The following is a 230,686-nucleotide window of genomic DNA, read 5'->3' on the forward strand; positions in this document are numbered from 1 at the left end:
ACTTCAAGCTGCCCATGGCTTCCGTGGATCGCGACATTCATGGCCGCTTCGTAGATAATGATGGCTACCCGCCTGATGATATCCTGGCCTAAGCCCAGCTGCTGCAATATTTTTTTTACGCGCGATGCAGACTCTCCGGCCATGAAGAAATCCTTTTCTTCTATGGGAAATTCCAGGGTAATCTGGGGAGTGGAAGCATCGCTGGCCGCCATAGGTCCGTCAATCCCCGCTGACCAGGTTCAGATCTTCCTGGTGAACACCCTTTATAAAAAGTCGGCCGCAGCATTCATAAATCAGAAGAGATGTCGAGAGGATAGGAATCCCATTCTGCTGGGCATTGACGATGATCGTCTCATTGGGCTTCTTCCCGCCGGCAAAGACCACGCCACTGGCGTCCATGACATGGGCCGTGTGAACGACATGGGCATTGAGCAGCGATGTGACGAGGAGCGAGCCGGGTTTGAGATGAAGGAGCATTTCGCTGATGAGGTCGCAGGCGAAACAGTCCTTTACCTCATGGTCAAGGCAGTCATCTCCGCAAAGCAACTGCGCTTCAATAATTTCCTGTATATCCCTTATTCTCATGTACGATATCCCGCAGAAGCTTGTTTTGGCAACCAATCCGAACCCGGGGTGAAGGCTGTGCCGCACTTCCCCCCGAGCAGAGATCATGCACCATACATTACCCTTATTTTCAATGTAACGGCTATAGAGCATTATGAATCTCTTGTCAATCATTGTCCGCACAACGCAGGGTTCTACTGTCCTGAACGCTTTTTTTTTCAGCAAAGCCCGCGGCGGAAAACGGGTGGGGAAGTTTCCGTGCCCATCGAACTGCGGGACCGGATGGACAGCAGAATGCCTGTAGAGAAAACAGTAGAATAAGCAAGCACTTCAGGCTTCCGTTAATTAGTGATTGATTTGTTGATTCCTTTTCAATTATTAATCATAAAATGATGACTAAACAATTGACTAAACCGGGAATTGATAGTAAAAAAGCCCACCAAGGTGTGGACCGCCTTTTTTGTTCGTTCTCAGTGCGCCCTGCCCCGGGGATAACAGGGAAAGCTCACGGGGACTTCCGCCGATGATCCGGGAGTTCCGCTGCGATTTTCACGTTCATACGTGCCTTTCACCGTGCGCTGATCTTGATATGTATCCCCGGGCCATCGTAGCCATGTCCCTTGCAAAACGCCTCGATATCATTGCCATTTGCGACCACAACGCATCGGAAAACGTTCTCTATGTCATGAAGGCTGCGGAAACAACGGGGCTGACCGTCTTTGCAGGCATGGAAATCACGAGCAGCGAAGAGGTTCACGTTCTCGGGCTCTTTGATAAGATGGAAAATCTGCATTCACTGCAGGAACTTGTCTACCGCCACCTGCCCGGACAAAACGACGAGAAATACTTCGGATGCCAGGCCATCGTCAACGAACATGACGAAGTGGAAGGATTGAGCGACCGGCTCCTGATCGGATCGACAGAGCTTTCTCTTCAGCGGGTTGTGGACGAAATCCACAACCGGAACGGGGTCGCCATAGCCGCCCACATCGACAGGGAAAGCTTCAGCATCCTGGGGCAGCTCGGATTCATCCCCAAAGACATCCCGCTCGACGCCCTTGAAATATCAAGCCGCACAGGAATTGCCAAGGCGCGTCTCCTTTATCCAGAGCTCGCACGGTTTGCCTTCATAGAATCTTCGGATTCCCATGTGATCGGCGACATCGGGAGGGGAATCACCAGGGCGTTCATGAAAGAACCAACGACATCGGAATTGAAAATGGCCTTCAAGAAGACGGGAGGCCGCTACATCGCGGAGTAGGATCTTGCTGGAACTGGCACTTCATATTCTGGACATCGTCGAAAATTCAATCCGCGCGGGGGCCGGCCTGGTCCGCATCCAGGTCCGGGAAGACGAGGCCAGGGACCTTTTTCTGCTGCGGATCACCGATAACGGACATGGCATGTCGCCGGAAGAGCAGAGAAAGGCGATGGATCCATTCTATTCGACAAAGAAGGTGAGAAGGATAGGGATGGGGCTCCCTCTTCTGTCCGACGCGGCGGAACGGTCGGGGGGCAAAATGATTTTGAAATCGAGGCCCGGGGTGGGAACAGCAATTTCAGCAGAGTTCGGGCATCGGCACATCGACCGTCAACCCATGGGCGACATTGTTTCGGTCCTGATGGCGATCATCGTGGGCAATCCCGGCATCGACTTTATTTACAGGCACGAAGTGCAGGGCAGGATCTACCTGCTCGACACCAGAAACATAAAAGAAGCATTAGAGGATGTTCCGCTGAATCATCCTGAAGTTACAGCTTTCCTCCGTGAGCAGATTGCGGAGGGGCTGCGGGACATTGGTGCAGCGGTGTAATTTCCCCTGAGAGAGGAGAGGTTTCATGGAGAACGGCAACAGCGAATTACTTCAAGAGTTTACAGAAGAACAGGTGGTAAAGCTGGACGAGATCATCGCCCGCTTCAAAGGAAAGCCAGGGGGGCTGATTCCCTGCCTGGAAGAGGCCCAGGTGGTCCTGGAGTATCTCCCGCTCCCGGTCCAGAAAAGAATTTCAGAGGGACTAAACGTGCCGTTGTCCCAGGTTTACGGCGTTGTAACATTCTATTCCTTCTTTACGATGACTCCGCGGGGCCGTCACACGGTGCGGGTCTGCCTGGGAACGGCCTGCTACTGCCGCGGCGGGAAGGCCCTAGCGGAAAACATGGAGAGAGAGTTCAATCTTGCGGAAGGGGAAACGACGGAAGACAGGCGTTTTACCTATGAGACGGTCCGTTGCCTCGGTGCCTGCGGTCTTGCTCCGGTCATCGTGGTGGATGAAAATGTTCACGGACGGATCAAAGCGCAGAAGATGAAAACGGTTCTGGATGAGTACGAATAACAACCGGGCCTGATGGATTCAAGGCAGTGGATATCGGGCACGAAGGAACGCACGGAACGTTCCACCCCTTTCCCTGACACCTTCAATCCGGGAGCTATGAGAAAGAGGTAAACAAAATGGCGAAGTTGAAGATTGAAGATCTGAAGAAGATCAAAGAGAAAGTTCAGTCCCAGACAGCTTTGAGAGAGGGCGGGCACCGGGCCAAAGTCACCGTTCACATGGGTACCTGCGGCATCGCGTCAGGCGCCCGTGAAGTCCTTGACGCCCTGATGCGCGAGATGGAAGAAACCGGCGTGTCGGACGTTATCGTCACCACATCGGGCTGCATGGGGTTGTGCAGCCGGGAGCCCCTGGTCACCGTGGAACTGGCAGGCAAGGAACCCATCAAATACGAAAAGATGAATGAAAACAAGATGCGGCAGGTTTTCAAACGCCACGTCATGGAAGGTGAAATTCAGACACCCTTTGTCCTCGCAAAAGGCGCCGAGATCGTCCGGTAGGGGGACGGGGACGGTTGTCCCCAATTGTGGATTCCATTTACAGAGGAGGATAAGATTTAATGAAAGTTTTTCGCTCGCACGCACTTGTCTGCGGTGGTACCGGGTGCCACGCATCGGGCAGTATTGCCGTCAAGAAAGCCCTTATCGACGAGCTCAATAAGCGCAACCTGTCGGAAGAAATCAAGGTCGTGGAAACAGGCTGCAACGGATTCTGCGCCATGGGGCCCATCATGGTCGTCTACCCCGAGGGTATCATCTATATGCAAATCAAGACGGAGGATGTCCCTGAACTCGTCGAAGAGCATTTTATCAAGGGACGCCCCGTGGAAAGACTCTTCTTCAAGGAACCGGGCAAGGAAGAGGGAATTCCCTCCATGCAGGACATTCCTTTCTTTGCCCTCCAGGATCTCCGCGTTCTGCGTAACCGCGGCCTCATCGACCCGGAAAACATCGAGGAGTATATCGCCCGGGACGGTTATGCCGGCATGGCCAAGGCCCTCACGGAACTGACGCCCGAACAGATCGTACAGGAAGTCCTCACATCCGGTCTGCGCGGCCGCGGCGGCGGAGGATTCCCGACGGGGCTCAAGTGGCAGTTCGCCCAGCGCTTCACAGGGGACACAAAGTATGTTCTCTGCAACGCCGATGAGGGAGATCCCGGGGCGTTCATGGACCGCAGCGTTCTGGAGGCGGACCCCCACGCCGTTCTTGAGGGCATGGTGATCGCCGCCAAGGCGATCGGATCGAACAAGGGTTACATATACTGCCGTGCCGAATATCCCCTTGCCATCCAGCGCCTTAACGTGGCCCTTGCGCAGGCCCGCGAAATGGGCCTTCTGGGCAACAACATCCTGGATACCGGCTTTGATTTCGACATCGAGATCTACCAGGGCGCCGGCGCTTTCGTCTGCGGCGAGGAAACAGCCCTGATGACCTCCATCGAGGGCAAGCGCGGCATGCCGCGTCCGAGACCGCCCTTCCCCGCCGAGGCCGGCCTTTGGGGAAAACCCAGCGTGCTCAACAACGTGGAAACTCTGGCCAATATCGGCCAGATCGTTCTGCGGGGCGGCGAATGGTACGCCAACGTGGGTACGGAAAAGTCCAAGGGGACGAAGGTTTTTGCGCTCACCGGCGACGTCAACAATGTGGGTCTCGTGGAAGTTCCCATGGGCACAACCTTGGGAACCATCATCTATGACATCGGCAACGGGATCCCCGGCGGCAAGAAATTCAAGGCCGCACAGCTCGGCGGTCCTTCCGGCGGCTGCATTCCCATCCAGCACCTCAACGCGTCCGTCGATTATGAGAAGGTGGCCGAACTGGGCGCCATCATGGGATCCGGCGGACTTATCGTCATGAACGAAGACAAGTGCGCCGTCGACATGGCGCGTTTCTTCATGGATTTCTGCAAGGAAGAATCCTGCGGGAAGTGCACTCCCTGCCGCGAAGGCACAAAGAGGATGCTCGAAATTCTCACCAACATCTGCAATGGAAAAGGGAAGGAAGGGGACATCGAACTTCTCGAGGAAATGGCCTACACGGTCAAGGATGCCGCCCTGTGCGGTCTGGGCCAGACGGCCCCCAATCCCCTGCTTTCCACCCTCAGGTATTTCCGGGATGAGTATGAGGAGCACATCCGCGACAAAAAATGCCGCGCCGCTGTCTGTACAGCTCTTTTCAAGTCACCCTGCCAGCATACCTGTCCGATCGAGATGGACATTCCTTCCTACATTGCGCTCGTTCGCGCCGACCGGGTGGAGGATGCCTACAAGGTGCTGCTGAAAACAAACCCCTTCCCCTCAGCCTGCGGCCGCGTCTGCGACCACCAGTGCATGACCAAATGCCGCCGGGGGACCCTGGATGAACCCGTTTCCATCAAGTACCTGAAGCGATACATTACGGATCAGGCACCTCGGCCTGACATCAAGCCTGTCAGCGTGACACGGAAGGAAAAGATCGCCGTGATCGGGGCAGGCCCTGCCGGCCTGACCTGCGCCAGGGACCTTGCGCTGCGCGGTTACAGCGTCAAGGTATTTGAAGAGCTTCCCACTCCGGGCGGCATGCTCAGCTGGGGTATCCCCTCCTACCGGCTGCCCCGGGAAATTCTGAACAGGGAAATCGATGACATCCGGAAACTTGGAGTAGCTATTCAGTGCGGCGTTCGAGTCGGACGCGACATCTCCTGGGATGACGTGAACAGAGACTTTGATGTCGTTTACCTTGCACCGGGCGCCCACAAGAGCCAGAGAATGGGCATCGAGGGCGAGGACCTCAAGGGCGTCTGGGGCGGTGTTGAGTTCCTGCGCGATTTCAACATGAACGAAGCGGCCTGGACAAGCAGCCAGAAATCGCTGGGCGACCGGGTCGCCGTCATCGGCGGCGGCAATTCCGCCATCGACGCGGCGCGCACGGCACTGAGGCTCGGGGCTGACGTCACCATCCTCTATCGTCGCCTTCGGGAGGATATGCCCGCCGCCAAGGAGGAAATCGAAGCGGCCGAACACGAAGGAATCAAAATTGAGTACCTCGTCGCGCCTGTGCGGGTGATCGGATCAGACGGACAGACCACGGCGATCGAGTGCCAGAGGATGACCCTTGGGGATTTCGACTCCAGTGGACGCAAGCGCCCTGTCGTGATCGAGGGGTCCAATTTCACCCTTGCCGTGAACACCGTCATCGCCGCAATCGGCCAGACGCCTGATCTGACCTTTGTTCCCGAGGGAAGCAACGTTTCCGTCAACAAATGGTCCTGTTTCGATGTAGCAGGCAACGGGTTCCGCTCCGGAACGACAAACCCGAAGTTTTTCGCCGGCGGGGACGCTGTCACAGGCCCCAGCACGGTCATCAAGGCAATCGCGGCAGGACACCAGGCCGCCGACGATATCGATGCCTCCATCCGGAAGAAGAATGGCGAACCGGCCTGGACGCCCCCGCCGGAAGAAGAAATCTCCATCCCCTTCGTCATGGATGAAGAAACGGTGGAATGCCCCATGGCAGCGATGCCTGAGATGGAATCATCTCTCCGGAAGTCGAATTTCCTGGAGGTCGAACTCGGATATGCCCGGGAGATCGCCATGAAAGAGGCGACCCGGTGCCTGCGCTGTGATGTGGAGCTCTGATCCTGAAATTTTAATGTTTCAGCACTCCCTGCAGGAATGAGCCAAAGGGCCTGCCTGCAGGGAGCGTCCCTTGATAGGAGAATAAAATTGTATGGATTCCAATGAAATGTTAAACGTTACGATAGACAACCAAAGTGTGCAAGTTGAACCTGGAACAACCATCCTGCAGGCGGCAAAGAAGCTGGGGATCAGGATTCCTACCCTTTGCGCCTACCAGGAGCTGGATCATTTTCCGGGCGCTTGCCGCGTCTGCGTCACGGAAGTCGACGGGATGAGAAGCCTTGTGGCTTCTTGTGTTTACCCGGTAGCGAACAACATGGTCGTGCGGACGAACACGGAGCGCGTGAGAACGGCGCGCCGCATGGTCGTCGAACTGCTTCTGTCCAATCATCCCACGGAATGCAACCACTGCGTCCGCAACGGAAATTGCGATCTTCAGAAGGTGGCCGAAATTACGGGAGTGAGGGAAGTGCGCTTCCCATACCCGGAATACCAGAGGGAAAGCATGATAGACATGTCGAGCCCATCCATTGTGCGCGACAGCCGCAAGTGCATCCAGTGCCACCGATGCGTCGCCGTTTGCGATAAGGTCCAGACCGTCAACGTCCTGACCCCGTCGTGGCGCGGCAGCGAAGTCAAGGTAGCGCCGGCCTTCAATCTTCCCCTGCTGGAGACCAACTGTATCGCCTGCGGGCAGTGCATCATGGTCTGCCCCGTGGGAGCCCTTTATGAGAAAGATGATGTGGATAAAGTCTGGAAGGCTCTCGAGGACCCGACAAAGCATGTCGTCGTTCAGGAGGCACCGGCAATCCGTGCGGCCCTGGGCGAGGAATTCGGAATGCCCCCCGGAAGCCTTGTAACTGGAAAAATGATCGCGGCCCTGAGGCGTCTTGGATTCGACAAGGTGTTCGACACGAACTTCGCTGCAGATCTCACCATTATGGAGGAGGGGACGGAGCTTCTGCACAGGGTCAAGACCGGCGGTGCCCTCCCGATGATCACCTCCTGCAGCCCAGGCTGGATCAAGTTCTGTGAACACTTCTACCCGGATCTTCTTGATCACATTTCCACCTGCAAATCGCCCCAGCAGATGTTCGGGGCCATGGCCAAGACCTATTATGCCAGGACAGCAGGAGTCGACCCGAAAGACATGGTCGTCGTCTCGATCATGCCCTGTACTGCAAAGAAGTTTGAAGCCCAGCGGCCTGAGATGTGCGCATCGGGTTACCGGGACGTGGATTACGTTCTCACGACAAGAGAACTCGGCCGGATGATCAAGGAAGCGGGCATTGACTTTGTCAATCTGCCCGATGAAACCTTCGACGCCCCCATGGGTGAGTATACCGGTGCGGCAACGATTTTCGGAGCCACGGGAGGAGTCATGGAAGCGGCGCTGAGGACCGTTTACGCCGTTGTAACGGGTGAGAACCTTCAGAGTCTCGACGTGACCCCCGTCCGCGGCCTGGATGGCGTTAAAGAAGCCGCTCTTGAGGTGGGGGAACTGGGAAAGGTCAAAGTGGCCGTTGCCCATGGAATGGCTAATGCCAGAAAAATCCTCGACAGGATCCGTTCCGGCGAGGCGGACTGGGCCTTCATCGAGTTCATGACCTGCCCCGGTGGCTGCATCGCCGGCGGCGGTGAGCCGATTCCGACGACAAACGAAATCCGTACACTGCGCTCCCAGGCGCTCTACGAAGATGACTCCGAGGTCCAGGAGCACCGGCAGTCACACGAGAACGCCTCAATCAGGAAGGCCTATGAGACCTTCCTGGGGCAGCCAAACGGAGAACTTTCACACAGGCTTCTTCACACCCACTACACAAAGCGGGGCACCGAACTTCCCCACAAGGATGTCAAGTTGGGCGGGACGGAGATGCCTGAACACCACGCAGAAAACTTGGAGCAGCGAGTTCACTGATTCCAGGAGGGGGTTTGACCGTCCGGTCAAACCCCCTTTGGTTATTGCACGACAAAACCCGGAATTTTGGGAATCTGGAAGAATGGTTTATTCTATCCCCTTATCTCTTCCTCTGCTGTCGATACGTTATTTCCGCACGCCGTACCCGCCTTTCATCCTTTTTCCCAGTTTAAGATTTCCGGTCCATGAACTGAATAAGAGAGCAAACCAGTGATCACAGCCCCGCTGACAGTTCGACAAATCCCCATGGAGTCATTTTCCAGGCTGATCCCGGTTTTTTTTGAACATGTTCAAAAGATCATCGATCTTCCCGTTTGATGGTGCTTTTTTACCTCCCGATCATTTTTTTGGTTTAACCCATCCGTATAAGAGACGTTTTTGCCAAGTTCCGCATACTCTTCAACATGTCGCACAAAATGGGTTACCGCAGCTGAAGTTGAGTTTGAGGAGCATTGTCATAGTGATTGACATCTCTAATTTCCGAGTGTTATTATAAACTAATGATAACTTTTTCTGTGAAAAGGCAATCAAATAATTCTTTGCGGGTTCCAGGCCGTTACGGTTTCCATTAAGCTTATCTAAGTAATCGCTGCATGATACAAGGAGGAGCATCATATGGTTAAAATAAGAATCACTATGAACGGCAGTGAAGTGCTTGCGCCGCAGGGCGTTACGATTCTTGATGCCGCGAAATCAGTGGGGATCAACATTCCTACACTTTGTCATCACCCAAAACTCGAACCGATCGGTGCCTGCCGAATTTGCGTCGTTGAAGTGAAGGGACAGAGAAGCCTTGTAACGTCATGCACGTTTCCGGTCTTTGAGGGCATGGAAGTCGAAACGGAATCTCCGAAAGTGGTGGCCGCCAGAAAGCTCATCCTGGACATGCTGTTTTCCGAGCGAAACCACTACTGTCCGTTCTGCGAGATGAGCGGTGATTGTGAACTGCAAAACCTCGGATATCTCTATGGAATTGATCACTGGGTCTTTCCGACTTACACCCGGGCATTCCCCGTAGATTCCACCCGAACGTATTTCTTCATGGACCAGAACCGCTGCGTGTTGTGCCAGCGCTGTGTACGGGCCTGTAATGAACTTGTTGCCAACCACACCCTCGGGCTCAGTCAGCGCGGATCCCTGGCGATGGTCAGCGCAGACGCCAACATGCTTTTTTCCCAGTCCACCTGTATTTCCTGTGGCAACTGCCTGCAGTTTTGCCCCACGGGAACCCTTACCGACCGGCGCAGCTCTTTTATGGGACGCAGCAATCAGGCGGAGCGTGTTAAGAGCATCTGCAACCGGTGCAGCATCGGTTGCGGGACATCGATCATAACGCGGGGCGGCAACGTCCTGCGCATCGAAGGTGACTGGGGCTCACCGGTAAATGGCGGATTGCTCTGCAAAAGCGGCCGTTTTGAACCGCTCTATGACGAACGAAAGCGCCTTCTCCAGCCCATGATCCGCCGTGGGAAAAAGCTTGAGACGGCAAGCTGGGAAGAAGCCATTGCAGGAATCGCCGACAAAATGGAAAATGCCAAGGCAACGGAGATCGGCTTGCTGATTTCGGGTGACGCAACCAATGAAGCGCTGTATCTAGCCAACCGCCTCTTCAAGGAAGGACTTAATGCCCAAAATGTGGGCATCCTCTCCGGCGCATCCCCTGATTTGATGGCTCAGAAAACGGGCAACCTCAGCGACCTTTCAGAGAGCGACCTGATTCTTGTGGTTGGCGCAAATCCCGTTTCGGATCAGCCCGTCGCCTCCTTCCTGGTTAAGCGTCTCGTCGACAAAGGGACGCGGCTGATCGTAGTCGATGACGGGGAAAACGGACTGTCCCCTGTTGCCGAAACCACCCTGAACATTGAAGACATCGGGAAAGCGATCGAGATCGCCGACACCGTGAAGAAGGTGGCCGTTCTCTATGGAAAGGATGTCACCGAGCAGGCGGCGCAGGCCCTCACAAGGCTCGCCGCAAAAGCCGTTTTCGTCTCCCTTGAACCGGGCGTCAATACGCGAGCTGCCGTGGCATTCGGGATGAATAACGGCTTCCAGCCAGCCTCGGCCAAGATCCTCTACACGATGTTGGGCGAGGCGGATTGGAATGGAGGAGATATCCTGAACACATTGGATCCAGACGCCTTCGTCATCCTCCAGGCCGGTTACGCCTCCCTGCTTACCGACAGGGCCGACGTGGTGCTTCCCTCTGCGATCTGGTCGGAGCGGTCCGGCTCCCTGACCAATACCGAAGGAATTGTACAGATGGCCAACCAGGCCGTGGAGCCCGAAGGAGAAGCCAAGCCTGACTGGGAAATCCTCGCCATGCTGGGCGACAGACTGGGAAAAAACATCGGCGCATCCTTCGCTGATATCTCGGCCCGCGCCGCACAGGAATTGAAGTGAAAGGAGACTGATCCATGTCAAAGGTCAAGATTGCTACAGACTGGCTGGCCGGTTGCGCCGGATGTCACATGTCTTTTCTCGACATTGACGATCGCATCCTCAAGTTGATGGAGCTGGTGGAATTTACATCAAGCCCTATAACGGACCTGAAGCACCCTCCGAAGGAGGGTGTGACCGTGGGAATTCTCGAGGGCGCCATCTGCAATACCCATAACGTGGAAGTCGCCAAGCAGATGCGCGAGCGATGCGAGATCCTTATCGCCCTGGGCGACTGCGCCACTTTCGGGGGCATTCCCGCCATGCGTAATCTCAGCGGAACGCAGGCGACATTAAAGCGTGCCTACCTGGAGACGGAAAGCACCGTTGATGGCCTCATTCCCGACTCCCCGGAACTCGGCATCCCTCTCGATGAAGTGGTTGGTGTCGACAAGGTGGTAAAGGTTGATCTGTTCATCCCCGGGTGCCCTCCGAGTGCCGATGCGATATTCTATGCCCTGTCGGAACTGCTCGCGGGGCGCACGCCTGTTGTCCTTCCGCCCCAATACTTCAAGTATGACTAAAGGAGAACAACCATGAGCGCTCGCAAAATAACCATTGAACCCGTGACGAGAATCGAGGGCCACGGGCGTATAACGATTCATCTGAACGAACAGGGAGAGGTTGAGGAGACTTTTTTCCATGTGGACGAGTTCCGCGGATTGGAGAAGTTCACGGAAGGGCGTCCTTATCTTGAGATGCCGCAGATCACCCAGCGCATCTGCGGCATCTGCCCCGTAAGCCATCACCTGGCGGCCGCCAAGGCCTGCGATGCCGTTGCCCGGGTGGAACCGCCGCGGCCGGCAAATCTACTGCGCGAGCTGATGCACATGGGCCAGATCATCCAGTCACACGGGATGCACTTTTTCCATCTAGCGGCACCGGATCTCATCCTGGGTTTCGATGCCGATCCTGCGGAGCGCAACGTCTTCGGGATCGTCAAGGCCAACCCCGAGCTGGCGATCAAGGCCGTCAATCTGCGCCGCTATGGCCAGCAGATCATCGAAAGGCTTGGGGGAGGCAAACGTGTTCACCCCAATTTCGCTGTCCCCGGCGGGGTTAACGCACCGCTCAGTATGCAGGACCGTGACGCCATCGCCTCCGAACTTGATGACATGATTGAAATCGGAAAAATCGCCATCGGCATCGCCCGTGGCTGGCTCGAGTCCAACAAGGCCCTGGCCGACACCTTCGCTTCCTTCCCCTCCAACTACATGGGGCTTGTTGATGAGAAAGGCGGCATGCAGCTCTACGACGGTGAAATCCGCATAAAGGATGCGAAGGGGGAATACCTCGCCCAGTTTGAGGACGTTGCTTACCTTTCGCACATCGCCGAACACGTGGAACCCTGGTCTTTTCTAAAGCACCCTTATTACAGGAAGCAGGGCTTCCCCCAGGGTTTCTATCGAGTCGGCCCTCTGGGGCGCATGAATGTGATTGGCGAGATCGGAACGCCCATGGCCAACGAGGAGTTCCGTCACTTCCGGACGATCAACGGCGGCAGGCCTGTCGAAGGATCCCTCTATTATCATTACGCCCGGATGATCGAAGTCCTGAGCAGTCTCGAACGTATCGGTCAGCTGCTCGACGACCCGGATATTATGTCCAGGGACGTTCGGACCTATCCGACGAAGCTGAATATTCCCGGCCAGGGAGTGGGCGTCATCGAAGCCCCCCGCGGGACCCTGATCCACGACTACAGCACCGACGAAAACGGACTCTTGACAAGGGTGAACCTCATTGTGGCCACGGGCCACAACAACTGGGCCATGCATACGGCCTCCGGAGCCGTGGCGAAGGCCTTTGTGAAAGGCAACGAACTTACGGAGGGCATGCTCAACAGGGTCGAGGCCGCCATCCGCTGCTACGATCCATGCCTTTCCTGCTCCACCCATGCGATCGGCAAGATGCCCCTCGAGGTATCGCTGATCGCTGCGGATGGAACTGTGCTGGACCGCATCGCACGTTGATGCGCAAATCATACGATGAAGAAGAGAAGCGGGGAACGGATTATTTCCCCCCTTCCCTTCTTTCGCCTTCCGAAGAGATTCCAATGAATTCAAAAAAACGAACCCTGCTGGTGGGTTTCGGCAACCTGGACCGTGCCGATGACGGGGTTGCCTTTTTCGTGGTCAATGCATTCCGGAAACGGCTGGGACAGGCGGCACTGGACGAGGGCTGCACGGGACTCGAAGATCTCGGCGGTCTTCTGGACTCCATCTTCATGGTTGAGCTGGTGCCGGAACTAATCGATCTCCTTGAAGGATACGAGCAGGTGATCTTCGTGGACGCCCATGTCGATCCTAACCTGGATGAGCTACATTGCGGCTTGGTATCGCCCGATGAGGCCGGCCTGACATTGACGCATCACATGAGCCCGGCAACCCTTCTGGCGTTTTTCAAGGCTCTCCATGGCCGTGACATCAAGGGATACCTTGTTTCGATTGTCGGCCACAACTTCGACTTTCTTCGGAAACTCTCTCCGGAAACAGACGCCCTCGTAGAGGAAGCGACAGACCGGATCCTGAGCCTGCTTGAGCGAGAGGCACCAGCCACTGCACCCGGCTGCTGAATCGCCCAACCCGTCCGTCCCCGATAAAAAGACGTTGCCTTTCCTCCCCTTTTTCTGCAATGATCAGGACGCTTTGATCGATTTAAATCCAATATCTCTTCGAGGTTCAGCGAAAATGGACACCACCCCCAAGGGAAACCGCCTCCACATTGCCCTGCTGGGGCGCACCAATGTGGGAAAATCCAGTTTTCTCAATCTGGTAGTCGGGCAGGACATCGCCATCACCTCCTCCGTGGCAGGGACCACGACGGATGTCGTGGAGAAGGCCATGGAGCTGCTTCCCCTGGGTCCGGTCCTGTTTCTTGACACGGCCGGACTGGACGACGCCTCGGAACTCTCGGCACTCCGTCTCAAAAAAACGGAAAAGATTTTTGACCGGGCCGACATCGCTCTTCTGGTGACGGAACCGGACGTCTGGGGAACTTACGAAGAGGAAGTTCTGGCGGAAATGGATAAGAGAAGGGTTCCCGTGATCGTTGTGGTCAACAAGATCGATCTCCACCGGCCCTCAGACAGCTTTCTCCAAAATCTCAAGGCAAAAGTCTCTCACGTCATACCCGTCTCCAGTCTCGACACAGCCGGACGAAATGCCTTCCTGGACACCTTGAAGCGACGGCTGCTGGAAGCGGCCCCCGACGATTTTGTTCAGCCTCCGTCTCTGGTGGGGGATCTCCTTCCTCCCGGAGGGCTGGCCGTCCTCGTGGTTCCCATCGATCTGCAGGCTCCCAGGGGCCGCCTGATCCTTCCCCAGGTTCAGACGATCCGCGACGCCCTGGACAACGATGCGGCGGTTCTTGTCGTCAAGGAAAGGGAACTGCCCGCCACGCTGGCCCTGCTGAACCGGCCACCGGACATCGTCATCTGTGATTCCCAGGTGATCCTCAAGGTTTCCGCCGATGTGGCCCCGGCCATTCCCCTGACGACCTTTTCCATTCTTTTCGCCCGGCAGAAAGGGGATCTCGCTACAGCGGCTGAAGGGGTCGCTTACATTGAGAACCTGCAATCCGGGGACAAGGTCCTCATCGCCGAAGCCTGTTCCCATCACCCCCTGGAGGACGATATCGGCCGGGTCAAAATCCCCCGCTGGCTGAAGCAGTATGCGGGAGGAAATATTCAGACCGATATCTCGGCAGGATGGGATTACCCGGAAAACCTGCGGGAATACAAGTTGATCATCCACTGCGGCGCCTGCATGCTGACCCGGCGCGAAATGCTCGGCCGGCAACAGCAGGCCAGAGAGGCTGAAGTGCCGGTCACCAATTACGGACTGGCGATCTCTTTCACCCAGGGGGTCGTCCGGCGGACCCTCTCTCCCTTCCCTTCCGCCCTGCTCGCCTTTGACCGGAAAATCAAGGAGCTTCACCCCCCCTAACCGCCTGCAACCCGATGCCCCGGCTTTAACAATGGTTTTCACACGATATTTATTGAGATATTTTTCTCCTTGTTAAAGATGAGATGGGACTGTGGACCGTCTTCGAAAAAACGCGGCCAGGGAAAAGGATACCTATCCTCGCACCACAGAACCTTTGTTACGATTTTGTGATTTCTCTCACGTCCCCCTCCTTCTATATCTATGAATTTATGGGAAATATTTCCTGTTTAAGTTTCGAAAGACTCATCTGTTATTCCCCAGTGCAAAAAGATTAAGGGATTTGGAAGCAAAAATTAAGGGATTCCCTGATTGCAAGCTGCCTGCAAAACGTCTAAAAGTATTACCGTCCATCATTCAACAATATAAAATTCAGGAGGTATAAGTCGTGGCGACTAAATATGGAACAAACGGCAACGATGTGATCGATGGAACGACGGGGAATGACATTCTTTACGGACTGGACGGTGACGACACTCTGAACGGCTATGCAGGTAACGATTATTTAAGTGGCGGAACGGGCGATGACATCATGAGAGGCAACGAGGGAAACGACACCTATATCGTCGACAGTGCCAATGACACGGTCTACGAAACCCTGGATGCGGGTACCGACAGGGTCAATGCCTATGTTGACTATACCCTGGCTGCCAATGTGGAAAGCCTTTACATGTTTAGCACGGCCACAGAAGGAACGGGCAACACCCTAAACAACGTGATCGTCGGCAACGGCAATGCGAACACGCTAACAGGCCTGGGGGGAAAAGACACCCTTAAGGGTAAGGCCGGCAATGACAGCCTGTATGGAGGTAACGGCAACGACACTCTGTATGGCGGTGACGGCAACGACACCCTGTATGGTGAAGCGGGCAAAGACTATCTGAACGGCGGGGCAGGTCAGGACAGTTTTGTCTTCAGCCACACCGGTGAGGCCAATGCCGATAAGATTGCCGACTTTTCCCATGACGCCAGCGACACGATCGTGCTGAAGGACATCCTTGACGGTGCAACTGACGGTTCCATAGAGGGCCTTACGTTCGCTGGAACCGTACTGGATGACGACTGCTATTTCGAAGGCGACGGTTTTACGGGTGACGGAGCCGAAGACAGCGGAATTTATTATGACACAGCAAATGGGAACGTCTGGTACAATCCTACAACCGGTGAAGGCGGAGACTCCGTTAAAATATGCACCCTGATCGGAGTCCCGGGTGCAATAGCCACCCTGCTGGACAGCGCCGACATCACCTATTCAGCCTAAGCGGTTCCAATCTCGTCTCCGGGGCGCGTTCATGAACGCGCCCCGCCCTGTTTTCCCTCTCCCCCCCTCAAAAAATCCTGAGTCCGGCGCTTGAGGCATGGTGGGACCCGCCCGGAGACCTTAGAGCTAAGCCAACCGGTGAAGATTCTCGAGCATCGAGAACGCAGCTCTCCCATTCCTGTTCCCTCCGTAAAGGCAGGCAGCAACCCTGAACCTAGCCGGGCTGTGAGGATAGGGTCATCTCGCCAATGACCGGCTCGACGAGCGGTTCCAGCTTCATAACCTTCCCCAGGCGCTTGGAATCCACAACTCCCAGGATGCAGGACGCCAATCCCAGGGCTGCGGCGGTAAGGCTGAGGGTCTGATAGAGGCAGCCCAGATCCTGCAGGATCAGGCGGTATGCAATCTTTTCGTACTTCCAGGAATTCCTTAGAAAACGGGATGTTATAACAAGCCGGACGTTGGGCAGCCCGGCCCCGTGGATTTGGTCGTGGGGATTGCTTTTCAGGTAAACGTCCAGTAACGCGCCGTCCACAGGAATGGATTCCAGACCATGGGTTTCCGGATCATAGCGCCAAGCTCCGGTCGCAAGGCCGATGCATTGGTGGATCAGGGGATAGATTTCCAGGGAATGGAGGGCGCCGCCGCTGGGTGATGGGCGTCGGGACCCCATACAGGCACGTGAAGCGTCATCGAGGATGTCCTGACAGCGGGCCGAGGTGTACAGCAACGCGCTCAGTTTCTCCAGGGAAATCGGCCGCCTGCCGGGGATTCGGCCGCTGCGGCGGGCTGCAAGCACCTCGGCAAGGGGAATGTCCAGCAGCTCCTTGAAGTGTTCGTCAGGCTTTGGCAGCGGAAGCTCCCTCCCCCTGCAGGGTTTGAAAAGGGGTTCGGGAGGAAGCTTTTCCCTGAGCCGCCAGGTTGCGCCGATGGGGTCATCATGAAAACCGATGCTCGAAGCATGAAAAAACAACAGGTCGTGAAACTCCCAGATGGGACTGTCCGTTTTCAGCTCTTCCAGGGCGTTCATGAGCTGCAAGGCCCGATAGAAGGCCATGCGGGCGGTGTCCTCCTCTGAAGGCGGGGAAAATCCTTCCCGGATCATCTCCATGAGCCAGATCATGCAGCGTTCGTCATGGATGAGACACTTCTTACGGGAAAGGGGCATCTCCAGTAAAAGCGCATCACCAGATCGCCGCAGACAGGCGGAAGGTGAGAACCCGGGGAAGGACTCCGGCAGAGGCTCCTTCCAGGCCTGCCAGGGCGGCGCGGGTTGAAGTGAAAACAGAGCACGTCCGCCGGCTCTGCATTGAACCTGCAGAAGCCCCCGGGAAAATAACGTTTCGCAGAGAAAATAGACAACCGGCGGATTATCGGCTGATTCCGCCAGGCGGTCAATCCAGGCCTCCGTCATCCAGCCGTTCATCAGATCTTCAACAAGGGGATGGTCGGGCGCATCCAGAACGGTTACCCCGCTTCGAACGAGGGCGATTCGTCCGTTTTCCTGCCTTTCCTCCGTCAGTCCATCCCTCAGCTTCACGAAAAAAGCGGCATCATCTGTCGGGGAGGAAAACGGATTCTCGGCTTCGGTTGATTTCGCCATGGTACCTATAAGAAAAACGGAACGGGATTGAGGTCATCCTCGCCGACGCTCTCACCAATCCATCCAAGAGCCCTCGGGACCTCGAAAAGACGGCGGAAACCGAAACGGGGCCAGAAATGCATCAGCCCGGGGATGATCACCCGGACCACGGGAAAGCCAACATCCGGTCGGGTCAGATCCATCACCAGCATCGCCAATCCCAACTCCTGCAACAGGCGCACGGAATCTTCGATGTCATCAAGGAAATCGACGCTCTGTCCACGAGAGAAATCCGAAAGGGTCTTTGGAGGCTTATCGGGATCAGGCTTTAAAAAAGGCTCTCTGCTCAAGGGGGTGCCTTGAAACTGGAGACTGTATTCGTCTCTGTCCGCCAGCCCCCAGCACTGCCCCAATTCCCCAAGGGCCCGTTCCAGGGCGATCCGCGCATCGCGGTGGCAGCCCAGCCCCAGGGAATGAAGGCGGCCGCAAACCCCGGATTCGAAGAGGGTGGCCGAGAAGACGGGAATTCCCAGATCATGGGTCAGATCCAGCACCTCCAGCCTCATGCCCATTTCATCCATGGCCGCATTCACAGAAGCGGCAAACGGCGAGCCGATCCGGTTCAAATCCACGGAGGGTTTACGCAGCCTTTGGTACCACCACATCGCCGTGGCGTCGCGCTCGACCAGTTCGAAAAAGCCCTGCATGATCGCCTCTTCAAGGCAGTTTCCCGCAGCCACGCCGTTGCTGCAACCCCAGCAGATGTCGCCGCCTCCCTCCGCGGGATAAAAATAATAGGCAAAGGCGCTGGGAATCAGTCGCCAGCGCTTCCGCGTCAGAGACCAGGCAGACGTCCAGTCGATGGAGCGCCCTTCGTCATAGGGATCCGCCACATAAGCCGTGCTCCCCTTTTGGCGCCAGGCTTCGCGGTCCCTGTACTGCCGCTGGCTGAAGCCCATCAGGTCGCTTGGAGAAATCGCCGCGTCCCCCAGTTCCGAAAAGGTAGCTCGGACAGAGGGTTCATATCCCTCATACTGAGAACAGTAACGCTCAACGGCCTCCCCCAGAGCGCTGGCACGCGCCTGCGGGACGGTTCTCCCCTTTCCTGTGCTGAAACCTGTAGCGGTCAGACGGGAATTCCCCTCACTTCGCGCCGGCTTGCCGGCGTTTCGGACAATCCAGTCGCTGCGGACAATGTGGCCGAAGCAAGCCGGACATTTATCAAGAGACGTCAGCTGTTTCACCACACCTGTCACCGGGCTGATCAGGGAAGCATACGTCTCCAGCGTCTCCACAGCCGAACAGACCCGTTCGCCGCCGTCGCGATGATCCGCCTTGATTCTCGACTGCAGCCGCAGGGGTTCCTCCGGAAGGGAACCGAAATGAGCCCCCCCTTTGGCCAGGGTGCCGCACTCCGGACATTGGGGCCGTCTTGTGAGAAGATGTCGATCGAGTCGAAGCTCGCGGAAATTGAGGGTAAGTGCGCACCCGACCAGATACGACACATCGCCTGCGGCGAGTTTTTCCAGTTCGACGGCAAGCACGCCCGTCACCGCTTCCAGGGAGAAAGGCGTCATTCCCACGGACAGGAGAAGGGGTTTCCGATCCTTCGCGGCAAGGATTGCTTCCCATTCCCGCCGGCGATGCCCCTTGACCCGGTCCAGGAGGCAAACCGCGCACCCTGTCTGTTCCGGAAGGAAGAGCGGCCCGATCTGCGGAACGATCCCACTGGGTTTGACGGACAGCCAGCGGAGCCCGCGCTGCAGGGCTAAGCGTCCGAACGCCTCCAGCTCCGGATCGAGGATATCGGATGTAACGGCCACATAAAGGTCATCGGGACTGAGTTCTTTCTGATAACCGTCAGGGATCCGCTCAATGTTCAGCATGTCTGAACGCGACAACAGCCCGGCAAGGTCGTCGGCGAGGGAATCCGCCCCGCCGGTGGCAAAGATCTTCACAGCCAGGGTTGAAGTCCGCCGACCGGGAGATACCGAAAATCCCTGGCTGAGAACCCCGGCCCGGAACACATCCGCAGGCGTTTCGCGCTGCCCGGAATCCTTGACGATCACCCCTTGCCGTTCGAGATGGATGAGAGTGAAAAAGACCTCCTCGGGAGAAAAACGGCTCTCAAGGGCCGAAGCGAGATCGTCTTCACCGGAAATCCCCTGCAGAATCAGGCCGATCAATTCCGAAGCCAGGTCCGAGGTAACCCTGCCTGGTCCCGCCTCATCCAGAAGAAACCAGCCGCCCTTCCCATCGGCGACCGGAACCATTCCGCGTTTGATCTTAAGATTTCCCATAATGAAAACTTATAGATATCCAGCCAGATAATCGATGTTCCGGCCGCCGTGCTGAACCAGGCCATAGGGTTTGCGGCAGCCGCCGGCGCACCGGGCGAGATAAGCACAGTGACGGCATTCCGCAGGCAGCGCTTCGGTCGATGCGCAGGACAGGATTTCCGGGCTCTTCCGGATTTCTTCGAGATTCCCGGTTTCCTTCAGCTCGCATACATCGAAGCAGGCCTGCATCCGGCCGCGGGCGCTGACGTTCAATGCCACGAAGGGGCCGCAGTCCCTCGTTCGGCCGTGAAACACACGCGCCCCAAGCTCCGTCGGCCTGACCGCGCAGAAGGGCATGGCCAGAAAGACCCCCCTGGCCTGATCGGGGTGCTTATCCATCAAATCCGCCATTTCCTCGGCAAAGGCCTGTGCATCCGGCCGCGTCCAGGGGCGGGGCAGAATCGGCGTAGATTCGTAGCGCAGCGGCATCCAGAAAAGCCGGGGGGATTTTTTTGCAAACCGGACAAACTTCTCCAATGTTCCATGCAGTTCCGGCAACAGGGGCGTTAGAAGACAGATTCGCGGCACATCAGCCTCCAGCGCCTGTTCGATGAGCCCTTCCTTTTGGTGCAGCAGGCCCAGCCCTCCAGTCATCCGGTCCAGGTGCCCGGCATCGAGCGAGGGCAGGCTGATCCGAAGGTCATCCACGACAGGGAAAAGCCTCCGGTAGAGCACGGTGTCGCCGGTGCCGTTGGTGTTCAGGATGACGGTGCGGCCGCAGAGGTGTGCATAACAGCAGAACATTTCAATCTGCGGATGCATCGTGGCCTCTCCCCCTGTAAAACGGACTCCCGGAATGCCGTTATCCACAGCCCAGTCGATCCAGCCAAGGACCTCCTGATCCGGCATGAACGATCTGCCCTGACGGATCTCTCCCCCGAGGTAGCAGAACGTGCAGTTCAAGTTGCATGCGTCCGTGATTTCAATCTTCAGTTCGAGCGGGTTCAGAGGGGAAATCAACATGGGTTATTCATCCGATGCCATGGCGCTGGTCTGTCGATGAATCGTAAGCGGCATGCAGTCAGGCATCCCTTTAAACGCATCTGACACAGGATATCTCATCCGTTTCATCACTCATCATGGGCTTGACCAGCAGCTCTTCACCCGGTTTCAACGGCAGGACGATATACATGAGTTTATCGGTCTGCTCGAGGACCGTTACTTCAACTCCCGCCGGAACAGAAACATCATATTCGGACAAAACAGCCCTGGGGTTGGAAAGGAAACGCCCTTTGAAGGATTCGTCACTCCAGGCCCTGGCTATGATTTTCGCCATCTTTTTGTTTTGCTCTTTTTTTTCGTCTTCTTTTTTCATTTTTTCCTCGTTGCATTTATTTCTGATAATACAAAACCACCCTGTTTTCACCTCCGGAAAAGGCCTGGATAGAGTTATCAATCCGGTCCACCTGATCGCTGTCAGGAAGAACGTGAACGGTCAGATCCTGATACGCATTTGCCTGGGAAGGAATATCGGGAGGTATTGTCGAAAGAACCCATCTCCGATGGCTGCCGCCCGGGGATATCGATTCTTTTAAGAAAAAACCATATTCACATCACGGACAGTGAAAAGAAAACCTTCATCCCTGCTCTTTGTGCGCCCCTGACACCTCTATGATTTTCTCAATGACCGCTTCTTTGCATCCAAGCCGTTGCGCCAGCATGGCTATTCCTGAGAGCGAAACGGGATGCCCACGGATGATATCCGCTTTTTTCAGGGCCATTTCAGCCGAAGGTTTGGGGTTATCCGCCGGGAGGTAAATGGTGCAGTCGGGACTGACCTCCTCCAGGATGCTGTTGCTTTCAATGATCAGAAACTCCACCGTGTCGTGTTCGGAGGCAATCACCTTAAAACCGGTCCCCTTTGGATAGAAGAAACCGTCATCATAACCTGCTTTACGGGGATGATGGCCGATCTTGATTCGCACAGCTCCTGGAAGCATCCGACAAAGTGCCCGTGCAAGAGAAGTCTTTCCGACATGGGAGCGTGCACCGGAAACCACAAGAACTTTCATCTTATTTAAGACAACGTGACTGGCACGAGAACAAGATCTCCCACCAGAAAGACCGCCTGTCCGAACATGGGACGTTGTTTCAGAGCTCTCATAACAGAGAGAGCTTTCAAGGGTTGGATTCCCGCTTTCACTCATTGCATGCCGACTCAACTTTCATACGGAAAATATACCAATATTAACACATCTAAAGGCCATGACATCACGGGAAAAAAGGTCAGCGTCACGTCCCTTTCAGACTCCATGGTCCCCGGAGAGATGCCGCACTGCATGGCCTTTTAGAAGCTTTTTTCGACCCTATCACGGCGGGAATCCGAAATCAAGAATTTAAGGTTATCTTATGTTAGTATTCGTAATATTAGGTTAATTATTGAAATTCTCCTGTAAAATAAAGGGGATGGGAAGACATTCCACCTCCGGAAATGCCCATGGCCGATGCAAGATGTTCTGCTCGCCTGCAGCAATGAAATTTGTGGCAAGAGGGAAGCTTGTTTTTTGAATCTGTTTATGTTATGCCAGGCATAATATAAGTTAATCGGCGGGAGCCGGGGCTCCGTCATCAGCCTTTGCAGCCCCCAAAATCAAACGACGGAAAGGACGATGAACAATGAAAAAGTGTGTCATGAACGTGCTGTTTGCTGTGATCTGGTTTGTCTCGTGGACAGGATCCGCCCTTGCGGCTGATATCAACCTGTCCGCTGCGCTCGGTCTCAAGGATGTGGTCACTGAACTTTCATCGGAATTTGAGAAGAAAAACCGTGGAACGGCATTCCAGAGAAACTTTGCCGCCTCCGGGGCGCTGGCAAAGCAGATCGCGAACGGTGCCCCCTGTGACGTTTACTTATCCGCCAATGTGGAATGGATGAACTATCTGAAGGAAAAGATGCTGGTCGATGCCAAGACCGTTTCCAACTTTGCTTTCAGTCAACTGGTTTTCGTGGGCAAACCCAGCCTCCATTTGAAAACTCTTCAGGATGTGGTCACATTGGAGCGGATCGCCATCGGCAGCCCGAAGAGCGTTCCTGCAGGTCAATACGCCATGGAGGCGATCAAGAGCGCGAAAATAGACAGGCAGCTGGAAAACAAGCTGGTGATGGCGAAAGACGTTCGGGAATGCCTGATGTACGCTGAGCGCGGCGAAGTGGACGGCGCCTTCGTCTACAGGACGGATGCGGCACTTGCCAAGCATGCGAAGATCCTTTTCATTGTTCCCCAGAACTACTACCCAAGGGTGACGTTCCTCATGGCGCTGACCCCATCGGGCAGCAGGAAGGCCGAAGCGGCCGCATTTTACAGGTTCCTGCAATCCGACGAGGCCAAAAAAGTCCTCATCAGATATGGCTTTACAGTAAGCTGAATTCCTCATGCCCGGGTTTACGCCAACCGATTATTCGGCAATCCTGCTCTCCGTCAAGGTGGCCATCGTGGCCACTTTGATTTCTCTTCCCTTCGCTTTTGCCGTTGCCTACCTTATGACCTTCCGGAAATTCCGGGGCAGAATCGCCCTTGATGTTCTGGTGAATCTCCCCCTGACGCTGCCGCCCGTCGTGGTCGGCTACCTTCTGCTGCTTCTCCTGGGTCAGCAGGGATGGGTTGGAAGAATGATCCTTCAGCCCCTTGGCATTCAGGTGATTTTTACCTGGAAAGCGGCGGTCATTGCCACGGCGGTGGTGGGCTTTCCCCTGATGGTCCGATCGATCCGGACCGGGATGGAAACCATCGACATTCGACTGATTCAGGCCTCCCGTACCCTGGGAGCCGGCTGGTTCGACAACATCGTCACAGTGATTCTGCCCCTTTCGGTCCGGGGGATCATCGCTGGCTCCGTTCTCATGTTCGCCCGGGGGCTGGGTGAATTCGGGGCGACCATTATTGTTGCCGGGAACATTCCCGGCCTAACCCAGACCATACCGCTGGCAATCTATGAATACGTCAGTTCCCCTCGAGGCGATGAGATGGCCATGGCCCTGTGCCTCGTATCCCTCTCGCTCTCGGTAGCCGTGCTTATCTTCCATGAATGGCTGGGAAGGAAAATGATCCGGATGGACTGATATGGAATTGAGCATCGACATATCAAAAAATTTCGACCTGTTTCAACTGAAGGCCGAATGCTCGATTGCCGGAGAGCGAATCGGCCTCTTCGGCCCCTCGGGAAGCGGAAAGTCCACCCTGGTAGGGCTCGTTGCCGGAATGATCAGACCCGACCGCGGAAAGATCCTTCTCGATGCAGAGGCACTTTTCGACAGCAGGCAGGGGATCAACGTTCCGGTGGAGCACCGGCGGATCGGGATGGTCTTTCAACGCCCCCATCTTTTTCCGCACCTGAGCGTCAGGAAAAACCTACTCTACGGCTACAAGCGCTGCACCCAGGAACACCGCCAGATTAACCTGGATAACGTGATCGGCGTCCTGCAGATCGAACATCTCCTGGAGCGGGGCGTGGGAAATCTCTCCGGTGGCGAGAGGCAAAGGGTGGCCATCGGCCGGGCAATCCTGTCCAACCCACGGCTGCTGATCATGGACGAGCCCCTCTCAGGCCTTGATGACATCCTCAAGTTTCAGATTCTTCCCTTTTTGAAAAGCGTTTCTGAGACCTTTCACATTCCGTATCTGTTCATCTCCCATTCCCTGCTCGAAATGAGAATCATGACAGACATGGTGCTCAATGTCGCCGACGGGAATGTCACCGGGCAGATGACGGCGGAGGAACTGGCGCGGAGCCGGATGGGCGCGAATGAAACCGATTACACCAATCTTCTGAAACTGAGATTATCCCGACTCATCGATGGGCTGCAGGTTTACCTCTGGGGCCAGGTTCCGCTGCTTGTTTCCGGAAAAAGCGATCTGTCCGAAGCCCTCTTCGAACTTTCCTCGACGGACATCATTCTCTTCAAACGGCATCCGGAGGCGATCAGCGCCCGGAATCTCATTGAATGCCGCGTGACCAATATCTTTGAAACGGGTCTTAGGCTGGGCGTGGAGCTGGAGTGTGGAGGAGAACGCCTGATCGCGGCGATTTCCAGGCAGGCTGCCGAGGATCTCGGCATTGTCAGGGGGATACAGATTTTTGCCGCATTCAAGGCCACGGCCTTTCGGCGGCTTGGGTAAGGCGGGACAGGATTTCAGCAGTTCAAGGCCCCGTCAGGAAACTCTTTCGGAACGGCCTTGCCGCCTCTTTCTCCCTACCGTAACCGGTGCGTCCTGCTGCTGAAGAAACGGAATCGCACCCCTGCCCCGCAGGGGAGCCACAGCCGCCGTTCTTCAAACGATAGTAACGAAATGGAATAGATATATATCGTTGAAATGAAGATGGTTCTAGAAAGAGGGGGAAAGCTGTCCTAAGGAGACAGGGCCCGCCTCAACCGGGCCAGGATCTCCTGCTTCTCCAGCAGGGAAAAGATTTTATCCAGTTCCGGACCCCGGATAGACCCTGTCAGGGCTGCCCGCACGGGCATAAAGAGCCCTTTTCCCTTGACGGACGTGATGCTGCGAAGCTGCCTCATCAGCTGGGGGTAATCGTCCGCTCCATTTCCCCCCTCCTCGACCAGCTTCAACAGGGCTTGAAGCACAGCCTGCGAGTCCTTTTCCCGGAGAAGAGCAAGGGCTTGCTCTTCGAGGGGAAATTCCTCGTTCACGAACATCGCAAGATACGGCCCGATATCGGACAGTCTGGCCAGGTTCGGCTGCACCGCCGCCACCATCCCTTCCAGCCACTGCAAGTCCATCAAAGCGGGATCATATCCTGCTTTCAGGATAAAGGGCCACAGCCGATTCTTCAGATCCTCCGACGACGCGTTATGAATGTAAAGGCTGTTGAGCCAGACCAGCTTGTCCTCGTCAAAAACGGCACCGCTCTTGCCCGCTCTGTCCAGGGAAAAAGCAGCGACAAGCTCATCCACAGAACAGACTTCCCGGCCTTCCCCGAGGGAACCGCCAAGGAGAGCCAGATAGTTGAGAAGCGCCTCGGGAAGGATCCCCTGCTCCCGGAATTCCCGCACGGAAACAGAACCGTGTCGTTTACTCAATTTCGTCCGATCCCTTCCCAGGATGAGGGCATGATGGGCAAACTGAGGCGGGGCAAACCCCAGGGCCTCATAGAGCATCAGCTGGATTGCCGTATTGGACAGATGGTCTTCCCCTCGGATCACAGTGGAAATTTCCATGAAGTGGTCATCGATGACGACGGCAAAATTGTAGGCGGGGATTCCATTGGAGCGGACGATGATGAAATCGCCGATCGCCTCCCCCTCAAATTTCATCGGTCCCCGGATCTGGTCCGGAAAAGCAATCGGTCCCGGCTGGACCTTGAACCGGTAGGCCGGCTTCCGTCCCTGGGCTTCCAGCCTTCCGCGCTCTTTCAGGGTCAGGTTTCGGCACTTTCCCAGATAGCGGGGTGCGATTTTCCTGGAAAGGAGGGCGGTTCTTTCCAGCTCCAGCTCTTCCTCGGTGCAGTAACAGGGATAAACCATTTCCTCCTGGATCAGCTTTTTCAGGAAGACGTCATAAAGGTCCAACCTGTCGCTCTGCCGATAGGGTCCCAGAAAGCCGCCTTTTTCCGGACCTTCGTCCCAGTCGAGGGTCAGCCATTTCAAATCTTCAATGAGATTGTCTTCAAAGGCTTTTGTTGTCCGCTCACGATCGGTGTCTTCAATCCTCAGGATCAGCCTGCCACCGTAGTGACGGGCATAAAGCCAGTTGAACAGGGCGGTCCGGGCATTGCCCACATGAAGATCCCCCGTCGGTGAGGGGGCAAAGCGCACTCTCGGTTTTTCTCTGCTCATCAATCCGAACTCTCTCTAACCGTTGCCACGGCCAAAACGGCAACCCCCTCCTGGCGCCCCACAAATCCCATTCCCTCATTCGTCTTGCCCTTGATGTTGATCCGACCGGGAGGCAGGTCCAGGACCTCGGCAAGACGCTCCTCCATCTCTGCGATATAAGGCCTCAGCCTTGGTCTTTCCATGATGACGGTGGAATCGATGTAGTCGATGGCAAAGCCCTTCTTTGTGACCATGTCCTTGACGATTGCCAGCAGCTTCAGACTCGATATTCCGGAAAAGGCCGGATCGGTGTCGGGAAAGTGCAGGCCGATGTCGCCCCCGGCAATGGCGCCCAGAAGAGCGTCACAGATGGCATGGGTCAGCGCATCTGCGTCGGAATGGCCTGTCAGCCCCTGATCGTGAGGAATGTTCACCCCGCCGAGGATCAATTCCCGATCGTCAGCCCATCGGTGACTGTCATACCCGCAGCCGATTCTCACGGTCTATCGTCTCCTTTGACATGCAACGCACGGCCTGGATGAAAGCCAAGGCGGTTCCGGATCATCGGAGGGCGGAAAGATCCCTCCTCAATCCTGCTTCAAGAAAGCCCCCGCCAGGACAAGATCATCGGGGGTTGTGATTTTGATGTTTCGATAACTTCCAGGAATCAATTTTACCGGAATTCCCAGGTGCTCCACGAGGCTCGCATCATCCGTCCCGTGAAAATCCTCTTCAGCAGCCTTCAGGTAGGCTTCCTGGAGAATCCGCCGACCAAAGGCCTGGGGAGTCTGCGCCAGCCAGAGCGCTTCCCGATTCAGAGTCCGGGAGATATTTCCGGCCCCGTCGCTCTGCTTTACCGTGTCCGTTACAGGAACCCCGGCAATCGCCGCACCGAACCTGAGGGCCGCGCCGATGACCTGAGAAAGCGTTTCTTCCGCAACAAAAGGGCGAACGCCATCATGAACCACAATAATGTCGCAGTCATCCCCGACCCTTGCCAGGCCGTTTCTGACCGAATCCTGCCGCTCTTTTCCCCCGGAAATCACCTCCCGGATCTTCGTCAGGCGGTAAGGTTTTTCAATGTTTTCCACGACAAAAGAACGGTCCTGTTCTGGAACAACGAGCAGAATCTCATCAATCAATGAATGTTGCTGCAGCCGAAGCAGGGTATGAACAAGAACAGGCTTGCCATCGAGCAGAAGATACTGTTTGGGATTGCGGCTCTGCATACGCCGCCCGGAGCCTCCGGCAGGAATGATGGCGACCACTTTCGGATTCATCGGTAATCGTCCATTCTTCAATTCATCATGGTAAGTCCTGGCAGGAGAACCACATGGAAAAAGCCCGGGGAGCAGAACTCTCCCGGGCTTTTGTCGGGCCTGTTATTGTCTGGCGCCGTTTCCATAGGCTTTCTTTTCGCCAACGATGTCCTTCAGCTCCGAAAAGATCATCCGGCCCGCCGTCGTCTGCAGAACGCTGGTCACCAGAGCTTCAACGGTCGCTCCCTGGTACCTCTGTGCGTTGTCCACGACAATCATCGTCCCGTCATCGAGGTATGCCACCCCCTGGCCGGCTTCCTTCCCTTCCTTGATGATCTTCACCGTCATCACTTCTCCCGGAAGAACGACCGGCTTCAGGGCATTCGCCAACTCGTTGACATTAAGTATCCGGATCCCCTGCAGTTCAGCTACCTTATTCAGATTAAAATCGTTCGTGATGATCTTGCCGTTCATCTTCTTTGCCAAAGCAACCAGTTTGGCGTCCACACTTTTTATCCGGGGAAAATCCTGATCGACAATCTCGATGCTGATCCCGGCGCTCTTCTGCATCCTGTTGAGGATATCCAGCCCGCGCCTGCCCCGGGAACGCTTCATGGAATCAGACGAATCGGCAATGTACTGCAATTCATCCAGAACAAATCGAGGAACGATGAGCGTTCCCTCCAAAAAACCGGTGTCACAGATATCTGCCAGTCTGCCGTCGATGATGGTACTGGTATCAAGAATCCTGTAATCCCTGTTTTCCTTATCTGCACTCTGGCCACGTCCAATGATGTTGTAAAGTTCTTCAATTTTTTTAGATCCGAGGACAAGCCCGAGATAACCCATGACCGCCGTCCAAAGCGCATAGATCCAAGGGGCGATCTGATATTTCTCTTCAATATCGGTTATAAAATTCAGACCATAGGCAAACAAAAAAGCAATCAGCAAGCCGACGATCATACCGGCCACACCGCCGAAGATGATCCGCAGAGACAGCTTCCTGAGGGCCTGTTCAACCTGTATTACAAATAAAGCCGTGAGGCATCCCAACAACAATCCGATCAATGAAAGCGGGAAACTATAATAATTGCTGGCAATAAAATAACCACTGATGGAACATACAAATCCTAAAAGGAATCTGACGATCAACTTTTTCACCTCCTTTCCTTCGCTGAAATGGGTCAACCCTATTCCTCGCGCACGGCGAGGCCCATACCAGGCGGCCTTCATTGCAGGCTAACGGCTGGCTTCGCCACAGGCTGGTCGACCGGTTCAGAAACTGCCGCACCGCCTGTCCTCTGCCGCCCTGTTATCCTTTTGAATGCAACCCGGAATAAACTCCTTCGAATTTTTTGGCTGAAGTTAAATTTGATACAAAACACCACTCATGCTTTCTTTTGCGAAAGCAAGGGGATATTTCATATGGAGAATTCAAGAGCACCGTCAACACTGTTGTACAGAAGGAATAGCCTTCTCTCATCTCTTTCCTGATCGCTTATCTACCTCCTTCTCATCGTTCGCGTTCGTCTGCGGCTTAAGGAAAGCATTTCAAGAAGGCAAATATTTCGGACAGACTTACTGCAACGAGAAAATTGACTTCAGATCCTGCTCGATTTTCGTCTCTTCTGCGTTACTGGCGATAGAGATTTCTTTGATCAGAAGACTTTTGGCCGTATCCATCATCTTCCGTTCACCGAACGAGAGGTTCTTGTCATTTTTCAGAATGAGCAGATCCCGGAGCACCCGGGCAATCTCAAATACCGAACCCGTTTTGATCTTTTCCAGATATTCCCTGTATCTCTTATTCCAGGTCTGCTTGTCGATGGTTATATCTTTGTTCTTCAGGATCTCATAAACCTTCGGGACGTCATCCTCGAGAATCAGCTCTCTGAGCCCTACGGACTCCGCACTGCCAGTGGGGATCATGATCTTCATGCCATTGCTCATAATTTTCATGATATAGAACTTCTGAGTGCTGCCCATGACTTCCCTGCTCTCAATGGCCTCAATGACACCCACACCCTGCGCTGGATATACTGCCAAATCACCCACCTTAAACATCATCCACACTCCTTAAAGCTATTTTGAATTGCTATTACTATCAAATATTTGAAAAAACGTCAATATAATTCCCATCTACGTTCTTTATTCTTCGTCTCCGGAAGGACAGGATCCAGGTCCCCTCTAGATATAGCTATGCATCATAAGGGATAGCGCCTTATCGAGCTGGCCGGGCTCCCGGAGTTCATATTCTTCAACCGTCTCCCGCAGGGAATTGTAGAGGCGGCTATCGGAGAAATCATCAACGCTGCGGTAGATGCCCTTTCTCCTGCCCAGCCGAAAAATGAGCTGGTCCTTTTCCGGCAGGGCCAGATAGCGGTCAATAACGCTCAGGATCTTTTCCTTGTCCTGGGGCAATTTCCCCTCGACCTCTTCCAGGAGGTTCAGGATATGATCACTGACCACGCAAGATTCAATGCCTTCAAGCCCTTCAATCAAAGACCGGATTTCCTTTACGACATCATTATCGCTTAAAGGAATAAAGTCACCCTTCAGCAGTTTGTCGTGAAGATCGGTCCCCGGAACGGCGTGCAGGGATCTCAGCCGGATGAAGTCAGGATTGATCTGGTTGAGCACATGGGCCGTTTCTTCGGCATGCTCCCGCGTCCACCGGGTCCCTCCAAGACCGGGCACCACGTACTCGCTGAGGGAGAGCCCCGCCTCAACGACATGGCGCCCTCCCTTAATGTGCTCGGCGGCGGTAACCCCCTTGCGGATATAGGCCAGCAACGGATCGTATCCGCTTTCCATCCCGATGTGAATTCTCGACAATCCGGCGGACTTGAGCCGCTTCAATTCATCCACCGATTTTCTGGAGGCTGTCTTTGAACGGCAATAGGAGGTAATCCGCGTTACGAATGGAAAGGCGTTTTTGATTTCGTTGAGGACAGAAACAAGGGTTTCCGTTTTCAGGATCAGCGAGTCGGCATCCTGGAGGAAAATGGATTGCCCCCCGAAATACAGCCAGGCGGCCACGGAGCGGAAATTGTCATCGTAGGTGCTTTCCTGGCCAAAAATGAGCCGGATCACCCGATTAGTCACCTTCCCCCCTTCACCGAGTTTCCAGGACAGCTTTTGAACATGGCTTGCAATTTCCTGCATTTTCTTGATGTCGGCAATAATCTCATCGAGAGGCCGCAGCTCAAATTTTTTCCCCCGATAAGAATTGCAGAACGCGCACTTGTTCCAGGGACAGTTGCGCGTCACCCGGATCAGCAGGCTTTTTGCCTCACTGGGCGGCCGGATTGGACCCTGTTCAAACGAAAAATCCATGGGGCACCTCATATGTCATGACATTCGCTCTCCAAGAGGGCGATGATCATCAGGGAAGGAAAAAAAGCGGATTCCTTGCCCGGTTCTGGTGTCGAACCTCGAAATTAAGATACACTTTATCCTCTTCGCCGATCTTTCCAATCAGGGCGATCGTGTCCCCTTTTCGGACCGTGTCGTCCAACCGGACCTTCCGGGTTTTCAGATGGGTATAGACTGTGGCGAAATTATCTGCATGTTTGATAATAATCGTTTCACCGTAATCCTTCAACTCCGATGAAAAAATCACCGTTCCCCCGGCCGCTGCAACGACGGGCGTCATATCCTTTCCGCTGATACTGATCCAGTTGTGATACATTTTGTTGGGCTGAATGCCGAAACGGGAGATGACCCTGCCCTTGACAGGCCAGATAAACCGCTTTTTGTCAAACTGCAGCTTACCGGAAACATCCGTCGGCAACTCCTCCTTGTTCAAAGAACCGGCGGCGTTTTTTACAGGCTTCGGCGGAGGGGCGGGGGGGGGCGCTTTGGGAGGCAATTCTTCCCGCTCCTTCGGAGCGGCTTCCTCTTCCGGCGTTTCAGAAATCTCTCCTGCTGCGCTGCCTGGAAGGGAAGGCGAAGCCTTGGGGGACTCAACATCCGAAGTCCGGCTGCCGTCAGATTTCAAAAGGGGTTTGGAACGGGAAGGACTTTCTCCGCCGGGCGGACTCTTGGCAACGGGCTCTTCGCCAGCGGGGGGTTTGTTCCGCAGAGGGTCGAATCCCTGAGCCCTCAGCAACAGCATGACATCTTCGATGACCTCATTCGCATGCGGGACAAAGAGAACCTGATCCGCTTCAATCAGGTCGGGATTTTCAACATTATTGACCTCCGCCAGGTCCTGCACATGCACGGAATACGCCTTGGCGATGCTGTAAAGGGTCTCCCCCTTCTTCACTCGATGGTATACACCTTTCGGTTTTCCGGATTTAAAACCGTAGACGTCAGAGAAGATAAACGGAATAAACAGCAGAAACAAAAAGATGAAATGTTTTTTGGAAAGGGTCAATCTGCTCAGTGTCGGCTCCTCGTTTCACAAATACATCTTAAGGAAGATCAGCCGGACCAGCCATATTCTCCAATCAGGTCTACAAAACGGCAGCCTCCCAGGTGTTCTTTTTTCAAGTCCTGCACATCCTCGGATTGTCTCGTAATTTTCAGAAGATCCTGAACAGACCTTCCACCCACCGGCACAACCAGCCGCCCTCCCACCGCCAGCTGCTCAACCAGCGGCTGCGGGATTCCGGGCGCCCCCGCCGTTACCAGGATGGCGTCGAAGGGCGCTTCCTCTTTCCAGCCGTAAGTGCCGTCCCCTACCCGGATCGCCACATTGTAATATCCCAGATGATCCAGGATGCGACGGGCATTGTTGGCCAGCGACGCAACCCGCTCTATGGAGAAGACCTGTTCGGCCAGTTCCGCCAGCAGGGCGGTCTGATATCCCGATCCGGTTCCAATCTCCAGAACCCGCTCCCTCCCTTTGAGTTCCAGGGCGTCCGTCATCAGGGCCACCATGTAGGGCTGAGAAATGGTCTGCAACTCACCAATCGGGAGGGGGTTGTCGTTGTATGCCTGATCCGCCAGGGCCTCTTCAACAAAAAGATGGCGCTGTATTTTGGACATCGCCTCAAGAATGCGGGGATTTGTGACCCCCCTGGCCTGGATCTGGGTTTCAACCATCCGCCAACGCTGCTTTTGAAATCTGTCCATCATCGACCGTGCATATATCCCTTCCGCGCAGGAATTTTATAAATAGCTTCAACCCAGTGATGTTTCCGCATACCCAGGGCCTCCCGGGTGATGATCAGATAGTGATAGCGCAGTTTCGCCTCCTCTCTCAACGCGTTAAACTGGAGGATTTTTTCATTGATTTTTTCGATCATCAACGGTTCAGGCATGACCGCATCGGGAGAGAGGGCGACGTTCACGGAACCTTCCGAGCAATCCCCCGTCAGGAAACGGAGGGACCCTTCTATGTCCTCTTCCATGTCCTGCAGCTGCTGAAGGATCGAGGAGACCCTCTCGCCGGCCCGGCTGAGGACTTCTGCTTTTTCTCTAAGCAGTTCCTCCTGAAGGACATTTTCGGGGGTTTTTGTCAGAAGAATCATGATTGTCTGCTCCGCTTCATTCCATAAATTATCTATGGCAGATTTTGGAAGATTTCCCTGAATATATTAAATAAAAATAAATATTTTCAAATTCAATATTTGGTGATTATTAGCATTGAACACTCCTTTTTTCAACTGAAAAGGCAAACCCCGTCTTCTCTGATTTTTCCTTTACATCACCGGCCGCTTTCGTTAGTAAGAATCAAGAAGGAGGAAATGCCCATGGGGAAACTCTCCACAGGTCACGCCATGTCAGAGGCCGTCAGGAATGCGTATCTGCGCAACAGCGATGACGAGACCCTGGAACCTCTGGTTCTGATGGATGCCGGTCAGCGGCCGGTTGGCCGCATCGGGAAAAATGATGCCGTCATTTTCTACAACATCCGGGGAGAACGTGAAATCGAACTGACCCGCAGCCTGACGGAAAGAGGGTTCTCTGCTTTCTCCCCGGTGGATGACCTGTTGCTGTCCTTTGCCACCATGATTGAATACAAAAAGGGATTGAATGTGCAAGTGGCCTTTCCCCCGGAGGGAGAGCTGCAGGATACCTTAAGCGACGTCCTTTCCCGGAACCACATCAGCCAAGCCAAGATCACCGAAGCGGAAAAGGCGGTCCATGTTTCTTATTTCCTGAACGGGAAGAAGGAGCATCCCCTCCCGGGAGAAGAGAGGATCATCGTGCCCACGCGCAGAGACGTCCATCTTTTCGATGAAGCCCCGGAGATGTCCATCGAGGCAATAACCGAAGCCATTCTCGACAAGATTGCCGATCCGTCCTGCCGGTTCATCCTTGCAAATTTTCCCCCCAATGTGGACGTGATCCTGGCCACGGCCGAAATGGACTTAGCGGAGCCATCCTGAGGGCCGTGGAAGCAGTCGACCGCCAGACGGGCCGGGTCATTGACGAGGCGAAGCGCCGGGGCTTGACGGTCATGGTCACCGCCGACCACGGGACAGTCGAAAAATGGCTCTATCCCGACGGCGTTATTGACACGGGCCACACAGACAGCCCCGTCCCTTTCATCCTTCTCCACGATACCCCGGACCTTGAGCTTCGCCGGGATGGAGCCCTGACGGATATCGCCCCAACCGTCCTCCAGCTGTTCCGCCTCCCCGTTCCGGCGGCCATGACCGGAAAATCGCTGATCATCACCCCCGGTCCCGAAGGGAATCAAGCCGGCGCAGAGGCTCCTTGTTCTCATTCTCGACGGCTGGGGAGAAAGCGACCAGACCTTGGGCAACCTCATTGCCCAAGCCGCCACGCCGACCATGGATCGCCTGAAAACGACCTGTCCATGGACGACCCTGAAGGCGGCGGGAGAAGCCGTCGGGCTTCCTGAAGGAACGGTCGGAAATTCGGAAGCGGGACATCTGCACATTGGCGCCGGAAGGCCGATCTATGCCGATCGGGTCCGCATCAATCAGGCCATTTCCGACGGAACGTTCTACGAGAACGAAGCCTTCCTTTCCGTCATGTCTGCGGCAAAGCGCAATTCCAAGGCCCTGCATCTGCTGGGCATCGTTTCCTTTTTCAGCTCGCACGGCTCCCTTTCGCATCTGTTTGCCCTGATGGAGATGGCCAAACGGGAAGGTGTCCCCGAGGTCTACATTCATGCCATGCTCGGCCGTCGGGGTGAACAGCCGGAAAGCGGCGCTCTGTATATTGAAAAGATTGAAAACAAGGCGGCGGAACTGCAAAGGGGAAAGGTGGTTTCGGTCATTGGCCGGTACTGGTCCATGGACCGGGAAGAAAACTGGGACCGAATCAAAAAAACCTACGACATGCTTGTCTTCGGAACGGGGCAAGCCGTCTTCTGTCAATCATAAAAGAACGGTCAGCCCCTGTCGTGACAACATCCGGCTGAGGAAGATGGGAATATGGAACATCGAATCGGAAACAGAAGAGTCGTCCTGGTTCAGGGCGACATCACCCTGGATGAAACGGATGCCCTGGTCAATGCCGCCAACAGCGGCCTGAGAGGCGGGGGCGGGGTCGACGGCGCCATTCACCGGGCCGGCGGACCGGCCATTATGGCTCAATGCCGCAAAATCGGGGGTTGCCCCCCCGGCCAGGCGGTCATAACCACGGGCGGCAATCTCAAGGCCCGGTACGTCATTCACACCGTCGGTCCAATCTATCGGGGCGGCGCCCACGGTGAAGCGGACATCCTGGCCGGCGCGTACCGGGAAAGCCTGAAACTGGCTTCCGCAAACAGGTTGAAAAGCCTGTCCTTCCCGGCCATCAGCGCCGGGGTTTATGGCTATCCGCTCCAGGAGGCCGCCAGGATTGCCCTGACAACGGTTCTTGACTACCTCGCGGCCCACCGGGACATCGAGCTTGTCCGCTTTGTCCTGTTCGGGCAGGAGACCTTCGAGGCCTTTTCCGCCGTTCTCCGGGACCTTATTCCGTCATATTAACGTTTCCTGCTTCCTGGTGACCTCGGCCTTGATCCGGTTCAGGGTATCCATCAGGGTTTCGGAGACGTTCTCGCGGATATCACCGGCGACGACGATGTACATCACGTCGTCACCGACAGGGTGCAGACCTTCGCGGATTTCAACGAGGACTTCCACAATGCCCGGCCGCTTCTTCGCCTCCGCTACAATGGCTTCAAGACGCTGCCGGTCGGCTGTTAAAGTAAGCTCGGAGACGGGCTTCCCGTCCCGGGTCGTCGCCCGGACCACGCCGTTATGACACAGAATCATCCCCGCCTTATGAAAATCGGGGTGACTCTTTACCTTTTGAATCATTTCCATCAGATCCATCGCAACCTCCTTTTTCGAATCCCTGAAAAAAAAACAAGGGGCGTTTAGAATAATCGAGATCCCGCCCAAACCCGTATTGACCCGAGCCCGTAACTGTGAGAAGAGATTTGCCATGCGAAGAAGAGCTGCACAGAAAAAAATGGAACCTCTTGGCCCGGTTCTTCAAAAGGCCTTGAAGAGGCGGCATGTTCCCTTTGATCTCGAAGAGAAGCGGATTCTCGCCCTTTGGGACCAGGCCGTCGGTCCACAGATTGCCGCCCAGACAAGGCCCAGCCGTATCAGGGCCAGGACGCTCTTTGTGGCCGTTTCCACATCGGTCTGGATGCAGCAGCTCCATTTTCTCAAAGAGAATATCATCAGGCAGTTCAATTCCCTAGCACAAAAAGAGGAAATCCGGAATATTTTCTTTTCTCTGGGCCGGGTTGACGCCCGTCCGACAACCTCTTCCGCGCCGCCCCCTTCTTCAGCGTCAGAAGCCTCCCGAAGCCTGAAGAAAAGGGATTTACAGATGATCGCCGACTGCACGAAACACATCGCCGACGAAGAGCTCCGGGAAATCGTCAAGCGCGTCATGACGAAGGAAATCAGCCGCCGCCGGCTGTCGGAAACCGGTTAAGCTCCCTGAAAAGCTCCTCCATATCTTCGGTATAGAGCTCCGAATCCCTGTAGATAAAAAGGGGAGGAAGAACATCCAGTTCCTCGCCTCCCCCCTTGCAGCCCTCGGACAGGACAAAAGTCCCCGCTGTGTCACTCCGGGAATGAACCAACCGGAACCGTTTAGGTTCGAGGGCCGCTTCCCGCATCCCCGCGATAAGGGGCACCAGCCGCTGAGCGGGATAGATCACAAAGAAGCGGCCGCCAGGCTTCAAGACATAGGCGGCCGCTTCAAGAAAGTCCCGGAGAGCCCCCCGGATCTCGTGCCTTGCCAGGGCCTTCTCGCCCAAGGGGTTGATTCGTCCGGTATTCGCCTTCCGATAAGGTGGATTGCAGACAACGGCATCAAAAGATTCCGCATCAAGAAACCGTCGGATTTGACGGACATCCCCCACCTTAAAGGACACCCGGCCATCGAGACCATTCAGGGCCGCGCTGCGCATGGCCATTTCAACCATGCTCTCCTGGATGTCGACCCCGACAGCCCGGACATCCGTACGCCGCATGGCGGTGATGAGGGCAAGAACCCCGCTGCCCGTTCCCATGTCCAGAAGCGAATGTTCCTGTCCCAGACGGATAAAAGAAGCCAGCAACGGGGCATCCAGGGAAAAGCGATAGCCCCTCTTCTTCTGGATAACCTGGAGGCGTCCGTTCAGAAGGCCGTCCACGGTCTCGTTTTCCCGCGCCAGAATCATGATGCCCCCTATGTGCCGACCCTCCCGCTAAGAAAGGCGATGGACAAACAGGCCGCTGCGTAGTTTCGGTTCAAACCAGGTGGATTTGGGAGGCATGACCAGTCCGGCATCCGCCACCGCCATCGGCTGCTCCAATGTTGTGGGAAAGAGGAAAAGGCGACGGCGAACTTGCCGGAATCCACCAGCCGCTCCAGCTCTTTCATTCCCCGGATGCCCCCGACAAAATCAATGCGCTGGTCCGTCCGGGGATCCTCGATGCCCAGCAACGGGTGCAGAAGGTGGTTCTGCAGAATGGATACGTCAAGACGGCCGATGGGGTCCGCTTCATCGCAGAGATTTTCCCGGGCAATCAGCTGGTGCCACTTACCGTCCAGATACATTCCGTAAGAATGGAACGCCTCGGGAGATTTCCGGCTGAAATCGGGGCGGATTTCAAACTTTTCTTCGACCTTCCGGAAAAAGGTTTCCCGATCCAAACCGTTGAGGTCCCGGACGGCCCGGTTGTAGTCCATGATCCTCAACTGGTTGTGGGGGAAGATGACGGAAAGGAAAAAATTATAGGGTTCGTCGCCCCGGTGCCCGGGATTGCTTTCCCGACGGGAGCGGCAGACGGAACAGGCTGCAGCCGCCCGATGGTGGCCGTCGGCGATATAAAGCGCATCGAGTCCTTTCAGCCCTTCCTCCAGTCTGCGGACACCCGCCGGATCGCTTACGACCCATACCCTGTGCACGATCCCGTCATCGGCGGAAAAGTCGTATTCAGGGGCGGCAGCCTTGAAATCCCGGACGAGGCGGTCAAGATCGTCCGTTGAGCGGTAGGTCAGGAAGACGGGTCCCGTCTGGGCGTTGACCGTATCGACATGGCGGGTTCGCTCCAGTTCCTTGTCCGCCCGCGTCAATTCATGCTTTTTGATCCGCCCCGATTCATATTCGGCGACGCTGGCGCAGCCGACGATCCCCGTCTGCTCGTGATCGCCCATGCGCTGCTGATAGATATAAAAGCCGGGGGTACTCTCCTGGAAAAGAACGCCCTGGCGAACCAGGCTGTCCAGATTTTCTCTGGCCCTTGCGAACACCTTTTCCGGCACGTCGCTCTCGGGCGGGTCCAGATCGATTTCAGATTTTTCAACCCGCAGGAAACTCAGGGGGTTACCGGAAGCAAGCGCCCTGGCTTCGTCCCGGTTGAGGACATCATAGGGAAGGGAGGCCACATCCCTGGCAAAGGAACGAGCAGGTCTCAGGGCTCGAAAGGGGATCACGACGGACATAACGAATTCTCCTGATATGAAATTTGCCCGAATACTGACACATTGAAATCGCTAAATCAATCCCCAAACAGGCCAGCGATCCCCTCGGGGCGCAGAAATCAGAAATCCGCACAACCTGTTCCGGCCCCGGTCTACGATGTTGGCACGGTCCGCAGCCTCATCGGGGAGCCCGCTCACGATTTCAAGCTGCCGTTCAGCGAGCGGATGGCCGCCACAAAAGCCTTCAACCTGGCGGGATCTTTCCTCCCCACCGGGTTTTCGACACCGCTGATCACGTCCACCCCGTGGGGATTCACAGCAGCGACAGCCTTCGCAACGTTGTCGGCGTTCAATCCTCCGGCAAGAATAACGGGTACCCGCACCTGATCCCGTATGCGCCGGGCGAGGCCCCAATCCATGTTCCGACCGGTCCCCGCCGGCCGGGATTCGCTGACGGAATCCAGGACCAGTCCATCCACCCCCGTATCCTCTATCTGCCGGGCGGCATCGACAGGGTCTTCACAGGAGGATCGGCACCTCCCCGTTTCGACGGAGAACCGCAGCGGTTTGAGGACCTTCACCCCCAGCGCATGGATGGCGGACACCAGCTCCGCCGTCACGGAAATGGGTTCATTGCCGTGGAGCTGCACCGAGCGGGGCTTCAGCAGTTGCGTCAGTTCGATGATCGTCCGGGGATCCTCCCCGACCACAATGACCGGCGAGACGGAAGGGGGGACGCTGCGGATGAGCTTTCCGGCCTGCTCCCGATCAAGATTCCAGGGGACATCGATGGGGTATTCCACCACAAAGCCCAGATCGTCAACTCCCACCGCCGCACAGAGGCGGATGTCTTCGACGGTCGTGATGCCGCAGATCTTGATCCGTGTCATACCGGCCATCCTACAGCGACCAGCTCGTCCAGGAAAGAGCCCACGTTCTCCGCTTTCAGCACGGCCGTACCGACCAGAACGGCATCGGCGCCGCTTCTGCCGGCGCGGCGGACATCCGCCGCCGAGCGGATCGAGCTCTCACTGATCAGGATACGGGATCCCCGGCAGAAGCCCGCAAGCTCCTCCGTCCGGCTCACATCGGAGTCGTCCACTTCGAAGACGGTGATGTCCCGATTGTTGATACCGCGCAGATCGAAGGGAAGATGCTCGATCTTCCTGATCTCTGCCGCATCGTGTCCCTCCACCAGAGTCTCCAGGCCGCAGTCCCTGGCTGCCTCTATGAGCCGCGTCATCTGCCGCAGATCGAGCATGGCCGTAATCAGGAGGATCGCTGAAGCGCCGCAGTCGGCCGATTCCTGAACCTGGCGTTCCGTGGTGATGAAGTCCTTGTGGAGGACGGGGACGCCGACCGCGGCGGCGACCTCCTTCAGAAGGCCCATGTGGCCGCCAAAGTGCCCCGGTTCCGTCACGACGCTGATTCCCGCCACAGGGCGCTGTGACATTTCCTGCGCCAGCGCCACCGGATCGCGGCCCCGCAGGAGATCGCCCTCCTTGTCAGACCGCACCTTGATCTCGGAGATCACAGGGAAGAGGCCTGAGCGCTGCCGCATTCGTATGGACGCGGACAGAGGCGGCTTGCCCCTTCCTCCGCATCGGGCTTCCATTTTTTCTCTATCGAAATTCCCGTCAACCAGCATGTGACCGTTCCACCAGTTCATTGAGCTTTCTCTGTGCCGCCCCGGAATCGATCAGGGAGCGGGACAGCTCTATCCCCTCCTGGATGCTGGGCGCCTTGCCATTCACATAGAGCGTGGCGGCATTGTTCAGGACCAGGAAATCCCGGCGGGGTCCGCGCTCCGTGCCGGCAAAGATGTTTCGAATCACCCGGGCGTTGAACTCCGGCCCGCCGCCGGCGATATCGCTGAGCGTGCAGCGCTTCAGTCCGAAATCCTCCGGGACGAACTCATAGTACTTGATCTGCTTCTGCCTGATTTCCGCAATCGAGGTCTTGCCGATCAGGGATATCTCATCCAGCCCGTCCATGCCGTGGGCAATGATGACATGGTTGAAATCCATCTCGGCAACCACTTCCGCCATCATGTTAACCAGCTCCGGCTTGTAGACGCCCATGGTGTGGTTCCTGGCGCCAGCAGGATTGATGAGCGGGCCGATGATCGTGAAAAAGATCGTCTTGATGCCGAGCTGGTTTTCCGGCCCAAATACCTTGAGCATGACGGGATGGAAATTGGGGGCATAGATGAAGCTGATCCCGATGTCCTCGATCATCCGGGCCACCTGCTCCGGTGTCCGGTCGATGTTGACGCCCAGGGCCTCCAGGACATCGGCGCTGCCCGAGGATGACGAAATGGAGCGGCTGCCGTGCTTGGCCACCGGAATGCCGGCGGAGGCCGCCATGATGGCGTTGGCGGTGCTCACATTGAAGGTGGTCAACCCGCCTCCGGTCCCGCATGTGTCCGTGAGTTCCGCTGTCGTGGAGACCTTGATGGGCACACAGTTTCGGCGCATGGCCTGGGCGATGTGGGCCACTTCCTTGATGCTGGGCCCCTTGCACAGAAGACCGACCAGAAATCCGGCAATCTGCACGTCGGACAACTGCCCGGCGTTGATGGCATCGATCACGTTATTGATTTCATTTTTATCGAGGTTGAAGTGCTCCGTCAGCTTGGCAAGGATCGGCGCGATCGTCTTCTTGCCGTTCTCCAGCACCATGGCCGTCTCCGGAGCGTCCTCCGGCATGATCAATGCCGAAGGAGCGCCCACGATGAGTTCATGGAACTTATAGGTCTTAAAGGCCATCATGGTCCTCGTCGACAGAACGCCCTCCATATTCTGCATCTTCTCCGTCACGATGTCCGCCAGATTTTCGTAGTCCTGGACCTGAATCTTGGCCATCAGATCATACTCGCCGGTTATCGACAGGACTTCAACGACCTCGTCGATGGCTCCCACCTTGTTGGCCAGCCCGGAGATTTTTCCCTTCTCTGCCTTGAAAAGAACCAGTGCTGTAATCATCAACATACCCTCCTGTGAAAATAACCTGTCTGTCGGCGACGCTGCGCCGGGAAACACCCTCTGCATCCAAAGAGAGTTCCCTCCACCCGGTCATGGGATTGGAGCGAACGCCAGGGCAAGCCAGCTCCCATTGGATAAAAAAAGGCCGCAGGCAGTGGATCTGCCTACGGCCCCTTGCTGTTTTATTTGATGCGGCTCAATAGCAAAGGAAAGTCACGCTGGCGGACCCGGATATGGCGGTCCACCACCAGAACTGGATGGCCTTTTCGCTGTTGAAAACGTGTTTCATGGTTTTCCTTCATCCTTCCAGATCGCCCTTTTAATTAAAATTTATTTTCCCTGTCAAGTATTTTATATTGAAAAAAAGTTAATCAGCAGACAGGGTCGGAGAGGGGCAGATCGGATGACTCCCGGACGTATGACACTGCCCCACGGTTCCGCAACAAGGAGGGGAAAATGAGCAGATACATGATCGCGGTCTGGAGGACAACCTTGGTCAGGCTCCCCTGGCGGTTGGCCGCCTGTGCGCTGATCTGGTCAGGGGTTATGGTTTTCAGCACGGCATGGGCCGGCACCCTGCAGGGCACCGCAACCTATCGGGAGCGCATCGCGTTGCCGGCCGATGCGGTGTTTGAGGCTGAGCTGCAGGAAATCTCGAGAGCGGATGCGCCGGCCGTGGTACTCGGCCGCAGCACGTTGGCTCCGTCCGGGCAGCCGCCATTCCGGTTCGCGATTGTCTACGACGATGCCGCCGTGCAATCGGGCCACCACTACACCGTCCGCGCGACCATCAGGCACCAGAGACGGCTGCTGTTCACTACCGATCGGATCCACCCGGTGCTCGACGGCCGCAACGCGCCGCTGCACATACAGATGGTGTCCGTCCGCAGCGGACGGCAGCCGGGCTCGATGACTGACGGCCTCGGCGTTCTGCCCGCCTCCTACGAGGGCGAACTGCCCGGTGCCGGAAACCCCGTTGTGTGGCACGTGGACCTGCTGCCCGAAGGGCGCTACCAACTGCGCACGATCCACGTCGGCCGGCCTGAGCCGAACCGCTACGATGACATCGGCCGCTGGACGCGCGACAAATCAGGACGCATCGTGCTGCGCGGCGGACGCGAGGCCCTGGTTTTCCTCATGCCGCTCAAGGACGGTGCGGCGCTTCGCAAGCTCGATCTTCTCGGCCGGCCCATCGAATCCGGCCATAACGACCGCTTGCTCCGGCTGCCCGAACCCCGCCTCATCGAGCCGAGGCTGATGCTCACCGGCATGTTCACCTACATGGCCGATGCCGCCGCCATTACGCTCTGCGTCGACGGCCGGCGGCTGCCGGTGGCGATGGAGGGCGATTACAAGGCCCTCGAAGCCGCGTATCAGAAGTCTACCCCACAACCGGGACAACCCGTGCTGGCAAGCCTGGAAGGTCTCATCACGCAGCGTCCGTCGATGGAGGAGGGCCGCCCGGCCCAAACCACACTGGTGATTGAGCGGTTTGTCGCTGTCTGGCCTCGTGAAAGCTGCGGCAATCCGCTGGCTGACAGCCCCCTGCGCGGCACCTATTGGAAGCTTGTGCGCCTGGGCGAATATCCCGCGACTGCGGCCACGAAGCAGCGCGAAGCGCATCTGATCTTTGCCGCCGATGCATTGCGCGTCACCGGAAGCGGCGGTTGCAACCGCATCATCGGCAGCATCGAGCTCGACGGTGACAGGCTGCGTTTCGGCCGCATGGCGTCGACCAGGATGTCCTGCCCGGATGGCATGGATCAGGAAAACCGGCTCATCGAGACGCTGAAGCATGTGGCGTGCTACCGCATCCGGGGCAGCCACCTCGAGCTCCTGGATGCAGCCGGCACTGTGATCGCGCGGTTCGAGGCGGTCGCACTGCAGGAGAAATGACCGATCCGCGGGATTCGATCCTGGTTCACGGCACCGATCATATTCCACAGGGAAGATAAAGGATGAGGAATGAGCGAGGAAAACAAATCCATCCATGAGTTCGATTTCAAATTGATCTGCGAATATTTTTCAAGCGTAGAACGGCAGGGACCCGGAAGCCCCGAAGTAACGCTTAAAGCCCTGAGCTTTATTGACAACCTGACAGGGGAGTCACACATTGCCGATATCGGCTGTGGAACCGGCGGCCAGACAATGGTGCTCGCTGAACATGCACCGGGGCACATTACAGGCATTGATTTGTTTGCCGACTTCATCGATATCTTCAACGCCAACAGCCGGAAACGGAACCTCCAAGACAGAGTGCGGGGCATCGTCGGCTCCATGGAACATCTTACTTTCCAGAAGGAAGAACTGGATCTGATCTGGTCGGAAGGGGCGATCTATAATATCGGGTTTGAGCGGGGCATAAGCGAATGGCGGAAGTTCCTGAAGCCAGGTGGGTATCTTGCCGTTTCAGAAGCGTCCTGGTTCACGCGAAGGCGGCCCGTCGAAATCGAGCGGTACTGGCAAGATGCTTATCCGGAAATCGACATCATCTCCCATAAAGTCGGACAAATGGAAAAAGCCGGATATATCCCGACAGCGACGTTTGTCGAGCCTGAAAACTGCTGGACGGAACATTTTTATGCCCCGCAGGTTTCTGCACAGGAGAAATTTCTAAAAAAGCATGCCGGCAACAAAACGGCCGAAGAGCTCGTAGAAAACGAGCGGCATGAAGCCAGGCTCTATGAGATATATAAAGAGTTTTACGGGTATGTTTTCTATATCGGGAAAAAGATTTGAAGAAATGGGCACATCCCGTCACCGCCGCGGCATCAAACGCTGAAAACCAGGCTCGGCGGGATCGATCGGATATCAGTGGCCCGCCCAAAACACCTTTCCGGTTACCCGGGCCTGTTGCCCGTCGATGCACTCAGGAACAGCCTGCCAGGCCCGGAACGAAACGCTTCTTGACTTTACGCCCCTTCCCTTCGAGAGATCTCTGCCGGCGTCCTACAGCGCCCGCATCCATTCCGGCTTCAAGCGGACGTCCCCACGCAGGGCCGCATCGATCAGATCGAGGGCCTTCTGCTTCCCGCCGGGGAATTTCGCCTTGATCGGCAGATAGTTTGAGGCGTGGTTCGAGAAAAAATACCCCCGGCTCAAATTGGTGTGGGCGATCATCTCCCGCAGCTCCATCAGAAGTCCGGCCTGATCGGGAAGTTCAAATCTGCCGTGGAGATAATCCTCATGAAGCGGCGTCCCGGGAATGAGCATCACGGTCAACGCCCCCACAAAATCCGGGTCCATGGCGCTGAGCAGTTCGCCCGTCGCCCGGGCGTGCCGGAGGGATTTTTCCCGCCCGCCGATCCCCAGCAGAACCGTCACCCACACCTGGATGCCCGCCTCCTTCAATTTCCGTCCCATCTCAATGCAGGTCGCAGCGTCGGAACCCTTCTGGATTGCCTCCCGGATCTCATCGTCACCGGTTTCCACCCCCAGATAAAGAATGCGGAGATTGTGCCGGCGCAGCTCCTCCAGTTCCTCACTGGTCTTCTTCTTGATGCTCTTTACGTTTGCATAGGCGCCCACCTGCTGAACCCGGGGCAGGTGCTCTTCAATCTGCTCCAGGATCCACATCAGCCTTTTCTGGGGGATGATCAGGGCGTCTCCGTCCATCAGGAACAGGCGGTTATTGTGGGACATATGGCGCGCCGCGTAGCGGATGTCGCTCAGGATGATATCATTATCCTTGATCCGAAAGCCCTTGTCACGGTATGTGCCGCAAAAGGTGCAGCGGTTGTGGGAGCAGCCGAGAGTTACCTGCAGGAGGATGCTGTCCGCCTCGCTTGGCGGCCGGATACAAAACCCCTCGTAGTGCATCCCTTCGTCTTCGGAAAAAATACTCACCAGAAACCTCCTTAACTTTGACATCATGGCTGAAAGACCGCCTTCCGCCTGGATAGGCGACCTTTACCGGGCTTTTTCGTTCAGTGCCCTTAATTTATGCACGACACCCGGAGATGTAAACACGGCCCCCTCTTTTTCCGCCGCTCCAGAAACAAGAATGGGGACTTAGAAATCAGATCTAAATCCCCATCATGTCAGATTTTTAAAATGGTGCCGAAGCCGGGATTTGAACCCGGACAGGCCTACACCCACTAGACCCTGAACCTAGCGCGTCTACCAATTCCGCCACTTCGGCATCCGTAAGTCCGGAGCTCCCTATCCGGAAGCAGGTGCTTTTTTACAATGATCCTTTTGGCCTTGTCAAGCAAAATTGAGTTTCAAAATTATGCCGATAGTGCTAAGAACCTCCGCTGAGCTTACATCGTATTCATTCTCTAAAAATATCACCAGGAGATGCCACGGGAACAGAATCACCATGAAGATCATTAACAGCTTTGACAGTGTGTCGGACGAATTCAAGGGCGCAGTCGCCACCATCGGTAACTTCGACGGGGTCCATCTCGGCCACCAGCAGATTTTCCGGAAGGTTGTCGAAGAGGCGAGGCAATACCAGAGCAAAGCGGTGGTCATCACCTTTGACCCGCATCCCAAGAGTGTTCTCCATCCGGAAAAACGCCCCTTCTACCTGCTCACAACCCTGGAAGAGAAGTTGAAGCTCATCGAATCCCTTCAGATTGACGCCGTCATGCTGATCCCTTTTTCTCTCGAATTCTCGAAGACGACGGCAAAGGATTTCGTCTGCGGGATTCTCTGGGAGCAGTTGAGGATTCGGAAAATCTTCATCGGCCACGATTACACCTTCGGCCGGGGCAAGGAGGGGAGCGAGGAGTATCTGACCCGCTTCGGGAAAAAACTCGGTTTCCAGGTGGATGTGACCAATGCCGTCAAAGTGGGGGAAATCGTCATCAGCAGCACCCAGATACGCAACTCGATCTGTGAGGGGGATGTGAAGACGGCGGGGGCTCTCCTGGGGCGGCCCTACAATGTCAAGGGACGGGTAACCGAAGGGTACCGCCGGGGTATCGGGCTGGGGTTTCCCACGGCCAACCTGGAACCGGAGAAAGACCTTCTGCCGCCGGAGGGCGTTTACGCCGTCATCGCCGAACGGAAGGGAACACGCCACCAGGGTGTCCTCAATATCGGGCACAATCCCACCTTCGAGAACCAGGACCAGACCGTGGAGCTCCATATTCTGGATTTTTCAGCAGACCTTTACAGGGAGGAACTGGAAATTTTCTTCATCGACAGAATCCGTGGCGAGATCCGCTTTGACGGTCCGGAGTCCCTGGCGAACCGGATTCGCCAGGATGTCGCCCGGGCCAGGGACATCTTGAAGCCGCACGTTTCGTGAAGCACGACGGCAGCGGTGCCGCCGCCTCGACCCCCTGAAAAGAGGAAGGGCCTTCCGCCGGCTTGGGAGGAAACCGGCGGAAGGGAAGAGAAGCACAAATGTGACTAGGCTTGTGCTTGTCGATCTTTTCTCAGACTGTACCGATACATGTCGGCTAGAATCTCCGCCGCCATTTCCACCGTGGAATAAACCGGGAAGCCGGCCTTTTCCATCAGGATCACGTCCTCCATCATGAATTCCTTGACGGCCACGCAGCTCAGGATGGGTTTACCCTTATAGTCGATCGATCGGAGCGTGTCCACGAAGGACCCCAGAATTTCTCCCTGCAGGACCACAATCAGGCCGCCCACGTCCTCACTTACAATTCCAAGCTCGATGGTCTTGCGCAGCTGCTCGGCGTCCATGCTGAAGGAATAATCGACAGGATTCAACGAGGTGACATAATCCGGAAGAATTCCCTTGAGGCGCTCCTTCAGCTCCGGTTCCAGCTCGGCCAGGCGCATGCCGTTGAGATACAGCGTATCTGTAGCCGCAACCCCCAGCGAACCGGTGTAGGTGATCACCAGGATGCCGTCCCCTCGAGGAAGGGGCTGCCGCGCGAAGGCCTTGAGCAATCCGAACAGATGCTCGTTGTCCCTGGCCCGGATAATCCCGCTCTGACGGAAGGCGGCGCTGTTGATTTCATCATTGCCTGCCAGGGAAGCCGTATGGGAGGAAACGACCTTTGTCCCCGCCGCTGTGCGGCCTCCCTTCAGGGCAATGACCGGTTTCTTTTTGGTAACCTCGCTGGCTACATCGATGAACCGTCTACCGCTTTTCACGTCCTCCATGTACATGGCCACGACATCGATATGGTCGTCGCTGCCCAGATATTCCAGAATGTCCGTCTCGCTGATGTCCATCTTGTTCCCGATGGTAGCGACAATTCCAAAATTCATCACGTGGCGCAGCCCGGTGAGTATCCCCGCTGCATAAACGCCGGCCTGGGCTGTCATCCCGATGTTCCCCTTTCCCAGCTCTTCCACCAGTCCGATGGATTGGACGTTCCCCACATGGGTGTTGATGACGCCGGAGCAGTTGGGACCCAGTAGCCGGCATCCATGAGCCTTGATGATCTCCCGGATTTTCTCCTGGGCGGCCTTTCCGTCCGCGCCGGTTTCGGCAAATCCAGCCGTCTCCACGACGATGATCTTAACCCCTTTTCTGCAGCACTCTTCAACCGCTGTCACGGCGGCTGAAGCCGGGACAAGGACAATCGCCAGGTCCACCGGATCGGGGACCTCGGTAATGCTCCGGTAAGCCTTCACCCCCTGGACAGACTCGCTTTTCGGGTTGATGGGATAGAGCTTCCCCGCAAATTTATGAAAGAGGAGATTGCGGAAGACATTATAGCCCAGCTTCCCCTCGACACTGGTCGCCCCGAGAACGGCGATGCTGCCCGGATAGAAGAGGGTCCGCATCTGCTCCACGGTGTTCCCCGACGCCTGCTGGGATACCGCTTCCGGCGCAGGGCTTACAAACATCCGCGCATCGACGGTCATGTTTCCCCGGGGATAGAGGAAAACCGGGTTGAGATCCAGCTCCCGGATTTCCGGAAAGGTGAGGACCAATTCGGAAATCTTGAGCAGCAGGTTCTTCAGGGCATCAATATCCACCGCCTTGCCCCGATATCCCTTCAACAGGGGGTATCCCTTGATTTCCTGGATCATCTCGTCGATATCCTGAAGCGTCACGGGCAGCACCCGAAAGGTGACATCCTTCAGGACCTCCACAAAAATCCCCCCGAGGCCGAACATCAGAACGGGACCGAAGTTGGGATCGCGGGTGACGCCGATAATCGCCTCCACTCCGGGATCAGCCATTTTCTGGACGGCAACGCCGATGATGTGCTGATATTTGAAGGCCCCGACGATCTCCCCATAGGCGGCTCGAACGGCATCCTCATCTGCGAGATTCAACTTGACCCCGCCCGAATCGGTTTTATGAACCACGTCCGGGGAGACGATTTTCAAGACCACGGGATAACCCAGCTTGTTGCTCATCTCGACGGCTTCATCCTCGGAACCGGCCACCAGAAAACCCGTCGTGGCAATCCCCATGCTTTCGAGGATTTCCTTGCATTCGTGCTCCATCAGGTAGGTGCGGTTTTCCCCGATGGCCTGGCTGAAAATAGCCCGGCATTCCTCTCCCGACGTAACACTGACACCTGTTTCCCCTGTCCGAGAATTCATGATTTTAACCTCCTCCAATCCTTTCCTTTGACTGTACTGGCGTATGGGGTACAAAGTTCACCGGACCGAAAAAACGATGTCCAGGATCACTTTGTTGAGGCAACCTAACACGTGGTTGAAAGTGTTTCTATCAGCGCCTCCCCCTTTTTTTTGTCAGACGGAAAAACGTGCCGTTGCCGGTGTTTGTCTGACAAGAACGTCCGGCACACCCGCGGAGGCTGCTTCGGCATTTCGCAGGCGCCTTCACAACGTATCCAGCGGACTTCGGACATCCAGGCCGCCCTTCTTCATCACATGAGTATAGATCATCGTCGTTGTTACCTCTTTATGGCCGAGGAGTTCCTGAACCGTGCGGATACTTTCTTTCCAGTGCAAAGGGCAAATAAACGCACCCAAGGCCGCTTCGCAAATCCTGGTCGTGGAGAACCTTAACCCTACCAATCTGTTGAGATATATGCGGTTTTAATTGCTCCGGAAGCATCGTTGATCGATCCTTCATCCCTTTACCGTCCCGGATGATGATGTGGTTTTGATCGAAATCGATATCCTTCACCCGTAAAAGCGCGCATTCCATGAGACGCAAACCGCAACCATAAAGCAGCTTGGCCATCGGTTGATAAGTTCCCGTCATAGCGGCAAGGAGGAGTCCGACTTCCTCACGGGACATGACAGTGGGAAGACGTTCCGGTTTTTTGGCCCGCTCTGTCGGCCCCAGATCCCCGATATCTATTCCAAGAACCTGTTTATAAAGAAACACGAGCGCATTAAGAGCCTGATTCTGAGTGCTGGCTGAAACGTTCCTGTCTCTCGCCAGATATGAAAGAAACGCGGATATTTCCTTCGCGCCCATATCTTTTGGATGTCGTTTATCGTTGAAAAAGATATATCGTTTCATCCAATCCACGTAAGCCTGTTTGGTTCGGATGGAGTAATGCTTCTTTCGGATGATGTCTCTGACCTGATCAATTTTAGGTTAGCACAACCACCTGCGGTATTTTTATATCTCTATAGTATTCGTTTGACAGTCAACATACCTCTTATGTAATGATGTTTTTGCAATTTATTTCAATCTAAGCGGTTTTATAAGACCGACATGAGGCAGTCTACACGATGTTGGACAGGATATGAAATGACAGATCGGAAGGAGTTTCTACGCCAGACGGCTTTGTTCAACGCGATAGGTGCTGCGTTTCAGCGCGCCCTCATTTACAGCGATGGGAAAGACGATGGTTTAAAGGACCAGCTCAAACGTGATCTTGAGGGATATCTACGCCGAATCGAGACTCAGTATCAGCAAAATGTCTCGTCAGAGAAGCATTTGCGGACGATAGCTGGCGTTGCAAAAGGAATGTCGGACAAACACGGCCATATTCTGAAGAACGGACGCTTTCGCGTCGGCATCGCACAGAAGGCGGTGAATATATACCTGAAACTGCTTTGGTGTTACGGTTGGATTCCCGAACCACCCCATTGTCCTATCGACAGCATAGTCCTCGCCGAGATTGGCGACAGGCGAACAAAGTGGACGAAAATGGATGATATCGAAGACTACCGTGATGCGATTGAGCGCATCCAGGCACACATTCAGCGAACTGGGCCGAAGATGTCCTTGTCGAAATGGGAGCTATACGTTTGGAATAACAGACGGAAACAGGGCGTCCAACAAGACATTGGAGCCGATCGCTAGCGCCGGCTCAATTCCGGTTAGGCCCTGACCGAATCTATTCACACCCATAAGGAGATTTTCTGCATTGGATATTCCACGGATCTTCAACATCACCGAAAGTGCTCACCGCATCCATAACCCGTTCACACCCGAAAAGCTCGCCACTCTCGGCGCGGCGCTGCGTCTGGAAACGGGGACCCGGGTGCTCGACCTCGGCAGCGGTTCGGGCGAAATGCTGTGCACCTGGGCACGCGATCACGGCGTCATCGGTACTGGCATCGACATGAGCCGGTTGTTCACCGAGCAAGCGAAACTCCGCGCTGTAGAACTCGGTGTCGCCGATCAAGTCAGGTTCAAAAATCGCGGCTTGATTTTTGGCTGCCAAAACTTGAAAGCAATAAACTTCGAGATCAGAAAAACCAAAAATTATTGCATGACATGGATGGAGTTTTTTAGTAATTTGGGAATGCGAAATAGGCAATCAAGATAAGATGAAAGAAAAAATTACGAATTTTTTATCTCCGATGTGCGAGGAAACAAATGAAATCCATTGAACTATTTGCCGGTAGCGGCGGGTGAGCCTTAGTTTGAGCCTAGTGGGGTTCGAACCTTCAGTTGTTATTGAGTGGGATAAATGGGCTTGCGACACAATACGGGAAAATAAAATCTGGTTATCCCTTGGTGCAAGGTTAGGAAGTTCATGAAGGTGATGTTCATGCTTTCGATTTTTTCACAACTAAATGACATTGATTTGGTGTCTGGTAGCTGTCAACCATTTTCACTTGGAGAAAGCACAAAGCATTTCAAGACAAGCGGGATATGTTTCCCGCTGCGGTTGATATTGTCAGAAAACTGGCGCCAAGAGCTTTGTTTTTGAAAATGTAAAAGGAATCACAGAAAATCTTTCGCAAACTATTTTCTGTATATATTGCTTCAACTTTCATATCCAGAAGTAGCAAGAAAAAGACAATGAGTCATGGAATCAACATTTGTCGAACTCGAAAAACATAAAACACATGGAAACATGCACGGGCTTGTTACAACGTCGTGGCTCGTCTTCTTAATGCTGCAAACTTTGGTGTTCCTCAGCAGCGAACGCGTTTTTATAGTTGGCTTCCGATCGGCCAAAATAGAGCATGGTGTTTTTCCTCTAGAAACTCACTCTCTTGATGCACTGTTGCATGATCAATGGATAACTTGAGTGAATATTGGGAACGTCATAATGTCTCATCAAAAAAAAGGCCATTAATGCCAGAAAAATATCTTCATAAGGTTAACAAACTTCGTCAAGCTGTTCTGCCGGCACGAAAAGCAAGCCCTGGCGAACCACAAGAGATGCACTTTTTTGGTTTGCCAGACCCTCAAAGCTCCGAGGCAAGGGTATATTTCAACCACACCTTTCAGGCGAGGCAAAAACTTATCACGGGCATACCGGTAGTCCACTGGATTTACCTTCAAAAACGTTAAAGCAGGTGACCACGGCGTTCCTGGTGGGGAGAACATGATGGTGCTGCCCGATGGCTCTGTCCGTTATTTTACTGTCAGGGGAGTCTGCTAGATTACAGACATTCCAGACTGTTACCGTTTTCATGGTTCGTGGACGGAAACGTGCGTCAGCTTGGCAATGCCGTTCCAGTTATTCTCGCAAAAACCGTTAGAGCAAGTATCGCAAAAGAACTTGTGCCGAAACGAGAAATTGGCCTGTGTAATAAGATTAAAGGGCTGAACTAATGAGAGGAAGAAACGCCATACAACCCACTTAAACAAGGTGCATCTTGGAAGGTGTGGCTGACGCATTATTGTCTAAAGAAAAAATTTTAATGCAAGCTATCGAGCCGTTCATAAAGGCAGGAATCTATGCAATTTATTATCGAGGCAATTCATCAATATACAAACCAATTTCAATAGAAAACTGTAAGAAATTCAATATATGTCAACCAAAGCAGTTCCGCCTGGAGCACGCAAAGGCAATTTTGGTTTAAACTCAGACCCAGGACTCGCTTTATATAGGCAGCTGCAAGAACATGCCGAAAGCATTGCACAAGCAACCAATCTAAATATTGAAGATTTTTATGTCGATATCTCGTTGTGGATGACATATGGATTCCACTTGGCGAGGCTTTATTAATCTCATAAGGTAGTCCTATCTGGAATAAACTTATTGACGGTTTTGGCAATCATGACCCTGGAAAGGGGAGATACAATCAATTGTGTTCCCGTTAGGACACCATTCACCCAGGGGAGAACGTGGGTTGAAAAATGTCAAAGCCGCTCTGAAACGGCGGAACAAATCCAGGACGGAAATGAAGAATTCTTCCGAAACAACATAAAGAACTGCCCAACAACCGCATCAAGACCGACGCCGGTAAGCTGGTCGAGGCGCTTCGCGGCAAGGTCATTGGCCGGCGCGGCTTAGCGGATCGTTAGGCCCTGACCGAATCTATTCACACCCATAAGGAGATTTTCTGCATTGGATATTCCACGGATCTTCAACATCACCGAAAAGTGCTCACCGCATCATAACCCGTTCACACCCGAAAAGCTCGCCACTCTCGGCACGGCGCTGCGTCTGGAAACAGGGACCCGGGTGCTCGACCTCGGCAGCGGTTCGGGCGAAATGCTGTGCACCTGGGCACGCGATCACGGCGTCATCAGTACTGGCATCGACATGAGCCGGTTGTTCACCGAGCAAGCGAAACTCCGCGCTGTAGAACTCGGTGTCGCCGATCAAGTCAAGGTTCATCCATGGCGATGCTGCGGGCTGCGTCTCTGACGAGAAAGCCGAGGTCGCCAGCAGCTGTCGGCGCCACGTGGATCGCCGGGGGAGTCGCCGGCACCATCAGACTTCTGGCACAAAGCCTGCGCCCCGGAGGGATCATCCTCATCGGTGAGCCCTGCTGGCGGCAGTTGCCGCCGTCGGAAGATGTTGCCAGGGTGTCTTGCCGGATCAATCTCCGACTCCTGCTTCCGGAACTTCTCGCGTCTTTCGGCCACCTCGGCTACGACATCGTGGTAGTTCTGGCAGACCAGGACAGCTGGGACAGATACGAGGCGGCCAAGTGGCTCACCATGCGCCGATGGCTTGAAGCCAACCCCGGCGACGAGTTCGCGAAAGATGTTCGAGCCCAACTGACCTCGGAACCCGAGCGTTACACCGCTTACACGCGTGAATACCTGGGCTGGGGTGTGTTCGCGCTGATGGCGCGGTGATAAGGGGATTACCGGGCCGCAGCCGGGGAGTGAATGTTCACCCACAGTTCTTTGACAGGGCGGGGACGATGGCTATTGCAAGGTATGCCCAACAAGCCGGTTGCAGGGATCTTGGAAAGAAAACAAACTGAATTCAAACAGCTAAGGAGGCTATAATGAGGAAACTTGTTTTATCGGTTGTGATGGCACTGTGTATTGTCGGTATCACCTATGCTGTTGCTGCAGAACTTCAGAATCCTGATTTACTGAAGGATAAAAAGGCAGCAGAAACCCAGAAGGCTATTCCCGGAAAAGTGAAAAATGGGACGGAAATACGGCAGACTGCTCCCTTAAAGGCCGATCATATTGATAAGAACGCAGCCAAGTTTGCCAATGCTGTACTTCCCAGGGTGATATATCCCTCCATGAGCCACCACCTGGGTTATGACGGCATGAAGTTCTCCATCACTGTTCGTTTCAATACGGATATGGACCGGAATACCGTCATTGCGGGCAGTACCGTGATATTCGACTTTCCCAAGGCTGCAAACTCACCCGGACAGATTATCTGGATAAACGACCGAAGATTCAAATGGGTACAGCGAGTAGCAGTAGATTTGACATCTGTAAATATGACCCTGACTGCGAGTTCAAGCTCACCCTTACCGATGGGATTCTGTCTAAAGAGGGGCTGAAACTTGATGGCGACAGCGACAATAAACAGGGTGGCAGCTATACTCTCTGGTTTATTGATATAGGGTAGATTGAGCTGGTAATCATTGCGGCATATTCTAATCGGATAAGGGGGAGATTTTCTCTCCCCTCCCCAAACCACCCGGCAAGCGGGTCCTCATCGGCGAGCCCTACTGGCGGCAGTTGCCGCCGACGGAAGATGTTGCCAAGGGGTGTCTTGCACCAGCTCAATCTCCGACATTCTCCTGCTTCCGGAACTTCTCGCGTCTTTCGGCCACCTCGGCTGCGACGTCGTGGAAATGGTTCTGGCAGACCAAGACGGCTGGGACAGATACGAGGCGGCCAAATGGCTCACCATGCGCCGATGGCTTGAAGCCGATCCCGGCGACGAGCTCGCGAAAGATGTTCGAGCCCAACTGACCTCGGAACCCGTGCGCTACGCCGCTTACACGCGTGAATACCTGGGCTGGGGCGTGTTCGCGCTGATGGCGCGGTGATGCGTTGGCGCGTCTTAATGCAGGCGTTGGGCTTGCTGGGAGAACTGGATGAAATGCAGATGTGAATGGAGTGGAAACAATCCTCTTTACATGACTTACCATGATGAGGAGTGGGGTGTGCCTGCTCATGATGACCGGTACCTATTCGAAATGCTGCTCTTAGAAGGGGCACAGGCAGGACTGAGTTGGTTGACTATACTCAAAAAGCGAGAGAACTACCGAAAATCTTTCCATTCCTTTGATCCTGAAAAAGTAGCCGCTTATTCTGAGCGGGATGTCCAACGCTTGCTCACCAACCCCGGCATCGTACGGAACCGCCTCAAAATAGAATCGGCGATCAAGAATGCACGGGGTGTACTAAAGATAAAAGAGGAGTATGGGACGCTGGCCGCATTTCTCTGGCAGTATGTGGACGGAACGCCCTATCAGAATCATTGGAAATCGATAGCGGAACTGCCGGCACGGACTTATCAATCAGACGCGATGAGCAAGGACCTGAAACGCCGCGGGTTCAACTTCGTTGGTTCAACGATCTGCTATTCATTTATGCAGGCGGTCGGCATGGTGAATGACCACGTCGTTTACTGTTTTCGCCATGCTGAAGTGAAGCAAATGGCCCAGCAAATCAATACAGGGGACCGGCTGGCTGCGCCTGCCTCCCGCTGATTTTCCCGTTCGCGCCGCCTGCGGCGGCGCGAACGGGTGCAAGCTTCGCTATTGATGTCTCTCGCCGCAAGGGGCTCGAACGAATAAGGACTGAGACGAGCCCGCAGGGTCGGTTCAATCCTTATTCGTTGTCTCTCAGTTTTGGAAGAGCAATATTCTCCCTGGCTGACGGGTCTTCTGCCATAGAAAATTTTTATTCTCTCCTCAATCCCAGTCTCTCCCAGAGAAAAGTGACGTCAAAGGGTTCTCCGCCAGTCTGATCGATACGGCGCGCCTCGAGCTGATCGATGGCTTTTAGCAGTTCGACCACCAATGGACGCAGCTTCTTGTCTTTCACCGCCTCAAGAGGGGATTTCCCCTTCAGAGCAGGCAGTGCAATTTCCGGCCAGGTTTCGTAGTGCTTGGCAAGGTACTGGTGGATGAGCTGGCGCTGAATTTCCTGCGGGATGTCAGGCTCCGGCGCAGGTTTTGCTGCATCAAGGGCTTTTTCCGAACGGGGATCGACGACCTCGCGGATTTTGTAAGTGATGACACTTCCGGCGATTTCTTCCAGCCACTGCCGTGCTTCGTCGGCCAATTTCGTTGTACGGCAAAAAACCTCCAGGGTGTCCGGTCCCTTTGGCACCATGGAAGCGCGGGAGCGGCACCGCCCATCCTCCAGTTCTTCAAACCGGTTCCAGCCTTCGTCACGATCGCCGTCGACATCTTCCTGTGCTTCAAGGATACGCTCAACCTCTTTCCAGTCTGCCACCCGGTAATGATCGGTGGTCAGCAGGATTTTGTCTCCGGTTGACATGTCAACCAGTTCGGGAAGCGTTCTTATCTCCAGGATAGAGTCAAGCCAGCAGTTGATAATGATGCTGGCCGTGATGTAACGATCAATCGCGGGATCACCAGATTCATGCTCCCGCTCGCTTTTGATCTCAGCCAGGCAGTCAAGGGCCGTCTCCCTCTCCATGAGATACGTCGCACCGCTCATGACAAAACTGTCGTCCTGCCACATCAGACGGGTGCCCAAGGTATCCCATGGCACTAAAAAGCCGGTGGCCGCCCTTTCCCTGACCCGTACCGGCGGTTGGTCGGGATGAAGCATGTCTGTCAGAACCAGGCCCTGGTCTTTGATCACCTCTTTCACCTCATACAGCGACAAGGGGTGCTTTGCCAGTTCCCGAATCCACTCCCTGCCACGGGATGTCAGCAGCGGCCCGCCTTTGCCGAGAATCAGCTCGTGCGCCTTGATGTCTTTACCGTTGACATCCAGTACCGCATCCGCCAGCAGCCACTCGCCGATATTTATGGATAGGGCCTGGGCAAGTCGTGGTGACAGGTCATCAATGGCGTCCAATTTCCCTTCATCAGGCCCGTCCATGAAATCAATACGCACGGCTTCGCTGGCTTCTTCAGGATAATGCTCTTCCAACCATGAAAGGGCTGTTTGTATGGCCCGTTCTTCGTCACGACGACGCGACGCAAACTGGTCATCCTTTGCCAGGCAGCACTTCTTGTATTTTTTTCCGCTGCCGCAGGGGCAGAGGTCGTTACGGCCGATTTTATTCATATGATTTCAACCTTGCATGGTAAATGTATTTAAAATGAGGCCCTTCTCTATTTTTTAACGCTGCGGAAGGAATTCACCGCCTTGTCTAGCATCAAGCGGCTTTTTTTCCAAGAGGGATCATGAACCCAACAAGGTCCCGCCAACGTTCATCTTGGAAGGATTTGGATTGTAACGGATTATAAGCCGAATTTGTTAAAAAAAGATTTGGCATTGGAAATGGCCAAGTTCCTGTAAAAATGAGGAGTGAGGTTCAGGAACAGGCAGAGGGAAATGACTGCTCTCCAGAACGAATGAGATTTACAGGAATAGGATGGTCCGTATGGAGTTTGTTTTCGATACCCCTTTGTCCTCTGTTGAATTCCAGGAGTTGTTTCGGCGAGGTCTTCTCAGATTTCAGTCTGGTGATCAGCTTAACGGTTTCGCTTCGTTTTTGCCGGTTTTGAGGATTACGTATGGCGTTCGATACAGGCTGGGAATCGTGATTCCCTGCTGGTGGATAAAGGCCGAAACGAGATGAACCTTGGTCCCGTCCTGTCAAGGGGGCGTATAAAAAAAGCTTTGGACTGCCGTGAACTTTTCGTCCGCTATAAAACAGTTGCCACAATAAACGCTACGGCGATATAGTGACATAATGTTAAGAAGGTAATCTTATGAGAGAGCGACGGTATATTTAGACCCGGAATTACACAAAGCCCTTCGATTGAAAAAGCTACTGAAACAGCTCTGTCTTTATCGAAGTTGGTTAATGATGCTATTAGGAGTCTCTTGCAGAAGACGCGGAAGACATCGCGGCATTTGAAGACAGAACGAAAGATCCGAGACCGCCGGGCCATGAAAAACTTACGGGACAAGAGAAGTATCGTATTCGCCAAGACACATACAGAATTATATATTTCATTCAAGAACAGGAGCTTACGCTGGGGGTAGTCAGAGCTGGGCCTCGCGGAAGGGGGGTATCTGAATGGTCTATTTCTTACCGGGCAAGTTCTTGTGCGAGCAGAGCCAAAGATGTGGGATCTCCACCGTTTCGTCATCAAATCCTCGAAGAGATGGGCAAGCGCAAGCGGACAACACATCTGGTCGAGTAATCCGAGACAGCAGTGAGGATAAGTCGAACAGCGAAGCCCAAGAGAATCGCTCACGGCCCGCCAGTAAAGAAAGGAAGCCGCGACGCTCCGTTTGGCAGCCGCCTCGCCTACATGCAGGCCACGGACATGAACATCCAGAATCATCCGGCCGGACTTGCCACCGGAGACCACCGGCAGCGTCAACAATCGATCACGGAGGGACTCCTCGACATCGGAGGCCCTTCGTGATTCGAATTTGGGGCCTTGCCTGGTCTCGTCCGGCTCGACTCATCTACGCCACATTCCTTTGCTGCACTATCTTCACGTTCACCTCAGTTGCTGCCCAACCGTTAGACGGTAGAGAGGATAAGCCGATGCCATCGATAGCGCCTGACGGCAAACCCGAGTCCCCAGGCAAAGTCGAAGTCCAACCCGTCGCCAAGGATAACGAGATCAGGAAGCGAATCGCTGATATTCTTATAACGACAAGCTGGTTCGGCGAGCCCAGGGTCGCGGTCCAGGAAGGAATCGTTTTCCTGAAAGGAACGACGGAAAACGATGAATTCAAGCAATGGGCCGGTGATTTAGCGAAAAATACGGAAGGCGTGGTTGCAGTCGTCAATCAAATCGAAGTGGCCCCTGCCACGATTTGGGATTTCGATCCAACCTTTCAGGAACTGAATGATCTTGCACGCGGATTTGTTCGATTGCTGCCCATGATCGTGGTGGCGCTGATCGTGATCACTATTTCATGGATCCTCGCCAGGTTAACGGTTTACTTACTGCGTCGCGGGCTTCTGGCTCGATCCCTCAGCCACCTTTTGCGCGAAGTAATGGCCCGGACTGGCGGCATGCTTGTAATGCTCGCCGGCCTGTACCTTGTGCTCCGTATCGCGGGGCTCACGCAACTCGCGCTTACGGTGGTGGGCGGCACAGGTCTGATTGGCTTGGTGTTGGGCATCGCATTCCGTGAAATCACTGAGAATTTTCTCGCCAGTCTCTTTCTAAGCTTGCAGCAACCGTTTCGTGAAGGCGATCTCGTAGAAGTGGCTGGCGTGACGGGTTACGTTCAGCGGCTGACCTCTCGCACGACTGTTCTGATGACACTCGACGGCAATCAAGTGCAAGTCCCCAATTCGACCGTCTTCAAAAGCACGATCCGGAATTTCACAAGCAATCCCAATCGCCGCGATGATTTCATCGTGGGTATCGGCTACGACGATTCCATCCCTTTTGCCCAGGAAGTCGCCTTGAAGGTGCTCGCTGAACATCCGGCCGTTTTGAGTGAACCCGAACCTTTGGTACTTGTGGAAAGCCTTGGACCGTCCACGGTAAACCTACGTGTTTATTTCTGGCTCGATGGAGGTCAACACAGCTGGTTGAAGGTGAAATCGTCCGTCATTCGGCTCGTAAAACGGGCCTTCCAGGATTCGGGAATCTCGCTGCCGGATGAGGCTCGCGAAGTCACCTTCCCCCACGGGGTGCCTGTGCGCATGATAGAAGACAAAGGGGCTGTGGAATCAGCCACGGCGAAGCCGACCGCCGAGCCCGAAACAGTCGCGACCAAGGCGGAAGCTAGCCTGCAAAGCGAAGCAGAGGAAATCAAAGAACAGGCGCGCAGATCTTGGACCCCTGGTGAGAATCTCTTAACTCTATCGTCGTCTACGGATGACAGTTGAAGGAGCGTGGGGTCGATCAAAGAGGGTGCTGAATGCGTATGGGAATCGATGACGTCCGCTTTCAGCGACGCAGCGGCTAATGTGCCAGGAGGACCGAAGATGTGGGATAACCTGAGCTTCGTCATCAAGCGTCTCCGTGAGCGATTATGGATCAAGCCGCTCATCGTATGTGTGCTTTCCATTGGCGCAGTTTTTCTTGCCAATCTCATGGACATGGCCGAACTCGGCCATTTGCTGCCAGAGATCACGAAGGAATCGGCCGAAACTTTACTCAAGATCATGGCGTCAAGCATGTTGATGATGGCCACGTTCGCCGTGGCCTCGATGGTAGCCGCTTATGCATCGGCAAGTAGTACCGCGACGCCCCGATCCTTTCCGCTGATCATCTCCGATGACGTTTCGCAGAATGCGCTCTCGGTGTTTATCGGCGCGTTTATCTACAGCGTGGTCGCGCTCATTGCGCTAATGAACGGGCTTTATGGTGGAAGGACCAGTCAGTTTATCCTGTTTTCCCTGACCATAGTTGTGCTCGCAGTCATCATTATCACCTTCATCTGGTGGGTCGACAACATCGCCCGGCTCGGCCGGCTGGGACATACGATTGACAAGGTGGAAGCGGCAGCCGCGGAGGCGATTCGGAAGCGGCAGTCGGCACCGCGCCTTGGGGGGGTCGCGTCGTTCAGTCTCCCAGATGGGGGCCGGGCGGTCTTCGGAAAAGCCATCGGTTACGTACAGCGTGTTGACACCGCCGCGCTGCAGGCGCGGGCGGTGGAGTCGCAACTGAGAATTGTTGTGGCGGCGTTGCCCGGCACCTTTTGCACGCCAAACCGCCCTGTTGCGTGGGTCATCCGGGAAACATCAGGCAGTGTGTCCGACGAGGACGCCGAAGCAATCGCTGCCACGTTCGTGATTGGTGGCTCGAGGGTTTTTGATCAGGATCCGCGGTTTGGACTGGTGGCCCTTTCGGAGATCGCCAGCCGCGCGCTTTCGCCCGCGGTCAATGATCCGGGGACCGCTATCGACGTCACGGGCACACTTGTCCGCCTGTTCGTCATGTGGGACGAGTGTGGCAAGGAGGATGACGTTTCCACGGTACAGTTCGACCGCGTTGCAGTGCCGGAATTGTCCGTGGCAGATATGTTCGATGACGCTTTTACCGGAATCGCCCGAGACGGTGCGGGTGCTGTAGAAGTGGTCATACGGCTGCTCAAGGCCCTCGAAGCGCTTGCCGCGACCGAGGACCCTGCAATGCGAAACAACGCGTTGCGGCATGCCCGTCTCGCGCAGGTTCGCGCCGAGAAGGTACTGAAGGTTCCCGAGGATCTCGCAGCCGTAAGAAAGGCAGCCAGGTTTGCGGTGTGACGGGAAAGACCGATCCAAGCGGTGAACCGGAGCGGTCCCAAACTTGGTCCCCGATTATTCTTCCAGCTTTCTTGTTTTTTTGGGGATGCTTACCCAGAATAGATTACATAAACAGAAACGCCCTAAACGTAATTCTTTTTTTCTTTGTTCAGACGGTTTCCAAGGACAAATATACCCCACCCGGTACGGGGAACATCCCGGTCAGCTCTTTGATCCTTTGCATGTTGTGCTGACTTACCCGGAGACTCGGACTTTTGTGCCGTTTCTATTCATCGGCGCATAGCTTTGCGCTCCGGCTTCCTTCGAAGGGGCCTCACTGTTCCGCCCTTGCCTTCGGCCAGGGTCTGTGTCAATATATAAATCATTGACAGGACTCACATACAGGGTACAGGGGACTTTCATCCCATAAGTTCACGCCCATGCCGGGCTTACACAACCGCATTAACAAGGGTGGCCAAAACCGTTGCGCTTCTTTGCCAGCCGGTTATGCTGAGCGTCAGCCAGGAAATCGAATAGTAGCGCGGCTACGCCGTCGCCATCGTATACCTCAGCGGGGAGATACGCATGACCTGGACACTGATAACCATACTGGCAATGGCCGCGATGATCATCGTGCTCCGGCTCACTGCTTGGTGGGGGTTGCGCCTGGTTATCCGCCTTTTCGGTAAGTGGAAGACGGCTCTCAAGCAAGTCCGGGTTATCAAAGACATTTCTGGAATTGGTTCGAGGATCAGGGTGTCTTTTCCTGGGACGACAAGGTTGTTACTTGCGCGGCTGACGCCGAGCCGGTATACCGGGCTTCCCTTGACGCTCATTGTCATCGCCGCGCTTTACATCGCCGCCTTGCTTGGGGGGCTGGTCGAGGAGCTGCTGGAAGCGGACAAACTCGTCCGCCTCGATGAATATATTAATCAACGAATTGGCCCAATTCGCACAGATGGCATGATCACCGTTTTCATCTGGATCACTGATATTGGCGGATCAGCCACCCTGGTAGCCGTGGCGCTTGTGACCACCGGTCTGTTGTGGGCGCACTACCGTAGACACATGATTGCTCCGCTATGGCTGACCATTCTCGGATCGCAGATCACCACGTATGCAGGGAAGTTCGTGCTGGCACGACAACGGCCGGAGTTCGTGACGGAGGTTGCCGCCATTACACCTTCGTTTCCCAGCGGCCATGCTACGAGCGCAATGGCGGTATATGGTTTCATCGCCTATATTGTTGCCAGGGATCTTATGACGACGCGGCAGCGCTTCGAACTGATCTATTGGACAGCTGTTCTCATTGGCCTGATCGGCTTCAGCCGAATGTTGCTGGGCCTGCACTATGCCAGTGATGTTGCTGCGGGATTCCTTGTCGGTGGATTCTGGCTGCTGTTTGGGTCTGCCCTCGCAGAGTACAAGCACCGCCAGCGCTAAACGGCTGACCTCAACGCCATACGGACGGGGATGACTTTTGGTGATTCCCGGGTCATGAAAAGCATGGGAAAGGAATTCCCCGAAACAGAACGATTTGAATTGTTTACCGGCAACAAGAGCATTAACAATATCCGGCTCTATCAAAGACCCGGGGCTAAAAGGCATCGTGAGGAGGATTTGTTGTCGGAAGTCCGACTGTCTTTATGGAGTGCACCCGCCGAATGGGACGCATTAAGTCACAGAGAGGGAACAGAATGAATACGTTGGATAATGACTTTGCAGCAGGACTCTTGGAAAATTGTGATCCCCCGTGCCTTTCGCTTTACCAACCGACGCATCGACACTACCCGGACAATCAGCAAGATCCGATACGGTTCAGGAATCTTGTGAAGGCGCTTGAGGAATCGCTCCTGAAACAGTTCCGGAAGGATGAGATATGGCCATTGCTGAAACCACTTCTGGCACTGACCAATAATTTCGACTTCTGGAATCACTCCCTCGACGGCTTGGCAGTGCTGAGTGCAAGGGGCATGTTCCGGGTTTACAAGCTACAGAGGCCGATCGCCGAATTGGCCGTCGTGGCGGATAGCTTCCACACCAAGCCCCTGATGCGCATCCGTCAGTCAGCCGACCGCTACCACGTTCTCGGCCTGAACCGAAAGGAGATCAAATTATTCGAGGGTAACCGTGATGTTTTAGACGAGATCGAACCAGCCCAGGATGTCCCACGGACGATCAACGAGGCGTTGGGAGAAGAGTTGACCGAACCACACCAGACCGTCGCTTCATACGGAGGTGTGGGTGCCGGATGCTCGCCCATGCGTCACGGTCACGGCGGCAAAGAGTCTGAGCTGGACATCGATGCGAAACGCTTCTTCCGCGCCGTTGACCGCGCAATCATGAAACACCACTCTCAACCATCGGGGCTGCCGCTGATCCTAGCGGCACTGCCGCAGCATCATCATATATTTCACGATGCCAGCCAAAATCCTTTTCTGATAGATGAAAGCATCGATATCCACCCGGATGCTCTGTCGTCGATCGACGAACTCCGGTTACGCGCCTGGCAGATTATGGAGCCTCGCTATCTGGCGCGCCTGGCGGCACTGGTTGATGAGTTCGGCAATGCGAGATCCAAGGGGCTCGGTGACGGAGAGATTGCACATGTAGCCAAGGCAGTAGTGGATGGGCGGGTCTCCAAACTGCTGATCGAAGCCGACCGCGAAATTCCCGGCCGCTTGAATACTGCAAACGGCGACATCGAGTTGGACAACTTGACACACCCGGAGGTGGATGACTTGCTCGACGACCTGGCAACGTTAGCGTTGAAAATGAGCGGCCAAGTCATTGTAGTCCCCACCGAACGGATGCCCACGAAGACTGGAATAGCTGCGATCTACCGTTACTGAATCGCAATTACTTCAAGGGCAGAAGAACGAGCTTAATCAGATTCAGATCACTACCGATAGCAACATCAAGGATCATGACCGGGTGGCTCAAGAGATTGGACAAGAGGACCAATCTGTACTCGGAGGTGATGTATAAGATATTGCGGCGATTTGTGGCCGCCGTTAGATGGCGTTTACCGGAGGAGCATGGATGTTGACGACGAAACCTCTGCATTCCTGGGATGTAACCTGCCGGGAAGCCGTGGCCATCCAGCAGGTGCTTCGGGAAAAGCTGATCCTTTGCGACGATGAAATCCCTGCACCCGTCTGTTGGATTGCCGGGGCGGACATTTCGTATTCCAGGGGCGATGACCGTTTTTTCGGGGTGGTCGTGATGCTTTCTTACCCCGCGATGGAGATGACTGAAATGTCGTCCTTCTCCGCTCGCGTCTCTTTTCCCTATGTCCCCGGTTTGCTGAGTTTCCGTGAGGGGCCGATACTGCTGAAGGCCTTTGAAAAGCTGAAACAGCGTCCCGATATCGCCTTGTTCGACGGTCAGGGCATTGCTCACCCGCGAGGCATCGGCCTGGCTTCCCACATGGGGCTGTTCCTGGATCTCCCGACGATCGGCTGCGCAAAAACGAAGCTGGTCGGAAGTTACGGCGAAGTGGGAGCGGAGAGGGGCAGCTTCACGGATCTGTACCACGGGGATTCCGTCATCGGCGCCGTCGTGAGGACCAAAAGCAGGGTTAAGCCTGTTTTCGTGTCCCAGGGGCACCGGATCGGCCTGAAGCGGGCCATCGAGGTTGTTCTGGCATGCGGCAAGGGATACCGCCTCCCGGAACCTGTCCGCCAGGCCCATCTGGCCGTAAACAGGTTCAGGGCGGAAGCAATCGCCCGGGATTAGAAACGGCTTTCCGGACAGGCTGAAAAGACGCAGGAAATGTCAGCCCACAAGGTGATTTTGAACGGCGTAGAGCGTCAGTTCCGCGTTTTTTTTCATGTTCATTTTTTCGAGGACCCTCGAACGATAGGTGCTGATGGTCTTGACGCTGAGGCACAGTTCGTCGGCGATCTCCGTCACGGATTTTCCGGCGGCCAGCATCAGCATCACCTGATATTCCCGATCGGAAAGCATCTCATGGGGAGGCTTGCTGGTGTCGGCGCCCAGCTCCAGGGCCAGTTTTTCCGCAAGGGACGCCGTCACGTATTTCCGCCCCCGGGAAACCTTGCGGATCGCGCCGATCAGCTCATCGGGCGCGCTGGCCTTCGTCAGATAGCCCGAGGCGCCGGCCCGGAGCGCCCGGACCGCATACTGCTCCTCGGAATGCATGCTGAGAATCAATACGGGCAGTTTCGGCTTTTCGGCCCGGATGTCTTTCAGGACTTCCAGCCCGCTCTGGCCGGGCATGGAGATATCGAGGAGAACCACGTCATAGTCCCCCTCCCGGATTTTTGAAAGCGCCTCCTGCCCGTTGCCGGCCTCGTCAGCCACGGTCATATCGTCGACTTCGCCGACAATCTGCTTCAACCCCTCCCGGACAATCGTATGGTCATCCGCCACCAGGATTCTGATCATTCCTCGCCTCTCGACTTCATGGGGATGCTGACCGTCACCGTCGTTCCCTTATAGCGGCTGCCGGTCACCTGGACAATTCCCCCCCAGAGCAGGGCCCGCTCCCGCATCCCCATGATTCCAAATGATTTCGGATCATTGATCTGCTTTCGTGAAATGCCTCGGCCGTTGTCCGTCACCTCCAGGATCACCTGGCCGTCTTTCGCCTCCAGACGGACAAAGATCTTGGTGGCGCCGGCATGACGGGCCACGTTGGTCAGGGTTTCCTGAAAGATGCGGAAAATCGCCGTGGCCAGGTCCTTTTCCAGGGGCACCTCCTCTGCGTAGAGATCCGCCTCGCAGGCAATGCCCGACCGACTGGAAAAGTCCTTGGCCTGCCACTCCATGGCCGCCACCAGTCCGAGATCATCAAGCAGGCCGGGCCTTAAATCGGCGGAAATGCGGTGAACCGATTCGATGGTCTGGTCCACCAGTCCGGACATGGCCTTGATCTTTCCGTGAAGCTGCTCGTCTTGAGCCATCCGCTTTGCCAGCCAGGAAAGATCCATTTTGAAAGCCGTAAGCGACTGGCCCAGCTCATCGTGGATTTCCCGGGCGATTCGCGCCCGCTCCTCCTCGCGGACCGACTGCAGGTGGATGGAAAGGTTGCGCATCTGCTCTCTCGATGCCTCAAGCTCCTTTTCCGCCTGCTTGCGCTCCGTAATGTCTTCATAGGTAACGACGATCCGCCCCTCGGTCAGTCGCTCGCCGATGCGGGAAGCCCGCATCATGCAGATCAGGTCGTGGCCGTCCTTGTGCCTGCAGAGAAATTCCGTGCTGTACGTCCGATGCTTTTCCAGGTTATCGTAAAAAAGCCGGGCAATTTTGTCGCAGTCCTCGTCGCTGCAGTAGATCAGCCGAACGCTCCGGCCGATGAGCTCTTCAGGAAACCAGCCAAAGACCGTCTGCACGGCGTTGTTGGCAAAGATGAACCGGCGGTTATGGAGACCCACCACGGCGTGGGGAATGGCATCCAGGATCGATGATTCGAGCGCCTCCAACTCCTCCAGCCGGTTGCGGGCTTCCTTCTGGCCGGTGATGTTCATGGAGTTTCCCAGGACAGCGCGCTTCCCCTTGTAGTAGATGGGGGTCGATGTCTCCATGATCCACTTGATCCGCCCGTCCCGGGTGATGATGCGGAATTCGTAGGGTGAAAAGCGCTGCCCCTTGAGCATGCGGATGGCATTTTTCCGGGCCAGTCGGCGGTCATCGGGATGGATGAGGCTCAGAGATTCCATCCCCACCATCTCTTCTTCCCGATACCCGGCATATTCGGCAATATGAGGGTTGACGAACTGAAATGTCCGGTCCTGGAGGATGTAGACGCCCACCTGGGAACTGTTGGCCAATGTGCGGTAAAGGTCCTGTTCCAGGTGGTATTCGTTCTGCTTTTTTTCAGCCCTTTCCATCGTTTTCCTCAAATCGTCACGGGCAGGAGAATCCTGGATCCGTAATGGCTCCGTGTCCCTTTCCGAACATTTCATGTCGGATCGCCCTTCTCCTCTCCTTTTTTTCAAGCGGTTCCTAAGGGTTCGTAAGCTGCGGCGACGGCTCCGGTTCCGGCGGCTTCGGTGCATCCGGCAGCAGAAGGGTCATCCCCAGGATGCTCTGGAGGGGGTCGCAGCCGGGCGCAAGGCCGCTGCAGCACTCAATGCCGGGCCGCAGCGTCGTAATGACCGAACGCCCCACAATCCTTCTTCCCCTGCGCCCCCGGACATCCTGGGTGGTCACCCCCCACATGCTGTGGAAAATCAGAGCTTTCCCCTCGAATGACCCCATATAGAGCATGATGTGCCCTTTACGCCAGATCAATGTGGCATAGGGGATTCCGGAAGAGAGAATGGCCGCCTCCTTTTCTTCGGGAGACAGATGTCCCAGTTCGATGAAACGGCCGGTCTCATGGGCCTGCTGTTTGGAGTTTCTCGGCAGCCAGATCCCGAAAGGGGCGAAAAAATCCATCAGCATGGAAGAACAATCCCGGTTTCCGTAAAGCCCGCCCCAGCCGTAGGGCTGATTGATCAGTTCGTTGGCCACCCGCGCCAGGTTTGCCCGGGTCATCTTCAAGGGTCTCAGGGCCGCATGTTCCCGGGCGAGACGGGCAACCTTGGAGATCGCCCGACCGTCCTGATCGGAAACGACGATCCGGATCTCCCAGACATCCCCCTCTTCCCGGAGCAGGGGGAACTGTGCCCCCAGGGGCGCCTTGAAACAGAACCGCCCCTTTTCATCATAAATGGGGATCCGATCCCGGATGACGACGGCGTATCTCCCGCTCTGCCAGGAATTCGCCAGGTCATCATCCACCAGGGCGACATCCCGGGCGCTCACCCATCCGAAATAGGTGCCGGTTTCAACATGCACCCAGGCCTTATCCTCACTGACATGAGAGATGTAAACCGGCGAGTTGACCGTAATGGTCGATATCTGCAATCGATCAAAGGGGTAACCCGAATCGTTGTCCAATCCATCAAAAAGCGGCCCTGAAGTCGGCAGCGCCCGCAGATCCGTATTGGCGACGGTGATACCCCGGATTCCCCGGTTCGGGTACTGGTCCAGACCTGCGCTGTGCCTCAGGCCTTCCACCCAGGCCGGCTCACGCCGGCGATGGTTCTCGCCGTACCCCGGATTCTCTCCATACTTGTTGAAATCCCAGAGGATGTCGTCGCGGGTGCACCGTGGTTTTTCCTGCTGCCAGATGGAAAAATAGCGTCGGGAGTACGACTCATTGAGAGTCTGCTGAATCTCACGGTCCACGATGGCCGAATCGTCCGATTTCCCGGGCAGATAAAAGAAGTGATCCTGCTTCAACCGGCTGATGTCCCGAATCTCGTCCTGGGCACGAGCCAGGGGGGAAAGGAGGAGAATTCCCAGCATCCCCAGGAATATACATATATGGATTTTCATAGGTGATCTTTTGATCCGCATCTTCCTCAACCGGCCATTTTGCCATAGTCTAAGGATTTTCCTGCACAGTGCAACCCTTTTATGCACAAGCCTTCTTTCCGAAGGTGTGCCGGGATTTTAAACAGAGCTTAAAAAAATGCCTGTCGGCAAGAAATACCTGGAATATTTTGTAGATTTTCAAAAGAAAGATTGGTATAACGTCGCGGATTTGCGAGGATGATATTCCCTTGGAGGGAAAACAATCGAAACAGGAGGCCAAGCGACGATCGATGTACGATTTCGTTCCCAAAAAAATATTTTTCACCAAGGGTGTCGGCACCCATCGTGATGAGCTGCACTCTTTTGAACGCGCCCTGCGCGACGCCGGTATCGAAAAATGCAACCTGGTCCAGGTATCCAGCATTTTCCCGCCGGGCTGCAAGAGTATTTCGAAAATTCAGGGATTGAAGGAATTGATACCGGGCGCCATCACCTACTGCGTCATGAGCCGTTGCTGCAGCAACGAGCCCAAACGGCTCCTCGCCGCTTCCGTAGGCTGCGCCATCCCTGCGGACAAGACCTCCTATGGATACATCAGCGAGCACCACGCCTTCGGCCTCACCGAGAAGCAGGCGGGGGATTATGCCGAGGACATGGCCGCCGCCATGCTGGCTTCAACCCTGGGAATCGACTTCAACGTGGATGAAAGCTGGGACGAAAAGAAGGAAATTTTCAAGATCAGCGGCAAAATCGTCCGAACCCGCAATGTGACCCAGTCGACCATTGTGAAGGACGACCGTTATACAACGGTGGTCGCTGCAGCTGTTTTCGTTTTTTGATGCCTTTGAGCCGCAGGGCTGTTCCTCAAGGCTGACGAGCCGTCAGGGAAGTCGTATCGATGCGGCGGCAGCTCGAAGAAACGCCCTTGAAGAACGGTCCCTGGCCACCCCGGCAAAGGCGGCCGGGTATCTTCCCCGCTGACGCCAGCATCCGCTATCCGTTACTCCTCAACACGCCGTTTTTAAATCCGTCAAGACATGAGCAGCACAGAGGGCGCAGGGAATGAAAAGTCTCGGCATATGCATCGGTGCAACCACACTGACGGCCGTTGCCGCAGGCAGGAATCCGCAGGGGGAAATCCATCGGTCCCTGCTCCATCTGAAGCCCCACGATGGCAATCCGCGCCGGGCGTTCCTGGAACTCCTTTCTTCGCTTCCCCTGGACCAGTTCCAGCGCATCGCCGTGACCGGCAGAAAGTTCCGCTCTTTTGTCAATCTCACATCCCTTCCAGAGCCTCTGGCCGTGGAAACGGCCCTTTCGTTCTTATCCGCCGGCCGAGAACCCCTGAATGCCGTCATCAGCGCCGGGGGGGAAAGCTTCCTGGTCTATGTCATCGGGAAAGACGGTAAGATCTGCTCCGTCCAGACAGGCAACAAATGCGCTTCGGGGACAGGTGAATTTTTTCTTCAGCAGATCCGCCGCCTGAACCTCGACCTCGAAGAAGCCATCGCCTTCGCCCGGCAGGAGCAGCCCTACCGGGTCTCGGGTCGCTGCAGCGTTTTCTGCAAAAGCGACTGCACGCACGCCACCAACAAGGGCATCCCCAGGGGAAGAATCGCTTCGGGCCTCTGCGAAATGATGGCGGGAAAGATCCTGGAAATCCTTCGCGATCTGCCCCGCAGAGACATGATGCTCATCGGCGGAACCGCTCAGAACACCGTCATGCTGGATTACCTGAGAAGTGAGATCTCCAGCCTGACGGTTCCGGAAGAAGCGCCGTATTTTGAAGCCCTGGGTTGCGCTCTCTGGGCCCTGGAGCACGAAACCCTGCCCGTTTCCCATCCGGAGGCCGTCATTCAACAGAACCATTCGGCTTTTCACCGACTTTTGCCTCTGGCGGATTTTGTGGATCACGTGGATTTCCGGACCATGGAGCAGGGCGTCGCCCGCAGGGGAGATACCTGCATCCTGGGGCTGGATGTCGGCTCAACCACGACGAAAGCGGTTCTTTTACGGGAGGAGGACAGCCGCGTACTGGCCTCCGTCTACCTGCGCACCAACGGCGATCCCATCGGGGCTTCCCGGGCCTGTTACGCCGACCTCTACAGGCAGTTGGGGCCCCTGGCGGGAGAGATCCTCGTCCGGGGAGTTGGGGTCACAGGTTCGGGGCGCCAGATCGCCGGCCTTCATGCCATGACGGAAGGCGTCATCAACGAAATCGTCGCCCACGCAACAGGCGCCCTGTTCTTTGATCCGACGGTGGATACCATCTTTGAAATCGGGGGACAGGATGCCAAGTATACCTATGTGAAGGACGGCATTCCCTCCGACTATGCCATGAATGACGCCTGCAGCGCCGGCACGGGTTCTTTTCTCGAGGAGGCGGCGAAGGAGTCCATGGGGGTTGCCATGGAGGACATCGCTGAAATCGCCCTGAAGGGTCATGCCCCCGCCAATTTCAACGACCAGTGCGCCGCCTTCATCAGCAGCGACATCAAAAATGCCGCCCACGAAGGCATGAGCAGGGAGGACATTGTAGCGGGCCTCGTTTACTCCATCTGCATGAACTACAGCAACCGGGTCAAGGGAAACCGCGTCATGGGGGACAACATCTTCATGCAGGGCGGCGTCTGTTACAACCGGGCCATCCCGGTGGCCATGGCCGCCCTGACGGGAAAACGAATCGTCGTCCCCCCGGAACCCGGACTGATGGGCGCCTTCGGCGTGGCCCTGGAAATCCGAAAGCGGCTGGAAAGCGGACTGCTCAGGGAAGACTCCTTTTCCCTTCAGTCCCTGAAGGACAGGGACATCGCCTACGAATCCCCCTTTGTCTGCCATGGGGGGAAGGAGCGTTGCGACCGGAAATGCGAAATCGCCCGAATCCGTATGGGAGAAAAAGTCCATCCTTTTGGAGGAGCCTGCAACCGCTGGTACAATCTCCGATACGCCCTGTCCGTGGATGGGGAGTCGCTGGATCTTGTCAGGAGCCATGCGGCTCTGACGTTCCAAGGCCCCGTCGCGGGCCGCGGGGATTCCCCATTGGGTGGGGCCTCCCGGACGATGGGAATCAACCGGTCGTTTCTCACCAACACCTATTATCCCCTGTATACATCTTTTTTCACCCGGCTGGGCTTTTCCGTGATGCTCCCGGATTCTCCCCGGATCGAGGGCATGATGTCGAAAGGGGCGGCCTTCTGTTTCCCGGCGGAACTCGCCCATGGCTTTTTCTATGATCTGCTGCTCAAAAAGCCGGATTTTCTCTTTCTCCCCCACATCCGGGGCATGTACGTGGAAGGAGGGAATTCGACCGGCACAATCTGCCCCATCTCCCAGGCTGAACCCTATTATCTTGCCAGCGCCTTCAGGGATGTCGAGGCATTCCGCCGGCTCAAGGAAGGGGGATCTGTACTGCAGCCGGTCCTCGACTTTTCTCAGGGTTATGATGCCGCACGGGAGGCCCTGGCGGATCTGGCACATTCCCTCGGCTGCGGGAAGAAGGATGTGAAGCGGGCTTTTTCAGCCGCCGTCGCCGACCAGGAGCAGGCGGCGGCGAAGGCCAAGAGCCTCGGCCGGAACTTTCTCCACACGCTGGAAGAACATTCGGACCGCTATGGAATCGTGGTCTTTGGAAGGACTTACAACGCCTTCGTTCCGGAGGCCAACATGGGCATTCCCCGGAAATTCGCCTCACGGGGCGTGGGCGTTGTTCCCCTCACCTTTCTGCCCCTGGCCGATGAACCCGCCGGCGAAGACATGTACTGGGCGTCCGGGCAGCTGATCCTCAAAGGCGCCGCCTTCGTCGCCCGCCATCCTCAGCTCTTCGGCTGCTATATATCCAACTTCTCCTGCGGGCCGGACTCCTTTCTCCTGGGTTATTTTCGCCGGATGATGGGAAGCAAACCCTTCCTGACGCTCGAACTGGACAGCCATGTCGCGGATGCCGGACTTGAAACCCGCATTGAGGCCTTTCTGGATATTATCCGAAACTACCGGGATCTGCACGGAAAGCGGAAGATCCCTTCTGTTGCGCCCTCCCGGAAAACACCATCCATGCGGGTCGATTCCGGGACGTTCCGGATGATCGGTTCCCAAGGGGAAACGTACCCCTTGACGCATCCCCGCGTCCATCTGGTTTTTCCTTCCATGGGGCGTTTCCATTCGGACGTCATCGCCGCCGTTTTCCGTTCCGCGGGAGTCCGGGCGACGGCTCTCCCCGATTCAGACGAGGAGGTGCTCAAGCTCGGCCGCGGCAACACGTCGTGCAAGGAATGCCTTCCTCTCCAGCTGACAGCGGGAAGCCTGCTGAAGTATCTCCGGAACAGGACGGACAGGGACGAACGACTCGTCTACTTCATGCCCACGGCCGGGGGTCCCTGCCGGTTCGGCCAGTATTCCCGATTCATGGAGGCGATGATCGAGCGGCTCGGGATCGCGGATGTGACCCTCTATTCCCTCAGCGCGGCAAACAGCTATGCGGATCTCGACGCCAGCCATCTCACACGGAACATCTGGACAGGGATGGTCATCGCGGATCTGATGGAGGACATCCACGGAGTTCTGCTCTGTGCAGCCCGGGACCGGAATGCCGCAAGGGCGATTTTTCTCGAAGAATGCGGAAACATCGTTACAGTCCTGGAATCTTCTTCAGAGCTCAAACATCTGCGGCCCTGCCTGAAGCAGTCGGCTGCTCGCCTGAAATCCATTCCCATGAGAAGGCGGCCCGGAGAGATTCCCATAATCCTTCTGACAGGAGAGATCTTTGTTCGCCATGATGCCCTGTCCCGGCAATACCTGGTTGAACGGCTTGCCGATGCGGGATTCGCAACGAAAGTGGCCAGTGTCATGGAATGGATTTACTATACAGATCTCTGCACCCGGAAGGGATGGGGGGACAGAAGACTTTCTGTCAAAGAAAAGGCATCTCTTGTGCTTCGCACAATGTGGATGAAGCGGTATGAGCGGGCGATTTCGAACCTTCTTGCGGAATCGGGTCTGATTCCAAACCGGCTCGAGGCGGTGCCGCATCTGGTGGCCCAGGCCGGCCCGATCCTCAACCCCAGGCTCCTGGGAGAAGCCGTTCTGACCGTTGGAGCGGCTCTTGCGGACGTGCCGGCTCCCTATTGCGGCGTCATCGCCCTGGGCCCTTTCGGCTGCATGCCCAACCGGGTGTCCGAAGCCATCCTGACCCCGGAAATGAGCCGCGGGAAACGAATCCCTCAAAAACGCCCGGAAATAGAACCGGCCTTTCCGGCGGAGGCCTCATTGCGCCGCCCCCTCCCCTTTCTGGCCGTTGAGAGCGACGGGACCCCCTTCCCCCAGATCATCCAGGCAAAGCTGGAGGTCTTTCTTCTGCAGGCCGCCAGAATTCACACCCTTGTGCAATCGGCAAAGACCAGCCCTTGAAGCTGGCTGGAATCGCTCAGAGTTCATCGGACTTTTCCGGGTTACGACTTCCCGCCCAGCACTTCTGCCAATTTGCCTGCAAGCTCTTCAATTCTGAAGGGCTTCTGGATGAACGCGCTGCACCCCCGCTCCATAATGCGGAGGGCTTCGCCATGTAGGCTGTAACCGCTTGATAGAACAACCTTCACATGGGGATTGATCTCGATGAGGGCGTCAAAGGTATCACCCCCGCCCATCCCCGGCATGATCATGTCGAGGATGACCAGGTCAATGAGGGCTTTCTTTTGCCGATAAAGACCCACGGCATCCCGGCCGCTCTGCACAGCCAGAACCGAATAGCCCAGCAGCTCCAGGATCTCCCGGACCACCTCGATGTTGATGTCCTCGTCGTCCACCAGGAGGATTGTTTTACGGTCCGTGAAGACATCCGCCGTAGATCCTGTCTCTCCGGGAATTTCCCTGCCGGATGGGGGAAGATACATTCGAAAAGCGGCCCCATAATCCCTTTCACGATCCATCTCGATGTCTCCCCCCTGGTTCCCGATCATGCCATAGGCGGAAGCCGCTTCGAGGCCGGTTCCTCTTTCCATCTTCCCGGTCGTAAAAAAAGGTTTGAAGATCCGCTGCCTTGTATGTTCATCCATATCCCCACCTGTATCGGTTCCCGTAATACAAACATTCCTGCCGGCCTCATCGAAGCCCGGCGGAATGCCTCCACGCTCCCGTACAACTTGTTCGGTTCCAGGCTGAACCGCTCACCTCCCGGCATTCCGGGATCTTCCGCATCAAGCTTCTGAACAGGTGCGGGAGATTCTCTTTCAGCCTGTTCAAGCGCTTTCTTCAAGGACGCTTCAGGATGATTTCGCTGTTCTGATAGTCAACGGTTGCCTTGAAATCCCGGAGAAAACTCAGTCCCAGGATCGCGTCAAAACCCTGGGCACGTGTATCCCGCTCCGTCACCAGGGCGGGCACATTTTCCTTGAAGACATCTCCAAGAGCCACCTTTGCGATCATCGATGTCCTGGCCTCGATGGAGCCTCCTGCCGTATGGACTTTTATCTTCCTGATGTCGTGGGAAGAAGGTTTCAGCTGACTTGCCAGCGTCTCGGAAATCACCATATGGCTGGCTCCCGTATCGAACAGCAGATTAACGGAAACGGTATCATCAAGAATCCCTTGAACAATAATACCACCACCGGGTGCCTTGTAAAAGGGAATCCGGTATTCATCGGCCTGCCAAGGCACCGGCTCCGGGGCTCTGACCGGAACGCGGACGCGCTTCACACTCTCTTTCCAGCCCTTCTTTTCCTCCGGGGGAAAAGCATCAGAAACATGGACGACCCCGTTTTCGTCAACCCAACGATAGAACTCACCGGCCCTGAGCATTCCCGGGCACAGCCAGGCATAGAACAACAGGACCATGCCTATTGCCATGGATAATCGCCGTCCGGATTTCGTTTTTCTTTTAGAGGGACCCTTCATCATTCTCCCGCCCGTTTTCCTGTTTTTACCGTTCATGCCGCCAATAAAATTCAACACGCTCCCATCGGATCAGGCACAGCTGCATTCATCTGAAAAAAGGATCTCTTTTTGGGGGATTCTATCATGGCAAAATCGAAATCCTTATTATAAAGTATTTATTATACAAAATATGCACCGGAAATGAATGGAAATCTCAATTAATATCGTTTAAGGAGGGGGAAATATGTGGGCTGAAAACGGAATCTGCGAACTGACGCCAAATTCGGAAATTCAGAATAGAATCCATGCATTAAAAAAGGAAATGGCTGAAGCTGACATACATTTTTCCATAATCATGGGAAATGTTGACCTTTTCTATTTTTCCGGGACGGCGCAACGCGGACTCCTGGTTGTTCCCCTGGAGGGCGACCCCCTTCTGCTCGTGGAAAGGGACCAGGACCGTGCCCGGAGGGAATCCCCCTTGCCGGTCACCCCGATTTCGAGCCAGCGTGATGTGGGCAGCATCCTCGCCGAAAGGGGGATCCTGCGCGGCCGTGGCGCCATGGAGCTGGATATCCTGCCCGTCTCTACATACAATCGCCTTTTAGGGATTCTCGGCGTTGACTCCTGCACCGATCTTTCGCCGCTGGTCCGGGCAGTGCGGATGATCAAGAGCGAATTTGAAATCACCCAGATGAAACGGTCTGGTGAAATCATGGATGCCGTCTTTTTCCGGGCCGGGGAGGTCATCAAGGAGGGGATGCGTGAAATTGACGTTGAAGCCGAGCTGACCGCGGAAGGCCGACGGCACGGCCACCAGGGCCTGCTTCGCATGCGCGGGTTCAATGCGGAAATGATGTGCCTCTACGTGATTTCCGGACAGGCGGGCACCATTCCCACCGCCGTCGACGTGACCATCGCCGGATTGGGCGTCACCCCTGCCCTTCCTCAGGGGTCATCCTTCAAGGTTATTCAGCGCGATCAGGCGATCATCCTCGATTATGGCGCAGGCTACAACGGCTATATCACCGACGAGACAAGGGCCTTCGTGATCGGCACGATCAGCGAAAAATTTGAACGGTCCCATGAAGTCGCCAGAGAAATTATCGAAGAAACGGCAGTCTTCGCCAGGGAAGGTACCGAAAGCACCCGGATTTTTGAACATGCCCTCAGCAGGGCCAGGGATGCGGGGCTTGAGGAGCATTTCATGGGGTATGGGAAAGGAAAAGTCAGTTTTGTAGGTCATGGCCTTGGACTGGAGCTCAACGAAATGCCCGTCATTACTCCCCGCCACCCCCAGATCCTGAAGGAAGGAATGGTCTTTGCCCTTGAACCGAAGTTCGTTTTTCCCGGAGAGGGAAGCATCGGCGTTGAGGCCGATTTCATTGTCCGCAAAGAAAGGCTGGAGCGTATCACCAGCCATCCCCTTGACCTTTTCCGCCTTTAATACCGGGGCACTTCATTTGCAACGTACTTTGCCGGATTTGCGGTTCCGTAGAGGTTGGAGCGGCTTTTTTCCCCTGGACAAATTTTGTTGATAAAATTCCTGCATTATGCTTAAGAAATTCCGGCAGGATGAACGGTTACAGCGGGAAGGGATCATCCATCGGCCTCATTACAGTCTCCGGCAGTTTGCAAAGGAAATGAAAACGAACATCGTCATTGTGGAAGACAGTCTGACACAGGCTGAAAAGTTGAGTTACACTCTTGAGGAACAGGGGTTTCATGTGCTGTATGCCCGAAATGGGCAGGAAGCGCTTCACCTGATATCCACAGACAAACCCGCCATCGTAATCAGCGATATCATCATGCCGGAGATGGACGGATTTGAACTCTGTAAACACATCAAGTCGGAACCGGCGACGAAGGCCACGCCGGTCATCCTGCTCACGGTCCTTTCGGACCCGAGGGATGTCATCCGGAGCCTGGAATGCGGCGCCGACAATTTTATTACGAAGCCTTATGATGAAGAAAACCTCCTGTCGCGCATCCAGTATCTGCTGACCCAGAGGGAGCAGGATGAACCGGAAGACGGCAGCTCCGACCCGGAAATCGAGATTCTGATCGGCGGGCAGAAATATTCCATCACGGCAAGCCGGAAGCGGATCCTGAACATCCTCATTTCCACGTATGAAACCGTTGTCAGGAAGAACCGGGATCTGCTCCGGACCCAGCAGGAATTGCGGATGCTCAATGAGCACCTGGAAAATCGAGTCCAGGAGCGGACGCGGAAGCTGATCGAGGAAATAAACAGGCGCCGCCAGGTCGAAGAGGACCTTCGCAAGCAGGAGCAGGATTTACGGAACAAGTCCAAGGTCCTGGAGGAAGTCAACACGGCGCTTCATGTCCTGATCAAGAACAGGGAAATGGATCGGATCGATCAGGGGCAGAAGATCCTTTCCAATTGCAAGGAGCTCATTCTTCCCTACGTCGAACAACTGAAGAAGCAGAAACTGCCCCCCCATCAACTGACCTGCGTCGAAATCATCGAAGCGAATCTGCAGAATATCATCTCACCCTTTCTTCAGAGCCTCAGCTCCGAACTGGCCAATCTGACTCCCAAAGAGGTTCAGGTTGCCAACCTGGTCAAAGAAGGAAAAACAACCAAAGAAATATCCGAACTTCTGAATCTTTCCATACGCTCTGTTGAATCCCACCGGGACAACATCAGGACCAAACTGGGAATCAACAACGAAAAAATCAACCTTCGGTCCTATCTCCTGTCTTTTTCCTGACAAACAGCAGCATTTTACTGGTAGAGCTTCCGTAGTCAAGCCGTATTGCGCCTTGCCTCCCGATTGTGGCATCATCGGCCCTTAAAAAAAGGAGGCTTCATCAAGTGTTGCTAAAGGCCATTTCCTGCTCCGGCTGTGGACATGAGGGCCCAAGAGATATGCCCGGGGCCCTGCGCGAACAATTCGAAAAGGATCTCTTTTCTTCCCGGGGACATGACCCCTATACCGGGATGCTTCTGTTCCGCTGCCCACGCTGCGGTGTTGTCGTTGCCGTTGACCCTGAAGAGGTATTGGGGGGCGGACCTCTTCAGGGGCATCCCCCTTCTTTGACTTCCGAAGCTGCATGTGTTACGGGAAGATCGTTTCCTCTTCCGGTTCTCGGGGGGCTGTTCTCGGGGTTGACGCTCTTCTCCCTCTTTGTAAAACTTTTTCAGCAGGGATTTTTTATTCCGTAACCGGTTGCTCTCGAAGGAAACTCAAGAGGGTCGCTTTTTTGACTTGACGAAAGGATTGAAAGAGGATCATCGACGTTTCTTCCATGGGTCGCATCGTGATACTTTTCGGCCTGATTCTGACGGCCGTCGGATTTCTGCTCCTGCTGGCAGGAAAAACTCCCTGGCTTGGAAGACTCCCGGGAGATTTTTATTTCCGCGGCAAGCAGGTTTCCTTTTATTTTCCTCTGACAACCAGCCTTCTTGTCAGCCTCATCCTGACCCTGATCCTGTGGCTGATCAGCAGGAGATAATACCGATTGCATATCCCGGCGCCATCGGCAGAAGCGACCCCATCGCCCGGCCGCTTGGCAGGGCGGGGAATTCCTCCTGCGGAACGGCCGCCTCGCCGCAGGAATGTTCATCGTTGATTCGAACCGGTGAGCAGACGGAGCGGACCTGCGAAAAGCAAGGCGGGGGCTGTCAGCCTAACCCCAGAGGATCAATCCCGTTTCATGCCTGGACGCCAGTCTGTCGTTATACGGCAGGACGCGGATTCCGTATGAGTGCGGCCCATTGCGCCGAATCCGGTATTCCGTGGTAAAGATGAGAGAACCGTTCAGCAGGTTGCTCACCCTCTTCAGGGGAACCCGGTCCGGAGTTCCAAGGAAGCCATACCCGTCATCACGCCCAATGAAAAGCTCCACATAAATTTCCTCGGGACTCAGCTTCCCCGGATCAATGCGGGCCGTAACCACCAGGGGCTGATCCACCACGATGGTATCGCCTTGAATCCCCTCCACACTGATGTCCAGCAGGTGGAGCGATGAAAATCGCATGGGAATGGTGCTTTTCCACTGGGCGATTTCCCTGGCCAGCCTGTGCCCGGACTCGCTGAGCTCTGCACTGCGCTGCACCGTAGGCAGGTACATCTCGTCATAATACTCCTGAAGCATTCTCTCGGTATTGAAGCGGGGGGCCAGGGTATGAATGGATCGTTTGATCATGGCAATCCATTTATCAGGGATTCCCGCCGTATCCCGGTCATAGAACAGGGGAATCACGGAATTCTCCAGCATGGAATAGAGGGAAAGGGCGTCTTCTTCATCCGCCCCGGCATCATCTTCCAAATGATCGCGAACAACCGGACCAATAGTCCAGCCGTTTTCTCCATCGTAACCCTCCGCCCACCAGCCATCGGAAATGCTCAGATTCAAAACGCCATTATAGATCACTTTTTCTCCACTGGTTCCACTGGCCTCATGGGGTCTCCGAGGTGTGTTCAGCCAGACATCCACGCCCCGGACCAGATGGCGGGCCACATTGATATCGTAATCATCGAGAAAAATGATCTTTCCCCGGAAAGCCTCCCTGTTGCATATTGCAATGACCTTTTTGATCAGGCTTTTCCCCATTTCGTCATTGGGGTGCGCTTTCCCGGCAAATACCAGATGGACAGGCCGAGTGGGATGGTTCAGGATTTTATCCAGTCGCTCCAGATCAGACAGGATCAGGTCCGCCCTTTTATACGGGGCAAAACGGCGCGCGAAACCGATCATCAGGGCCGTGGGGTTGATCTTGGAATAGAGCTCCTCCCGCCAGGTTTTGGAGTATCCATACCGCGACCAGTGCCGGGAGATGTGATTCCGGATGTAATCGATCATTCTCTGCTTGAGTTCGTAACGGGTGCGCCACAGCATGGCATCGGGAATATCCCAGACTTTTTTCCAGGTTTCCGGGTTGGTAATGGAATTTTGCCAACCCCTCCCGAAATAAAGGTCGAAAAGCTCCCACACCTTCGGTGCAATGTAGGAAGCCATGTGCACCCCGTTGGTCACCGTTCTGATGGGGATGTCCAGTTCGTGAAAGCCCTTCCAGACATCGCGCCACATGCGGCGTGCCACCCGGCCGTGAATCTGGCTGACCCCGTTACACATATGGCTCATTTTCAGGCCGAGAACCGTCATGAAGAACGGCTTGTCATCACCGGCTTCCTTCAATCCCATGTCATAGAACTGCGACCAGGATATTCCCGCCCACTTGACGAAACTGGAAAAATAATGCTCGATGAGATCCTTGTTGAATCGCTCATTTCCCGCTTCCACAGGTGTATGCGTGGTAAAGACGGTGTTGCTCCGAACCACCTCGCTGGCCTCATCAAAATTTAGGCCTTCCTCTGTCATCAGGAGCTGAATCAAACTGAAGACAAGAAACGCGGAATGGCCTTCATTGAGGTGATAGAGGCTGGGCTTGATGCCCAGCTTTCTGAGCAGCCGAATGCCTCCCGCCCCCAGGAGAAGCTCCTGCTCAATGCGCGTTCTCTGGTCTGCAGGATAGAGGCGCCCCGTTATGTTCCTGTCCTGGGGGGTGTTGCCGGGGACATCGGAGTTCAGCAGATAAAGAGACAGCCGGCCGACCTGCACCTCCCAGATATTCGCGTAGAGGGTCCGCCCCGGGAGCTCCAGGGAAATCTGCACTTCCTCTCCCTTCTCATCCTGAACAATCTGGAGGGGCATATTGGAGAAGTCGCTTTCCGGATATTCCGCGATCTGCACCCCGTCCTTATCGATAAACTGTTTGAAATACCCGCTGCGGTAAAGCAATCCAACACCCACCAGCGGGATGTTGAGGTCGCTGGCCGTTTTGATGTGATCCCCCGAAAGGACCCCCAATCCCCCCGAATAAATGGGCAGGCTTTCATGAAGTCCGTATTCCGTGGAAAAATAGGCAACGGGCGCAGACCACTTGATTTCCGGCGATTTTGAAAGACGCGGGCAGAGAGTTTTGTCCGTCATGTAACGGTCGAACTGCTTCATGACGGATTCGTAGAGGCCCATATAAACCGTGTTGTTTCTGGCTTCAATCAGCCTCTCTGCCGAGACGGTTTCCAGCATGCGGACGGGATTGTTCCCCATTTCCGTCCAAAGCTGGGGGTCCAGGGCGGCAAAGAGATCGAGGGCGCTTGGATTCCAGGCCCACCACAAATTATAGGCCAACTCCCTCAAACGGGAAATTTCTCGGGGCAGGTTCGCCACGGCCGTGAAACGGCGGAAATGAGGCTGAGTCGAAACCGTACCGGCGAAGCTGTGGCGAAAGGCGGTCCGGTAGTCGACCAGGGCAAGTTTTTCCGTGTGTTCCCGGGCAACGGCCTCCGCCTTATCATAGGCCGCCGTATAATACTTGAAGAATTCAACCCAATTGGCCCTTGACGCGATCGTCCAGGCACTCTCCCGCCGCTGCTGCATTTCAATTTCAGTCCAGGAAAGGAACTCCTTCAAGATGTTGGACAGATCATCGGTGATGGCGTGAGGCTCCCGACCTTTCCGCTTCAGGATCATGACGCCGCCATGCTCGGTAAAGGACGATTGCACCCAGAGGCCGAAACCCGCCTGATCCGTGGAAATCGTGGGAACGGCGTGGGCGGCGCTTTCCTGCGGCGTATATCCCCACGGTTCATAATAAGAGGGAAAGACACCAAGATCGCATCCGGCAAGGGCTTCGTAGTAGGTCAGATTGATCAGGCCATCGTGCCCGTTGAGATAGGCGGGAATAAAGATCATGTTGATCCTGTTCTGGGGAAGGTTCTTCAGGCCCAGGCGGTTGCTCGTTTCCAGGATCGGGTCTGAGGCTTCGTAATGCAATCGATGGGTGCAGATGGGAGGGGTGCCCGTCTCCACTTTCGCGTAGTCGCTCTGCAGTGCCGGAATCAAATCGGTATGGCCGCCAAGGATGAAAAAAAACACCAGCAGCGACTGTTCACCCTCCATTTCCTTTTCCAGGCGGCCGAGGGCTTCGAGGAAGATGTCGATCCCCTTGTTGTGAAATTCATACCTCCCCGAGATCGCCATGATCTTCGTATCACCGGGCAGATCCTTCTTCAGAAACCGGGAAGCGGCTTTGAGAAGCCTCATGCGGGACCGCAGGGCCGGTCTGCGGTCCTGGACCAGGTTCGGTATCTGCTCCATATCCAGTCCATTGGGTGTAATGATGTCCGGATATCGGCCGAGAAAATTTTTTGCCTCCAGGGCGGTAATTTCACTGACGGTCGTCAGGCATCCGGCTTCCCGCGCCGTGGCCACCTCCATGGAGTATTTAGCGGTAATATTATGGGTATTTGCTTCTCTCAGGGGAGAGATATGGTCCATGGAGGCATAGATGTCCATCCCCGAACCCGCCAGCGTCCTTCCCAGGATCGTTGCATGGGTTGTAAAGACGGTTCCGATTTCTGGAATGGCTTTTTTCAGGAAGAGGAGCCCCGCCCCGGTCATCCACTCATGAAACTGCGCGATCGCTGTCCCGCCCTGGGGTCGGACCACGAGATTGTAGATCGTTTCGATGACCTCTCCGCAGGCATGGCTGAACATGACAGGTTCCGTATAGTCCCAGCCGCCGGCAATGGAATCCACCCCGTAATCTTCCCACATCCGGTAAAGCAGTTGATCCTTATTGTATTTCAGTCCGAAATTGACCAGGATGACCTTGGGCTCCCCGGGAATTCTCCAGCGCCCGAAACGACAGGGAAGGTCCTTGATGGCCGCCCCTTCCCGTATCCTGTTCCAGCATTCTTCGTCGGTTTCCTCAAAATCAAGGTTGGTTTTCAGGTCCGGCCCGAGAAGATAATAATTTTCGCCGAAAACCTTCAGGGCTTCCCGGATTTTGCTGCTGATCACCGTATAGATTCCACCGACCTTGTTGCATATCTCCCAGCTGCACTCAAAGAGATATCTGTTTTGATGTTCATCCATTTTTTAACTCCTTTGATCTGTAAGGCATCCGGGACATATCTCCAAAGCGCTGTTCCAGGCTGATCTTCCGGAAAACACGGAAGGGGGCATTTTTTTTCACCTTCGATCCACTTTCAAGGACAGGATCACATCCATTCCATGACCGTCTCGAAGCACCCAAAACCCGTTTCCTCCCGCCATTTCCGAAATTCTGCCTTAGCAGAATCCATACCGGGGCTTTCAGCGGACAGACCCTGAAGAAAGGGACGGTTCCATATCAGGGAGCTGAAACGTTCCAGGGATTCCATCTTCATTCGCTGGAGTTTGAAAATCGAAGAATGGACAACCTTTCGGTCCAGAAATTGGCGGATGCGGGAGCCTAGAAATGCGCCGGCAGATAGATCGTAAAGGTCGTTCCCACTCCCACTTTGGATGACAGGGACATATATCCGTCATGCTTCTTGATGATGGAATAGCAAATGGCCAATCCAAGCCCCGTCCCCTTGACGTTTTCCGCAGGTTTTGTCGTAAAGTAAGGGTCAAAAACTTTGCGCTGGTATTCCTGGGGAATGCCCACCCCATGGTCATGGAAGGAGATCCGGATATAGGGCCCCTCTTTCAGGGAAGGCACTTCCTCGGCCGCAACAGTCGCATTTTCGGCACGGATGAGGATAAAGCCCCCTTCCGGCATGGCCTCCTGGGCATTCATGATCAGCTGGCGAATGACTTTCTGCACTTGTCCCACATCAATCTCGAGAGGCCACAGGGAATCGGGAAATTCGAATTCGCAGCGGACGTTTGAACCGCTGAGGAAGAGGGCCACCGTATCCCGAAGAAAGGGGGCTGCCATGACTTTTTTCCGCAGGGGCCCCCCGGCCTGGGCAAAAGTGGTCAATCGATTCGTCAGTTCCTTGCCCTGGAGGCATATTTTTTCCGCTTGAATCATTTTTTCGTAAGCCGGGTCATCAGAGGCAAGATGGAGCTTCGCAAGGGACACGTTGCCCAGGATGGCAGCGAGCAAATTATTGAAATCATGGGCTATTCCACCAGTCAGAATGCCCACGGACTCAAGCTGCCTCGCCTTGACCATCTCTTCCTCCATGTGCTTACGATCCGTTATATCATGGATCAGAAAGTACAGGAGCTGCTCCCCCAAAATCTCAACCGGGCCGATATAGGCTTCGACATCCCTGACCTCACCGTTTGAAAGGCGGTTCAGAAAATAGAAATGCCCGCATTCCCGCTTTCTCGCCCTTTCCATATCCCGTAAAAGATGCTCTCGAGACAGGATGCAGACGTCATCGATCGTTTTCGATTTCAGAACATCTTTGCTGTAGCCGTAGAACTGGCAAGCCGCCGAATTGGCATCCACAATCCGCCCTGTATTGGGATTGATGAGCAGCATGGACCCGGCATTGTCTTCAAAAAGACAGCGGTAACGGGCCTCACGCTCCAAGAGTTCCTCCTCATCCCGCATGCGATCTTCAATACCCCGGACAATCACCTCGATGAGCTTTCGATGCTTCTGGCTAAAAGAACTGGCGGCCGCTTCAACGGGAAAGACGGTTCCATTCTTCTTTTTATGGAGCCATTTCCGGATATTCATTTCCGACGATTTCAGCAGAAGAGCCGCTTTGTCTGCCTCGGCGGAAATATCCAGGATGCCGAGTCCCGTCATCTCCCCGGAGCTGTATCCATAAAGGTCAAGAGCGGCCGCATTGGCGTCGAGAATGGATCCCGTTTTTCTCTCAAAAAGCAAGATGGGATTGGCTGCGTATTCGAAGGTCCGCCGATAGCGCTGTTCATTCTCCTTCAAGGTCAGCATCTGCCGTGAGGCGGTATGATTCCGGCAGAGCCCGACCAGGGCGATCAATTGGCCGTTCGCATCAAAAAGGCCCTTGTTGGACTGCTCGATGAATCGTTCCCTTCCCTTCTGATCAATGATCTTGTATTCGTAACTGCGGGCGACGTTCCCCTCGAGCAAAGCCTCCCAATTTTCCTTGCAGTAGTCGAAATAGTCGGGGTGAATGATATCCCTGAGAAAAAGGGGCTTCCGGTAAAAATGTTCTGCCGGATAGCCGAACACATCGGTAATGTTGGGGCTGACGTATTCGTAGACGCCCCCGGGAATTCTGAGCAGAAGAATCGCATCATTGAGGTTTTCGAGAAGGAGGCGGTACCTTTCCGGCCCTTGAAGAATATCCGCACGAACGTCTTCCCCGGCGGAACTTACAGGTTGTGATGCCTGCTTCTTCATAAATTCCAGTTCGGCCAAGAACTGTTCTCTTGTCATGGATTTTCTCGCCACTATTTCGAGTCTCCCTGAAGCTCCACGGGGCAAAAGGCCCGGAGGTACGGAAATCGTTTCTTCGCCCGGCGGCATGATTCCCCCGTCAGGACAACGTCTCTCCCCGCCTGGTCCAAAGAGATCGTTATGTACACGGCAGCGTCATGGTTCCCTGACGGCCTGAGCGGCTTGTTTACGTACCACGGCATACCGGTCTTTGCCAGAGCGGCGGCATCCGCTTGCAGTGCTTTTTTGCAGGGACCATTCCGGTCAGGCCGCATTATGAAGGCGAAGGTACAGCTGAATCAATCCTGCCGTACTCCAGGCCTGGGCAATGCAACCCCCTGGCCTGTGGGGCGGATTGCCGTCGAAAACCTCGGAGACGCATCCGAGTCCGGCTTCACCGATATGCCGTTCCATAAAGTTGCGGATGAGGCTCAATAAATATTCCTTTGTTTCGGCCGGATTTTCGGCGATGCGAAGGCAGGCCTCCCCGTAATGGGCCAGAAGCCAGGGCCATACCGTTCCCTGGTGATAGGCTCGATCACGGGTCGGCTGATCCCCCTCATAAATCCCCTGATAGTTCCAATCCTCAGCGCTGAGCGTTCTGAGCCCGACGGGGGTCAGGAGGTGATTTCGAGTACAGGAAACAATTCCCTTCCATTGATAGGGTTCCAGGGGTGAAAAGGGCAGGGAAACAGCCAATATCTGATTGGGGCGTATCGTCCGGTCCAGAACCCCGTCACAATAAACATCGCCCAGATAGCCCTCCTCCTCAATCCAGAAGGTTTCTTTGAAGGCCTTGCGCAATCTCGCCAGCAGATCCTCCGGAAACAGCGGCGGTTCCTCGAACCGCTGCGCCAGTTCGGCGTAAAAGGACAAGGCGTTGTACCAGAGGGCATTGATTTCCACAGGAATTCCATGCCTGGGCGTCACAGGACGCCCATGGACAATGGCATCCATCCAGGTCAGGGCATGCCAGCCATCGCCTGCGTAAAGAAGGCCCCGGTTGTCCATCCCGATGTTGAAGGATGTCCCTGCCATGTACGTTGAAATGATCCTTTTCATGGCCGGCCACATGTTTTCTTCGACGGCTTCCATGTCTCCCGTGTATTTCAGCATCTGCTGAACCGCCCAGAAGTACCACAGGGCCGTGTCCACCGTATTGTAGGCGTGTTCACCTCCACCTTCGGCAAAGTAGTTGGGCAGCAGGCCGTCCTTTTCACTGGAAGCGATCGCATTGAGGATCTCGATCCCCTCCCGGGATCGTCCGGAGCAGAAGGTCAGCCCCGGAAGGGAGATCAGCGTGTCCCGCCCCCAGTCCTGGAACCAGTGGTAACCGGCGATAACGCCGGGACGGCCCGAGGGCGTGCGGATCAGAAACTGCTGCCCGGCAAAGAGCAGGCGGCTCAAATGGTTTTTGTCTTCCTCGCTGTCAAGTTGCCCCCCGAAAGCGTCACAGGATTCGACAAGGTGGAGGCGCCTTTCCTCTTCAACCGTCCAGATTTTTTTCAGCTGCCCTTTCAGCGGTGCTGTCGCTGCCGTCACGATGACCACGCTGCCCGTTTTCACCGGAACTTCCATGATGCCCGGGCAGAAAAGATCCTCCCGCCAGTCATAACCGCGCCGTTCTTCAACGGGATACTCGAAATTCCGGTACCAAACCGGGCTAGGAGAAAAGGAGCTTTTAGCGTTGCTCTGGAAATAAAGCGATGGAAGATCCCGGTACGGCTTCATGATGAAACCGTTTTTTGCTTCCCGGGCCTCCATGGACAATTCGGAATTCTCCTTCGTGAGGGCGTGATGGTTTCGGAAGGCGACAAAGGGCTTCAATCTCAGGACGGCCTTCGGCGGGCATGCATCCACATCATACCGGATCAGGACACGGTTTTCCCCGGAAACCATCAGAATGCTTTTCCGGATCTGAAGGTGTTCAGTGGCATAGATAAATCTGGGATAATCATCCCAGATATAAGCCTTCATGGGAAATTCCGGAGGGAAAAACACTCCCGGATACTGATGGCAGGACAGGAAGATTTCCTCGGTCCCGGCCGAAAGGGAGTCCTCCACTTTTGAAAGAAGAACGTGACGCCCTGGAGGAGAATTCAGGTTCGCAACCAAAAGACCGTGATATTTCCGGGTATGGCAATTCAGAAGCGTGCTGGAAGCGTAACCGCCCAGCCCGTTGGTTTCGAGCCATTCCAGTTCCAGGGCCGCTTCCCGGCTGCCCGGAACCTCTTGATCCCATTTCATCTGCATCATCGCTGCACCTCCCCTCTGCGTTTGATCAAACCGTCACTCCGCCTTACGGCATGTTAAAGACCTCCACCCCCGCGGGCACACTGAAGTTGAACAAGCGGTCTGAAAGTCCCGTGTTCGTCCGGATATTTCCGAATCGAATCCGGGTGGCGTTGCCGTACGGATCGGTAAAACTGCCCTCCAGAATCTGATAACTCTTTCTGTCCACAACCAGGTTGAGCTGATCCGTCCCCAGGCCCGGGGCTTTCGGAACCAGTTTCAATCGATAGTTCCCCTCCTGATCGACGGCGCCCGACTCGGCAAAGCTGACGCGAAAATCTTCACGGAGCTTCCCCATGCCGGAAAGAAAACGAACGGCCATTTTCGATTTGTAGATCGCATCGGCATTCTGAACATAAACAACGGAGTCCCCGGGCATATAGAGCCAGGCCTTCTGAGGATTGACAATCAGTTTCTTGATCCCGGGTTTCTGATAATCCCAGTACATCCGCCGAGGATTCTTCAGATAAAGAATTCCTTCCTCACGATCCGTTTTTCCTACGGATTTCAGGCTCACTTCCTGGACAAAGGAAGCCTTCAGATCACGGGTCCGCTCGTAAGCCGCCTGCATCCGGCTGATGACGGCCGGAAGCGATGGGGCATCCGCTGCCTGCAGACAGCTTCCCTGCCCAGGCAGGATAGCCGGGAAAAGCAGGAACGCGATGGCCAGAACCCAGTACGGCAACAGGTTTTTCGTTCTTCCCAAAAGATTCATTTTCATAGAAAATCCAACTTTATTTTTGATTTAATGTTGATAGGAGGGGCTGTCGCAATTTTTCAAGAATTTCGGCATAAAAGAGCTATCTACTTAATATTGCTCATTATATTATTGCCTAATTCTTATGCAAGTCGGTCTATATTCGTAACAATTATAGACTTACCCAACGTATCAACAGTTTTATCCACAGGCTTTTCCACAGGATTGTGGATGAGATCCCCGGGCATCTTCTAACCGGCGATTTTAATCCTCCAACCGAATGGATCCTCTTTTTCTCCACACTGAATCCCTATAATTTCTTCATAAAGCTGCCGGGTCAGTGCCCCCGTTTTCCCGTCATTAACAAGGTATTCCTTTCCCTGATAAAAAAACTGGCCGACGGGAGACACGACGGCAGCCGTGCCGGATGCAAAGATTTCCCTGAGCATTCCGGTCTCGACGGCCCGGAGGATTTCATCCATAGAAATCCTCCTTTCCGAGACCGTCCGGCCCATGCGCCGGGCAATCTGGATGACGGAATCCCGGGTCACTCCGGCCAGGATGGTCCCCTCCAGAGGGGGCGTGACCAGTTCATCGCCTATGAGGAAAAAGATATTGCTGGTTCCCACCTCTTCGACATATTTCTTCTCGATGGCATCCAGCCATAAGACCTGAGTATAGCCGATTTTGATGGCGATCTGGCTTGCATAAAGACTGGCGGCATAATTGCCCGCATTCTTGCAGTTTCCCGTCCCTCCACGCACCGAACGGACATATTCCTCGCTGACATAGATTTTCGTCGGATTGAAGCCTTCCTGATAATAGGCCCCCACCGGTCCGACAATGATGAAAAAGAGGTACCGGTCCGATGGATGAACCCCAAGGGCCGCCTCCGTGGCGATCATGGTCGGCCGGATATACAGGGACGTTCCCCGTCCGTTGGGGATCCAGTCCTTTTCAAGAAGAACCAGCTTCACAACAGCCTCCTGGAACAGATCCGGGTCCACTCCGGGCATGCACAGCCGTTCTGCCGACCTGTTCATGCGCCGGATGTTCTCCTGCGGGCGGAACAGGTAGATTTCTCCGTCCCGGCCGCGATAGGCCTTCATCCCTTCAAAGATTTCCTGGCCGTAATGAAGACACATGGCCGTCGGATCCAGGCAGAGAGGCCGGTAGGGACCGATCTCCGCATTTTCCCAACCCCCCTTTGAAGTATATGTCATCGTGAACATATGATCCGTAAAAAATTTACCGAATCCCAATCTCGCTTCATCAGCCGGTTTCTCTTTTCTGGTTTCCGGCGGGGCCGGATTCACTCTAATCTCCATACCCATTGTCTCCTTAATGAATTCCGTTTTCTTTCCAAGTCAAGCGATTCGGAATAATAGAATGTTCATTTTTTTTTATCAAACGGTATTTCCTTTCGTTCCATATCGGCTATATCCGGTAGGAATCAAGGCTCCGGTACTGAATCGCCTCTGCAACATGGCGGGTCGCGATCGCGTCGCACTCTTCAAGATCGGCAATCGTGCGGGAAACCTTCAGAATCCGGGTAAAGGCCCTGGCGCTGAGGCCAAGACGCTCCATGGCCATTTCCAGAAGCCGGTGGGAGTCCTCGTCAAGGGCGCAGAAATCGTGGATCTTCCGATCGGGCAACCGGGCGTTGCAAGGCGTTCCACTCCCGGCCATCCGCTCCTGCTGCCTTTTCCTCGCCCGCAGAACCCGCTCCGCTATGACTTTCGACGACTCGCCGTTGTATGGTCCTGTGAGCTCCCGGTATTTCACCGAAGACACCAGGACGTGAATATCGATCCGATCCAGTAGAGGACCCGACAACCGGGCCTGATACTGGCGTATCTGCCTCGGAGAACAACGGCATGTGCGGCCGGGGTCGCCGTGATATCCGCAGGGGCAGGGATTCATCGCCGCAACCAGCATAAACCTTGCGGGAAAGGAAGCGGTCATCGATGCCCGGGTGACGGTCACGGAACCGTTTTCCAAGGGTTGCCTCAGGGCCTCCAGGGCGTTTTTGCGGAACTCCGGAAGCTCGTCAAGAAACAACACCCCGTGGTGAGCAAGGCTGATTTCCCCCGGCCGCGGATTCTGCCCTCCTCCGACCAGCCCGGCATCGGAAATCGTATGATGAGGTGCCCGGAAAGGGCGGGAGCCGATCAGCACTTCGTCCCTGTCGAGAAGTCCCGCGACAGAATAAATCTTCGTTATTTCCACCGCCTCTTCGAAGGTCAGTGGGGGAAGGATGGATGGAAGGCGCTCGGCCAGCATCGTTTTTCCGGACCCCGGCGAACCGATCATCAGGAGATTGTGACCGCCTGCTGCGGCTATTTCCATCGCCCGCTTCGCCTGATCCTGCCCTCGGATTTCACGAAAATCCCCTCCGGCCCGGGGCGACCTTTCCCAGAGACGTTCGCTGCCGGATGAGACGGGATGTATATCGCCGACCCCATTGAAGTAATCGACAATCTCAGGGAGGGTTTTAATGGCGATGACCTCAATTCCCTGGACCATGGCCGCTTCGGAGGCATTCTCCTCCGGAACGACCAGACCGCGGAAATTCAGATTCCTGGCCAGTTGCGCCGCAGACAGAACCCCGTTGACCCCTTTGACCGTTCCATCCAGGGACAGCTCGCCCATCAGCATGTAGTCCCTGGCGCCGTCTCCGGGGATGACCCCTTCCGCAGACAGGACAGCCAGGGCGATGGGAAGGTCGAACCCGGTCCCTTCCTTTCGAATATCCGCGGGGGCAAGATTGACCGTCACATGGTTTCGGGGAAAGCTGTAGCCGGAATTCCGGATGGCCGCCCGGATGCGATCCTTGCTTTCTTTCACAGCGGCATCGGGCAATCCAACCGTGGAGAACTGGGGCAGACCGCGGGCAACGTCCACCTCAACCACCACCGGGTAGGAATCGATTCCTACCAGTGTGGCGCTGCTTACCTTGACCATCATGGTTTTTCTTCTCCGCAGATGATACCGTCGCACCCATGAGTTCGGACGACAGCCCCGTCTGCGAGCGCATCATGCTTCATAATGGTTTTTCCTTAGAGATTTTCCTCTAATCCTGCTGGTAATAAGCGCCTAAAACTTACCGAACAAGAAGAGTTCTGGCAAGTTAATTCTAACTTCATGCCAGAAATTTGCCGTCTTGACGAATAAAATAGCCTGTGTTAGAGTCCATCCCAGCTTGACGGATTCAATACGTACAACATTGATATAATTAAGTATTTTATAAACGAAAGATTCAAACCGGATGATGAACAGCAAAGAAAAGGCCGGGCTTTCCCACCTTGACGATCAGGGTCAGGCCAAAATGGTGGATGTAACCGCCAAGGTTGAAACAACCCGTGAGGCGGTGGCCTGTGGCCTCGTCAGGATGCAGCCCTCAACCGTGAGGCTTATTCTGGAGGGTGGATTCCCGAAGGGGGATGTGTTCAGTGTGGCCAGAGTAGCAGGGATCATGGCCGCCAAGAAGACCTGGGAATTGATTCCACTATGCCACCCGCTGATGCTGACCGGCATTGACGTTTCCTTCAGCAGCACCCCGGAGCGCGGAGAAATCGCCCTCGAGGCACGCGTTAAAACCGTCGGCAAGACGGGAGTGGAAATGGAAGCCCTGACCGCCGTCAGTGTCGCAGCCCTGACCATCTACGACATGTGCAAAGCCGTTGACCGGGAAATGGTGATTTCGGAAATCTTCCTGCAGTCCAAGCAGGGCGGCAGGAGTGGAACCTTCATTCGGTCCGGCGTCTTGCCGCCTTCCGCATCCGGATCATGAGGGATTGTCATTTCGACCTTTTCAGCGGCCCACCCCTGCCTTCAGGAAATGGACAGTCTCTCAAGGTGATCCTTTCATGGAAAACAAGGTTTACGCAATAAGGAAGCTTCTGGCTGTTTCTTTCGGCGTGGATGTTCTGTTGTTATGCGTGCTTTTCGCTCTTTCTTTCCTTGTCGGGGGATCATCCCTGGAAAGAATGATTCTGGCCGTCTTTTTAATACCCTCCCTCTATGTCTTCTGCGAACTTTACTCACGGAAGATCATTCTGCATAGCCAGGGCATCCGGCTGGAAAAATTTCTGCGCAGCAAGGAACTGAAGTGGTCTGACATCACCAATGTCGGGATTCTGGCCCTCCGCTCGCGGACGTATCTCCTGTTGACCACGGTGAAGGGCTTTGTGAGCATTTCCAATACCTATGAGAATTTTACGGATCTTCTTCAGGATATTTCCGGCCATGTCGATCCGGATAAGGTGGAAGAGGAGGTTCGCAGGCAGATGAGCGATCCACAGGTTCACCGCTTCGAAAATCTCAAGATCTGGATTGCCGCATTGGTTCTACTGATTCTCATCCTTTTCAGATTGTTTCATTGATCCTTTTGTTCCTGTCAGCTTCAGAAAGGAGTGAATTTTTCCCATGAATTGTGCTGATCACCATCATCTTGCTGCAGAAGCGGATCAAGAAGTTCCTTCCTCGCCTACCTGCGTCTTTGAGAAAATCCTGCAGAAACAGTTTGAAGATATGGCAACGGTCCTTGAGTCCAGGGACTCCGGTCGAAGCACACTTTACGAGGACATCATGGCCATGGTTGAACGCAGCCTGTTCCGGATTGCCCTGCAACGCAATCATCATGTTAAAAGCGCCGCATCGGCATATCTGGGCATTAACCGGAACACCTTTCAAAAGAAAATGATCAAGCTGGGCCTGGACTCTTCAAAGCCCTGAAATCGGGATATCCGGCCGGCAACAAGACGGAGAGCCTGTCGGAAAAAGTCAGGAGCGTCCCTGCTGAACGAACAGCAGCTATCCCGGGGGCATTCCGGCTCTGGAACCGCAAACAACCACAGAGAGATCGGCCTGGCCTCCGGAAAATCGTTGCTATCCAGGCAGGCAGCCCTGAAGCATCTTCCCACCTGCAGACATGAACAAAGAATAAGAGGCCCCATGATCATTTTCAGGACATTGAACCACTGGATCGGCAGATTTCGTTCGTTTTCCCGGAGCACACGGATAGGCATCGGATGTTCACCCGAAAGGGTCTCCGGACCGGCCCTTATTTTCTTTCCCTTCGACCCCGCTGTGCTTTGCTGCGGCCTGGCCGGAATCCTCATGATCAAGGGGGCCTCCGAACCGTCCGAGACTGTTGAAACGGCACTTCGGCACATTGAAGAGGGGATTCCCTTCGTGAAACAAAAGAACATCGTGGGGATTCTTTCCGGAGCGACCCCGGTGGATTCATACCTCAGCGGAGTATCCCTTCTGGAAGGGCTGTCCAATTCCCTGCAGGAGCTCAAGCGTGAAGCGGCCGTGGAGCATCTTTTCTTTTCCCGGCAAAAAGCGGCCGGGTTGCATGAACAGGTCTCTTCCCTCCGAAATTTTCTTTCCGCAGAGGAACACCAGTTGGAACATTCCGCAGGCTCCTTCAGGACACACGATCTGGAAATCATCAACGGCCGCCTGGGAGTTCTGAAAGACTTCATCTGGATACTGGAAAAGGACATCCTGGGGAACCTCGGACGGATCGCCGCTCTTTCGGGCGACGGGGTGTCGCGGGAAGCCTTTCATAAATACCGGAAGCTCAACGGCCTCCTGAATTGCCTCGACCGCCTGGAAGTCCGAGGACGTGACTCCGCAGGCATCCAGATCTCCTTCACCCTGGGCGACGAAGAGGCCTTTGACAGGGCCATGACCGATCTCCGGGAAAACTCCCTGTACAACGATTTTCTCCGCCGCAGCCAGCCGGGCGATCTGCTCAACGGATCGATCGGGATTTCTCTTGAGCAGGAAAAGAGCGGCCGGAAAAAAGCCACCGTTGCGTTTACCTACAAAACTTCGTCCATTATCGGGGAACTGGGCCGCAACGTCCGGGAGCTGAGGGAAGCCATCGCCGGAGATCCCCTGTTTGCCGTCTTTGCCCGTCTTCCCGCCGGTTTTGAAACGGCCTTTGCCCACACCCGCTGGGCTTCCGTGGGCTCCATCACCGATGACAACTGTCATCCCGTAAACAATTACACCCTGACGACCAATAAGACTCGCGGCGGCACGGAATGGCCAATCCAGGAGAAAACCTACCCCTCCTACGGAACAGGGAACTGGTTTATCTCGGTGGTCCTCAACGGCGACATAGACAATTACGCGGCTCTCCGCGCCGCCCTGGAGGCCGGACGGGAGGTCATCCCCCGTGAAGTCACCACCGACACCAAGATTATTCCCCTGCAGATCGAGAAACACCTCCTGGAAGGCCACGATCTCCAGGAGGCCTTCCGCCGGGCCGTCTGTGATTTCGAAGGCTCTCACGCCATCGCCATGGTCAGCAATCTCGCCCCTGAAAAGGTGTTTCTGGCCCTGAAAGGCAGCGGCCAGACCATCTACGTCGGCCTCGCGCCGGATTCGTATATCTTTGCATCGGAATTGTACGGAATCGTGGAGGGTGCATCCCGGTTCGTAAAAATGGATGGAGAAAGGACCTCGGGAAATTCAGGCGGACAGGGTTCCGGACAGATTTTTGTCCTCGACCAGAGGGGCCAGGGGGCCCTTTCGGGAATTTCTGCCTTCTTTTACGACGGCACCCCCTTTCCCCTGACCGATCAAAACGTGCAGACGGCGGAAATCACCACCCGTGACATCGACAGGGGAATCTATCCCCACTATTTTCTGAAGGAAATTACCGAATCCGCTCTTTCCGTCAAGAAAACACTGCGGGGCAGGTACCGGATATCCGGGGGGAAGAACGGAGACAAGCAGGTCGTCTTCAACCTCGGTCCCGATGTCCTTCCGGCACGGTTGAAAGAGGCGTTACGGAATGGCACCATCCGACGCATCCTTGTGATCGGTCACGGCACGGCGGCCGTTGCCGGTTCCGCCGTTGCCGATGCCATGCAGCGGTATCTGCAGGGCGCGCCTCTGACCGTGGAGGCCAGGATCGCCTCGGAACTCAGCGGCTTCTGTCTCCAGGATGATCTCAACGACACCCTTGTGATCCCCATTACCCAGTCCGGAACAACCACCGACACCAACCGGGCGGTAGCCATGGCGGCAGAGCGCGGAGCCATGGTTCTCGCCATTGTCAACCGCCGTCAATCGGACATCACCTCGAAATGCCACGGGGTCTTCTACACCAGCGACGGCCGGGACATCGAGATGTCCGTGGCCTCCACCAAGGCGTTTTACTCCCAGATTGTCGCCGGTCATCTTTTGGCCCTGTGCTTCGCCCAACTGCTCCTTTCGCGCCGGGATTCCTTCATTGCCGATGAGTTGGCCGTTCTCGAGCAGGCGCCCGAGCTGATGGGGCAGGTCCTGCTTCAAAAGGAGAAGATCCGCCAGGCCGCCGAGCAGTTCGCCAAGCGCAAGCCCTACTGGGCTGTGGTGGGCAGCGGCCCCAACAAAGCCGCCGCCGATGAAATCCGCATCAAGCTCAGCGAGCTCTGCTATAAAACCATCTCCACCGACGTCGTGGAAAACAAAAAGCACATCGACCTGTCAGCGGAGCCTTTGATTGTCGTTTGCGCTGCCGGCAATCCGGAGGCGGTCATGGGAGACATCGCAAAGGATGTGGCCATCTTCAAGGCGCACAAGGCGGCGGTGGTGGTTTTCGCCGATTCCGGCGAGGGCCGCTTTGACGGCCTGGCGGATGCCGTCATTCCGATCCCGTGGGCCCGACTGCCCCTTCCCGTCATCCTCAACACCGTGGCCGGTCATCTTCTGGGCTACTACGCCGCCCTCAGCATCGATGAGGACGCCCAGTTCCTCAAGGAATACAGAAGCCGGCTCAACCGGATCATGGTGGAGCAGGACAAGCGCGGGGCCTCCGTTTATGACCGGATTGCCGACCGGGAATTCCGCCGGCTGATCCGTGATTTCTCAGCGCAGTTCCATCAGAGGCGGAACTCGGGCGACTTTTCCTTTACCAGCGTCAAAACCGTCTCGGATATCGCCCTCCTCCTGAAATATGTGGTGGGCAAGCTTCCCCTGGAGGACTACTGGAATGACTTCAAGAACGGCGGAGACCTCCTGTCTCCAATAGACCTCCTGGACATTTCCCTGGGGAAGGCCATTGATGAGCTGTCCCGCCCCATCGATGCCATCCGCCACCAAGCCAAGACGGTTACGGTGGGCACAAGTCGGAAGGAGGAGCCCCTTTCCGGAATCCTCTTCAATCTTCTCAAGGATCTCGGATTCTCCACCAAGGCGCTGGTCGGCAAGACGATTATGGACCTCAACCGGGTTCAGGCCGCCATTGCCGATATCCGGGGATATACCCTCTATGGCATCAATAGCCTTGATGCGGACGGCAATCCGGGGGATGAAGCGACGATTGCCATTCTCAAGCGGGGAGGCATTTCGCAGGGAATGACCTCCCGGACGGAATCTTCCAACCGGCTCATGGGCACGAAAAAAATCATCGCCCGAACCAGGAGGCTCTATATCGGTCAGGGAAAACTCGACGGAATGGCCATTTTGATTCTGCCCGTGCTGGGGGAGGAAAACGCCGTCCGAAATCTGCTGCTGGTGCATGTCGCCTTCAACGAGGCCCTGCCGCTGAAAAAGACGATCGACATTCTGGACGTCAAATACAACGACATCCGCAACCTTATCAATGAATACAACCTGCCCTGGGAGGATTCCTATCTGGAACGGATTCCCCTGGAAATCCTGCTTGGAGAACCGGCGGAAACCATTGTGGAAACGATCCGGAAGAACCTTGCGAACCGGGAAAAGGAGAAGGAACGAGCATGAGAACCAAATTTATCTTCATCACAGGCGGAGTCCTTTCATCCCTGGGGAAAGGTCTGGCGGCGGCATCCATCGGCGCTGTCCTGGAATGCCGGGGGCTGCGCGTGACGAACCAGAAGCTGGACCCTTACATTAACGTTGATCCCGGAACGATGAGCCCCTTCCAGCACGGCGAGGTTTTCGTCACCGATGACGGTGCCGAAACCGACCTGGATCTGGGCCATTATGAGCGCTTTACCTCCACACGAATGGGAAAAAGCAACAACCTGACGACCGGGCAGGTCTATTTCTCCGTCATATCAAAGGAGAGGCGCGGGGACTATCTCGGCAAGACCGTTCAGGTCATTCCCCACATCACCAACGAGATCAAGGATTACATCCGCCAGTCATCGCAGGGCTTTGATGTGGCCCTGGTGGAGATCGGAGGAACGGTCGGCGACATCGAAAGCCTCCCCTTCCTGGAAGCCATCCGCCAGTTCCGCAACGAAGTGGGGAGGCAGAACGCCATCTTCATTCACCTCACGTGGGTGCCCTTCATCAAAACCGCAGGGGAGGTAAAAACGAAACCCACTCAGCACAGTGTCAAGGCCCTCAGGGAAATCGGCATCCAGCCGGATATCCTCCTGTGTCGGACGGAGGAATTCCTGTCGGATGAAATCAAGGCCAAGATTGCCCTGTTCTGCAACGTGGAAGAGGCCGCCGTCTTCACGGCAAAGGATGTGAGCTGCATCTACGAAGTTCCCTTGATCTACCACCGGGAAGGCCTTGATCAGAAAATCGTCGACCTGCTCAACATCTGGACGGGCCAGCCCCATCTGGAAGCCTGGGAAAATGTGGTGAAGAAGATCACGTCGCCCTCCTACGAAGTCAACATCGCCATTGTAGGCAAATACGTGAATCTCACCGACTCCTATAAGAGCCTCAACGAAGCCCTGGTGCACGGGGGGATCGGCAATGACTGCCAGGTCAATCTGCGCTTCGTCGATTCTGAAAAGATTGAGATGAACGGCCTCAACCATCAGCTGGAAAACGTGGACGGCATCCTGGTGCCCGGCGGCTTCGGCAACCGGGGCATTGAAGGAATGATTCAGGTCATCCGTTATGCCCGCGAAAACAAGGTGCCTTTTTTCGGCATCTGCCTTGGGATGCAGATGGCCGTCGTGGAATATGCCCGGCATGTCTGTTCGCTGGACAAGGCCAACAGTTCGGAATTTGATGAGGATACCCCCCATCCCGTCATCGATCTGCTTCCGGAGCAGAAAACCGTCCAGGATATGGGGGCTTCCATGCGGTTGGGATCCTACCCCTGTGAACTTTCCACCGGTTCCCTGGCCTATGAAGCCTACGGCGAGCGGAACATCGGGGAACGCCACCGCCACCGCTACGAATTCAACGGGCATTACCAGGAACGGCTCGAGGCGTGCGGCCTGCAGATTACAGGCCGTTCACCGGACGGCAGACTCGTGGAGATTGTGGAAATCAAGGACCATCCCTGGTTCCTCGGCTGCCAGTTCCACCCGGAATTCAAGTCCCGGCCGACGGAGCCCCACCCTCTGTTCCAGCGGTTCATTGAAGCCGCCCTCAGCTACCGGGGCTCCCGAAGGACCTGACCCATGGGCAGATTTATACCCATGGGCAGATAGATGATCCGGCTTTCAGGTAAGGTCCTGAAGGACAATCTTTCGGGCTTTCAGCGCATCGTGATTTTTCAGAAGCTCTCCGCCTGCGACCCTGTCCAGGACGTAGATGAGGTTACCGCCGTTGTCGGCGTATTTCTGCCCATAGGAAATCGGCACATCGGGGGTCACTTCCCCGAGAAGGGACCGGGTCACCGACTCGACCTTCCGCTCTCCGTTCGCCAGAAGAACGACATGTTCAGCCTGGTAGACAAGCTCTGCCCCCATGGATACGGCGTAATTCGGACAGTCTTTTACCGAGGGGAAATGCCCGTCTGTCACTGAGTTATGAATGGTGTTTTCGTCAAGCTTGACCAGCATGACCGAACTCCCCTTGAAAGGGATACCCGATTCGTGGAAGGCGACATGCCCGCGCCCTCCGACACCGATGACCTGGAGGTCGATTCCTCCGGCCTTTCTGATTTTGCGCCGATATCCGTCCAGGATGTCCTTCCTGATCCACGCAAGATACTCCGACCGGGTTTTCTGCTTTATGGCGATGGACTTCCCTGCGCTCGTACCTTTGTATTCCCAATCCCCGGGATGGTTCTCAAGCTCCCGGATCAGCATTTTCTGATCAATCAGGGAACCGAAGGGCACACTTGTTTCCCTGAATTTTTTTTCCAGCAGGCCGAAAAACTCCTGAATCATAAAGTAGCAGTAGCTTTCCGGGTGGATTACCCGCTGCTGGATGTTTTCACCGGGCAGACCGACATACTCGTCAAGATTGAAGGTTCTGATTCGGCGGCTGTCAAACTCGCCGGCATTGGCCGCCCGGGCCAGATGTTTATACATTCCGGTCGGCGAGTTCCCGGTGGCTAGCCCCAGAACAATCTCCTCTTTTTTCTCCGACACATCGAGGATTTTCTTCTTTACCAGATCCGCCGCAACCTGGCTCATGTGTTCGAAGTCGTTCGTTATGAAAACCTCAATAGGCATACCTTTTCTCCTCGAATTGAATTGTTGGCGGAGCCGCCCCTTTTCCCGTCTCAGCCGATGGACTTCTTGACAATGTCCGCAATCTCCTGGCAATACGTCTCCGTCACCGCCACGGAAGGCCCCTCAACCATGACCCGACACATATTCTGCGTTCCGGAATAGCGGACCAGAATGCGGCCCTCCTCGCCAAGTTCCTTCTCTATCCGGCCTATGACCTCCATGACCTGCGGCACGGTACTGATGTCAGGCTTGCTCTTCACATCCACATTGATCAGTTTCTGGGGATAAATGTCCATCAGCCCGGCAAGCTCAGACAGGGGTTTCCCGGTCCGGACCATGGCGGCAATCAGCTGCAGAGCTGTAAGGATACCGTCCCCTGTTGTGTGGTGCTCGAGGAATATCATGTGACCCGATTCCTCCCCGCCGATGATGCCGCCCAACTTCAGCATGTCCTCCAGGACATAACGGTCCCCCACCTGTGAGGCGTGGTGCTTGAAACCATATTTCTTGCATGCCACCCGCAACCCGAGATTGCTCATGACCGTGCTTACCAGGAGATCGTTTTTCAACTTGCCTTGCTCCTTGAGCACCTTGGCGCATATGAGAAGGATCTGGTCGCCTGTTATCTCCTGCCCCTTTTCATCGACGGCGATCAGGCGGTCTCCGTCGCCATCGAATGCAAGGCCTATGGCGGCGCCGCTTTCAACGACCTTTTTTCTCAGATCCTGCGTATGCTGTGATCCGCAATTTTCATTGATGTTGATCCCGTTCGGCTCGTCGTGGATGACCTGCAAATCCACCCCCAGCTCCCAGAAAGTCTCCTTGGCAACTTTGTAGGTTGCGCCGTTGGCGGTATCGAGGACGATCTTCATCCCCTCTATGGACAAGTCGCGGGGGAACGTGCTCTTCAGGAACACGATATAACGGCCGTGTACGTCCCACACGCGGAAGGCCTGCCCCATGTCCTTGACGGGCGGCACCAGGGTATGGAGAGCATTGCTCAGCATCAGGTTCTCAATGGCTTCTTCCTGCTCATCGGAAAGTTTGAACCCACTGCCGGAGAAAATCTTGATGCCGTTGTCCTGATATGGATTGTGCGAAGCGGAAATGACGATCCCCGCGTGGGCGCGCATGCTCTGGGCAATGAAAGCGATCCCCGGAGTGGGCAGAACGCCGAGCAGGTAGGGATTGCCACCCATTGAGGTGATCCCCGACTCGAGGGAACTCTCAAGCATGTATCCTGAAATTCGGGTGTCTTTCCCGATCACGATTCTTGGACGCGCATGCTCCTTTTTCAGGATATAGACAATCGCCTGCCCTATGGCAAAGGCGATTTCCGCATTCATGGGATACCGATTTGCTTCTCCCCGGACTCCATCAGTGCCAAACAGTTTCCCCATAACATTCCTCCCTTGAAATAATGGATTAAAATCAGTTGTCGAATAATCTGAGCGAGGGAACAATTTCCCCTGCCTTGGAACAGAGGGCATCGACAATCCCTTGAAGCCAACGCGTTCCCTGCCCGGAGATTTCCGCGGGAAGCCCCTGTATGGCGACAATATAATCGGCCTGCGCCCCGCCCCTTGCTCTATCAAAGGCGGAAAGGAACTCATCGCGGGTCTGTTCGTTCCCATGCTCCCCTGCACCCGCGGCAAACAGCGCTTCTATCTCATCAAACCGATCAGAAAATTCGTTTCGTCCAGCGGTTTCCGGGTTCGTTCCCTCATCCTGTTGAGAGGACATTTTTGCCTTTTCAGCAAGCACCTGGAGACGCTTGATCCGCTCTTTCTTCCCCAGCGCCAGCTTGTCGACCAGTCCGGAAAACATGAGCCCACCGAATTCCTGCCGATCAAGAAACGGCCTCCTGACATAAAGATACCACTGCTCAAGGGCCATGAGATTTGCGATATAGATGATGTTGTTCTCTACGACCCGGCGGATGCCGGGATAGGCCCTGGGCCGAAAATCCGTTCTCTTTCCCGCTTGCAATTTTTCGACAATCAGCTGATTGTCCTCGATAAAATCATTTCTCAACACCGAATTGGCGGCAACGACATTGCCGTATCCCAGTCGTGACGGTCCCACCGTGCCGCCCTGGCCGCCGAGGAAAATGGCGGGCTGATTGAGCATGACGCCCCGCGGAACGTCACCGAATAGGGAAGCCGTGGTCTTATCCCCATCCGGAGTAAAGTTGAAATGAATATAGGAACTGCCCACCTCGCTGTGATCCTTCCGGCTTGTTCCGCCGGCCATCAGGCAATCACAGAAGTTGATCAGGCTACCAAGCGTCACGAACGGGAAAAGGATCGTCTGTTTTATTCCGACACAGTGGGCGCCGTTGGCCTCCTCTTCAAGGATGCAGCCTTCACGCACCTGCGCCCCGGATCCCATGTTGGCCTTTTCCAGAAAGACGGACTTGGTAAAAAATCCCCCCTTCAGTTCGACGTCAGGTCCCAGCTGGCAACTATCGATCGTAACCGGAGCTTCATACCCGATCCGGCACCCGGCCGATATGACCGTCTCCTTGCCGTAAATTCTGCAACCTGGATAGATCCGGACACCCTTTCCAGAAATCTGATCTGCGGCCACCTCATCGCCCAGATCGATGGTCAGGGGATTGGGAATATCGACGCCCTTTTTGATCAACGCAACAACCTTGTCGTAGCATTTTGGCAAACTGTTCATAATCTCCTCCAAGTTGCGGAATAATATATGAATTTAATGAGATATCAAGGTTTTTTTTAAAAAATCTAGCGTGCGGAAACCCTGGAACAATTCTGCCTGTAAACAGGAAACAGGCCTCCGGACCAGGTGATGGGCATTCGGTGCGGGAAGCTCGGATCATTCAGCCGAAGAGGATGCGCAGCAAAGTTGATCGGTCCGTAAATTTTTCTCTTTTTTTTATTGACAGGCAGAAGTGATTTCCCTATATCCTCTACTTATAAAATCAGGTTTATATCCCTTACATCTTATCAATTCTTGAGCTCACCGTTCTTCACAGGGCTCTTCTTCATGAGGTGAGTTCTATCTCCAATGAAGACATCAGAAATCGGCCAATACGTTGACCAGCTTCTGGAGATGGTCATCAACGAAACGATCCCCAAGGGACCCCACAGAGGCTCCATCTTCGGTCTGGTCGACTCGGTTTATTCCCGTGAAGGCTGTGATAAACGGGTCGTGGTTTTCGGGGGCGGAACCGGCCTCTCCACGGTCGTCGGCGGGAACTCCCGGCTGGCCGAGTGGCCGGAAAATCCCTTCGTGGGATTGAAGCAGGAATTCTCCACCATGGATGTGGTGGTTTGCACGACGGATGACGGGGGCTCTACAGGGCTGCTCCTGAAGGAGTTGCCGATGATTGGAATCGGCGATTTTCGCAAGGTTCTCCTTTCCCTGATCCTGAGCGAAAACCTCCAGGAGACTTACGGCCTTGATGATGTCGCAACCGGACAGCTCGTCCGCGCCATTCATGCCGTGTTTAATTACCGGTTTCCGGAAGGATTCAGAAAGTTCCGATGTGTGGCCAACCCGTTGCTTCTGCTGCCTCAGGATCTGCGCAAAACCGTACCCAGGCCATTATCGAACCTGTTAATCTCCCTGGGAACCTACATTTCCCAGGGCGGAGACGGGCCGACCATTTCGCCGGGAGGTCATTGCCTGGGCAATCTGATGCTCACCTCCGCCATCTTCAAATCAGCCGGCCGGACGATCGATCACCCGCCCGGACTGGCTGCCATTACGGAAGGAATTGAGCTTCTTTCCCGCGCCATCGGAGTGCCTCCCGGAACGCTTCATCCTGCAACGGCAACCCCCGGGCAGCTGGTGTTGAGGTACAGCAACGGAGTTGCCGTCAGGGGGCAGGATAAATCGGCGATCACACGCCGCCACCTGCCGATCGACCGCGTATCCATCGAATGCTGTGATGCTCCTCTCGTCAGCCCGGCGGTCTGCAATGCGATTCGAGAGGCTGACATCATCCTTTTCGCGCCGGGCAGCCTCTACACAAGCATCATGCCGATCCTCCAGGTCCCAGCCATTGTTCAGGCGATTCGGGAGAACCGCAAGGCATTGAAGATCCTCGGCGCCAACTTCCTGGTGCAGGCGGGAGAGACGGATATATCCAGGCGCCGTTGGAATCGCGGTCTTTATGTGTCTGAGCTTGTGGAAGCGTACGGACATAATGTTGAAGGCGGCGCCGAGGGCCTCTTCGACGTCGTATTAAGCGCCAACCTGGAGCACATCTCGGGTGATGTGCTCCGCAACTATGCCCTGGAAGGGAAAAGCCCCATTTATCTTGACCGCAGCCGCGTCGAAAGCCTGGGGGTTCTCCCCCTGGAGGCAACGGTCTATTCCCCGGAGCGGCTCAAGAGGGCCGGTGTCATCCACCACGATCCCCAGAAATTTGCCCTTGCCGTGCGGACGCTTCTTGTCGCACATCAGCGGTTGGGGCTTAACCGCAAGCACGCCTCTTCGCGGACGATTCCGGCACGGTCGTCAAACAACACTGTTACAGGGGCCCCGCCTCTTTGTTGCTACTATCGGGAAGCAGACGCCGTGCTGGCGGAAAAGCGGTTTCATCCCCGGAGCCTCCGAGAAATCATGCGCGAAATCATCTGGGAAAACCGGGATATCCGAATCACGCACCTGAAATTTTTCCGTGCGGCGCAGATTATCCCCGCATCCCGATGGACACGGAGCAAGGAATGGGACAACGTCCTGGGATACTATGATCCCGAAGACGGCCTGTTGAAGATCCACGAGCAGGTCAGCGATGATCCGGAGCGTATCCGGGATAATCTTCTCATCGCCCTGGGTGAATCGCTGCTGGGGCAGTACGTGGAAGGCAGATGCTGGGTCAATCCGGAAAACGGAAACCAATGGGGCGCGCGGCGTTATGAGATCCGGCTGCGTCCCGTGGAGGAACGCCGATGCTTTCTCGATGATGGAGCGTTGCGAACCTATCTCAGGCTGGCCCGCATGATGCCGAAGCCCCATGATCCGAACACATTCGGGATCACGCTCAATGACCGGGAGGGATTTCTTCCTCCAGGCCTGCTTTTCGGGCTCCTGTATGCGTGGTATCTGAACAACGCGTACGGCGAAATCATGGAATATGAAATGTCGCTGCTCCGCTGGCCCCCCCAGAAACTCATCCCCTATCAGCTGGAAGAGCGCACCCGCAAACAGGCCCTTGTCCGGTTTTTCCGTAATGTCGTGTTCCAGCATCGGGACGAGTAACCCGGTTTTGATGAACGATAAGAAAAAAAAACGACTTCCAGACAGCAGGGACTGCCTGGAAGCCGAAAAAGAGGAGTAAAGCACTCCGAGGAATCTTACATAGGCGGCATCTTGAAAAAGCCTTTGTCCACTGCCAGCTGCATCAGTTTGCGGGCTTTTTCCTCTCCCATTTCATTCATCATCTGGAAGGGTCCTTTCGGCCACGCGAGGGAGGTCCGGATCCCAAGGTCCAGATCCTCAACGGATACGACCTTCTTGGCGATCAGATGCTTGGAGATGCAGAAAACCGAGCCAAGCAGAAGTTCACCCACCTCGCTGCGGGCCGCCTTATCCTCCAGAACGGGACCTTCCTCAAGGTTCCAATCCAGTTTTTCTTCAAAACTTTTCTTCAGGAAAGCCGGAACCGGCGGATATCCGATGTCCGTATTGCCGAGATACTCGACCATCGAAACCGCGGCATGATAGCATGTGCCCAGACCGGCGCCCTTCTGCACCCACATGATGCCGAATTTCAGGCCCAGGAACTCCTGCGAGATGCTTTCCAGCGTCGCGATGTTGTATTTATCACCGGCAAAATTATCAAGGACCATGTATGCGGCAATGAAAACAGGATTGACGGCAAATCCGGGGAAGTCCATGACCGTGATCGCCACCTTCTTGTTCCCCTTCGCAAAGGCCATGAGCGCTTCGTAGGTTTCATCACTGGTTGCCTTCTGACGGATCACCTCCACCAGACGGTTGACGTTCGCCGGGAAGAAATAGTGAAGACCGGCGGTCCTTGCCGGATTGTCCACCTTCTGCATGAGCGTTGCGATGGGGAAGGTCGAGGTGTTGCTCACAATGATGGTATCCTTCGGGACCACCTTGGAAATCTCTTCAAAGACCTGAATCTTCAGATCGATGTTTTCCACAACGGCCTCGATGATCAGATCGCACACGGCCAAATCTGCGAAATTGGAAGTCCCCGTGATCGTCCCGCAAATTTTGTCCGCCTCCTCCTGAGACATCTTTCCCGACTGCACCCTCTTGGCCATGGCTTTAGCCACGAACTTGTCATACATGGACTTGACCAGGTCGTCATTGAGTTCCTTGAAGACAACCCGATAACCGCTCATTGCGGCATTGAGCCCGATGGCAGCACCCATCACGCCGAAACCCACAACTCCCACTGTCTTGACTTCCTTCATTCTCCGCCTCCCTTTCAATTTCAAACGGCCGGCACAGGGCCGTGCAGAAATTCAGCTGAATATTTTTTAAAAACCTTTTCCCAACAGACTCCGGGCAATGACGATCCGCTGGATCTCATTTGTCCCCTCGTAAATCTGCTGAACTTTGGCATCCCGGAACATCCTTTCCACCGGATACTTCTTGGTGTAGCCATATTCCCCCAGAACCTGGATCGCGGCGCCGATCACCTCCATGGCCAGATCGGAGGCATAGGCCTTGGCGCAAGATGAATACCGGCTCTGGTTAGGATCGTGACGGTCATATTTATCCGCAGCCATATAGGTCAGGTAGCGCGCGGCCTCTGTTTTCATTTCCATGTCGGCCAGCTTCATCTGGATGCCCTGCTTTCGTCCGATCGGCTTGCCGCTCTGCAGATGCTCACGGGCGAACTGAACCGCACAGTCCAGGGCTCCCTGCGCCATACCGACAGCCTGCGCTGCAATGCTGGTTCTCGTTTTGTCCAGCACCTGCATCGCGATTTTAAAGCCGTCCCCCTCCTTGCCCAGCAGGTTTTTCACAGGAACCCGAAAGTCTTCGAGGAACAACTCCGTCGTTGTCGAACCCTTAATCCCTATTTTATGCTCCAGCTTGCTGACAATCCAGCCCGGCCCTTTCTCCGCCACCAGACAGGACACTTTCTTTTCCTTGGTAGCAGGATCGACAGTCTTTACGAACAGGGTCATGACATCCGCGATATCTCCATACGTTATGAACCTCTTGGATCCGGTTACCACATAGTCATCACCATCCCGTACGGCTGTGGTCTGAAGGCTGGCTACGTCCGAGCCGGCGTCGGGCTCGGTAAGCCCATAGGCCGCCAGCGTCTTCCCTCTAGCCAGGTCCGGCAGGAACTGCTGTTTCTGTTCTTCCGTTCCGGCAATGGTGATTGCCGCCGACCCAAGGCACTGTCCGCTCAGCATCATGGCCACACTGCAGCTGAATTTCGATATTTCCTCCACAGCGATCGCCATTGGAAGGGCCTTGCCACCAGTGCCTCCGTATTCCGAGGGAAAAGGAATCGCCAGGATCCTGTTTTCCGCGAAAGCTTCTTTGATATCCCAGGGATAACCACCGATTTCATCGAGTTCCCCAGCCCTTGGCGCCACCTTTTCCTGCACCAGCTTTTGCACGGATTCCTTAAGTGCTAATAGATCTTGATCAAGCTCGAAGTCCAAGTGCTCACCCCCCTTGACGGTTGACTGCTCAAAAAAATTAAAGCAGAGGATAAGCCGTTTATCCCCGGAAGATGTCCGGGGATAAACGGGTCTATTGTTTTCAGGCCTTTTCGAAGCAGAAAAAGACTCGCTGAATCACATTATCTTCACCTTTTTTGCCGTCAAAGGGCTGCGGATCCACCGGGAAGACCACCAGCTTCACCTCGTCCCCCACATTCAAGGCCCCCATCGGACAGTCCTTGATCCGGCTGAAAAGTGTCAGCACGCCGCCCAGATCAACCATCGCGTGAACCAGCGGGGTTTCAAAGCCGATCGGCACGCCCACCTCTTCATAGGTTACACTCAGAGCTGTACCCTTGGTGGGGAGATCGACCCATTCCAGGTTTTCCGATAAACACTCGGGGCAGATCACGCCGCGGGGGGGAAACGACAGAGTGCCGCAATCTTTGCACTTGGTGGTCGTCAGCCTCCCCTCTTTCAGATTGTCGAAAAAGGGGTAAATCCGGGTGAACTGCTTGCCCTGCAGAGGCCACATATCCATTGAAGCTGCATATTTACCTTCTGTGATACTCATTATTCCATATCCCTCCCGTAAATTAAGACTGTGTGTGCAGAGATCAAGCCGCTCAGATTATGGGTTAGACCGATCCTGGCCCCTTCCACCTGCTTCACAGCATCGCCCCTTAACTGGTGCATGATTTCAATACCCTGGCGGATGCCGGTTCCCCCGAAGGGATGGCCGCAGGAAAGCAGGCCTCCATCCGTATTGACGGGCACCTGGCCACCGAAGTCGGATTTTCCCTCCTGGACAAAGGGTCCGCCCTCGCCCTTCTTGCAGAAACCGAGTTCTTCCACTTCGACGATCTCGGAGATCGTAAAGCAGTCATGGGTCTGGGCGACATCGATATCCTTGGGGGTCACCCTGGCGTGCTTATAGGCCTGCTCGCCTACAATCCTCAAGGTATCCCACGTTGACCAGACGCCGTTGTTGAAATTGGCCGACATCTGGTGCTGGGTCCCCTGAGCACTCCCACGGATGTAAACAAGGGGCTTGTCGGTCAGGTCCTTGGCCTTTTCCTCGCAGGCCAGGATGATTGCCGCACCGCCGTCCGTCACCGGGCAGCAGTCCGTCAGTTTCAGCGGCCGGACGATCGTTCTCGAGCTCATCGCCTCTTCCAGAGTAATCGCTTTCTGCATCTGGCCCTTTTTGTTGTTCAAACCGTTGCGGCGATTCTTGACCGCAACCATGGCCAGCTGCTCTTCCGTCGTGCCGTAGAGTTTCATATGCTGCTGGGCGACTGTGGCAAAGGCCGGTGGCGGAAGCCCCATCCCATTCGTGCAGTCAAATTCATGGTCGCAGGTTCCCAACTCACTGAACGGAATTTCCCAGCGCTGGGGCATGTAAAGTTTTTCCACACCCACCACCATGACCACGTCCGCCTTGCCGCTCCGAATCATCGCATCGGCTACGATAATGCCGGTGCTTCCCGTTGCGCACAGAAGTTCGACCCGGCAACAGAGGTTGACGGGTTTGATGCCCAGACATTCTGCTGCCTGCGGCGCCAGGTGGGTCTGAAAGGAGCAGCGCTCCGTATGGCATGCGCCCACGATAAACCCATCGATATCCTTATTTTTAATGATAGGATTATCTTCGAAACAAGCCTTGCCGGCCTCCTGGATCATGTCCCTTTGAGTGGCCTGACGCACTCCCCACAAATTCTGGCCACCAGCAATCACGCAAACATTTCTCATATAAAAACCCCTCCAATCTCGTTGAACTTAGATTCACCTCAACTCAGAATTCACCACGCCCCCGAAAGGACGCCCTTCGGATGACGGCACCTCGATCCCGGCACCCCTGTCTATGTAAATTTCGGTTTGCGCTTTTCCACAAAGGCGCTGAACCCTTCCCGGCGATCATCGCCGGTAAATACCAGAATAAAATTTTTCGTCTCGAAATCCAGGGCTTCTCCCAGGTTCATGTTCAAGCCCTGATTCACCGAATTTTTAATGATGGACAGTGCAAGAGATGATTTGCCTGCCAGCTTTTTCGCCAGGGCTTTTGCCTCATTCATCAGTTCGGACAGGGGAACGACCTTGTTGACCAGACCGCATTGACAGGCGGCATTGGCATCGATGATATCGCCCAGCATGAGCATCTCTTTCGCCTTGGCAGCACCCAGAAGGCGCGGAAGACGTTGTGTGCCACCGCCGCCGGGGATAATGCCCAGGTTGATTTCCGGAAGCGCAAACTTGGCTGTATCCGCCGCAATTCGGAAATCGCAGGTCAAGGTCAGCTCACAGCCGCCGCCGAAGGCCAGCCCGTTGATCGCGGCAATCGTCGGTTTGCCTATATTTTCAAGGGCGCGAAATGCGGATCCGGATACCTGGCAAAATTTATACATTGCTACCGGAGTAAGATCCTTCATCTCATTGATATCTGCGCCTGCCACAAAAGCCTTGTCGCCGGAACCGGTAATGATGACCACCCGGACAGCCGGGTCCGCTTCCAGTTCAGCCGCGACCTGACCGAGCTCAGCAAACATTTTGCTGTTTAGCGGGTTTACCGGCGGCCGGTTCAAGGTAACCGTCGCGATCCCTTCCTCAACTATAAGATTGATCGTTTCATACATGGCTTTTAAGTTTTACCCCCCCCTCTTTAGTTTTTAATCCATTAACGGTGAGAAAGCTTTTACAAGCTGCCAGAAATACCTGCGACGAAGCCTCCTTCCCAATTAATGATTATGTTTCAGTTAATAGGGGATATCGCAAAAAATATGCCCTTGGTATTTTCCGTAAAACCCTTACAGGCAGCGCTAAGAGCCTCCTCTTTCCTCAAAGGATTTCAACCATGTTTAATTCATTGTTGACTCGAAAGAATGAACATTCTAAAAATTGTATCATTTCAAGTGTTTATCATATTATACAAAATAAGTCATATTTAACTCAGACAAACCGGCTATGATTCATCCGGCCTTCTGAGTTTTCAAATCACGGAATATTTTGGGGAATAATTATTCAAGTCAATATACTTCGGCTGAAAAAGAAGGGGGGAAAACAGATTTCAATAAGGGCAGGCAGAGGAAGATCCACCATACGCCTACCCGCAAATATCTGAAATGTATAATCTTACGCTTCATGATTCAAAAAGCGCCTGCCGCTGCGGTTCCTATAAGGAAAAAATGAAGCATCGCACCATAAAAGAATCAGTTTAGACAGAGCCGCATCAGCAATGATTCACCTTATGTTTTTTAGCCAGACGCACTACGGTGCTTTGACTTACTCCCAGTACTTTAGCCGCCTTGTAAGTGCTCTTTTGAGACTGTATGGCCTTGCTTACCATATAACGCTCCAGTTCCTCAACGGCCTCAGTCAAATTCATCTGGTGCATTCGATAAAAATTGTTGTCCATCTGGGTCCGGTATCGATGGGGCAGATGCTCCAGGCCAATCTGCTGAACATCGGTCGTGACCACAAGCCTTTCGATCAAATTGATCAACTCCCGGACATTCCCCGGCCATTCGTATTTCAGCAGACACTCCACCACTTCATCCGACAGGCTTTTTTTCAAGTCGTATTTCCTGTTATAGGTGTCGAGGAAATGGAAAAGGAGGGGAGCGATATCATCCTTTCGTTCACGCAGCGATGGGATTCTAAGGGGGATTACGTTGATTCGATAATAAAGGTCCTCGCGAAAAGATTTTTCCTTTATCATTGTTTCCAGGTCTCTGTTCGTCGCCGCCACCACCCGTACATCAATCTTGATCGTTTTCACGCCGCCAAGCCTGGTAATCTCATGCTCCTGCAGGACGCGCAAGAGTTTGACCTGCAAGCCCAGAGGAAGATCTCCTATTTCATCAAGAAAAATGGTTCCCTTGTGAGCCAGCTCAAAAAAACCGGGCTTTCCGCATCGACTCGCCCCCGTAAACGCACCGGGCTCATAGCCGAAAAACTCACTCTCTATCAACTCTTTTGGAATGGCGCCACAGTTCACCTTGATCAGGGGGCCTTTCTTTCTTTTGGTATTCATGTTGTGCAGGACATTGGCAATAATTTCCTTGCCCACCCCCGACTCTCCCTGAATGAGCACCGGGCTTTCCACCATGGACACCCTTGTGGCCAATTCTATAATTTTTTCCATCTCTTTGCTTTTGGATACCAGGCAATGTTCGCTGGTATATTTTTTCCTCATGTTTTCCATTTCAAAGAGATACTGGGCATTCAGTTCCTGTGTTTTTCTCAGCTTTTCCTCGAGCTGCTTCAATTCCGTCACATCCCTGAGGTTGACCACCACCCAGATGACTTTGCCGGTTTCATCGAAAACAGGGTTTCCGATGGCCATGATTTCCTTTCCCTTGGCAAACTTCTGCAGGATGGTGACCGGTTTTCCCGTTTCCAACACCTTCAGCGCCACCGTGGGATCAAAATAATTCCCTTCTTTTTTTATCTTGTGGAGGTTGACCCCGAGGACGTTCTTGATCTTTATGCCTGTCAATCTCTCAAAGGCCTTGTTGACCCGCGTGACCATCCCGTTTTTGTTTACGACGCTGATCCCGTCATAGGAATCTTGGAAGATTGAATTCAACTCCTTAAATTCATTATTGATCACGTCCAGCAAATTCAAGCCGTGGAATTTTTCTCGAGTTATGACGCGGGTTAAAACCTCTCCCGCTATTTCGCTATCGCTTAAAATCTGGCAAACCCTTTCAACGGCCAGGCTGCCGATGTTGATCTCATCGGTTATGGTGCTGATGATGTCTTCCGTAACCATTTCGTAAATCATATCGCTGCCCATAATACCCTCACTTTTTTAAAGACTATTTCGGAATGCAGGCCCTTCGGGGAGATCAAGAAATGGATCTGGACCGGCGCCGGGAAAATATTGCGGCTCATGGATGCTCCCGATATCCTTTTATGAAAGGTGCATTGCCCCAAGTCTATCTTGGACAGACTATTTTAAAGCCGCCTGCCGGAAAGAGTCAAAATAAAAAATACGGTACCGGGTTTCCATGAGTCAAATCAGCCAAATCTACGCCATTGATTCCTTGAAATCGTCTTACCGGGAGAAAGAATGGAACAACAGAACAGGTTACTGAACCGGTTTTGCCGGACATTATAATTCATTTTTAAATTAATTTAAATGATGTATTTGCAACATGTTGTATTTCTTGAAATTATAAAAGCTATCAGGCCAAGTCTCATTCAACTCACGTGACCCAGTTTTGAATTTCATGAAATCATTGTCTCTAACCATTCAGGATCATGAGATAATATAGCCAGAAAGAACCTGCCTTACATGCGGAAACCACCTTCCTTGAGCCGGGCCCCGATCAACGGATTACGGCTTAAGAAAGGTGGTCGTCTTGCGGATGCTACAAAGGTTTTGTCTTTTAAAGAATAAAGGGTTCCAACCTTTGACTCATGTCGGCAACCCTAGTCTTTGAAGGATCGTTTCTTTCAAGGTCTCCGATGTCCCTTCACCGACTTCCATCAGCCGTGCTTCCCGGAAATATCGTGAAATCGGGTATTCAACGGAAAACCCGTATCCGCCGTGCACCTGCAAAGCCCTGTCTGCAACCCACATGCAGGATTCCGACGCAAAAAGCTTTGCAACCTGCGCATCGAGGGAAATGTCCTGGCCATGATCCGCCTTGAAAGCGGCCTGGTAAATCATATTCCTGGCAATCCGGCTCATTTTGAACATATCGGCCAGGTAAAATCCGACCGCCTGGAAGGCACAGATCGGTTTACCAAAGGCTAGCCGGGCTTGCGAATATGCCAGGGCCTCTTCAAAGGCGCCCTGAAGGATTCCCAATCCGACCGCCCCGAAGACCAGGCGGAAGCGGTCCAGGGCATTGGTGAGCAAGCCAAGGCATGCCTCTCCGGAAGAGATCAGCGCTTCTTTCGGCACTTGCACCTCATTGAAGTCCACCTCGCAGGTTGATACGGCATTCATCCCCATCTTGGGAATTTTCCGAACCACAATTCCCGGTGACTTTGAGTCCACAGCGACCAGGACAAAATCGCCCGGCTGTCCGCCCGTTGTCATCCTGGCAAAGACAAGGAGATCGTCGGCATTGTCCGCATTGACGACAGACATCTTGCTGCCCTTCAAAACCAGGGCATCCCCTTTATCCTCAACCGTTGTCTCTATTTTTGCTATATCTGGACCGGAATTGGCCTCCATGAAGGCCATGGTTCCCGTTTTTTCTCCGTAGGCAGCGGCGGTGACGTATTTTTCTTTCTGTTCTTCAGTCCCAGCCTCCAGAATCGGATAGGCGAAATAAAAACTGGTGGCTCCGGCGGCCAACGCGACCGCTGCCGACACACGGGCCAGTTCTTCCATGGCAATGCAAGCCCCGACCCAGCCTAATCCGCTGCCTCCGTACTGCTCGGGAGTAATGATGCCTCCGACGCCCATCTCTGCCAGTTTTGCCAATATCTCAGAAGGATATTCTTCCTTTTCATCAATGTCTCCGGCGACCGGTCTTATTTCCTTTTCACAAAACCTGTGAATCATTTGCTGGAACATTTTTGTTTCATCAGTCAACAGATTTTCCATAACCTCCACCTTCTTTCCTCGCTATCCAATTAATGTTGGAATCTTGATCTTCAGTCAACTGCAACCGCTGCCCCCACGAATGCCCTAAGAAACGCAAAATATATGCCTCATCAAAAAAGCAAACAGCCGGTCCCCTGACCTTGAAGGTTTCTTCCCCTGCCGGAAAATGATGCCCGGATCAATTGACGGCAGAGGCCAGCCATTGCTGTTCCGTCGCCGTAATCATGCCTCTTTCTTTCCCCATTTCGAGAAACAGCCTGGATCCCCCAAGAAATCTCCCGGAGCCTGGGGCCTCACGCATCCGGACGGCCGGCAGCGCGGTCTCTTGATCCCGACGGGGAATCGGGGATGGACACAATGTCGAGAGGCGTCTCCACAATCCTTTGCAGTCCATCTTTTCGCACGATGAAATCGACCTCGATGCCTACAGCGCCTTCGTTGGGGATGATGAATTTCGGCTCAACGGCCATGACCATACCCTCCCGGAGCACCATTCTGTGGCGCGCCGTAATGACAGGCATTTCGTTAAGTTCGAGGCCAAATCCGTGCCCGATAAAGGCCACCTGCCCTTCGCCGTGGCCCATAAAAAATTCTTCCAGCCTTGCCCGTTTCACATAATCGAGGGCCCTCGTGAAGACCTCCACGGTATCTACGCCCTCCTTCACATAATCCATCATGTCCTCGATGATCTCCCGTGACACCTCGTATGGCTTCCGGAAGCATTCCTTCATCTCCCCCACCACATAGACCCGCGTTTCATCGGTGACATAGCCGTTGTACCCCCCACCATAATCCACGATGAGAGGGATGCCCTTTTTCACGATGTTGGCGGAAGAACCCTGGCCGACGGCCGGTGTCAGTCCGAACCCCGCGATGGGCACATCGCCGCCCGATGCAACCGTGGACGAATAGCCCTGGGTCACCAGGGCACAGGTCATCTCCCGGTTGAATCCTCTCATGCGCAGCAGCCCCTGATGGCCCCTGCGCCTGCCTTCGGCGACAAGGTCCGCCTCAATCGCAACCTCCTGCCTTCCCTCCCTCACAATATCCCTGGCTTTTCGAAACACATGGGACACAATCTCTCCCGATTTGAGAATCTGTCGAATTTCAAACTCGCTTTTCGCCAGCCTCACCTGCCTGATCAAAGGCGACACGTCTGCCACGTGGTCATAACCCAGGATGGATTTCCATTTTTCAGCGAGAAGAAAGGGAACCACATCGAGCTCCATGGCACCGTTTCCTCTGAGCACATTCTTCTCCCTGAGGATCTCCCTGGTTTCTTTGATCTTCTTGATGGGCGTGATCTCAAGGGGCGATTCATAGAGAGCCCGAAACAGACTTTTTTCCACGAAAAAAACAGGGGGCTCATCCACGGGAACAACGAGAACGCCTTTCTGAACCGTGCCGGTAAAGTAAAAGAGGTCCACGTTCTGGAGAATGACCGCAAAATGGATGCCCTGATCTGCCATTAACCCTCTCAAGGCATCCAGCCTTCTCTCAATCTCCTCCCTGGGCGTGAAATCACAGACATTTAAGCTCTTGACCATCTTCCCTGACCTTGTTTCAATACTTCAGCCTGGTCCTCGAACTTTTCCTGACAGACTTTTTCGCGGACGGATTAATCTCCCGTTGATCTTTCGTGAATTCCCCGGGGATATTCTGAGAATTTCCGATGTTCCTGATGCTGCATGAAGATGATGTGCAGTTTTTGGGTGTGTGATAATCCCGGATTTCCTTCCTGTCTGACAGGGGGCGCGGACAGGAAGGAGAATCCGGGGGTTATCATGGCATCTCTTGCGGTTTCAAACAAACCTTACTTGATGATCGGGCCTGGAAAGGGCAAAACCTGCCTGCCGAATACCATGTTTGTCTGCATCGCTGCAGTTGCGTAAATGGCAAGTACCCCACACAATCCAGCGAGATTGCCGGCAATCGGGGCATAGGTATGGTGATCCAGGAACCCCATGTATATGCCGGTAATGAAAGGCAAAGCCAGACACATGGGAACGATCGCTGCAAATGGGGCTAGCGGCATGGATTTGGCGAACATCGGAATCTCCAGCCACAGGATAAGCGTAATGGTTAACCAGGCCCATCCCGTTATCCGGGGATCAAACTTCCACCCGTAGACGCCGGCAAAATACTGAAAAATCCACAGGGAGCCGGTTACCAGCATGAAGTAAGCACTGAACCAGGTGAAGGTGTTGCCACCGGAGGAATTGCCCAGCTTCAGCTCGATGACCCCTACAATCACCTGCACGAAGAAGCCACCGATCAACCAGATACCCGCAATGGGCATGGCTTCTCTTGCTACTTTCCCGGTTAACACCGCGTAGAAAATCATCACTGCAATCGCCAAGGCTGTGAATCCGGCGGGCATTGGATTAGCCCATCCTGCACCGTGCTGATCTGACATAATATTCCCTCCTTAATTATGTTATGTATCAGTTCTTTCTACTTAGCATTTCTTCTATTTTGCGCCGCCCCCGAACTGCTCACGCAATTCTCTCTTCAGGATCTTTCCTGCAGCGTTGCGAGGCAGCGACGGCACGATATGGACGACCCTCGGCACCTTGTACCCTGCGATTTTTCCCTTACAGAATTCCGTCACCTCAGCCGGAGTGATGGTGGCCCCTTCATTGAGAACACAGACCGCCGTGACGGCTTCGCCCCAGGTCGGGTGCGGAGTACCGATGACACAGGACTCCTTGATTGCCGGATTCGAATGCAGCACCTTCTCGATCTCTGCGGGATACACATTCTCGCCGCCGGTGATGATCATGTCCTTCAGGCGGTCGATAATGCGGATATAGCCGAAGGAATCGATGGAGCAGACATCTTCCGTATGGAACCACTCGCCCCGGAATGCCTTCTTGGTCTCCGGTTCCTTTCGCCAGTAGCCCAGCGTGACACCGGGACCCCGGACAATCAGTTCGCCCACTCCGCCCTTGGGAACCGGCTTGCCGTTTTCATCCACGATCAGGGCTTCCATGTCGAAGGACGCCCTTCCGCAGGATTCCAGGATGTTGTTGTCGCCTCGGTCAAAGGCGTCCTGGATGTCCCGAGGGCCCAGATTGGTGGTGACGCCTGTTGTTTCGGTCGTCCCGTGGTGTTCACCGAGAATATTTCCATAGGTATCAATAAATTTCTTGTAAACAGCGGGGATGATCCCTGCGCCGGCAAACCAGATGTGCTTCCAGCTTGAGACGTCGTATTTCTTGTGATTCGGCGAATCGAGGATCATCATGACCATCGGCGTGGCAAGCATGCCGCCCGTCAGTTTGAACTTTTCCGTGGACGACAGGAAGAGATCCACGTCCCACTTCGTAAAGACATAGGACGGCGCCGATACATAAAAAGCCCCGAACAGGGTGTAGTGCGCCGTAATGTGATAGAGGGGGCAGATGATGAAGACATGGCTGTCCAGATCCAGGAAGTTGAGTCTGGAACAGACGCGGCCGGCATGTACAAAATTGGCGTGGGTCTGCATGACCCCCTTGGGAAGTCCCGTTGTGCCGCTTGTGTACATGAGCATGGCGATTTCATCTTCAAAGATATCCACGGCCAGTTCCGCCGGCGAGGCCTTCTGGATCATTTCCTCGAAATCAAGCCATCCTTCGGGTTTCTTGTCGGGCGCCCCGAAATAGATGAAGTGCTTGGCCGAAGGAACGGAGTCTTTGAGCTGCTGGGCCATTCCGACAAACTGATCCTGGACGATCAGCGCCGTCGGTTCGGAATCGGTCAGAACGGCAAGCATTTCCGGCGCCGCCAGTCGAAAATTGCAGACCACGAAGATGAAGCCGGCATTGGGGACGTAGAAGGACGCCTCTGTGTATTCTACGCTGTTTTGGCTCAGTATGGCCACCCGGTCCCCCTTTTTCAGCCCGAGCCCATACAGGGCATTCCCCATCCTGTTTGCCCTGTCTTTAACATCGGTGAAGGAATATTCCCGGTTGCCCTCCACCTCCTTGATCGCCACACGATCTGGATACAGCATTACATTGCGGTTGATCAAAGTCGGAATCGTGTTAAACGTCATTTCTGTTCCCATGATAACCCTCCCTTTTTAGAATAGTGCTCCCCTTAACTGAGGTGTATCTTAAGCCAAGCAATTTTGGAACCAAAAATTTTTAATCATATTTTACTATTATGTCAGATACTTAAAAAAATATTCTTTCTATGAATGATAGTAATTATAGTATTTTTCTAGTAGTATGGTTTTCGAAATCGTGGCGGATTTTTTTAGGATCTCCAGGGCGTCTTCGGGTCATTCAGGCGGATATCTCTGCCGCTTGCCGCAGCCCTGAGAGCAACCGTTATCAATAGAGGGGAACGGACAAAATACGGATGGGATTCTTTTCCGGAGAGACACCAGCTTTCACAGCAGCCATTCAATCGGAAGAAGGGAGAGAAGCCGGACCCCGGCGCGCCGCCAAAGGCTCGTACCCGGCTCCGTGTCATGGCGGATCACCTCTCCGGGCCGATTCTCGATCCAGTAAAGCCCCCCTGTCTCCGACAGACGCACATGATAGGCGTTAGCGGAAATGCGGTTTTCACAAAATTTTGCGATCCTCTTCGCCAGTGCCGGGCTGTCGATGACAACCCCCATCTCGGTGTTCAGATTCGCCGACCGGGGATCAAAATTGAAGGAGCCGATGAACAGGCGTGAACGATCCACGGAGAATGTTTTTGCGTGCAGGCTCAGTCCGGAGCGGCCGAGCGAACCCCTTCGCTTTCTCTTGCCGCGGTCCGGTGACAGGCGACGCAATTCACTGATGGCAATCCCCGCCTGAAGCAGCCGCTTACGCCACTTTGCATAACCGGCGTGGACCGGGGCCACATCGGTGGCTTCCAGGGAATTGGTCAGCACCCTGACGGCTACCCCGCGGTCCGCCATGGCGACAAAGGCATCCACACCGGCAGCGGTGGGAACGAAGTAGGCGGACACAAGCAGCACCTCCGATACCGGCTCTCCGATGATCTGCTTGAGTTTCTCAGGCAGGTTTACCTCAGCGGCGGCGAGCCCCAGGACTTTTGCCGGATCATCGCTGACCGCGTGTGTGGCGGCCCATTCCAGCGTCAGGCATCCTTCAATCAGCTCACGGACGAAAGGGGCATTGCGTAAGGCACTCATGTATTTTTCCGCCGCGGGATCGGACTCAATGCCCAGCGCAGCCGAGGCAAGCTCGGCCAATCGCGCAGAGTCGGCAGGCGGCAGTAATCGGCCCAGCGGGAAGGAGGAAGCGCTGTGCCAGTACCGGTCAAAATCAACCGAAATTTCCTCAACGACCGGCCCGACAGCCAGGACGTCAAGATCGACAAAGAGCACTCCCTCGGCGGCACCGAAGTATTCGTCACCGACATTGCGGCCACCCACGATGGCAGCCTGATTGTCCGCCGTAAAAGACTTGTTGTGCATGCGTCTATTCAGGCGCAGAAAGTCGGTCAGGTAACCGATCCAGCGCGGGGTGCGAATAGAAACCGGATTGAACAGCCGGACTTCAATGTTCGGATGAGCATCCAGAGCCGCCAGCGTGTCATCGATCCCAAAGCTGCCGTGATCGTCGAGCAAAAGCCGCACACGTACACCGCGGTCGGCCGCATCGTGAAGGGCTTGAAAAAGAAGCGTTCCCGAAAGGTCCTTGCGCCAGATGTAATACTGAAGGTCGAGAGACCGCTCCGCATCCCTTGCCAGGAGTATTCGCGCGGCAAACGCATCACGGGAATCCGCAAGGGGATAGATACCGGACTTTCCCGGATGGGCGGTAACCGATGGAGCAATCGCCCGTCCAAGCCTTGTCCCGCCATTATCGGCGGGGAAGTTCGACCGGCTGCGGGTTTCACGGGATGGCAACATGCGGTAACGACCTACGAGTTCTGTAAGGAGATGGCTGATTGTCTGTGCGTCTCACCGTGACAACGGGTTGATGATCCTGACCGGCAAAGCGACCGTCGGTCCTCTGTGATTGAACGGTGCCCTCCCGGCAGCAAACGCGTTGCCGTCTTGAAGTCCAGGCATCCACGATGAGACCGTGCGCCCCCTTCCCATGGAAGACACGGGCGAATGATGCCGTTCTCTACGCTTCGCTTCAGTCCTTTCCATGTTTCGGATGAACCGCTCATCTCTTTCGCATGGTCACGCGAAACAGCTTCCGGGGCAGGTCGCCCTCTTCAAATTCGTCGATGCCGACCAGATCATATCCCTTCGCCAGCCGCTTGACCATTTCCCCGCTGAAGAAATGGACGACAAATCCTCCCGTTTCGTAGAGACCTTCGCCTCGGTAAACACCGACTCCGAAATGGGCATCTCCCGTATGGCGCACGGTATAGACGTTCAGCCCGCGGGGACGGAGGACCCGGCGGACTTCGTTCGAGAGGGTTTCTAGTTCCTTCGTCGTCATGGCCATGCAGTACAGCATGTGCGAATAGCAGGCATCGAAGGTTTCGTTCTCAAAGGGAAGCGGCTCCCGGACATCATGACGGATGACGGTGATCCGCCCGGACAAGCCGAACTGCCGGGCCTTTTCCGAAAGGGTTGCGGCAGATTTCTCCGCATAGTCCAGGGCATGGACTGAAAACCCGCTGCACGCGAAAAAGAGGCTATCCCGCCCTTGCCCTGCACCTAGTTCAAGGATCTTTTTTGTTCCCTCTGCCCGAAACAGCCCCGCTGCCATCCTGGCCGGTTCGCTGGGTTCCAGGCCGAACATGTCCTCTGCCTCTGAAAAAACATTTTCCCAATGCCGCAGCTGGGCGTTCAATATCTCCCGGTCGATCCGCCCTGCACCCTGCCCCATGTTCCGCCTTTTCACTCCGACCAGCCCCCGTAAAAGAAATCCGGCACGGCAACGTGACGTTCATCCTGAAAGGTAACCCCCTCCATCTCCAGCAGTCGCCTTTTCATGTGGAGGCCATACCGGAAGCCCCCCAGGCTCCCGTCGGATCGTATGACCCGATGGCAGGGGATGATCAGGGGAAAGGGATTTCTCGCCAGAGCGGTTCCCACGGCGCGGGCAGCCCCCGGTTTGTCCAGGTGTTCGGCGATCCGCCGGTAGGTGCTGACCCGGCCACGAGGGATCGCGAAGTCGGCAAGGAGAACTCTCCGTGAAAAGGGGGAATAGAGATCGAGGCACAGCCTGTCGAGAGAAAAACGAATCTCCTCCCCGGACAGGAACGCCTCGATTTGATCAAGAAATCGGTCAATTTCCGGGCAGGAAGAAGTATCCATACCTGGAAAGAGTTTCTCTACAGCCTCATCGGCCGAAATCCCCCCCGGAGAAGACAAAAGGATTTGGTAGACTTTCGGCTCTCTTTCGCGAATCGACCAGAGGACCGCCACGGGGCCAAAGGGTGTCCCCCTGGGGCAGAGCTCCAGGGAAATTTCGCCGTTGCGTCTCATCCATGCCCTTTCATCTGGTTGAAAAACATCCATGGCCCCCTCTGCCCATCTCGCCAGATCCATCATACCATCCCGATCACAACCCCTTTGTCACCCTCTTCACGCCGGGCTTCCCGGCGAAGCGGCCTTTCCGCGGCCCCGTTGCGGAAAAACGCTCAGGGATTCATCCCCTGGTAACCCGACGACGGTCGTCCCTCAAATAAGGTCCCCCTTTTTCCCTTGAAAAGGATCTGACCACAGACCGGCAAAAGCCTACCTCCAGGTGACTGACGCCTTTTTTCTCAACGGAATACAGCGGTAACGATGCTTTGGATAACCGACGAGCATGGCCCCGAACGCCTGGTGCCCATCAGGAAGCCCAAGCGCTTCAATCATGGGGGGATACAGGTTGGCGGCTCTCGTGAAAAATCCCGCCCAGCAGGCCCCGAATCCTGCAGCAAAGGCGGCAAGTTCCAGGTAGGTCAGGGCGATGGTGCAGGATGACTGTGAGACGGCCAGAGCCCCGTCGGCATGAGCCACAATGACATGCGGAGCCCCCCGGCAGATTCGATCCTCACCGTTATCCCAGGCTGCCACAAACCGTTTCATGTTGAGGCCTTTGGCCAGTTCAGGATCCTCTGTAACGACCTGCCGCATCCAGTCGATGACAAGGCCGGCCAGACGCCTGACCTCTCCGGCATCTTCGATGACCAGCCATTTGACCGGCTGCGCGTTCACCGCCGAAGGGGCGTAGCGGGCCGTATCGATCATGGCGGCAATGGCTTCACGATCCACCGGCTGCTTTCTATAGGTGCGGATCGATCTCCGGGCCGTCAGGAAGTGTCTGGCCTGATCCGCCGAGGGAAGCAGCTTCGGGTCGACGGGAAGGCATTGCTCCGGCTTCATGAAATTCAGCGACAAGGCGCCAAAAGGGCAAACGGCGGCACAATGACCGCAGCGGATGCATTGCTTTTCCGCCCGCTCGATCGGGACGGGAATGCTGTCTTCGTCACGCAGGGTGATCAGCTTCAGTGGACAGACGGCGGCACAGGTGCCGTCGCGCTTACATTTTTCGACATCAATTTCAAAAAGGGTATTCATCATTCTAATCTCCTGAACCTATCCATTGCTCGTCATACGGGTATGCTGAAACGCTTTGGGGAAAAACATTCCATGAGGATTTCCCCAGGGACCTTTTTCCTCAATTCCGAGGGATGGCATACGCCATCCGACGCATCCGTCATGACCCGCTTCAGGCCACCTGGCAGGCAATCGTCCCTGAGGCATACTCCCCGCAAGAACATTGAAGGATCGCGGCCTTTCAACAGGGAATATGCAACACGTTTTTATTATTACAGAAAAAGGAAAAAAGCGACAGAATTCTCCATGGCCGCGCGCGCAGGCCGGCGAGGCCAACGGTGAAATGCTTGTCGTAAAGCGATGTGACCTGTCCGTCCGAGCCCGATCCGGGTGATTCACCGATGTGCGATGTGCCCATGAACGGCGTTTTTCTCATGGCCTCTCCCGGGGCCCCTCATGAGAGAGGGTGCGCAGCAAAACGGTAAGGCTTCCCTTCTGATTCTTCAGCCCGAGCTTTTCCCTGAGTTTCCCCCGGTGGAAATCGACATCGCTTTTTGAAACGTTTACGATCTCGGCTATTTCCTTCGATGTCTTGCCGTCCCTGACCAGCACGGCGATCTGAACCTCTTTTTTCGTAAGGTTCAAATAACTGGACGTTAGCTTCTGCACGAAGGGTGAGGCGATCTCATCCAGATAGGCCTCCGCACTGTTTATCAACGCTCTCTGGGCCTGGTTCAGAGGCGTTTTCTTCAGTTTTACCAGACAGGGAAGAACCTGTTCCCTGATGTTGATCAAAAATCTTTCCGTCAATTCCTCCTGATTCTTTTCGAGATTTTTCAGCAGCACCTTCAAGGCTGCATCAACTTCCTCAAGAGACTTCGTTTTTTCCTGCAATTCTCTATCCCTCTTCTGCAGGACCTCTTCCGCCCGCTTCCGTTCGGTGATATTCTCCACAATGCCTTCCAGGTGGTCTATCGAGCCATCCGGTTTGAACACGCTCCGGATTGCCGCTTTTCCGATCAGAATGCCGCCGTCCCTGCGGATCAGGGGATAGTCGCCATCATACCAGTTCCGCTGCTCCATGGCAGCAAAAAAAGCTTTGCGGTCCCAGGCTTCTTCAGGAAAGGGGTCCATGCCGGCAGAGGCAGACATCAGATCCTCCGGCGATTCGTATCCGAGCAACCTTGAATAGGCGGAATTGACACGGAGGAGCCTGTTTGGTTCGAGGGTAGAATGGAACATGGCGATCGAAGCGTTCTCGAAAAAGCTCCGGCCAAGGGATTCGTTATCGGCGAGTGCCTCCTCCATTTGCTTGCCCCTGGTTCTGTCAACGATGGCCACCACAGCCGAAAGAAACCCGCCCCCCCCATCCCGTATCGCCCTGGAGCGGATCTCCCCCCACTTACGCGACCCATCCTTGCAGACATAGTACTCTTCCAGAAAAATCGGGGCGATCTCGCCGCGGACCTGTCCTGCAATCATCTCTTTCACCTGGCCGGCGCCGTCCGGATGCATGATTTCGCGGATATTCATGCCCTTGAGCTCTTCCTGAGTGTAACCGGTCAATGCTTCAAAACGTTTATTGGCGCGGAGAAAGGTTCCCCCTTCATCCACCTGGGAAATGGCCACGCGGGCATTTTCAAAAAGAGCCCGGTGATGTTGCAACTCTTCGCGGAGGGCCTCCTCCTTTTTTTTCAGCTCGGTGATGTCTGCCAGAATGGCGAGGCATTCCTTCCCGTCTTCGGACACCGTCGCGCTGACCGTGACGGCGGTTCGAGCGCCTCCATTGCCCGCCAGCCTCAGTTCGCAGGCTTCATCGGCCCCGCCGTCAAAGATCCGTTCCAGAAACGTTTTAAGGGCAGGACGTTCCGGCTCGGAAACGAAACGGCCCAATGGCCGGTTGATCAACCGTAAACGCTCAATCCCGATCAGGTCGGCGGCAGCCCGGTTTGCCGCGCGGATCACTCCTTCGCGCTTGATGCTAACCAATCCAATGGGAACGGAATCGTAGGATTCAGGGAAGCGTTCCAACCCCGTTTCGAGCCTTGTCCTGATTTCGTCCATTTCCTCTTTCTGCATCTCTATTTCGATTTGATGCACGCGAAGTTCATGAACAAGCCACTCGATATCCACACCGGTCCGAGAAACGGCTTCCTGCAACCCCTCTAATCGTTCTTCCGCTCTTTTTCGCAGCGGCGCTTTTTGCAACGGATTCCGCATAACGACGATGATGGCCCCCCTTCACTTCAGATTGCCCCCTGCCGACAGCAGGGAAGCAGATGTCCAATCGGCCCGCAACAGGGTGTACCTTCCTCCTGCGCGCTCATATACTAGTAACCATTGCCGTAAGTCTAGTATTTATTTCGCATTGCATTTTAGACCTACATCGGTCATCAAAATACAATTGTGACATATATCAACAATGACGCATATTCTTGGTCAGGGATGGGGAAAAAATGAGTGATACTTTTATATTAAATGGGAAAGAAACACCTTTCGAAAAGGGTCAGGTGATTCTGGAGGCGGCGCGCAATGGAGGAATTGAAATTCCTACTCTCTGTTATCTGAGGGGAGCCAGCCCTACGGGTGCGTGTCGAATTTGTCTGGTGGAGGTCACGGGGGCTCGATCGCTCATGGCGGCCTGTTCCACTCCTGTAGCAGCCGGAATGGAAGTGTTTACCGAGACGGGCCGGGTTCATCAGGCAAGGAAACTCAACGTCGAGCTGCTGCTTTCCAGCGGAAAGCACGATTGCATGGTCTGTGAAGCGAGCGGGAACTGCCGGCTGCAGGATCTGGCTTATTTCTATAAAATAACCGATCTGAGGTTTGAAAAAAACGAAGAGATCTATCCGGCCGAAACGGAAAATCCATTTATCGTGCGCGACTTCAGCCGCTGCATTCTTTGCGGACGCTGCGTGCAGGCCTGCAACGAGGTGGTCGTCAACAGGGCGATCTCGCTGGGTTATCGCGGTGCGAAAAGCAAGGTCTGTACGGGTGGCGATCAGCCTTACATGGACAGCATCTGTGTTTTCTGCGGGCAATGCGTGGAAGTCTGCCCCGTCGGAGCGTTGACGGAAAAAAAGGCCGTCAGCCTCGGGCGCCCCTGGGAAACGCAGAAAATCCGCACAACCTGCCCTTACTGTGGTGTCGGCTGCCAGCAGCTCCTGCATGTCAAGGATGGCAGGATCGTCAAGGTCACGGCCGTCGAGAACGCCCAGCCAAATGAAGGCCGCCTGTGTGTTAAAGGCCGATTTGCCTACGACTTCATTTATTCGGAAGACAGGCTCAAGACACCGCTCATTCGCCAGGAAAACGGCGATTTTCGCGAGGCATCCTGGGATGAAGCGCTTGACCTGGTGGCGGATAAATTCAAGGGCATTATCGAACAATACGGTCCCGATGCCCTTGCGGGGGTCAGTTGCGCCCGCAGCATCAATGAAGACTCCTATCAGATGCAGAAACTCTTCCGCTCGGTGATCGGAACGAACAACATCGATCACTGCGCGCGCACCTGACACGCCCCCACAGTCGCCGGTCTGGCGACTTCCTTCGGCTCCGGCGCCATGACAAACTCGTTCGCTGATTTCAAGAATGCGAAGATGATCCTTGTCATCGGCTCCAATATGACCGAGGCGCATCCCGTTGCGGCAACGTTCGTCAAGGATGCGGTTCTCAGCGGGGCCCAGCTGATTGTCGTTGATCCAAGACGCACGGACCTTGTTGATTTTGCGTCGCTTCATGTGCCGATCAACGTCGGTTCCGACGTAGCTTTCATCAACGGCGTGATGAATGTGCTGATCAACGAAAACCTCTACGACAAAGCGTATGTTGAATCCTGCACGACAGGCTTTGATGAGCTCAAGCAGAAAGTCATGGAATATCCCCCGGAACGGGCGGCTGAAATCAGCGGTGTTTCCCCCGATGCCATTCGCGAGCTGGCTCGCCGGCTGGCTTCGGTCAAACCGGCAATGCTCATGTACACCCTAGGCATTACCGAACACACCTGCGGCGTGAACAACGTCATGTCCTGCGCCAACCTTCAGATGCTCCTGGGCAATGTGGGATTTGAATGCGGTGGGGTCAATCCCCTGCGCGGCCAGAACAACGTCCAGGGAGCCTGCGATATGGGCGCACTTCCCAATGTCTTTCCCGGATATCAGCGTGTCGATAACGCCGAGGCGAGAGAAAAATTCATGAAGGCCTGGAACGTTCCCTCGCTGCCCGACAAACCGGGGCTGATGATGCCCACCATGATGGAAGGGTTGACCACAGGAAAGATCAAGGCCTTTTATGTCTTTGGTGAGAATCTGGCCAATACGGAACCGGACATTCACCACGTCGAACACTGCCTGGAATCGGCTGAATTCCTGGTTTGCCAGGATATCTTCCCGACGGAAACGACGCGTTTTGCCCATGTGATCCTGCCTGCCGCCGCCTGGAGCGAGAACGACGGAACCTTTACCAGTTCCGAACGCCGTGTCAACCGGGTGCGCACGGCAAGCCTTCCTCCGGGCGATGCGAAACCCAACTGGTGGATATTCAAGGAGCTTGCGAAGAGGATGGGCCATGAATGGGCATCCAACAGTGCCCAGGAAATCTGGGACAACGAGCTGTCCGTACTGGCGCCCTCCATGGCGGGAATCAAGTACTCCCGCCTCGAAGAGGACGGCATCCAGTGGCCTGCACCGAGCCTGGACCATCCGGGGACACCCACGCTGCACAAGAATGGCCGCTTCACCGGCGGTCTGGGCGTGCTGAAAGCCCTGGACTGGACACCACCGGCGGAAGTTCCCGACCAGGAATTTCCATTGACGCTCTCCACCGGCCGGCGCCTGTACCACTATCATACCAGGACACAGACGGGGCGTTCCCAGGGCATCAATGAGCTGCTGGGTGAAGAGACGGCGGATCTCTCCGCGGCTGACGCACGGGAAAAGGGCATCTCCGACGGCGAAAGAATTTCCGTCAAATCCCGCCGGGGAGAGGTTGTGGTCAAGGCCCGGATCACCAACCAGGTCCCGAAAGGCCTGGTCTGGATGGCGTTCCACTTCCGCGAAGGCTGCGCCAACTGGCTTACGAATCCTGTCTATGATCCCATCACGCAGACGGCGGAATACAAAGCCTGCGCCGTGCGGATAGACAAACTGGGCTGATTGAGCGTTTCACAAGGCCCCGAGGCAAAAACGGGGCCGTGTGCATATCAATGCATTTCTTTGAACAGCGGCTCGTTTCAAAAAAGAGCCGCCACATTGCTGCAGGCATCACAACTTTTACGGAACCCCGCGCCCCGGCATTTTCATGCCGGGGCGTTTTTTTTGGGGATCCGCCCCTCGCGTCTCCAGTCTCCCCCGTTTCGTCTTGTTCCTGTCACTTCAGAAGGGAATGCCTTCCGAATTCCGCCAAACCGGAACACAGGACCCGGGTCACTTTTTTACTGATTGACAATATTTCCGTGATGGCCGATATTTATGTCATAGAATGGGGTTTGTCGCGGAAGGATTGCCATGGAATATGAAGTGATCATCATCGGAGCCGGACCAGGCGGCATCTTTGCAGCGCTCACGCTTGCAGACCTCGGCATTTCTCCGGTCCTCCTGATCGAGCAGGGCAGGGACCTCGGCAAGCGCACCCGCGGAAATGCCTCGGACATGCTCTGCGGCTGGGGAGGAGCGGGGGCTTACAGCGACGGAAAATTAACCCTCTCAACCGAAGTCGGCGGATTTCTGAGCGATTATGTTGGCCGGAATGCCCTGTTGGAGCTTCTTTCCCATACGGATAAGCTCTATGTGGCCCACGGAGCCCCGGATCAACTGTACGGGGAAACATCGGCCGCGTTCGAAGAGCTTTCCGACCGGGCGCGGATTGCTGATCTTGAACTGGTGCCCATGCGAGTGCGGCATATCGGGACGGAAAACTGCTCCGTCGTTCTGAAAAATCTTCAGCAGTACCTTGTCGGGCGTGTGGAGATTCGCACAGACAGCCCCGTGGAAAACATCCTGACGGAAAACGGACGGATCGCGGGCGTGGAAATCGCCGGGGGTCAAAAGGTCCACAGCCGCTTCGTTCTTGCCGCTCCGGGCCGTACGGGGTCGCGGTGGATGAAGGGGCAGGCGGAGCTCCTGGGGCTGAAGAGCATGGCAAGTCCGGTGGATCTCGGGGTCCGGGTCGAATTGCCCGCCATTGTCCTGAAGGAGATCACCGATGCCATCTATGAGTCGAAGCTTATCCACTACTCAAAGACCTTCGATGACAAGATCCGCACGTTCTGCATGAACCCCTATGGAGAGGTTGTGTGCGAAGAATTCGATTCCGTCGCCACGGTCAACGGCCACAGCCATACGAAGGCAAAAAGCGGGAACACGAATTTCGCCATTCTCGTCAGCAGCATGTTCACAGAGCCTTTCAACGATCCCATCGGTTACGGCCGCTATATCGCCAGGCTGGCCAATCTCCTGGGCAACGGCGTGATTGTCCAGAGGCTCGGTGATCTCCTTTCCGGCCGGCGCAGCACTCCGGGGCGCATTGCGCGCTGCCTCACCCGCCCGACCCTTTCCAATGCCACGCCGGGGGATCTGAGTTTTGTTCTTCCCTACCGGCTCCTGGTCAACATCCTGGAAATGCTTCAGGCACTCGACAAGCTCGCGCCGGGGGTCTACTCACGCCATACCCTTCTCTACGGCGTCGAAGTAAAATTCTATTCCAACCGGATTGACGTTTCACCGGAAATGGAAACGGGGATTCCGAATCTGTTTGTCGTCGGTGACGGAGCCGGCGTCTCCCGGGGACTGCTTCAGGCTTCCGCCAGCGGGATCCTTGCCGCGCGCGCCATCGGCGGAAGGATTCGGGAAATTTCCTCATAACTGGGGCTTGAACGCCGATATCGACTTTCATGGAGGAATGAGATGGAACGTATTTCGAAGGACATGAAAGAAGCGCTGCTGTATGAAAAGATTGGCGACGGCAGGGTGCAGTGCGGCCTCTGCAGCCACCGCTGCCAAATTGCCCCCGAAAAAAGAGGGATCTGCGCCGTCAGGGAAAACCGCAACGGCACGCTCTACAGCCTCGTCTACGGCAGGATCATCGCCAGGAACGTCGATCCCATTGAGAAAAAACCCCTTTTTCATTTTCAGCCGGGGTCCCGATCCTACTCCATCGCCACGGTCGGCTGCAATTTCCGCTGCCTGCACTGTCAGAACAGTGAAATTTCACAATATCCCAAGGAATATCCGGGCATCCCCGGAGAAGCCGCCTCTCCCGAAACGATCGTGAGCGAAGCGGAAAGAACGGGGTGCGCCAGCATTTCCTATACCTATACCGAGCCCACAATCTTTTTCGAGTTTGCCTACGATTGCGCGAGGCTGGCAAGGGAAAGGGGAATGAAAAACGTCTTCGTGAGCAATGGGTACATGACACCGGAAGCGACCCGGCTGATCGCCCCCTGTCTCGACGGCATCAACATCGACCTGAAGGGGGATGATGCCTTCTATAAAAAGGTCTGTGGCGCCAGGCAGCAGCCCGTTCTGGACACGATCAAGCTCATGAGGGAACTGGGCGTCTGGGTGGAAATAACAACGCTTCTCATCCCGACGCATAATGACTCCGAGGATTTCTTGACTAAGACCGCCGAGTTCATCCGATCCGTCGATGAGGCCATTCCGTGGCATGTGACCCAGTTCTACCCGACATATAAGCTTCTGGATCAGCCCCGCACCCCGGTTAAAACCTTGAGAAGGGCGCGGGAAATCGGGCTGGCGGCCGGGTTGAAATATGTTTACGAAGGGAACATCCCCGGTGAAGGGGGTGAAAACACCTATTGCCCTTCCTGCGGGGAGCTGCTGATCGAAAGGGTCGGCTTTTCTCTAGGTCCCATCAGGATGAAAAACGCCAGCTGCACAAATTGCGCGGCGGCGATCGACGGCGTTGGGATGCCATAATGGCGCGGCCATGGGAAAAAACCTTTAGGTTCTCAACGAGAAGCAAGGAGGGAGACGATGATTATTCCACTACAGATTACAGGGCACGGCGTTGATCTCAGTGAAGAGGTGAGGAATGAAATCACCGATCGGGCGAACAAGCTTGACAAGTTCTATGACCGGATCATGCGCTGCAAGGTCGTCGTTGATGAGCCGAAAAAGCATCCCCATTCGGGGAGGCTGTACAGCGTACACATCATCATGACCGTCCCCGGCGGGGAAATCGTGACCAGGCGGGAGCAGAATGAGGATCTCCTTGTGGCCATGCGGGATTCATTTGCCGCGGCGCAGCGGAAGCTCGAGGATTTTTCCCGCGAACAGCGCGGTGACGTCAAGATCCATGAAAAGCAGCAGCGGGGGCGTATCGGCATCCTTTTTCCCGATCAGGGATATGGATTCCTCGTCTCTCCGGAGGGCTATGATGTCTATTTTCACAAAAACAGCGTGGTGAACAGGGATTTTGAAAAGTTGTCCCTGGGGATGGAAGTCACGTTTGCCGAGGAGATGGGGGACAAGGGCCCCCAGGCAAGCTCCGTAATCGTTCTGTAGGTGAACGTTATGCAGGAATGGAACGCCGTCGTCACCGTCTATGAAAACGGCTGGAAAACCGGGGCGCATCGCCTTTGACGGTCCGGATGCCGTTGTCGTTGTTGAAACCGTCGGCTCATGGGCAGGTCTTTCGCTCTGGAAACAGGAAGACCTGCACACCTACCCCTTTCTCCGGGAGGATTGATTCCCTTGGGAAATCTGAGGGGCACCTTAACAGACAGGATACTTCCCGGCGCTCAATTCCTCGCAGAACCGGTTGATTTCCGAAAATTCCGTTTCAAAAATGTCTTTGGTCCTGCTGGCGACGTCCCCGATTGTCCGCCCCCGTTCAAGGAGAATCTGGGCGGTTGCCATCTGCGGACGGTCCACGGGCGCTCCGATCCGGCTTAACAGCAGAACGTAGACTTCCTTAATCCCATCGATGTTCTCGTATATTTCCCTTGCGATCTTGTGGGACAGAACGTTATAGATCTTTCCCACATGGCTGACGGGATTTTTCCCCGCGGCAGCCTCGGTGCCCAGGGGCCTGCTCACGGAGATGAGCCCGTTCACCCTGTTCCCCCGGCCGACCTGCCCCGAATCCGCATCTTCAGCGGAGGTCCCGAGAAGGCTCAGATAAATTCCCCCGAGTCCCCGGCCCCGCTCATCAAGATTGTTGAAATGGACATCGATTCTTTTAAATCCGCCCGTCTCGCCGAGCATTTCCTTGATGCTCCGATGAATAATCCCCTTCCTCTCAAAATATTCCTCCTCCGACCGGATGTAAGGGGCAAGCAGCGGCATTGCCACGGTCAAGTCCAGGGAATCCCTGCTTCTCAAGCCCATCACCTTGATGTCTTCGCCTGTTTCAGGGTGCATGTTCTTGAACTCAGCCGAATTCAGCCGACCCTCGAGGGTGAGGACGACCTTCTCCGTAGGGCTTAACGGATAATATCCGACCGCGGCAGAGGTGTCGTTGGCCGCCATGACCCTGCCGGGGCGGGAAAAGATATCCGTGAGCTCCTCGGAACCGGGCAGAAGGACAACCCGGTATTCCAGGTGGGCGTCAGGATCCACGAACCTCATATGGCTCCGGATCCACTGTTTGGCGCTGTCAATGGCAATATCGACAACGGGGATTTCCCGGCCGGCGGCGCTGAGCGTCGCCCGGTCCCCGATGGTAAGCTCCATCGGCTTGATCACTCTTCCGCCGCCGAAGTTTTTTTCAACCCTCCCCGCAGACAGCAGCCCCTTGTCTATGTTGTGATGGAGCACCGTTCCGAAGGCTTTGATATACTCCCGGGACAGGGCGACTGAGATCGACTCCATGATGGAATCGCACATATAGTCGGGATGACCCTTGCCCTTGCGCTCCACGATTTCAACCATATGCTCCGTTGCAGATTTCCCCTTGAACGGCTCTACCAGTATCATGGCGGCACCCTCCTTTTTCTGATGTCAAATTCTAAATAAATCAAGCAGGATATTCAATTTAAAAATGGCATCGCTGAATCGTCGCGCATATCCGACGCTGCAATTTCCGTTCAGACCTTCGGCAATTACCTCGGCTTCAATCCCCGTTGCCAAGCAACGGACGGTTGCTCCTGGGAACAAAGGACATGTTCCGAGTCGTCCCACCCCTTTACCTGAAAAAGCTGAAAGCCATCTTCCGGCACAAGACGCTCAGTTTGCTTCTTTCCAAGGGCAAGATTCCCGAGGAGAGGGGCCGGTTGCTTTACTGATGGAAGTCTCTGGTTTAACGTGTTCTGCGGAAACCATATCTCTCCGAATGCCGATGCGGCCATTACCGCAACATCTTGCGGGAGAAGAGAAAAGAGGCGGGTGGCGGCAACGCTCCCCACGATCAGCTCCATTTATTGAGACTTCTGCATTGACACCATGACATCGTTCTTCCTATAATTCTCTCTTGGAAAAACAAGTTCGTATCAATCCATAAAGGGTATTTGAAAAGACCGATATCAGTCAGCCGGTTAAAGGTCATTCAAATTTGGACGGTCCATGCGATCTGGTCCGGAGCAGGCATTATGCTCATTGCTCTGGTTGTATGGCTTTTCTGGGACAGCCGCTGGATATTCTGGATATTCCCGCCATGATCGGCCCGCTACTCATAATGGCAGGCGTAATTGTCCCAAGTGTCTTTTCCAAGGTGATGTCCCGTTGATGAACCGTTCCTCCGGCAGATTCATTTCCACCGATCGCGCTTAAGACGCATGCTTTTTTAATCCTCAATGTCAGGACTTTCCCATGACGATTTTTTGGAAGATGTTTTGCCCGAATGTTTCGGTAGCAGACATTGAAAAGTAATCCTGGTCAAATCCATTATCCTCTTTCTATCCAAGTCCATGCTGCTGGAAGCATGGGAAATGGATCTCATGGCCCGAGATCCCTATTTTAACTTACAGAGAGAATCGCCGGTTCCTGCAGGCTCGTTTATGGTAATCCCAAATTGGCTTTGTTGCTTCAATGGGCAGCAATGAAGATTCAAACGTTAGAGCTGAAAAACCTTCGATTTGTTCATTCAACGATTGGGGCTCGAAGAAAGGGAAAAAGGATCGCCTGCCGTCCCGAAGGAAAAGGAGCTGTTCGTGGCTAAACTGGCAATGGAACTCAGGTATGCGGTACGCTTACTCGTGATCTTAAAGTATTTCGGTCAACTATGCCTCGTCCTTGCCGCACTGACACTGGTACCATTCTTGATCTCGGTAATCCTGGGCGACGTCCCCGTCAGCCGGCGTTACGGGATGGTCATCGCTGGGATCACAATTCTTGGATTCTCCCTGTCCAGGTTGCGGACTCCTTCCAAAATACAGGACAATGAGGGCATCGTGCTGGCTGCCCTCATCCTTGTATTCACCCCACTGGTGATGTCCTACCCGTTAATGGGTTCCGGACTGGGTTTCATTGACGCCCTCTTTGAAGCCATCTCCGGTGTGACAACCACGGGGCTGAGCATGTCGTCCGCGCTTTCGCATAAGCCGCCGACGTTTCTTTTTGCACGCGCATGGATGCAGTGGTATGGAGGGATGGGCATCGTCGTGCTATCCCTTGCACTGGTCATGCAACCGGGTTTGCATGCGAAATGGCTGGCGGTCAAGGACTCCAAAATTGATGATCTGGTTGGCGGCACAAGGGCGCACGCAAGGCGTGTCCTGAAAGTCTATGTCCTTTTGACTGTGCTCGGCATCATGGGTTCCCTGCTGGTGGGAATCGATTTTTTCGACGCAATGATGTACACTTTTTCCGCTGTCTCGACGGGTGGTTTTGCCCCCTATGATGACAGCCTCGCGACGTTGGATTGGCCGGTACAGGTATGGATTATGCTGACCTGCCTCGCCGGTGCGGTCCCTCTGATGTTTTACCACCGGATCTTATGGGAAAAGCGGTTCGCCGCCGCGGACTTGCTGCAACTCGGGGCCATTGTTGTCGCCGCTTTAGTCATCTCGCTGGCGATGGCCGCCTTGTGGCTGAGTTCCGGCATGGCCTGGCAACAAGTAATCCATCACGCGCCCCTGATCGCCTTCTCTGCCCAGTCGACCACGGGTTTTTCTTCAATACCGTGTGAGCAACTCGACGGAGGCTCGAAACTGGTCCTGATCCTCTCGATGATTGTCGGGGGTGGCACGGGATCTACGGCAGGCGGATTCAAGCTCCTGCGTTTCCTGATCGCGGTGGGCGTACTTCGCCTAATCATCCTGAAAACCTGTTTGCCGAAACACGCTGTTATCGAGCATCGAATGGCAGGGCACCGACTTCAGGAGGAAGAAATCCAGTCGGCCCTGCTGTTAATCATACTCTTTGTCTCCGTCACTGCGCTGTCCTGGCTGCCGTTTTTGATCATGGGATTCAATCCGCTCGACTCCTTGTTCGAGGTGGTATCGGCAATAGGAACGGTAGGTCTGTCCGTGGGTTTGACAACTTCAGAGCTTCCTGCTCTGCTCAAGGGAATTCTCTGTTTTGATATGCTGATGGGAAGACTCGAAATCCTTGCATGGCTGGTGATGCTTTATCCAGGCACTTGGTTTGGAAGGAGGATGAAGGAAACATGAGAATCGTTTTTATAGGAGCAGGGAAAGTAACCATAGGTACGGCCAGGGAACTGATTAAAAAGGGCCATGAAGTCGTCATCATCGATATCGATAAAGCCAGAATCAGGGACTTGTCCGAAGAGATGGACTGCAGCTTTCTACACGGCGACGGCAGCCAGCCGAACGTGCTGCACGAAGTCAATCCGGAACAGACTGACTTCCTGTTCTGCCTTACCGACAATGACCAGGTTAACGTCATTGCCAGTCTCGTCGGTCGGTCCCTCGGTTTCAAACGCGTCGTGACGAGTATCGGCGATCAGCAATTTGAAGGAATCTGCCACGAGCTGGGGCTGAATGATACGATCGTTCCATCCATCACCATCAGCCGTTACCTGGAGAATTTAGTGGAGGGCGGTGAAAACGTTGAACTTTCTACGGTCATCAAGGACGAGGCCAGATTCTTCACCTTTATGGTCAAAGAGGATGATCTTTTTACCGCCACGGATCTGAAATTGCCTGCTGAAGCCAAAGTGATCTGTTATTATCGAAGCGGAAAATTTTTACATGCCGATGACGAAACGATATTCAGGACCGGCGACGAGATTGTCATCCTGACACACAGCAAGAATCTGCCCCAATTAAAGGAGCACTGGCGTCAGAAGCCCCCGGCGGGAAATTCCACGGGATAGGGTTGATAAGGCAAATGCCGCCTTGAGACAGAGGCTGAAGACCATTGATCCCGCCTTTGAGGCCGTTGAAGCTGAGGAGCTTATCTTCTATCCTGCCGTCCATGGCGGGCTGAAGTAGAAGCTTAGGAGCAATATTCCATAATACAATCTGGCCGCAAAGGGATTATAAAAGCCCCGCCAATCCTGCCTTAGGTCTGAAAACCTCAGCGGCTCTCCCGCTTTACCTCCTTTGCAGGGTGCCGGCGGGCGCTGGCACGGAAGGTTCAAAGTTCTAAACGCGGAAGATACAACCCCTTGACCAGTTCGGTCATCAGCTCAAAATTGAGCGTGTCGATCATATCCGTCTCCTGATGACAATTTCTGTTACGGGTAAGGAATGCCGCTGGATTCTCTCTTCACTGAAAAACCGATCATCTCCAGGAAAACCATTCCCTCCGGTGAAACCTCCTGGTCCTTCATGTGCCTCGCATAGACCATGCATCCCATCTTCTTAGAGCCGAAGCAGGGAGTTTCTTTCTCACCTTCCCTTTCGGGAACGGATCTGACCTTTCGCGTCTATCCACTTCTTACTCACCGAATACTCTGCTGCAGATGAAGTCCATTGAAAGTAACCGGGAGCATCCCTCCGGATTTCCTTCTGGCCAGGTGAAGAACATTAAAGGCTGCCAATGCCTGAAATTTCAGACGATTGTTCGCACATCCCGCCGTCTCCCACAAATAAAGATAAAAAAGACATGCCTTTTCAGGAAATTCCACGTTAAAGACTGATATTTCAAAGACAATACATTGCATTGCCGACGGGTTTCTGATATCCCACAAAAGTGTCGTCGGTAACGTCTTTCAATCCACCTCTCAGGACAGAATCCCATGATCACCAAGGAACCCCGTCTTCGCGTCGGCCTTATGGAAGGAAAGTCGGAAATTTCCGGCTGTCTTCATGGGCATTTCCGCAGTCCCCAATATCCCCGGCAGCATTTTTCCGGGAATTTCACAATCCACAGCCTTGGAGGCGAGATTCTTTTCAATGCCGGCAAGGGTGGAGGGATGATCGCCCGTTCTTCTCTGAGCCTTCTCTGTGAAGATCAGGCCACCTTTTCGCTCCAGAACGTCACCATCGGCAATGCCTTTCACTGGCAAAGGCAGGAAGAGCAAACCTTTGCCGGAAATCTCCGGATCCTGGCCTCAGGTGACAATACCCTCACGGCCATCAATGACATCGCCCTGGAGGATTATCTTTCCAGCGTCATCTCCTCCGAAATGAGCGCCGCGGCACCCATGGCCCTGCTGGAAGCCCACGCGATCATCTCCCGGAGCTGGCTGGCCGTCATGCTGAAACGGGGGCAGCCCCCGACCGGGGCATCCGCCCCGGCTTCAGCCGGTGACGAACACATAATCTGGTACGGGCGGGAGGAACACCAGTTCTTCGACGTTTGCGCCGATGATCATTGTCAGCGGTATCAGGGACTGACCCGAAGCATCCCGGACCGCACGGAGGCCGCCGTGAACGCCACGCGGGGGGTATTTCTGGTTTACGGCGATGCCGTCTGCGACGCCCGCTATTCCAAATGCTGCGGCGGGCGGACGGAAACCTTCGAGAATACCTGGGAAGAGATTCCGCATCCTTACCTGTCCAGCGTTGCCGACAGCGCCGTTGACTACGGCCCGGTTCTCGACGAAGAGGCGGCACAGCGCTGGCTCTTCTCTTCTCCCGAAGCCTACTGCAATATCCGGGATGAAAAGCTCCTCGCGGAGATCCTGCCCTCGTTCGATCAGGAAACGAAGGACTTCTTCCGCTGGGAGGTCGCCTACGACCAGGAGGAACTTGGAGAGATCCTCAGGGAAAAATCGGGGATCGACTTCGGCCGGGTTCTGGAACTCATCCCCCTGGAACGTGGGCCGTCGGGACGGATCACCCGCCTGAAAATCGCAGGCACGAAGACCTCCATCGTGGTGGGTAAGGAGCTGGAAATCCGCAGGTGGCTCTCCCGCAGCCATCTCTACAGCAGCGCCTTCGTGGTGGAGGCCCAGCGGGATCCGTCGGGCACCGACTGCCGCTTTGTTCTCCACGGCGGCGGCTGGGGACACGGCGTCGGCCTCTGCCAGATCGGAGCCGCGGTCATGGCATCACGGGGCAGCTCAGCGGAAACCATCCTGAAGCACTATTTCCGGGGCGCTTCCCTGAAGAAGCTGTACTGAGGACGGGGAGGAATCGCCGTTCATGAGGATCTCCAACCGTGCCCGACCCGCCCGCCGCAACCCCTGGGCCTGGGTGCCGCCCCTCTACATGGCGGAAGGCATCCCCTACATCCTCGTCACAACGGTTTCGGTGATCCTCTACAAAAACCTCAACATTTCCAATACGGACATCGCCCTCTACACGAGCTGGCTCTACCTTCCCTGGGTGCTCAAGCCCCTGTGGAGCCCCCTGGTGGATATGATCCGGACCAAGAGGTTCTGGATCGTGCTCATGCAGCTCCTCGTAGGGGCGTCGCTGGCCTGCATCGCCCTGACCCTCCCGGCCTCCGCCTTTTTCCGCTATTCACTGGCCTTCTTCTGGATCATGGCCTTCAGCTCGGCCACCCACGACATCGCCGCGGACGGCTTCTACATGCTCGGGCTGGAGCAGTACCAGCAGGCGGCCTTTGTGGGTGTGCGCACCATTTTCTACCGCATCGCCGTCATCGCCGCCAAAGGCATCCTCGTCGTCTTTGCCGGCCATCTGCAATCCGGCGGCTTAAGCGTCACGACAGCCTGGTCGGTCACCTTTTTTCTGGGCGCAGCCATTTTCCTGGCTTTCGGGCTCTATTCCGCCTTCGTCCTCCCCTATCCGGCAACGGACCAGCCCGCGCCCAGAGCCTCGGCTTCTTCACACGTGGCGCAGGAGATCATGAATATTTTCGCCCTCTTTTTCCGCAGGAAGGAAATCGTTGTCATCGTTGCCTTTTTCCTTTTTTACCGGTTTGCCGAAGCACAACTGGTTAAAATGGTGGCCCCCTTCCTCCTGGACCCCCGAACAAAAGGGGGCCTTGGATTGACGACGGGCGAAGTGGGAATCGTCTACGGAACCATCGGTGCGGTAGCCCTGATGCTGGGCGGTCTCCTGGGGGGATATGTCATCTCCCGCCAGGGGTTGAAGTTCTGGCTGTGGCCCATGGCCCTCATCATGCATCTGCCCGTCCTGGTTTTCGTCTATCTCTCCCGGTCGCAGCCGGAAAATCTGCTGATCATCAACGCCTGCGTCGCCGTGGAGCAGTTCGGCTACGGGTTCGGCTTCACAGCCTATTCGCTCTTCATGATCATGGCCGCCGAAGGACCTTACAAGACGGTGCACTACGCCCTCGGCACGGGCATCATGGCCCTGGGAATGATGATTCCTGGGATGGCGAGCGGCTGGCTCCAGGAACAGCTCGGCTACTACCCCTTTTTCCTATGGATCGCCCTTTCGACGATCCCCGGCTTTATCGTCACGGCAATGGTGAAAATAGATCCGGCCTACGGGCGACGGACCTGATCCAGGGTGTGCGACGGACCGCAGGCAAACGGGAAAAACCTTTAAAGAAGAGACGCCATGAACGCATCGAATGAACCTTTCGTGAAAACGGCCTTTGTCCTTGGTGCAGGCCTGGGATTCCGCCTGCGCCCCCTGACGGAAAACTGCCCCAAGCCCCTGCTGCCCGTCCGGGGCCGCCCCCTGATCACTTATGCCCTGGATCACCTCCGCTCCGTCGGTATCCGCCGCTTCATCATCAACACCCACCACTGCGCCTGCCGCTATGCCGAGGCTTTTCCCGACGTTCAGTGGCGGGGGTTTCCTCTTTTCTTCCGCTATGAGCCCGTTCTCCTGGACACCGGCGGGGGGCTGAAGAACATCGAAGATCTCCTGTCGAGCGACGAGCGGGTCCTGGTCTACAATGGCGACATCCTGACGGATCTTCCCCTGGAGCGGCTGATCGCAGCCCACCGGACCCAGGGAAAGGAAATTACCCTGGCCCTGCGCAGCTCAGGAGAACCCGCCAATGTCTGCCTCAACGAGAGGGGTGAGATCTGCGATATGCGCTTTCTGCTGGGCAATCCCGGCATCCGGCGCTGCCTCTTTTCGGGTATTTACCTGGTAGAAACGGCCTTCCTCCGGAGGATGACGCCCGGCGAAAAGGTCTCCCTCGTTCCGGTTCTGGTCGACATGCTGCGCCGGCAGCCGGGTTCAGTGGGAAGCGTAATCCTTGACGAGGGCGTCTGGCATGATATAGGCTCCCTGGAGGCCTACGAAGCGGTCAACAGTTCCAAAAGCAGGGGCTAACATGCTCCAGGAAAGGATCCCGTGCAAACGCGGCGGGACAACGGCGGCAAGGACCCAGCCGGACCAGGCGGGAAAAAGGCCCTTCATGCAAGGAGACCCATGAATATCTCGGACACGAACAATCCCCCCGACCTTAACTCAAGGCTCATGGCCTTCGTCCGCCGGACCCTGGCTCTCCCGACGGAAACGCCCCTGACCCTCGTTCCGCTCACCAAGGGCGGCTCAGCCCGAACCTTTTACCGCGTTTCCGGCAGGGTAAAGATCCGCGCCAGGGGCATGCTGGAGAAGTCTTCGTTCATCGCCATGCATTACCAGCCGGAGCCCAGGGAGAACACCCTGTATGCCGGCATTGCCGATTTCCTGAAGGAGTTGGGAGTGGCCGCACCGGCCGTGCTGGCCCACGATCCGGAAGCATGCTTTGTGCTGACGGAAGATCTCGGAGATGAAGACCTGTGGAGCCATCGCCATGAAAACTGGCAGCGCCGGCGAACTTCGTACAAAGGCGTTCTTGAGCATGCCCATCGCCTTCACCGGTATGTTCAGGACGGCGAGGAGATCCCCCTCCCCCCCCTGATGGAGGGGTATGACGCAGCGCTGTACAAGTGGGAGCGGGACTATTTCCGCCGGGAGTTTGTGGAGGGCGTCTGCAGAGTGTCCCTCCTGCCCGTCGACGGAAAAGCCCTTGAAGAGGAGGGAACGGCTCTCGCCGAGCGGCTTCTGGAATCGGAAACGGGCCTTATTCACCGCGATCTGCAGTCGCAGAATATCATGATCCGTGACGGGGCGCCCGTTCTGATCGATTTTCAGGGGATGAGGACCGGATCCCCCTTCTACGATCTGGGCTCCCTTCTCTACGACCCTTATGTCTCCCTGCGTGCTGAGGAACGCCTGGAGCTCCTCGACTTTTACTATCGGCTTTCCCCCCGGAAACTGGATTGGCCAACGTTCATAACACGCTTTCATGAAGGGTCGGCTCAGCGCCTCATGCAGGCCCTGGGGGCCTACGGTTTTCTGGGCCACCGGAATGGCCGGGCGGATTTCCGCGCTCACATTCCCACCGGCCTCCGCCATCTGGCCATTGTCACCTCCTGCGTTTCGTCCCTGCCTTGCCTGCGGGCCCTGGCCGCCCGCTGTCTCGATGCCCTGAGCCTGGATCGGTGACGAGGCTTCGCATCCCCCTGTCCTGTCCAGCGGCGAAAGCCGGCAAATAAATCCGGTTTGCCCGCTTGCCTTTCCAGGCGCTTATGTCTATATTTTTCCAGAAGAGGCGTTCCGGATCACAACGATTAAGGAAGGAAGCGTTATGGAGCCGAAAGAGGGCTATCTCAAAGAGGAAGTGAGCCGCTTCTGCAGGGAACGGGGTGCGGATCTTGTGGGATTTGCTCCTACCGAACGCTGGGAGGAATACGCCGAGGTCCCCCCCGGATTCCGTCCGTCGGCGCTCTGGCCTTTTGCGCGCACGGTCATCGTCGTGGGGATGCCGATGCTGCTGCCGATCGTGGAAACAACGCCTTCCGTGCTTCACAAGGAGCTCTATTCGGTCGTGAACGGCAAGCTCGATACCCTGGCCTACGAGCTGGCCATCTTCCTCAACGACAGGGGATACGCCTCGTCATTTTTCGGCCGTGATGTCTACGCCAACTTGAAGGCCCTTCGGGATTCGCCGTTTGCCGCCTTCAGCCACGTCATGGCGGCGAAATATGCGGGGCTGGGTACAATCGGCGTCAGCCACTGCCTGCTGACCAGGCCCTATGGCCCGCGGGTGCGTTTCGTCTCGGTCCTGACCGCGGCCGATCTGCCCGCAGATCCGGTGCAGAAGCAAGAGCTCTGCATCCGGTGCGGGGCCTGCGCCACATGCTGCCCGAAGCAGGCCCTTGTCATGCGTCAGGATCAGGTCATCGGGGACTACGATAAAATCGCCTGCCTGGAAATGCACGAGGAGCTGGTCCGGCGGCGGTGTTACCCCTGCGGGATCTGCACCAAGGTATGTCCCGTCGGCGAGGATCGGCGGCTTTATTCAGAAAAGGGCATTCAGCGCAAATACCTGAGGGAAGCCAAGGCGATGGCAGCTGATCCCCACGATCCCACCTACGCCTCCTGGACCCACATCCGCAGGTGGGGCGGCCTTCCGGAAACCCCGCCAGAAGCGGAGGGAAAGAAGGGCAATCCCCCCAACAGGGTTCGCCAGGAAAACGATTAAAAGGAGTACAAGCGATGGATCTGAACGAATTTGTGAAGTCCCTGACCGCGCTGTTGAAGGAAAAGCCCCCGCAGGCTGAAATCATCCGCCAGGGGCGCACCCTGCTTTCCAGCCTGACAGCCTCCACCGACTGGTTTCAGGAGAGTCTGGCCCGCCTTCTCCTGGATCAAACGTGGCGGGCAGGCCAGCGACACACCATCTGGCCCAACGAGATCAGTCTCGCCTGGGACACCGATCCGGAATTTTCCGTACTGGCCTACATCTGGGAGCCGGACATGGTGGATGTCGTTCATGATCACGGATCCTGGGGAGTGCTGGCCTGCCTGGTCGGAATCATCGATGAAATCAAATATTCGCGCCTTGACGACGGAAGCCGGGAGGGATTCGCCGAACTTTCCCCCCATTCCCCACTCACAATGAATCCCGGAGAGACGACCTTCATCCTCCCGCTGGATCAGGGCATTCACCGCCTCGGGAACGCGGCCCGCGGGCACAGTGTTTCAGTCCACGTATACGGCCAGCCGGTGCGCCGGGGATACATCCGCACGTTTTATCCAGAAGAAAAACGGGTGTCCGTGGCCTACCCGCCCCCGACATACAAGGCGGCGCTGGCCATCCGCCTGCTGGCGGAAATCGGTCGGCCGTGGTCGCAGAATCTGATCTCCGCCGCTCTCCGGGAAAGCGTGCCGGATTTTCTGAAAGCGGAATGTGAACAGGCCCTCTCCCGAAGCAAGGAGAAAAAGGAACCGGGTCAAGAATAGCTCAACACTCAGGAGGGCAAATGAAAGCGCTCATCTTAAACGGAAGTGCCAGAGGCGGGAAAGGCGTGACGGGGAAGATGGTGAATGCCCTCATCCGGGGGCTTGCAAAGGGAAAGGCAGAGTCAACGACCTTCGAAATCCGCAGGATGTCCATATCGCCCTGCACCGGATGCCTGTCGTGCATGCACAAGAACCCGGGCATCTGCGCTGTTCGGGATGACATGGAGCCGATCTACCAGGCCCTCAAGGCTTCAGATCTGCTGGTTCTGGCGACGCCCCTGTACGTGGACACGATGTCCGCCCAGTTGAAGACGGTGATGGACCGCTGCCTGGCCTGTCTTCAGCCATTTTTGATCAGGGACGACACCGGGCGGGTGCGCCATCCCTACACCTGGCGCATGCCGGCAAAATTTCTGCTGCTGTCCACTTCCGCCTTCCCGGAGCCGGAAGTCTTCGCCGCCCTTCTTGCCACCTTCCACGCGCAGGCGGCCAATTTCGGTTCAAAGGCGGCAGGAGCAATCTGTATCCCCGGATCCATCGCCCTTCAGGTGGAACCGGTATTGCTGGACCGCCACCTGTACCTCCTGGAAGAGGCGGGAAAAATCCTGGCTGAAACGGGGAGCATCCCCGGAACCCTCTTACAGGAACTCAACACCCCCCCGGTCGATGTGGACCGCTATCTCCAGGTAGCGGCCAGATATGAGGACTGGTGCCGGGAGCAGCTGAACAAAGCGAGGCGAAGTCGAGAAGACGCATCCATTTGATGAGCCGTCGGGAAAGAGAATCACCGGAACGGATGCGGCATCTCAAGGAGAACCGATCGCCCGGAATGGCGGCTTCGCTCTTTCTTCCCATCCAGGGGCTACTCGCAGGCCGCCTGAGCGGGGGGAAAGATCCGTCCCGTTTCGCTCAGCGGTGCCAGAAGCTTTGTACGGATGATGTCCTTCATCCGGCTCTTGACCTTGACCCTGCTTTTGGGATTGAAGGAAAACGTCATGTTCTTGAGTGCGTTGACCATCGTGGACCGCCCCCTGACTTCCACCTCCACCTCCGGCTTTCGAAAAATGGAAAACATGACCCCGGGTATCGATTCAAGCAGCAGCCGGGAATCGAGGAGCAATTCAAAGTTTTCATTGCCCCTGATGTCCACCGCCCCCTGTACACGGGAAGCCCCCAGGGGCTGACCGTCGATGTAGGTGCTGAAGGTGATGTTTTCCAGCGAGCAGCCGAAGGGGTTGGGATTGTGGAACAGGGTCCGGACCCGGATGGTGAGATCGTCTTGATTGATATCCAGGAGTTCGACATTCGAGATCTTGACAAATTCCGGCTTCTGGATCACCCGTCCGGGAGAACAGGCGATTACCCCCCAGAAAACGAGTCCGGACATAAGGAGCAGCCCCATTCGTTTCATGTTATCCTGATTCCATTTCCAGGTTGACTGCCCTTCCCTAACCGGTCCCGCCACCGGGCGTCACGATGGCAGGCGTTCCCTCCCCGATCTTCCCGGCAGAACAGGAAACACATCCATTGTCCGGACAGAATCGCGCGGTGCGGCCCTTTTCATTTCATCGACGGGAGAGGGGCCGCACCGTTGTGACGGAGCATCGGGAGGCGGGTGACATACGGGTTAAAGATGGATCACGGCGTCCACAACCACACAGCCCGACACGGTCGCCAGGACGGGATTGAGATCCATCTCCGCAATGGCGGGCAGGTCCGTCACCAGCTGGGATACCCGCTGAATGATTTCGATGACGGCCTCACGGTTGACGGCCTTCTCCCCCCTCACCTCTCCGAGCAGGGAAGCCGCCTTGAGAGAGGAGAGCATGACCTCCGCCTCGGCCGCTGTCACCGGCGCCAGCTTGAAATTGATGTCCTTGAAAATGTCCACATAGACGCCACCCAGTCCGGCCATGACCAGATGGCCCGCGTCGTCGTCCGCCTTGGCGCCGACAATGATTTCCCTGCCGCCGGGTAGATACTTCTGGACGAGGAATTTGAGATCCTGGCCGGATAGAGTTACCGCCATCCTCCTTGCCTCTTCCCGGACCGCCTGTTCATCGGCCAGGTTGAGGATAACACCGCCCAGGTCGGTTTTGTGGGTAATCGTCGGGGTGTCCGCCTTCAGAGCTACGGGAAAGCCGATTTGGGCGGCATGCCGGGCGGCTTCGTCCGGGCTGGCCGCGGTCCTCCATGGGGCAACGGGGATGCCGTAGGCGGAAAGAACACCGTAAACCTCATCGGCGCAAAGCAGCTTCCGCCCCGAGGTGGCGACGCCGGCAAGGATCGCTTCCGCCTTCCGTCGGTCCACATCGGCAAAGGTCTTCACCGCGCTTTCTTCCCGGCGGCGGATCTGCCCGTATTTCGTCAGCGCGGCCAACGCTTTTCCACAGGTGCTTGGAAAATCGTAGCAGACGACCTCACCCTCGGACAGAATGCGGAGCGTCTCCTGCCACTGCCCCTTGTCGGTCATGAAGTTGCAGATGATGGGCTTCCGTTTCTGCCGGTTGACTTCCGCGATCTCCAAGGCGATTTCATTGGTGTTGACAAAGGGTGGCGTTACGAAGTGGATGAGGATGCTGTCGATTCCGTCGTCCTCCATCATGGCGTCCAGGGTGATCCGGAAATGCTTCCCCGTGCCCGTGGCGAGAACGTCCACAGGATTGTTGATCGCAGCCTCGGGAAAGAGGGATTCCTTGAGAATCGCCTGTGTCTTCTCCGACAGGGGCGGGATGGTCAGGCCGTTCTGAACCAGCACATCAGTGGCGATCACAGCAGGGCCGCCGGTATTGCAGATCATGCCCACCCGGCCGCCCCGCGGCACCGGCTGGGACGCAAAGACGGCGGCGGCCTGGCAGAGCTTCTCCTCGTCGTCAAAAACGATCATGCCCGCCTTTTCAAAAATGAGATCGGCGCTGAGGTCCTCCTTGGCAAGACCACCCGTGTGCGAAGCGGCCGCCTTGGCCCCCTCCATCGTCCGGCCTGCCTTCATGACCAGGATCGGCTTCTTGGCGGCCACTTTCTGCGCCACCCTCAGAAACTCTTTCGGGTCCCGGATTCCTTCCACATAGAGGAGAATGACCCGGGTTTTGTCGTCATTGCCATAGTACTCAAGAAGTTCTGGAATGGAAATGTCGCAGGCGTTTCCATTGGTTGCATACAGCCGGGTGCCGATCCCCATGTCGAAAATGGCCTGGTGAAGCAGTGAGGCGATCCCGCCGCTCAGGCTGAGAATCGAAACATGCCCCGGCTTCGGAAAGGTGAAGGTGAAATTGCAGTAGGCCTTCATGGCCGGATCCGTATTGATAACCCCCTGACAGTTGGGCCCGAAGATCCGGATCCCGTATTTTTTCGCCCGGGCCATGCAGTCCGCCTCGATGGCTGCACCGACGGGGCCGATCTCTGAAAACCCGCCGCCATTCATAATCAGGTATTTAACGTTCTTCCTTCCGCAATCATCGATTGCCTGAGGTACATGGCGAGCGGCGATGGCCACATGAACCACATCGACATCGGTGGGAACATCCAGGATGGAGGCGTAGGTCTTCTGACCGTAAAGGGCGTCCACTTTCGCATTGATGGGATAGATGGCCCCCGTGTAGCCGTATTCCACAAGGTTTTTTACGACGCGATTTCCGATGTTGAATTCTCTTTCTGAAGCGCCCAGTACAGCAACCGATTTTGGATTGAACAATGCATCGAACATCTCTTTCCTCCCTTTAACCTCCTGCGATTCCCGTTCTTTTTTTTTGCTTCTTCTCCAGCGGGCCCCCGTCTCCGCTCCACAGGCAGCGACATGCCGCAGGGGCTCGCTTCCATCAGCCCTTACCTGCAGGCGGCAACCCTCAACCCCGATTTTTCCCCAAAAAAAAACCGCGGGTTTTTCTGCCCGCGGCTTCTTAGTCGGTCTCTTAACCAATCAGCTCGGGGACAAAATATGCCCGCCGCTAAAGCTGAAGCTGAAGGTAAAAAAACAGATGAAGAATAAAAAGCTGGATATGGACTCTGTGTAGTTCACGAATGACCTCGATTGGATGAACGGGCTTCCTTTTATCACGTCGCCCTTCCATGTCAAGAAAAACCTCATGGCGACGGAGACAAATTCGAGAGACATCGCTGAGTTTTTTTTCAAAGGGTGGAAGCGCATTGCAGCGAAACGGGAAAAGATGGTCTGAATTCTTGACAGAAGATGTGGTCGATACTATACAAATCATGCCTGCCCTGCCGGTTGCCTTCGGTAAAAGGGGAATACGGAAGATCAGTGCAGCGGATCCAGCGAAACCGGGCCGTGAGAAGAGCACAGGCCTTCAAGGAAAGTCCCGGGTTCATGGATTCGCAAGCTACGGAAGGATCTAGAGATTATTCATGAATTACCTGCCCGATATTTCCTGTTGGCATGATGAAGCCTTAAAAACGGATCCCATTCTTCCAGCGGTTCTTGACCACATGAACGACGGGGTCCTGGTCGTCGATGGAAAGGGGATTGTCGTTTCATGCAATGCCTCTGCGCAGATGATGCTGGAAATCGACGCCCGGATCATCGGAACCCCCCTGCAGTCCATTCCGTCGCTTGCCGATCTGCGGGTATTCCTGGATTCAAGAAAGAACAATCCGTCCGAAAGATTTTCACGCCGTGACAGATTGCTTGCCGCAAAGGCCTTCTCCGGACTGGGATCCGGTTTCGAGGAGAAAACGCTGATCCTGCTGCAGGACATCACGGAGCTGGATCATATCAGGGCGGAGCTGAAATCCCGGGAAAAGTTGAACGAGGAGCTGGAAGATATTATCGCCTCCTCCTACGATGGAATCCTCATCACCGACGGGGAAGGAAACGTGCTGAAAATCAACGACGCCCTGCTCCGGATCACCGAACTACCCCCTGAGAATTTTATCGGCCATAAAATGGAGTCCCTCTACGAGGAGGGCCACTTTTTCGGGCAATCCATTGAAAGCCTCGCCCGAAAGGGGAAAAGGATCACAACGGGCATCCAGAAAATTCGAACTGGGAAGGAAGTCATGGTCACCTCGACGCCCGTGTTCGACGACGACGGGCATATCCTGAGAATGGTGACCAACGCCAGGGACATGTCCGAGATTCTGTCCCTGCAGGAGCAGCTGGCCTCATCCCGCGAACTGAGCAGCCATCTTCAGACGGAAGTCAACAGGATGCTCGAAGACGAGTTGCGCTCCCAGGGAATGATTACCGCATCTCCCGCCATGTACAAAATTCTCGAATTGTCCCGTAGGGTTGCCAACAGCGAGGCCACCGTTTTAATCCAGGGGGAATCGGGAGTCGGCAAGGAAGTACTTGCCAAGCTCATCCACGTCTGGAGCAAGCGGCCGGGGGCGTTCATCAAGGTCAATTGCGGGGCGATTCCGAAACATCTCCTGGAGTCCGAGCTCTTCGGATACAACAGGGGCGCTTTCACCGGGGCGAACAAGGAGGGCAAGCCCGGAATTTTTGAGCTGGCAGCCGACGGTACGCTCTTCCTCGATGAAATCGAGGACCTGCCTTTGAATCTCCAGGTGAAATTCCTCCAGGTCATCCAGGATCGATCCTTTCTGCGCCTGGGAGGAACCAAGGTCATCTCCGTAAACCTTCGTTTCATAGCCGCCAGCAATCGGGATTTGAGCAGGCTGGTTGCGGAGCGGACATTCCGGGAGGACTTGTTTTATCGGCTGAACGTCGTGCCGGTTACCATCCCCCCCCTGCGGGAACGGGTCGAGGATATCCCTCTGCTGGTGGATTATTTCCTCAATCAATATAACAGCAAGTACGGCGGCGAAAAATTTCTGGCTCCCGCTTTGCTTAAAAAGTTCGAGATGTATGACTGGCCCGGGAATATCCGTGAGCTGAAAAACTATATCGAACGGTTGGTGATCACCTGCTCGGGAAATCTGATCAATATGGACTTTCCGGAAACGGAACAGAATATTTCATCGTTCGCACAGCCCATTGATCCGGCCGAAACCCGGGAGGAAGGGAAAGACGAGGCCTTTTCAACCCTGAAAGAAGTTCTGGAAAGCGTTGAAAAGGACATGCTGTCCAAGGCCCTGAAGAAATACAAGAATTCACGAAAAATCGGCCGTATGCTGGGCATATCCCACACGGCGGTCTTAAAGAAACTAAAGAAATATTCCCTGGGCTGACCCCCTGCAAAGAAAGAGGCGGAAGCAAAACGTTCCACTGGAAATTTTTGTTTCCGGTTTTCTCCCCTTCCTGGAAACCTATCGTTCCATCTCTGGCGCCAAATCGAAGGGTCAATATTTTTTAATCCTTTATAATCAATAGATTGCGGATAGATCTCCCTTTTTCCGCAGCAAATTCCTTCCCATTCAACACTCCGGCGGCCTCCTGGAACGCATGGCAGTCGACGGGGATTTCCGAAGCGCTTCACCTCGATGGAGTCAACGCATTAATCTCTTGATTTATATGGCTATTTGCATCTTCACTTTCAGGTTCATGCCCGTCGGAGGACCTTTCTTTTCCGAACGTCAATAAAGAGCCATTTCTTTCTCTCTGGCAGGTTTATTGCCTTAACTTGAGGCTGTTGAAAATGTGATCACAATGTGATCAACCATTCGAAGAAGGAGGAGTTCATGGCAAAGCTATATCCAGAGGAATTTTACAACTCGGCAGATTGGTTCGTAGACAGGCACGTCCGGGAAGGACGCGGCGACAACATCTGCGCCTACACCGATAGGGGCAACTACACCTATCGCGACATTCAGAAAATGACCAATAAGATGGCCAACATGTTCCAGAAGCTGGACATCCGGATGGGTGACCGGATCATCATGATCGTTCTGGACACTCCGTGGTTTTACTCCACGTTCTGGGGCGCCGTGAAGATGGGGGCCGTCCCTGTACCGTCCAACACCATGCTGACATCCGACGACTATGAATATTACCTCAACGACAGCCAGGCCCGGACCCTGGTGGTTTCGTCGCGACTTCTGCCGGTCATTGAGGGCATCGAAGAACTTCGCTTCCTCAGGGACGTCATTGTTGTGGATGACGAAGGCGCCTTTCAGCCTCCGTACAAACAGATCTATGCGTCGGCATCGGATGAATTCCAGACCGTGTTCACGACAAAGGACGATGTGGCCTTCTGGCTTTACACCTCCGGCACCACCGGCGGTCCGAAAGGGGCGGTCCATTCCCAGTCCGACATGCAGTACAGCGCCGATCACTATGGGAAGGAAATTATCCAGATTACGGAAAAGGACATCTGCTACTCCGCCGCGCGGCTCTTCTTCGCCTACGGCATCGGCAACGCCATGTTCTTCCCCATGTCCGTCGGCGCCGCAACGGTCCTCAACCCCGATCCCCCCACGCCGGCCCATGCATTCCGGCTGATCAGCTCCTACAAGGCGACCCTGTTCTTCGGCGTTCCAACCCTCTTCGGGCAGATGCTGGAGTACAAACTGAAGCAGGACAAGGAAGGCGGGGCAACGGCTGATCCCAAGGCGCCTCATGAGCTTTCAACACTCCGCGCCTGCCCGTCCGCCGGCGAGGCCCTTCCGCCCGACCTGTACTACAAGTTCAAGGATCGCTTCGGCGTCGAGATTCTCGACGGTCCCGGATCGACGGAGATGCTTCACATCTACGTGTCCAACCGGATCGGTGATGTCAGACCGGGTTCCAGCGGAAAGCCCGTTCCCGGCTATGACGTGAAGGTTGTGGATGACGACGGCAACGAACTGCCCGTGGGCGAGATCGGAACCCTCTGGGCGAAGGGAGCCAGTTCTCTCCGCTATTACTGGAGGAAGAGAGAAAAGACAGCCGGCACGGTGAGAGGCGAATGGATCAACACCGGCGACAAGTACTACAAGGATGCGGACGGATACTTCTGGCCGTCAGGCCGGGCCGACGACATGCTGAAGGTCGGTGGGATCTGGGTGTCTCCGCTGGAAGTGGAAAACTGCCTGAGGGAACATGCCTCCGTCATGGAGTGCGCCGTCATCGGAGCGGAGGACGACAAGAACCTGGTCAAACCGAAGGCCTTCGTGGTTCTCAAACAAGGCTTCGCCCCATCGGAGGAACTCGAGAAAGAGCTGAAGACATGGGTTCTCGACCGCCTTGCCAAGTTCAAGTATCCCCGCTGGATCGTCTTCATGGATGAGCTTCCCAAGACGGCCACGGGCAAGATTCAGAGGTTCAAACTCCGTTAATCCATAACGGAAAATCGCAACAATAATGAAGGGCCGCCCTGCCAAAGGCGGCCCTTTTCTGTTTGTAAGACGGTTATTTTCAGGCGCTTAAAGGTTTCACCGGGAATCCGGGCAGAGAGCGCCTCTGCCTCCCGTTGTATCCAGCGCCTTATCACCGGCAGTTCCCGGCGGGACTGGCAGATTCCCACGGGGACCGAACCGCGGCCATGCTGGGCGCACCAAAAGAAGGGGCCGCCTTTTTAAAAAGGCGGCCCCTGTGCATTTTACGAGATTGAAACGCTCATCCCAATTCTAGCGGAGCTTGAAGCGCTGGATCTTCCCGGTTGCCGTCTTGGGCAGCGAATCGATGAAGACAACCCAGCGGGGATACTTGAACTTGGCAAGGCGGTCGAGAACCCATGTCTTCAGTTCCTTTTCAAGTTCAGGTGAAGGTGCAAATCCCTGATTCAGAACGACGAAGGCCTTCGGCTTTACAAGATTTTCGTCGTCCATGGCGCCGACCACGGCGCACTCCATGACGGAGGCATGCTCCCTCATGCAGTTTTCAACTTCCAGCGGAGACACCCAGATCCCACCGACCTTCAGCATGTCGTCGGCCCGGCCGGAGGGGAAGAAGAAGCCGTCCGCATCCTTGTAGTACTTGTCGCCGGAGTTGATCCACTCGCCGATGACGGTGCTGGCCGTTTTGTCTCTCTTTCTCCAGTAATACCGCAGGGAGCTTCTCCCCCTGATCCAGAGGTTGCCGACTTCGCCGACAGGCAGTTCGTTCAACCCTTCGTCGTCCATGATCTTCTCTTCATAACCGGCGACAGGCTGTCCGCTGGAGCCCGGTTTGATGGCGCCGATCCGGTTGGACAGATAGATGTGGAGCATTTCCGTAGAACCCGGTCCGTCAAGGATTTCCACGCCATAACGTTCCACGAACTTGTGGTACAGGTCGGGGGGAAGCGCCTCGCCGGCGGACGGGCAGGCCCGAAGCGTCTGCAGGGCGTGGGGAGCCCCCGGATTTTCCTTGTCCAGTTTTTCCTGGGCGATGAGCATCTGCCCGAAGAGGGTCGGAACGCCGAAGAACAGGGTCGCCTTGTACTGGCTGACCAGCCGGAACACATGGGCCGGTGCGGGCGGATCGGGATTCAGGACGGCTGCGGCGCCGACGGACATGGGGAAGAACATGGCGTTGCCGAGGCCGTAGGCGAAAAAGAGCCGGGCGGCGGAGTAGCAGATGTCCTTTTCCGTAATTTTGAGAATATCTTGTCCATAATGCTCGGCGCTGTACTGCATATCGGACTGGGAATGGACCGCCCCCTTCGGACCGCCGGTGGTGCCGGAGGTGTAGAGCCAGAAGGCGACATCGTCCGCCGAGGTGAACACGGTTTCAAATTCCTCTTTTGCCGCGCTATACATCTGCTTGTACGGGGTGGAGAAGACGCCGTCATCATCCACTACAATCACATCTTTAAGGAAGCGGAGTTCTTCAATCTCGTTCACGACGGGGAGAAGTCTCGACGATACGACCAGGGTCCTTGCCTGGCTGTCGTTGAGGTAGTATTCATAGTCGTTGGCCGTGAGCATGGTGCTGGAGGGAACAGGAACGGCCCCCATCTTCACGGCGCCCCAGAACGTGGAGTAAAACCACGGAGTGTCCAGAACGATCATGATGATCCGGTCGCCCATCCGGATGTCCAGATTTTTGAACATGTTGGCCATTTTGTTGGTCATTTTCTGAATATCGCGATAGGTGTAGTTGCCCTTGTCCGTGTACGCGCAAATATTGTCGCCACGGCCTTCCCTGACGTGCCTGTCTACGAACCAATCTGCTGAGTTGTAAAATTCCTCTGGATATAACTTTGCCATACTTCTTCCTCCTCCTTTAAATAAAAAGTTACAATGTGATTATAACATCGCGACATTTTATGCAAGCAATCTTTTCACAGAGAAAGCGCTCTGGCATTGAAAAAGCACCGACTATCGTTGCCGTGACACGGAAACCGTCAGGGTCTGGACATTCAAAGATTTGAAATCCTTATCAATATTTCGATCCCATGCTGATGGGACTGACGGTTGAGTTTTTTTGCTGTCGCGTCTCCATTTCATCCTTACGTGGACGGCGGATCCCCCCGACGGCCTCCATGCGGGGCTGATGCGGATCTGACGGCAGAGGGGAAAGCGAGGTAAACGACCTGAACCATTGAAAGAACGCCACAGGAGGGACAGAAATCATACGGACACAGGGAGCTGCTGCCCCGGGCTCACTCCTTATCGAAGATAAAAAAAGCGGCGGATTCCCTGAAGATTCCACCGCTTTTCAAGCAGATTCAACCCGATGAGAAATGGCCTATTTTACCAGCTTGCGCCTTAAGCCGAGAATTCCCACCAGACCCGATCCCAGGAGCCAAGCCGCTGCAGGAATCGGAATTGGGTGCGTCTGGGCCAGAAGCAGGTTTTCGAACATCACCTTGTTGTCATTGTTAGTGGCATAGACATTGTCCCAGACATTCTGGTCCGTAATGACAAAGATGCTGCCGTCGCCGATGTTCTCGTAGGCCATCATGACATCGGACAGGTTGGAACCGAGCATCAGCTTCTGGGCGGGACCCGAAAGATTGAGCGATGCAAAGCAGGCGTAATTGTATGTATTGACGCCCGCCGTTAAGGGATGGTCCAGGATCTGTCCGTTGGCCCGGGTCGCATCGCGGTATCCCGCATCCGGATAGTCGGTGTTGATGGAAATGTGTCCGCCCAGGGCCGCGATGGCTGCCGTAATCCGGGCGTTTTCAGCCGGGGCATAATTACCGTGCTCCCCCATGAAGGCAATCCGTCCACCGCCCGCCAGAAAGGACTGCATCGTGCTGATTTCGGCCGCCGTGTAGGAATCGGCCGGCTGCACGGCCCACAGCAGGCTGATGCCCGTCAAATCCACGGTGTCCAGGGTACCGCCCAGTGTTGAGGAGCTTACGTCAGGCAGGGTGTTGTAAAAATTGTTGATGACATTAAGGTCGAAGCGTTCGCCCCAAACCCCGACATAAGACGTGGCGGCGTTGGCGCTGCTGATGACAAAAAAGCTCAGTACGGCGCATAGAATCAAGACAAACTTTTTCATGGTTACCTCCTTCTTTTTTTTGAGGCTCTTAAAGCCATGTCCGCCCTCACGCTTTTGGCGGCAACAGGATAAGAGAAGCATTCTCGCTTTGTTAAGGTTGTGTTCGTTCACATATGAAAGCCCCGAACAGGCATTTCATACGCCTCCATTTCCGCCTTCTTCCTCCGCCCACAACACCTCCTTCCCATATTTTTCCTCTCCACATCATATCCTTAAGAAATGAACGCTTCTCACCGGCACGGCCCCATAAAAACCGCCGGTGTGGAACATGCGACACCTTCTCCTGGCAGCCGGAGTTTCCTTTCTACGGTGCCCCTGCCTTTCGAACCCCAAGCCGGGCAAACATTTTTTTTAACGGTAGCAGAGTTTTAACGTGGGTCAATACCTGAAAAACCTTATTTTATCGCAATAATTTGGCGCAGATCAAATCATCCATGTGCCTAATGGCTGCATTAACCACTCTTTTATGTCCTTATATAAAGAGTATCATCTAATTTTTTCCTCATATATTGAGGGGCTGAAATCGCTTTCCCGTTGAAGGGAAGAATCACCAAAGAAAATTTGTGCATCGCCATGGCACAGAACGGTAACAGGCCCATCAGGAAGAATTCATCTACCGACCCGAAAGTATTCCGGAAATGATTTTGGTAAACCGCCCTTTTTCGTGATCGGGAGAAAACCCTACGCCAAACTCCTAGACAAAATACCATTTTTCAGGTATTGACCTCTTCAGAAACCTTGCTCTACTCTACATCGACTTTTAGTTGCACCCAAGCAGGCAAGACAGGTTTTCCATCCCATCCACGGGACGATCCTCCACTGGGGGATCCGTTCAGGAAGTATCGTAGTTCAGATAAATATCGTACCTGAAATCGGCAAGTTAAGCGTTTGCAATCCACATCAACCAGTAGGAGGAAGTATGGCAACTCTCATTGTTCCAGGAGTCAATGTTAAGGCATATTTCGATGTTCTTCCCCCACAACCGGCGCCATCGGGGATTGTCGGCATCGCCGGCGTTGTGGACCGGCCTCCGGCAAACGGGAAACTGGTCGGCGTTACAAAAATTTCCGAACTGCGTGATCTTTTAGGGCCCGGGTCACTTTACAGCCTGAAGCAGGGCGTTGACGCCCTTTCGAACGGCGCTTCGGAACTGGTTGTTTCCGCCGTGTCGGGCGGCAGCCCGGCTAGCCTCTCCCTGCTGAATGTCGATTCCGAGCCCTGCGTCCTTCTCAAATGCCGTTTCAACCGGTCCTGGGGTACGGCCCTGGCGGCGGAAGTGCGGACTATCCTCGATGCAAACGGGGCGGTCGTCCGGGTCAATCTCGACGTCATCGTCAACGGCAGGAGCGAGGAAACCTTCACGGATCTCCGGATTGCCCCCGGTGAGGCGGATGACCTCTTCAATGTCGTCAACAATTCATCCAGGCTCCTGGTGGCTCTGGATGCGGGATTCGAGGATGACCTGCCCACGGCCGGGACCTATTCCTTCAGCGCTGCCGGCGCTCCGATTCCCGTTCCCGTCAAGGACGGCGTCAAAACGCTGCTGAGGCTTCTGGTGGCGGAAGACGCAGACCCCAACGGACTGAACTGCGTCCTCACCCTTCCCGCCATCCCGGCCAACACGGTCACGATCAAGGTTTTCAAAGGCACCGCCTTGCAGGAGGAGTTCTCCGAACTGGTCATGAATCCCGACAGCGACCATTATCTCCCCTATGTTCTGCTGACACGCAGCAAGCTGATCCGCGTCACCCCGGAAAGCTCTTTTGCAGCGGGGAAGGCCCTGCCCGTCGCCACCAGCGGCCCTGTTCCCTTCACCGACGGCACTTCCCCCTCCCTCGCCGCAGTCAGTTCCGCCATTGATCTGCTGAGTGACGATACCCGCATCGACCTGGTCTGCGCAGCCATTGAACCGTCGCGGACGGATGCCGATGTGGCGACGATTCATCAGGCGCTCCTTTCCCACGCCGTCTCCATGTCGGACAGCGGCGCTCCCCGCATTGCCTTTGGATCGGTCACCGCCGGAGAGGCCACCAGTCTGGACAAGATCAAGGACCACGCCTCCGCGGTTCGCAACCGCCGGTTTGTCCTCGCCGCCCCGCCTCAGGCCGAAGGGCTGCTCGCAGGCATGATCGGACGGATGGACGTTCAGGAATCGCCAACCTTCAAGACGATCCCCCTGCACGGGATGTCGGCCGCCTCCTACCGGGAAAGCGAGCTGAACCGCCTGTTGGGGCCGACGATCAACCTCTGCGTGATTCAGGAACGGGCTGGACGGGGCATTGTCGTCCTCAAGGCGATCAATACCATCGGCGATCAGGTTTCCGTAACGCGCGTCGCCGACAAGGCCATCCGGGAAACCAAGGCCATCGCGGAAAATTTCATCGGCATTCTCAACACGGAGGAAGCCCGAATCGCCCTGAAGCAGCAGTTGATCGCAACCTTCCTGCGCATGGAGCGCGATGGTGCGCTTGTCCCCTCCACGGACGGCAAGGACCCGGCATTTATCGTCGATGTCTACTCGACCCAGCAGGACTTTGCCCAGGGAATCGTCCGCATCGACATCGCGGTCCGCCCTGTCCGTGCCATCGACTACATCTATGCGACCATCCGCGTGAAAAACTAGGAACCAAAGGAGATTTTTATGCCGACACTGTTTGCAGCCAATGAAAGCGTGGTCCTCATCAACGGCGAGGCGATCGAAGGCGTTCAGGCGATTGAGTATCGCCATGTTCAGCAGCGGGAAAATGTTTTCGCCGTGGGAAACGCCGAACGCATCGGCCAGATTGCCGGCCCGATGTGGGTCGAAGGCCGGATCAAGGTCAATTCAACAGCGCCCTCGATCAACGCCATTACAGGCGATACCGTTTTCCAGGTGACCGCTCAGCTCAGGCACGGCGCGACCAGTATGACCTTGTCCTTCGATGATTGCTACCTGATGGAAAAGACGTTCGAAATGGGCGTGGGCAGCGTGGGAAGCTCCGTGTACACCTTCAGCGCAACGCGTATCCGCGAGGAAATCGCCTCCTCGTAGTTTCTTTCGGGCTTTCTGGCAGGAGGAGAGAAATGCCGTTGATCTTCGCGCCGGAATCCGGCGAAGCGATGATTGGATCACAACGGGTGCACTTTGTTCCCGCGGGCGATGACGGATCGATTCGTGTTGTCGGCCGTTCCGGTTCCGTGATCCGCCCCCTTCGCTTCGGAGAGCGCACCCGCCTGTTGATCGATGCCCTTCTGGCCGACGATCCTCCCGGTTTCTGTGCCGATCTTCTGGTCCACGCGGCAACGGATTCTCCCGCCGAAGCGCTTTCGCCCGATGAGCGGGCGCTGGCTCTGGTGCTTGCCGGAGGCGATATCGACGCCCCGACCCTCTCCCGGACCGTTGCCGCCGTCAGCGCTGCCACGGGATGGCCGGAGGAAGCCATCAATGAAAAAAGGGCCATCGAGATTGACCGGATGGCCTATGATCTGAGCTCCCGGGATGCGGGATGGAAGCGGATCGTCTTTCCCCGCCAGGGGGCGGATGATGTGGAGACGATCATCCTCGAACTGGCGTCGCTCCTCCTCAACCGCACCGATGACGCGATGATGCGGCTCAGAGAGGACGTTCTTTCCCGGCCGACGGAAGCAGAAGGTGAGGCATGGGGCCTCTTGAATCCGGCAAGAAAGGCCCCGGTCGTTCCGGCAGGATTGGTTCCGGCTGAACCTCCATGGATTCCGCAGGGATCGGCCGGATCTTTCCCCGGCCGAACTCCGGCATTTTCAAAGGATCCAGCCGCGCTGTCCGGAAGGCGCCTGCCCGGCTCCACGAACACCATGAACGACCCTTCTGTTCCTCGCTTTCCGGAAAGCGACCCCGCCGCCGTTTCGAGCCCGGGCATGCCTCTTTCCGCCGGAAGCGACCCCGCCGCCTCCAGGAACGGAACCCCGGTTCAGCTTCGCGAGCAACCCCTCTCCTGCGATCCCTCGGCGGCCCCGCCGTCGGCCGGCCGGAGTGGCCGGTGGGATGCCCACCCGGACCGCATCCGGCCCCGCGGGCTTCCCGCTTCGGAGGAGAATTCGGAACGAAACGGAGGGGAAAGGCGGAGCCGTGCTGTTGCTCCGATTGAGGCCGGAGAAAGGTCTCCGGGCAGGAGCCCTTCGCAGGATCCTCCTTTCAGGCGGCCTTCAGGGCTTTCGGTTCAGCGGACCGAGAACAAGCCGTTCAAAGAGGATCTCCAACCCGGATGGACGTCGGCATCCGGGCTTATGGACAGCCGTGCGCCGGAGCTAACGGGGCCTGGACCTTCCTACCAGGAAGCCCGGTCGGAACAGGAGGCCCGGCTTGCTCCGATGAGGGGATCCCTTCCTGCCGGTCACCACACCGGCCGGACTCCTGCCGGTTTTTCATCTCCAGAAGGAAGGATTCAAGGCTTCTACCCGTCTTGCGACCACCAGCGACTCTCCCCCGTGCCTGCTGGAGAATTTCCAGGGCTTTCCGCCCATTCTTCTTCAGCCAGGGCGTATGCAGATGTGGAAAGGGATATTCTCTCCTCCCTGGACGATCTGGATCTGGCGGAACTAGCCGACGGGATCGGCCGGCTGCTCTCGGCGGAAGCGGACCTGAGGGGGATTGACTGATGCCGGATACTGCGCCCGCCAGACCCGTTCCGCTGCTGGGAGAGATCTCTCTCGATTATGTTCAGCACGTTGAGCACCGCATCGATGGCGGCTATCTTTCCAGCGTCATTCCCGGCCTGGATGGGGAGCTTCAGCAGCGGGCCGCCCGCCCGTCCCATCGCATCACCATCCGGGGCCTTCTTTACGGGGAAACGGCTTCCGATTCGCTCTCATCGCTCCAGGAGGCGGCTCAGAACGGGGAGGAACTGACCTTTTCGGCGGACATCACCTCCGCTCTTGACATCCAGAACGTGGTCATCGAGGGGTTTTCCTGCTCCCAGGAAGTGGCCACGCAGGGTCGGTACTCCTACGAGATCTGGCTGGCGGAAAGCCCTCCGCTGCCCCCTCCGGCGCAGATTTCCGGGTTCGGAGGACTGGACGACTTCGGCCTTGGCGATTTGGGATTTGACACGGACATCATGGGGGATCTGACGGACCTGGCTGGAGACCTCTCCGGCGCCCTAAACGACGCCCTGGGCGTTCTGGATGCCCTTGAGGGGCTGGCCGGGCTCGACGGGCTGAGCGTCGGCGGCATCCTGCAGCCCATCCAGGACGTAAGCAACAGCGTCTCGCCGCTGGCATCGGCCTTCAAGGATTCCCTGTCCTCGCTGAGCAGCCTGTTCGGCGGATAGGAACGGACGCGGGGGGAGCGAAGAGTCCCTGCGCGTTGAAATGGGCGTTCGAGCCGGCGAAGGGCGCATTGACATTCGAACTGGTGATAAGGGCAGACTTCGGTTCAAGACGGAGGCAACATGGCATTTCCCGTAGGCATCTCCCTGGTGCTGGGCAACAGCCGCTATGATTCGCATGTGCGGCGTCTGCGGGTCAGCTTGTCCCTTCTGCCCGGCGTCAACAGTGCCGTCGCCGTGATGCCGTCAACCGTCCCGTTTTCCGCCTCTCCCGGCGAGAGTGCACAGATCGGGCTGACGGCGGGAGATTCAACGGAAACGGTTCTGACGGGAACAATCAAGGCCGTCGAGCGGACGTTAACGGCCATCGCCGTGACCGTGAGCGACGGATCCGCCGATCTGCATGCCTGCCGGCCGGCTGCGACCTATGAAGGCCAGAACAGCGGACAGATCCTTCAGGCCCTGGCAGGCGACACCGGCCTGCCGACGGGCCGGATCGACGCCAACCTGGATCTGGCTGCCTATGTTGTGGAACAGAACCGGACCGCAGGTGAGCATGCGGCCCTCCTGGCCCGGCTGTCGGGTTGCCTGGCCTTCGTGAGCAGCGGCAACGAACTGTCCGCGCCGAAGATCAGCGATTCCGCCGATTGCGCCCTGCGCTACGGACGGGATATCCTGGTCTACCAGGTTCAGGAGCGGAAGAAGGACCGGCCCGATCTCGCGGCGATCGGAAACGGCCCGGCAGGTTCGGGAAGCGCCCCCGACGCCCTGCGCCAGACGGTGGTTTCCCTGCCTTCAAATGCCCAGCCTCCCGGCGCGAAGATGCGCTGGCTGCCCTATGCCTTTCTACGGACGCCCTCGGCGGCTTCCGATGCCGGTGACGCCCTCAACGGCGAGGCTGGAAGGGGGCTGTCCCGGGCTGAAGGGCACTGCCTTCTCAATCCGGAGCTCCGCCTTGGCTCCGTCCTGGAGATTTCCGATGCTCCGGACGGCCTGAGTCCGGGCCCCTGGATCGTGACCGGAATCGTTCACGAGGTGCGGCCCTCCGGCCGAAGCCGGACGATTTTCCGAGGGCAATCCGCAGGAGGCGGCGGATTGGCCGGCCTTGCCGGAGGACTGTTATCATCATGAGCGCGATTCTTTACGACAGCATCGCCCGGATTGCCCGCCATGAAGTCAATTCCCGGGCAACAGCCGGCATCGGCATCGTCACCGAGGCCTACGGCGCCGACAGCAGCGCGAAAGACTATGCCGTGACCGTCAAGATGCGCGATACGGGCATTCTCCTGCCCCGCGTCCCCGTAGCCGTTTACGCTGCGGGATTTGCCGCCCTTCCGGCGGTCAACGATCTGGTGGTTGTTGTGTTCGCCAACGGAGACATTTCCGCGGGAGTCGTCGTCGGACGGCTTTATTCCCCGGACCTGGAACCACCCGAGAATGCCGACGGCCAGATTGTCCTGCGCCTGCCGCCGGGGGGCGGCGAACCGAAAATCAATCTGGAGCTGAAATGGGAGACGCCCACCATCTCCCTCAAGGTGGACAGCGATGTGGCCATTGAATGCGTCAAGGACAAGGTTGAGATAAAAGTCGGCGATTTGAAAGCAACCCTGACCTCAGCCGGCGGAGGACGGGCGGAAATCGCCGCGGGGGGGTCGACTCTGACGATGAAGAAAGACGGGGAAATCACCGTCTCGTCCCAGGGCGATCTGAAACTCAGCGGAGTCAACATCGAGATCTCGGCCCAGGGAAACCTGAAGATCAAAGGGGCAAAGGTGGATATCAACTGATGGGACTGCCGGCAGCAAACGCACAGAGCATGGCTGTGGCCGTGGATACGCACATTGTGATGGTCCCGTCTCCGGGTGGGCCGGTGCCGACGCCTCTGCCCCACGCCTTCAGCGGCGCGCTGAACGGCGGGACCGTCGCGACGGTCTCCATCGGCGGGCAGCCGGCGGCCGTAAAAGGATCGACGGCCGCCAATTCGCCGGCCCATATTCCCACACCCCCGGGAACAGGGTTCCAGAAGCCCCCGTCCAATTCCGGTGAAGTTTTCATGGGGAGCGCCACCGTCTTCATCGGGGGAAAGGCGGCGGCACGGAGCAGCGACAGCGTGAAAACCTGCAACGATCCGTCCGATCTGCCTGTCGGGCAGATTGTCGCGGCAGGAACGGTATTCATCGGTTGAACTCAAGGAAGAAGAGAGAAAGGGCGAACCGGAAAACATGAACGACATCCTCGGCAGGGACATCTGTGTCCTCCCTTATTTGACGGCCCATGACGCGGCGGAGGTCGATTTTTCCGTCTTCAGCAGACCCGACACCTCCAGGAAGGCCCAAGCCGGATCTTCGCTGGAAGACATCGCCGTCGTGGAGAATCGGCACAATCTGGCCCAGGCGATCATCCTGCGGCTCCTGACACCCAGGGGCTCCCTGGCGTCCCTGGGACACGCCGCGTACGGTTCCCGGCTGAGCGAGCTCATCGGGCGGCCTAAAACAAGGGCCATCCGCAACCTGTGCCGGCTTTTCGTCCTGGAAGCGCTGGCCCAGGAGCCCCGGATCGAGCCGAAGGCCGTCTCCTTCCAGTTTGACGAGACGGCGGAATCCAACGACAACCTGGTCTTCAGCTGCCAGGTGAAACCCCTGAACAGCCAGGACCCCCTCGCCATTTCTCTTGAGGTATCCCTATGAGTTTTTCGCCCCGTACATATGAGGAGATTGTCCGTGACCTTTTGACCACCCTGACCTCGGGAACTGTCCGGGAGCAGGTCAAGGTCCTGGAGGCAGGCGGACAGCACGTTACGGAAAAACTTTCCTCCCGGCCCGTGCGGCGCGTCTCCTTTGTGGAAGAAATCCGGACCGACGAGCAGGGTAAAAGGACGAAGATCCGTTATACGGCGGCCGACTACGAGCTCTTCGCCTCCGACGGCTCGGAAAACAATCTCGACACGATCCGCTTCCGGAAAGGAAAACAGCACCCCGAAACGGCTTCGATCCTCTCGGTCAACTACTACCCCGTCTCGGCCGATCCGACGCCGCTGACGGACCTCAATGTGGGATCCGTCGTCCGCACCCTGATGGAAACCTTCGCCCGGGAGCTGGCCCTGAGCGATCTCTCCCTCGACTTCATCTACAAGTCGGCCTATCTCGAAACGGCCACGGGTCCGTCCCTCGATAAAGTGGTCGCCCTGGTGGGCGTCCAGAGGCTGCCGGCGGGGCATCCCACCGTCAAGGTCCGTTTCTCCCGCAACGCGGCCAGCCCCGGACAAATTTCGATCCCCGCCGACACGGCCATCGTCGATGCCAAAAACAACCGGTACCTGACCCTGGAGGCCCTCGTTCTCGAACCCTACGAGAGCAGCCGCGAGGTCCTGGCCGCCGGGGAGAAGCCGGGGACGGGGGAAGTCGCCCCCGGAGAACTCAACCGCCTCGAAACCCTGATTGCGGGCATCGCGGAGGTGACCAATCTCAAGGAATCCTCCAAGAGCAGCGCCGCCGAAAGCGACGACGACCTGCGACGACGCGCCGCCGGCGCGCTCCACGGCGTGATGCGAGGCACGGTCAACGCCCTGCAGTACGGTCTCCTCAGCATCCCGGGAGTCAAAAGCGTCAATATCGTTGAATTTCCCAACGGCATTGCCGGCGAAGTGCGGGTGGAGGTCTCCTACAGTGAAGATACGCCGGAGGTGCGCGCCCTGGTGGCCGACCGAATCCGGGAACTCCGTCCCGCGGGCATCCGGGTGATTTCGGGCGAAGCGGCGAAAAGGCCCCTGGAGGTGCAGATCGACCTGACCCTGACGGGCAAGGGCGTTTCGCAGTCTGAACTGGGCCCCCTCAAGACCTCCGTGGAGACGGCCATCGCAAAATACCTGGCGGATCTCCCCCCCGGCGGTTCGGCGCGCCAGGCCCGCATGTCGGCCCTTCTCCTCGCCGACGCGCGGATCGCCGACGCCAAGGTCCGGCTGACCGTTCCCGGCAAGGAGGCCCAGGAGAATCTTTCCCTGGAAAGCAATGAAGTCTTCGAGGTCAAAAAGCCCTTTACCTTTGCCCAGGTCGCCGCCGAAGAGCAGGCCGCGGCGCAGGCGGTCAGCAGCAAGGCGACCTTCTACCTGCCGCTCCACCTGGTCGCAGGCGTCACCGAGGCCCAGGCGCACAGTGCCATCGAGTCCGCACTGGCGGCCTATCTTACCAGCCGGAGCCCCTCGACCCCTGTTTCCGTCGATACGATGGCCGCTTCCATCCGGGACGACTCCCGGTACGCCCTCGTGCGGGACGAGGCCACGATCACCATCGAAAAGGGCGACACCTTTATGCAGCTCGCCGACGCTCAGGGCCAGTATGTCCCCGCTGCCGGGGAGACGATGGAGAAACAGGCCGTTAACCTGGATATCCGGGAGGGAGGCGTCTGATCATGGCCCATCTCGACGACATGACCGGCCGGATGCCGCAGCTCTACCGTGACGGAGAGATCCTTCGCGGCGTCCTGACGCAGCCTGCCATACAGCTGGAGATTCTCGACGAGTTGGGGCGCCTTATTGCCCAGAGCCACTGGTTTGATGCGGCCTGGAAGCGGGAGGATGTGGTCCGGCTGGCCCGCCTCCTCGATATTGAAGCCCAGCCCTGGCAGGATACCGATGAATTCCGCGCCTGGGTCCATTCCCTCCGAAACGCCTGGCTCCGCCATTCAGGAAGCGTGACCGTCGCCGGCCTTCAGTCCTTTGTGAAAGAATACGTGGAGCGTTATTCCCGGGCCGTCGCCATCTCGGCCGTCCCGCCCCTCACCCTGTGGACCGATTTCCCCGATCCGTCCGCGGCCGCCTTTGTCGAGAATCCGGGCCGCAGGAGAATCCTGCCTGCGGGGCCTTCGGCTCTTCAGCCCCTGGCGCTCTTTCCCGTCGTCAATCGCGGCCTCGATCCCGTCCCAATCCGGTTCCTGCTGCAGAATCTTTCCGGCGCCCCGGAATACGTGCCGCTGATCGCCAACGTGACGACAGGCCAGGCCCTGATCTACAAGGGGACGATCGGTCAGGGGGAACGGCTGTGGATCGATATCGCAAAGGACGGCACCGCAACGGGCACCTTCGAGGACCGCGAGGTGAGCGACCGCCTCGTGTCCATCGCCGATTTTTCGCCGGGGACCCCTTTTGAGAGCAACGCCATCGCCTCCCCCGCCCGGGCGATGACCCTGAACCGGGGGGAAAATACACTCTGGTTCTTCCCCTGCGCCCTTTTCGACGAACAGGGGCTGGACCGGTACCTCTCGGCCCTGGCGGCCCTGAACATTTCCCAGGGAGTCTTTGATTCGAGCGCCTTCGATTCGAGCCTCTTCAGCCAGGATGCCCTCGTACAGATTTTCGTGGCCTACGAGGAGGCACAACCGGCCAGCTTTTCCATCGAGCTGCCCGCCGGCCTGATGCTCTCCGAAGCAGGGCAGATCAAAGAAGCCCTGGAAAAACGGGAAACCCTCGCCTCCTCCCTTCAGGAAGGGGTGGACAAGCTGAAAGCGGCGGGCGTCCAGGGCAAGGTGACGCTTCTGGAACTGCAGGAAGTCCAGTTCCAGCGGGATTATCTCAAGGACTCCACACCCAAGCGCTTCAAGTCTGCAGGACCGACGGGGACGGACCAGGAACCGGCCATCGGGGCCATGTTTGAAAAAACGGGATTAAACTACTCTATTTTCCATTGAGGGAAGACCATGCAGGGAAAAGTTCGAATGCTCCTTCTGGACGCGCAGGGGAAACCCCTTGCGGAACGCAGTTCAAAAAACTCGGTGATGCGCGGGGGCGGAGAACTGATCGCCCGCCTCTTCGCCGGGCAGGGATCGCCCATTACCCACATGGCCGTGGGGACCAGCGATGCGGCGACGCCGGACGATTTTTCCCTGGCCGGGTTGAAAAACGAGGCCGTCGGCGAGATCCCGGCCCTGACGGGGGAAACCGATGTGGAGCTGGCCGCGACGGCCTTTTCCATCGCGGTCAATGCCGAAAAACGCCTCGTCACGGTGAAGATCCGGGGGACGATGCCCAATGCCTCCGCCGTGGGCACGATCCGCGAGGCGGGTCTGCTCTCCAAGGGCGAAGGCGGCACGGTCCTCTACAACCGGGTGACCTTTGCGCCGCTGACCAAGGGCAACGACCATGAACTGACGCTGTTCTGGGACGTCTCTTTCCCCTACGGCGATCTCCAGTGGTTCTAGACATAAAACAGGAAGGCTTTCTCCGATAAGGAACAGTTTAAAAAAGGAGTGTCCCTATGGCATCGTTTCAATTCAAAATGACGGGGTTTCCGGCTGCCAACCGCGACGCGGTGATTCAGCTGGTCAACGAATCGACGGGGAAAACGGTGGAGCGCAAGCCCTTTCTCGACGGGACCCTGACGGTCGCGGACCTCGATGACGGCTACTACCAGATGAAGGTGGTCCATCCGAACCTGGTGAATCCCATCGTCCAGAAGCGGATTCGGCTTTTCCCGCAGATCCCCCCCACGGTGGTTCCCATCCCGATTCCCGAAACCCTTTTCAAGGACGCGCCGATCCGTGATGTCCCCGATGCGGATCTGACGCCGGTACAGCAGGCGGCGGCCACGGTCAAGGGGCAGCTGGGACCCATCGGCAGCAAGACGCCGGGGGAGGCCATCAAGAGCGCCGACTGGAACCTGCTGGTCAACGGCGTGGCCGATCTCGCCAATGCCGTGGCGCAGCTCACGCAGCTCGTTTCGCCCAGGGGCCACGATCATCCGGAAATCGGAGAGAAGATCGCCGAGGTCCAGGGCAATATCCGGCGCTTTGCCGAGGCCTTCGGCAAGTCCCTCGTGGAGCTGCAGCGGGAGATCGAGACGGAGAACCTGGACCGGAAGGTCGACAATGTCCTCGATGCGGCGGAGGCCTCGCAGGCCATCCGGGACCGGGTCAAGGGGCGGATCAACGAACTCAAGGATATGGTTCAAACCGACACGACGATCTTCACGAACAAGCTGGCCAATGCGGGAAGCTTCCTGCTGACGGAAATCAACGAAATGGCCGTCGCCAAGGGCGACAAGGCCGGGGAGTTCCTCAATACCGAGTCCGTCAAGAACACCATCGCTGTGGCGACCCAGTATTCCGATACCGGCGCGGTGACCACGACGGAGCAGGAGATTTCCACTTATCGCAAGACCACCGCTACGGGCGGAAGCAAGCTGGGAACGCTCGTCGGTGCGGCAAAAGGCGGGGGAGGTAAATAATGGCGACGGCTTCCGACCTGGATCGCCTCAAGGCGCTCCTTGAGCTGCTGGGACCCCTTTCTCAGGTCAAGCCGGGACAACCCGTGACGGCTGAGGCCTGGAACACCCTGGTGTCGGTCCTGATGGAACTGACCCGGAATATCCTGACCCACGAACAGGACGAAACGGTGCCGTCCCACACCCACGAAGAGCAGGTGGCCCTGAGCTGGCTCAATGCCCGCCTCCGCTCCCTCGTGGAGAGCGGCCCCCTGGCCGATCCGTCGGCGGTGCGGCGGATGCTGCTGCTGGAGCGCAAGGTGGACGAGGTCGGCGGGCGCGCCGATGAAGCCCACCGCAATCTCGGCGAAGTCCGGACACGCCTGTCCGAAGTGGCGACCCGGGATCTCGTGCGGGAAGCGACCCTGACCAAGGTGGGCCTCAAGGTGCAGACCCTGGGCGACGGCCGGGACGATGTCCTGGCCCTGCGGAGAAGTCTCGATACGATCCGGACGGATGTGCAGACGGCCGTCGAGGTGGCGGAGAAATTCAAAACCGGCGGGGAGATCGCTGATTTCGAAAAGATCCATTCGCGCCTGAGGGCCCTGGAAGTTCTCAAGGAGCGACTGACGATGCCCCAGGGCGACCTCCTGGACGCGGTAGCGCTGGAGAAACGTCTGACGGAATTGAACAACACCTACGTGACGAAAGAGGAGCTCTCCGAGGTCCTCGGAGGGAAGCTGCCGGAGAACGCCATCCCCGACCTGTCCCGGATCAAGGAGGAGCTTTACGACTCCGTGGTGACCGCCGTCCGTGAGGAGCAGGGCAAGAGGGAAGAGCGCCTCAAAGGGGAACTCCTGGCGGCGATCCCCGATGTCGACGCCGCCGTGGAACGGGGCATCAAGGAGAAGGCCGCAGTCCTGATGAAAGAGGAAATGGCGCGCCTTCAGAACCAGATCCCGGAACTCATCGAAAAAGGGCTCTCCGGCAAATGGGAAGAGCTGGTAACCCGGAGGATCCAAGAGGTCCTCGCGGAAACGAAGACCGAAATCGGCCGGGAAGTGCGGGGGCAGGTCGTGGAGCAGCTGCGGATGGAATACCAGAAGCCCGTCTTCGACGACAACTTCCTGGTCATCAAGGGCATCGGCGAGGCCTACAACGAAAAGCTCAACCAGGCCGGTATCTTCACCTATACCGACCTGTCCGCCAGAAGCCCCGAAACGGTGGGCCGGATTCTCGGCCTGACGCCGACGCAGGTCATTAAACTTCAGATTGTGGAACAGGCGAAAGAACTGGCCGCAAAAACCCGGTAAGCCTTTATGATTACGGATTTCGAACAGGAACTGGCCGCATATCTGAATACGCACCTGGACGCCCCTTTTGCGGGCCGCGTGTCCGTTTCCGACGGCGACGCCAAGGGCGGCGGGGCTCAGCCCGCGATCCTCGTAGGCGTGACCCGGACGGCCTGGCAGCCCGCTGAGATGGGACCCAAACACGGCGAAATCGTCCCCGGCTCGACCGATCTGCGTCGCGTCCTGCGCCTGATCTGCACTGCCGAGATCGGGGTTTACCCCTCCTCCTCGGGCAAACGCGGCCAAGAGATCTCCGGCATGGAACAGATCGCCTATCTTCTTGACGCCCCGGAACTCCGGAACGGCAAGGCCTTCGAGAAACCGGGGGACCAGGGATTTATCATCCACTCCCTCCAGGTGACGGGAGGATCGGCTCCCCTGATCTCCGGAGGCACGGCAGCGACAGGATTGACCCTGGAGGTTCGGGGCTGGTTCTGGCCGAAAGGCAAACCGGGGAAGACCGGCATCGCCATCGCCCGTGTCCGCGTTCGCGGCGTCGGGCTGACCCTTTCGATTGCCCCTTCTCCGGCGGTGCTCCGAGCGGGCGGCCCCCCTCAGGAATTTTCCCTTTCCCTGCCGGCGATGGGACCGCTGGCCGTTACGGAATCCGGCGCCGCCTCGGCAGGGCCCTTCGGAAGGCTTTACTGCGCCCTCCGCACCCGGGACGGCTCCAATCCGCTGGGGACCCTTTCCGGCGGCGTCGCCGCCCTTGACGGCGGCCGGCTGATCGAACTTACCGGGGAGGAAGCCCTTCTCACCTATACGCCGGGGGCTCAAGCCACGGTGGAGGATCTCGTGATCGCCCTGGACAACGGGGAATCGGGTGAAGGAATCGAACTGGGCCGGGTGCCCGTTGAAACCGTCGAGGAAATGTGATGGCCTTCGTTTCAATCAAGGATGAGGCGAAAAAAACCGTGGGGATCGAGACCACGCCGGTCTATTACGGCAAGGTGGAAGTTCCCCCTGTTGCGTTCTTCGTCGTCCCGCCCGAAGTAATCTCCCTGTCCGATGAAGGCCACGAGATTGCGGTCTCCTGGAAACCGGCGGAAGGAGCCACGAAGGCGGCTGTCACCTCCGCCTCCCTCACGCTGGCGGCGGCTCTGGTGAAGCGGCCGGTCAACGCCACCGTCTCTCAGGAAGGCGCTCACCGCGTCCTGAAATTCGGCGCCTCCGTGACCGTCACTCAACTCGTCTTTGCGGATCTGAAAATTCCCGCGGAAGGCGAATCGGGAGAAATACCCCTGCGGCAGACCTCGGATCTGCCGGCGGATCGGCGCCTCGTCGTCTCTGCGGCGGATGCCGCGGGGAACTACTACCCCATGGCGACGGCTCCGGCCTCCCCCCAGCGCGAAATGCTCCCGCCACCTGTCGGCACGGCGCAGTTCGCCTCTTCGACACTGAGCTTTTCGGGCATCAAGACGGACAAGATAAGACTCAGCCTGGTCTCGGGAGGGTTTCCCGAGGACTATGAGCCGAAGGCCTTCGAGGTCGGATCGATCACCGCCTACGCCGACTTCGGCCCGTCGGACTGCCGGGTGGTCGATGGAGCGGACAAGGCGCTCTGGTCTTTCCCCGGAGAGCTGCCGGCCACCCTCCCGCCGGCGGAGATCGATCTGAAGATCCCCCTGGAGACGGCCCTGAATGACACGATGGCGAAGGGGGAAGCACCCGCCGCCTCGTTCCGGATTCAAGGCGGCACGGACGGGAAAGTCCAGCTCTGGAAGGGGGCCTTTCACGGCCATCTGGCGCATCCCGTTCCCGGCATTACAACCGTGGAACTCGCCGGGGAAACCTCGCCCCTTCCCTGCTTCGTCACCCTGCCGGCGGAAGCGCCCACTTCGGCAATCGGGGATCTGACCCTCCGCTATTCGGGCATCCGGCTCTCCGCCGGGTTGAACGACCCCGTACCTGTCCGTGCGGCGTCGGGGACGATTGTCGGAGCGGGGGATGTGGTCCGGCCGCTGCCGTCGGCCCACCTGGAAGGTCTGCCTCTCGCCCGGATCGGCCTGATCGGTCGAGCGCCGCAGAAATGCGAGCTGGCGGTCCGCCTGGTCCGGATGACCAACGGCATTCCCGCCGAGACGATCGGCACGGAGACGGTGATGACCGTGGAGCCGTCCCCCTCTTTCAGTCTCGAGTGGTGCACGCCCAAGCGGGTCGAAATCGGCAGCGGCACCGTCGGCCTTGCGGTCCGCGCCGTCTCCGGACAGTTCTTCTGGGTGAAGGGAAACGAAGATCCTTCGGTGAAGATCGCCCTTTACGACGACAACCCTTCTCTCCAACCGGTTTTGCTCAACGGGGAGACGCTGGTGCAGGCCGGTGCGGAAGAGATCCATCTTCCTGGATTTTCCTTTCCCACCGCCCCCTTTGCCGGGACATCTCCCCTTCTGGAGAGCCTCCTCTTTTTAACCGTCGACCTTTCGGATCTCGAACTGAGGTATGACCGATGAGCCTTCTGGACGAGCTGACCAGCCTCGATATTTCAAGCATCACCAACGCCCGGGGGTCCCTTTCCCTGACCCTGAATTCCGATGCGGTGACAAACCTGATCGGCAACGGGGCCATCTCCACAGCCCTGGGCAGCCTGGGCGGCGGCATCGGCGCACTGCAGGCCGACATCTCCGAACCGGCTTCACTCCTTCAACCTCTGGTCGAGTCGGTGGTTTCTTTTACCGACGGCTTTTCCGTCGACTCCCTCCCCCTGGCCGACTACGTCCGGGCGGTCGGCGACGGCGCGGCCCTGATCGTCTCCCTGCTGGAAGGTCTGGACAGCGATCCCCTCAAGCTGGGCAAGGTGCTGGGCATCTTTTCCGGCGATGCCCTCTCGAAGGCGACCTCCCTTTTCGAGGGCTATACCAGCATGGATCTCTCCAGCCTGGGCCGTTTCCGCAGCCTGCTGGATACGGTCGAGCGGGGCGTTCCCTCGGATCCCGCCCTTTTCGCCGAACTGGCGATGGACATCCTGGTCCCCATTCCCCGGACGTCCCTGCAGAGCATCCGCCTCTCCGTCGATGCGGTCCTGGCCGATGCCGGGAGCATCAGCTTCCCCCAGGGACGCAACGCCGGGCTCCTGCTGGCGCTGAACAACGTCACGGCGGCAGCCAACGCAGGAGATGCGGTCAGGCTCAATGCGGCCCTGGCGGCCCTGCAGGTGGCGCGGGCAAACACCGTCGCCTCGGTCGGCGCCGACCTGGAGCGCATCGTGGGGCTCATCGACCGCCTTCCCCTGGATCAGCTGGCGGCCCCCCTCGAAGAGGCGGGAGCGGCCCTGCAGCGGGCGGAAAAGGGCATCATGGAGTTTTTCAAGATGATCGGCGATTACCTGGATTACGCCAAGGCTTCCGTCAACGAGATGGATGCGGACATGATCCGGGAGATGCTCCTGTGGCTCAACGCGCTGGTCGAGGACTCCCTGAAGCGCTACATCCGCGACCCCATCGAAGCCCAGATTAAGCGCGCGGAAGATTGGATGCGGGGGCTGCTCAACCATATCCCCCTGGCCTCCTACCGAGCCATGATCACGGATTTTCTCCTCTCCATCGCCAAGGCGATCAATGACGCCGATCTGGACAAGCCCGCCCGGAAGGTGCGCGAACTCCTCAATACGATTGAATCGGCCATCGACCCGGATGCCCTCAAGGCCGAAATCGAAGGCGTCCTGGGCGGAATCGAGGAGGTCTACAAGGGCGTCCTGGACACGATTCTCAATTCGCTCGAAACGGTGAAAGGCGGCATCGACACGGTTGCGGCGGGGGCCAAGACCGTCCTCGAAAAGGTACTGGAGGCCCTGAGATCCTTCCGGCAGGTCATGGATGAAATCAAGACGGCCGTGGACAGTCTGGGGATCAAGGAAGCCGCCGATTCCGTCATCGGGGCCTTGACCGAATTGCGGCAGACGGCGGAACAGCTTCTGTCGGCGCTGCCGCTGCCCGAGTCCCTGCGACCCGCCATCGAACAGTTGATCAGCGCCATTGAGGGCATCGACCTCGATGAAGTCCTCTCTCCCGTCATGTCGGCGGCTCAGCAGTTCCAGATCCCCGCCTCCGTCGGCGATACGGTGACCCAGGGACTGGCCCGCGCCGCGGAACTGATTTCGAACCTCATCCCCGATACCCTCATCGCCGAAATCGAAGCGGAAATCAATGCCTTCCTCGAAGAGCTGAAGAAATTCGATCCGGCGCAGTTCCTGGGCCAATTGGACGCGTATGTCGACGAGGCCAAGTCCTTTCTGACCGGTCTTGACCCGCGCCCCCTCGTGGAGGAGATCCGCGGTCCTTTTCAAACCGCCCTCGACGCCATCGACCGGTTTTCCCCCGCGCGTCTTCTGGAACCGGTGGCAGAGGCATACGATTCCCTGCTGGCAAGCATTTCCCTGCCCTCTCCGGATTCGGCTCTGGACGCCACCCGCACCGCCCTGAACGGCATCGGCGACTCCGTTGTCAGCGGCATCGCCGGAACCGTAGGCCAGGGGACGGGCGTGCCGACAGCCGGTTCCTCGTCGTCATCGGGAGGAGCCGTTTCCTCAGCGCCCTCTTCATCATCGTCTTCATCGACGGCGTCGACCAGCGGTCCTCCGCAGCCCGAACCGAAATTCAAACCGGGCGATGTGCTCCGCATGCTGGGCTATCTGCCGAACAAACTCCGGGAGGCCCTTTCCGACCTCGAAGCGGGAGCGGCCGGCGACGCCCTGGAGGCCGTGGACCGGCTGTGCGGCGGACTGGCCCGTGACCTGCGGAACGTGAAGGCGGCGATCTGGGAGATCGGCGAACGCTTTGAAAGCGAAACCAACGCCTTTTTCGCCCCTCTCGCCAAGGCTCAGTTCGAGGCTCAGGTGGCCATTTCCGGAAACTTCTCGGCGGGGTCCTTCAACGTCAGCGGCTCCCTGGCGGTCGTCGCCGAGGCGGGACCGGGCTCAATGCGGGATGCCCTGGGTCAGGGAGCAACGGCCGTTTCGGATCAGGTCCGGACACGGGCGGCGACCCTCGCGGCCTCCGTGGGCGTCAAGCTGGAAAAGGCGGCGGACGCCCTGGAACGGTGCAGCCTGAGCGGACTGACCGGCGGTCTGGACGACCTTCTCGCCGCCCTCGATGTGGAACCCATCGCCCGGAAACTGGATGACCTCCTCGCCGCCATGATGGCCAAGGTCCCGACCCTGATGGCCTCCCTGGAAGAAGAGCTCAAGGCCTTTGTCCAGCGTCTCAAGAAAAACCTGACGATGTTCAATCCCGGCTTCCTGGCGCAGAAGTTTCTCGGCCTGATCGATCTCCTCAAGGAGCAGCTCGATCTCCTGGACCCGCAGCGGCTGGCGGCGGAGCTGGGGGAGATCCACAAGGCCATCCGGGACACGATCGCCGCCTACGACCCCGCCGTCTTTGCCCAGGAGATCTGGGAGATCATCGACCGGCTGATTCAGGGGCTCGATGTTCTGAAACCCTCGGAACTGCTGGCGGGTTTTTCCTTCTCCAACGAGTTTCTCAACAAGATCAAGGCCGCCGTGCCGACGGAGGCGCTGAAGGACATCGACCGTTCCCTGGACGAGGTGGGCGCGGAGTTGGCCAAGATCGATCCGGCAGGACTTCTGGAATCCATCAATTCTCTGGGGCCGCGGCTCGTGGAAGAATTCGAAGCAGCATTGGAACGCATCAAGCAGGAGATCCTGGCCCTGCTGAACGCCATCCGGTTCCAGGAGACCTCGGGATCGGCGTCGGTCAGCGTTTCCGGCTCCATCGGCTGATTGGTTCTCAGGGTAAAGGAGGATTCAGAGTTCTATGACCACCGCAGCGGCAACCGATTCCATCAAATCAGAAACCGTTTCTGAAAATTTCCTTCTTCCCGGCACGACGACGGAACTTCTCTATACCCGCAACGAGGCCGGCTGCCTGCTGGAGATCTCCGCCAACGGCAGGACCTATCTGCGCTATGACCGAGGCTGGCGGGTCTTCGACGACGGCTTCGTCTCCATGAGCCAGACGGTCACCCCCGGCGGCATCCTGCGGACCGTCCGGGCGGGAAGCGATACCTGGTGCGAAAAGTATCTCTGGGATGCCGCGGGGTTGATGACCCACGTCGACGGCGTCGAGATGGACTATGACAGCGGCAAGCGCATCGTCGCCTGCCGGACGCCGGATGGGACCTGGCGTTACGAATACGACGGCGACGCCCTGTCCGCACTGGTCACGCCCCGGGGAAGACGCAGGATCCAGCTCAACTTAGAAAAGCGCCCCATCGCCTGCCTCGCGGAAGGCCGCATTTTCCTCCTTGACTACGACGGATCGGGCCGGCGACTCGATCTCCCTTCCCTGCCGCCGACATTCTGCATCGATGATCTCGGCCGGCTCTGGACGATCAAGGACCGCAAGGGAACCGTCCGCCATACCTTCCTCTGGGACGGCTTTTCCTGCCTGGGCCGCATCGACGGCAACCCCGGAGAGCCGCTGGCCGTTGTCTTTTCCCTTGACTGCACCGCCACCCCGGTCCGCATGATTTCCCGGACGGGCGTCACCCGGCTGCACCGCGACGCCTTCGGCGAATCCCTCCTGGCCCACGATGCCGTCCCCGGTCTTTTCGGGGCCGCTTGCTACGGCCGCTTTATGCACTATCGGTCGCGGCTCCTGGATCCGCGCATCGGTTATTTCACCGCCCCCGATCCCCTGGACGGTACCGCCGGCGATCCGCGCCGGGAAGACGGCTACGCCGGGTCCCTGCCCGTTGAAAAGCCGTCCGCCGGTCCCTATTGCGTCTGCCAGAACAATCCCGTCAGCCGCGCCGACATTCAGGGCGAATCCTCGGGAGGCTGGACGTTTCTCATGGTGCTCAGCGATCTGACATGGTCGCTGCAGAACAACATCGTGGGCTGGCTCGGCTACGAGGGATTCCTCAGCCTCTGGGGAAGCATCTTCAGCGGCAACGCAGACCGCTACGGCTGGTCTCAAGGGGTCCACAGCGACCGCACGGGAAGTTACGGCGTGCTCCGGGACGGCGCTTTCGCCAACGACCGGGCCAAAACCTTCCAGCACATCATCATCGTCAACCAGGAAGAAATCGAAAATCTGGCCGATGTCCGGGTTTTCGCCCCCAATGAGGAATTCGTCCCCACCTATTGCGGCACCGTTCTGCTCGTAACGCCCGAGAGCGGCAGGCCGTTTCTTTTGCGCGGGGCGCGGCGAAAAGGTTCGATGCAGACCAACCATCTGCCCCTGACCTGGACGCGCTACGGAGGACCGGCAAAACCCGTCATCCCCGGCTCACCGGTCCCTGCTTTCCCCAGGGGGGGATTCCATTTCGACACCCGGACCGGCTTGCGCGGACCACAGAGCGCCACCTGCACCGAATGCGTCGTCGGGACGAAATGCGCGGTGGGCACTCTGGAAAGGCGTTTCATTCTCGAACTCGGAACCACCGGAACGGGAATCGCCCAGGATTCCTGGCTGCTGCTGACGGATACGGTGGGGGGCTATGCCATTGCCAAGGTGCTGTCCGTCGAGGAGCGGAGCGGAAAAACGCGGCTCCGCGTCGATACGGCGGAAGGGACGATTGCGGCAAATTCCGTTTCGGTCCGCCCCCTGACAAGCAGGGGCACGGAAGACCTGCCCCGGGGCGGTCAGCCCGATGCCCTTGACTGCGCGACGGCAACTCAGAATTATTATTCCGTCAACGATCCCCTGCGGATTACCGCGGACAATGTCGTCCTGTCCACCTCCATCAAGTCCTTCGACACCGAAATGACCGTCGATGTGGCCCTGCCCGGAGACTTTACCGGAACGGTCACCCTGACGACGGCACAGGCGTCGGAAGGCCCTTTTGAAGCGAAGGTCTCGGCCACACCCAATACCCTTTCCTTCGTGAAAGCCGACGGCAGCCCGAGCCCGACGATTCCGGAGGCGGGAGAATTTCTCGTCGCCGCGAGCGCTACGGCAAATCCGCTCGCCCTGAAGATCACCGGCCCCGGAGGGACCGCCACGGACCGCCTCGTAGACCGCGACCCCTCTGTCCTGGGCGCGGCCGATACGCCCCTCTCCTGGCAGTTCCTGCGGCCTGTCGCCGATCCCCTGGGGACCATTGCCGCGCCGCCTGCAGGTACCACCTTTGTTTTTAACCCGGCGAGAATCTCGACGGCGGCGCCCGGCTTCGTCAAATTTGCCGATTCCGGCCAGCCGATCAAAACCGCCGTCCGCTCCGTTTCCGGGCTCGGCTACCAGTCCATCGTCACCGCCCATCCCCTGCCGGCCGGGACAGGCCCCTGTTCCGTGGAGTGCTTTTCCCGGCAGACGCCTGCCGATACGGGTCCCTACGACAACCGCACCCTGAGCGCCGAATTGACCCTCACGATGGACCCCGCCGATGCGGCGGCAACGGCCAAAGCCCTTCAGCTATCCCAGATCACCGGAGCCCAGGTCACGGACGCCATGCCGGGAGCCGCAACGATCAGCGGCATCGAGATCGCCCAACACGCGACCAGCAACCGCTGGTTCGCCGCCCATTCCACCGCGACGGGAACCTCGGACCTGAAGCCGAATTCCTTCGTTTATCTCCGGAAGGGAACGGATACTCAGATCGCACTGATTGACGAGATCCGCGGAGCCATCGAGCTTACCCGGCCGGTGACGGTCCAGGCAGCGGGCCTTGAACTGGTCCCCCTGGCTGAAAGCGGCCCCCGTTACGATGCCGAGCGAAAGGACGACTCGCATCTCTCCGTCCTGCCCTTCATCGATGTCGGCGGAGCCAGAACGCGGGTCCAGATGCCGCGGTTCCGCGAAAATGAATGCCTGCGCGTCACCTTCACCGCCAACCCGACGGGCTTGCCCGCAAGCGCCGAGGACAGATTCTATCGGATCAAATCCGTTTCCGGAACGACCTGCGAGGTCGAGGGCGATGACCTGATTCTCGCAGCAGACAACGCAACGGATATCCGCGCCGTCCGGATGACCCCGGCCAATCCCGGCACGGGGTGGTCCCGGATCGGAATTGACGGGACCCCTGTCGGTGCAGCGGGCGCCGATGGGCAGGTGACCACCGATAAGATCTCTTTCAAACTCTATGATCTGCGGCCGCGCTACGGAATGGCGGCCGTCGAGGTGGCGGTTGTCAGTGGGGACAAGACCATTGCCGCCCGGGTGAAGACAACCGCCTTCGACTATGAACTCTATTTCGCCGGAGATCCGCCCCTCACCGGCACCGGCATCGACATCCTGGCCCCCGACACCACCAAGATCGACACGGATTTCGCCGCCTCCTTCCGGCGGGAAGGCAACGCCTACCTCCTCGAGGGGACTCTCAACAACGTGAGCGCTGGGACGAATCCCGTCGTGGTCGTTCCCCTCGTCGAAACGGACAGGACGGTCAGCGGCACGCTGAGCTGCGGTTCCACCCTGGTTCCCGATGATCCGGAAAACTGGGAGTTCGATCGCCAGAAGAGCCTCATCGAGCATGAGCTCATTCACACGCGGCAGTGCTGCTGGTTCGGCCCCCTTCTGACCTCCTACATCCCCCTGGGCGCCATCGAAGGCCTCTTCGACGGGATTTCCGAAGGTGAAGACCCGACCTATTCCCCCTATGTCCAGGGCCGGCTGAAAGAGGTCGAAGGAGACTGGTATCTGGTCATTCCGAGCCCCGGAGAGACCTCTTTCGAGGAGGGAACGCCGGTACAGATCTCCAAGGGAGGAAGGACCAGGGAGGTCGAACTCGGTCCCGGAAACACCGGTGAAGGATTCCGCCTTCCCTCTCCGCTCCGTGATTACGGTACCAGTGATGTCTATATCCGCCGACGCCGCTCCAACTGGCAAGGCGTGCCGGAATGGATCATCAACATCCTGCAGATCCTCACCCACGGCGGGATCATGAATGCCACGGTGGGCACGGTCTACGGCGGCCTCTTTTTCCTGATCTACCGGGGGATCTACGGCCTGGCTCATCTGTCGGAGTCCCGCGCCGGCCGCTACTACGATGTTTCCTTCGAAGACAACGGCACCCGTCTCCACCTTACCGGCGATGAAGGTCTGGCGGCCCTGCGCGGTGCAAGCCGGGTCATCGTAAAATCCGGCGAAACGACCGTGGTACGCGAAGTGGCGTCGATCAACGATCATGACATCACCCTCTCCACGCGGGTCAGCTTTATCAATCCAGGTGGCGTTTCCCCCTATTCGACCCATGACCCGACGAGCGCCCTGGACCCCTATAATTACTATCCCGCGCAGGTGGCCGACCTCGATCAGCCGGCGCGCATCACTATTTCACCGGTCAACGGCGAGTCCCTGACGCTCACGGTCTATGACCGGGTCAAGATGCTGGTGGGCAATCAGAGCCAGACCACCGTGGTCATGCACGTCAGCGGGAATACCGCGGAGCTCAAGGACGCGCCGCCCCTTCCCACGGGGGAAACCTCACTGCGGGTGGCCAAGGTCGGCCATAACGACGCCATGGGATGGGTCGACGACTGGCTGCTCGAATATTTCGACATGGGCTGGATGAAATGGCTTTTCGATCCCTACGGGCAGATCGACTACCAGTTCCGTCCTTCCAACTGGACGCAGACCTTCACACGGATTACGCGCTATATCTTCGGCACCCAGTCGTGGTGCGTGATTCCCGGAGCCGGCTTTTTCTGGCACGACAACGCCTTCAAGCAGACCAAGCAGAGGGGGCACATGTCCTGGATGGAGCAGCAGGCCTCTGAGGAAAGCGGTGATCTCTACTCCGCCTTCTGCCGGCTGCGCAATACACCCCGCTATGTGGGCGACATCGGCCGCTTCTGGTATTTCGCCTGGCCCGGCGGAGACCGCAGCAATTTTTCCGTCATCACCGCCAACATGCTTGACGCCCCCGGTGTGCACTACGATGACGCCAACAAGCCGCGGCTGCTTCCCCTGGTCACGGGCGGCGCACCGGCCTCCCAGAACCCCAACGGCGATGCCATGGCCCCCGCCGGCAGTGGAGAATGCCTTGCGGACGGGTTTGTCCGGAGGAACTGGGCAACCCCCAACGACACCACCATGGCCGACCCGCCCAGCTTCGCACCTTCGGAAACCGCCCTTCTCCCCACCTCCGCCGCCCTGGAGCGGTGCGGCGGCACCTATGTGACCTTCACCCGGAGCGGCAAACACCGGATCTCCGTCCCCAACGCCGCCGGTTCGGACATGGCTGAAAGCCTGGAGGTACAGCGGGACTGGGGAAAGCAGAACATCTATTATGAGCTCGATACGGTCGAGGACGTTTCCGTCACCTGCGCCGGACTGACCGTCGCCAACGGCACCGTCCTCACGCTCCTGGAAACCCAGGAGGCGCGGATCAAGGTCACCCCGAACAACACCCGGCGCTATGCCCTTACGGTAACGGACCCGTCGGAAAGCACCTTTGTCCAGGCAAACGATACAGCCCTGATTGCCCGAACGCCCGGCAGCGACGCAGAGCAGCCCGTGGAAATCAGCCGCCGTTATGCCTACAGCGCAGCCGACGGAACCTTCGACGATCCCGGACTCAACCACCACAAAACCCTCTTCTTCGGCGATATCCACGTTCCTGTCCGGCAGTTTTCCGTCAAGATCGTCCGGGATCTCTATTTCCGCAGTGCGATCCCGACTCTCGCGGAGCTTTCGGCCGCCTTCGATTCCCATCGGACCTCGCTCCTCCGGCCCGGCGATACGGCTTATCTGCTCGTCCCGTCCCCGGTTACCGGGGCGCTCAACCGGACCGCCGTTTCCTATCCCGGCAGCCCCCCCTCGCCGGGAAACGTCGATCCCCTTCCGTCCCTGACGGCACAGGAACCGAACCCCGAAGGGTTTGACGACTACCTGGGCGACGGGCTGATTATTCAGGTGACCTTCCCCGCCCAGGAACCGCCCCAGGAAGAAACCCTCATGACCTTCAAAATCGGCATCGGACGGAGCGACAATTCGACGGAAATCGAGACGTCGATCACGCTCAAGCCCCACTTCATGCTCCGCAGCGCCGCCACCTACCAGGTGCCCGCCACGGGCGCCCTGAACCTGACCTGCGAAGTCGCCCCCGGGGATCCGGCAGTGCGGGGCTCAAATGTTGTCGTGACCCCCTCCCAGGGCATCACGACGACCGTTTCAGGCGACGGGCGGACCGTTACGCTCACCACCGCCGGCGCCTCCCCCGGCATCCGAACCGTCAAGGTCGAAGACGCCGACCACGCCGGCCATTTTGCCGTCAGGACCATCGAAGTGGTTTAGGGAAAGACAGGAGAAAGACAGATCCGGAAAAGAACGTGATGTACCCGCTTTTATGAAGGCATAACGCCCTGACAAGCAGCGCGTGCCCAGGAGAGATCAGGACATGTCCGGCAGTTCCTTTCAAAACCGCCGGCAGGAAACGGTACGAGAAAACATTCGGAATGGCGCCGAACCAGGAAACCGGCCTTTAACAGGGAATTTTTACCGGTTCCGATACATCGCTTGGAGGGATTATGACGATGAACGATCAGGCGGGAAACAGGGGGGAAAACGCCGCCAAGGAACTGCTTCTGGCAGATCTCAGTCATCTGCAGGATTCCTTTTGGAAAAATGAGGAGACGGGTGAAAAGCGCGTAACATTCTTCATTACACTGGTCACCGCGGCGATTACCGCACTGGTCGCCATCGGCAAGGATGGCGTTCAATACGATTTTTCAAAAGAATTCCTCCTCTACTTTGCCTTTTCTTCTTTGCTCGTGGTTGGTCTTGTTACGCTCTTCAGACTGATCAAAAGAAATGAAGTCACAGACGGCTACAAGAGAGACATGAGGAACATCAGGAAGAGGTTTCAGGATTACTATGACGATCGGGGGGTTCTTTTCGGATACGCGCCTTTCAGTCCGCAGGACAAAACGCGGCCTTCAGAACTGCGAAAATTCGGTGGGCTGGCTTACACCGTTTCTGCAATGAACAGCCTCATTTCAGCCGCTTTTGCCGCCCTGGTGCTTTCCTCGCGCAGCAGCAAGCCAACTCTCACCGTCGCATCAACAGCCGCTGCCTTTGTTGCCGCATTCCTTATTCAGGCAGCGTATGTTCGTGCAAGGGAAAAGCAGAGCCGGGGGGATTTTTTTCAGTCTTATTTCACACATGCCGGCGGTGTCGTGGTACGGTATGATAAAAGCGGAGAACCTCGTTTCCTGATCGTGTCGGCAAAGAAGATTCCGGAACACTGGGTTCTTCCAAAGGGCCACATCACGCCAGGCGAAGATCTGGAGAGGACAGCGGTGCGCGAGGTATGGGAAGAAGCGGGCGTTGTTGCAAGCGTCATAGGGCCACTGGGAGAGAGCCGATTCCGCATGGAGGCGGAAGAGGTCATTACACAATTTTTTCTGCTGGAGCACATCGACCAGCAGGAGAGTCCTGAAAATCGTGCAAAGCGATGGTGCACCTGCGAGGAAGGAATGCAGCTGCTGACGTTTCAGGATGCCAGGAATCTCCTGCGGAAGGCAGGCGCCGCAGCGCAGCGGCATTCAAGGCCTTTTTCCCGGGAAACCCGATAAAGGCGCCGGGTATCCCGCTTCAAGGAAAATCCGGATGTCATGGGGAACTTTCTTCGCATGAAGGCGGGCGTGGAGGCATTCCTGGCGGGGCGGCCCCCTGACCCTCGGCAGAATCCATGAACGGAACCATCGGGCTGGATTGGCCGCTCATCAGTCGGAAGGAATCAGAATCCAGGCTCAGAGCCGGAAAGGATGGGAACCATGCTCGGCGCCATCGCAGGGGATGTCATCGGCTCCGCTTATGAGCACAGCCGCATGAAAACAATGAACATTCCGCTGTTTCAGACGCACTCCCGCTTTACCGACGATACGGTGATGACTGTGGCGGTTGCCGATGCCATCCTCCGTTCGACGGATTATGCGGATTCGATGAAATCTTTCGGTCGAAGATACCCCGATGCCGGGTACGGCCGGGATTTTATGAAGTGGCTCTTTTCCCCGGAGAGCAAACCTTACAACAGCTGGGGAAACGGCTCGGCCATGCGGGTCAGCCCGATCGGATTCGCTTTCCCCACGGCGGAAGCCGTGCTGGCGGAAGCCCGGAAAAGCGCGGAAGTCTCTCATAACCATCCCGAGGGAATCAAGGGGGCGCAGGCTGCCGCTTTGGCCGTTTTTCTCGCTCGAGGGGGAAAAAGCAAAGAGGACATCCGGAAGGAAATCGGCGAGCGGTTCGGTTACAACCTGAAACGGACCGTTGAGGACATCCGACCGGCCTACAGGTTCGATGTCTCCTGCCAGGGTTCCGTTCCGGAAGCCATTCTCTCCTTTCTTGATTCAGAAGATTATGAAGACGCCATTCGCAAAGCGATCTCACTAGGCGGAGACAGCGATACGATCGCCTGTATTGCCGGCGGAATTTCACAGGCATTTTACAAGGTGATTTCCCGGGAAATCGTCGGGGAAGTCCGGAAGAGACTGCCCACGGAGTTCTTGGAAATCATCGACAGGTTCGACAGAACATTTATGGACACCTGATGGGATAGAGCCGGGCGGAGCAGGCGTCAGTTCGTCCGTTTTGGGTTCTCGCAGCCGTCGGCAGAAGTTGGATGCAGCCCAAGGCTCAAGCGTATCACCGTTGCGGCACGGCGGGCGGCTGGCTGGAACGGTCAATGCAGGAACCGCTCAAATTCAGATCAAGGAGGATCAGGACATGCCAGCAGTTTCAAGTTACAGCGTTTTATTTTACGGAGGACCGGATGGCTATCAGACAAACCGCGCACAGATTCAGTTGAACGACGCGGCGGGGAAAACCCTGGCCTGGATCAGGTTCAATGATCCCGGCATGTTTTTTGAGGCGGACTCGGATACCGGAGGGATCATCAGGATGCATCTCCCCTCGGCCATGTTCCAAAGCGTCCTCGATGTTCTCCGCAATGAAAAACCCATCAATGTGTACTTCGCACAGGGACGCGGTTTTTTGGGAACGTCGGCCGAACCCGTGGGAGAAGCTGAATAGACTCTGACCACCCGGGATTGAAGCGGAAAAGCGGCATCGTTTCATTCCCGGGCCGGTTTTCTGCTTCAATGCTCTGAAACCCGGGGCGGCTCTTTTCCTGCCATAGCCGTCATCGCAGAACGCGGAACGGGAGCTGGCGACGTTCCCCGTCTGGAACGTAAAACGGCGTGACAGGATTTGACTGGGATAAAACCCGTAGTCTATCTGTGTTGAATTATCTTTCATTTCATACCACAATTAGTTGAATGTCAGGCTGGGAAGGTAAATCTGCCAGCTCGGAACGCATGTCTTAAGAATCCTTTTTGACTAAATTAGCCGCTATTCAACGGACAGTTTCTGCGTAGCCGCCTTCTCATATAGACTCACAGTTCATCACACATCAGCTTCGTCGAATCGTTGCTTCAAACACCGCAGAGGCCTGGTTTGGCAAAGTAACAGCGGTCACGTCCTCATTTTTAAACCCAGCACCCAACAAAACAACCCTATTGAAGCAGGAAAGGAATAAGGAGGTAAGACATGGCAAATGAGAAAAGTCAGACGACTGGGTCCAGAAAAATCAGGAGCTTTCTTATCGATGGGCAGATCTCACGCGAGCAGCCCGAGTGCCAGCCGGGGGAGCTGAAGCTGGCCGCCTATGTCTTCGACAAGGCCGGATCCCTGCTGGGGAGTGCCGATCTGAATGAGAAAGGAGTCTACAGGGTTGCCGTGAAGCTGTCACAGCCTGCCGATGTGGACCTCATGATCGGTCCGTCAGGCATGGCAAAAGAGATCCGTCGCTCCAGCGCCTTCAGGAGATCCTTCGCAGCCGCGGAATGGAAGGCCGAAGGGACACAGCAGTACCGCCTCCAGTACAATGCCATCCTGCCGCTGGAACTATGGCTTCCCTGGTGGCCGATCCGAATCTGCATTTCCGGACACATCCGCAAGGTCAGTAGCTCCGACGGGGTTACGACCGTCTGTCCCGTCCCCTTTGTGAAGGTTGAGATCTTCGACGTGGACCGCGAGAACTGCTTCTGGCCGCCGCTGCGCAAGTGGTGGGAACTGCTCCTGGATAGACCGGTGATTCGCATTCCCGATCTGCTCAGGGAGCCTCCCATTCTGGTAAAGCCCTTCCCCGGACCCGATCCTTCACCGGAGCTGAATCTGGGAGCTGCTTCAACGCTGGCCGGCGACATCGGCGCCTTGCGCCCGCGATTGGCCAGCCTTGGCCCCCAGCCCGAACCGCCGGACCTCCCGTCATTGGCTCCAGCCAGTTCCCTGAAGGCAACCCCCGCCCTGGCCGAAGCCGCCTTTTCGGCATCGCAGCCCGCCTTTACCCGCGTGGGCGAAGCGCGCCTCATGGACAGCAGCATCGCAGCCCGGCTGGAACGATTGACACTGACCTCCAAGATCCCGCCGTGGCAAATCTTTCCGTTCTGCTTTTACAGCAGGGCGGAGGTGTGTGAGACCACGACGGACTGCGACGGCTTTTTCAACTGCTGCTTCAGATGGTGGCCCTTCCACATCCGCAACGGCCGGCTGCGCTTCGACGCCCGCCCGGACATCATCATCAAGGCGACGCAGGTCATCGACGGCGTACCGACGGTCATCTACCTCGATCCCTACACCAGCACCCGCTGGAATGTCAACAATGCCCATATCGACCTCTATCTCGACAACGAAGAGGTCATCTGCGGCAACGGTAACTGCTATGATCCGCCGGAGGGATCCCCGGTGTTCTTTACGCGCATCGGCGACGATGAGGTTTACAAAATCAACCAGATCAGCGGCCTTTACAATGAGGCTCCGTTGAGCAACGTCGCCTACGGAGGCAGCCTGCTGGTCTATGGCCAGTTCGGCGACGCCCTGTCCACCGGCATCCCGGTGCGCTATTACCGCCTCTCCTATGCAAGAGAGGGAAGCAGCGAATTCAGCCCCATCACCACGCCACTGGGGGATACGCGCGTCTCAAAGGCAACCCTCTTCAGCGAATCGCATTCCCTGGGCCCAAAAACCGTCAATGGCATCCCGGCTCTCTATGAAGTGCGCAATTTCAGCGATTACTACTGGTACAACCCGGACTGGATCGGAACCTGGAAAAGCCTGCTGGCCGAAGAGGACACTGGAAAATTCGTGTTGAGGCTGGAGGTGTTCGACGAAAACGGCGCCAAACTTACCTCGGCGCTGGGCGTGGACTACCGGGACGGCACCGTCGTACCGCCGGCCGTGCTGCCGCCCATGCTTGACCGCTGCGACCTTGTCATCACCCTGGACAACAAGGCGCCGAATCTGGAGCTCGTCATTCCCGCGGTCATTAACGAATGCGGTGTCATTCCGTGGACCCCTGCCCTGTCCCTCACCTTCCAGGCGCAGGTGTCGCAGGAAAACAACCGGCTTCGCTCGTGGGGTCTTTACTACACCAAGGGAGTCAATCCCACCGTCCATTATCTTGCCAGCGGCGCCTCCAACAACGGTCTGCCAGGCAGCATCAACCAGCCCGTATCGGGAGGCACGGCGGCTCCCGCACCTGGGACGGGAATGCTTGCCGGCCTCGACAGCACCTGTGCCTTTGCCCTCAAACTCTGGGCCTATTCCCACGTAAGAGATGGACGACACTTCATCTATTACCGGGAGCAGATCAAGGCGATTGCCATCGAAAAATGCCCGTAAGGATCCGGAAGGGACGCCTTTCCCAGACGCCGCCGGGGCGGGACGACAACGGCCGTTCCGCCCCGGCCTTTTGAAGCGGACTGTCCCTGAAAGCGTTCAGGGCAGAATTCGCCGGAGGTGCATCATGGCTGACCTCAATGACATTCTCGACAAGGCCCCGCCCCGCAGTTTAGCCGAAGCCCTGGCTGACTGGCCGGCGAGGGACCGTTATGAACCGTCCCCGAATGACTGGCGGGATGAAATCTTCTACTTTCTCCTTCCCGACCGGTTTTCCAACGGCCAGGAAGCGCCCGACCGTCTTCTGGACATCGACCTGAGCGCCCCCGAGGGGATCTCCCGGATCCGGGCCTTGCGAGGCGCGGAGTGGCGCTGGGACAAATGGCAGTTTTCCGGGGCGAACCGTTTTCAGGGGGGAACTCTGGCAGGGATACGCTCGAAGCTGGACTATCTGGCAGACCTTGGCATCACAACCCTCTGGATCGCACCGGTCTTCCGCCAGCGCATCGAAGAGGACAGCTACCACGGCTATGGAATCCAGAACTTTCTCGATATCGACCCGCGTTTCGGAACCCGGCGAGACCTCGTGGAACTGGTCCATGCGGCACATTCGGAACAATACAGGATGCGCGTCGTTCTTGACGTCATCTTCAACCATTCCGGCTGTAACTGGCTCTATGACAGCTCTTCTGGAAACGCCTTCGAACCTCCATACCTTGCCTGGGGCAGCTACGGCACCCTCTGGCCGCGCAACGGATACGGCTGGGCCATTACGGACCCCGAGCAGAAACTGGGAGAAGACGACTACGTATGGCCCACCGATCTGCAGGGCCGCGATCGCTATCTCCGGGCGGGGAAAGGCCGTCTCGGTGAAGGCGACATCAACGACGAATCTGCGGAGCATAAGCGAACCGATTTCCAAAGACTGCGCAAGTTCAATCTCTTTGCTGGCGAGACGCTTTCGGCGCTGGTGCTTGCATATCACTACTGGATCGCCCTCGCAGACGTCGACGGATTCCGAATCGACACCCTCAAGCATGTGACACTTGAACAGGCCAGGAATTTCTGCAATGCCATCAGGGAGTATGCCGAGATTCTCGGGAAAGATGACTTTCTGCTTGTTGCCGAGGTCGCTGGGGGCAGTTCGGCGCAGGACCGCTACCTGGACATTGCCGGGCGCAACCTCAATGCATGTCTCGATATCGGCGAACAACGGGAGATTCTATGCAATGTCGGCAAGGGGCTGGCAAAAGCGTCGGACTTCTTTGGCGGCTTCAACTACTATGACCAGGGGATGGGATCGCACCGCAACTGGGGTTCTCATCACCTGAGCATCAGCAATGACCACGACCATGTCTTCGGCGCCAAGGTGAGGCTGGCCGCGGATGCGCCGAACGATCACCAGGCGGCGGCGGTCGCTGCCATGCAGCTTTTCACACTGGGTATTCCCTGCTTTTATTATGGAATGGAACAGGGCCTGGCCGGAGGCGCCGAACCGCAAGAGCGCAGATACCTCGACTGGGGCGGCCATGACTGCCTTTTGCGTGAAGCCATGTTCGGACCGGAGCATCCTCTGGCTTCAGGATGGGACGGAGTGCAGGGGGAAATCGACCCCGGCCAGATCGGCTTCGGCCCGCACGGCACCGCCGGATATCATGTTTTCAATACAGATCATCCCATTTACAGGCGGATGGCCGAGCTTACCCGCCTGCGCCGGGCCTTTATTCCTCTGCGGCGGGGAAGGCAGTACCCTCGTCGGATTTCGTATCTGGACCGTCCCTTTGCATTCCCGGATGCAGGCCAGATCATTGCCTGGTCACGCATCTTTGACGACCAGGAGATGCTGGTGGTGATCAACCCGAACGGGGTCGAACGGCGCGGCGGGCGGGTTGTCGTTGACGGCAGCCTGTCACAGGAGGGGTTGCAGGTTGTCTCCAATACGGACCCCGAAGCCCCGGAAGCGATGCAGAACAGCGCCTGGGTGAGCTGCAGCCCATCGAATCACGGCCTTGTCGTCTGCCTTGATCAGTGGCTGCTCGGCCCTTCGGAAGTTATGGTACTGGCCAACCGTTCGGCGATCGAATCCGTCGGCTTGAAGTGGCATGGCGCGGCATGATGCAGCACCCTGGAATTTTCTCCAGTGGGGTGCGCCGCCAATGTTCCAGACCGGCTGGGGTTGGAGCGGAATCATCGTCCGTCCATGCTCGGGAGAGTTAATGTCCGGGGGATTTTCGGGCAATCCCCCGGACACGCACCGGATTTTTTCGGACCTTATCCGAGCTTGAGCAGCGGCTGGACCACCTGGCGGAATGCAGCGGCAGCCTCCGTGTCCTTATGGTGGAAGATAAAGGGGCGCCCTTCATCCGATGATTGCACGATCTTGGGATCAATGGGAATCCGCCCCAGAAAGGGCACATCCATCCGTTTGGCCATTTCCTCACCGCCTCCCTGTTTGAACAGTTCAATAAGCTTCGAACAGTGTGGACAGATCAGGCCACTCATGTTTTCAACAATGCCCAGGACAGGAATTTTGAGGTGCCGGCAAAACGTTACGGATTTGCTGACATCGATCGTCGAGACATCCTGAGGCGTCGTCACCACGACCGCGCCGTCCGCATCGGGAATCAACTGCGCGACGGAAAGCGGCTCATCTCCCGTACCCGGGGGGAAATCGATGACCAGATAATCCAGGTCGCCCCAGTGGACATCGGTAAGCAGTTGCTTGATCGCTCCGTACTTCATCGGCCCGCGCCAGATCACCGCATCATCCTTCCGGTTCAAAAGAAACCCCAGGGACATGACCTTCATGCCGTAGTCCATTGAAACGGGAAGCATGGCATCACCGACCACCTCCGGCTTGCGGTCCTCCAGGGCAAGGAGCTTGGGAATGCTGGGGCCGTGAAAATCCACGTCCAGCAGCCCAACCCGCTTTCCTTCGAGGGCCAGGGCAACCGCCAGATTGACGGCCACGGTGCTTTTCCCGACGCCGCCCTTTCCTGAGAGAACCAGAATTTTGTGAGCAACACGCTCCATGCTCTTTTTGAGCTTGTCATCTTCGGGGGTATTCTGTGCGGCGGGATTCTGCTGATTTCCCGGCACGGGGCACCCCGTTCCTCCCGGTGTATTTCCTGAACCACATGAATCACAAGAACCCATAATCCTTATTCTCCTTTTTTGCTTGAGTGAATCTGATCTCTATATCACAAAGTGATCGTTTTTAACCTTCTTGATTTTACGAAAACGTCCTGATAATTTGAGCAATCCGGTACGGAATTTTTTATAGGAAAACGATGGAAACACTACTGGGAATAGCGGTTGGTATAGGGCTTAGCGCCGCATGCGGCTTTCGGGTTTTTGTTCCCCTGCTTGCGATGAACCTGGCGATCCTGGGCGGCCACATTCACCCTTCTCCCGAATTTGCCTGGATCGGCACCCCCTATGCGACGCTGGCTTTCGCAACAGCAACCGTCGCGGAAATCATCGGCTATTATATCCCCTGGTTCGATTCCATCCTGGACACCATCGCAACACCCGCCGCCGTCATCGCCGGTACGGTCACCACGGCTTCCATGGTAACGGAAATCTCCCCCTTTCTGAAATGGACGCTGGCGATTATGGCCGGTGGCGGAATCGCCGGCCTGGTTCAAGGATCCATGGTCGCACTCCGCTTAAAATCATCCCTCTCTACGGCGGGAGCGGCCAATCCCTGGATCGCGACACTGGAACTGGTCGGAGCCATCGTCATAGCCATCCTGGCCCTTGTGGTCCCGATCGTCTGCCTCGGACTCCTCGTCCTTCTGTGCATTGCTGTTATCCGCAAGACCGGCAGACTCCTCTTCGGAAGAAGAACGTCCTCAGCACGATAACGGCATTCCTCCCCCCTTTGCCATACGCTTTTCTCCTCCCATATCTCATCGGTTTTTCAGGCATATCCCCATTTTATACTCACGCATGGCGGCACATTTACCCGTGCCCCACCTGGGCGTGCGAAACGACCGTATCCATCACGGGTTGCCTGCCTGTAACACATCGCACCCTGAAGGGTTGGCATGAGATTTGAGTGATTTACCGTCAAAAGCACACGGCCGCCCCGTGGCGACAGCCCGTCAGCGACGGGGAAAGAACGCGGTCGGCTCGTCGCTCAGATCACGATGAAGGAGAAGAAAATCATGGGAACCACGGTCATATTCGCGTTGGGAATGATCATCGGGGCATGGATTGGAATCACGTTGCTGTCCTGCTGTCACCTGGCGAAAAAGGCGGATATCCCCTTCAACATCCGCTGAAAATCACTCTGTTTCATAGCAGGCCAGTATTTCACCGAAATAGAGGGTATGGTAGTCCTTTTGAGGATAAAACGATGATTCATACTCCCTGTCCAGATGGGCCGGATCCATGGCGGTTTTGTAGATTATCGCGCATTCATACTGGCGTCCCCTGGTTTTTATGACGGGGGAATCGACTTGGCGCCCGCTGATCGTCTCCAGGCTGCATGCCTTGAACTTATCGACGTCCCGGCCGGATTTCGAACCGCAGAAGGCAAGTTCTTTTCGCAAGTCCTCCAGCGGAACCGTCACGGTAAAATCCCGGGCGGTTTCAATGATTCCAAAGGTGTGGCGACTGGACCGCACAGCCACCATCATGATCGGTTTGTTCCAGACAAAGCCGAAGGCAGCCCACCCAATCGTCATGGTATTGACTCCATTTCCAGATTTTACCGTCAAGAATGCACCCTTCTTGATCCTGTTGAGGGTGTCCTCCCCAACGCCTGCGCTATTTCCATCGATCATTTCAAGTTCCTTATTCTGTTGAAGAAATTGTTACTGGGACTTTTCGGAAGACGCCTTCAATTTTCAGCAGAATGAAAATTTTTCCTTCCTGAAACGCGTGCTTTCCCTTTGACAACCACTGTTTTTCAATTGCCGTTTCTCATAACGTTTTCAGCGGGCGAAGAAAAGTAAAATTTTCCAATGAATTACACAAACCATTAATATTATGTGGTTTTTAACTGCCTTTTCGTTGCCCAGCTCTTATGCAAGCCGTTCAATATTTCTAAGAATTGCTGACTTATCCCCTTTGCCAACAGGGTTATCAACAGGGTTATCAATAGAGCTGTGGATAAAAGGGGGCGCTTCGCCAACATTTTGGCCTTTTGCCACCCACATCGATGATTATTTGACAGCCGTCCCGATCTTTTTTTGAAGGACTTTTTTGAGCGGCCCGATCCTTTGGGGGCCGCTAGTGCGATGAAAGATGCGGCAAGAGGAATCAGCCAGATCCCCGGTGATGATTAAACGTCAGCCCCATACTTTCGTATTGTTCGCAGAAGGATCTCCGTGCTTCGCGAACTCAGGCCCTCGTCTTTCACCTTTTTCAGGAGAAAATAAAGGCGCTGCTCAATGATGCCCATTTCCTGAAGGTCATTCCACAATCTCTCGATAGCGGTTTTATCCACGCCATAGAACATATTTCCCGGAACGGCCATGTTCGAGACAAAGATTTTCAGGCCTTCGGGTGTAATGAAATAATTGTCACCGATCCGCAGAAATTCCCCGGCTGAATCTTCGTCCACCCGCTGCAATTTTTCGATGATCGCCCTCAAAAAGTCATGATTCACCTTCAGATATTCTTCGGCAATAAAACGGCTTGTGCTTAAAAATCCACCCAATTTCATGATGCTCCTCTTTCGTTCACAATTTCATACCATCCGAACATCTTCAAGCGGTTCCGCGGAATCAGCCTGACAGGAAAACAGCTGAGTTCGAGCTCTCTGAATCGGATTGTTCAGCCTTGCATGATGCCCCGCACTGGAGCAAATCCTCTTCGGCTTATTCCGACGGCAGGGTTTTAAGAAACAGGTCGGCTTGGGCGAAGGCCGTCTCCATCTCCGCAACAAGACTGTCCACGTTGGCCTGAACACTGACCACTTCACCGCTGAGCCCCACGATGGCCTTCGCGTTGAGGTTGTGCTTCATGAATAACACCTGGTCGCGAAGGGTACAAGAGCCGGATCCAACCTAGCTTCGGCCCTTTTCATGGCTTTGATCAGATCCGCAAATTTCTCCCGGGTGGCATCGTATTTCTGCTGGCTGGACCTGCGAAGGTTTTCACGGAATGTTTTCTTTTCCGGGGGATTCACTCACTTTCAAATCATTTGCCATGGACCCCGTCATGGCGAATGGGAAAGAGCGGCCTTGAGGGCCAAACAGGGAGGAGGAGCGCTTCTCCATCCAGAACGGGTTTCTTTCATGTCACCCGGGCCCGATACTGCGCCAGATCAGATAATGTCGCCCGGAGCGATGTCACGAGGAGGAAAGGGCGTGCCGGCATGAACCATCGCGGGCCTTGAACATCTCCCGCACAAAAAATGAAATGCCGGTCTCCCGAATGTATCCGACCGGCATTTCAGCATGAAAATCAGATATCATCAGACGATATCGAACGGTCAGTGCAGTGTTTCATCCGAGTCATGAATCACACTGAATTCATCGCCCTGCTCGTACATAAAAAATGCTCTGTCATCAAAATCCGCTTTTTCAATTCCATTCTCGTAAAATTCCTTCCTCATATTGTCCACGGAATAATATTCTCTGAGTATGGGATCTTTTTTGCCGATATTAACGACAAAGCGGTTAGAGCTATAGGTGACTCTGACTGAATTTTTCTGTTCTTTCGTTAAGTTCAGCAACATATCCTCTAACCTCCTTTCCCGTTTTTCCATGTCCAGCCTTTCTGTTTACGGAAACCGTCTTTTTTGTGCCCTTTGCTCTATTCTAATATAAGACACACAATATAATAAAAGTTATTACTATGCTGTTTGTCAATCATTGAAAGAGGATTTAGAAAAGATTTTATGGCAGATCCTGGATGTCACAAAAGACGAACACGCTATCGTGTCGCTTGTGTCCCCCCATCCCCCGGTTGAACGTCCCGGACAGAGACAAGCGTGCTCACGTTGCCCGACGGGCAAGAAGCGCCCACACGCCGGCCGCCGAGAGCAGTAAACCTCCTGCGAGTTTGAAGTGGCGTTGTGCACGAGGGGACGACAGTATGCGCCGAGCGGTAGCAGCAAAGGTGGCATATACCGTGGCGTTAGCCATGGCCATAAGGACAAAGGTCACAGCAAGTACCCATAACTGGAATGTAACATCAATGGCAGGATTGACGAATTGGGGCAGGAAAGCGACAAAGAAGACGATGCCCTTGGGGTTGAGTGCGGTTACCAAATAGGTATTGAAAAAGAGCCGCCAGCGGGTTGTGGGCGCTGGAGTTGACGGCAACGCAATCGTGGAAATGCCGGACCGGAACAGAGTTGCACCAAGCCAAAGGAGATACAAACCGCCCATGATCTTGACAACGTTGAACCAGAAGGCCGAGGTGCTCAGCAACGGGCCGAGGCCCAGCAGTGATAAGGAAAGAGACGTGCAGTCGCCAAGCGCTATGGCGGCAACGAGTGGAACATGTGCGGAACGACCATTAGCCAAGGAATAGCTTATTACCGTGAGAACGGTCGGACCGGGGATAACGAGAAGGACCGATGTGGCAAGGACAAAAGCAGACCAAAGGTTGATATCCACGGCGCATCCCGGTATGGCGTCTGACGCCAACAATCGATGTTAGTTGTAGTTGAACGGATAACTTGATATTTTAAGGTTGCAGGCCGGATACAATCCCTTTTTCACCATTATAGTTCTCCTCTAACGATAAAGAAGCGTGCCCACTTGTCAGCCTTCCAATACTGGTCAGATCGAGTACATTCTGCTCAGTCTCTTAAGCAGACCATGGAATTCTTCATGTTTGCCTGCACCAATTCGCTCCTCTTCTATTCTTTCAAAACCTTCATAGAGTTCGTCCTGTTTTTGTTCCGATAAAAGACGATCAGCCATTACAAACAGAACATCATTCTCCTTTTCGATATGATTTCTCAGCAGCGCAATGTAAGCGAGTGCAATTTTACTGATGGTTTTGGATGCAGATTGGTCCCCGCCGACATATTTGGCATAGTAATCGCTCAAAGACTTGACATAATTTCTACCCATTTCATGCTCCTGAAGCATGACTGCAATCGGACCATCTTCAGGAATGCCCGCGGCTGTCAGTGCAGGGAACAGCAGGTCTTCCTCTTTGCCGTGATGGCATTTGTCGACAAAGACTTTCAGAAACTCCAGGATTCCATCAAAATGTTCTTCGTTCAGATTCCTGTCCGCCTCTAATTGTCGACAGACCTGTTCTAAAATAATGAGCATCACCTTGACACCCTCATGCTCGTTTCTTAATTGTTGTGTCGCTTTCATATCCGCCCTCCTTTTTCAAATCATGGAAGTTGAAAAAACATCATCTCTCGATGGGAGAGTAACAGATTCTCCGGCGCGTCCCGGGTTCAATCTTTTAATTTTAGATATTCTTTGTAGAGGATGTGTTTTCTCTTTGTAGACGCATCGCGATCGCCGTAGTGAGCCAGTCCAAGTCTTTCTTGAAATCTGTCTCCGCTTCACCCGCTATGCAGGTATCACGGATGGTGAGTGGTTGTGTCCCAAGTTTCTCCATCTCGATGCCCATTTCCTGAAGGATCTGTTCGAGAGATTCATTTGTTTCCACCGCTTTTCTTAAGATCGGATAAAATAGAATCTTCTCTTTCCAATTGCCTCATCAGGAGTTCTGCAGCTTTTCCAAGGCCGAAGAAAAAAGCGGTCAGAGGAAAACTTCGATAGCCGGGGTTTCAAATTTGCTAACTGTCGGAGAATTTTGCCGTTCAATTAGACCAATTATAACAGACTGGAATTTTTAATCATATTAGAAAATGGAAAATCGATTAATCCGAGAAAGGATGAAGATAGAAGGACCAAAAAATTGCTGCCGGCAGCATACAGGACAGCACATAAAAATTTAGGGGGCTAAGCTGTCTACCTGGCCCCCTTATTTTTCTGGTGGAGCTGAGGGGAGTCGAACCCCTGACCTCTTGAATGCCATTCAAGCGCTCTCCCAACTGAGCTACAACCCCGTTGAATTGGAAGGGGACGTTTAACACAGGGCTCGCATCCTTGTCAACAGATTTTTCTTGACAAGAGAAGGCGGGCTGGGCTAATCAGGACCTGCGCCGGAGTGGTGAAACTGGTAGACGCAGGGGACTCAAAATCCCCCGATCCTTGCGGTCATGTGGGTTCGATTCCCACCTCCGGCACCAAGTAAAATCAGATCTCTGAAGAGACATAAAGGGGCCGAGAGCCCCTTTTCTTATTTAGATCCGGTAAAAAATTATCCCCACTTTGTCCCCCTTATTTAAGCGAGAGAGAAACTATCTGCGAACCTTGAAGCGATGGAGGGGGGTGGTACAAGCGTTCAGATCTCCTGTGTAGTCAACATTGACTTCATGTCCGGCATAATAGGCGGATAGCAAGGCTGATGCCTTTACATTGTAATTCGGCTCACTCTGTGACAGACGAAATATCCGATTGCATCCGGAATTCCCTTGAAGTGTAATTTCCAGGCTGTCGTCATGCAGCAGAATGCCTGTGATAGCGAGATAGCCGGCGGAATGCCACGTTGCGACGGCTGGGCTTGAAAGAAAAAGGGTAATGATCATGGATGCAATCAAAGACTTAAATATTCTTGTACACATAACGGTTCTCCTTTCCTTTGAGGCATTTCGTTGTTTTATTGTTCCTATTTTAACGAATCAGCACGGGCGCCATGGTGGAACAAAGCCAATCTATGTTGAATTTTGATGGCTTGCTGCTCATGAGAATAGGTAGAGCTAAGGGTTGGGTCTGGGCAGAAGAATGTCTTACGTTGTGCGGGGACTCAAATTCGATTCTTTGATCGGAAGGGCGCAGGCCGGCGAAATCCTGCATCGCCTGAACCCATAGTCTGCCCCGCATATGATTTGTTCCGGCGCCGGTCGGAGACCATTCGGGACGTTTCCGGCAAGGACCGATACTCACGGCAAAACCGGTTCCGCTATACCATATTAAGTTTAGTCCTCCCTCTGGACAGCAAGGTCCAACGCCGTTGCTTCCGTCATCATATCCGGGAGTGAGGCTCGCATTGGGAATGATGGTGCAGTCCTCGCTGTCCCCGACCATGACGGTTACAGGAAGGCGAGCAGCGCGCTTGAACAGACTTTCTGAAGGATAGAATTCGAAATCGCGATCTGAACCCCACGAAATGGTGTACCGCCTCATAGAATCCATGCCGTCTGTCCACCTGATCGAGCGGTCGGGGAAGGGGTAGGTACCTGCTGAACTGATCACCATCGCGGCCACACGGTCAGGGTGCGTAACCAGGTAGCGACTCAGGAATTGGCCCCCGGCAGAGTGTCCATAGAAGAGGGCCTTCCTGCTGAAGATCTCGGGATGCTTGTGTTGATAGGCGTCAAGAATTGCGTTTACGAACCCGTCTGCATCGCTCACCCGGGGTTCGACACCGCTTCGATGTCGACCGATCATGCCGCGATAACCACCCAGCGGACCAGAATCACCCCCAAAGTCTGTTTGATTAAAGACCGGCGCGATCACGGCAAACCACTGCGAATCAGCATCCGCTTTATACCTGTTCAAATAATTCAGCGCCGCCGTTCTGGCCCCCTGGTCACTGTTTATTGACCCATGCACAAGGACAACCATTGTCAATGGTTTGCTTCCGATTGGCATGGGTATGCGGTAGTCGGCGCTCGATCCGGCAGGAAGATATTGGTAATACTCGCCAATAATGACGCCATCGCGATCATGTTGCTTCAATACGATCTGTCCAGCTTCATCAGAGAGTCGATCCGGCACTTCAGCGAGGGCCACGGGAAGGACCAGAAAGGCCAGGTAGAAAGAAAGCAGTAACGATATGGCAATCCGGTTAAATGGAGCCACACCACGTCCGGTTGATGGGCAAAGCCGGATCCGCAATCTTAATGCTTCATTAAGAATGAAAGATTTCAAGTCTACCCTGTCCATCATTAACCTCCAATTTGACAACACTCGAAAATAAGGATGTGATGGAAACCTGTTGGTTATATGAAAATCATCTTCAAAAACAAATATTTGATCCCTTAATACATTTATTTTTCAATAACAATTTTCATCATAAGGTTTGAGGAAAACTTTTTTGAGAAAAAAACCGATTTTAATTTTCAAGGTTTTAAAACTTCCCAATGGGACTCCAGAAGCCTTTTCAGGAAATTTTTCAAGATCACAATCGCAACCTCAAGCTCACGCTTATCCTCATCCCGATGATGACCGGATGCTTCCGGCTCTCCCGTATTTGCCTCCGTTGGATTATTGATCTTTTGCAGAGCTGCTTCACGATTACGTATTTGCTCCTTAATTGTGGCAATCTGTTGATCTCTCGGCATGGATGAAAGCAGTTCCGATGGGGTCACCTTCACCCCTCCATCCAGAACTTCTATCCGAAACAATGATTGTAACGTCATTTTCCGTCCCTCCTGTTTCTTGATGTTCACAGCGTGTCCGTCCATCCCCTCCGCCTTTTCGTGCCATTTGCCTGCCGTGCCCTTTTTAGAAGATGCCTTTGATGTTCCATCCTGTCATGACTGAATCAATCCGAGTCCCTGTGAGGCATGGAGTTTACCATCCCGGTTTCAAGCATTTCTATGGATTGACCATTGACAAACCCCCCTTAATTGAATAGAAGGAAAGCTCATAAGGAGGCGATGGAAAAGGTTTTCTTTGAACTTTTTAACACGTTTTGCCTCCCAAATCCCCACCTTAAAATAGCAGGTTCGAAAATAAACAAAACCCATGATCAAGACCAATAACCTTAAAATAGAACGCATTACGCCCGTCATTGCGCCGAAGGACCTCAGGCAGGTGTTTCCGGTCTCTGCCGCTGCGGGACTATTTGTCACACAAAGCCGTCAGCATATCATCAACATTCTGAATGGCCTGGACCCTCGCCTGATGGTGATCGTGGGTCCCTGCTCGATTCACGATCCGAGGGCCGCCCTCGAATATGCCGACCGGCTCGCCGCTCTCTCCCGGGAGCTGGAGGATCAGCTTTTTCTCATCATGCGCGTCTATTTTGAGAAACCGCGCACGACCATCGGCTGGAAGGGCTTGATCAACGATCCCGACATGAACGGCACACACCAGATCTCAAAAGGCCTGGGCATTGCGCGAAGCCTTCTTTGCGACATCACCGCGAAGAAGCTGCCCATCGCAACGGAGGTGCTTGACCCCATCACTCCCGAATATCTGGCCGATCTTCTCAGCTGGGGGGCCATCGGCGCACGCACGACGGAATCTCAGCCGCACCGTGAAATGGCCAGCGGGCTTTCCTTCCCCATCGGCTTCAAGAACGGAACCGACGGCAATCTTCAGATCGCCGTGGACGCCATCAGATCGGCGCTCCATGCCCACAGTTTTCTCGGCATCAACAAGGACGGGAAAACCGCCATCCTCCAGACAACAGGCAACCCCGATCTCCACATCGTTCTCCGGGGAGGATCGAGAAAGCCGAATTACATGCCTGAAGACATCGCGAGAACGGCGGATCTGCTGAAGAAGTCGCACCTTCCGCTGAACATCATGGTGGACTGCAGCCACGCAAATTCTGCGAAGGACTACACCAAGCAGCCCCTGGTGCTCGATCACATCCTGTCGCAAATTGAATCGGGGCAGGGAAGCCTCTGCGGAATCATGATCGAAAGCAACCTGGAAGCGGGAAATCAGCCGATTCCCAAGGATCTTTCCCTTCTGAAATACGGCGTCTCCATCACCGATCCCTGCGTTGACTGGCAAACGACAGAGAAAATGCTCCGCCAGGCGCAGGCTCGGTTGAAGGCCTGCGGCGGGCGACCTCTCCTGCATTCCCCTTCTTAAAAACACACGGGAAAAGGCGCCGGAACTACTTTTTCTGCACCTTGCTCAACCGGCACATGAAACTTCTGCTGGTGGAGGTTCCGGTTACCCGTCCCCGCCGGTCGTCTTCCGTGAGGGTGTTCAGGTTGCTGAGCGGGTCGTAGTTCCCCCATCCCCAGGCGATGCGCACGGTGCCGGGGCGAACCGTCGCGGAAATTCTGGCTGCCATTTCAATGCCTCCCTTCGGCGATTCAATCCTCACCCGGTCCCCCTCCTGCAGATCATAATGCCGGGCGTCCTCGGGATGGATGTCGACGACGCAGCCCGCCCCCCCCTGGAGCAGGGAGGGAATGTTGAAAAACTGCGAGTTTGTAAAGCGGATGTTGCGGCTGCCGCTGATTCCGAGCACCGGATACGAATCGCTCTGATCGGCGAAGCTGATCGGGTCGTCACCAAGGCCCTCCGCAAAGGGAACGCCCGGCAAGCCGGCCTCCGCAAGCCGCCGGGAGAAAAATTCGACCTTGCCTGAAGGGGTTTTAAAGGGCTGCTCCCGGTATTTTTCGTAGCGCAGCTCCTCAATCCGCAGGCCATTGCCGTTCTGGCGCAACTTCTCCGCCGTGACCCCCGCAGGACCCAATTGGTAATCGATGGCCTCCTCGGCAGTCTGCCAGGGAAATTCTTCGGCAAAGCCGAGCCTGCGGCCCAGTTCAAAAACGATCCGCCAGTTCGGCCAGGTATCTCCCACCGGCGGTATGACGGCATCCTGAAGATACATGGGGTTGTTGCGGATGGAGAAACGGTTGAGCTGCGTTGTCTCGAAGCAGCTGGCAGCCGGGAGAATCACGTCGGCCAGCCTGGCCGTCTCGGTCATGAACATCTCGATCACCACCAGGGTTTCCAACTTGCAAAAGGCTTCCCGGGTCCGCGTCGAATCGGCCATGGTCACCACGGGATTGCCGGTCTGGACCACGACCATCTTCACCGGGTAGGGCGTTTCCTCGAGAATGGCGTCAACCAGGCATCCCTGGACCTGGTTGCCCCAGGTCTCGCTGAAGGAGTTGAAGAGGGGGTAGTCGCAGGTGATGGGGACCGAATCGGCGGGAAGCCGGTCCTTCAACTGAAGGTTGCGCAGTGGAATCGGCTGGGGCAGCACGTCGCCGCCCGGTTTGTCCAGATTTCCCGTCAAGGCCCGAAGCATGGCAATCGCCCGGGTGGTGTCGAAGACCTCGCGGTGCATGTCCAGACCGTTGCCGTCGATGATGCATGCCGGCTTGGTGGTGGCATAGAGGCGGGCCAGCTGCCTGATCTGATCCGCCGCAAGCCAGGTTCTTCCGGCAACCTCCTCGGCGGGATATCGGGCGGCAGCCTCCTTGAGCTGCTCAAAGCCGATCGTATACCGTTCAACAAACTCGGCATCGTAGAGTTTTTCCTCAATGATCTGATGGATCATCGCCATGGCAAGCAGGCCGTCGTGCCCCGGCTTAATCTGCAGCCAGATGTCCGCCTGGCGGGCAAGAGCGGTCTGAACGGGATCGATGACAACCAGTGTCGCCCCCTGCTCCCTGGCATACGAGACGGCCTCGGCCGCACCCAGCGCCGTATTTCCGTCGTTCTTTCCCCAGACGATAATGAACCGGGCATTCCTGGCCTCAGGAAAGGCCATGGAGCCGTAGGTGTAAGAGTGCGCGAATTCGCGCCCCACAAAGCAGATGGACCCGTTGCCGATCGTATTGGGGGAACCGAAGGCATGCATAAGCCGGTTGGGATAATCCCAGGGAGCGCCCCAGTCGGCAGCCATACCCCGCAGCCATGCAACCGACTGGGCCCCGGATTTTTCGCGATGATGGAGAAACCGGGCGACAACCCAATCCAGGGCCTCATCCCAGTCGGCCTCGCGGAAATCCGAGCCGTCCTCCTTTCTGATCAGCGGTTTCATCAGGCGCCGGGGGGAATAGACAATGTCCGGAGCGGCGGCCAGTTTGGGACAGGACAGCCGCTTTTCAGGGGCAAGGAAGGATTTTCGCTGTGCTGAAACCAGGCGGCCATCCCTCACTTCAGCCTCAATCGGACAGCAGGAAGAACAGAGGCGGCAGACGGAATCAAATTTCATGGGCTCCTCCTATCGGCAGGCATGAATGTAGCGGCTGCGGATCAGTTCGTAATGATTGCTGTGGGTTCGGATTTTCCACCACACCTCACCGGGTACGCTCACCTGCCAGGCCGGAACCAGTTCGCCCCGGCTGTCGGAAAGCAGCGCCGAAATATTGGCCAGCCCCCTCCCCGCATAACGGCCCTCCGGCTTGCCGCCCAGCCACTCCTCGACGGGTGCGACATCGGTGGACCAGGAGAAGGGATCGGAGAGCAAAAACTGGGCGTTGCTGTCCCTTGTAACCCGGTTCATTTCCCGGAGGTGCCCCATCGGTGACGGGACCTTGTCCACCAGGTTGAGAGAAGAGAAGAGGGAAAAAGTCTTTTTCCTGAATGGCAGGGCCAGGGCATTGGCCACCAGAAACTCCACCTTCTCGCTCCGCCATGTCTCGGGAAGGCACACCGTCACTTCCCTGCGCAGCAGACCTTCGTCCTTCAATGGAACCACGAGGCGGCGCTCCCGCATCAGCCGGCGTGCCACACGGATGAACGCGCGGGAGGTGTCCACGCCGATGACAAAATCACAGCAGGCCGCTGTCTCAAAGGCATATCTGCCTACCGCGGCGCCGGCGTCCAGGGCGATTCCCTCCTGAGCCGTTATCTGCTCCGCCCAGACACGATAGGCCTGTGACGCCTGCTCATCGCCCAGCAACTCCCCGTAATGGCTCCACAGGTATGAGGAAACCACTTCATCCGTCTCGTATTTGTTCGCTGTTATCTGCTCGTCGGTGCCAAAGGGATCGAGAAGGGCCACACCTTCGGTTATGGGAAACCGGGCGGCGCATTGCGGGCACTTCAGGGTGCCGGTTTCGATATCGCCATCTGATTCCTGGAGGATGTCGGCGGCCAGAGGGTATTCCTCGGGCAGGCAGTGCGGACAGACCAACAGTTCAACAAGTTTCTTTTTCATATTTCCCCTTTGAAAAAAGACGAATTTTCTCCTGATATCACCGTACAAAAAAATAATTGGAAACGCACCGGATGTCAATTTAAAAGAGACTCAACGGCCGAATATCGCGAAACCGGCACCGGGTTCCGCCGAAAGAGGCACCTCTGAGCGCTCATCCTCACAGAGGGTTTCCAGACGACACGCCTGAGGTATCCCGGCGGAAAATGCGCCTTCGTCCGGCCTTCATTCTCCCCTTGACTCTCAGAAATCATCGTTCATAATATTGTGGGCCGCAACTTAGAAAAGATAAGGCCGGTTTTCGACAGCTGGACAGAAAAAGGATTGTTCATGACGGAAAACGATGTTGCCGAGTACAGATCCGCGCCCGATTTCGAGCTGACGGACAGCGAAGGCCGGCAGATTCGGCTCTCCAGCTACCAGGGGAGAAGAAATGTCGTTCTGATCTTCAACCGCGGGTTTCTCTGACCGTTCTGCCGAAGGCATATGGCGCAGTTGCGCAGGGATTATCAAGAGTTTCTAAAACGGGATGCCGAAGTCATCGCAATCGGCCCCGAAAAGCCGGAACCTTTTGCAGAGTGGTGGCGCAGCCACGACATGCCCTTTATTGGGCTGCCGGACCCGGACCATTCCGTGTCCAGGCGCTACGGCCAGCAGGTAAAGCTGCTGAAGCTGGGTCGCCTGCCCGCGCAGCTGGTCATCGACAAGAGGGGGTTGATCCGCTATGCCCATTACGGCAGTTCCATGTCCGATATACCGGAAAACAAGGAGATTCTGGCGATTCTGGATCAGCTTGCCGCCACGGCATGACGTCGGTCCTGCAGGGTGGAATTCAGCAGAGCCGGCGGAATCGGGGAAATTCATCCGTCGTAAAGGCCCTGTACGAACATGGCAGGGGTGACATGTTTTGTGAGATTGAGCTCTTTTAAACGTCTTTGAAAAAGGAGGTCCTATGAACACAAACACTGAAACAGGTGGGGGTTCCTCGCTCAGCCGTCGTGATTTTCTTGCCCTGTCAACGGGTGCCGCTGTATTTCTTTCCGCCGGAATCCCCTTCGGCAAGCTCGTTGGAAGCGCCCAGGCGGCAGGAGGCCATGTCCTCCCGGCACTTCCCTACCCGGAACACGCCCTGGAGCCTTATATCTCAGCCAGGACCCTCGGGTTTCACCACGGGAAACACCATAAGGGGTACATAGACAACCTGAACAAGCTGATTTCAAATACGGAATTTGCCGATCTCTCCCTGGAAAAAATCATCACCGCCACTGCCGGAAAGCCTGATAAGATTGCGATCTTCAATAATGCAGCTCAGAGCTGGAACCACACCTTTTACTGGCAATGCCTGAAGCCGAACGGTGGAGGCGAACCGCCCGCTGCCCTGAAAAAACAGATCGAGGCGTCTTTCGGCAGCATGGAAGCCTGTAAAAAGGACCTGGCAACGGCCGCGATGACGCAATTCGGCAGCGGATGGGCGTGGCTGGTGCGGGATGGGCAGAAGCTCCGGGTGATCAAGACCGCCAATGCCGATACCCCCCTGGAGAGGGGCATGAAACCGCTTCTGGTCATCGATGTGTGGGAGCATGCCTATTATCTCGATTACCAGAACAGGCGTGCGGATTATGTGTCGGCCGTCCTGGAGAAGATCATCAACTGGGATTTCGCAGAGAAGAACCTGCCCGCGTAAGCGATTCTGCGCCACGTCAAGGTCATGTCAAAGGTGCCGATCGCCGTCTCCGGTGTTCACTATCGCGTGGAATGGAGATCGGCACCTCCGTCTTCTTCTGCCTGTTTCAAGACGGCCCGCAGGGGCACTCTGGAGAAGGCCGATGCGCCTCAGGATCAGAACATCGGGCAGGGCTGGAGTGGGAAGCATCGCAGCCTGGATCCAGGCCGTCCGTCTCCCCTTTGTCCCTCCCAGCTTCATCCCGATCACCCTTGCCGCCGCCATTGCCTGGGCGCGCTATTCGGTTTTCGATCCCGCTGCCTTCCTTCTCGTTTTTGCAGCGGTCACCATCCATCACTTCGGCCTCAACATGCTCGATGACGTTCTCGATTATCTCCACGCCGTCGACCAACCCTGGGGCGACGAAAAGAACCCCTACACCGGCGGCAGCGGCGTGCTCACCGACGGGCTCCTTTCCGTGACGGAGTTGATGGGAGGCGTCTTCGCCTGCTACGCCTTCACAATCGCTACCTGGATCTACCTCGGATACGAAAAGGGGTTTCCCGTGGTCGCCATCGGGGCCATCGGAATCCTGTCGTCGATTTTCTACACCGTGCCCCCCGTGAGGTTCGCGTACCGGGGATTCGGGGAACTAGGCCTCCTCCTCAACTTTGGGCCCGTCCTTGTTCTGGGGTCCTATTATGTCCAGCGCGGGACGCTGGACTTGGAGCCGCTGATCGTTTCCCTTGTTCCCGGTTTTCTCATGTGGTCCATGATCGTCATCAACGAGATCCCCGATTACGACGAGGACCGCCGGAGCGGCAAGATGAACCTTGTCGCTCGCTTCGGCCGCAGGACCGGGGTCCTGCTTTATGAAGCCGGGCTCTTCTGCGCCTTCGGAATCCTTGTCGGCTCGGTCCTCTTCGGGTTGGCACCACTGCCGGTTCTGCTGGGACTCGCGGCACTGCCGCCGGCCCTGCATTCGGTAAAACTCCTGCGGGATTCCTACCTGGACCGATTGAAGATGGCCCCCGCAAACCTCGCCATCATCAAGGTATACCTGATCACGGGCGTTACGCTGATCACGGGATATCTTATCCATGGATTTACGGGATGAGGACATGGGAGATGAAAAGGCAAATGGGGTTTGGCAAACGCAGAGACGCTCCGGACAGGAAAAAGGCAAGTCCTTTTAATTCCTTGCTTTATCAATGATATTTCGATAAAAATTACACAATATATGAACGGGCATATTTCGATGACAAACAAGATACCCAGCATCCCGGAAGATCTCGCCCGATGCGTGGAATTTCACGGACACCTTTGTCCCGGCTTGGTCTATGGCTATCTGATCGCAAAAGAAGCGATGAGACGGATGAACCTGGAGCGCTCTGGAGATGAAGAAATTGTTGCCGTCTGTGAAAACGATTCCTGCGCCGTGGATGCCCTTCAGGTCCTGCTCGGAACAAGCCTGGGAAAAGGTAATCTGATTTTTCGGGATTTTGGAAAGAACGCCTTTACGGTTTTGAGTCGCGCTAAAAAGAAGGCTTACCGATTCGTTCGGAAAGTTCATTATGAATATTCAGGGAATGACAAGAAAACCTTTGAGCGGTTGGATGCTGCCGCAACCGATGGCACGGCATCTGAGAGCGACCAAGGTCTTTTGAAACAGTTGAAGGTGGAGGATCTCCTGCAGCGGGATTTCAAAGAAATTTTCACAACCACTGAAATTCCCTACGAAGAACCCCGTTACGCACCCATTGAACCATCCGAACCCTGCGTCCTTTGCGGCGAGATGACCATGATCTCTAAGATGCTGGCTGCTCCAGAAGGGCTGATCTGCATCCCCTGCTCTCAGAAGAGGTAAAAGCCCACGTTTTTACGTTGCGGCATTTTCAGAACTCCGAACCTTCAAAGGAAACGACGTTAAGGAGGTTTGACAGCTATGGGTAAGATGAACGATCAGGAACGAGAATACGGGCCCCTTGGCTCTTCGAAAGCTCAGCAGAGTTATGCGGAAAAGATCCTTCTCTCGCCTGCCGAGCTTGCAGAAAGGTTAGACGAAACAGCTGTCGTCGATGTTTCAGACCCGGTGGATTTCCGTAAACTGCACATTCCAGGGGCCTGCAATATTCCCGCCTTCTGGAATCATCGCTCCGTTGGGGGTGACAGCGGACTGGAACTTATGCGTCAGGTGATCCTGGACGAAATGCTCGCTTGCGGCATCGACGGAAGCCGTCAAATCGTCTTCACCGAACAGCTGCCGTCTTCGGGATTCGGACGGTCCTGCCGCGCATTCTATATGGCTGAGCACGCGGGATTCCCCCCGGAGATCATGCACATTCTTGACGGTGGAAATTTCCAATGGAAGCAACAGGGCTTTCCGCCGGCACATGGAGAGGCTTGCTCAAATCCGGCGCCCAAATTAGTCATCAACACCGGTGCCGGCAGGAGCCGGTTTCTGTCATTGAGAGAAACGCTTGCAGCGTTGAACCGGGGCGCAAAGTTTCTCGACGTTCGAAATGCGCCGGAATTTTTAGGCGCAGCCGCTGCGCCCTATCTGATCCGGGAAGGAACTCCGCCACGGGAGGTCATTCTGGACCCGGGCAGAATCCCCAGTGCCATCGGACTTCCCTGGACTGATGTGTTTGAGCGAGAGGGTGCTGGAACGGGATTCTTCAAATCGCGAACCGACCTGCAGCGGCTTTTTAAGTCAGCGGGGCTCTCGCCTGGGGACGAGATCATCGTTTATTGCTTCAAAGGGGCCCGCTCGAGTGCTGTGCTCCTGGCTCTGCACCTGGCCGGATTTTATTCGGCAAAGATGTATTTCTCCGGCTGGAACGAGTGGTCACGTCAGGCATCCTTTCCAAAGGAAACGGGAAAGCCCGGACAGGATCAACTCGCTGGAAGTTATGCAAAAGATCTCCTGAATGAGGCTTGAGGAAGACCCGCAATCTGCCGGAAATTGAACAAAGAGCGATGCCCCGGAGGAGAAGAGTCCATGGATACCTATTTTGCTCCTGCCGAAAAATCAAAGGATGACGAGCTGAATGCGGAAATTGGAATCGTGTGCCGCAATCCTGTCATGGAAGGATTGCTGTGCTCAGTAAGCGGCCTGCTGGCCGTTCTGAATGAGCATCGCCAGATGGTGGCATTGAACGACACCTTTATGCAGATGCTGGGCATTCAGGATGCGCAACAGGCCTTCGGTCTGCGTCTTGGCGAGGCCATGGAGTGCATTCATGCCCATGATGAGCCTGGGGGATGCGGCACCACGAAATTCTGTCCGACCTGCGGCGCCGCCGTTGCCATCGTGTCCAGCCTGACACGGGACAGGCCTGTAGAGAGAATGTGCGCCCTTTCGGCGGAAAAGGGCGGCAAGGTGGTGGACATCGCCCTGCTGGTGCGTTCATATCCGACAAAAATCGATGGGAAAACGTTTCTGTTACTGTTCCTTCAAGACATGACCAAAGAGCAGCAAAGGGCGGCTCTGGAAAGGACCTTCTTCCATGATGTCAACAATATGTTATCCTCTCTGGTATGGGCGAGTGAACTTCTCATTCAGGACAGTCCCTCGGTCCTTGCCAGGAATATCTATGAAGCATCGCTGCGGCTTCAAGCGGAGGTAGCCGCTCAGCGCTGCCTGTCTCAGAACGGTTCGTTCACATATCAGACCGTAAGGCACTCTGTTACACCGAAGCAGGTTCTTGCGGAGCTTCGCGCCATTTTCGCCAGCCATCCGGCCGTGCAGAGGAAGAAAATCGAATTTTGTGAAGATTGTCCAGCCGTGTCGGTCAACACGGAGCTCTCTTTGCTGTTGCGCGTTCTGTGCAACATGGTGATCAATGCCCTGGAAGCCACGGGAAAAGAAGGCGTTGTCCGAATCTGGAGCGAGCGGAAGGGAAGTCTGTTGTCTTTCATGGTGTGGAACGCGGAGGAAATCCCTCAGGCCATAACTCTTAGAATTTTTCAGCGGAATTTCAGTACGAAAGGGCAGGCCGGAAGAGGGATCGGCACCTTTTCCATGAAACTCTTCGGAGAAAAGATCCTGGGCGGTCAGGTGACTTTTTCGACATCCCGGGAACAAGGCACCGTCTTTACCTGTTCCCTTCCCCTGCAGGAGTTCACCTCTCCTCTGAAATAATCCGAAAAGACCAAGCCCCGAGAAGGAAAATTTACGGGAAGGAGATTACCCCCATGGTGATCTTTTTCCAGGTGTGATACAAGTCTTGCCCGACGCAAAACATCTGCAGCACATCCGGCCGGCGCCCGGGAAATCCTTAAGAAAGCATGATAATCCCGGCATTCGTGATTTTGCCTGAACAGATACGAGGCCATTGGCCGGTTTGAAGGCACATTACATGATTTTACTTCGAGGTGATTTTTTGTCGGCTTTCTTTTCTTCAAAAACTTGCAAGAAATGTCTTACCCTTGTTTTTTCAGGATGTCTCCTGGTATCCGTCCTGGCCTTCCCGGCAAAAGCGGCAGAAAAACTGGGAACTTACCCGATCCTGCCCAGCCACTACTCCTCCATTAAGATCTTTGACAACAAGGGATGTTTTGTGGGGAGGATCCTTCCCAGAAAGCGATACTGGGTCCCCATCGACCGGATTAACCCGTTCCTGCAGAAGGCCGTGGTGGCCATCGAAGATTCCCGCTTTTACGACCATCCGGGCATTGACATCCGCGGAATCGCCCGGGCCCTGGTGAAGGACGTTGCCAAGGGGAAGCTCGCTGAAGGCGGATCGACGATTACTCAACAGCTCATCAAAAACCGGCATCTCTCCGGACAGAAGACCCTGGACAGAAAAATCAAGGAAGGTCTTCTGGCCATGGAATATGAACGAAAGTACAGCAAAAAACAGATCCTGGAGATGTACCTGAACGAAATCTACTACGGAAACGGAGCCTGGGGGATTGCCCAGGCCGCCCGCATCTATTTTGACAAATCCCCCCAGAATCTGACGGAGGCTGAATGCGCCCTGCTGGCAGGCGTCCCCAAGGCTCCGAACCGATACAATCCTTCGGGGACACCCTCTGTGGTCAGGAACCGGAGGAACCTGGTCATCAGCCGGATGGAGGAGCTCAAAATGATCTCCCCCCAGAAAAAGCAGAAACTGATGGCCGCTTCCATATCCCCCATCAGCAAGGGAGAACCCTCATACTATGTGGACGCCGTCCGGAGCAAACTGATCGATCGGTATGGTGCGGAGATTATCGAGAGAGGGGGACTGGAAGTCATTACCGCCATGAACCTGAATCTGCAGAAGCGGGCTGAACAGGTCCTGCGTGAAGGCGTCAGAAGGATTTCTTCGGATCTTCAGGGCGCCCTGCTGTGCCTGGATCCCAGCACGGGGGATGTTCTGGCCGTGGCGGGGGGGATCGATTTTTCTTCAAGCCCCTATAACCGGGCCTTTTACGCCAGGCGCCAGCCCGGCTCCGTGATCAAACCCCTGCTGTATGCCGCCGCCCTGGAAAAGCGGTATACAGCGGGCAGCATCTGGAATGACGAGCCGGTCACCTACACCTGGGGAACCGATGAAAGCTGGACACCCCATAATTACGGGAATAAGCATTATGGAGAAATCCCCCTGCGGAAGGCCCTGGCCTACTCGGACAACGTGATCGCCGTAAGGCTTCTCGAAACCATCGGCATCCCCTATTTTGTCGAGTTTTCCGAGAAGATGGGGCTTCCGCTGCGCTCACGCAACCTCTCCCTGGCCCTGGGGACGGAGGAAGTCACCCTGACCGATCTCGTGGAGGCCTACACACCGCTGGCCAGCGGCGGTTCCCGGGCCGAGGCGCGGACCATCATCCGGATCTATGATCGCTATTCCAATACCTGGACGGAAAATCCACCCATCGTCACCCCGGTGCTCTCCCCCGCCACCGCCTTCGTCACGACCTCGATGATGCAAGACGTTCTGACTTACGGAACAGCCAAAACCTTGAAGAATTTTTACCGGGAGCGCCCGTCGGCCGGAAAGACCGGCACCACCGACAACTATCAGGATGCCTGGTTTATCGGCTATACGCCCCAGGTCATCACCGGGATCTGGGTGGGCCATGACAAACCGCAATCTGGCGGAACGGGCTTTACCGGAGGTTCCATCTGTGCGCCGATCTGGGAAAGCTTCATGCGCTCCGCCCTGGCCTCCAAACCGGTGGTGGATTTCCAGAGGCCGGAGTCGGTTGTTTCCGTATCCATCGACCCGGCCACGGGCTTCCTGGCCATGCCGGACTGCCCGGAAACGAAAGAGGAATTCTACATCGCCGGCACCGAACCGACCACGTACTGTCCCCAACACGGCGGCGAGACCCCGGCCCCTGCCGATCCCGCAACTCCGCTGCCTGGCGGGGAAGGATCGGAGACCGCCGATCCGTTGCCGAAGGGAGAGGGATCGCAGACCGCCGATCCGTTGCCGAAGGGAGAGGGATCGCAGACCGCCGATCCCCATGAAAATTCCTGATCCGGATTTTTTAACGATGAAGATCCTCCACACCTCCGACTGGCACATCGGGCGCACGCTCTATGGCCGCAGGAGATATGATGAGCACGAGGCCTTTCTGAACTGGCTGGCCGACGTGATCGAGGCCGAAGAGATCGACGCTCTCCTTGTCTGCGGGGATGTGTTCGACAACAGCACGCCAAGCAACCGTGCGCAGGAGCTGTATTACCGGTTTCTCTGCCGTGCGGCCTCCACCGGCCGTTCCGTGGTGATCACAGCCGGGAATCACGACTCACCCTCCTTTCTGAACGCCCCGAAGGAGCTCCTGAAATTTCTCAACATTCATGTGGTCGGATATGCCCCTGGTAAGCCGGAGCAGGAGCTGATCGTTCTGCCCGGACGAAACCGCGGCCCGGCCATGATTGTCTGCGCCGTTCCCTATCTCCGGGACCACGATCTCCGCACCTCCGAAGCGGGAGAGAGCACCGGGGACAAGGAGCGGAAAATCGTCGAAGGGATTCGGAGTCATTACCGCCTGGTCTGCGAGGCGGCGGAGCGCAGGCGGGCCGAACTGGGAAAGCCGGTTCCCATCGTGGCGATGGGCCATCTCTTTGCGGCGGGCGGTCAGACGGTTGACGGCGACGGTGTTCGCGAGCTTTATATCGGCTCCCTTGCCCAGGTTGGCAGAGATGTTTTTCCCGACAGCCTCGATTATCTGGCCCTGGGCCATCTTCATATCCCCCAGAGGGTGAGCGGCTCCGATCGGGTCCGCTATTCCGGTTCGCCCCTACCCATCGGGTTCGGGGAATCGGATCAGGTGAAGAGCGTCACCCTGGTGGATTTTTCCGGCGCTGCGCCTGCGGTTTCTATGCTTCCTGTACCCCGGTTTCAGGAACTGAAGACCCTGCGAGGGGACTGGGGCACCCTGGCCCGGAAAATCGGCGAATTGAAAGCGCTGGACAGCCGGGCCTGGCTGGAGGTCGTCTACGAAGGATCCGAGATTGCTTCATCTCTGCGGACGAAGTTGGATGAAGCCGTTGCGGGAACGGCCATGGAAATCCTCAGGGTCAAAAACACCAGGGTGATGGAGAAGGCGCTGGGCGCAGAGAACCGGGAGGAAAGCCTGGATGACCTTGACGTAACGGATGTGTTCAGGCGTTGCCTCGACGCCCACGAAATCCCCCGGGAACAGTGCGTGGTTTTGATGGAGGCCTACAGGGAGATTCTGGTCTCCCTGCAGGAGGCAGACCCGCAGGCAGAATAGAAGGATCGAGGATGAGAATACTCAGCGTAAGGTTCAAGAATCTGAATTCTCTCTCCGGCGAGTGGGAGATTGATTTTACCCACCCGGATTACCTCTCCGACGGGCTTTTCGCCATTACCGGTCCCACCGGAGCGGGGAAGACCACGCTTCTGGATGCCATCTGCCTCGGCCTCTATGGCCGGACCCCCCGCCTGGACAGGGTTACCAGGAGCACCAACGAAATCATGTCGCGCCAGGCAGGAGAGTGTTCGGCCGAGGTCCAGTTCGAAACGCAGAAGGGGCGCTACCGCTGTTCCTGGAGCCAGCACCGCGCCCGACGAAGGCCCGACGGAGAGTTGCAGCTTGCGCGCCATGAAATCAGCGATGCGGATTCCGGAAAAGTCCTGGAATCGAAGATGACCTCCGTGGGCGGGATGATCGAGAAGGTCACGGGAATGGATTACGAGCGCTTCACCCGGTCCATGCTTCTCGCCCAGGGCGGATTCACGGCCTTTCTCCAGGCCTCTGCCGACAGGCGGGCACCCATTCTGGAACAGATCACAGGCACGGAAATCTACAGCCGGATCTCTGAAAAAGTGTACGAACGCCACTCGAAGGAGCGGGGCACCCTGGAACTGCTTCAGTCTGAACTCCAGGGAATCCGGTTGTTGAGCGGCGAGGAAAAGAGGGATCTGCAGAACTCATTGCAGGAGAAGCAGGAGCGGGAGAAGGAGCTTGCCGGAAAGGCCGATCACATGCGCAGGGCCCTGCTCTGGCTTGAAGGAATCAGGGGCCTCGAGGAGGAACTGGCCGAACTGGATCAGAAGCAGGGACTTTTTGTTCAGCGCCGTGCGCAATTCGAACCGGAGGCAAGGAAGCTGGAGCACGCCCGGAAGGCCCTGATCCTGGAGGGTGACTATCGCGGAGTCCTTGCCCTGCGCAGTCAGCAGGCGATGGAGCTTGAAGATCTGGCCGAAGCGATGGCCAGGATGCCTCAGAAGGAGCGAATCCGCGGTGCTGCGCTGGACGCCAGCCGGGCCGCTGAAGCCGCGTTGGTCAAGGCAAAGGCCGGGCAGATGGCGGAAGCGGAGGTCATTAAAAAGGCTCGGGAGCTGGACGCGCGGATTCGCGAGCAGAAAAGGCAGCTCGATGAGCAGGGCAAGGCGCTGGAGGCCACGGAACAGCATAAGAGAAAGTTCGTGTCTGCCGTCGAATCGGCGGAGCGGGACAGGAAAAGCCGCCAGGCAGACCTGGAGAGCATCCAGAACGCTCAAGAAAAAACCCTTTCCGACGCCGCTTTGCTGACGGACCTTTCCGCCATCGCCCGCTCGTTCGAGTACCTCCGGAATATCGAGTCCAGGCATTCCCTTCTTCGGGAAGCGGCCATTGCGGCATCCGGCAAGAGAGCGACGCTCCTGGCGGAATACGAAGCATGCGAGGGCGAATGCGGCAGACGGCAACAGGATTATGAGAAAGGGCAGAAGGAAGCCTCCCTGCTGTCACGGGAGATTTTCGATCTTCTTCAGGGACGGGAGATGGCCCAGTGGCGGGAAGACAGGGACGCCCTCATGAACCGGGAACGTCTGCTGGCCTCGTCCCTGGAAAGAATCGACGGGATCAGAAAGGCGGACTCGGCGCTGAAAGCCCTGTCCAAGGCCCTTGAAGCCGCAAAAGACGCCCTGACCGTCCTGGAAGGAGAGATCGAACCGGCTGTGGGAGAAAAGAGGTTCCTGGAGGCGGAAATTGAAAATCTGGAGATCCGGGCAGCGCTTCTGGCGCGCATCCGTGACCTGGAGGAAGACAGGAAAAGACTGGAGGACGGCAACCCCTGCCCCCTGTGCGGCGCCACGGAACACCCCTACGCACGGGGCAATGTTCCGCAGCTGAACGAAACGGAAGCCAAGCTGAAGAGCAAGAGGAAGGAACTCAAAGGGGTGCTGGAAAAACTCAGAAAGCTGGAAGCCGGCCGGGCGGGGACAGAAGCGGAAATGTTCCATGCCGGACGGGAACTGGAGGAAAGGACGGCCCTCCGCGAAGGGGATGAAGAACAGTGCCTGCAGATCCTGCGGGCTCTGGACATCGAGTCTGTCCCGGAAGGGCGGTCCGGAAGAGTTTCCGAAGAAATGGAGCAGAGCCGGCGGAAGATTGCCGAAATTTCCCGCATCGTTACCGCCGCCGAGGAAAAGATCGGAAGGGAGAAAGCGGCACAAACCAGCCTGGAGGAGAAGAGGCTGGCCCTGGAAACGTCCGGGAAGGCCCTCCAGGACTGCCGCCATCGGCGGGAGACAGCCGATCTGGAATATGAGCGGCTCGCCAGAGAATGCGCCGCTCTCGCGGAGGAAGCCTGCAGGGCTCGCACCGCTGCGATCGAGGACGTCGAACCCTTCGGCATGCAGGAGATTCGCTCCGCCGATCTGGACATCATTCTGAAATCTCTGAGGGAGCGTCGGGATGCCTGGCAGGCGAGGCAGGAACGGAAGGAAGCCCTGGAAAGGGAGATCGCTGAACTGCTGGCCGGGATCGACACGAACCGGGCCCTGTTGACCAGCCTCGAACAGGACCTGGCGGCAAGGAGCAAAAAGCGGCGGGAGCAGAGCAGTGAGCACGACGAGCTGGTTGCCGGCCGCCGGGAAATCTTTGGCGAGCAGGACCCGGACAGGGCGGAGAAGGAACTCGCCGCTGCCTTGGAATCCGCCGGCAGAGCGCTGGAGCAGGCTCGGGAAAGGCAGGGCGGAATCGAAAAGGAGATCGGCGCTCTGCAGGATACGATTTCCCGGCTGACCACCGGCACCGAGCTGAGAAGCAGGGAACTGGCCAAGGCGGAACAGGGTTTCGCGGAGCGGATTTCAGCGGCGGGCTTCGAAACGGAGGCGCAATACCTTGCCGCGAGGCTGCCGGAAGACGAACGGGAGCTGCTGGCCCGCAGGGAAAACGCCCTGGTTCTCGAAGGGGCCGAACTGGAGGCCCGGCGAAGGGACAGGTTGGAGGCCCTCGCCTCCGAGCGCCGGAAGAACCTCACCGATCAGCCGCTCGAAACCCTTCAGGAAAGCCTCAATGCCTGTGAGGCGGACCTGAAGCAGGTCGGCCTTGAGACCGGCGGGATCCTGAAGATGATGAGTGAAGACCAGAAAATGATGGAAAGACAGCAGGAGCGCCTCGGGAAGCTTGAAGCCCAGAAGCGGGAATGCGCCCGCTGGAATGATCTCCGTGAGCTCATCGGTTCAGCGGACGGGAAAAAGTTCCGCAATTTTGCCCAGGGCCTGACCTTCGAGATCATGACCAAACACGCCAACCGGCAGCTCCGGAAGATGACGGACCGCTATCTGCTGATCCGGGATGCGTTTCAGCCCCTGGAGTTGAATGTCATCGACAATTATCAGGCCGGGGAGATCCGCTCCACGAAGAATCTCTCCGGCGGTGAAAGCTTTCTCGTGAGCCTGGCCCTGGCCCTTGGCCTCTCTTCGATGGCCAGCCGGAATGTACGGGTCGATTCGCTCTTCCTCGACGAGGGCTTCGGTACCCTTGACGAAGACGCCCTGGAAACGGCCCTGGAAACCCTGGCCGGGCTGCGGCAGGACGGCAAGCTGATCGGCCTCATCTCCCATGTCCCGGCGTTGAAGGAGCGCATCGGCACGCAGATCCAGGTCATTCCCGGGACAGGGGGCCGCAGCACCCTGATCGGTCCCGGATGCCGAAGAATCTGACGTCGGCTATCCGCTATCCTCTGGAGGGAAGCCTTGAAAGGAAGGGGCCGCAGCCTGTCCCGGCGTTCCTTTCAGAAAATCGATCCGCTTTTCCAGGGGCCCCCTTCCGGTCGGCAGGGAACAGGGCAGCAAGCCGTTATATCCCCAGATTGGCAAGCATGGAACAGATTCGATTGACCACGCCGACCAGCATCGGATGTGAAGTTTCGAATCCCTCAACGGAGGCGGCCAGGCCGTCGAGCGACAGTTGTAGAAGCGCCGGATTCTTCTCCTGCCGGGTGGCCTCGCGGGTCGATACGGCGGCAAATCCCGTGATGCTTTCCGCGTGCTCCGTGTGCGTCTTGGAAAGCTCCTCGATTTCAGTCTTCAGAGTCGAGACGAGATCCAGCAATTCGGATCGGTTCTCGTCGGTCACCGACGTCACCTTTTTCAATCGCTCTTCAATCGAGCTCAGAGTCTTCTGTATCATGGAAGCTCCCTTCATGATTCGTCATTAAATCTATCGGTTCAACCGCAGGACAAACCGGGTACTGCCTGGAGGTCTCGGAATGCTGATACTATAAAGCAACGGGAAGTTGGCTGTCAAAGAAAAAGCGGCTGCAAAGGCACTGCAGTCCATGATAAGGAATGCACCGGCGCCCCGATGCCGATGCATTCCGGAAATGTTCCCGGGTGGCGGCCATCATTTATCTTCGAGCCTGCCTTTTATCCCCTCCCCTGTCGTGAGGATCCTTCTGCCTGTCCTTCTGTCCAGGCTGTTGATGAGGGCCGGGGCTCACCTGCCGGTGGGGCTGGCCCCGATGGAATTGTGCATGAGGCGAGTGGCCCCCGCTTCCTGGGCGCCGCTGGGAAACGTGTTTCCGGTGGTCCTTCCGGGAAGAGGGCTGGAATTTCATGCCCCTGACCCCCCAGTTGTTTTCCTTTTCCCAATGCTTGTTCCTTTTCCAGGTTTTCCAGTTGTGCGGAAGCTGTCCCGGAGGGATGTTCCGGTAATCCCACGGGTGGCCCTTCCAATGGCGCGCCCTGTAGTCGTTCCTCCAACCCGTGGGGATGCGTGAATGAAAGGCGGGAACACCGTGGTAGGCAGACCAGCCGGAATCATACTGCCTTGAACGATACCAGCGTCCTTCCCACGGGCGCCACCACCAGCCTCCGTAGAAGAAGATGTCCACGGGTACGTCAGGCAGAGCATAGACATAAGTTCCGGGAATCACCACCGCCGCCGGCGGTGCGGAAAAGACGACAGGCGGGGGAAGGGGGATGCTGACATGGATATCCACGCCGGCCATCGCCGGTATGGGAAGGACCGCGGCCAGCATCCAGAGGATGGATCCAACAACAATTTTTTTCATCCGTTCGACTCCTTTCTTTCCATTTTTTATAGCGTTGACGCTGAGATCTCCGACGTCATCCCTTCCTGGACGAAAGCTGCTTCACCTGGTCCGGTCCAGATGTCCCGGAGGGGATGGTCTTTTGCCTGCTTCAGCGCATTTCCCGTGCCAGCCCGCAGTGCAGCAAACTTAACGAAGAAAGACGGTGGTTTACGGAACAAAGCTCACGCCGGGCACCTGAAATCGCTTTGGTTGGAGGAATAATTCTGAATAGAAAATACTCATCTTCGGTATCCAGATGGATACGAACTATCCGCTTGGGATGATGGGGGGATTTTTTTGCGGGCCTGGGGCAGAACACACGAAAGGCAAGGAGCTGCACGATCCCGCTCTATCGATGCTATTCGGAAAAAAGTTTTCTGTCGCTGACGATCAGTGGGAGTTCGCCTTCGTGCACAGCCACAGGATACGTGTTCTCTCTTCCGGCTTGAAGACGGAGCGGGAGAGACGCCCCAGCTCCTCCACGGACGCAAAAAGGCCGCTGTCAAAAAAACTCCTGTACGTGTCGTACGTCCCTCCGGGATGCGCCTCAAAGACAACGTATCTGCCGATGTTGCGTTCAGCGATCCGGGTCAGTCGTGCCGGATCAGAGAGATGGGCAAAAATGGAAAACATGAATCCGATGTCGAAGCGTTCGTCGTCTCCGAGGAGATCCCTGTCGATGTTGAATTGCCGGAATTGAACCTCGGGATAAGTCCCTTCAAACATGGAAAAGCGGCTGGCAAGATCGACCATGCTGCTTGAAATCTCAAGCCCCAGCACGGACAAAGCGCCGAATGAGCGGGCCAGAATGCTGCTCATCCCGAAATTGCTGGCGACATCCAGTATCCGTGCCCCCTCCAGCACCTGCGGCGGTATCATGGCGAGGCGCTCCGCCGTATCCTGCCGGCGTCCGGGGACAGCAATCCGCCGGCGGAAATAGATGCTCTGATAGGGGCGGTTGTTGTGCCTGGTGCCATAGAATTCCGTAAAAGGCGAAAATTTCATGAAGGCCAGTTCGAAGGGCCACCGCTCGATGGGGATTTCCAGCCCGAGAGCCAGCGCCATGGCAATGCGATGATTTCCATCGACGACGAAATACTCTCCCTCGGGGAGGATCTGCGTCACCACGACCGGCGCAACCTTCTGCGGGTGCTGCCGAATCCCGTTCAGTTCCTTTCTGAATTCCGCTAGGCTCAGCTCGGGCGGGGCGCTGTCGCTCGACTGCGAAGCAGCGGCCAGATAGGCTTCATAAAGGGCCGCTGCCGCCTTGATTTCCCCGGCGTTCCCGGCGGCCAGGGCACAGGCGAGGCGGTAATGCGGGGTATCGCCCACCTTGATGTCCGTCCGACCGATATTTCCGAAGAAAAATTCCGCGGTAGCCTTTTTGAACGGATAGAAACGAAGATCGGGATATTCTTCCAGAGGAAGGGCAAAAGGCCTGGACTCACGGGATCTGCGCAAAGCCAGCTCACGTGAACGCCTGACCTGCGTGAGCAGGGCGATGGGTTTGGATTCCCAGAACTGCCGGTTGATTTTTTTCTTGATGCGCTTGATTTTTTTCTTCAGTGTTTTCATGGATTCATCCAGGATTGACATCCCCGGGCTGTACCGCCTGATGATTGTCCGGGTCTCTTTTCTTTGCCGCTGCTGATCGGCCTTCCCAAGGATGCCTCGGGGTCACGGAAAACGTGTTTCCGTTACAGCCAAGGCCCATTGCCTGTCAGGCCCTGAAGTGCAGCCCGTCCAACCCGGCTTGAAGCTGTTCGATGGACGTCTGCAGAGGCCCTTTGTTCTCCACCCTGATGAGCGTGACCCCGCGCTTCTTCATCTCTCCTTCCGCCACATCCTGATAGGTCTGGCAGATTTCGAGAGACGCCATCACGTCCTGATCGCTCAAGCCACGCAGTCGGCGCGGGAAGCTGCGCTGCTGCATCCTCGCCAGGCAGACTTCGGGCAGAACCCGCACAGAGATCAGGACCTCCGGAAGGGGGGTGAGCCCGAGATAATCCAGAAAATCATTCTCCCGCGTTTCAGTGCTGCGGTAGCCCAAAAGGGCGATTCCCCGCTGGATCAATCCGGGGTCCGTCAGGATGGCTTCGCTGCCAGCCATCACCTCCTGGACGATTTGAAAAAAGGCGAAGCTGTCAAGGTAACGCCCCAGAACGAGCTCCCGCTCCCAGGAAGGAAAGCCGCGCCTGATGAGAACCTTCAGGATCAACGCCATCAGTTCCATGTGCGAATCCAGGAAGGATCTCAAAAGAACGGCTTCAAGCCCCTTCGATCCCAAAAACGCGACACCGAGACGATCCCGCAGAGGACTCCACAAACTGCGCAGGCTCCCGCCCCATAGCAGCGGTTCATGCCTGCTCAGGTACAGCGAGAGGAGCCGCCGCTCCGGCCGTCCGTTCTGCCGGTGGAACACCCTCACGCCAATCCTTTCCAGGTGCTCCACGGCCGCTTTGAAAAACATGGACTTCCCCGATCCCGGAAGGCCGATGATTTCGAAATAGATACCCATTCAGTTCTTTTTCAGCATCCCTGAAAGTTCATCCCCGCCGCCAAAGACGGGCTGATTCAACACGCCCCTCTTCACCGCGCATTGCAGGAAAGGCGGCGGGGTTGGTCAAGGGTGAATTCCTTGTGCTTCCTGAAGGCAGGTCGGATCAGCCCAGGCTTCCGGCCTGCCGTCTCCGGGAAGGCCGCATCTGCCGATCACACACCTATCGCCGGAACCCTGGATAACGGATTCCGTGTTGAACAGCTTCCTTACGGAAAAGGTGCGTTGAGGTGACGAGAAAACCTTGAATTGTTTCGGAAATTTATTCATAACACGCTGAAACGGTTGCTATCTAGGACAGTTATAAAAAAATGTCAACATAAATTCACCAGGGCCTCATCCCCGGCCGACCACCGGCTTCACAAGCCCCGTTCAGAAAACAGGCTCCAAGACATTTTCTTGACTTGCAGAAGGTATTTGTCCTAAGGTCAGCGCAATCATTTTATTATATTTCAGGAAAGTATCCAACCGGGCAAAGCATGCTGTCGGTCGCCATTATCACAAAAAACGAAGAAAACAACATCGCCCGCTGCATCGAGAGCGTTCGGGACATTGCCGATGAGGTCATCGTAGTGGACTCCGGCTCCAGCGATCGGACGGTCGAAATCGCCTCCAGCCTCGGGGCGAAGGTAACCCATCAGGATTGGCTGGGCTTCGCCCGGCAGAAAAATTTCGCGGCCGCTCTCGCTGAAATGGACTACGTTCTGATGCTCGATGCCGACGAGGAAGTCTCCGCAACGCTGAGCCGGTCCATCCTGGAGGCCCTGCGGGAAAAGCGCTTCGACGGATGGGAACTCAACAGGAAGACCTATTACCTGGGAGATTTCCTGAACCATGTCTGGCACCCCGAATGGCGCCTCCGCCTCTACCGGAAGGGTAAGGGGGAATTTCAGGGGGAGATCCACGAAAAAGTCGTCTGCGAAGGCAAAATCGGCAGGCTCCAGGGCGTTCTCCATCACTACTCCTACAAGAGCCTGGAGGATCAGATGCTTCGGCTTGTCCGCTATGCGGAACAATCGGCGAAACTCATGCAGAAGGACGGGAAGCGGTTCCGGTTTGTCAACCTGTTCTTCAACCCCTGCTGGGCCTTCGCCAAGGTCTTGATCCGGGGGGGCATCCGGGACGGATATCGCAGTTTCCTCATTGCCGCCTTCGAGGGCATCTACACCTTCTTGAAATACGCCTTTCTTCTTGAGGAAGAATTGAGGAAAAGGCAGGGAAAGCGCCTCTGGCAATGAAGATCGCCCTGATTCGAGAAAAATACACCGATTTCGGCGGGGCGGAACGCTATGTCGCCTCGCTGGCTGAAAACCTTGCCCTGCGGGGACATGAGATCGAAATTTTCGCCAGCACATGGAAAACCCGGAGCGAGGAAGGGCCTTCGGAAGCACTCGCCTTCCGGCCGGTTCTGCGCCGAGTGCCGGTTGTCAAAGGCCCCTCCTTCCTGCAGATCCTCAGCTTCGCCTTCAGCGTTCGAAAGATGCTTCAAGGGGGCCGTTACGACATCATCCACAGCTTCGAGCGGACCCTGTATCAGGACATTTACCGGGCCGGTGACGGCTGCCACAGGGAATGGCTCATCCAGCGCCGGAAAATCGATCCGCCCGGCAAGGGCCTTCTGCACCGGATCAACCCGCTGCACCGGACCCTCCTCTGGATTGAAAAGCAGATCTTCAGCGAAGAGGGCTGCAGGGCCGTCGTGGCCAATTCCCGGAGGGGAAAAAAGGAGATCATGACTCACTACGGCGTCCCGGACAATAAGATTTCCGTCATTTACAGCCCCGTCGAGAGAAATCGCTTTTCCTGCGGCAGAAAGCTGGAAAGCAGGGAAAAGCTTCTTTCGCAATTAGGCCTGAAACCGGAAAGCGCCCTTCTCCTCTTTGTCGGCTCCGGTTTTCAGCGAAAGGGATTGGCGGCGGCCCTGAGGGCCCTGGCCCTTCTTCGCTCCCCGGCACACCTCATAGCCGTAGGAAAGGACCGTCTTGCCCCCTACAGGCGCCTGGCAGAAAGCCTGGGGGTCGAAAACTCCGTTTCCTTCACGGGGCCCATTTCCGACGTGGCTCCGTACTACCAGGGGGCCGATCTCTTCATCTTCCCCACAATCTATGAACCGTTCAGCAACGTGTGCATCGAAGCCATGGCGGCAGGCCTGCCCGTCGTCACCTCCCGGATCAACGGGGCCTCGGAGATGATTATCGAAGGGGAAAACGGCCATGTCATCGAAGATCCTCTCGACCCGGCGGAAATCGCGGCAAAGATCCGCGCGGGGCTGGAGATCTCCGGAAACCGGATTGCCGATGCCAACCGGTCAATTCTGGAGCAGCTTACCTGGAAACATCATCTTGACCAGGTCCTGGATTTATACGAGGCCGTGCGGAACGAAAAAGGAGCGGACCGGAGGAGGATCACGCCATGACCGACGGTTCTCCCCGCATTCTCGTCATCAAATTGCGCTATCTGGGAGACGTCCTGCTCACCACCCCGGTCTTTGACGCCCTGAGATCCCGGTTTCCCGATGCCTTCATCGCAGCGGTCGTCAATAAGGGGACGGAAGACATGCTGACGGAAAATCCCGCCATCGACAGGATTTTTACCGTGATCAGGGATTTTAGGCCCCTGGCGGATCTGCGGAAACAGTTCCAGCTGATCCGTGAGATTCGTGCCGCTCATTTCGATGTGGTGCTTGAACTGACCCATAACGACCGGGCGGCGGTGCTGGCCTTTTTGAGCGGCGCCGGAAAAAGGTTGGGCTACAAGCCCAAAAAAAGGAAACGATTCCGTCGTTCACTCCTGCTGACGGACTTGGTGCCCGTCGGGAAAAAGCTCCACGTCATTGATCGTCATCTGGAACTGGCAAAAGCCATGGGATGCTCCGTGCTCCCGTCAAAACCGACCCTCTACTGGACTCCTCAAGATCAAAGGACCTGCGGGGAGATCTTAACGAGCAGCGGCGTACCCGGAAAGGCCCCTTATGTCGTTCTTCATCCTTCGTCCGCGGCGACCCACAAAGTCTGGACAGCGGAGGGCTATGCCGAGCTCTGCGACTACCTGTCGGGAAGAAAGTCTCTCCGGACCATCCTGATCTGCGGAAAGGATAAGGAGGAACTCCGCTTGAACCGTGAGATATGCGCCCTGTCCGAAAGCCCCCCCCTGGATCTCGGTGGCCGGCTATCCCTGAAGCAGACCGCCGCCCTCCTTTCTGAAGCCCTTTTATTTATCGGCATCGACTCAGGGCCCATGCACATGGCCACTGCCGTTGGCACGCCCGTCGTGGCGATTTTCGGCCCGTCACGGCCCTGGCGATGGGGACCCCGGGGAGCGGGGCAGGTCATCATCCAAAAAAAATGGGATTGCGTCCCCTGCGGCAAGAAGGGCTGCCGCGACGACGGCGGCGAAAGCCGGTGCCTGATGGAACTGACCCCCGATGAGGTCCTCCTGGCCGTTGAAAACAGGCTGGACGAGATCTTCCGGACGCCCGCCCCGGCCTTTCCCGCGGAAAAAGAGGTCCCATGACGGAAAAAATACAGGATCTCGGAACGTTTGACGGGATTGAAGGCATGGAGCGGCTTCGCCTGGAAGCGGAAGATCTACTTCTGCGCTCTCCCAAAATCGTCATTGCCGTTGCCGGACTGCCGGGCAGCGGGAAAACGGTTTTTGTGAAAGATTTTGCCCGGTTCGGCTTCGGCCGCCTCGGAAAAAGGAACCTCGTGGTTATTGACGACAACACACTGTATTCGACGCCTTTCTGGAGGCTGACGTGGAAGAAGCTGAACCTTCGCAAAGAGTCCTGGCAGGATTTTTTAGCTTCCCGGGACTGCAGGGCGGTGATCTTCTCGAACTGGGTCCCCAGCCGCTTTCTCGATTCTGCGGACATCCTTGTGAACCTTGCCGTTCCCGAACCCAGGAGGCTTTCAAGATTGAGGAAAAGAGAAAAAAGGCATCCGGAGAAGTTCGAAATTCAGCAGAAAAAGACGACCCTCCCCGTCGAGCCGCCCTTTTCGGTCGGTCGGTCTATGACGATCATCAACGACACCCGCATCTCCTTTCTCTGGTGCCTGTTCTGGATGCTGCGCCGAGGCCTTTCCCTGTGAGGCACAGAATGGAGGGAAACACAAGGGTGCTCTTCTGCGGTCCCATCGATCAGCCTCTCAATTCGGGCAGGTACATGATCGCGGGAATGCAGCAGCTCGGATACGAGGTGATCGGCTATGATTACCGATCCCATGCGTCCTGCGAACAGGAGCTGATGGAGATCGTCGAGAGCAGAAAACCCGGGTACGTCCTCACCCTGAAAGGAGAGAAACTTCCCGCCCGGCTCATTGAGCATTTCAGGCAAAAGGGCTGCACGACGATCCTCTGGCTGACAACGAGCGTCCTGGAAGACTGGATGCTTCCATTCGCCAAGGTCCATGACTTCGTCGTAACCAATACGGAAGACATCAAGATCTTTTTCCGCCGCAACGGGGTCAAAAACACTCGCTGGATCCATCAGGGGTTCGCTCCGGAATTCTTCGGCATTCCCGGTCAGGAATCTGTCAGAAAGGGCAGCCCCTGTGCAGAAGCGGCCATGATCGGCTCCATGGGGTATCCGATCTATAAAAAGCGCAGTGAACTGGTGATGCTTTTAAGGAAAAAGCAGGTGGACATCAAGTGGTGGGGGCCCCGTCTCTCCAGGCAGTGGAAAAACCTCTCCTATTTCTGCGGAGGCGTCCACCGGGCATGGGCGGGAAGAGAAGTCTACATGAAAGAGTTTTGCGATGTGGTCAGAAATGTTAAGATCTTCATCGGAGAGGATGCGGATATCCCCATATCGGGCCTTTACCTGAGCAACAGGATCTTCGCCGTTGCCGGGTGCGGCGGTTTTTATCTCGGGAGGAAGACCCCGGGGATTGAAACGGCCTTTGAAATCGGCAGGGAGGTTGAGGTTTTTGAATCCGATGATGAGCTGATCGAAAAGGTGCGCTTTTATCTTGAACATGAAGAAGCCAGGGAGCGCATCGCCTCCGCGGGGCAGAAGAAGGTCCTGTCGCACTATACCTACAGGCAGCAGATGGCCAAGATATTTGACTGGATTCAAGAAACGGGTCAGGAGTAAAGATGGGTAAGCCGGGCATTTCCGATTATGATGAGTACTGGGATGATCGTATTGAACGGAAGCATTATCAATATACCGATGTCCACCGAAAGATTGTCGAGGTCGCCAAAGGCGTCCTCGGAAACGAACAAGCGCGCGTTCTTGACTGCGGCGTCGGTCCGGGCCATGTCTATCGCGAACTCTCAAAGCTTTATGAGGCATACGGCCTGGAAATCTCGGAGAAGGTGTTCAGCCTCTACAGATTCGATACCTCCCGCATCCAGATCTGGGACCTCAACAATGGGCTGCCTCCCTTCGATCCCCCTCTGGACCTGATCATCGCCAGTAGAATCATCCACCATCTGGCCGATCCCATCGGTTTTCTGGGGCATGTGCGAACAAACTTAAGAAAAAAAGGCTGGTTTATCGGGGTGATCCCGAATATTTGCTATTATCATCACCGGATTAAATTTCTCCTCGGGCAATTTCCTCCGATCTCCGGAGCCCATGTCAACTTCCAGACAGGGCCGACCTTCGAAAAAATGGTTGCGTCGCAGGGATTCGCGCTCCGGCAGTTGACCACCCCCAAAAAAACGATCCGGGCCAAATTCTGGCCGACGGTCTTCAGTCAGGATCTCATCTATGTATTCCAGAAATCGGACCCGTGATTTTCTGAGCCGGCTGGCGCCTTATGGCCTGAAGTCCGTTCACAGCAACGAGGCTTTTCGCATCCCCCAGAATGGCCGGTTCCTCTTCCTGAAGGTGTATGGCCCGAAGAAGCCCAGGATTTTCTATGAACTTCGCAGCAGACTGGACGCAATCGGCATGCGCCAGCCGATTGAGTACCGCGTACCGCCAAGGCGGAAAGACTTCGAAGAGGCCTGCCTGAAGCACTGGAGAGAAAAGGGCTTTTCCGTGCCGCACCTTCTTGCCTCCCCCTTTCCGGAATACGAGGGCGTTCCGCATCTCTGTACGACATTCATTGAAGGCGTCACCATGAAATCCATTCTGTCGCAGGGCTATTTTTCAGCCGAAGGCCGCCTGGAAATCTTTTTCGAGGATCTTTTCAGGCGGCATGCCCTTGCGTTCCGGACCAGCGACACGCTTCTCTTTCACATCGACGCCAATACGCAGAATATTCTTGAGGCGGGAAATCAATTCTACCACGTCGATTTTGAAATGGGTCGCCCCTGGGAACGGCCCATGGAATGCGCCTGCCGTGAAATAACAAAGCTTCTCATTTCCATGAGTCAGGACCTGCCTTCCGGGGAGAGAAATCCGCTGTACCGGCTCTTTAAAAAGGTGTACCGGAACAGGGATCTGCTGGATTTTCTGGACCGAAGCATCCATAGGCGGCCTTTTCAGAATGTTCACCGCTGGCGGAACAGAAGGAAAAAAGAGGAAGATCCCAGGCGGGTGACTCTCTACGACCTGGCGGAGGCTCTGCAGGATACCACGGAGGAGCGTCCGCAGACCCCGCCAATCAAAAAAGAATCCCATGACGGATGTCTTCCATGAACGCCCCAGGGGATATTTCCGCAATTGTTGAACAAAGGCTCTGCTGCTCCTGCGGAGCCTGTGCCTGCGTTTGTCGGCAGGAGGCCATCTCCTTCAAGGAAACCCCGGGCGGTCATCTCTTCCCCGAAATTGACAGGAAAAAGTGCTCCGCCTGCGGCCTCTGCTACCGAGTCTGCCCCAGCGTGACCGTCGGCACGGAGATGCTTTCCGCACTGAGCACCTCTCCTTTCGAGGGGAACGCCCTGGAGTGCCATGTCGGCAAGGCGGCAGACAAGGAGATCTATGCCAACAGCCAGAGCGGCGGCATTGTTTCCGCCCTTCTCCTTTATCTGCTGGACTCCCGTGAGATCGAAGCGGCCGTGGTAAGCGCCATGGCTCCGGGAGATCCCCCCCGGCCGATCGTTCTCTGCGCCAGCTCAAGGGAGCAGATCCTTTCCGCACAGAAATCAAAGTATTGCCCCGTTCCCGCCCTCGAAATCCTCGGTGAGGTGAGAAGGAGCAAGATCCCCGTCGCCCTCGTCGGCCTCCCCTGCCATTTCCACGGACTGAGCACCATGGCGGATATCGATGGGTCGCTGTCCGGGCTTGTGAAGTACAAAATCGGGCTGGTCTGCGACCGCATTTTAACCTACAGCGCCATCGACTATCTGATCCGGCAGGCAGGCCTCGCGGCAAGCGGGACAGTGCGCTTCGACTTTCGGGACAAGGCCTGCCGGGGATACCCGGGAAATGTCGTCATCGGCCCTCCTGGCCTGGAACCCACGGTGCTTCCCGACGGCGCCCGAAACCGCATCAAGAACGCCTTTACACCGGCACGGTGCAGGATCTGCTTTGACAAAATGAATGTACTGGCCGATCTCACGGTCTGCGATCCCCACGGCCTCAGGAAAACCGACCGCAAAGGGGGCGAATCGGCGGTCATTGTGAGGACGGAACAGGGCCGGACGTTGATCCGCAGGGCTGCTGCAGACGGACGTCTCCACCTCAGGGCAGCGGATCACAGGGAAATCATGGCAGGCCAGAGGATCGACCGGAAGCGGCGCGAATGGAGGGGCTATACGGAGGTGTGGCATGGATTCGGAATGGAGCTCCCTGCGTTTTATCCCCACCTTGCCGAGGTCACCGAATATATCCCGGACGATATGTACAGGGCGAATCTCCTGCCTTCGCTGGCCCTGGACAGCCACACATCCCGGGACGCGCTGTTCGCGTCGGTGGAAGACATGCTCAAGCAGGGCGGATCAGGGGAAAGGGGCCGGGAACGGCCCTTCCAGCGGATCCGGAACGCCCTGGAAAACGCGCTTTCTGCGTTGAAAACCCCTTCCAGCGCGGAAGCCCGGAAGAGCGGCCGGAGAACGCCTGCCGACGGTCGCAGGCCCGACGGGGCGCCCCCACAGGGCGGGCAGCGGCAGAAGGCGAAAACGGCACAGGGGGAGGGATCATCCATGCTGATCGAGATCAAGGGGGCCGGTTTTACCAACAAGGGGGCTGAACTGATGCTCCATGCGGTCCTGCAGGCAGTCAAGCCCGCCATTCCGGAGGCCTCCTTTGCAATGGCGCCGAGATACGGACAGCCCTCCTTCTTCGCCAGGGGCAGGCTGGGCCTGCTTCAGAAGGCCACGCTCAGCAGGCACGGCATTTCATGGGATTTCATCGGGAAGATGTTCCCCGGGGAAATACGGGAAATGTACGGCGTTGTCCTTGACGAGGAGATCGATGTGATCCTGGACGTTTCCGGTTATGCCTATGGAGACGCCTTCGGAGAGCACAAAACGATCCTGATGGCCAAGCAGAGCCAGGCCTGGAAGCGCCAGGGGAAAAAGGTCATTCTCCTCCCCCAGGCCCTGGGACCCTTCAGCAGCCGGCGCATCCGGGATGCGCTGAAGAGGCTGATCGATCATGCCGATCTCATCTTTGCCCGTGACCCGGTTTCCTATGCCTACGTGAACGATGTGGCCGCAGCGCCCGCAAATGTCAAGATCGCACCCGATTTTACAAATCTCGTCTCCGGCACGGTTCCGGAGCAGTGGAACGCAGAGGAGCACCAGGTCTGCATCATTCCGAGCCACCAGATGACGGACAAGACGTCCAGTGCCGAAGGAACGCAGTATATCCCCTTCCTCGCCCAGTGCGTAAAACATCTGGAAGCGAAGGGGATCACACCGTTTCTTCTCATCCACGGGGGAAGGAAGGACTTCCCCGCCGCCCGGCAGCTTCAGGAGGCGGTCAACCGGAAGATCGAAATCCTGGCCGAACAGGACCCCTTGAGGATCAAAGGAATCCTGGGGACATGCGATCTCGTCATCGCCTCACGATTCCACGCTCTCGTGAGCTCCCTGTCGCAGGGAGTTCTGTGCATCGGCGCCGGCTGGAGCCACAAGTATGAAACCCTCTTCGCTGATTACGGCTGCCCGGAACTGCTGGTGCCCATTGAGAGAACCGGGGGAAGAATCGGGGAAATGATCGATACGGTCCTGGACCGGGGGGAAGGCGAAAAAATCCGGATGAAGGTGCGCACCTCGGCAGAGCGGCAGCGCGAGCGAACCGCCGCAATGTGGAGGGAGGTCCTGGAAATGATCAAACCCGGCAGCGCCAAGGCGAAGGGATCCTCATAACGCTCCGGGATTTTTCTGTGACGCTGCCGCATCGGGCCGGCATACAGTTGCCCGTCGGCCCTGACGGCATTTATTTCCCGACGCGGACCGAAAAGAGGCGGAAAAGCCCATAAGCGTAAAGCAGAATAAAAAGGGCCAGGAAGCACTCCTTCAATTCCCCCGAGGCATTGCCCAGAACAAGCCATCTTGGTGTCTCCGCGAAGAGATGCTCCCCGATTCTTTCCGGAAGGGAAACCAGGTTGGCCGCGGCGGCAACAAACAGGGTATCCCCGGGGGGGATCAGGCGGCGCAGGAACGGACGGTTCGGCCAGGATTCCCGGCGGTCAGCATACGCCCCCAGTAGTCCGCCCAGGACGACGCCGACCGAGAGGAGCTGCCTCGGAAGCTTGTCGAACACAATCTCCCAAGCCCCCGTAAGATTGTGGAAATTCGGCTCTTTCTGGTCATTCAGGGCCATCCATTCCTCATTGACGTCGTAGCCCAGCAGATGATATCCCCAGCTGATTTCTTCACCGAGGAAGTAGATGGCACCGGCCGCAAGGATCAGCAGCCACAATTTTTCCCAAAACCTTTCCGCCTTCTTCAGACACACCAGGAACAGAACAATCGCCGCCAGAAGGAAGAGATTGGTTGCATTCTCGACAAGTCCGTGCTCCCGGTACACCTCCGGCCCGTTAAAGACGGAATTCATCTTCTCGACATAGGTATAAACCCACAGCAGGACGGGAAGCCCACAGGCCAGCCACAGGGGAAAATGGATCCTTTTGCTCATAGCACTTGTCACCTTGAACGTTTCGTTGCGCCGGCAGAACGCGGTTTCGTCTTCCATCGTTGATGCACCCAGAACCACTGTTCCGGGTGCCTCCTCACGACTTCCTCGATGACGTCCGTGTAGCGCTGGGTGTTCGCCACAATATCCGCTTCCATATCGCCGGTGTCGATCGTCTCCAGTTCAGCGCCTATCTGAAGCAGGTATGTTCCATCCCTCTGCCGGGAGAGGAAGCATGGCAGGACGGGGGCTCCTGTGCGGAGGACCAGGTACGCCAGCCCCGCCGACGTGCAGGCCGGCCGGTTGAAAAATTCGACAAAGCAGCTTTCCTTGCGGTCCCAGTTCTGATCGATCAGCAGCCCCAGGGTTTTTCTGCTCCCCAGACACTTGAGCATCTCCCGCAGGGCCCGTTCCGCGGCGATAAACCGGTTTCCCGTCGATGACCTCACCCGGAAAACGAGATCTTCAATCACGTGGTTGTCGAAAGGCCGATACAGGACCGTCATGGAGTCACCGACAAGGGGAAAGACGGCGGCCATCAACTCCCAGTTGCCGAAATGACCGGTCAGCATGATCACCCCTTTATTCTTCGCCTTGGCCTTGACATAATTTTCCATGCCCTGGATGTTCATGATGCGGGAAACCCTTTCGGCATTCAGGCGGGGGATCTCAACAAATTCGGCCATCAGGATGCCGAAATTGCGGTAAACGCCTTTTGCGACGGCCACAATCTCATCTTCGGATTTTTCGGGGAAGGCGTGATGGAGATTGTCCAGGGCGATAATGCGCCTTCCTGGAATCAGGTAGTAGAACAAGAGGGCAAGATGGGCGAAGAAGAATCGTCTTACCGCCAACGGGATGATCTGCAAGAGGGACAGGACAACGGTTGTTGTCAGGGACCTTTTCATGTCTATGTTGTCCAGCAGGATGAATTTCAGGAAATTCGGTCGAATCGGGCGGATGAAAACAAGGATCGATCCCTGTTCGGCTCCCGGCCGTCCCGATTATACCCCGTTACACCCGATACATGAGGTCCGATGTATTATAGAAAAACCCGTCTCTTGTCAACCCAAACCAACCCATACAGTCCTCTGTTTACCGCAACGTCCTCATTTTATTTTATTGAAAAAATTACTCTTGCTGTGTTAAGAGGGGGCACGATTTTGAGGAGGCTTGGGATAAAAGATGAATCTTGGGCAGATGCTGGAAGAAACCTGTCAACGCTATCCAGAGCATGTCGCAGTCATTTCGGAAGACCGGCCGTTTCCCTATTCTGTGTTGAACGACGCGGTCAACGCCCTGGGCAACGCCCTCAGAGAGCTGGGCGCGAAAAAGGAAGACAAGATTGCCATTGTTCTGCACAACTGCCCCGAGTTTGTCATTTCCTATTTTGCCGCTCAGAAAATCGGCGCCGTGGCCGTAACGCTCAACACGGCATCAACGGCCCATGAGCTTCAGTATCTCCTGGTAAACTGCGAGGCCCGGATCCTCATCACCACGGCATCCAATGCCGCACGTTATGAATCCATCCTGGACAAAGTCCCCCTGTGCCGCCACGTCATTGTCACCGACAGGACGGAGCCGGCCGTGCCGGCCTCTCCGGATGCTTCCGACTTC

At 56.2% G+C, this 230,686-nt stretch carries 181 protein-coding genes, 3 tRNA genes and 8 pseudogenes (2 of these 192 cut by a window edge); 110 read left to right on the forward strand and 82 right to left on the reverse strand.

From position 1 onward, the window contains the following. Together AB3175_RS04625 and AB3175_RS04630 are read right to left on the reverse strand one after the other, a co-directional pair. A protein-coding gene (locus AB3175_RS04625; protein ID WP_367359783.1) for an ATP-binding protein crosses the window boundary here: on the reverse strand, positions 1-212 show its 5' end (the start). The gene continues 247 nt to the left of window position 1, outside the view; 212 of the gene's 459 nt are visible here — the first part of the coding sequence; the start codon lies at positions 210-212; its stop codon lies beyond the left edge, outside the window. Between the two features lie 7 nt (positions 213-219). After that, entirely contained in the window at positions 220-585 is a 366-nt protein-coding gene (locus AB3175_RS04630) for a DRTGG domain-containing protein (protein ID WP_367359784.1), read from the reverse strand. A 502-nt stretch (positions 586-1,087) separates the two neighbouring features. Here AB3175_RS04630 and AB3175_RS04635 point away from each other — a divergent pair. The 12 genes from AB3175_RS04635 to AB3175_RS04690 all read left to right on the forward strand — a co-directional run bounded on the left by AB3175_RS04635 (position 1,088) and on the right by AB3175_RS04690 (position 16,073). Next, entirely contained in the window at positions 1,088-1,825 is a 738-nt protein-coding gene (locus AB3175_RS04635) for a PHP domain-containing protein (RefSeq protein ID WP_367359785.1), read from the forward strand. A gap of 4 nt (positions 1,826-1,829) precedes the next feature. Continuing rightward, the gene (locus tag AB3175_RS04640; protein ID WP_367359786.1) at positions 1,830-2,378 is read left to right on the forward strand and encodes a sensor histidine kinase; all 549 of its coding nucleotides are present in this window, start codon (positions 1,830-1,832) and stop codon (positions 2,376-2,378) included. Positions 2,379-2,403: 25 nt separating this feature from the next. Then, on the forward strand, positions 2,404-2,898 hold the full coding sequence (locus tag AB3175_RS04645) for an NAD(P)H-dependent oxidoreductase subunit E (protein WP_367359787.1): 495 nt from the start codon (positions 2,404-2,406) through the stop codon (positions 2,896-2,898). 116 nt (positions 2,899-3,014) lie between these two features. Further along, entirely contained in the window at positions 3,015-3,398 is a 384-nt protein-coding gene (locus AB3175_RS04650) for a ferredoxin (protein ID WP_367359788.1), read from the forward strand. 59 nt (positions 3,399-3,457) lie between these two features. Next, on the forward strand, positions 3,458-6,517 hold the full coding sequence (gene nuoF, locus AB3175_RS04655; protein WP_367359789.1) for an NADH-quinone oxidoreductase subunit NuoF: 3,060 nt from the start codon (positions 3,458-3,460) through the stop codon (positions 6,515-6,517). 91 nt (positions 6,518-6,608) lie between these two features. Next, positions 6,609-8,435 (forward strand): NADH-dependent [FeFe] hydrogenase, group A6, encoded by a 1,827-nt coding sequence (locus AB3175_RS04660; RefSeq protein WP_367359790.1) that lies wholly within the window; start codon positions 6,609-6,611, stop codon positions 8,433-8,435. A gap of 615 nt (positions 8,436-9,050) precedes the next feature. Beyond that, complete coding sequence (locus tag AB3175_RS04665; protein ID WP_367359791.1) at positions 9,051-10,835, forward strand: molybdopterin-dependent oxidoreductase; 1,785 nt, start codon at positions 9,051-9,053, stop codon at positions 10,833-10,835. 14 nt (positions 10,836-10,849) lie between these two features. Further along, a complete protein-coding gene (locus AB3175_RS04670) occupies positions 10,850-11,395 on the forward strand; it encodes an NADP oxidoreductase (RefSeq protein ID WP_367359792.1) in 546 nt (181 codons plus the stop codon). Between the two features lie 12 nt (positions 11,396-11,407). Further along, positions 11,408-12,841, forward strand: coding sequence for a Ni/Fe hydrogenase subunit alpha (locus AB3175_RS04675; protein ID WP_367359793.1), 1,434 nt, complete (start codon positions 11,408-11,410; stop codon positions 12,839-12,841). A gap of 83 nt (positions 12,842-12,924) precedes the next feature. Then, positions 12,925-13,443: a hypothetical protein gene (locus AB3175_RS04680; RefSeq protein ID WP_367359794.1), complete on the forward strand. Its 519-nt coding sequence runs from the start codon at positions 12,925-12,927 to the stop codon at positions 13,441-13,443. 115 nt (positions 13,444-13,558) lie between these two features. Further along, positions 13,559-14,815 (forward strand): [FeFe] hydrogenase H-cluster maturation GTPase HydF, encoded by a 1,257-nt coding sequence (hydF, locus tag AB3175_RS04685; RefSeq protein ID WP_367359795.1) that lies wholly within the window; start codon positions 13,559-13,561, stop codon positions 14,813-14,815. A gap of 385 nt (positions 14,816-15,200) precedes the next feature. Then, positions 15,201-16,073: a calcium-binding protein gene (locus tag AB3175_RS04690; RefSeq protein ID WP_367359796.1), complete on the forward strand. Its 873-nt coding sequence runs from the start codon at positions 15,201-15,203 to the stop codon at positions 16,071-16,073. Between the two features lie 214 nt (positions 16,074-16,287). On the opposite strand, the gene AB3175_RS04695 is transcribed toward AB3175_RS04690, so the two are convergent. The 5 genes from AB3175_RS04695 to AB3175_RS04715 form a co-directional block, all read right to left on the reverse strand. Beyond that, on the reverse strand, positions 16,288-17,613 hold the full coding sequence (locus tag AB3175_RS04695; RefSeq protein ID WP_367359797.1) for a SagB family peptide dehydrogenase: 1,326 nt from the start codon (positions 17,611-17,613) through the stop codon (positions 16,288-16,290). A 68-nt stretch (positions 17,614-17,681) separates the two neighbouring features. After that, a complete protein-coding gene (locus AB3175_RS04700; RefSeq protein ID WP_367359798.1) occupies positions 17,682-19,955 on the reverse strand; it encodes a TOMM precursor leader peptide-binding protein in 2,274 nt (757 codons plus the stop codon). A gap of 9 nt (positions 19,956-19,964) precedes the next feature. Then, positions 19,965-20,957 carry a radical SAM/SPASM domain-containing protein gene (locus AB3175_RS04705; RefSeq protein WP_367359799.1) on the reverse strand — a complete coding sequence of 331 codons (993 nt, stop codon included), beginning with the start codon at positions 20,955-20,957 and terminating at the stop codon, positions 19,965-19,967. A gap of 70 nt (positions 20,958-21,027) precedes the next feature. Continuing rightward, complete coding sequence (locus tag AB3175_RS04710) at positions 21,028-21,309, reverse strand: NHLP leader peptide family RiPP precursor (protein ID WP_367359800.1); 282 nt, start codon at positions 21,307-21,309, stop codon at positions 21,028-21,030. A 262-nt stretch (positions 21,310-21,571) separates the two neighbouring features. Continuing rightward, the gene (locus AB3175_RS04715) at positions 21,572-21,919 is read right to left on the reverse strand and encodes a hypothetical protein (RefSeq protein WP_367359801.1); all 348 of its coding nucleotides are present in this window, start codon (positions 21,917-21,919) and stop codon (positions 21,572-21,574) included. Positions 21,920-22,610: 691 nt separating this feature from the next. On the opposite strand from AB3175_RS04715, the gene modA reads away from it, so the two are divergent. The 3 genes from modA to modC are packed head-to-tail and all read left to right on the forward strand — an operon-like array spanning position 22,611 to position 25,111. Further along, positions 22,611-23,360: a molybdate ABC transporter substrate-binding protein gene (modA, locus tag AB3175_RS04720; RefSeq protein WP_367359802.1), complete on the forward strand. Its 750-nt coding sequence runs from the start codon at positions 22,611-22,613 to the stop codon at positions 23,358-23,360. Positions 23,361-23,367: 7 nt separating this feature from the next. Beyond that, a complete protein-coding gene (gene modB, locus AB3175_RS04725) occupies positions 23,368-24,054 on the forward strand; it encodes a molybdate ABC transporter permease subunit (RefSeq protein ID WP_367359803.1) in 687 nt (228 codons plus the stop codon). A gap of 1 nt (position 24,055) precedes the next feature. Beyond that, a complete protein-coding gene (gene modC, locus AB3175_RS04730; protein ID WP_367359804.1) occupies positions 24,056-25,111 on the forward strand; it encodes a molybdenum ABC transporter ATP-binding protein in 1,056 nt (351 codons plus the stop codon). Positions 25,112-25,341: 230 nt separating this feature from the next. On the opposite strand, the gene gltX is transcribed toward modC, so the two are convergent. The 9 genes from gltX to AB3175_RS04775 all read right to left on the reverse strand — a co-directional run bounded on the left by gltX (position 25,342) and on the right by AB3175_RS04775 (position 33,502). Beyond that, positions 25,342-26,784: a glutamate--tRNA ligase gene (gene gltX, locus AB3175_RS04735; RefSeq protein ID WP_367359805.1), complete on the reverse strand. Its 1,443-nt coding sequence runs from the start codon at positions 26,782-26,784 to the stop codon at positions 25,342-25,344. Beyond that, the gene (gene ispF, locus AB3175_RS04740; protein ID WP_367359806.1) at positions 26,784-27,263 is read right to left on the reverse strand and encodes a 2-C-methyl-D-erythritol 2,4-cyclodiphosphate synthase; all 480 of its coding nucleotides are present in this window, start codon (positions 27,261-27,263) and stop codon (positions 26,784-26,786) included. The genes gltX and ispF overlap by 1 nt, the downstream gene beginning before the upstream one ends. An 87-nt stretch (positions 27,264-27,350) precedes the next feature. Then, positions 27,351-28,043, reverse strand: a complete 693-nt coding sequence (gene ispD / locus AB3175_RS04745) for a 2-C-methyl-D-erythritol 4-phosphate cytidylyltransferase (RefSeq protein WP_367359807.1) — start codon at positions 28,041-28,043, stop codon at positions 27,351-27,353. Positions 28,044-28,145: 102 nt separating this feature from the next. Continuing rightward, positions 28,146-29,075, reverse strand: a complete 930-nt coding sequence (locus AB3175_RS04750) for a PIN/TRAM domain-containing protein (RefSeq protein WP_367359808.1) — start codon at positions 29,073-29,075, stop codon at positions 28,146-28,148. 525 nt (positions 29,076-29,600) lie between these two features. Then, the gene (locus AB3175_RS04755; RefSeq protein WP_367359966.1) at positions 29,601-30,086 is read right to left on the reverse strand and encodes a CarD family transcriptional regulator; all 486 of its coding nucleotides are present in this window, start codon (positions 30,084-30,086) and stop codon (positions 29,601-29,603) included. 123 nt (positions 30,087-30,209) lie between these two features. Then, on the reverse strand, positions 30,210-31,358 hold the full coding sequence (locus AB3175_RS04760; RefSeq protein WP_367359809.1) for a radical SAM protein: 1,149 nt from the start codon (positions 31,356-31,358) through the stop codon (positions 30,210-30,212). A 49-nt stretch (positions 31,359-31,407) separates the two neighbouring features. Then, positions 31,408-32,292, reverse strand: coding sequence for a peptidoglycan DD-metalloendopeptidase family protein (locus tag AB3175_RS04765; RefSeq protein WP_367359810.1), 885 nt, complete (start codon positions 32,290-32,292; stop codon positions 31,408-31,410). A gap of 158 nt (positions 32,293-32,450) precedes the next feature. Next, positions 32,451-33,107 (reverse strand): protein-L-isoaspartate(D-aspartate) O-methyltransferase, encoded by a 657-nt coding sequence (locus tag AB3175_RS04770; RefSeq protein WP_367359811.1) that lies wholly within the window; start codon positions 33,105-33,107, stop codon positions 32,451-32,453. Next, positions 33,104-33,502: a hypothetical protein gene (locus AB3175_RS04775; RefSeq protein WP_367359812.1), complete on the reverse strand. Its 399-nt coding sequence runs from the start codon at positions 33,500-33,502 to the stop codon at positions 33,104-33,106. The genes AB3175_RS04770 and AB3175_RS04775 overlap by 4 nt, the downstream gene beginning before the upstream one ends. Before the next feature lie 222 nt (positions 33,503-33,724). Here AB3175_RS04775 and AB3175_RS04780 point away from each other — a divergent pair, with 222 nt between their 5' ends. The 4 genes from AB3175_RS04780 to AB3175_RS04795 are packed head-to-tail and all read left to right on the forward strand — an operon-like array spanning position 33,725 to position 35,920. Beyond that, a complete protein-coding gene (locus AB3175_RS04780) occupies positions 33,725-34,363 on the forward strand; it encodes a hypothetical protein (RefSeq protein WP_367359813.1) in 639 nt (212 codons plus the stop codon). Positions 34,364-34,368: 5 nt separating this feature from the next. Beyond that, positions 34,369-34,842 carry a hypothetical protein gene (locus AB3175_RS04785; protein WP_367359814.1) on the forward strand — a complete coding sequence of 158 codons (474 nt, stop codon included), beginning with the start codon at positions 34,369-34,371 and terminating at the stop codon, positions 34,840-34,842. Continuing rightward, positions 34,736-35,329, forward strand: coding sequence for a hypothetical protein (locus AB3175_RS04790; RefSeq protein WP_367359815.1), 594 nt, complete (start codon positions 34,736-34,738; stop codon positions 35,327-35,329). The genes AB3175_RS04785 and AB3175_RS04790 overlap by 107 nt, the downstream gene beginning before the upstream one ends. A 51-nt stretch (positions 35,330-35,380) precedes the next feature. After that, positions 35,381-35,920 (forward strand): O-acetyl-ADP-ribose deacetylase, encoded by a 540-nt coding sequence (locus AB3175_RS04795; protein WP_367359816.1) that lies wholly within the window; start codon positions 35,381-35,383, stop codon positions 35,918-35,920. Here AB3175_RS04795 and AB3175_RS04800 read toward each other — a convergent pair. Beyond that, entirely contained in the window at positions 35,912-36,268 is a 357-nt protein-coding gene (locus tag AB3175_RS04800) for a molybdenum cofactor biosynthesis protein MoaE (RefSeq protein WP_367359817.1), read from the reverse strand. The genes AB3175_RS04795 and AB3175_RS04800 overlap by 9 nt on opposite strands. Positions 36,269-36,380: 112 nt before the next feature. Between AB3175_RS04800 and AB3175_RS04805 the strand changes: the two genes are divergently transcribed. Then, a complete protein-coding gene (locus AB3175_RS04805; RefSeq protein ID WP_367359818.1) occupies positions 36,381-36,884 on the forward strand; it encodes a DUF721 domain-containing protein in 504 nt (167 codons plus the stop codon). Here AB3175_RS04805 and AB3175_RS04810 read toward each other — a convergent pair. The 5 genes and pseudogenes from AB3175_RS04810 to trpD all read right to left on the reverse strand — a co-directional run bounded on the left by AB3175_RS04810 (position 36,853) and on the right by trpD (position 41,848). After that, positions 36,853-37,617, reverse strand: coding sequence for a tRNA1(Val) (adenine(37)-N6)-methyltransferase (locus tag AB3175_RS04810; RefSeq protein ID WP_367359819.1), 765 nt, complete (start codon positions 37,615-37,617; stop codon positions 36,853-36,855). The two genes, AB3175_RS04805 and AB3175_RS04810, sit on opposite strands and share 32 nt — an antisense overlap. Positions 37,618-37,644: 27 nt before the next feature. Further along, positions 37,645-38,885 (reverse strand): annotated as a pseudogene (locus tag AB3175_RS04815) (DUF1015 domain-containing protein). Positions 38,886-39,058: 173 nt separating this feature from the next. Next, positions 39,059-39,754 carry a phosphoribosylanthranilate isomerase gene (locus tag AB3175_RS04820; RefSeq protein ID WP_367359820.1) on the reverse strand — a complete coding sequence of 232 codons (696 nt, stop codon included), beginning with the start codon at positions 39,752-39,754 and terminating at the stop codon, positions 39,059-39,061. Then, entirely contained in the window at positions 39,751-40,512 is a 762-nt protein-coding gene (locus tag AB3175_RS04825; protein WP_367359821.1) for an indole-3-glycerol-phosphate synthase, read from the reverse strand. The genes AB3175_RS04820 and AB3175_RS04825 overlap by 4 nt, the downstream gene beginning before the upstream one ends. Further along, positions 40,502-41,848: an anthranilate phosphoribosyltransferase gene (gene trpD, locus AB3175_RS04830; protein WP_367359822.1), complete on the reverse strand. Its 1,347-nt coding sequence runs from the start codon at positions 41,846-41,848 to the stop codon at positions 40,502-40,504. Before trpD ends, AB3175_RS04825 begins: the two co-directional genes overlap by 11 nt. A 456-nt stretch (positions 41,849-42,304) precedes the next feature. On the opposite strand from trpD, the gene AB3175_RS04835 reads away from it, so the two are divergent. Together AB3175_RS04835 and AB3175_RS04840 are read left to right on the forward strand one after the other, a co-directional pair. Then, positions 42,305-43,744 (forward strand): META domain-containing protein, encoded by a 1,440-nt coding sequence (locus tag AB3175_RS04835; RefSeq protein ID WP_367359823.1) that lies wholly within the window; start codon positions 42,305-42,307, stop codon positions 43,742-43,744. Between the two features lie 69 nt (positions 43,745-43,813). Then, the gene (locus AB3175_RS04840) at positions 43,814-44,587 is read left to right on the forward strand and encodes a class I SAM-dependent methyltransferase (RefSeq protein ID WP_367359824.1); all 774 of its coding nucleotides are present in this window, start codon (positions 43,814-43,816) and stop codon (positions 44,585-44,587) included. 210 nt (positions 44,588-44,797) lie between these two features. Here the strand turns inward: AB3175_RS04840 and AB3175_RS04845 are convergent, their stop codons facing one another. Together AB3175_RS04845 and AB3175_RS04850 are read right to left on the reverse strand one after the other, a co-directional pair. Next, on the reverse strand, positions 44,798-45,694 hold the full coding sequence (locus tag AB3175_RS04845; protein ID WP_367359825.1) for a radical SAM protein: 897 nt from the start codon (positions 45,692-45,694) through the stop codon (positions 44,798-44,800). A gap of 208 nt (positions 45,695-45,902) precedes the next feature. Further along, positions 45,903-45,989 (reverse strand) — tRNA-Leu (locus AB3175_RS04850). 180 nt (positions 45,990-46,169) lie between these two features. Here AB3175_RS04850 and AB3175_RS04855 point away from each other — a divergent pair. Further along, positions 46,170-47,105: a bifunctional riboflavin kinase/FAD synthetase gene (locus tag AB3175_RS04855; protein ID WP_367359826.1), complete on the forward strand. Its 936-nt coding sequence runs from the start codon at positions 46,170-46,172 to the stop codon at positions 47,103-47,105. Between the two features lie 104 nt (positions 47,106-47,209). Here AB3175_RS04855 and AB3175_RS04860 read toward each other — a convergent pair whose 3' ends face one another. Beyond that, complete coding sequence (locus AB3175_RS04860) at positions 47,210-49,336, reverse strand: acetate--CoA ligase family protein (protein WP_367359827.1); 2,127 nt, start codon at positions 49,334-49,336, stop codon at positions 47,210-47,212. Positions 49,337-49,579: 243 nt separating this feature from the next. Continuing rightward, positions 49,580-50,303 (reverse strand): annotated as a pseudogene (locus AB3175_RS04865) (integron integrase). A gap of 162 nt (positions 50,304-50,465) precedes the next feature. Between AB3175_RS04865 and AB3175_RS04870 the strand changes: the two are divergent. From AB3175_RS04870 to AB3175_RS04910, 9 genes and pseudogenes are all read left to right on the forward strand, one after another. Continuing rightward, positions 50,466-51,023: a hypothetical protein gene (locus AB3175_RS04870; RefSeq protein ID WP_367359828.1), complete on the forward strand. Its 558-nt coding sequence runs from the start codon at positions 50,466-50,468 to the stop codon at positions 51,021-51,023. Positions 51,024-51,087: 64 nt separating this feature from the next. After that, positions 51,088-51,357 (forward strand): annotated as a pseudogene (locus AB3175_RS04875) (cyclopropane-fatty-acyl-phospholipid synthase family protein); the annotation flags it as partial. Positions 51,358-52,046: 689 nt separating this feature from the next. Continuing rightward, positions 52,047-52,172 (forward strand): annotated as a pseudogene (locus AB3175_RS04880) (hypothetical protein); the annotation flags it as partial. A gap of 760 nt (positions 52,173-52,932) precedes the next feature. After that, complete coding sequence (locus tag AB3175_RS04885; RefSeq protein WP_367359829.1) at positions 52,933-53,130, forward strand: Eco29kI family restriction endonuclease; 198 nt, start codon at positions 52,933-52,935, stop codon at positions 53,128-53,130. Between the two features lie 32 nt (positions 53,131-53,162). Further along, positions 53,163-53,225 carry a hypothetical protein gene (locus AB3175_RS04890; protein ID WP_367359967.1) on the forward strand — a complete coding sequence of 21 codons (63 nt, stop codon included), beginning with the start codon at positions 53,163-53,165 and terminating at the stop codon, positions 53,223-53,225. Positions 53,226-53,472: 247 nt separating this feature from the next. After that, a pseudogene (locus tag AB3175_RS04895) lies at positions 53,473-54,212 on the forward strand (cyclopropane-fatty-acyl-phospholipid synthase family protein). Between the two features lie 155 nt (positions 54,213-54,367). Next, complete coding sequence (locus AB3175_RS04900) at positions 54,368-54,886, forward strand: hypothetical protein (protein WP_367359830.1); 519 nt, start codon at positions 54,368-54,370, stop codon at positions 54,884-54,886. 151 nt (positions 54,887-55,037) lie between these two features. Beyond that, a pseudogene (locus AB3175_RS04905) lies at positions 55,038-55,381 on the forward strand (SAM-dependent methyltransferase); the annotation flags it as partial. A 48-nt stretch (positions 55,382-55,429) separates the two neighbouring features. Further along, positions 55,430-56,047, forward strand: coding sequence for a DNA-3-methyladenine glycosylase I (locus AB3175_RS04910; protein WP_367359831.1), 618 nt, complete (start codon positions 55,430-55,432; stop codon positions 56,045-56,047). A gap of 193 nt (positions 56,048-56,240) precedes the next feature. Here the strand turns inward: AB3175_RS04910 and AB3175_RS04915 are convergent, their stop codons facing one another. Beyond that, positions 56,241-57,605, reverse strand: a complete 1,365-nt coding sequence (locus tag AB3175_RS04915) for a YecA family protein (RefSeq protein ID WP_367359832.1) — start codon at positions 57,603-57,605, stop codon at positions 56,241-56,243. A gap of 1,441 nt (positions 57,606-59,046) precedes the next feature. Here AB3175_RS04915 and AB3175_RS04920 point away from each other — a divergent pair. The 5 genes from AB3175_RS04920 (at position 59,047) to nfi (ending at position 65,430) form a co-directional block, all read left to right on the forward strand. Next, positions 59,047-60,351 (forward strand): mechanosensitive ion channel domain-containing protein, encoded by a 1,305-nt coding sequence (locus AB3175_RS04920; RefSeq protein WP_367359833.1) that lies wholly within the window; start codon positions 59,047-59,049, stop codon positions 60,349-60,351. 99 nt (positions 60,352-60,450) lie between these two features. Beyond that, positions 60,451-61,713, forward strand: coding sequence for a DUF2254 domain-containing protein (locus tag AB3175_RS04925; protein ID WP_367359834.1), 1,263 nt, complete (start codon positions 60,451-60,453; stop codon positions 61,711-61,713). Between the two features lie 564 nt (positions 61,714-62,277). Then, positions 62,278-63,135 carry a phosphatase PAP2 family protein gene (locus AB3175_RS04930; protein WP_367359835.1) on the forward strand — a complete coding sequence of 286 codons (858 nt, stop codon included), beginning with the start codon at positions 62,278-62,280 and terminating at the stop codon, positions 63,133-63,135. A 254-nt stretch (positions 63,136-63,389) separates the two neighbouring features. Then, positions 63,390-64,544: a hypothetical protein gene (locus AB3175_RS04935; RefSeq protein WP_367359836.1), complete on the forward strand. Its 1,155-nt coding sequence runs from the start codon at positions 63,390-63,392 to the stop codon at positions 64,542-64,544. Between the two features lie 190 nt (positions 64,545-64,734). Continuing rightward, complete coding sequence (nfi, locus tag AB3175_RS04940) at positions 64,735-65,430, forward strand: deoxyribonuclease V (protein WP_367359837.1); 696 nt, start codon at positions 64,735-64,737, stop codon at positions 65,428-65,430. Between the two features lie 39 nt (positions 65,431-65,469). Here the strand turns inward: nfi and AB3175_RS04945 are convergent, their stop codons facing one another. Genes AB3175_RS04945 through AB3175_RS04955 form a run of 3 tightly spaced genes read right to left on the reverse strand, consistent with a single transcriptional unit; the run spans position 65,470 to position 69,042 of the window. Then, a complete protein-coding gene (locus AB3175_RS04945; RefSeq protein ID WP_367359838.1) occupies positions 65,470-66,102 on the reverse strand; it encodes a response regulator in 633 nt (210 codons plus the stop codon). Continuing rightward, positions 66,099-67,622: a PAS domain S-box protein gene (locus AB3175_RS04950; protein WP_367359839.1), complete on the reverse strand. Its 1,524-nt coding sequence runs from the start codon at positions 67,620-67,622 to the stop codon at positions 66,099-66,101. Before AB3175_RS04950 ends, AB3175_RS04945 begins: the two co-directional genes overlap by 4 nt. Positions 67,623-67,662: 40 nt before the next feature. Continuing rightward, positions 67,663-69,042 carry an NlpC/P60 family N-terminal domain-containing protein gene (locus tag AB3175_RS04955; RefSeq protein ID WP_367359840.1) on the reverse strand — a complete coding sequence of 460 codons (1,380 nt, stop codon included), beginning with the start codon at positions 69,040-69,042 and terminating at the stop codon, positions 67,663-67,665. 269 nt (positions 69,043-69,311) lie between these two features. Between AB3175_RS04955 and AB3175_RS04960 the strand changes: the two genes are divergently transcribed. Both AB3175_RS04960 and AB3175_RS04965 read left to right on the forward strand, forming a co-directional pair. After that, positions 69,312-69,860 carry a pyruvoyl-dependent arginine decarboxylase gene (locus AB3175_RS04960; RefSeq protein ID WP_367359968.1) on the forward strand — a complete coding sequence of 183 codons (549 nt, stop codon included), beginning with the start codon at positions 69,312-69,314 and terminating at the stop codon, positions 69,858-69,860. 223 nt (positions 69,861-70,083) lie between these two features. Next, the gene (locus AB3175_RS04965) at positions 70,084-74,424 is read left to right on the forward strand and encodes an acyl-CoA dehydratase activase (RefSeq protein ID WP_367359841.1); all 4,341 of its coding nucleotides are present in this window, start codon (positions 70,084-70,086) and stop codon (positions 74,422-74,424) included. Positions 74,425-74,465: 41 nt separating this feature from the next. Here the strand turns inward: AB3175_RS04965 and AB3175_RS04970 are convergent, their stop codons facing one another. Beyond that, a complete protein-coding gene (locus AB3175_RS04970; protein ID WP_367359969.1) occupies positions 74,466-75,134 on the reverse strand; it encodes a response regulator in 669 nt (222 codons plus the stop codon). 130 nt (positions 75,135-75,264) lie between these two features. Beyond that, entirely contained in the window at positions 75,265-75,858 is a 594-nt protein-coding gene (locus tag AB3175_RS04975; RefSeq protein WP_367359842.1) for an aspartyl protease family protein, read from the reverse strand. Positions 75,859-76,129: 271 nt separating this feature from the next. Here AB3175_RS04975 and AB3175_RS04980 point away from each other — a divergent pair, with 271 nt between their 5' ends. The 4 genes from AB3175_RS04980 (at position 76,130) to AB3175_RS04995 (ending at position 79,365) form a co-directional block, all read left to right on the forward strand. Beyond that, positions 76,130-77,332: a M24 family metallopeptidase gene (locus tag AB3175_RS04980; protein WP_367359843.1), complete on the forward strand. Its 1,203-nt coding sequence runs from the start codon at positions 76,130-76,132 to the stop codon at positions 77,330-77,332. 106 nt (positions 77,333-77,438) lie between these two features. Next, positions 77,439-78,620: a response regulator gene (locus AB3175_RS04985; protein WP_367359844.1), complete on the forward strand. Its 1,182-nt coding sequence runs from the start codon at positions 77,439-77,441 to the stop codon at positions 78,618-78,620. Positions 78,621-78,724: 104 nt separating this feature from the next. Then, positions 78,725-79,075, forward strand: coding sequence for a hypothetical protein (locus tag AB3175_RS04990; RefSeq protein ID WP_367359845.1), 351 nt, complete (start codon positions 78,725-78,727; stop codon positions 79,073-79,075). Between the two features lie 95 nt (positions 79,076-79,170). Further along, positions 79,171-79,365, forward strand: a complete 195-nt coding sequence (locus AB3175_RS04995; RefSeq protein WP_367359846.1) for a DUF2905 domain-containing protein — start codon at positions 79,171-79,173, stop codon at positions 79,363-79,365. Positions 79,366-79,539: 174 nt separating this feature from the next. On the opposite strand, the gene glgP is transcribed toward AB3175_RS04995, so the two are convergent. From glgP to AB3175_RS05025, 6 genes are all read right to left on the reverse strand, one after another. After that, positions 79,540-83,796, reverse strand: a complete 4,257-nt coding sequence (glgP, locus tag AB3175_RS05000) for an alpha-glucan family phosphorylase (RefSeq protein ID WP_367359847.1) — start codon at positions 83,794-83,796, stop codon at positions 79,540-79,542. A gap of 358 nt (positions 83,797-84,154) precedes the next feature. After that, a complete protein-coding gene (locus AB3175_RS05005; protein WP_367359848.1) occupies positions 84,155-86,050 on the reverse strand; it encodes a PAS domain S-box protein in 1,896 nt (631 codons plus the stop codon). A gap of 282 nt (positions 86,051-86,332) precedes the next feature. After that, the gene (locus tag AB3175_RS05010) at positions 86,333-88,324 is read right to left on the reverse strand and encodes an amylo-alpha-1,6-glucosidase (RefSeq protein ID WP_367359849.1); all 1,992 of its coding nucleotides are present in this window, start codon (positions 88,322-88,324) and stop codon (positions 86,333-86,335) included. A 43-nt stretch (positions 88,325-88,367) separates the two neighbouring features. Beyond that, positions 88,368-89,066: an outer membrane lipoprotein carrier protein LolA gene (locus AB3175_RS05015; RefSeq protein ID WP_367359850.1), complete on the reverse strand. Its 699-nt coding sequence runs from the start codon at positions 89,064-89,066 to the stop codon at positions 88,368-88,370. Between the two features lie 242 nt (positions 89,067-89,308). Further along, a complete protein-coding gene (locus tag AB3175_RS05020) occupies positions 89,309-90,385 on the reverse strand; it encodes a branched-chain amino acid aminotransferase (protein ID WP_367359851.1) in 1,077 nt (358 codons plus the stop codon). Positions 90,386-90,494: 109 nt separating this feature from the next. Next, a complete protein-coding gene (locus AB3175_RS05025; RefSeq protein ID WP_367359852.1) occupies positions 90,495-92,024 on the reverse strand; it encodes a YifB family Mg chelatase-like AAA ATPase in 1,530 nt (509 codons plus the stop codon). A gap of 301 nt (positions 92,025-92,325) precedes the next feature. Here AB3175_RS05025 and moaC point away from each other — a divergent pair, with 301 nt between their 5' ends. The 5 genes from moaC to AB3175_RS05050 all read left to right on the forward strand — a co-directional run bounded on the left by moaC (position 92,326) and on the right by AB3175_RS05050 (position 99,412). Further along, positions 92,326-92,850, forward strand: coding sequence for a cyclic pyranopterin monophosphate synthase MoaC (gene moaC / locus AB3175_RS05030; protein ID WP_367359853.1), 525 nt, complete (start codon positions 92,326-92,328; stop codon positions 92,848-92,850). Between the two features lie 76 nt (positions 92,851-92,926). After that, a complete protein-coding gene (locus AB3175_RS05035) occupies positions 92,927-93,442 on the forward strand; it encodes a hypothetical protein (protein ID WP_367359854.1) in 516 nt (171 codons plus the stop codon). 43 nt (positions 93,443-93,485) lie between these two features. Next, on the forward strand, positions 93,486-93,794 hold the full coding sequence (locus AB3175_RS05040) for a helix-turn-helix domain-containing protein (protein ID WP_367359855.1): 309 nt from the start codon (positions 93,486-93,488) through the stop codon (positions 93,792-93,794). A gap of 219 nt (positions 93,795-94,013) precedes the next feature. Continuing rightward, positions 94,014-97,805 carry an SIS domain-containing protein gene (locus AB3175_RS05045; RefSeq protein WP_367359856.1) on the forward strand — a complete coding sequence of 1,264 codons (3,792 nt, stop codon included), beginning with the start codon at positions 94,014-94,016 and terminating at the stop codon, positions 97,803-97,805. Then, positions 97,802-99,412, forward strand: a complete 1,611-nt coding sequence (locus AB3175_RS05050) for a CTP synthase (RefSeq protein ID WP_367359857.1) — start codon at positions 97,802-97,804, stop codon at positions 99,410-99,412. The genes AB3175_RS05045 and AB3175_RS05050 overlap by 4 nt, the downstream gene beginning before the upstream one ends. A 45-nt stretch (positions 99,413-99,457) precedes the next feature. Here AB3175_RS05050 and AB3175_RS05055 read toward each other — a convergent pair whose 3' ends face one another. The 3 genes from AB3175_RS05055 to AB3175_RS05065 are packed head-to-tail and all read right to left on the reverse strand — an operon-like array spanning position 99,458 to position 103,102. Beyond that, positions 99,458-100,417: a glucosamine-6-phosphate deaminase gene (locus tag AB3175_RS05055; RefSeq protein ID WP_367359858.1), complete on the reverse strand. Its 960-nt coding sequence runs from the start codon at positions 100,415-100,417 to the stop codon at positions 99,458-99,460. Positions 100,418-100,467: 50 nt separating this feature from the next. Continuing rightward, on the reverse strand, positions 100,468-101,817 hold the full coding sequence (gene glmM / locus AB3175_RS05060; protein ID WP_367359859.1) for a phosphoglucosamine mutase: 1,350 nt from the start codon (positions 101,815-101,817) through the stop codon (positions 100,468-100,470). Between the two features lie 31 nt (positions 101,818-101,848). Beyond that, positions 101,849-103,102, reverse strand: a complete 1,254-nt coding sequence (locus AB3175_RS05065; protein ID WP_367359860.1) for a UDP-N-acetylglucosamine pyrophosphorylase — start codon at positions 103,100-103,102, stop codon at positions 101,849-101,851. Positions 103,103-103,450: 348 nt separating this feature from the next. On the opposite strand from AB3175_RS05065, the gene AB3175_RS05070 reads away from it, so the two are divergent. Continuing rightward, positions 103,451-105,652, forward strand: a complete 2,202-nt coding sequence (locus AB3175_RS05070; protein WP_367359861.1) for a 2-phospho-L-lactate transferase CofD family protein — start codon at positions 103,451-103,453, stop codon at positions 105,650-105,652. 95 nt (positions 105,653-105,747) lie between these two features. Here the strand turns inward: AB3175_RS05070 and AB3175_RS05075 are convergent, their stop codons facing one another. The 16 genes from AB3175_RS05075 to AB3175_RS05150 form a co-directional block, all read right to left on the reverse strand. Next, positions 105,748-106,839, reverse strand: a complete 1,092-nt coding sequence (locus tag AB3175_RS05075; RefSeq protein WP_367359862.1) for a 3-hydroxyacyl-CoA dehydrogenase family protein — start codon at positions 106,837-106,839, stop codon at positions 105,748-105,750. 66 nt (positions 106,840-106,905) lie between these two features. After that, positions 106,906-108,054, reverse strand: coding sequence for an acyl-CoA dehydrogenase family protein (locus AB3175_RS05080; RefSeq protein ID WP_367359863.1), 1,149 nt, complete (start codon positions 108,052-108,054; stop codon positions 106,906-106,908). A gap of 100 nt (positions 108,055-108,154) precedes the next feature. Further along, positions 108,155-108,628 carry a Zn-ribbon domain-containing OB-fold protein gene (locus tag AB3175_RS05085; RefSeq protein ID WP_367359864.1) on the reverse strand — a complete coding sequence of 158 codons (474 nt, stop codon included), beginning with the start codon at positions 108,626-108,628 and terminating at the stop codon, positions 108,155-108,157. After that, the gene (locus AB3175_RS05090) at positions 108,628-109,806 is read right to left on the reverse strand and encodes a thiolase family protein (protein WP_367359865.1); all 1,179 of its coding nucleotides are present in this window, start codon (positions 109,804-109,806) and stop codon (positions 108,628-108,630) included. Before AB3175_RS05090 ends, AB3175_RS05085 begins: the two co-directional genes overlap by 1 nt. Before the next feature lie 110 nt (positions 109,807-109,916). Next, positions 109,917-110,687, reverse strand: a complete 771-nt coding sequence (locus AB3175_RS05095) for an enoyl-CoA hydratase/isomerase family protein (protein ID WP_367359866.1) — start codon at positions 110,685-110,687, stop codon at positions 109,917-109,919. A gap of 593 nt (positions 110,688-111,280) precedes the next feature. Further along, positions 111,281-112,849: a sigma-54 interaction domain-containing protein gene (locus AB3175_RS05100; RefSeq protein WP_367359867.1), complete on the reverse strand. Its 1,569-nt coding sequence runs from the start codon at positions 112,847-112,849 to the stop codon at positions 111,281-111,283. Between the two features lie 624 nt (positions 112,850-113,473). Beyond that, positions 113,474-114,616: an acyl-CoA dehydrogenase family protein gene (locus tag AB3175_RS05105; protein WP_367359868.1), complete on the reverse strand. Its 1,143-nt coding sequence runs from the start codon at positions 114,614-114,616 to the stop codon at positions 113,474-113,476. A gap of 293 nt (positions 114,617-114,909) precedes the next feature. Further along, positions 114,910-116,163 carry a M24 family metallopeptidase gene (locus AB3175_RS05110; protein WP_367359869.1) on the reverse strand — a complete coding sequence of 418 codons (1,254 nt, stop codon included), beginning with the start codon at positions 116,161-116,163 and terminating at the stop codon, positions 114,910-114,912. Positions 116,164-116,429: 266 nt separating this feature from the next. After that, on the reverse strand, positions 116,430-117,032 hold the full coding sequence (locus AB3175_RS05115; RefSeq protein WP_367359870.1) for an acetate uptake transporter family protein: 603 nt from the start codon (positions 117,030-117,032) through the stop codon (positions 116,430-116,432). Positions 117,033-117,086: 54 nt separating this feature from the next. Beyond that, the gene (locus tag AB3175_RS05120; protein ID WP_367359871.1) at positions 117,087-118,667 is read right to left on the reverse strand and encodes a class I adenylate-forming enzyme family protein; all 1,581 of its coding nucleotides are present in this window, start codon (positions 118,665-118,667) and stop codon (positions 117,087-117,089) included. A gap of 327 nt (positions 118,668-118,994) precedes the next feature. Then, positions 118,995-120,473, reverse strand: a complete 1,479-nt coding sequence (locus AB3175_RS05125; RefSeq protein WP_367359872.1) for a phospholipase D family protein — start codon at positions 120,471-120,473, stop codon at positions 118,995-118,997. Positions 120,474-120,735: 262 nt separating this feature from the next. Beyond that, positions 120,736-121,425 (reverse strand): class I SAM-dependent methyltransferase, encoded by a 690-nt coding sequence (locus AB3175_RS05130; protein ID WP_367359873.1) that lies wholly within the window; start codon positions 121,423-121,425, stop codon positions 120,736-120,738. After that, positions 121,422-122,012 carry a methylated-DNA--[protein]-cysteine S-methyltransferase gene (locus AB3175_RS05135; RefSeq protein WP_367359874.1) on the reverse strand — a complete coding sequence of 197 codons (591 nt, stop codon included), beginning with the start codon at positions 122,010-122,012 and terminating at the stop codon, positions 121,422-121,424. The genes AB3175_RS05130 and AB3175_RS05135 overlap by 4 nt, the downstream gene beginning before the upstream one ends. A gap of 252 nt (positions 122,013-122,264) precedes the next feature. Further along, a complete protein-coding gene (locus AB3175_RS05140; protein ID WP_367359875.1) occupies positions 122,265-123,095 on the reverse strand; it encodes a nitroreductase family protein in 831 nt (276 codons plus the stop codon). Positions 123,096-123,312: 217 nt separating this feature from the next. Next, complete coding sequence (locus AB3175_RS05145; RefSeq protein ID WP_367359876.1) at positions 123,313-123,507, reverse strand: hypothetical protein; 195 nt, start codon at positions 123,505-123,507, stop codon at positions 123,313-123,315. After that, on the reverse strand, positions 123,504-125,231 hold the full coding sequence (locus AB3175_RS05150) for a PAS domain S-box protein (protein ID WP_367359877.1): 1,728 nt from the start codon (positions 125,229-125,231) through the stop codon (positions 123,504-123,506). The genes AB3175_RS05145 and AB3175_RS05150 overlap by 4 nt, the downstream gene beginning before the upstream one ends. A gap of 296 nt (positions 125,232-125,527) precedes the next feature. Between AB3175_RS05150 and fdhF the strand changes: the two genes are divergently transcribed. The 5 genes from fdhF (at position 125,528) to AB3175_RS05175 (ending at position 131,777) form a co-directional block, all read left to right on the forward strand. After that, the gene (gene fdhF, locus AB3175_RS05155; protein ID WP_367359878.1) at positions 125,528-128,224 is read left to right on the forward strand and encodes a formate dehydrogenase subunit alpha; all 2,697 of its coding nucleotides are present in this window, start codon (positions 125,528-125,530) and stop codon (positions 128,222-128,224) included. A gap of 351 nt (positions 128,225-128,575) precedes the next feature. Further along, on the forward strand, positions 128,576-129,931 hold the full coding sequence (locus AB3175_RS05160) for an NAD(P)/FAD-dependent oxidoreductase (RefSeq protein WP_367359879.1): 1,356 nt from the start codon (positions 128,576-128,578) through the stop codon (positions 129,929-129,931). 63 nt (positions 129,932-129,994) lie between these two features. Beyond that, entirely contained in the window at positions 129,995-131,005 is a 1,011-nt protein-coding gene (gene amrS, locus AB3175_RS05165) for an AmmeMemoRadiSam system radical SAM enzyme (RefSeq protein WP_367359970.1), read from the forward strand. 57 nt (positions 131,006-131,062) lie between these two features. After that, a complete protein-coding gene (locus AB3175_RS05170) occupies positions 131,063-131,593 on the forward strand; it encodes an HPF/RaiA family ribosome-associated protein (RefSeq protein WP_367359880.1) in 531 nt (176 codons plus the stop codon). A gap of 40 nt (positions 131,594-131,633) precedes the next feature. Then, complete coding sequence (locus AB3175_RS05175) at positions 131,634-131,777, forward strand: hypothetical protein (protein WP_367359881.1); 144 nt, start codon at positions 131,634-131,636, stop codon at positions 131,775-131,777. A gap of 26 nt (positions 131,778-131,803) precedes the next feature. On the opposite strand, the gene AB3175_RS05180 is transcribed toward AB3175_RS05175, so the two are convergent. Beyond that, a complete protein-coding gene (locus AB3175_RS05180; RefSeq protein ID WP_367359882.1) occupies positions 131,804-133,006 on the reverse strand; it encodes a methionine adenosyltransferase in 1,203 nt (400 codons plus the stop codon). 185 nt (positions 133,007-133,191) lie between these two features. Between AB3175_RS05180 and AB3175_RS05185 the strand changes: the two genes are divergently transcribed. From AB3175_RS05185 to AB3175_RS05230, 10 genes are all read left to right on the forward strand, one after another. Then, positions 133,192-133,314: a hypothetical protein gene (locus AB3175_RS05185; protein WP_367359883.1), complete on the forward strand. Its 123-nt coding sequence runs from the start codon at positions 133,192-133,194 to the stop codon at positions 133,312-133,314. Positions 133,315-134,178: 864 nt separating this feature from the next. Further along, positions 134,179-135,639, forward strand: a complete 1,461-nt coding sequence (locus AB3175_RS05190) for a TrkH family potassium uptake protein (protein WP_367359884.1) — start codon at positions 134,179-134,181, stop codon at positions 135,637-135,639. Further along, positions 135,636-136,307: a TrkA family potassium uptake protein gene (locus tag AB3175_RS05195; RefSeq protein ID WP_367359885.1), complete on the forward strand. Its 672-nt coding sequence runs from the start codon at positions 135,636-135,638 to the stop codon at positions 136,305-136,307. Before AB3175_RS05190 ends, AB3175_RS05195 begins: the two co-directional genes overlap by 4 nt. Before the next feature lie 867 nt (positions 136,308-137,174). Next, a complete protein-coding gene (locus AB3175_RS05200; RefSeq protein ID WP_367359886.1) occupies positions 137,175-138,503 on the forward strand; it encodes a SpoIID/LytB domain-containing protein in 1,329 nt (442 codons plus the stop codon). Between the two features lie 22 nt (positions 138,504-138,525). Beyond that, positions 138,526-139,818 carry an AmpG family muropeptide MFS transporter gene (locus AB3175_RS05205; RefSeq protein ID WP_367359887.1) on the forward strand — a complete coding sequence of 431 codons (1,293 nt, stop codon included), beginning with the start codon at positions 138,526-138,528 and terminating at the stop codon, positions 139,816-139,818. Positions 139,819-139,875: 57 nt separating this feature from the next. Beyond that, the gene (locus AB3175_RS05210) at positions 139,876-140,604 is read left to right on the forward strand and encodes a nucleotidyltransferase family protein (RefSeq protein ID WP_367359888.1); all 729 of its coding nucleotides are present in this window, start codon (positions 139,876-139,878) and stop codon (positions 140,602-140,604) included. A 99-nt stretch (positions 140,605-140,703) separates the two neighbouring features. Continuing rightward, positions 140,704-141,765 carry an aminoglycoside phosphotransferase family protein gene (locus AB3175_RS05215; RefSeq protein ID WP_367359889.1) on the forward strand — a complete coding sequence of 354 codons (1,062 nt, stop codon included), beginning with the start codon at positions 140,704-140,706 and terminating at the stop codon, positions 141,763-141,765. A gap of 142 nt (positions 141,766-141,907) precedes the next feature. Further along, a complete protein-coding gene (locus tag AB3175_RS05220; protein ID WP_367359890.1) occupies positions 141,908-142,804 on the forward strand; it encodes an epoxyqueuosine reductase in 897 nt (298 codons plus the stop codon). Between the two features lie 14 nt (positions 142,805-142,818). Further along, complete coding sequence (locus tag AB3175_RS05225) at positions 142,819-143,565, forward strand: hypothetical protein (protein ID WP_367359891.1); 747 nt, start codon at positions 142,819-142,821, stop codon at positions 143,563-143,565. Positions 143,566-143,585: 20 nt separating this feature from the next. Further along, positions 143,586-144,329: a flavodoxin family protein gene (locus AB3175_RS05230; protein ID WP_367359892.1), complete on the forward strand. Its 744-nt coding sequence runs from the start codon at positions 143,586-143,588 to the stop codon at positions 144,327-144,329. A gap of 98 nt (positions 144,330-144,427) precedes the next feature. On the opposite strand, the gene AB3175_RS05235 is transcribed toward AB3175_RS05230, so the two are convergent. Next, positions 144,428-144,976, reverse strand: a complete 549-nt coding sequence (locus AB3175_RS05235) for an LEA type 2 family protein (protein ID WP_367359893.1) — start codon at positions 144,974-144,976, stop codon at positions 144,428-144,430. Between the two features lie 216 nt (positions 144,977-145,192). Next, positions 145,193-147,271 (reverse strand): acetate--CoA ligase family protein, encoded by a 2,079-nt coding sequence (locus AB3175_RS05240; RefSeq protein WP_367359894.1) that lies wholly within the window; start codon positions 147,269-147,271, stop codon positions 145,193-145,195. A gap of 659 nt (positions 147,272-147,930) precedes the next feature. Here AB3175_RS05240 and AB3175_RS05245 point away from each other — a divergent pair. Next, a complete protein-coding gene (locus tag AB3175_RS05245) occupies positions 147,931-149,715 on the forward strand; it encodes a sigma 54-interacting transcriptional regulator (protein WP_367359895.1) in 1,785 nt (594 codons plus the stop codon). A gap of 450 nt (positions 149,716-150,165) precedes the next feature. After that, a complete protein-coding gene (locus AB3175_RS05250; RefSeq protein WP_367359896.1) occupies positions 150,166-151,740 on the forward strand; it encodes a benzoate-CoA ligase family protein in 1,575 nt (524 codons plus the stop codon). Between the two features lie 291 nt (positions 151,741-152,031). On the opposite strand, the gene AB3175_RS05255 is transcribed toward AB3175_RS05250, so the two are convergent. Next, positions 152,032-153,594, reverse strand: coding sequence for a benzoate-CoA ligase family protein (locus AB3175_RS05255; RefSeq protein WP_367359897.1), 1,563 nt, complete (start codon positions 153,592-153,594; stop codon positions 152,032-152,034). Between the two features lie 481 nt (positions 153,595-154,075). Further along, the gene (locus AB3175_RS05260) at positions 154,076-154,840 is read right to left on the reverse strand and encodes a DUF4350 domain-containing protein (RefSeq protein ID WP_367359898.1); all 765 of its coding nucleotides are present in this window, start codon (positions 154,838-154,840) and stop codon (positions 154,076-154,078) included. A gap of 919 nt (positions 154,841-155,759) precedes the next feature. Between AB3175_RS05260 and AB3175_RS05265 the strand changes: the two genes are divergently transcribed. From AB3175_RS05265 to AB3175_RS05370, 22 genes are all read left to right on the forward strand, one after another. Then, on the forward strand, positions 155,760-157,463 hold the full coding sequence (locus tag AB3175_RS05265; protein ID WP_367359899.1) for a hypothetical protein: 1,704 nt from the start codon (positions 155,760-155,762) through the stop codon (positions 157,461-157,463). A gap of 18 nt (positions 157,464-157,481) precedes the next feature. After that, on the forward strand, positions 157,482-157,871 hold the full coding sequence (locus AB3175_RS05270; protein ID WP_367359900.1) for a hypothetical protein: 390 nt from the start codon (positions 157,482-157,484) through the stop codon (positions 157,869-157,871). A 32-nt stretch (positions 157,872-157,903) separates the two neighbouring features. Continuing rightward, positions 157,904-159,457 (forward strand): hypothetical protein, encoded by a 1,554-nt coding sequence (locus tag AB3175_RS05275; RefSeq protein WP_367359901.1) that lies wholly within the window; start codon positions 157,904-157,906, stop codon positions 159,455-159,457. Continuing rightward, entirely contained in the window at positions 159,457-160,128 is a 672-nt protein-coding gene (locus AB3175_RS05280; protein WP_367359902.1) for a hypothetical protein, read from the forward strand. Before AB3175_RS05275 ends, AB3175_RS05280 begins: the two co-directional genes overlap by 1 nt. Before the next feature lie 120 nt (positions 160,129-160,248). Further along, positions 160,249-161,256 (forward strand): hypothetical protein, encoded by a 1,008-nt coding sequence (locus AB3175_RS05285; protein WP_367359903.1) that lies wholly within the window; start codon positions 160,249-160,251, stop codon positions 161,254-161,256. Then, positions 161,253-161,912, forward strand: coding sequence for a phage baseplate assembly protein V (locus tag AB3175_RS05290; protein ID WP_367359904.1), 660 nt, complete (start codon positions 161,253-161,255; stop codon positions 161,910-161,912). Before AB3175_RS05285 ends, AB3175_RS05290 begins: the two co-directional genes overlap by 4 nt. After that, positions 161,912-162,310 carry a PAAR domain-containing protein gene (locus AB3175_RS05295; protein ID WP_367359905.1) on the forward strand — a complete coding sequence of 133 codons (399 nt, stop codon included), beginning with the start codon at positions 161,912-161,914 and terminating at the stop codon, positions 162,308-162,310. Before AB3175_RS05290 ends, AB3175_RS05295 begins: the two co-directional genes overlap by 1 nt. A 37-nt stretch (positions 162,311-162,347) precedes the next feature. Further along, positions 162,348-162,812, forward strand: a complete 465-nt coding sequence (locus tag AB3175_RS05300) for a hypothetical protein (RefSeq protein WP_367359906.1) — start codon at positions 162,348-162,350, stop codon at positions 162,810-162,812. Continuing rightward, positions 162,809-164,530 (forward strand): hypothetical protein, encoded by a 1,722-nt coding sequence (locus AB3175_RS05305; protein WP_367359907.1) that lies wholly within the window; start codon positions 162,809-162,811, stop codon positions 164,528-164,530. Before AB3175_RS05300 ends, AB3175_RS05305 begins: the two co-directional genes overlap by 4 nt. Positions 164,531-164,532: 2 nt before the next feature. Beyond that, the gene (locus AB3175_RS05310; protein WP_367359908.1) at positions 164,533-165,807 is read left to right on the forward strand and encodes a hypothetical protein; all 1,275 of its coding nucleotides are present in this window, start codon (positions 164,533-164,535) and stop codon (positions 165,805-165,807) included. Positions 165,808-165,816: 9 nt separating this feature from the next. Next, on the forward strand, positions 165,817-166,317 hold the full coding sequence (locus AB3175_RS05315; protein WP_367359909.1) for a hypothetical protein: 501 nt from the start codon (positions 165,817-165,819) through the stop codon (positions 166,315-166,317). A gap of 56 nt (positions 166,318-166,373) precedes the next feature. Further along, positions 166,374-167,342 (forward strand): hypothetical protein, encoded by a 969-nt coding sequence (locus AB3175_RS05320; protein WP_367359910.1) that lies wholly within the window; start codon positions 166,374-166,376, stop codon positions 167,340-167,342. After that, positions 167,342-168,631 carry a hypothetical protein gene (locus AB3175_RS05325; RefSeq protein WP_367359911.1) on the forward strand — a complete coding sequence of 430 codons (1,290 nt, stop codon included), beginning with the start codon at positions 167,342-167,344 and terminating at the stop codon, positions 168,629-168,631. The genes AB3175_RS05320 and AB3175_RS05325 overlap by 1 nt, the downstream gene beginning before the upstream one ends. 6 nt (positions 168,632-168,637) lie before the next feature. Further along, positions 168,638-169,546 (forward strand): hypothetical protein, encoded by a 909-nt coding sequence (locus AB3175_RS05330; protein ID WP_367359912.1) that lies wholly within the window; start codon positions 168,638-168,640, stop codon positions 169,544-169,546. After that, positions 169,546-171,120, forward strand: a complete 1,575-nt coding sequence (locus AB3175_RS05335; protein ID WP_367359913.1) for a hypothetical protein — start codon at positions 169,546-169,548, stop codon at positions 171,118-171,120. Before AB3175_RS05330 ends, AB3175_RS05335 begins: the two co-directional genes overlap by 1 nt. Next, on the forward strand, positions 171,117-174,404 hold the full coding sequence (locus tag AB3175_RS05340) for a hypothetical protein (protein WP_367359914.1): 3,288 nt from the start codon (positions 171,117-171,119) through the stop codon (positions 174,402-174,404). Before AB3175_RS05335 ends, AB3175_RS05340 begins: the two co-directional genes overlap by 4 nt. Before the next feature lie 34 nt (positions 174,405-174,438). Further along, entirely contained in the window at positions 174,439-180,861 is a 6,423-nt protein-coding gene (locus AB3175_RS05345) for a hypothetical protein (RefSeq protein ID WP_367359915.1), read from the forward strand. A 233-nt stretch (positions 180,862-181,094) separates the two neighbouring features. Beyond that, positions 181,095-182,141: an NUDIX domain-containing protein gene (locus AB3175_RS05350; protein ID WP_367359916.1), complete on the forward strand. Its 1,047-nt coding sequence runs from the start codon at positions 181,095-181,097 to the stop codon at positions 182,139-182,141. 201 nt (positions 182,142-182,342) lie between these two features. Beyond that, entirely contained in the window at positions 182,343-183,116 is a 774-nt protein-coding gene (locus AB3175_RS05355) for an ADP-ribosylglycohydrolase family protein (protein WP_367359917.1), read from the forward strand. A 175-nt stretch (positions 183,117-183,291) separates the two neighbouring features. Then, positions 183,292-183,597 (forward strand): hypothetical protein, encoded by a 306-nt coding sequence (locus AB3175_RS05360; protein ID WP_367359918.1) that lies wholly within the window; start codon positions 183,292-183,294, stop codon positions 183,595-183,597. Positions 183,598-184,113: 516 nt separating this feature from the next. Next, entirely contained in the window at positions 184,114-186,246 is a 2,133-nt protein-coding gene (locus AB3175_RS05365) for a hypothetical protein (RefSeq protein WP_367359919.1), read from the forward strand. A 124-nt stretch (positions 186,247-186,370) separates the two neighbouring features. Next, the gene (locus tag AB3175_RS05370; protein WP_367359920.1) at positions 186,371-188,359 is read left to right on the forward strand and encodes an alpha-amylase family glycosyl hydrolase; all 1,989 of its coding nucleotides are present in this window, start codon (positions 186,371-186,373) and stop codon (positions 188,357-188,359) included. Positions 188,360-188,514: 155 nt separating this feature from the next. Here the strand turns inward: AB3175_RS05370 and AB3175_RS05375 are convergent, their stop codons facing one another. After that, a complete protein-coding gene (locus AB3175_RS05375) occupies positions 188,515-189,342 on the reverse strand; it encodes a P-loop NTPase (protein ID WP_367359921.1) in 828 nt (275 codons plus the stop codon). Between the two features lie 191 nt (positions 189,343-189,533). On the opposite strand from AB3175_RS05375, the gene AB3175_RS05380 reads away from it, so the two are divergent. Then, positions 189,534-190,109 carry a DUF4126 domain-containing protein gene (locus AB3175_RS05380; protein WP_367359922.1) on the forward strand — a complete coding sequence of 192 codons (576 nt, stop codon included), beginning with the start codon at positions 189,534-189,536 and terminating at the stop codon, positions 190,107-190,109. A gap of 423 nt (positions 190,110-190,532) precedes the next feature. On the opposite strand, the gene AB3175_RS05385 is transcribed toward AB3175_RS05380, so the two are convergent. The 8 genes and pseudogenes from AB3175_RS05385 to AB3175_RS05420 form a co-directional block, all read right to left on the reverse strand. Further along, positions 190,533-191,033, reverse strand: coding sequence for a flavin reductase family protein (locus AB3175_RS05385; protein WP_367359923.1), 501 nt, complete (start codon positions 191,031-191,033; stop codon positions 190,533-190,535). Positions 191,034-191,533: 500 nt separating this feature from the next. Further along, positions 191,534-191,917 carry a hypothetical protein gene (locus AB3175_RS05390; protein ID WP_367359924.1) on the reverse strand — a complete coding sequence of 128 codons (384 nt, stop codon included), beginning with the start codon at positions 191,915-191,917 and terminating at the stop codon, positions 191,534-191,536. Positions 191,918-192,071: 154 nt separating this feature from the next. Further along, positions 192,072-192,382 (reverse strand): annotated as a pseudogene (locus AB3175_RS05395) (DUF2959 family protein). Positions 192,383-192,688: 306 nt separating this feature from the next. Then, on the reverse strand, positions 192,689-192,964 hold the full coding sequence (locus tag AB3175_RS05400) for a cytoplasmic protein (protein WP_367359925.1): 276 nt from the start codon (positions 192,962-192,964) through the stop codon (positions 192,689-192,691). Between the two features lie 229 nt (positions 192,965-193,193). Further along, positions 193,194-193,820: a LysE family translocator gene (locus tag AB3175_RS05405; RefSeq protein WP_367359926.1), complete on the reverse strand. Its 627-nt coding sequence runs from the start codon at positions 193,818-193,820 to the stop codon at positions 193,194-193,196. A 165-nt stretch (positions 193,821-193,985) separates the two neighbouring features. Next, positions 193,986-194,537, reverse strand: a complete 552-nt coding sequence (locus AB3175_RS05410) for a hemerythrin domain-containing protein (protein ID WP_367359927.1) — start codon at positions 194,535-194,537, stop codon at positions 193,986-193,988. Positions 194,538-194,637: 100 nt separating this feature from the next. Then, complete coding sequence (locus tag AB3175_RS05415) at positions 194,638-194,841, reverse strand: hypothetical protein (protein ID WP_367359928.1); 204 nt, start codon at positions 194,839-194,841, stop codon at positions 194,638-194,640. 327 nt (positions 194,842-195,168) lie between these two features. Then, positions 195,169-195,244, reverse strand: a tRNA-Ala gene (locus AB3175_RS05420). A 95-nt stretch (positions 195,245-195,339) separates the two neighbouring features. Here AB3175_RS05420 and AB3175_RS05425 point away from each other — a divergent pair. Next, positions 195,340-195,427 (forward strand) — tRNA-Leu (locus AB3175_RS05425). Positions 195,428-195,538: 111 nt separating this feature from the next. Here the strand turns inward: AB3175_RS05425 and AB3175_RS05430 are convergent. The 3 genes from AB3175_RS05430 to AB3175_RS05440 all read right to left on the reverse strand — a co-directional run bounded on the left by AB3175_RS05430 (position 195,539) and on the right by AB3175_RS05440 (position 197,662). Continuing rightward, positions 195,539-195,862 (reverse strand): hypothetical protein, encoded by a 324-nt coding sequence (locus tag AB3175_RS05430; RefSeq protein ID WP_367359929.1) that lies wholly within the window; start codon positions 195,860-195,862, stop codon positions 195,539-195,541. 49 nt (positions 195,863-195,911) lie between these two features. Next, on the reverse strand, positions 195,912-197,189 hold the full coding sequence (locus AB3175_RS05435) for an alpha/beta hydrolase family protein (RefSeq protein WP_367359930.1): 1,278 nt from the start codon (positions 197,187-197,189) through the stop codon (positions 195,912-195,914). A gap of 173 nt (positions 197,190-197,362) precedes the next feature. Next, positions 197,363-197,662: a hypothetical protein gene (locus AB3175_RS05440; protein WP_367359931.1), complete on the reverse strand. Its 300-nt coding sequence runs from the start codon at positions 197,660-197,662 to the stop codon at positions 197,363-197,365. A gap of 328 nt (positions 197,663-197,990) precedes the next feature. Here AB3175_RS05440 and AB3175_RS05445 point away from each other — a divergent pair, with 328 nt between their 5' ends. Next, positions 197,991-199,070, forward strand: a complete 1,080-nt coding sequence (locus AB3175_RS05445; RefSeq protein ID WP_367359932.1) for a 3-deoxy-7-phosphoheptulonate synthase — start codon at positions 197,991-197,993, stop codon at positions 199,068-199,070. Between the two features lie 25 nt (positions 199,071-199,095). Here the strand turns inward: AB3175_RS05445 and AB3175_RS05450 are convergent, their stop codons facing one another. Both AB3175_RS05450 and AB3175_RS05455 read right to left on the reverse strand, forming a co-directional pair. Next, positions 199,096-201,159 carry a molybdopterin-dependent oxidoreductase gene (locus AB3175_RS05450; protein ID WP_367359933.1) on the reverse strand — a complete coding sequence of 688 codons (2,064 nt, stop codon included), beginning with the start codon at positions 201,157-201,159 and terminating at the stop codon, positions 199,096-199,098. Between the two features lie 9 nt (positions 201,160-201,168). After that, on the reverse strand, positions 201,169-202,107 hold the full coding sequence (locus AB3175_RS05455) for a methyltransferase domain-containing protein (protein WP_367359934.1): 939 nt from the start codon (positions 202,105-202,107) through the stop codon (positions 201,169-201,171). A gap of 327 nt (positions 202,108-202,434) precedes the next feature. Here AB3175_RS05455 and AB3175_RS05460 point away from each other — a divergent pair, with 327 nt between their 5' ends. The 10 genes and pseudogenes from AB3175_RS05460 to AB3175_RS05505 all read left to right on the forward strand — a co-directional run bounded on the left by AB3175_RS05460 (position 202,435) and on the right by AB3175_RS05505 (position 215,163). Then, positions 202,435-202,572, forward strand: a complete 138-nt coding sequence (locus tag AB3175_RS05460; RefSeq protein WP_367359935.1) for a hypothetical protein — start codon at positions 202,435-202,437, stop codon at positions 202,570-202,572. Between the two features lie 12 nt (positions 202,573-202,584). Then, positions 202,585-202,914 (forward strand): annotated as a pseudogene (locus tag AB3175_RS05465) (peroxiredoxin family protein); the annotation flags it as partial. 142 nt (positions 202,915-203,056) lie between these two features. Beyond that, the gene (locus tag AB3175_RS05470) at positions 203,057-203,788 is read left to right on the forward strand and encodes a superoxide dismutase (RefSeq protein WP_367359936.1); all 732 of its coding nucleotides are present in this window, start codon (positions 203,057-203,059) and stop codon (positions 203,786-203,788) included. Between the two features lie 142 nt (positions 203,789-203,930). Further along, complete coding sequence (locus AB3175_RS05475; RefSeq protein ID WP_367359937.1) at positions 203,931-204,884, forward strand: prenyltransferase; 954 nt, start codon at positions 203,931-203,933, stop codon at positions 204,882-204,884. Between the two features lie 141 nt (positions 204,885-205,025). Further along, entirely contained in the window at positions 205,026-205,634 is a 609-nt protein-coding gene (locus AB3175_RS05480; protein WP_367359938.1) for an FmdE family protein, read from the forward strand. Between the two features lie 78 nt (positions 205,635-205,712). Further along, a complete protein-coding gene (locus AB3175_RS05485) occupies positions 205,713-206,708 on the forward strand; it encodes a sulfurtransferase (RefSeq protein ID WP_367359939.1) in 996 nt (331 codons plus the stop codon). Positions 206,709-206,768: 60 nt separating this feature from the next. Continuing rightward, positions 206,769-207,911, forward strand: a complete 1,143-nt coding sequence (locus tag AB3175_RS05490) for a sensor histidine kinase (RefSeq protein ID WP_367359940.1) — start codon at positions 206,769-206,771, stop codon at positions 207,909-207,911. Between the two features lie 217 nt (positions 207,912-208,128). Further along, positions 208,129-210,237, forward strand: a complete 2,109-nt coding sequence (locus AB3175_RS05495) for a transglycosylase domain-containing protein (protein WP_367359941.1) — start codon at positions 208,129-208,131, stop codon at positions 210,235-210,237. A 16-nt stretch (positions 210,238-210,253) separates the two neighbouring features. Further along, positions 210,254-211,480, forward strand: coding sequence for an exonuclease SbcCD subunit D C-terminal domain-containing protein (locus tag AB3175_RS05500; protein WP_367359971.1), 1,227 nt, complete (start codon positions 210,254-210,256; stop codon positions 211,478-211,480). Positions 211,481-211,491: 11 nt separating this feature from the next. Continuing rightward, positions 211,492-215,163, forward strand: coding sequence for an AAA family ATPase (locus AB3175_RS05505; RefSeq protein ID WP_367359942.1), 3,672 nt, complete (start codon positions 211,492-211,494; stop codon positions 215,161-215,163). Positions 215,164-215,299: 136 nt separating this feature from the next. Here the strand turns inward: AB3175_RS05505 and AB3175_RS05510 are convergent, their stop codons facing one another. The 4 genes from AB3175_RS05510 to AB3175_RS05525 form a co-directional block, all read right to left on the reverse strand. Further along, positions 215,300-215,632, reverse strand: coding sequence for a DUF4404 family protein (locus AB3175_RS05510; protein ID WP_367359943.1), 333 nt, complete (start codon positions 215,630-215,632; stop codon positions 215,300-215,302). A gap of 217 nt (positions 215,633-215,849) precedes the next feature. Next, entirely contained in the window at positions 215,850-216,515 is a 666-nt protein-coding gene (locus AB3175_RS05515) for a hypothetical protein (RefSeq protein WP_367359944.1), read from the reverse strand. A gap of 411 nt (positions 216,516-216,926) precedes the next feature. Then, entirely contained in the window at positions 216,927-218,111 is a 1,185-nt protein-coding gene (locus tag AB3175_RS05520) for a methyltransferase domain-containing protein (protein ID WP_367359945.1), read from the reverse strand. A 145-nt stretch (positions 218,112-218,256) separates the two neighbouring features. Then, positions 218,257-219,054 carry a hypothetical protein gene (locus AB3175_RS05525; protein ID WP_367359946.1) on the reverse strand — a complete coding sequence of 266 codons (798 nt, stop codon included), beginning with the start codon at positions 219,052-219,054 and terminating at the stop codon, positions 218,257-218,259. Between the two features lie 518 nt (positions 219,055-219,572). Here AB3175_RS05525 and AB3175_RS05530 point away from each other — a divergent pair. The 8 genes from AB3175_RS05530 to AB3175_RS05565 are packed head-to-tail and all read left to right on the forward strand — an operon-like array spanning position 219,573 to position 228,300. Then, positions 219,573-220,331: a glycosyltransferase family 2 protein gene (locus tag AB3175_RS05530; RefSeq protein ID WP_367359947.1), complete on the forward strand. Its 759-nt coding sequence runs from the start codon at positions 219,573-219,575 to the stop codon at positions 220,329-220,331. Further along, positions 220,328-221,509 (forward strand): glycosyltransferase family 4 protein, encoded by a 1,182-nt coding sequence (locus AB3175_RS05535; RefSeq protein ID WP_367359948.1) that lies wholly within the window; start codon positions 220,328-220,330, stop codon positions 221,507-221,509. Before AB3175_RS05530 ends, AB3175_RS05535 begins: the two co-directional genes overlap by 4 nt. Continuing rightward, a complete protein-coding gene (rfaQ, locus tag AB3175_RS05540; protein ID WP_367359949.1) occupies positions 221,506-222,606 on the forward strand; it encodes a putative lipopolysaccharide heptosyltransferase III in 1,101 nt (366 codons plus the stop codon). The genes AB3175_RS05535 and rfaQ overlap by 4 nt, the downstream gene beginning before the upstream one ends. Further along, complete coding sequence (locus AB3175_RS05545; protein WP_367359950.1) at positions 222,603-223,184, forward strand: hypothetical protein; 582 nt, start codon at positions 222,603-222,605, stop codon at positions 223,182-223,184. The genes rfaQ and AB3175_RS05545 overlap by 4 nt, the downstream gene beginning before the upstream one ends. An 8-nt stretch (positions 223,185-223,192) precedes the next feature. Further along, the gene (locus AB3175_RS05550; protein ID WP_367359951.1) at positions 223,193-224,188 is read left to right on the forward strand and encodes a glycosyltransferase; all 996 of its coding nucleotides are present in this window, start codon (positions 223,193-223,195) and stop codon (positions 224,186-224,188) included. A gap of 2 nt (positions 224,189-224,190) precedes the next feature. After that, positions 224,191-224,835: a class I SAM-dependent methyltransferase gene (locus tag AB3175_RS05555; protein ID WP_367359952.1), complete on the forward strand. Its 645-nt coding sequence runs from the start codon at positions 224,191-224,193 to the stop codon at positions 224,833-224,835. Further along, positions 224,810-225,685: a hypothetical protein gene (locus AB3175_RS05560; RefSeq protein WP_367359953.1), complete on the forward strand. Its 876-nt coding sequence runs from the start codon at positions 224,810-224,812 to the stop codon at positions 225,683-225,685. The genes AB3175_RS05555 and AB3175_RS05560 overlap by 26 nt, the downstream gene beginning before the upstream one ends. After that, the gene (locus AB3175_RS05565; protein WP_367359954.1) at positions 225,682-228,300 is read left to right on the forward strand and encodes a polysaccharide pyruvyl transferase family protein; all 2,619 of its coding nucleotides are present in this window, start codon (positions 225,682-225,684) and stop codon (positions 228,298-228,300) included. The genes AB3175_RS05560 and AB3175_RS05565 overlap by 4 nt, the downstream gene beginning before the upstream one ends. A 70-nt stretch (positions 228,301-228,370) precedes the next feature. On the opposite strand, the gene AB3175_RS05570 is transcribed toward AB3175_RS05565, so the two are convergent. Next, positions 228,371-229,072 carry a hypothetical protein gene (locus AB3175_RS05570; RefSeq protein ID WP_367359955.1) on the reverse strand — a complete coding sequence of 234 codons (702 nt, stop codon included), beginning with the start codon at positions 229,070-229,072 and terminating at the stop codon, positions 228,371-228,373. An 8-nt stretch (positions 229,073-229,080) separates the two neighbouring features. Then, positions 229,081-229,977: a lysophospholipid acyltransferase family protein gene (locus AB3175_RS05575; RefSeq protein WP_367359956.1), complete on the reverse strand. Its 897-nt coding sequence runs from the start codon at positions 229,975-229,977 to the stop codon at positions 229,081-229,083. Positions 229,978-230,254: 277 nt separating this feature from the next. On the opposite strand from AB3175_RS05575, the gene AB3175_RS05580 reads away from it, so the two are divergent. After that, on the forward strand, positions 230,255-230,686 hold the beginning of the coding sequence (locus AB3175_RS05580; RefSeq protein WP_367359957.1) for a class I adenylate-forming enzyme family protein. It continues 1,050 nt past the right edge of the window; the window shows 432 of its 1,482 coding nt (coding positions 1-432); the start codon lies at positions 230,255-230,257; its stop codon lies off the right edge, out of view.

The organism is Syntrophus sp. (in: bacteria) (genome assembly GCF_040768185.1).
GTDB classification, from domain to species: Bacteria; Desulfobacterota; Syntrophia; order Syntrophales; family Syntrophaceae; genus Syntrophus; species Syntrophus buswellii.

Coding starts and splice junctions, on each gene's coding strand:
- AB3175_RS04630 (WP_367359784.1), bottom strand. CDS start 585: ATGAGAATAAGGGATATACAGGAAATTATTGAAGCGCAGTTGCTTTGC.
- AB3175_RS04635 (WP_367359785.1), top strand. CDS start 1,088: ATGATCCGGGAGTTCCGCTGCGATTTTCACGTTCATACGTGCCTTTCA.
- AB3175_RS04645 (WP_367359787.1), top strand. CDS start 2,404: ATGGAGAACGGCAACAGCGAATTACTTCAAGAGTTTACAGAAGAACAG.
- AB3175_RS04650 (WP_367359788.1), top strand. CDS start 3,015: ATGGCGAAGTTGAAGATTGAAGATCTGAAGAAGATCAAAGAGAAAGTT.
- nuoF (WP_367359789.1), top strand. CDS start 3,458: ATGAAAGTTTTTCGCTCGCACGCACTTGTCTGCGGTGGTACCGGGTGC.
- AB3175_RS04660 (WP_367359790.1), top strand. CDS start 6,609: ATGGATTCCAATGAAATGTTAAACGTTACGATAGACAACCAAAGTGTG.
- AB3175_RS04665 (WP_367359791.1), top strand. CDS start 9,051: ATGGTTAAAATAAGAATCACTATGAACGGCAGTGAAGTGCTTGCGCCG.
- AB3175_RS04670 (WP_367359792.1), top strand. CDS start 10,850: ATGTCAAAGGTCAAGATTGCTACAGACTGGCTGGCCGGTTGCGCCGGA.
- AB3175_RS04675 (WP_367359793.1), top strand. CDS start 11,408: ATGAGCGCTCGCAAAATAACCATTGAACCCGTGACGAGAATCGAGGGC.
- AB3175_RS04680 (WP_367359794.1), top strand. CDS start 12,925: ATGAATTCAAAAAAACGAACCCTGCTGGTGGGTTTCGGCAACCTGGAC.
- hydF (WP_367359795.1), top strand. CDS start 13,559: ATGGACACCACCCCCAAGGGAAACCGCCTCCACATTGCCCTGCTGGGG.
- AB3175_RS04700 (WP_367359798.1), bottom strand. CDS start 19,955: ATGGGAAATCTTAAGATCAAACGCGGAATGGTTCCGGTCGCCGATGGG.
- AB3175_RS04705 (WP_367359799.1), bottom strand. CDS start 20,957: ATGTTGATTTCCCCTCTGAACCCGCTCGAACTGAAGATTGAAATCACG.
- AB3175_RS04710 (WP_367359800.1), bottom strand. CDS start 21,309: ATGAAAAAAGAAGACGAAAAAAAAGAGCAAAACAAAAAGATGGCGAAA.
- modA (WP_367359802.1), top strand. CDS start 22,611: ATGAAAAAGTGTGTCATGAACGTGCTGTTTGCTGTGATCTGGTTTGTC.
- modB (WP_367359803.1), top strand. CDS start 23,368: ATGCCCGGGTTTACGCCAACCGATTATTCGGCAATCCTGCTCTCCGTC.
- modC (WP_367359804.1), top strand. CDS start 24,056: ATGGAATTGAGCATCGACATATCAAAAAATTTCGACCTGTTTCAACTG.
- gltX (WP_367359805.1), bottom strand. CDS start 26,784: ATGAGCAGAGAAAAACCGAGAGTGCGCTTTGCCCCCTCACCGACGGGG.
- ispD (WP_367359807.1), bottom strand. CDS start 28,043: ATGAATCCGAAAGTGGTCGCCATCATTCCTGCCGGAGGCTCCGGGCGG.
- AB3175_RS04755 (WP_367359966.1), bottom strand. CDS start 30,086: ATGTTTAAGGTGGGTGATTTGGCAGTATATCCAGCGCAGGGTGTGGGT.
- AB3175_RS04760 (WP_367359809.1), bottom strand. CDS start 31,358: ATGGATTTTTCGTTTGAACAGGGTCCAATCCGGCCGCCCAGTGAGGCA.
- AB3175_RS04770 (WP_367359811.1), bottom strand. CDS start 33,107: ATGATGGACAGATTTCAAAAGCAGCGTTGGCGGATGGTTGAAACCCAG.
- AB3175_RS04775 (WP_367359812.1), bottom strand. CDS start 33,502: ATGATTCTTCTGACAAAAACCCCCGAAAATGTCCTTCAGGAGGAACTG.
- AB3175_RS04780 (WP_367359813.1), top strand. CDS start 33,725: ATGGGGAAACTCTCCACAGGTCACGCCATGTCAGAGGCCGTCAGGAAT.
- AB3175_RS04795 (WP_367359816.1), top strand. CDS start 35,381: ATGGAACATCGAATCGGAAACAGAAGAGTCGTCCTGGTTCAGGGCGAC.
- AB3175_RS04800 (WP_367359817.1), bottom strand. CDS start 36,268: ATGGATCTGATGGAAATGATTCAAAAGGTAAAGAGTCACCCCGATTTT.
- AB3175_RS04805 (WP_367359818.1), top strand. CDS start 36,381: ATGCGAAGAAGAGCTGCACAGAAAAAAATGGAACCTCTTGGCCCGGTT.
- AB3175_RS04810 (WP_367359819.1), bottom strand. CDS start 37,617: ATGATTCTGGCGCGGGAAAACGAGACCGTGGACGGCCTTCTGAACGGA.
- AB3175_RS04820 (WP_367359820.1), bottom strand. CDS start 39,754: ATGACACGGATCAAGATCTGCGGCATCACGACCGTCGAAGACATCCGC.
- AB3175_RS04825 (WP_367359821.1), bottom strand. CDS start 40,512: ATGCTGGTTGACGGGAATTTCGATAGAGAAAAAATGGAAGCCCGATGC.
- trpD (WP_367359822.1), bottom strand. CDS start 41,848: ATGATTACAGCACTGGTTCTTTTCAAGGCAGAGAAGGGAAAAATCTCC.
- AB3175_RS04835 (WP_367359823.1), top strand. CDS start 42,305: ATGAGCAGATACATGATCGCGGTCTGGAGGACAACCTTGGTCAGGCTC.
- AB3175_RS04840 (WP_367359824.1), top strand. CDS start 43,814: ATGAGCGAGGAAAACAAATCCATCCATGAGTTCGATTTCAAATTGATC.
- AB3175_RS04855 (WP_367359826.1), top strand. CDS start 46,170: ATGAAGATCATTAACAGCTTTGACAGTGTGTCGGACGAATTCAAGGGC.
- AB3175_RS04860 (WP_367359827.1), bottom strand. CDS start 49,336: ATGAATTCTCGGACAGGGGAAACAGGTGTCAGTGTTACGTCGGGAGAG.
- AB3175_RS04870 (WP_367359828.1), top strand. CDS start 50,466: ATGACAGATCGGAAGGAGTTTCTACGCCAGACGGCTTTGTTCAACGCG.
- AB3175_RS04885 (WP_367359829.1), top strand. CDS start 52,933: ATGTCAACCAAAGCAGTTCCGCCTGGAGCACGCAAAGGCAATTTTGGT.
- AB3175_RS04900 (WP_367359830.1), top strand. CDS start 54,368: ATGAGGAAACTTGTTTTATCGGTTGTGATGGCACTGTGTATTGTCGGT.
- AB3175_RS04910 (WP_367359831.1), top strand. CDS start 55,430: ATGAAATGCAGATGTGAATGGAGTGGAAACAATCCTCTTTACATGACT.
- AB3175_RS04915 (WP_367359832.1), bottom strand. CDS start 57,605: ATGAATAAAATCGGCCGTAACGACCTCTGCCCCTGCGGCAGCGGAAAA.
- AB3175_RS04920 (WP_367359833.1), top strand. CDS start 59,047: ATGCCATCGATAGCGCCTGACGGCAAACCCGAGTCCCCAGGCAAAGTC.
- AB3175_RS04925 (WP_367359834.1), top strand. CDS start 60,451: ATGTGGGATAACCTGAGCTTCGTCATCAAGCGTCTCCGTGAGCGATTA.
- AB3175_RS04930 (WP_367359835.1), top strand. CDS start 62,278: ATGACCTGGACACTGATAACCATACTGGCAATGGCCGCGATGATCATC.
- AB3175_RS04935 (WP_367359836.1), top strand. CDS start 63,390: ATGAATACGTTGGATAATGACTTTGCAGCAGGACTCTTGGAAAATTGT.
- nfi (WP_367359837.1), top strand. CDS start 64,735: ATGTTGACGACGAAACCTCTGCATTCCTGGGATGTAACCTGCCGGGAA.
- AB3175_RS04945 (WP_367359838.1), bottom strand. CDS start 66,102: ATGATCAGAATCCTGGTGGCGGATGACCATACGATTGTCCGGGAGGGG.
- AB3175_RS04950 (WP_367359839.1), bottom strand. CDS start 67,622: ATGAAATGTTCGGAAAGGGACACGGAGCCATTACGGATCCAGGATTCT.
- AB3175_RS04955 (WP_367359840.1), bottom strand. CDS start 69,042: ATGAAAATCCATATATGTATATTCCTGGGGATGCTGGGAATTCTCCTC.
- AB3175_RS04960 (WP_367359968.1), top strand. CDS start 69,312: ATGTACGATTTCGTTCCCAAAAAAATATTTTTCACCAAGGGTGTCGGC.
- AB3175_RS04965 (WP_367359841.1), top strand. CDS start 70,084: ATGAAAAGTCTCGGCATATGCATCGGTGCAACCACACTGACGGCCGTT.
- AB3175_RS04975 (WP_367359842.1), bottom strand. CDS start 75,858: ATGGCAATAGGCATGGTCCTGTTGTTCTATGCCTGGCTGTGCCCGGGA.
- AB3175_RS04980 (WP_367359843.1), top strand. CDS start 76,130: ATGTGGGCTGAAAACGGAATCTGCGAACTGACGCCAAATTCGGAAATT.
- AB3175_RS04985 (WP_367359844.1), top strand. CDS start 77,439: ATGCTTAAGAAATTCCGGCAGGATGAACGGTTACAGCGGGAAGGGATC.
- glgP (WP_367359847.1), bottom strand. CDS start 83,796: ATGGATGAACATCAAAACAGATATCTCTTTGAGTGCAGCTGGGAGATA.
- AB3175_RS05010 (WP_367359849.1), bottom strand. CDS start 88,324: ATGATGCAGATGAAATGGGATCAAGAGGTTCCGGGCAGCCGGGAAGCG.
- AB3175_RS05020 (WP_367359851.1), bottom strand. CDS start 90,385: ATGGAGATTAGAGTGAATCCGGCCCCGCCGGAAACCAGAAAAGAGAAA.
- AB3175_RS05025 (WP_367359852.1), bottom strand. CDS start 92,024: ATGATGGTCAAGGTAAGCAGCGCCACACTGGTAGGAATCGATTCCTAC.
- moaC (WP_367359853.1), top strand. CDS start 92,326: ATGATGAACAGCAAAGAAAAGGCCGGGCTTTCCCACCTTGACGATCAG.
- AB3175_RS05035 (WP_367359854.1), top strand. CDS start 92,927: ATGGAAAACAAGGTTTACGCAATAAGGAAGCTTCTGGCTGTTTCTTTC.
- AB3175_RS05040 (WP_367359855.1), top strand. CDS start 93,486: ATGAATTGTGCTGATCACCATCATCTTGCTGCAGAAGCGGATCAAGAA.
- AB3175_RS05045 (WP_367359856.1), top strand. CDS start 94,014: ATGATCATTTTCAGGACATTGAACCACTGGATCGGCAGATTTCGTTCG.
- AB3175_RS05050 (WP_367359857.1), top strand. CDS start 97,802: ATGAGAACCAAATTTATCTTCATCACAGGCGGAGTCCTTTCATCCCTG.
- AB3175_RS05055 (WP_367359858.1), bottom strand. CDS start 100,417: ATGCCTATTGAGGTTTTCATAACGAACGACTTCGAACACATGAGCCAG.
- glmM (WP_367359859.1), bottom strand. CDS start 101,817: ATGGGGAAACTGTTTGGCACTGATGGAGTCCGGGGAGAAGCAAATCGG.
- AB3175_RS05065 (WP_367359860.1), bottom strand. CDS start 103,102: ATGAACAGTTTGCCAAAATGCTACGACAAGGTTGTTGCGTTGATCAAA.
- AB3175_RS05070 (WP_367359861.1), top strand. CDS start 103,451: ATGAAGACATCAGAAATCGGCCAATACGTTGACCAGCTTCTGGAGATG.
- AB3175_RS05075 (WP_367359862.1), bottom strand. CDS start 106,839: ATGAAGGAAGTCAAGACAGTGGGAGTTGTGGGTTTCGGCGTGATGGGT.
- AB3175_RS05085 (WP_367359864.1), bottom strand. CDS start 108,628: ATGAGTATCACAGAAGGTAAATATGCAGCTTCAATGGATATGTGGCCT.
- AB3175_RS05090 (WP_367359865.1), bottom strand. CDS start 109,806: ATGAGAAATGTTTGCGTGATTGCTGGTGGCCAGAATTTGTGGGGAGTG.
- AB3175_RS05095 (WP_367359866.1), bottom strand. CDS start 110,687: ATGTATGAAACGATCAATCTTATAGTTGAGGAAGGGATCGCGACGGTT.
- AB3175_RS05100 (WP_367359867.1), bottom strand. CDS start 112,849: ATGGGCAGCGATATGATTTACGAAATGGTTACGGAAGACATCATCAGC.
- AB3175_RS05105 (WP_367359868.1), bottom strand. CDS start 114,616: ATGGAAAATCTGTTGACTGATGAAACAAAAATGTTCCAGCAAATGATT.
- AB3175_RS05110 (WP_367359869.1), bottom strand. CDS start 116,163: ATGGTCAAGAGCTTAAATGTCTGTGATTTCACGCCCAGGGAGGAGATT.
- AB3175_RS05115 (WP_367359870.1), bottom strand. CDS start 117,032: ATGTCAGATCAGCACGGTGCAGGATGGGCTAATCCAATGCCCGCCGGA.
- AB3175_RS05120 (WP_367359871.1), bottom strand. CDS start 118,667: ATGGGAACAGAAATGACGTTTAACACGATTCCGACTTTGATCAACCGC.
- AB3175_RS05125 (WP_367359872.1), bottom strand. CDS start 120,473: ATGTTGCCATCCCGTGAAACCCGCAGCCGGTCGAACTTCCCCGCCGAT.
- AB3175_RS05135 (WP_367359874.1), bottom strand. CDS start 122,012: ATGAGACGCAACGGCGAAATTTCCCTGGAGCTCTGCCCCAGGGGGACA.
- AB3175_RS05140 (WP_367359875.1), bottom strand. CDS start 123,095: ATGATGAATACCCTTTTTGAAATTGATGTCGAAAAATGTAAGCGCGAC.
- AB3175_RS05145 (WP_367359876.1), bottom strand. CDS start 123,507: ATGAGAAAAACGCCGTTCATGGGCACATCGCACATCGGTGAATCACCC.
- AB3175_RS05160 (WP_367359879.1), top strand. CDS start 128,576: ATGGAATATGAAGTGATCATCATCGGAGCCGGACCAGGCGGCATCTTT.
- amrS (WP_367359970.1), top strand. CDS start 129,995: ATGAAAGAAGCGCTGCTGTATGAAAAGATTGGCGACGGCAGGGTGCAG.
- AB3175_RS05170 (WP_367359880.1), top strand. CDS start 131,063: ATGATTATTCCACTACAGATTACAGGGCACGGCGTTGATCTCAGTGAA.
- AB3175_RS05175 (WP_367359881.1), top strand. CDS start 131,634: ATGAAAACGGCTGGAAAACCGGGGCGCATCGCCTTTGACGGTCCGGAT.
- AB3175_RS05180 (WP_367359882.1), bottom strand. CDS start 133,006: ATGATACTGGTAGAGCCGTTCAAGGGGAAATCTGCAACGGAGCATATG.
- AB3175_RS05185 (WP_367359883.1), top strand. CDS start 133,192: ATGTTCCGAGTCGTCCCACCCCTTTACCTGAAAAAGCTGAAAGCCATC.
- AB3175_RS05195 (WP_367359885.1), top strand. CDS start 135,636: ATGAGAATCGTTTTTATAGGAGCAGGGAAAGTAACCATAGGTACGGCC.
- AB3175_RS05200 (WP_367359886.1), top strand. CDS start 137,175: ATGATCACCAAGGAACCCCGTCTTCGCGTCGGCCTTATGGAAGGAAAG.
- AB3175_RS05205 (WP_367359887.1), top strand. CDS start 138,526: ATGAGGATCTCCAACCGTGCCCGACCCGCCCGCCGCAACCCCTGGGCC.
- AB3175_RS05210 (WP_367359888.1), top strand. CDS start 139,876: ATGAACGCATCGAATGAACCTTTCGTGAAAACGGCCTTTGTCCTTGGT.
- AB3175_RS05215 (WP_367359889.1), top strand. CDS start 140,704: ATGAATATCTCGGACACGAACAATCCCCCCGACCTTAACTCAAGGCTC.
- AB3175_RS05220 (WP_367359890.1), top strand. CDS start 141,908: ATGGAGCCGAAAGAGGGCTATCTCAAAGAGGAAGTGAGCCGCTTCTGC.
- AB3175_RS05225 (WP_367359891.1), top strand. CDS start 142,819: ATGGATCTGAACGAATTTGTGAAGTCCCTGACCGCGCTGTTGAAGGAA.
- AB3175_RS05230 (WP_367359892.1), top strand. CDS start 143,586: ATGAAAGCGCTCATCTTAAACGGAAGTGCCAGAGGCGGGAAAGGCGTG.
- AB3175_RS05235 (WP_367359893.1), bottom strand. CDS start 144,976: ATGAAACGAATGGGGCTGCTCCTTATGTCCGGACTCGTTTTCTGGGGG.
- AB3175_RS05240 (WP_367359894.1), bottom strand. CDS start 147,271: ATGTTCGATGCATTGTTCAATCCAAAATCGGTTGCTGTACTGGGCGCT.
- AB3175_RS05245 (WP_367359895.1), top strand. CDS start 147,931: ATGAATTACCTGCCCGATATTTCCTGTTGGCATGATGAAGCCTTAAAA.
- AB3175_RS05250 (WP_367359896.1), top strand. CDS start 150,166: ATGGCAAAGCTATATCCAGAGGAATTTTACAACTCGGCAGATTGGTTC.
- AB3175_RS05255 (WP_367359897.1), bottom strand. CDS start 153,594: ATGGCAAAGTTATATCCAGAGGAATTTTACAACTCAGCAGATTGGTTC.
- AB3175_RS05260 (WP_367359898.1), bottom strand. CDS start 154,840: ATGAAAAAGTTTGTCTTGATTCTATGCGCCGTACTGAGCTTTTTTGTC.
- AB3175_RS05265 (WP_367359899.1), top strand. CDS start 155,760: ATGGCAACTCTCATTGTTCCAGGAGTCAATGTTAAGGCATATTTCGAT.
- AB3175_RS05270 (WP_367359900.1), top strand. CDS start 157,482: ATGCCGACACTGTTTGCAGCCAATGAAAGCGTGGTCCTCATCAACGGC.
- AB3175_RS05275 (WP_367359901.1), top strand. CDS start 157,904: ATGCCGTTGATCTTCGCGCCGGAATCCGGCGAAGCGATGATTGGATCA.
- AB3175_RS05280 (WP_367359902.1), top strand. CDS start 159,457: ATGCCGGATACTGCGCCCGCCAGACCCGTTCCGCTGCTGGGAGAGATC.
- AB3175_RS05285 (WP_367359903.1), top strand. CDS start 160,249: ATGGCATTTCCCGTAGGCATCTCCCTGGTGCTGGGCAACAGCCGCTAT.
- AB3175_RS05290 (WP_367359904.1), top strand. CDS start 161,253: ATGAGCGCGATTCTTTACGACAGCATCGCCCGGATTGCCCGCCATGAA.
- AB3175_RS05295 (WP_367359905.1), top strand. CDS start 161,912: ATGGGACTGCCGGCAGCAAACGCACAGAGCATGGCTGTGGCCGTGGAT.
- AB3175_RS05300 (WP_367359906.1), top strand. CDS start 162,348: ATGAACGACATCCTCGGCAGGGACATCTGTGTCCTCCCTTATTTGACG.
- AB3175_RS05305 (WP_367359907.1), top strand. CDS start 162,809: ATGAGTTTTTCGCCCCGTACATATGAGGAGATTGTCCGTGACCTTTTG.
- AB3175_RS05310 (WP_367359908.1), top strand. CDS start 164,533: ATGGCCCATCTCGACGACATGACCGGCCGGATGCCGCAGCTCTACCGT.
- AB3175_RS05315 (WP_367359909.1), top strand. CDS start 165,817: ATGCAGGGAAAAGTTCGAATGCTCCTTCTGGACGCGCAGGGGAAACCC.
- AB3175_RS05320 (WP_367359910.1), top strand. CDS start 166,374: ATGGCATCGTTTCAATTCAAAATGACGGGGTTTCCGGCTGCCAACCGC.
- AB3175_RS05325 (WP_367359911.1), top strand. CDS start 167,342: ATGGCGACGGCTTCCGACCTGGATCGCCTCAAGGCGCTCCTTGAGCTG.
- AB3175_RS05330 (WP_367359912.1), top strand. CDS start 168,638: ATGATTACGGATTTCGAACAGGAACTGGCCGCATATCTGAATACGCAC.
- AB3175_RS05335 (WP_367359913.1), top strand. CDS start 169,546: ATGGCCTTCGTTTCAATCAAGGATGAGGCGAAAAAAACCGTGGGGATC.
- AB3175_RS05340 (WP_367359914.1), top strand. CDS start 171,117: ATGAGCCTTCTGGACGAGCTGACCAGCCTCGATATTTCAAGCATCACC.
- AB3175_RS05345 (WP_367359915.1), top strand. CDS start 174,439: ATGACCACCGCAGCGGCAACCGATTCCATCAAATCAGAAACCGTTTCT.
- AB3175_RS05350 (WP_367359916.1), top strand. CDS start 181,095: ATGACGATGAACGATCAGGCGGGAAACAGGGGGGAAAACGCCGCCAAG.
- AB3175_RS05355 (WP_367359917.1), top strand. CDS start 182,343: ATGCTCGGCGCCATCGCAGGGGATGTCATCGGCTCCGCTTATGAGCAC.
- AB3175_RS05360 (WP_367359918.1), top strand. CDS start 183,292: ATGCCAGCAGTTTCAAGTTACAGCGTTTTATTTTACGGAGGACCGGAT.
- AB3175_RS05365 (WP_367359919.1), top strand. CDS start 184,114: ATGGCAAATGAGAAAAGTCAGACGACTGGGTCCAGAAAAATCAGGAGC.
- AB3175_RS05370 (WP_367359920.1), top strand. CDS start 186,371: ATGGCTGACCTCAATGACATTCTCGACAAGGCCCCGCCCCGCAGTTTA.
- AB3175_RS05380 (WP_367359922.1), top strand. CDS start 189,534: ATGGAAACACTACTGGGAATAGCGGTTGGTATAGGGCTTAGCGCCGCA.
- AB3175_RS05385 (WP_367359923.1), bottom strand. CDS start 191,033: ATGATCGATGGAAATAGCGCAGGCGTTGGGGAGGACACCCTCAACAGG.
- AB3175_RS05390 (WP_367359924.1), bottom strand. CDS start 191,917: ATGAAATTGGGTGGATTTTTAAGCACAAGCCGTTTTATTGCCGAAGAA.
- AB3175_RS05400 (WP_367359925.1), bottom strand. CDS start 192,964: ATGGAAAAACGGGAAAGGAGGTTAGAGGATATGTTGCTGAACTTAACG.
- AB3175_RS05410 (WP_367359927.1), bottom strand. CDS start 194,537: ATGAAAGCGACACAACAATTAAGAAACGAGCATGAGGGTGTCAAGGTG.
- AB3175_RS05430 (WP_367359929.1), bottom strand. CDS start 195,862: ATGTGTACAAGAATATTTAAGTCTTTGATTGCATCCATGATCATTACC.
- AB3175_RS05435 (WP_367359930.1), bottom strand. CDS start 197,189: ATGATGGACAGGGTAGACTTGAAATCTTTCATTCTTAATGAAGCATTA.
- AB3175_RS05440 (WP_367359931.1), bottom strand. CDS start 197,662: ATGACGTTACAATCATTGTTTCGGATAGAAGTTCTGGATGGAGGGGTG.
- AB3175_RS05445 (WP_367359932.1), top strand. CDS start 197,991: ATGATCAAGACCAATAACCTTAAAATAGAACGCATTACGCCCGTCATT.
- AB3175_RS05450 (WP_367359933.1), bottom strand. CDS start 201,159: ATGAAATTTGATTCCGTCTGCCGCCTCTGTTCTTCCTGCTGTCCGATT.
- AB3175_RS05455 (WP_367359934.1), bottom strand. CDS start 202,107: ATGAAAAAGAAACTTGTTGAACTGTTGGTCTGTCCGCACTGCCTGCCC.
- AB3175_RS05460 (WP_367359935.1), top strand. CDS start 202,435: ATGACGGAAAACGATGTTGCCGAGTACAGATCCGCGCCCGATTTCGAG.
- AB3175_RS05470 (WP_367359936.1), top strand. CDS start 203,057: ATGAACACAAACACTGAAACAGGTGGGGGTTCCTCGCTCAGCCGTCGT.
- AB3175_RS05475 (WP_367359937.1), top strand. CDS start 203,931: ATGCGCCTCAGGATCAGAACATCGGGCAGGGCTGGAGTGGGAAGCATC.
- AB3175_RS05480 (WP_367359938.1), top strand. CDS start 205,026: ATGACAAACAAGATACCCAGCATCCCGGAAGATCTCGCCCGATGCGTG.
- AB3175_RS05485 (WP_367359939.1), top strand. CDS start 205,713: ATGGGTAAGATGAACGATCAGGAACGAGAATACGGGCCCCTTGGCTCT.
- AB3175_RS05490 (WP_367359940.1), top strand. CDS start 206,769: ATGGATACCTATTTTGCTCCTGCCGAAAAATCAAAGGATGACGAGCTG.
- AB3175_RS05495 (WP_367359941.1), top strand. CDS start 208,129: ATGATTTTACTTCGAGGTGATTTTTTGTCGGCTTTCTTTTCTTCAAAA.
- AB3175_RS05500 (WP_367359971.1), top strand. CDS start 210,254: ATGAAGATCCTCCACACCTCCGACTGGCACATCGGGCGCACGCTCTAT.
- AB3175_RS05505 (WP_367359942.1), top strand. CDS start 211,492: ATGAGAATACTCAGCGTAAGGTTCAAGAATCTGAATTCTCTCTCCGGC.
- AB3175_RS05510 (WP_367359943.1), bottom strand. CDS start 215,632: ATGATACAGAAGACTCTGAGCTCGATTGAAGAGCGATTGAAAAAGGTG.
- AB3175_RS05515 (WP_367359944.1), bottom strand. CDS start 216,515: ATGAAAAAAATTGTTGTTGGATCCATCCTCTGGATGCTGGCCGCGGTC.
- AB3175_RS05520 (WP_367359945.1), bottom strand. CDS start 218,111: ATGAAAACACTGAAGAAAAAAATCAAGCGCATCAAGAAAAAAATCAAC.
- AB3175_RS05525 (WP_367359946.1), bottom strand. CDS start 219,054: ATGGGTATCTATTTCGAAATCATCGGCCTTCCGGGATCGGGGAAGTCC.
- AB3175_RS05530 (WP_367359947.1), top strand. CDS start 219,573: ATGCTGTCGGTCGCCATTATCACAAAAAACGAAGAAAACAACATCGCC.
- AB3175_RS05535 (WP_367359948.1), top strand. CDS start 220,328: ATGAAGATCGCCCTGATTCGAGAAAAATACACCGATTTCGGCGGGGCG.
- rfaQ (WP_367359949.1), top strand. CDS start 221,506: ATGACCGACGGTTCTCCCCGCATTCTCGTCATCAAATTGCGCTATCTG.
- AB3175_RS05545 (WP_367359950.1), top strand. CDS start 222,603: ATGACGGAAAAAATACAGGATCTCGGAACGTTTGACGGGATTGAAGGC.
- AB3175_RS05550 (WP_367359951.1), top strand. CDS start 223,193: ATGGAGGGAAACACAAGGGTGCTCTTCTGCGGTCCCATCGATCAGCCT.
- AB3175_RS05555 (WP_367359952.1), top strand. CDS start 224,191: ATGGGTAAGCCGGGCATTTCCGATTATGATGAGTACTGGGATGATCGT.
- AB3175_RS05560 (WP_367359953.1), top strand. CDS start 224,810: ATGTATTCCAGAAATCGGACCCGTGATTTTCTGAGCCGGCTGGCGCCT.
- AB3175_RS05565 (WP_367359954.1), top strand. CDS start 225,682: ATGAACGCCCCAGGGGATATTTCCGCAATTGTTGAACAAAGGCTCTGC.
- AB3175_RS05570 (WP_367359955.1), bottom strand. CDS start 229,072: ATGAGCAAAAGGATCCATTTTCCCCTGTGGCTGGCCTGTGGGCTTCCC.
- AB3175_RS05575 (WP_367359956.1), bottom strand. CDS start 229,977: ATGAAAAGGTCCCTGACAACAACCGTTGTCCTGTCCCTCTTGCAGATC.